187 protein-coding genes, 3 pseudogenes and 1 riboswitch (1 of these 191 cut by a window edge) are annotated in these 230,686 nt (G+C 44.7%); of the genes and pseudogenes, 36 read left to right on the forward strand and 154 right to left on the reverse strand.

Features of this window, described 5'->3' with window-relative positions; translation table 11 throughout:
• The 3 genes from gcvT to gcvPB form a co-directional block, all read left to right on the forward strand.
• Positions 1 to 1,045, forward strand: the 3' portion of a protein-coding gene (gcvT, locus tag MHI15_RS11530) for a glycine cleavage system aminomethyltransferase GcvT (protein WP_340392962.1). 68 nt of this gene lie to the left of the window's left edge; 1,045 of the gene's 1,113 nt are visible here — the last part of the coding sequence; its start codon lies off the left edge, out of view; it ends in the stop codon at positions 1,043 to 1,045.
• A gap of 106 nt (positions 1,046 to 1,151) precedes the next feature.
• Entirely contained in the window at positions 1,152 to 2,504 is a 1,353-nt protein-coding gene (gene gcvPA, locus MHI15_RS11535; RefSeq protein WP_340392963.1) for an aminomethyl-transferring glycine dehydrogenase subunit GcvPA, read from the forward strand.
• On the forward strand, positions 2,501 to 3,961 hold the full coding sequence (gene gcvPB / locus MHI15_RS11540) for an aminomethyl-transferring glycine dehydrogenase subunit GcvPB (protein ID WP_340392964.1): 1,461 nt from the start codon (positions 2,501 to 2,503) through the stop codon (positions 3,959 to 3,961). Before gcvPA ends, gcvPB begins: the two co-directional genes overlap by 4 nt.
• Before the next feature lie 48 nt (positions 3,962 to 4,009).
• On the opposite strand, the pseudogene MHI15_RS11545 reads toward gcvPB, so the two are convergent.
• Both MHI15_RS11545 and MHI15_RS11550 read right to left on the reverse strand, forming a co-directional pair.
• Positions 4,010 to 4,986, reverse strand: a pseudogene (locus MHI15_RS11545) (reverse transcriptase domain-containing protein); the annotation flags it as partial.
• A 68-nt stretch (positions 4,987 to 5,054) separates the two neighbouring features.
• Positions 5,055 to 5,903, reverse strand: a complete 849-nt coding sequence (locus MHI15_RS11550; protein WP_076220106.1) for a helix-turn-helix transcriptional regulator — start codon at positions 5,901 to 5,903, stop codon at positions 5,055 to 5,057.
• Positions 5,904 to 6,178: 275 nt separating this feature from the next.
• Between MHI15_RS11550 and MHI15_RS11555 the strand changes: the two genes are divergently transcribed.
• The 8 genes from MHI15_RS11555 to MHI15_RS11590 all read left to right on the forward strand — a co-directional run bounded on the left by MHI15_RS11555 (position 6,179) and on the right by MHI15_RS11590 (position 14,080).
• Positions 6,179 to 6,649, forward strand: a complete 471-nt coding sequence (locus MHI15_RS11555) for a hypothetical protein (RefSeq protein ID WP_076123797.1) — start codon at positions 6,179 to 6,181, stop codon at positions 6,647 to 6,649.
• Positions 6,650 to 6,688: 39 nt separating this feature from the next.
• Entirely contained in the window at positions 6,689 to 6,910 is a 222-nt protein-coding gene (locus MHI15_RS11560) for a hypothetical protein (RefSeq protein WP_076123799.1), read from the forward strand.
• Between the two features lie 28 nt (positions 6,911 to 6,938).
• Positions 6,939 to 7,151 (forward strand): hypothetical protein, encoded by a 213-nt coding sequence (locus tag MHI15_RS11565; RefSeq protein WP_076123801.1) that lies wholly within the window; start codon positions 6,939 to 6,941, stop codon positions 7,149 to 7,151.
• A gap of 95 nt (positions 7,152 to 7,246) precedes the next feature.
• On the forward strand, positions 7,247 to 7,606 hold the full coding sequence (locus tag MHI15_RS11570) for a hypothetical protein (RefSeq protein WP_341164420.1): 360 nt from the start codon (positions 7,247 to 7,249) through the stop codon (positions 7,604 to 7,606).
• A 64-nt stretch (positions 7,607 to 7,670) separates the two neighbouring features.
• Complete coding sequence (locus tag MHI15_RS11575; protein ID WP_076123804.1) at positions 7,671 to 9,896, forward strand: peptidase domain-containing ABC transporter; 2,226 nt, start codon at positions 7,671 to 7,673, stop codon at positions 9,894 to 9,896.
• Positions 9,893 to 11,551: an HlyD family efflux transporter periplasmic adaptor subunit gene (locus tag MHI15_RS11580; RefSeq protein ID WP_076220104.1), complete on the forward strand. Its 1,659-nt coding sequence runs from the start codon at positions 9,893 to 9,895 to the stop codon at positions 11,549 to 11,551. Before MHI15_RS11575 ends, MHI15_RS11580 begins: the two co-directional genes overlap by 4 nt.
• 16 nt (positions 11,552 to 11,567) lie before the next feature.
• Positions 11,568 to 12,848 carry a hypothetical protein gene (locus MHI15_RS11585; protein WP_341164421.1) on the forward strand — a complete coding sequence of 427 codons (1,281 nt, stop codon included), beginning with the start codon at positions 11,568 to 11,570 and terminating at the stop codon, positions 12,846 to 12,848.
• Positions 12,849 to 12,892: 44 nt separating this feature from the next.
• Complete coding sequence (locus MHI15_RS11590; protein WP_341164422.1) at positions 12,893 to 14,080, forward strand: copper amine oxidase N-terminal domain-containing protein; 1,188 nt, start codon at positions 12,893 to 12,895, stop codon at positions 14,078 to 14,080.
• Between the two features lie 139 nt (positions 14,081 to 14,219).
• On the opposite strand, the gene MHI15_RS11595 is transcribed toward MHI15_RS11590, so the two are convergent.
• The 7 genes from MHI15_RS11595 to MHI15_RS11625 form a co-directional block, all read right to left on the reverse strand.
• Positions 14,220 to 15,026, reverse strand: a complete 807-nt coding sequence (locus MHI15_RS11595) for a helix-turn-helix transcriptional regulator (protein ID WP_076282446.1) — start codon at positions 15,024 to 15,026, stop codon at positions 14,220 to 14,222.
• Positions 15,027 to 15,764: 738 nt separating this feature from the next.
• Positions 15,765 to 18,773, reverse strand: coding sequence for an efflux RND transporter permease subunit (locus MHI15_RS11600; RefSeq protein WP_076303618.1), 3,009 nt, complete (start codon positions 18,771 to 18,773; stop codon positions 15,765 to 15,767).
• A gap of 276 nt (positions 18,774 to 19,049) precedes the next feature.
• Positions 19,050 to 20,204: a cation:proton antiporter gene (locus MHI15_RS11605; RefSeq protein ID WP_341164423.1), complete on the reverse strand. Its 1,155-nt coding sequence runs from the start codon at positions 20,202 to 20,204 to the stop codon at positions 19,050 to 19,052.
• Between the two features lie 223 nt (positions 20,205 to 20,427).
• Positions 20,428 to 20,751, reverse strand: coding sequence for an L-rhamnose mutarotase (locus MHI15_RS11610; protein WP_038573529.1), 324 nt, complete (start codon positions 20,749 to 20,751; stop codon positions 20,428 to 20,430).
• 122 nt (positions 20,752 to 20,873) lie between these two features.
• The gene (locus MHI15_RS11615; protein ID WP_076279162.1) at positions 20,874 to 22,034 is read right to left on the reverse strand and encodes an ABC transporter permease; all 1,161 of its coding nucleotides are present in this window, start codon (positions 22,032 to 22,034) and stop codon (positions 20,874 to 20,876) included.
• Positions 22,027 to 23,199 (reverse strand): ABC transporter permease, encoded by a 1,173-nt coding sequence (locus tag MHI15_RS11620; RefSeq protein WP_081387166.1) that lies wholly within the window; start codon positions 23,197 to 23,199, stop codon positions 22,027 to 22,029. The genes MHI15_RS11615 and MHI15_RS11620 overlap by 8 nt, the downstream gene beginning before the upstream one ends.
• Positions 23,200 to 23,216: 17 nt before the next feature.
• Complete coding sequence (locus MHI15_RS11625; protein WP_076123817.1) at positions 23,217 to 24,152, reverse strand: ABC transporter ATP-binding protein; 936 nt, start codon at positions 24,150 to 24,152, stop codon at positions 23,217 to 23,219.
• Positions 24,153 to 24,316: 164 nt separating this feature from the next.
• Between MHI15_RS11625 and MHI15_RS11630 the strand changes: the two genes are divergently transcribed.
• Genes MHI15_RS11630 through MHI15_RS11640 form a run of 3 tightly spaced genes read left to right on the forward strand, consistent with a single transcriptional unit; the run spans position 24,317 to position 26,316 of the window.
• On the forward strand, positions 24,317 to 25,474 hold the full coding sequence (locus MHI15_RS11630; protein ID WP_076279161.1) for a sensor histidine kinase: 1,158 nt from the start codon (positions 24,317 to 24,319) through the stop codon (positions 25,472 to 25,474).
• Between the two features lie 17 nt (positions 25,475 to 25,491).
• The gene (locus MHI15_RS11635) at positions 25,492 to 26,145 is read left to right on the forward strand and encodes a response regulator transcription factor (RefSeq protein ID WP_341164424.1); all 654 of its coding nucleotides are present in this window, start codon (positions 25,492 to 25,494) and stop codon (positions 26,143 to 26,145) included.
• Between the two features lie 18 nt (positions 26,146 to 26,163).
• Positions 26,164 to 26,316: a hypothetical protein gene (locus tag MHI15_RS11640; RefSeq protein ID WP_179086763.1), complete on the forward strand. Its 153-nt coding sequence runs from the start codon at positions 26,164 to 26,166 to the stop codon at positions 26,314 to 26,316.
• A 357-nt stretch (positions 26,317 to 26,673) separates the two neighbouring features.
• Here MHI15_RS11640 and MHI15_RS11645 read toward each other — a convergent pair whose 3' ends face one another.
• Positions 26,674 to 27,558: a PDZ domain-containing protein gene (locus MHI15_RS11645; protein ID WP_341164425.1), complete on the reverse strand. Its 885-nt coding sequence runs from the start codon at positions 27,556 to 27,558 to the stop codon at positions 26,674 to 26,676.
• A gap of 76 nt (positions 27,559 to 27,634) precedes the next feature.
• On the opposite strand from MHI15_RS11645, the gene MHI15_RS11650 reads away from it, so the two are divergent.
• The gene (locus tag MHI15_RS11650; RefSeq protein WP_256717501.1) at positions 27,635 to 27,823 is read left to right on the forward strand and encodes a hypothetical protein; all 189 of its coding nucleotides are present in this window, start codon (positions 27,635 to 27,637) and stop codon (positions 27,821 to 27,823) included.
• Between the two features lie 275 nt (positions 27,824 to 28,098).
• Here the strand turns inward: MHI15_RS11650 and MHI15_RS11655 are convergent, their stop codons facing one another.
• The 4 genes from MHI15_RS11655 to ftsE form a co-directional block, all read right to left on the reverse strand.
• The gene (locus MHI15_RS11655; protein WP_076123824.1) at positions 28,099 to 29,565 is read right to left on the reverse strand and encodes a S41 family peptidase; all 1,467 of its coding nucleotides are present in this window, start codon (positions 29,563 to 29,565) and stop codon (positions 28,099 to 28,101) included.
• 124 nt (positions 29,566 to 29,689) lie between these two features.
• Entirely contained in the window at positions 29,690 to 30,988 is a 1,299-nt protein-coding gene (locus MHI15_RS11660; protein ID WP_076123826.1) for a murein hydrolase activator EnvC family protein, read from the reverse strand.
• Positions 30,989 to 31,016: 28 nt separating this feature from the next.
• Positions 31,017 to 31,931: a permease-like cell division protein FtsX gene (gene ftsX, locus MHI15_RS11665; RefSeq protein WP_076123828.1), complete on the reverse strand. Its 915-nt coding sequence runs from the start codon at positions 31,929 to 31,931 to the stop codon at positions 31,017 to 31,019.
• The gene (ftsE, locus tag MHI15_RS11670; RefSeq protein ID WP_036678556.1) at positions 31,921 to 32,607 is read right to left on the reverse strand and encodes a cell division ATP-binding protein FtsE; all 687 of its coding nucleotides are present in this window, start codon (positions 32,605 to 32,607) and stop codon (positions 31,921 to 31,923) included. The genes ftsX and ftsE overlap by 11 nt, the downstream gene beginning before the upstream one ends.
• A 342-nt stretch (positions 32,608 to 32,949) precedes the next feature.
• Here ftsE and MHI15_RS11675 point away from each other — a divergent pair, with 342 nt between their 5' ends.
• Both MHI15_RS11675 and MHI15_RS11680 read left to right on the forward strand, forming a co-directional pair.
• Positions 32,950 to 34,377, forward strand: coding sequence for a VanW family protein (locus MHI15_RS11675; protein WP_076279160.1), 1,428 nt, complete (start codon positions 32,950 to 32,952; stop codon positions 34,375 to 34,377).
• A gap of 153 nt (positions 34,378 to 34,530) precedes the next feature.
• Positions 34,531 to 34,938 carry a CBS domain-containing protein gene (locus MHI15_RS11680; protein WP_076182146.1) on the forward strand — a complete coding sequence of 136 codons (408 nt, stop codon included), beginning with the start codon at positions 34,531 to 34,533 and terminating at the stop codon, positions 34,936 to 34,938.
• A 37-nt stretch (positions 34,939 to 34,975) separates the two neighbouring features.
• Here the strand turns inward: MHI15_RS11680 and MHI15_RS11685 are convergent, their stop codons facing one another.
• The 8 genes from MHI15_RS11685 to MHI15_RS11720 all read right to left on the reverse strand — a co-directional run bounded on the left by MHI15_RS11685 (position 34,976) and on the right by MHI15_RS11720 (position 43,468).
• Positions 34,976 to 35,578 carry a DL-endopeptidase inhibitor IseA family protein gene (locus MHI15_RS11685; RefSeq protein WP_051491029.1) on the reverse strand — a complete coding sequence of 201 codons (603 nt, stop codon included), beginning with the start codon at positions 35,576 to 35,578 and terminating at the stop codon, positions 34,976 to 34,978.
• 196 nt (positions 35,579 to 35,774) lie between these two features.
• Positions 35,775 to 36,380 (reverse strand): type 4a pilus biogenesis protein PilO, encoded by a 606-nt coding sequence (pilO, locus tag MHI15_RS11690; RefSeq protein ID WP_341164426.1) that lies wholly within the window; start codon positions 36,378 to 36,380, stop codon positions 35,775 to 35,777.
• Positions 36,364 to 37,965: a pilus assembly protein PilM gene (gene pilM, locus MHI15_RS11695; RefSeq protein WP_341164427.1), complete on the reverse strand. Its 1,602-nt coding sequence runs from the start codon at positions 37,963 to 37,965 to the stop codon at positions 36,364 to 36,366. The genes pilO and pilM overlap by 17 nt, the downstream gene beginning before the upstream one ends.
• Before the next feature lie 15 nt (positions 37,966 to 37,980).
• Complete coding sequence (locus MHI15_RS11700; RefSeq protein ID WP_341164428.1) at positions 37,981 to 38,730, reverse strand: prepilin peptidase; 750 nt, start codon at positions 38,728 to 38,730, stop codon at positions 37,981 to 37,983.
• A gap of 105 nt (positions 38,731 to 38,835) precedes the next feature.
• Positions 38,836 to 39,315 (reverse strand): prepilin-type N-terminal cleavage/methylation domain-containing protein, encoded by a 480-nt coding sequence (locus tag MHI15_RS11705; protein ID WP_341164429.1) that lies wholly within the window; start codon positions 39,313 to 39,315, stop codon positions 38,836 to 38,838.
• A 190-nt stretch (positions 39,316 to 39,505) separates the two neighbouring features.
• On the reverse strand, positions 39,506 to 40,711 hold the full coding sequence (locus MHI15_RS11710; protein ID WP_076123841.1) for a type II secretion system F family protein: 1,206 nt from the start codon (positions 40,709 to 40,711) through the stop codon (positions 39,506 to 39,508).
• Positions 40,711 to 41,760, reverse strand: a complete 1,050-nt coding sequence (locus MHI15_RS11715) for a type IV pilus twitching motility protein PilT (protein WP_341164430.1) — start codon at positions 41,758 to 41,760, stop codon at positions 40,711 to 40,713. Before MHI15_RS11715 ends, MHI15_RS11710 begins: the two co-directional genes overlap by 1 nt.
• A 43-nt stretch (positions 41,761 to 41,803) precedes the next feature.
• A complete protein-coding gene (locus tag MHI15_RS11720) occupies positions 41,804 to 43,468 on the reverse strand; it encodes a GspE/PulE family protein (RefSeq protein ID WP_341164431.1) in 1,665 nt (554 codons plus the stop codon).
• A 364-nt stretch (positions 43,469 to 43,832) separates the two neighbouring features.
• On the opposite strand from MHI15_RS11720, the gene MHI15_RS11725 reads away from it, so the two are divergent.
• Positions 43,833 to 48,278, forward strand: a complete 4,446-nt coding sequence (locus MHI15_RS11725) for a DUF5057 domain-containing protein (RefSeq protein WP_341164432.1) — start codon at positions 43,833 to 43,835, stop codon at positions 48,276 to 48,278.
• Between the two features lie 70 nt (positions 48,279 to 48,348).
• On the opposite strand, the gene MHI15_RS11730 is transcribed toward MHI15_RS11725, so the two are convergent.
• Genes MHI15_RS11730 through MHI15_RS11740 form a run of 3 tightly spaced genes read right to left on the reverse strand, consistent with a single transcriptional unit; the run spans position 48,349 to position 51,278 of the window.
• Positions 48,349 to 50,145: a hypothetical protein gene (locus MHI15_RS11730; RefSeq protein ID WP_339245237.1), complete on the reverse strand. Its 1,797-nt coding sequence runs from the start codon at positions 50,143 to 50,145 to the stop codon at positions 48,349 to 48,351.
• 13 nt (positions 50,146 to 50,158) lie between these two features.
• A complete protein-coding gene (locus MHI15_RS11735) occupies positions 50,159 to 50,704 on the reverse strand; it encodes a prepilin-type N-terminal cleavage/methylation domain-containing protein (protein WP_341164433.1) in 546 nt (181 codons plus the stop codon).
• Positions 50,688 to 51,278 (reverse strand): type IV pilus modification PilV family protein, encoded by a 591-nt coding sequence (locus tag MHI15_RS11740; RefSeq protein WP_341164434.1) that lies wholly within the window; start codon positions 51,276 to 51,278, stop codon positions 50,688 to 50,690. Before MHI15_RS11740 ends, MHI15_RS11735 begins: the two co-directional genes overlap by 17 nt.
• A gap of 188 nt (positions 51,279 to 51,466) precedes the next feature.
• Here MHI15_RS11740 and MHI15_RS11745 point away from each other — a divergent pair, with 188 nt between their 5' ends.
• A complete protein-coding gene (locus tag MHI15_RS11745; protein WP_341164435.1) occupies positions 51,467 to 52,255 on the forward strand; it encodes an alpha/beta hydrolase in 789 nt (262 codons plus the stop codon).
• 113 nt (positions 52,256 to 52,368) lie between these two features.
• Here MHI15_RS11745 and MHI15_RS11750 read toward each other — a convergent pair whose 3' ends face one another.
• The 84 genes and pseudogenes from MHI15_RS11750 to fni all read right to left on the reverse strand — a co-directional run bounded on the left by MHI15_RS11750 (position 52,369) and on the right by fni (position 148,048).
• Positions 52,369 to 53,205: a phosphoenolpyruvate hydrolase family protein gene (locus MHI15_RS11750; protein WP_076123853.1), complete on the reverse strand. Its 837-nt coding sequence runs from the start codon at positions 53,203 to 53,205 to the stop codon at positions 52,369 to 52,371.
• 44 nt (positions 53,206 to 53,249) lie between these two features.
• Entirely contained in the window at positions 53,250 to 54,458 is a 1,209-nt protein-coding gene (locus MHI15_RS11755; RefSeq protein WP_341164436.1) for a Tm-1-like ATP-binding domain-containing protein, read from the reverse strand.
• Between the two features lie 100 nt (positions 54,459 to 54,558).
• Positions 54,559 to 55,758 (reverse strand): phosphoenolpyruvate hydrolase family protein, encoded by a 1,200-nt coding sequence (locus MHI15_RS11760; RefSeq protein ID WP_341164437.1) that lies wholly within the window; start codon positions 55,756 to 55,758, stop codon positions 54,559 to 54,561.
• Between the two features lie 136 nt (positions 55,759 to 55,894).
• Complete coding sequence (gene argH / locus MHI15_RS11765; RefSeq protein ID WP_076279150.1) at positions 55,895 to 57,310, reverse strand: argininosuccinate lyase; 1,416 nt, start codon at positions 57,308 to 57,310, stop codon at positions 55,895 to 55,897.
• A gap of 93 nt (positions 57,311 to 57,403) precedes the next feature.
• Entirely contained in the window at positions 57,404 to 58,639 is a 1,236-nt protein-coding gene (locus MHI15_RS11770) for an argininosuccinate synthase (protein WP_076305768.1), read from the reverse strand.
• Positions 58,640 to 58,930: 291 nt separating this feature from the next.
• Complete coding sequence (argF, locus tag MHI15_RS11775; RefSeq protein ID WP_076182119.1) at positions 58,931 to 59,899, reverse strand: ornithine carbamoyltransferase; 969 nt, start codon at positions 59,897 to 59,899, stop codon at positions 58,931 to 58,933.
• Positions 59,896 to 61,182: an aspartate aminotransferase family protein gene (locus tag MHI15_RS11780; RefSeq protein WP_076279149.1), complete on the reverse strand. Its 1,287-nt coding sequence runs from the start codon at positions 61,180 to 61,182 to the stop codon at positions 59,896 to 59,898. The genes argF and MHI15_RS11780 overlap by 4 nt, the downstream gene beginning before the upstream one ends.
• A gap of 69 nt (positions 61,183 to 61,251) precedes the next feature.
• A complete protein-coding gene (gene argB / locus MHI15_RS11785; protein ID WP_341164438.1) occupies positions 61,252 to 62,082 on the reverse strand; it encodes an acetylglutamate kinase in 831 nt (276 codons plus the stop codon).
• A 41-nt stretch (positions 62,083 to 62,123) separates the two neighbouring features.
• Positions 62,124 to 63,356, reverse strand: a complete 1,233-nt coding sequence (argJ, locus tag MHI15_RS11790; RefSeq protein ID WP_341164439.1) for a bifunctional ornithine acetyltransferase/N-acetylglutamate synthase — start codon at positions 63,354 to 63,356, stop codon at positions 62,124 to 62,126.
• Between the two features lie 20 nt (positions 63,357 to 63,376).
• Positions 63,377 to 64,432 (reverse strand): N-acetyl-gamma-glutamyl-phosphate reductase, encoded by a 1,056-nt coding sequence (gene argC, locus MHI15_RS11795; RefSeq protein ID WP_038573582.1) that lies wholly within the window; start codon positions 64,430 to 64,432, stop codon positions 63,377 to 63,379.
• A gap of 177 nt (positions 64,433 to 64,609) precedes the next feature.
• Complete coding sequence (locus MHI15_RS11800) at positions 64,610 to 65,494, reverse strand: YitT family protein (protein ID WP_036678511.1); 885 nt, start codon at positions 65,492 to 65,494, stop codon at positions 64,610 to 64,612.
• Positions 65,495 to 65,596: 102 nt separating this feature from the next.
• Positions 65,597 to 66,710 (reverse strand): peptide chain release factor 2 gene (gene prfB / locus MHI15_RS11805; RefSeq protein WP_139330096.1). Its coding sequence is split into 2 segments (ribosomal slippage): positions 65,597 to 66,637 and positions 66,639 to 66,710, totalling 1,113 coding nucleotides; the frame shifts between segments, so codons are not numbered across the junction.
• Positions 66,711 to 67,075: 365 nt separating this feature from the next.
• A complete protein-coding gene (gene secA / locus MHI15_RS11810; RefSeq protein ID WP_036678509.1) occupies positions 67,076 to 69,583 on the reverse strand; it encodes a preprotein translocase subunit SecA in 2,508 nt (835 codons plus the stop codon).
• Positions 69,584 to 69,852: 269 nt separating this feature from the next.
• Positions 69,853 to 70,401 carry a ribosome hibernation-promoting factor, HPF/YfiA family gene (gene hpf / locus MHI15_RS11815; protein WP_036678506.1) on the reverse strand — a complete coding sequence of 183 codons (549 nt, stop codon included), beginning with the start codon at positions 70,399 to 70,401 and terminating at the stop codon, positions 69,853 to 69,855.
• 229 nt (positions 70,402 to 70,630) lie between these two features.
• Complete coding sequence (locus tag MHI15_RS11820) at positions 70,631 to 72,067, reverse strand: S-layer homology domain-containing protein (RefSeq protein WP_339188739.1); 1,437 nt, start codon at positions 72,065 to 72,067, stop codon at positions 70,631 to 70,633.
• Positions 72,068 to 72,383: 316 nt separating this feature from the next.
• Entirely contained in the window at positions 72,384 to 72,581 is a 198-nt protein-coding gene (locus MHI15_RS11825; RefSeq protein ID WP_019915069.1) for a cold shock domain-containing protein, read from the reverse strand.
• 235 nt (positions 72,582 to 72,816) lie between these two features.
• Positions 72,817 to 73,152 carry a flagellar protein FliT gene (locus tag MHI15_RS11830; protein ID WP_076123873.1) on the reverse strand — a complete coding sequence of 112 codons (336 nt, stop codon included), beginning with the start codon at positions 73,150 to 73,152 and terminating at the stop codon, positions 72,817 to 72,819.
• On the reverse strand, positions 73,145 to 73,543 hold the full coding sequence (gene fliS, locus MHI15_RS11835; protein ID WP_339188742.1) for a flagellar export chaperone FliS: 399 nt from the start codon (positions 73,541 to 73,543) through the stop codon (positions 73,145 to 73,147). The genes MHI15_RS11830 and fliS overlap by 8 nt, the downstream gene beginning before the upstream one ends.
• Before the next feature lie 30 nt (positions 73,544 to 73,573).
• The gene (gene fliD / locus MHI15_RS11840; RefSeq protein ID WP_081391785.1) at positions 73,574 to 75,103 is read right to left on the reverse strand and encodes a flagellar filament capping protein FliD; all 1,530 of its coding nucleotides are present in this window, start codon (positions 75,101 to 75,103) and stop codon (positions 73,574 to 73,576) included.
• Between the two features lie 16 nt (positions 75,104 to 75,119).
• On the reverse strand, positions 75,120 to 75,509 hold the full coding sequence (locus tag MHI15_RS11845; protein WP_339188745.1) for a flagellar protein FlaG: 390 nt from the start codon (positions 75,507 to 75,509) through the stop codon (positions 75,120 to 75,122).
• 345 nt (positions 75,510 to 75,854) lie between these two features.
• Positions 75,855 to 77,087, reverse strand: coding sequence for a flagellin lysine-N-methylase (fliB, locus tag MHI15_RS11850; RefSeq protein ID WP_076303600.1), 1,233 nt, complete (start codon positions 77,085 to 77,087; stop codon positions 75,855 to 75,857).
• A 76-nt stretch (positions 77,088 to 77,163) separates the two neighbouring features.
• Complete coding sequence (gene hag / locus MHI15_RS11855) at positions 77,164 to 77,994, reverse strand: flagellin Hag (RefSeq protein ID WP_076303599.1); 831 nt, start codon at positions 77,992 to 77,994, stop codon at positions 77,164 to 77,166.
• Between the two features lie 243 nt (positions 77,995 to 78,237).
• On the reverse strand, positions 78,238 to 78,480 hold the full coding sequence (gene csrA, locus MHI15_RS11860; protein ID WP_076303648.1) for a carbon storage regulator CsrA: 243 nt from the start codon (positions 78,478 to 78,480) through the stop codon (positions 78,238 to 78,240).
• Between the two features lies 1 nt (position 78,481).
• Positions 78,482 to 78,928, reverse strand: coding sequence for a flagellar assembly protein FliW (locus MHI15_RS11865; protein WP_076303598.1), 447 nt, complete (start codon positions 78,926 to 78,928; stop codon positions 78,482 to 78,484).
• Positions 78,929 to 79,036: 108 nt separating this feature from the next.
• The gene (locus MHI15_RS11870) at positions 79,037 to 79,603 is read right to left on the reverse strand and encodes a DUF6470 family protein (RefSeq protein ID WP_076303597.1); all 567 of its coding nucleotides are present in this window, start codon (positions 79,601 to 79,603) and stop codon (positions 79,037 to 79,039) included.
• 15 nt (positions 79,604 to 79,618) lie between these two features.
• Positions 79,619 to 80,536, reverse strand: coding sequence for a flagellar hook-associated protein FlgL (gene flgL, locus MHI15_RS11875; RefSeq protein ID WP_339188752.1), 918 nt, complete (start codon positions 80,534 to 80,536; stop codon positions 79,619 to 79,621).
• A 15-nt stretch (positions 80,537 to 80,551) separates the two neighbouring features.
• On the reverse strand, positions 80,552 to 82,135 hold the full coding sequence (gene flgK, locus MHI15_RS11880) for a flagellar hook-associated protein FlgK (RefSeq protein WP_076303595.1): 1,584 nt from the start codon (positions 82,133 to 82,135) through the stop codon (positions 80,552 to 80,554).
• Positions 82,136 to 82,189: 54 nt separating this feature from the next.
• Positions 82,190 to 82,690 (reverse strand): flagellar protein FlgN, encoded by a 501-nt coding sequence (locus MHI15_RS11885; RefSeq protein ID WP_036678457.1) that lies wholly within the window; start codon positions 82,688 to 82,690, stop codon positions 82,190 to 82,192.
• Between the two features lie 12 nt (positions 82,691 to 82,702).
• Positions 82,703 to 82,990, reverse strand: coding sequence for a flagellar biosynthesis anti-sigma factor FlgM (gene flgM / locus MHI15_RS11890; RefSeq protein ID WP_036678454.1), 288 nt, complete (start codon positions 82,988 to 82,990; stop codon positions 82,703 to 82,705).
• Between the two features lie 103 nt (positions 82,991 to 83,093).
• On the reverse strand, positions 83,094 to 83,504 hold the full coding sequence (locus MHI15_RS11895) for a TIGR03826 family flagellar region protein (RefSeq protein ID WP_076124340.1): 411 nt from the start codon (positions 83,502 to 83,504) through the stop codon (positions 83,094 to 83,096).
• 169 nt (positions 83,505 to 83,673) lie between these two features.
• Complete coding sequence (locus tag MHI15_RS11900) at positions 83,674 to 84,528, reverse strand: ComF family protein (protein ID WP_341164440.1); 855 nt, start codon at positions 84,526 to 84,528, stop codon at positions 83,674 to 83,676.
• Positions 84,525 to 86,537, reverse strand: a pseudogene (locus MHI15_RS11905) (helicase-related protein). Before MHI15_RS11905 ends, MHI15_RS11900 begins: the two are co-directional and overlap by 4 nt.
• Before the next feature lie 138 nt (positions 86,538 to 86,675).
• On the reverse strand, positions 86,676 to 87,119 hold the full coding sequence (locus MHI15_RS11910) for a glycosyltransferase family A protein (RefSeq protein WP_076123908.1): 444 nt from the start codon (positions 87,117 to 87,119) through the stop codon (positions 86,676 to 86,678).
• Positions 87,120 to 87,254: 135 nt separating this feature from the next.
• Positions 87,255 to 87,977 carry a response regulator transcription factor gene (locus MHI15_RS11915; RefSeq protein ID WP_036681509.1) on the reverse strand — a complete coding sequence of 241 codons (723 nt, stop codon included), beginning with the start codon at positions 87,975 to 87,977 and terminating at the stop codon, positions 87,255 to 87,257.
• Between the two features lie 4 nt (positions 87,978 to 87,981).
• Positions 87,982 to 89,142, reverse strand: a complete 1,161-nt coding sequence (locus MHI15_RS11920; protein ID WP_036681511.1) for a sensor histidine kinase — start codon at positions 89,140 to 89,142, stop codon at positions 87,982 to 87,984.
• A gap of 57 nt (positions 89,143 to 89,199) precedes the next feature.
• A complete protein-coding gene (locus MHI15_RS11925; RefSeq protein ID WP_081387162.1) occupies positions 89,200 to 91,932 on the reverse strand; it encodes a stalk domain-containing protein in 2,733 nt (910 codons plus the stop codon).
• A gap of 215 nt (positions 91,933 to 92,147) precedes the next feature.
• Positions 92,148 to 96,182, reverse strand: coding sequence for an Ig-like domain-containing protein (locus MHI15_RS11930; RefSeq protein WP_341164442.1), 4,035 nt, complete (start codon positions 96,180 to 96,182; stop codon positions 92,148 to 92,150).
• A gap of 200 nt (positions 96,183 to 96,382) precedes the next feature.
• Positions 96,383 to 97,585 carry a methionine adenosyltransferase gene (gene metK, locus MHI15_RS11935; RefSeq protein WP_036681514.1) on the reverse strand — a complete coding sequence of 401 codons (1,203 nt, stop codon included), beginning with the start codon at positions 97,583 to 97,585 and terminating at the stop codon, positions 96,383 to 96,385.
• Between the two features lie 339 nt (positions 97,586 to 97,924).
• Positions 97,925 to 98,194, reverse strand: coding sequence for an alpha/beta-type small acid-soluble spore protein (locus MHI15_RS11940; RefSeq protein ID WP_036681516.1), 270 nt, complete (start codon positions 98,192 to 98,194; stop codon positions 97,925 to 97,927).
• Positions 98,195 to 98,347: 153 nt separating this feature from the next.
• Positions 98,348 to 98,887 (reverse strand): hypothetical protein, encoded by a 540-nt coding sequence (locus MHI15_RS11945; RefSeq protein WP_341164443.1) that lies wholly within the window; start codon positions 98,885 to 98,887, stop codon positions 98,348 to 98,350.
• An 87-nt stretch (positions 98,888 to 98,974) separates the two neighbouring features.
• A complete protein-coding gene (locus tag MHI15_RS11950) occupies positions 98,975 to 101,827 on the reverse strand; it encodes an Ig-like domain-containing protein (RefSeq protein WP_076307531.1) in 2,853 nt (950 codons plus the stop codon).
• A gap of 500 nt (positions 101,828 to 102,327) precedes the next feature.
• A complete protein-coding gene (locus MHI15_RS11955; protein ID WP_036681520.1) occupies positions 102,328 to 102,669 on the reverse strand; it encodes a hypothetical protein in 342 nt (113 codons plus the stop codon).
• Between the two features lie 156 nt (positions 102,670 to 102,825).
• On the reverse strand, positions 102,826 to 106,752 hold the full coding sequence (locus tag MHI15_RS11960; RefSeq protein WP_340011503.1) for an S-layer homology domain-containing protein: 3,927 nt from the start codon (positions 106,750 to 106,752) through the stop codon (positions 102,826 to 102,828).
• Between the two features lie 160 nt (positions 106,753 to 106,912).
• On the reverse strand, positions 106,913 to 108,040 hold the full coding sequence (locus MHI15_RS11965; protein WP_036681523.1) for a glycosyltransferase family 4 protein: 1,128 nt from the start codon (positions 108,038 to 108,040) through the stop codon (positions 106,913 to 106,915).
• A 116-nt stretch (positions 108,041 to 108,156) separates the two neighbouring features.
• Entirely contained in the window at positions 108,157 to 108,912 is a 756-nt protein-coding gene (locus tag MHI15_RS11970) for a WecB/TagA/CpsF family glycosyltransferase (RefSeq protein WP_036681526.1), read from the reverse strand.
• A 6-nt stretch (positions 108,913 to 108,918) separates the two neighbouring features.
• Positions 108,919 to 110,052, reverse strand: a complete 1,134-nt coding sequence (gene csaB, locus MHI15_RS11975) for a polysaccharide pyruvyl transferase CsaB (RefSeq protein WP_076279125.1) — start codon at positions 110,050 to 110,052, stop codon at positions 108,919 to 108,921.
• Positions 110,028 to 112,064, reverse strand: coding sequence for a DUF5693 family protein (locus MHI15_RS11980; protein WP_076279124.1), 2,037 nt, complete (start codon positions 112,062 to 112,064; stop codon positions 110,028 to 110,030). The genes csaB and MHI15_RS11980 overlap by 25 nt, the downstream gene beginning before the upstream one ends.
• 128 nt (positions 112,065 to 112,192) lie before the next feature.
• Positions 112,193 to 113,914, reverse strand: coding sequence for a phospho-sugar mutase (locus MHI15_RS11985; RefSeq protein WP_341164444.1), 1,722 nt, complete (start codon positions 113,912 to 113,914; stop codon positions 112,193 to 112,195).
• Positions 113,915 to 113,956: 42 nt separating this feature from the next.
• Entirely contained in the window at positions 113,957 to 114,379 is a 423-nt protein-coding gene (gene fabZ / locus MHI15_RS11990; protein ID WP_036681536.1) for a 3-hydroxyacyl-ACP dehydratase FabZ, read from the reverse strand.
• Between the two features lie 263 nt (positions 114,380 to 114,642).
• Positions 114,643 to 114,867, reverse strand: coding sequence for a DNA-directed RNA polymerase subunit beta (locus MHI15_RS11995; RefSeq protein ID WP_341164445.1), 225 nt, complete (start codon positions 114,865 to 114,867; stop codon positions 114,643 to 114,645).
• Between the two features lie 10 nt (positions 114,868 to 114,877).
• Positions 114,878 to 115,699 (reverse strand): flagellar hook-basal body protein, encoded by an 822-nt coding sequence (locus tag MHI15_RS12000; RefSeq protein WP_076182078.1) that lies wholly within the window; start codon positions 115,697 to 115,699, stop codon positions 114,878 to 114,880.
• A 51-nt stretch (positions 115,700 to 115,750) separates the two neighbouring features.
• Entirely contained in the window at positions 115,751 to 116,629 is an 879-nt protein-coding gene (locus MHI15_RS12005; protein ID WP_038573634.1) for a flagellar hook-basal body protein, read from the reverse strand.
• A 47-nt stretch (positions 116,630 to 116,676) separates the two neighbouring features.
• Entirely contained in the window at positions 116,677 to 117,675 is a 999-nt protein-coding gene (locus MHI15_RS12010) for a rod shape-determining protein (protein ID WP_036681546.1), read from the reverse strand.
• 129 nt (positions 117,676 to 117,804) lie between these two features.
• The gene (gene spoIIID, locus MHI15_RS12015; RefSeq protein WP_036681548.1) at positions 117,805 to 118,092 is read right to left on the reverse strand and encodes a sporulation transcriptional regulator SpoIIID; all 288 of its coding nucleotides are present in this window, start codon (positions 118,090 to 118,092) and stop codon (positions 117,805 to 117,807) included.
• 272 nt (positions 118,093 to 118,364) lie between these two features.
• The gene (locus MHI15_RS12020; protein ID WP_076123922.1) at positions 118,365 to 119,108 is read right to left on the reverse strand and encodes a M23 family metallopeptidase; all 744 of its coding nucleotides are present in this window, start codon (positions 119,106 to 119,108) and stop codon (positions 118,365 to 118,367) included.
• A gap of 61 nt (positions 119,109 to 119,169) precedes the next feature.
• Complete coding sequence (gene spoIID, locus MHI15_RS12025; protein ID WP_341164446.1) at positions 119,170 to 120,312, reverse strand: stage II sporulation protein D; 1,143 nt, start codon at positions 120,310 to 120,312, stop codon at positions 119,170 to 119,172.
• Between the two features lie 216 nt (positions 120,313 to 120,528).
• Entirely contained in the window at positions 120,529 to 121,905 is a 1,377-nt protein-coding gene (gene murA / locus MHI15_RS12030) for a UDP-N-acetylglucosamine 1-carboxyvinyltransferase (RefSeq protein ID WP_076123926.1), read from the reverse strand.
• Positions 121,906 to 122,105: 200 nt separating this feature from the next.
• The gene (locus MHI15_RS12035; RefSeq protein WP_036681556.1) at positions 122,106 to 122,363 is read right to left on the reverse strand and encodes a DUF1146 family protein; all 258 of its coding nucleotides are present in this window, start codon (positions 122,361 to 122,363) and stop codon (positions 122,106 to 122,108) included.
• A 195-nt stretch (positions 122,364 to 122,558) separates the two neighbouring features.
• Entirely contained in the window at positions 122,559 to 122,975 is a 417-nt protein-coding gene (locus MHI15_RS12040; protein ID WP_036681559.1) for a F0F1 ATP synthase subunit epsilon, read from the reverse strand.
• A gap of 102 nt (positions 122,976 to 123,077) precedes the next feature.
• Entirely contained in the window at positions 123,078 to 124,478 is a 1,401-nt protein-coding gene (gene atpD / locus MHI15_RS12045; RefSeq protein WP_036681562.1) for a F0F1 ATP synthase subunit beta, read from the reverse strand.
• 238 nt (positions 124,479 to 124,716) lie between these two features.
• Positions 124,717 to 125,586, reverse strand: coding sequence for an ATP synthase F1 subunit gamma (gene atpG, locus MHI15_RS12050; protein ID WP_036681564.1), 870 nt, complete (start codon positions 125,584 to 125,586; stop codon positions 124,717 to 124,719).
• A 150-nt stretch (positions 125,587 to 125,736) separates the two neighbouring features.
• A complete protein-coding gene (gene atpA, locus MHI15_RS12055) occupies positions 125,737 to 127,248 on the reverse strand; it encodes a F0F1 ATP synthase subunit alpha (protein WP_036681566.1) in 1,512 nt (503 codons plus the stop codon).
• An 11-nt stretch (positions 127,249 to 127,259) separates the two neighbouring features.
• A complete protein-coding gene (locus MHI15_RS12060; RefSeq protein WP_076123928.1) occupies positions 127,260 to 127,811 on the reverse strand; it encodes a F0F1 ATP synthase subunit delta in 552 nt (183 codons plus the stop codon).
• Positions 127,808 to 128,296: a F0F1 ATP synthase subunit B gene (atpF, locus tag MHI15_RS12065; protein ID WP_076123930.1), complete on the reverse strand. Its 489-nt coding sequence runs from the start codon at positions 128,294 to 128,296 to the stop codon at positions 127,808 to 127,810. The genes MHI15_RS12060 and atpF overlap by 4 nt, the downstream gene beginning before the upstream one ends.
• Positions 128,297 to 128,393: 97 nt before the next feature.
• Entirely contained in the window at positions 128,394 to 128,606 is a 213-nt protein-coding gene (atpE, locus tag MHI15_RS12070) for a F0F1 ATP synthase subunit C (RefSeq protein ID WP_036681574.1), read from the reverse strand.
• A gap of 105 nt (positions 128,607 to 128,711) precedes the next feature.
• Complete coding sequence (gene atpB / locus MHI15_RS12075) at positions 128,712 to 129,479, reverse strand: F0F1 ATP synthase subunit A (protein WP_036681575.1); 768 nt, start codon at positions 129,477 to 129,479, stop codon at positions 128,712 to 128,714.
• Positions 129,480 to 129,508: 29 nt separating this feature from the next.
• On the reverse strand, positions 129,509 to 129,886 hold the full coding sequence (locus tag MHI15_RS12080) for an ATP synthase subunit I (protein ID WP_036681578.1): 378 nt from the start codon (positions 129,884 to 129,886) through the stop codon (positions 129,509 to 129,511).
• Positions 129,879 to 130,112, reverse strand: a complete 234-nt coding sequence (locus MHI15_RS12085) for an AtpZ/AtpI family protein (protein WP_341164447.1) — start codon at positions 130,110 to 130,112, stop codon at positions 129,879 to 129,881. The genes MHI15_RS12080 and MHI15_RS12085 overlap by 8 nt, the downstream gene beginning before the upstream one ends.
• A 178-nt stretch (positions 130,113 to 130,290) precedes the next feature.
• The gene (wecB, locus tag MHI15_RS12090) at positions 130,291 to 131,451 is read right to left on the reverse strand and encodes a non-hydrolyzing UDP-N-acetylglucosamine 2-epimerase (protein ID WP_341164448.1); all 1,161 of its coding nucleotides are present in this window, start codon (positions 131,449 to 131,451) and stop codon (positions 130,291 to 130,293) included.
• A gap of 58 nt (positions 131,452 to 131,509) precedes the next feature.
• Complete coding sequence (gene upp, locus MHI15_RS12095) at positions 131,510 to 132,139, reverse strand: uracil phosphoribosyltransferase (RefSeq protein WP_036681583.1); 630 nt, start codon at positions 132,137 to 132,139, stop codon at positions 131,510 to 131,512.
• Between the two features lie 422 nt (positions 132,140 to 132,561).
• On the reverse strand, positions 132,562 to 133,809 hold the full coding sequence (glyA, locus tag MHI15_RS12100) for a serine hydroxymethyltransferase (protein ID WP_038573642.1): 1,248 nt from the start codon (positions 133,807 to 133,809) through the stop codon (positions 132,562 to 132,564).
• A 115-nt stretch (positions 133,810 to 133,924) separates the two neighbouring features.
• Positions 133,925 to 134,509, reverse strand: coding sequence for a TIGR01440 family protein (locus MHI15_RS12105; RefSeq protein ID WP_076099682.1), 585 nt, complete (start codon positions 134,507 to 134,509; stop codon positions 133,925 to 133,927).
• A gap of 74 nt (positions 134,510 to 134,583) precedes the next feature.
• A riboswitch (ZMP/ZTP riboswitch) is annotated at positions 134,584 to 134,666 on the reverse strand.
• A gap of 48 nt (positions 134,667 to 134,714) precedes the next feature.
• Positions 134,715 to 135,302 carry a low molecular weight protein arginine phosphatase gene (locus MHI15_RS12110; RefSeq protein WP_036681588.1) on the reverse strand — a complete coding sequence of 196 codons (588 nt, stop codon included), beginning with the start codon at positions 135,300 to 135,302 and terminating at the stop codon, positions 134,715 to 134,717.
• A 45-nt stretch (positions 135,303 to 135,347) separates the two neighbouring features.
• A complete protein-coding gene (locus MHI15_RS12115; RefSeq protein ID WP_038573646.1) occupies positions 135,348 to 135,920 on the reverse strand; it encodes a manganese efflux pump MntP in 573 nt (190 codons plus the stop codon).
• Between the two features lie 104 nt (positions 135,921 to 136,024).
• Positions 136,025 to 137,386, reverse strand: coding sequence for an L-threonylcarbamoyladenylate synthase (locus tag MHI15_RS12120; protein WP_076124346.1), 1,362 nt, complete (start codon positions 137,384 to 137,386; stop codon positions 136,025 to 136,027).
• Between the two features lie 105 nt (positions 137,387 to 137,491).
• Complete coding sequence (gene spoIIR / locus MHI15_RS12125) at positions 137,492 to 138,235, reverse strand: stage II sporulation protein R (protein ID WP_076099806.1); 744 nt, start codon at positions 138,233 to 138,235, stop codon at positions 137,492 to 137,494.
• Between the two features lie 98 nt (positions 138,236 to 138,333).
• A complete protein-coding gene (locus tag MHI15_RS12130; protein WP_076192355.1) occupies positions 138,334 to 139,521 on the reverse strand; it encodes an FtsW/RodA/SpoVE family cell cycle protein in 1,188 nt (395 codons plus the stop codon).
• A gap of 527 nt (positions 139,522 to 140,048) precedes the next feature.
• On the reverse strand, positions 140,049 to 141,233 hold the full coding sequence (locus MHI15_RS12135) for an FtsW/RodA/SpoVE family cell cycle protein (protein ID WP_076123938.1): 1,185 nt from the start codon (positions 141,231 to 141,233) through the stop codon (positions 140,049 to 140,051).
• Between the two features lie 140 nt (positions 141,234 to 141,373).
• On the reverse strand, positions 141,374 to 142,327 hold the full coding sequence (prmC, locus tag MHI15_RS12140) for a peptide chain release factor N(5)-glutamine methyltransferase (protein ID WP_341164523.1): 954 nt from the start codon (positions 142,325 to 142,327) through the stop codon (positions 141,374 to 141,376).
• 25 nt (positions 142,328 to 142,352) lie between these two features.
• Complete coding sequence (prfA, locus tag MHI15_RS12145) at positions 142,353 to 143,429, reverse strand: peptide chain release factor 1 (protein WP_036681601.1); 1,077 nt, start codon at positions 143,427 to 143,429, stop codon at positions 142,353 to 142,355.
• A 233-nt stretch (positions 143,430 to 143,662) separates the two neighbouring features.
• Positions 143,663 to 144,763 (reverse strand): redox-regulated ATPase YchF, encoded by a 1,101-nt coding sequence (ychF, locus tag MHI15_RS12150; RefSeq protein ID WP_036681604.1) that lies wholly within the window; start codon positions 144,761 to 144,763, stop codon positions 143,663 to 143,665.
• 100 nt (positions 144,764 to 144,863) lie between these two features.
• On the reverse strand, positions 144,864 to 146,231 hold the full coding sequence (locus MHI15_RS12155) for a S41 family peptidase (protein WP_341164449.1): 1,368 nt from the start codon (positions 146,229 to 146,231) through the stop codon (positions 144,864 to 144,866).
• A 170-nt stretch (positions 146,232 to 146,401) separates the two neighbouring features.
• A complete protein-coding gene (locus tag MHI15_RS12160; RefSeq protein ID WP_232061473.1) occupies positions 146,402 to 146,872 on the reverse strand; it encodes a GNAT family N-acetyltransferase in 471 nt (156 codons plus the stop codon).
• A 36-nt stretch (positions 146,873 to 146,908) separates the two neighbouring features.
• Positions 146,909 to 148,048, reverse strand: a complete 1,140-nt coding sequence (gene fni / locus MHI15_RS12165; protein WP_339188784.1) for a type 2 isopentenyl-diphosphate Delta-isomerase — start codon at positions 148,046 to 148,048, stop codon at positions 146,909 to 146,911.
• Positions 148,049 to 148,437: 389 nt separating this feature from the next.
• Here fni and MHI15_RS12170 point away from each other — a divergent pair, with 389 nt between their 5' ends.
• Entirely contained in the window at positions 148,438 to 149,868 is a 1,431-nt protein-coding gene (locus MHI15_RS12170) for a phospholipase D family protein (protein WP_340398205.1), read from the forward strand.
• Between the two features lie 51 nt (positions 149,869 to 149,919).
• Here MHI15_RS12170 and cls read toward each other — a convergent pair whose 3' ends face one another.
• Positions 149,920 to 151,428 (reverse strand): cardiolipin synthase, encoded by a 1,509-nt coding sequence (gene cls / locus MHI15_RS12175; RefSeq protein ID WP_076123942.1) that lies wholly within the window; start codon positions 151,426 to 151,428, stop codon positions 149,920 to 149,922.
• Between the two features lie 226 nt (positions 151,429 to 151,654).
• On the opposite strand from cls, the gene MHI15_RS12180 reads away from it, so the two are divergent.
• On the forward strand, positions 151,655 to 152,572 hold the full coding sequence (locus MHI15_RS12180) for a TetR/AcrR family transcriptional regulator (protein WP_076276923.1): 918 nt from the start codon (positions 151,655 to 151,657) through the stop codon (positions 152,570 to 152,572).
• Positions 152,573 to 152,687: 115 nt separating this feature from the next.
• Positions 152,688 to 155,861 carry an efflux RND transporter permease subunit gene (locus tag MHI15_RS12185; protein WP_339188789.1) on the forward strand — a complete coding sequence of 1,058 codons (3,174 nt, stop codon included), beginning with the start codon at positions 152,688 to 152,690 and terminating at the stop codon, positions 155,859 to 155,861.
• A 746-nt stretch (positions 155,862 to 156,607) separates the two neighbouring features.
• Here the strand turns inward: MHI15_RS12185 and MHI15_RS12190 are convergent.
• Positions 156,608 to 157,300 carry a TorD/DmsD family molecular chaperone gene (locus MHI15_RS12190; protein WP_076123947.1) on the reverse strand — a complete coding sequence of 231 codons (693 nt, stop codon included), beginning with the start codon at positions 157,298 to 157,300 and terminating at the stop codon, positions 156,608 to 156,610.
• A 416-nt stretch (positions 157,301 to 157,716) separates the two neighbouring features.
• On the opposite strand from MHI15_RS12190, the gene moaA reads away from it, so the two are divergent.
• On the forward strand, positions 157,717 to 158,718 hold the full coding sequence (gene moaA, locus MHI15_RS12195; RefSeq protein WP_076123949.1) for a GTP 3',8-cyclase MoaA: 1,002 nt from the start codon (positions 157,717 to 157,719) through the stop codon (positions 158,716 to 158,718).
• 125 nt (positions 158,719 to 158,843) lie between these two features.
• On the opposite strand, the gene MHI15_RS30775 is transcribed toward moaA, so the two are convergent.
• Genes MHI15_RS30775 through MHI15_RS12210 form a run of 4 tightly spaced genes read right to left on the reverse strand, consistent with a single transcriptional unit; the run spans position 158,844 to position 162,494 of the window.
• Positions 158,844 to 158,948, reverse strand: coding sequence for an S-layer homology domain-containing protein (locus MHI15_RS30775; protein ID WP_081383200.1), 105 nt, complete (start codon positions 158,946 to 158,948; stop codon positions 158,844 to 158,846).
• 33 nt (positions 158,949 to 158,981) lie between these two features.
• Positions 158,982 to 160,034, reverse strand: coding sequence for a HAMP domain-containing sensor histidine kinase (locus tag MHI15_RS12200; RefSeq protein WP_076192343.1), 1,053 nt, complete (start codon positions 160,032 to 160,034; stop codon positions 158,982 to 158,984).
• Positions 160,031 to 160,708, reverse strand: a complete 678-nt coding sequence (locus MHI15_RS12205) for a response regulator transcription factor (protein ID WP_076123953.1) — start codon at positions 160,706 to 160,708, stop codon at positions 160,031 to 160,033. Before MHI15_RS12205 ends, MHI15_RS12200 begins: the two co-directional genes overlap by 4 nt.
• Positions 160,638 to 162,494, reverse strand: coding sequence for an ABC transporter ATP-binding protein (locus MHI15_RS12210; RefSeq protein WP_340977893.1), 1,857 nt, complete (start codon positions 162,492 to 162,494; stop codon positions 160,638 to 160,640). Before MHI15_RS12210 ends, MHI15_RS12205 begins: the two co-directional genes overlap by 71 nt.
• A gap of 362 nt (positions 162,495 to 162,856) precedes the next feature.
• Between MHI15_RS12210 and MHI15_RS12215 the strand changes: the two genes are divergently transcribed.
• A complete protein-coding gene (locus MHI15_RS12215; protein ID WP_305953522.1) occupies positions 162,857 to 164,092 on the forward strand; it encodes an MFS transporter in 1,236 nt (411 codons plus the stop codon).
• Between the two features lie 85 nt (positions 164,093 to 164,177).
• On the opposite strand, the gene MHI15_RS12220 is transcribed toward MHI15_RS12215, so the two are convergent.
• Positions 164,178 to 165,884 (reverse strand): glutamine--tRNA ligase/YqeY domain fusion protein, encoded by a 1,707-nt coding sequence (locus tag MHI15_RS12220; RefSeq protein ID WP_076276935.1) that lies wholly within the window; start codon positions 165,882 to 165,884, stop codon positions 164,178 to 164,180.
• A gap of 230 nt (positions 165,885 to 166,114) precedes the next feature.
• Between MHI15_RS12220 and MHI15_RS12225 the strand changes: the two genes are divergently transcribed.
• Positions 166,115 to 166,663: a GNAT family N-acetyltransferase gene (locus MHI15_RS12225; protein ID WP_036681941.1), complete on the forward strand. Its 549-nt coding sequence runs from the start codon at positions 166,115 to 166,117 to the stop codon at positions 166,661 to 166,663.
• A 94-nt stretch (positions 166,664 to 166,757) separates the two neighbouring features.
• On the opposite strand, the gene MHI15_RS12230 is transcribed toward MHI15_RS12225, so the two are convergent.
• The 19 genes and pseudogenes from MHI15_RS12230 to MHI15_RS12320 form a co-directional block, all read right to left on the reverse strand.
• A complete protein-coding gene (locus tag MHI15_RS12230) occupies positions 166,758 to 167,402 on the reverse strand; it encodes an MOSC domain-containing protein (RefSeq protein WP_340033771.1) in 645 nt (214 codons plus the stop codon).
• Positions 167,383 to 167,913 carry a GNAT family N-acetyltransferase gene (locus MHI15_RS12235; RefSeq protein WP_076123959.1) on the reverse strand — a complete coding sequence of 177 codons (531 nt, stop codon included), beginning with the start codon at positions 167,911 to 167,913 and terminating at the stop codon, positions 167,383 to 167,385. Before MHI15_RS12235 ends, MHI15_RS12230 begins: the two co-directional genes overlap by 20 nt.
• Before the next feature lie 68 nt (positions 167,914 to 167,981).
• A complete protein-coding gene (locus MHI15_RS12240) occupies positions 167,982 to 169,202 on the reverse strand; it encodes an MFS transporter (RefSeq protein WP_340977891.1) in 1,221 nt (406 codons plus the stop codon).
• Positions 169,203 to 169,661: 459 nt separating this feature from the next.
• Positions 169,662 to 170,489: a formate/nitrite transporter family protein gene (locus tag MHI15_RS12245; protein WP_036681949.1), complete on the reverse strand. Its 828-nt coding sequence runs from the start codon at positions 170,487 to 170,489 to the stop codon at positions 169,662 to 169,664.
• 1,665 nt (positions 170,490 to 172,154) lie between these two features.
• Positions 172,155 to 173,519, reverse strand: a complete 1,365-nt coding sequence (locus MHI15_RS12250) for an FAD-dependent oxidoreductase (protein WP_341164450.1) — start codon at positions 173,517 to 173,519, stop codon at positions 172,155 to 172,157.
• Positions 173,520 to 173,852: 333 nt separating this feature from the next.
• Positions 173,853 to 175,487: a formate--tetrahydrofolate ligase gene (locus tag MHI15_RS12255; protein ID WP_076132599.1), complete on the reverse strand. Its 1,635-nt coding sequence runs from the start codon at positions 175,485 to 175,487 to the stop codon at positions 173,853 to 173,855.
• Between the two features lie 248 nt (positions 175,488 to 175,735).
• Entirely contained in the window at positions 175,736 to 176,212 is a 477-nt protein-coding gene (locus MHI15_RS12260) for a glutathione peroxidase (protein ID WP_076132601.1), read from the reverse strand.
• Between the two features lie 141 nt (positions 176,213 to 176,353).
• Positions 176,354 to 176,938 (reverse strand): annotated as a pseudogene (locus tag MHI15_RS12265) (M15 family metallopeptidase); the annotation flags it as partial.
• Positions 176,939 to 177,030: 92 nt separating this feature from the next.
• Positions 177,031 to 177,219, reverse strand: coding sequence for a hypothetical protein (locus tag MHI15_RS12270; RefSeq protein ID WP_341164451.1), 189 nt, complete (start codon positions 177,217 to 177,219; stop codon positions 177,031 to 177,033).
• 200 nt (positions 177,220 to 177,419) lie between these two features.
• Positions 177,420 to 179,207, reverse strand: a complete 1,788-nt coding sequence (locus MHI15_RS12275; protein ID WP_081388799.1) for a DEAD/DEAH box helicase — start codon at positions 179,205 to 179,207, stop codon at positions 177,420 to 177,422.
• A 390-nt stretch (positions 179,208 to 179,597) separates the two neighbouring features.
• Positions 179,598 to 181,265, reverse strand: a complete 1,668-nt coding sequence (locus MHI15_RS12280) for an ABC1 kinase family protein (RefSeq protein WP_076182022.1) — start codon at positions 181,263 to 181,265, stop codon at positions 179,598 to 179,600.
• Positions 181,266 to 181,613 (reverse strand): phasin family protein, encoded by a 348-nt coding sequence (locus MHI15_RS12285; RefSeq protein ID WP_036681962.1) that lies wholly within the window; start codon positions 181,611 to 181,613, stop codon positions 181,266 to 181,268.
• A gap of 98 nt (positions 181,614 to 181,711) precedes the next feature.
• Positions 181,712 to 182,350 carry a ThuA domain-containing protein gene (locus tag MHI15_RS12290; RefSeq protein WP_076123974.1) on the reverse strand — a complete coding sequence of 213 codons (639 nt, stop codon included), beginning with the start codon at positions 182,348 to 182,350 and terminating at the stop codon, positions 181,712 to 181,714.
• A gap of 205 nt (positions 182,351 to 182,555) precedes the next feature.
• Positions 182,556 to 183,368, reverse strand: coding sequence for a uroporphyrinogen-III synthase (locus tag MHI15_RS12295; RefSeq protein WP_341164452.1), 813 nt, complete (start codon positions 183,366 to 183,368; stop codon positions 182,556 to 182,558).
• Between the two features lie 103 nt (positions 183,369 to 183,471).
• Positions 183,472 to 185,475 (reverse strand): methyl-accepting chemotaxis protein, encoded by a 2,004-nt coding sequence (locus tag MHI15_RS12300; protein ID WP_341164453.1) that lies wholly within the window; start codon positions 185,473 to 185,475, stop codon positions 183,472 to 183,474.
• Between the two features lie 229 nt (positions 185,476 to 185,704).
• Positions 185,705 to 186,100: a Fur family transcriptional regulator gene (locus MHI15_RS12305; protein ID WP_076123979.1), complete on the reverse strand. Its 396-nt coding sequence runs from the start codon at positions 186,098 to 186,100 to the stop codon at positions 185,705 to 185,707.
• A 91-nt stretch (positions 186,101 to 186,191) separates the two neighbouring features.
• Positions 186,192 to 187,289: a Ger(x)C family spore germination protein gene (locus MHI15_RS12310; protein ID WP_076191747.1), complete on the reverse strand. Its 1,098-nt coding sequence runs from the start codon at positions 187,287 to 187,289 to the stop codon at positions 186,192 to 186,194.
• Positions 187,286 to 188,386, reverse strand: coding sequence for a GerAB/ArcD/ProY family transporter (locus MHI15_RS12315; protein WP_076123983.1), 1,101 nt, complete (start codon positions 188,384 to 188,386; stop codon positions 187,286 to 187,288). The genes MHI15_RS12310 and MHI15_RS12315 overlap by 4 nt, the downstream gene beginning before the upstream one ends.
• A complete protein-coding gene (locus MHI15_RS12320) occupies positions 188,386 to 189,744 on the reverse strand; it encodes a spore germination protein (RefSeq protein WP_076123985.1) in 1,359 nt (452 codons plus the stop codon). The genes MHI15_RS12315 and MHI15_RS12320 overlap by 1 nt, the downstream gene beginning before the upstream one ends.
• 159 nt (positions 189,745 to 189,903) lie before the next feature.
• On the opposite strand from MHI15_RS12320, the gene MHI15_RS12325 reads away from it, so the two are divergent.
• The 3 genes from MHI15_RS12325 (at position 189,904) to MHI15_RS12335 (ending at position 193,573) form a co-directional block, all read left to right on the forward strand.
• Positions 189,904 to 191,451, forward strand: a complete 1,548-nt coding sequence (locus tag MHI15_RS12325; protein WP_341164454.1) for an FAD-dependent oxidoreductase — start codon at positions 189,904 to 189,906, stop codon at positions 191,449 to 191,451.
• Positions 191,452 to 191,599: 148 nt separating this feature from the next.
• On the forward strand, positions 191,600 to 192,319 hold the full coding sequence (locus MHI15_RS12330; protein ID WP_036681981.1) for a 3-ketoacyl-ACP reductase: 720 nt from the start codon (positions 191,600 to 191,602) through the stop codon (positions 192,317 to 192,319).
• A 942-nt stretch (positions 192,320 to 193,261) separates the two neighbouring features.
• Positions 193,262 to 193,573, forward strand: coding sequence for an antibiotic biosynthesis monooxygenase (locus tag MHI15_RS12335; protein WP_076179209.1), 312 nt, complete (start codon positions 193,262 to 193,264; stop codon positions 193,571 to 193,573).
• Positions 193,574 to 194,015: 442 nt separating this feature from the next.
• On the opposite strand, the gene MHI15_RS12340 is transcribed toward MHI15_RS12335, so the two are convergent.
• From MHI15_RS12340 to cidR, 7 genes are all read right to left on the reverse strand, one after another.
• Positions 194,016 to 196,241 carry an MMPL family transporter gene (locus MHI15_RS12340; RefSeq protein WP_341164455.1) on the reverse strand — a complete coding sequence of 742 codons (2,226 nt, stop codon included), beginning with the start codon at positions 196,239 to 196,241 and terminating at the stop codon, positions 194,016 to 194,018.
• 212 nt (positions 196,242 to 196,453) lie between these two features.
• The gene (locus tag MHI15_RS12345) at positions 196,454 to 198,349 is read right to left on the reverse strand and encodes an ABC transporter ATP-binding protein (RefSeq protein WP_076123991.1); all 1,896 of its coding nucleotides are present in this window, start codon (positions 198,347 to 198,349) and stop codon (positions 196,454 to 196,456) included.
• Positions 198,346 to 200,106 carry an ABC transporter ATP-binding protein gene (locus MHI15_RS12350; RefSeq protein WP_076123992.1) on the reverse strand — a complete coding sequence of 587 codons (1,761 nt, stop codon included), beginning with the start codon at positions 200,104 to 200,106 and terminating at the stop codon, positions 198,346 to 198,348. Before MHI15_RS12350 ends, MHI15_RS12345 begins: the two co-directional genes overlap by 4 nt.
• Positions 200,099 to 200,620: a MarR family winged helix-turn-helix transcriptional regulator gene (locus MHI15_RS12355; RefSeq protein WP_081383179.1), complete on the reverse strand. Its 522-nt coding sequence runs from the start codon at positions 200,618 to 200,620 to the stop codon at positions 200,099 to 200,101. The genes MHI15_RS12350 and MHI15_RS12355 overlap by 8 nt, the downstream gene beginning before the upstream one ends.
• Positions 200,621 to 200,898: 278 nt before the next feature.
• On the reverse strand, positions 200,899 to 202,299 hold the full coding sequence (locus MHI15_RS12360; RefSeq protein WP_076123994.1) for a DNA-binding protein: 1,401 nt from the start codon (positions 202,297 to 202,299) through the stop codon (positions 200,899 to 200,901).
• A 164-nt stretch (positions 202,300 to 202,463) separates the two neighbouring features.
• Complete coding sequence (locus MHI15_RS12365; RefSeq protein WP_076099698.1) at positions 202,464 to 202,733, reverse strand: aspartyl-phosphate phosphatase Spo0E family protein; 270 nt, start codon at positions 202,731 to 202,733, stop codon at positions 202,464 to 202,466.
• Between the two features lie 114 nt (positions 202,734 to 202,847).
• A complete protein-coding gene (cidR, locus tag MHI15_RS12370) occupies positions 202,848 to 203,777 on the reverse strand; it encodes a cidABC operon transcriptional activator CidR (protein ID WP_076278300.1) in 930 nt (309 codons plus the stop codon).
• Between the two features lie 111 nt (positions 203,778 to 203,888).
• On the opposite strand from cidR, the gene MHI15_RS12375 reads away from it, so the two are divergent.
• Together MHI15_RS12375 and MHI15_RS12380 are read left to right on the forward strand one after the other, a co-directional pair.
• Positions 203,889 to 204,263, forward strand: coding sequence for a CidA/LrgA family holin-like protein (locus tag MHI15_RS12375; protein WP_076303579.1), 375 nt, complete (start codon positions 203,889 to 203,891; stop codon positions 204,261 to 204,263).
• Positions 204,257 to 204,940: a CidB/LrgB family autolysis modulator gene (locus tag MHI15_RS12380; RefSeq protein WP_341164456.1), complete on the forward strand. Its 684-nt coding sequence runs from the start codon at positions 204,257 to 204,259 to the stop codon at positions 204,938 to 204,940. The genes MHI15_RS12375 and MHI15_RS12380 overlap by 7 nt, the downstream gene beginning before the upstream one ends.
• Before the next feature lie 76 nt (positions 204,941 to 205,016).
• On the opposite strand, the gene MHI15_RS12385 is transcribed toward MHI15_RS12380, so the two are convergent.
• Positions 205,017 to 205,985: a Gfo/Idh/MocA family protein gene (locus MHI15_RS12385; protein WP_076182005.1), complete on the reverse strand. Its 969-nt coding sequence runs from the start codon at positions 205,983 to 205,985 to the stop codon at positions 205,017 to 205,019.
• Between the two features lie 53 nt (positions 205,986 to 206,038).
• Positions 206,039 to 208,351: a helicase C-terminal domain-containing protein gene (locus MHI15_RS12390; RefSeq protein WP_076182003.1), complete on the reverse strand. Its 2,313-nt coding sequence runs from the start codon at positions 208,349 to 208,351 to the stop codon at positions 206,039 to 206,041.
• Positions 208,352 to 208,633: 282 nt separating this feature from the next.
• On the opposite strand from MHI15_RS12390, the gene MHI15_RS12395 reads away from it, so the two are divergent.
• Entirely contained in the window at positions 208,634 to 210,499 is a 1,866-nt protein-coding gene (locus MHI15_RS12395; RefSeq protein ID WP_076124004.1) for an LTA synthase family protein, read from the forward strand.
• A 112-nt stretch (positions 210,500 to 210,611) separates the two neighbouring features.
• On the opposite strand, the gene MHI15_RS12400 is transcribed toward MHI15_RS12395, so the two are convergent.
• On the reverse strand, positions 210,612 to 211,043 hold the full coding sequence (locus MHI15_RS12400; RefSeq protein ID WP_081383619.1) for a MarR family winged helix-turn-helix transcriptional regulator: 432 nt from the start codon (positions 211,041 to 211,043) through the stop codon (positions 210,612 to 210,614).
• 243 nt (positions 211,044 to 211,286) lie between these two features.
• Here MHI15_RS12400 and MHI15_RS12405 point away from each other — a divergent pair, with 243 nt between their 5' ends.
• Positions 211,287 to 212,984: a methyl-accepting chemotaxis protein gene (locus MHI15_RS12405; RefSeq protein WP_341164457.1), complete on the forward strand. Its 1,698-nt coding sequence runs from the start codon at positions 211,287 to 211,289 to the stop codon at positions 212,982 to 212,984.
• Between the two features lie 77 nt (positions 212,985 to 213,061).
• Here MHI15_RS12405 and MHI15_RS12410 read toward each other — a convergent pair whose 3' ends face one another.
• From MHI15_RS12410 to MHI15_RS12430, 5 genes are all read right to left on the reverse strand, one after another.
• The gene (locus MHI15_RS12410; protein ID WP_038573706.1) at positions 213,062 to 215,077 is read right to left on the reverse strand and encodes a bifunctional diguanylate cyclase/phosphodiesterase; all 2,016 of its coding nucleotides are present in this window, start codon (positions 215,075 to 215,077) and stop codon (positions 213,062 to 213,064) included.
• A 233-nt stretch (positions 215,078 to 215,310) separates the two neighbouring features.
• Positions 215,311 to 216,969 (reverse strand): hypothetical protein, encoded by a 1,659-nt coding sequence (locus MHI15_RS12415; RefSeq protein ID WP_076124007.1) that lies wholly within the window; start codon positions 216,967 to 216,969, stop codon positions 215,311 to 215,313.
• Positions 216,962 to 217,768 (reverse strand): ABC transporter ATP-binding protein, encoded by an 807-nt coding sequence (locus MHI15_RS12420; protein WP_076181997.1) that lies wholly within the window; start codon positions 217,766 to 217,768, stop codon positions 216,962 to 216,964. The genes MHI15_RS12415 and MHI15_RS12420 overlap by 8 nt, the downstream gene beginning before the upstream one ends.
• 696 nt (positions 217,769 to 218,464) lie before the next feature.
• Positions 218,465 to 222,193, reverse strand: a complete 3,729-nt coding sequence (locus MHI15_RS12425; protein ID WP_341164458.1) for an S-layer homology domain-containing protein — start codon at positions 222,191 to 222,193, stop codon at positions 218,465 to 218,467.
• Positions 222,194 to 222,266: 73 nt separating this feature from the next.
• Positions 222,267 to 223,037, reverse strand: a complete 771-nt coding sequence (locus MHI15_RS12430) for a hypothetical protein (RefSeq protein WP_341164459.1) — start codon at positions 223,035 to 223,037, stop codon at positions 222,267 to 222,269.
• A gap of 357 nt (positions 223,038 to 223,394) precedes the next feature.
• On the opposite strand from MHI15_RS12430, the gene MHI15_RS12435 reads away from it, so the two are divergent.
• The gene (locus MHI15_RS12435; RefSeq protein WP_076282222.1) at positions 223,395 to 224,750 is read left to right on the forward strand and encodes a dicarboxylate/amino acid:cation symporter; all 1,356 of its coding nucleotides are present in this window, start codon (positions 223,395 to 223,397) and stop codon (positions 224,748 to 224,750) included.
• 88 nt (positions 224,751 to 224,838) lie between these two features.
• Here MHI15_RS12435 and MHI15_RS12440 read toward each other — a convergent pair whose 3' ends face one another.
• The 4 genes from MHI15_RS12440 to MHI15_RS12455 form a co-directional block, all read right to left on the reverse strand.
• On the reverse strand, positions 224,839 to 225,834 hold the full coding sequence (locus MHI15_RS12440) for a Gfo/Idh/MocA family protein (protein ID WP_341164460.1): 996 nt from the start codon (positions 225,832 to 225,834) through the stop codon (positions 224,839 to 224,841).
• Between the two features lie 162 nt (positions 225,835 to 225,996).
• Positions 225,997 to 226,950, reverse strand: coding sequence for a 1,4-dihydroxy-2-naphthoate polyprenyltransferase (menA, locus tag MHI15_RS12445; protein ID WP_076219134.1), 954 nt, complete (start codon positions 226,948 to 226,950; stop codon positions 225,997 to 225,999).
• A 38-nt stretch (positions 226,951 to 226,988) separates the two neighbouring features.
• Entirely contained in the window at positions 226,989 to 227,765 is a 777-nt protein-coding gene (locus MHI15_RS12450) for a DUF6081 family protein (protein ID WP_248548951.1), read from the reverse strand.
• A 35-nt stretch (positions 227,766 to 227,800) separates the two neighbouring features.
• Positions 227,801 to 228,718 (reverse strand): prenyltransferase, encoded by a 918-nt coding sequence (locus MHI15_RS12455; RefSeq protein WP_036682043.1) that lies wholly within the window; start codon positions 228,716 to 228,718, stop codon positions 227,801 to 227,803.
• 335 nt (positions 228,719 to 229,053) lie between these two features.
• Here MHI15_RS12455 and MHI15_RS12460 point away from each other — a divergent pair, with 335 nt between their 5' ends.
• The 3 genes from MHI15_RS12460 (at position 229,054) to MHI15_RS12470 (ending at position 230,647) form a co-directional block, all read left to right on the forward strand.
• Positions 229,054 to 229,677 carry an acetate uptake transporter gene (locus MHI15_RS12460; protein ID WP_036682044.1) on the forward strand — a complete coding sequence of 208 codons (624 nt, stop codon included), beginning with the start codon at positions 229,054 to 229,056 and terminating at the stop codon, positions 229,675 to 229,677.
• Positions 229,678 to 229,731: 54 nt separating this feature from the next.
• Positions 229,732 to 230,049: a hypothetical protein gene (locus tag MHI15_RS12465; RefSeq protein WP_076124017.1), complete on the forward strand. Its 318-nt coding sequence runs from the start codon at positions 229,732 to 229,734 to the stop codon at positions 230,047 to 230,049.
• Between the two features lie 121 nt (positions 230,050 to 230,170).
• Positions 230,171 to 230,647 (forward strand): DsrE/DsrF/DrsH-like family protein, encoded by a 477-nt coding sequence (locus tag MHI15_RS12470; protein WP_036682046.1) that lies wholly within the window; start codon positions 230,171 to 230,173, stop codon positions 230,645 to 230,647.
• The last annotated feature ends 39 nt before the right edge of the window (positions 230,648 to 230,686 follow it).

The following is a 230,686-nucleotide window of genomic DNA, read 5'->3' on the forward strand; positions in this document are numbered from 1 at the left end:
CTTCGGTGGCTGGGAGCTGCCAGTACAGTTTACAGGTATCGTGAAAGAGCACGAAGCCGTTCGCCAGCAGGCTGGGCTGTTCGATGTCTCGCATATGGGTGAATTCATGGTGATTGGGAGCGGTGCAGAAGACTTTTTGCAAAAAATGACAACCAATGATGTCAGCCGCCTTACAGATGGTGCGGCGCAATATACGCTGCTCTGTTATCCAAATGGCGGAGTTGTCGACGACCTACTCGTGTATCGCCTAAGCGAAGGGCGTTATATGCTCGTCGTTAATGCCTCCAACATCGACAAAGACTTCCAGTGGCTGCAAGAGCATTTGACCTCTGAATTCGGCGAAGTCACGCTCACTAATGTCTCTGACGAGACGCTTTTGCTCGCCTTGCAGGGTCCTCTGGCAGAGACCATTCTCGCGGAAGTTACTGATGCTCCTATTTCAGCACTCAAGCCTTTCCATTTCATCGAACGCGCCACCGTTTGCGGTGTAGAGGTACTTATCTCCCGTACGGGTTATACCGGTGAAGATGGCTTCGAGATTTACGCTCCGCTGGAAGGTGCAGAAACGTTATGGAACGGACTGCTTGCAGCAGGCGCGCCCCACGGATTAACACCTGCTGGACTGGGTGCACGGGATACCCTGCGTTTTGAGGCGAAATTACCACTGTACGGTCAGGAGCTATCTGCTGACATCACCCCGCTGGAAGCAGGAGTACAGTTCTTCGTGAAGCTGGACAAAATAGACTTTATCGGACGCGATGCACTAATACAGCAAAAAGAAGCTGGCATTCCCCGTCGCCTTGTCGGCCTAGAAATGATTGATCGAGGCATTCCACGCTCCCATTATCCTGTCTGGGCAGATGGCGTTAAGATTGGTGAGGTCACAACCGGAACACAGTCTCCTACGCTGAAACGTAACCTGGGGTTGGCATTGCTTGATGCTGCTTACAGTGAAATAGGCACAGAGGTTTACGTGGAGATACGCGGTAAGCAGCTTAAGGCTGTAGTGATTAAGGCCCCTTTTTACAAGTATAAACGCCTTTAGCGTCCATATAAGGATGGTGAGCTTTTAAGCGAGAAATAGAAGGATAAAGTATAGCGTGAAAATTGTACTTTCTTATATTCTAAAAAAGCCAAGGAGTGAAACCTTAATGAAGCACCGTTATCTGCCCATGACAGAACTGGACCGCGTAGAGATGATGGAGGCCGTCGGGATTCAGTCTATAGATGAGCTGTTCTCCGATATTCCTGAAGCGGTACGTTACCAAGGCACTATGCCGATGTCTGAACCACTCGATGAATACGCCCTGCTGCGCCACATGAAAGGTTTGGCTGACCAAAATGCCGACTTTGATTCTCACGCCAGCTTCCTCGGCGCCGGATTATACGATCACCACATCCCTGTGGTCATCAACCATGTCATTTCCCGTTCTGAATTCTACACTGCCTACACTCCTTACCAACCGGAGATCAGCCAAGGTGAGCTGCAAGCGATCTTCGAATTCCAATCCTACATTTGCGAACTAACCGGTATGAAAGTTGCCAATGCCAGTATGTATGATGGCGCTACAGCTTTATCCGAAGCAGCGGTTCTCGCGGCTGGTGCTACCAAACGCAAAAAATTAATCGTCTCCCGTACCGTTCATCCTGAGGCTCGCCAAGTGCTACGTACTTCGGCTAATGCTTGGGGTCTGGAGGTGGTGGAGATTGACTATAAAGACGGTGTTACCGATCAAGCTAAGCTTACTGAAGCTATCGATGGTGATACTGCCGCAGTACTGATGCAATCGCCTAACTTCTTCGGCAGCATTGAGGATCTTCGCTCGGTTGAGCCGCTGATTCACGCGGTTAAAGGTCTTCTTGTAGTCAGCGCCAACCCAATAGCTCTTGGTGTACTTGAAACTCCGGGCAAACTTGGAGCCGACATCGTAGTCGGTGATGCTCAGCCACTCGGTATTCCAGCTTCTCTCGGGGGTCCAACTTGCGGATTCTTTGCCGTAGCTGATCACCTGATGCGCCGCATGCCAGGCCGGATCGTTGGCCAAACGGTAGACCGTAACGGTAAACGTGGCTTCGTTCTTACACTTCAAGCGCGTGAACAGCATATTCGTCGTGAAAAAGCGACATCGAATATCTGCTCCAATCAGGCACTGCTGGCTCTCTGCGCATCCGTCTACTTGTCCGTTATGGGCAAAGAAGGCATGCGTGAAGTAGGCGAACTAAATATTCGCAAAAGCCATTACGCTGCTAATAAACTTAGCGGACTAACAGGTGCTGAACTTGCCTTCTCCTCCCCATTCTTTAACGAATTTGTTGTGAAGCTTCCTGAAGGCAGCAGCGTGACCGCTATTAATTCTAAGCTGCTGAAGGACGGTTATCTCGGCGGTTATGATCTGGGTCGTGATTATCCTGAACTTGCTGGACATATGCTGGTTGCCGTAACGGAAAAAAGAAGCAAAACCGAAATCGACCAATTCGCTAGCGCACTGGAGGGCTGTTTATGAAACCGGAGCAAAGTCTAATTTTTGAATTAAGCCGTCCGGGCCGCTCGGCCTACTCCTTGCCACTATGCGATGTACCACAGGAAGAAACCTTGGAGTCCCTGATTCCATCAGGTTTACTCCGTAGCGAACCCGTCGTACTTCCAGAAGTATCGGAAGTGGATGTCATTCGCCACTACACTTCTCTTTCACGTCGTAACTTTGGTGTAGACAATGGCTTCTATCCACTCGGTTCATGCACGATGAAATACAATCCGAAGATTAACGAAGATGTTGCCCGCTTCTCCGGCTTCGCCAAAATTCATCCCTACCAACCGGAAGAAAGTATTCAAGGCGCACTGGAATTAATGTATACCCTGCAAAATGATCTGTCCGCGCTGACGGGCATGGATGCAGTATCCTTACAGCCTGCCGCAGGTGCGCATGGTGAATGGACCGGCCTCATGATGATCCGCGCCTACCATGAAAGTCGCGGCGAGACGCGTACTAAGGTTATCGTGCCGGATTCCTCGCACGGAACCAATCCTGCTAGTGCCTCAGCAGCAGGACTTGAAACGATCACGATCGCTTCCACAGATAAAGGAATGGTCGATCTTGAAGCACTGAAGGCAGCCGTCGGTAGCGACACAGCCGCACTGATGCTGACTAACCCAAGCACACTCGGCTTGTTCGAGACCCAAATCGTCGAGATTGCTGAGATCGTGCATGAAGCAGGCGGCCTACTCTATTACGATGGAGCCAACTCCAATGCCATTATGGGCATTACCCGACCTGGCGACATGGGCTTTGACGTTGTGCATCTGAACTTGCATAAGACAATGAGCACCCCACATGGCGGTGGCGGCCCTGGAGCCGGACCAGTCGGCGTAAAATCCATCTTGATTCCATTCCTACCACAACCTACTGTGGTGAAGAGTGAAGATAGCAGCTTCTCACTTCACTTCGGTGGTCCTGAATCTATTGGACGCGTGAAAGCTTTTTATGGAAACTTTGGTATTCTGGTTCGTGCCTATGCCTATATCCGCACCTATGGTCCAGACGGACTGCGTGAGGTATCCGAAAATGCTGTGCTGAATGCGAACTATATGATGCACCGTCTGGCGCCGTATTTTGAAATCCCATATCCGGGCGTATGTAAACATGAATTCGTAATGTCCGGCAAAAGCCTCAAGCAGTATGGTGTGCGCACCTTAGACGTTGCTAAACGATTACTCGACTTCGGCTACCACCCGCCAACCGTGTACTTCCCTCTGACCGTTGAGGAATGCATGATGATCGAGCCGACGGAAACCGAAAGTAAAGAAACGCTAGACGGCTTCATCGATACGATGATTCAGATCGTTAAAGAAGCGCAGGAGACACCGGAAATCGTAATCAACGCACCGCATACCACAGAGATTAGCCGTTTGGATGAGACACAGGCTGCGCGTAAGCCGGTTTTGAATTGTTCTTGCGGTTAATATTTCAATAATAAATCGAGTAGGAGGGGGCGGCGAGCCCCCGGCCTCTCACACCACCGTACGTACCGTTCGGTATACGGCGGTATTCCGTAAGGAGTTGTATCTGTCCAATACACTCTTTAATCCATTGGATTCCCAATATTGGTTATTCAAAGCACGTTGCAGAATTGGACTCCCTGCAATTCGCCAATACCCTTTCCGAGTATTTCCCCACTCAAAAGGCTTATATCCTTAGGCACGCCTAAGGATATAAGCCTTTTGACTTTGGTTCTCGGGTTCTTCCATTGCTTCCAGAGACACATTCGCAATCTCCTTCGAATCCACATATCCATCGCTTTAAAGGCACTTGGCGTATCCGCCAGCGAGAAATATCCGTGCCATCCCATCAAGTATCGATTGAGCTCCTGGATTCGCTCTTCCGTTCGCATCGCTTTCTTCCGGGACGTTATCTCCCGAATTCGAGCCTTCGCTTTCTGCAAGGACTGTTTTGCTATCCTCACCTTGGGCTCTTTATCGCTACTAAAGCAAAACCCAAGAAATTTCCGTCTCCATGGGCGGTCCACCGCACTCTTCGCTTGGTTCACCTTTAGTTTTAGTCTTGTCTCAATGAATCTGGTGACGGATGCCTTCACTCGCTCTCCTGCTCTTAGTGTTTTCACATAGATGTTACAGTCGTCCGCATAACGGACGAAGCGGTGTCCACTTTTCTCGAGTTCCTTGTCGAGCTCGTCCAAAACGATGTTAGATAACAACGGACTGAGTGGACCACCTTGCGGTGTCCCTTCTGTTGTCGTATTTACTAGCCCGTTCTCCATCACACCTGACTGAGGATATTTACGAATCAGCAGGAGAACTTTCTTGTCCTTCACTTTAGCCGAAATCTTCATCATCAGTCGGTCATGGTTGACGCGATCAAAGAATTTCTCCAAGTCTAGATCGACTACGAATCGATATCCCTCTTTCATGAATGCTCTGGCTTTCCTTACCGCATCATGCCCTTGTCTTTTCGGACGAAATCCATAACTATCGGCTGGGCGCACTAAATAAAGGAGACCACTTAACACGTGGTCTCCTTTTCTCATATTAAAAAATGCTATTTTACATACAGAAGTTCTGGATTATGTACGGGATTAAATGAAAGTTTCTTAGTGAACTGCCAACGGTCAGTTACATTCATTTTGTTATATATGCTCTTCACTACATTTCTAACTGTACCTTCACTAATTCCCAACTCGTTAGAAATACGCAATGCACTTTTTTCACATAACCACATTTGAGCCACCTCTTTTTCTCGGGCAGTCAAGTTGAATTGTTCAAAACTAAACTCTAGTCTAAGTAACTGCATCTCAGGGTTACTCCACATCCATTTCTCGGTAACGTTTTCAGCTATCTGTTGCATAAATGGAATAGCAAATTCGATTTGCAGTCCTTTGTAGAAAGAAATATCTACATAGCCTCTTATAACACCATCTGAGTAGAGAGGAGAACATACACAGTTCCAATTAGAAAATATAGAATTCGTATGTTCGCTCCCTTTAACTACTCCAATAGAATTCATTTCCATAGAAAGTGAAACACCATTTAGCCCGAAATCCTGTTTGGCAAAACTCTTCCCAACTCTTATTCCTGCCTTATCAAATTCTTCTTTTATATGTACTGAAGAGAAATACAGATCGAGAATTCCCCCCATATCATCTGTTAGAAAAGCCGCAAAATCTACCGATATATACTTACTAATTTTAATCATCTCGTTATGTAGGGAAAGAATCATTGCCTCGTGATAAATAGATTCCTGGCCAATCTCCTCAAAAGAGTGCGCACTCGTTCTTTGTGGGGCCTTTGAACTTTTGACTTTACCCAATGAAGAGATAGAATCCATTTGTTCCTTTTTTAGATCTTCAGCTGAACACCAAAGTTTTGTCTGATCGTATGTTACTGTCAATTCCAACTCCTCCTGATTTCCATCATTTATAATGTAAAATGATACCATTATATATTTAAATATTGAAGATTCAACCAACTATTAACATATTTATTCATATTAGTAAATATCCAATGGGGGATATTTTCAAACTTTGTTATAAAGACCATAATTACATTTGTAGAACTTAAATAACCGCTAGATGCCCCATTTATTATTAATAATTATCCTTACACTCTCTTCTATTCAATGTGCCTTAAGTCATAGAAAAAAGAAACCTCTAAGGAGATAACACAGTGGAATTGTATAAAATTAATGAAAAACAAACATTCCAGTATTTTAATTTAGTCTCATATCGCAACACTATTCCTTCCAGTTGTTTACATCATAAACTAAACGAATTTATCCTTTCACTAAACAACTATAACCTCCAAAAGAATGGTCCTTTAATCACTTCTACTCATTCTGTATCCCGAAATAATGGCATAGAGATGGTGGATTTTGAGATTATGGTACCAGTAAAAGGAGAAATTAAAAAAAATCCCCCTTTTATATATAAGCAAGAATTCAAGTTAATAAATGCAATTTGCTTGATGTATGAAGGTAAAATGAATGGCATCAATTCTGCTTATGAATTTTTAGTCAAATATATCTCTCAAAACAATCTACATCAAATAACATCCGCATATAATATAAACTTATCTGAAGGTACTAGTGAAAATATAAAAATAGATATTTGTATTGGCATCAATCCTAGTCTTCTTTAACTAGTCAAAACTCGTCTATCTCGAAAGGAGGTGAATAGAATGGAACTGAGTCTTAATAGTCAATTTTCAACATTGTCCAACATTGAAACGATGGAGATTTCCGGAGGTATAAATTGGGATAATGTTGCTTATGGAGTCTTGGGAATGGTAACCGTGGTAGCCGCTGTTACCACAGCACCAGTAACGATTCCTACTGCGATTATGGCAGTGGGTGGATCAATAGTATCTGGATATCTTACTGGTAGCGGACTAAAACATTAAATATCTGTTATAAGGAGTGAGGAATTAAATGCTTTCATATGCCCCTAGTTTTTCAGAACTTACACTTGAAGATAGTATCAATATTGATGGTGGCGTTGATTGGGCCAAGGTAGGTGCAGGAGTGTTAGGTATGGTTACAATCATGTCTGCTGTTGCTGCCGCACCAGTAACAGCCACAGCCGCAGTTGTCTACATAAGTGGTACAGTGGCTGCCGGATATTTAGTGGGTACTTCATTCTAAATTTTGATGGAGACATTCATCTTCAGATGGATATGTCTCCATCTTTTCTTCTATAAAAGAAGAGAATAATCATAAATAGATTGCGAGTGATTTTTTTGAAAATAGATAAATTAATATCGTATCTAATTAGAATAGACATTACTTTAGGGCTAGTAATATCATTCTTATTAATTGTAAGACCTAATATAATCCTCCCATCCCAATGGTTTATAATGAATTTCTTAATTTTTCTAACAGGTATATATATATATAAGAAAAATAAAAACAAGACATTTATAGCAGTTTTTATTTATGCTTTCATCTATTTTTCTTTAGTCATATTAGATATGTTAACTTCAAAAGGTATTATTCGAAGTGACAATAGATCTGGAGATATTTTATTAAGCGTAGGATTAGTGGCGTTAGGCCTGATCGGATTTTTCATTGCATTTTACATGAGCAACAAAGATAAATGATTCATTGTATAGCACAGGTCACAATATAAAATCATCATTTAATAATTGCTTTTCGGAGGATTATATGGCATTCACTAAATACCAATGTGTCAAACAACAAGATATTAAAGACTGCGGGGCTGCCTGTCTCGCCACTATAAGTAAAAACTATGGTCTCAACTATCCTATAACTAAAATTCGCGAGATGTCGGGAACCGATAAAATGGGTACCAGCGCCTATGGCCTTGTTAAAGCTGCTGAAAAATTAGGATTCACTGCCAAGGCTGTAAAAGGGACTCACGAGGCATTCTTCGAAGATTTCCCCCTTCCGGCTATTGCTCATGTGGTCATAGACCAAACTTTATTGCATTACGTTGTTATTCATAAAATCACAAAAAAAACAGTTGTCGTTTCGGATCCTGCGAAGGGCATTGTTAAATATACACCAGAAGACTTCTTTAAAATCTGGACCGGTGTTCTCATATTAATGGTTCCTACCCCTCAGTTCAAAAAGGGCGGTGAGTCCAAGGGTTTATTCACTCGTTTTTTTGGTTTACTTATTCCTCAGAGAAGAATGCTACTAGGAATTTTTTTGACATCCATGCTCTATACAATATTAGGTATATTATCAGCCTTTTATTTTCAATTTCTGCTAGATGAGATTCTTCCTTTTGGCTTAAAGAAGACTCTGAATATAGTATCCATTGGAGTAATCATTCTATATCTATTCAAAGTTTTATTGAACGCTTTTCGTAGTCACATTCTACTAACATTGAGCCAAAAGCTTGATATTTCGCTAATTCTCGGCTATTACCATCATGTGTTAAAGCTACCCATGAACTTTTTTGGTACTCGCAAGACGGGGGAAATCATCTCAAGACTTATGGATGCCTCTAAGGTACGGGATGCCATCTCCAGCGCAACCCTAACCATCATGATCGATATTATCATGGTTATTGCTGGGGGGATCATTCTTTATTCGCAAAGTGCCCTTTTATTTGGTGTAACTGTGCTGCTGGTTCCTTTATATCTAGCATTAGTGTGGGGATTCCACAAGCCATTCGACCGGTTAAACCGTGAACAAATGGAGAAAAACGCCCAACTTACCTCCTACATCGTTGAATCCATAGACGGTATCGAGACGGTCAAAGCCTACCATGCGGAGTCTAAAGTTGGCTTTGAGACGGAACAGAAATTCATCACGTTTCTGAAATCCGTGTTCAGCTTTGGTATTTTCAATAATATACAAGGCTCGCTAAAAGGTGTGGTTCAGTTGCTTGGAGGTGTAGCCATCCTCTGGGTAGGTGGTAATCAAGTAATAAAAGGAAATATGACCATGGGTCAACTTATCACTTATAACTCATTACTTGCTTACTTCCTTGAACCTATTCAAAATCTCATCAATCTCCAGCCTACCCTGCAAACAGCTGTTGTAGCGGCGGACCGATTGGGGGAAATACTCGACTTAGAAGCGGAGAAGCTTGAGGATGAGGACAAGAAGATTCAACCCGCTTCATTAAAAGGTGATATTAGATTTGATCGTGTCAGCTTCAGATATGGTACACGTTCCCTTGTACTTCATGATATTGATTTGAGACTTAGACAGGGCGAGAAAGTCGCCTTTGTCGGTGAGAGCGGCTCGGGTAAAACCACCCTGATCAAATTGATCATGCAATTTTACCAACATGAAAAAGGCGATATCTTAATTAACAACTACAATATTAAAGATATTCATTTAGATAGCTTGAGACAGCGAATCGCATATATATCACAGGATACTTTCTTTTTTAGCGGAACAATCCGGGAAAATTTATGTCTGGGTGTCAATCAGGATACGGATCTGGAACAAATTGTTTCGGCCTGCCAGACCGCACAGGCACACGAATTCATTAATCAGCTTCCACTCCGCTACAACACTTTGTTAGAAGAAAATGCTACTAACCTTTCCGGGGGACAGAAGCAGCGACTAGCTATCGCCAGGGCAGTTCTTAAACAGCCCGATATTCTTATAATGGATGAAGCCACTAGTAATCTGGATTCTACAACGGAGAAGGCTGTATCGGAGACGATTAATGCTTTTGAAGACATGACTACGATTATTATCGCTCACCGGTTGAGTACAATCATGCGTTGTGATCGGATTTATGTCATGGATCAAGGACGGATTATTGAGCATGGAACTCATCAGGAGCTTCTGGATTACCGTGAAAAGTACTATGAATTGTGGAAAGATCAACTCCCTGGAGTTGAACAAAAACAAGAACATAACCATCAATATGCCGCAGGAGTAGGCGAGGTGTCTCTTGTATGAGCGCACAAATACATAACTTATCAGAAATGACAGATAGCAGAGAAATCATGGAATCCAAGACCAGTCCTGTGATTTCCATTTTCATACTTATCTTATTCATTCTATTGGGGGCTGCGTTAGTCTGGTCCTATTTTGGCCAGATCGATGAAGTTGCCAAAGCCTCTGCTGTAGTTAGACCCAATGAAAAAGTCAGTACCATTCAGACTTCATCTATGGGAAAAGTGGAACAGGTATATGTCCATGAAGGGATGCAAATTAAGCAGGGCGAGCAGTTAATTTCCTTTGAGCATAAAGAACTTGATATAGAATTATCAAATCGTAATTCAGAAATCAATAAGCTCACTAAGAAACTGCACTATCTCGGGCTGTATAAACAAAGCATTAGCAATTTAGATAATCAGTTTTCTTCTGAACGTGCAGATGAGGGTTACTATTATGACATGGTAGAACAATTTCTCCTTGAATACAGCCAGCAGCAGCAGACCTTTCAAGGAACCCAGGATCAGCTTACAGCTGCCATTCACGAGAATATAGGCTTGCAAGATTCTGCTACCTTTAGTGCCGAATCTAGTTCGGATAAATCTCTTCAGAATAAAATTGAATTGGAACGAAAAAAGAAACTGCTAAATGTTGAAATTGCAAACGAGAAATTGCTTGTGCAATCCATCAAAGAGAATCAAAATCTTCTTCCAATTGAAGATACCAAACGGACGGAACAATATAATACATACCAAATTAAATATGTCCAACTGTCTAAACAATCTGCTGAGAAAAAAGAAATCTATAATCGTTCGCTCAGCTTGGGGGACCGCCTTGTGCCTCAATCCCAGATTACAGATGAACAGCATCAATATGAAAGTTCATATTTGCAAATCAACCAATTCCAAACCGAAGCCGTGCTCAGCTCAGAAAGCAATATCACCAATTACAATCAGCAATTGGTTGAGATAGAGGTCAGCCTCGATTTGCTAAAAAATGGGCACGATCCATCAGTTTCAGAACGAAAAACTTTAGAAATGCAAAAGAAACAGCTGGCTGAGCAGCAAAATGATCTACTGAATCAAGAGAAACTTAACCGTTCATCTGAAGCAACCTCATTGAAAAAACTGAAACTTGACCGTATTGTACAGATTCATTCAGCAATAGAAGAAAATAAAAGAACCTTAATTACGCTGCAAGAGGCTGTTAAGGGACTTGAGCTTGAACGAGACAAAAGACTGCTCATAGCACCAATTTCCGGGACCATTAATATTTTAAAAGAAACCAGCATCGGGGACATGGTACAATCCGGCGAAGCCTTGATCTCCATTATACCTAGCAACGAGTCAAAATATAAAATGAGCATCGCTGTACCTAATGCTGAAGCAGGAAAAATAGCGATTGGCAATAAAGTTGATTTCAGCTTTTCAGCCTTTCCTAAACAAAATTTTGGTTCCCAAAAAGGTACGATTACATCTATCAGCACAGATTCAATTATTCAGCAAGACGGTCTAAGCTACTATCTGGTGGAGGCAACGATATCCAATGACCCACTTGTTAATCGCAGAGGTGAACGTGGAGAGCTTCGTGTAGGGATGATAGCGCAAGCCTCTGTTATTACCGACTCCAAGAAGATCATTGATTTTGTTCTTGAAAAAATCAACTTAAAGGAATAGTGAGGTTGCTAGCTAAATGTTAAAGAAATCAGCTCTCTTGATACTCGCCTTCTTATTACTCCTATTGCCGCATTCCATTACAGTTTATGCTGATACGCAGGTATCTAGCGCAATAAAATCGCTTTCCATGGAAGAAGCAATCCAGCTAGCATTAACTAACTATGTAGATATCAAGCTCTCACAATGGAATATTGCAGAAACGGATTCCAAATTTTCATATGTATCATCTGAAGAGAAAAAGTTGGAGCAAAAAAATGTAGTCACAACCAGCGGGCTGCTGCCAGTAAATCCTGATATTTTTATCAATAGTATTCCTGGTTACGCTGATTTAAGTGAAGAAGAACAGGCAGGGGTCAATCAATCCATTCTCATTCAAATTATGATTAACACATCTCTGAATCAATGGGTTAGCGCTCAGAATGAAAGCCAAAACAGTTACAATCAAGAGACTAAAACAGCGCAGCTTAAGGAATTTCGTGACCAATTACGCACATTAGAAACAGATAAAGTAATTAATCAGTTACGACTTCAAAAAACAGAAGCCCTCATCCGCTACTATGCTGTGCAGAAATATTATCAACTCTCTTCTCTAAAAAAAACGATTGAATATGACAAACAAGAAAGCCAATATTGGTTTCAACAGTCTGAGGATACCTTGCGGTCCTATGAGCATGGTCTTCTGTCTAAGAGAAGTTTGGACGATTTTAATCGTAAAAACATAGTACGAAAATCTATTTTTGAACGTAACCTTCGAAGTTATGAAGCTCAGTTAGAACAATTTAAGCTTGAGTTAGGATTATCATCCTATTCAGAAGTCCTTCTAGATGATGTCATTTCCAGTACACCAGAGCCTGTGAATTGTAATACAGTAATTAGCCTCTCTAGTAATTATGATTTACGCGAAGAAGATGCACGTATCACACTCGCCAAAGATAATCTTGATGCAGCTAAAGCTTCCGATGCTGAACTCATCACTTATTATTCAGTCCTATGGTCTAGCCAGATTGCACACAAAAATATAGTACAACAACAACTCGAAGAAAAACTGGCTAGTTATAAGCCGGAAGCAAATGAAATTGATTTTGAATATTCAGAACTAAAAGAGCAGCAATTGGAACTCGTACGCGTCTCCCAGGATAATGATACTCTCCTAAATAGCGGGTTAATCTCAGCGGCTCAGGCAGATCAGGACAAGCTGGATTTACTAAACTTAAATCGGCAATTCGATAAGCAAAAAGTAAAGTACGGTTTATTCCAAGCAAAAGTTACTTTGGCTCTTAGTGGAGTTATCCTCTAATAACTATTAATTTATCATTCAAAACCCAAAGGAGATATCACAAGTTGAAAACCATATCTAGCCTAATCGCAGCAACTCTTCTTTCTACCGCTATCGCCTGGCCTGTCCATGCCGCAGAGAAGCCAATCTCCATTCAGATCAATCAGCAACAGCTCGCACTGAAGGGACAGGCTCCCTTCAGTGATAATGGTACAATTGTCGTTCCTTTTCGCCCGGTTTTTGAAAAACTAGGACTTTCAATCGATTGGAATCAAACCACAGGTACCATAACAGGTACTAAGGAAGGGCTTACGATTACACTGCGACCAGGCAGCAAGCAGGCCAGCGTCAATGGTGTAATAACCCAACTTTCTGTTGCCCCTAAGCTCATCAATAATTCCACTTACATTCCGCTGCGCTTCGTTGGGGAGGCTACAGGTAATGAAGTCTCCTGGAATGCACACTCGAAGACAGTAACCATTACAGGCAAGACTAACCAGGTAAACCCGCAGGAAATCAATGCTTTTTTTGAAAAATACGTAACCTATACCAACAATGAGAATTATGAAGGGTTCATGAGCCTAATCGATAGCAAGTCTCCTCTTGTGGTCATCGGGCCACAGATTAAGAGCCAAATGGAACAATACGATCTGACCATTTCACTTGATCAATTAGAGGTTATCAGCCTTCAACCCACAGAGGCTACGGTTCACACCGTTGAAACGACTACACACCTCAGCGGTCCATTCACCTTAGACAATACCACTGAATATATTTATAGCTTAACGCGTACTGCCAGCACTGAAGACTGGAAAATCAACAACCTGCAGATTAAAGGCGTACAATATATACTCCCAGATAAACTGCTGAACGCTAAGCCAGCTGTGACGAAGTCGGATGAAACGGATATATTTGCTGTGCTTAAGAGCAACTTGGACTATACCAATGCAGAGAATATTCAAGGTGTGCTATCTACTATTGATCCTGAGTCCCCTGCTCTCGAACAAACCAAACAGCTCTTCAGCCAAATTTTCACGGTCTATGATCTAAAGTTCACTCTGGAATCTGCCAAAATCATTCATTATACCCAGGATACCGCAGCCGTATATATGGTTCAGACGAGCATCAAGCTTAAGGGTCCTGAGTTTCAGGATAACCGCTCCACCTCTGTCACAACGCTGAAGAAATCCAAAGCAGGCAAATGGATGCTGGATCAGACCTATCCGATTAGTGTAGACAAGTTAACTCCATAATTATAAGGATTTGTAACAAAACAAAAAAACGGCAAGCCCCATTAACCCGGAGGCTTGCCGTTTGCTTATTTAAAGCGCCGGAGCTCAATCTTACCCGCTTCCCCTACGTTCTCTGGCTGATACGGATATAGAACAGTTCCTAAATAGTTGGGACCACAATGGCCAATCTTTCAATCAATTCCCATCTCTCGCTGATATTCATCTTGCTGTAAATACTCTTAACGATATTCCGCACAGTTCCCTCTTTCACATTAAGGTCGTTGGAAATTTGCAGCGCCCCTTTTCTTAGTGCCCAGTGATACGCTACCTCTCTCTCTCTAGGGGATAATCGATACAAATCACACTTCTCCTGAAATATGTACTCAATTAACTTCGGGCTTCGTTCCTTCAACTTCAACACAATCTTTTCGGATAATTGTTTAATAAAGAGAATCGAAAAACCAAGTTGCCTCTCGGCTTCAAATGAGATGTCTATATATCCACATATACAATCATTTATCATTATAGGAGCGCATACACAATTCCACTCTTTAAACATTGGCATACTATGCTCTTCTCCACGCACTACTGCAATTGACTCAACCTCCATCGCTAAAGAAACTGCATTCACTCCAGAGATTTGCTTCGAAAGATTAGTTCCACTCCTAATTCCATAATGATCTACTTTCTCCTGAAACGTTTCGAACGGACTGACAATATTAATAATATTGCCGGCTCGATCTGTTAAGAAAAAGACAAAGGGCAATAAGAGAAATTCCATTACTTTCGCCAATTCTGAATGTAATACTTCAACTAAAATCTCGTAGGGAACCAGCTCTTCTATAAAAAAGGATTTTTCTGTTTTGAGGTTACTCCAGGGTTGGCAAAATTCACACACGGAATTATTAGATTCTTTATCTACATCATCTACCGTAAACCAGGCACGTTCGCATTCAACAATATTCAAACAATCCATTCTCCCAACTTATGGTATTAATGAAACAGAGCATATCATATCACTCCCTTCAAAGGAAAACAATGACATAATTAGTTAGGGTTGTGGGAGATTAGTAAGAATTGAAATAACATTGTTTAGATTATTTTTCTATGGCCGATTATTTGATAAGAACTTTTCACCTGTCCTGTATTCTTTAAATTTCGTCAAAAAAGAATAGAGCATAACAATTACCACTTGTCTATATCCTACCTAGAATATATACGAAATCCATTTTTTCTATGAAAATAGGGATATTCGTTGATTAGAAAAAAATTTCACAATGGAGTCTGAGACTAGCGAGAAATCATGCTCAACATATTTATATCTGTTACCCTGAAAGGAATGAATTTTATCAAGAGTTTAGTAGGGATTTTCAGTAGAAAGTATACAAAGTCTATTCCATTTTTACTTTTGTTTTCATTATTTATATTGGCGTTTTCTGCGGTAAATAGAATATTCCCAATAATATCTTTTTTAATAATTATGTTAAATGCTCTGTACATTGTTGTGAAAATAGCAATATTTAAAATTAAAAAATAAATATTTATTTCAGGGGGGGATATTGCAATCTGGCAAAGCGCCTTTCAGCCTTTCCTAAACAAAGTTTTGGCTATTAGTGTAGACAAGTTAACTCCATATTTATAGGGATTTGTAACAAAACAAAAAAACGGCAAGCCCCATTAACCCGGAGGCTTGCCGTTTGCTTATTTAAAGCGCCGGAGCATTAGTCTTTTCTGCTCCTTTACGCTCTTTTGCCGATTTACGGAAGTAGAACAACTCGTAAATCGCCGGCACTACAATCAGCGTAAGCAGTGTTGCTGCGGTTAATCCGCCAATGACTACAATCGCCAAGCTTTGCGAGACGATGCTGCCCATCTCGGCATGGCCGAACAGCAACGGTGTCATGGCGCAGATGGTGGCAATCGCCGTCATGAGAATCGGACGCATCCGTGTTCCGGCAGCTTCTAGAATAGCCTCGTGGATACTCATATTGGCTTCATTTTGCTTAATCCGGTCAATGAGCACAATGGCATTCGTAACAACAATACCTATTAACATCAACGCCCCGAACAGAGCAGTGAAGTCAGGCGTTACACCGGACACGATAAGTCCAACAATCGCACCAATCGCCGCGAGCGGCAAGGAGAACATAATCGCCAGTGGAGCCCGAAGGGTTTTAAAGGTGAGTACCATAATCAGATAGACCAACCCGATGGAGATCAATGCCGTCATGCCCAAGTCGTTGAAATCCTCTGACTGATCAACTGACGCTCCGCCTGCAAATAAGGTCACGCCTTTCGGAAGTGTAAGACTATCGGTTTCTTTTTTAATATTCGCACCGATCTCAGATACCTTCTTCGGATCAACCTCTGCTGTAATTCGTACATACGGCTTCCCATCTTTATGGAACAACATTGCTGGTTCATTCCGAACCTCGTAAGTTGCGAGCTGAGACAGTGGCTTCGGCCCCTCAGCCGTCATGAGCGTCAGCGCTTTTAAATCCTGCTCCGTTTGCGGCTGAACCATAGGATCTAACACTACACCTGCTGCGTCACCATCGAGCTCAATTTGCCCCATTGGAATCGGATTAAGCATCGCTGACAGCTGCATTGAAATCTCTTGCGCATTACTTTGCGCCGGATCTACCTTAAAGGAAAATACAGGTTTCGTGTCCTCCATATTGCTGCTGACTTTTTGAATTCCCTCTACGGTCTTCAGCTTAGCGGTGACTTCTGTTGCTACAGTAGTAATATCCGCAAGATTATCTCCGACAATATCAATATATTCACTGGTAGAGCTGGATCCCATCATACTCATTTGGTTAGCAACAAGTGTTGCTCCAGTGTATGAATCTTTTACCTCACGAACATGATCAATAAAAGCCTGGGCATCTGCACCTTTTTTCATAACAACGGTATAGTCCACTAAGGTTTCAGAGGTAACACTCCCCCACTTAGCGGCGTCCGCACTATTCCCTGATTGCATGATTACCGTTTCTGCTTGTGGCTGCTTCATCAAATCTTGTTCTAACTGCTTTCCCTTTTCCAAAATATCTTTGACAGGAACATCCTTCGGATAATTCATCTGAACAGAAACATAGCTGGCATCCGAAGCATCGAGCGCCCCTTTGGGCATAGTCACATAAGCAGCAATGGAGCCAATCAGAAGCAGGAGACCCAACGATAAGCTAACCCATTTACGGCGAAGATTCCAGTCCAGAAAGCGGATAAACCATTTAGAAGGTTCGTGTTCTTTCATTGATGTTCTTCTCAGCAGCCATGAGCTTAAAAGAGGAACAACCGTCAAAGCTACTACTAGTGAAGTAAGCAATGAATAGGTCACTGTTAAAGCAAACGGCAGTAAGAAAGCTTGCAAACTACCACGCAAGAGACCCATCGGCAGAAATACTGCTACGGTAGCAATGGTTGATGAGGTAATCGCTCTAGCCACTTCCCCAGTTGCACTAATAATCATTTCACGGGAAAAGGGTTCTTTTTGCAGCCTACGGTAAATGTTCTCAATCACCACGATACTATCATCGACCAAACGGCCTACCGCAACCGCGACTCCCCCGAGTGTAATGATATTCAAGCTTATGCCGGAAATATTCAGCAGATATAAGGTGACTGCTAACGAAAGTGGGATGGATACTGCCGTAATCAGAGTAGCCCGCAGGTTACGCAGGAACAACAGAATCACAATCGTCGCAAATAATGCACCTAGCAATACCTCACGCATCATACTGTTCACCGAGCTAACTACCATATCCGATGTACTGAATACCACTGCTGCTTCTGCATTAGGAATGGTTGTATTAATATGATTTACGGCAGCCTGAATGTTATCTCCGACACTGACTGCATTCGCATTAGCCTCTTTGGTCACTATGGCGAATAGAACGTCTTTCCCGTTCGAACGGCTGACACTTTCCTGATCCTGCTTCAATTCGACAGCAGCGATATCCTGTAGCTTAACGCCCGCAGATACAGGAAGCTTTTTCAAAGTATCCATACTATCTATCGTAGAAACTACGTTAACATTGCCGGTCTGCCCACCAATCGTTTGCTCCCCAAGGGATGCCGATACATTACGTCCTTGAAGTAAACCTAATACTTGTGGAGTCGTGACTCCCTTCTCAGCCATTAATTTCGGGTCCAGCTTAACGCTGACCTGCGGAGTTACCTTACCATATAAAGCAACGTTCGCTACCCCTTCAGCTTTTTGCATCTCTGGAATGATAGTTTCTTCCGCAAGCTTAAGATTCTCTTTAGTCAGGCCTTCGTCAAAAGCAAGAGTAACCTGTGATACAGGAATCATGGAGGTATTCAACTGAAGTACAAAAGGAGCCATTACCCCTTCCGGGAACTTCAATGAATCGACGACCTTCTGAACCTCCTGCGCAGCATCCTTCATATTCGTTTTCGAATCATAAAAAATATTTACCTGCGCATATCCGTCTCCGGAAGTGGACAGTATTTCCTTCTTCCCTTTCACAAAAGCTGCTCCAGCTTCTATCGGCTTCGTTACATTAGTCTCCATAGCATGTGTATCCTGGCCAGGACCCAGCACAGTTACAGTCACTTGAGGATTATCCGCCTCTGGCATAAATTCCATCGGTAGCGAAGTGTAGCTCATCCCTCCCACCACAAGAGCCATGACTACTAAAAGCCCCACCGCAGCCTTGTTACCGAACGACCATTTTGTTAACCATTTCATTTTCTTTTTCCCCTTCCACTCCACATGATTTCTGGCACTCCCCTTATGTCTGTTTGATTATGTATTAATTTCCATCCCGAGATTTAGTTTAGTCATTTTTGGCTGAACTCAAAACAGCCCTACGGCTGGTTTCGTACTCAGTCTTAAGACGGGGAACTTTCCCCTTCTGTAGACAGATACCCGTCCTTTTTCTTGATGATGGCAACTGGAACGTGAGCATAAAAAAAGAGCCCCGTTAGCCATATAAATGACCAACAGGACTCCCTTTGTTATGGTTTATTTCCCTTCCGCACGTACTGGATCACGGAACATAAATTTCAATAGTGGCGGCGTTACAAGTGTAGTTACAATTACAACAATTATGACCGAAGTAAAATACTGTTGCTGTAACAAGCCGCTTTGCAGCCCTGTGGCGGCAATGATCAACGCAACTTCCCCCCGTGAAATCATCCCTGACCCAATAATGGCAGACGAGTGGTTATCAAAGCCTGTAAGACGCGCACCCAGACCGCCACCAAACAGCTTGGTCAGAATGGCAACCACCGTAAGCAAGAGCACGAAGCCGATTTGACTGCCTACCCCTTCAAAGGAAACACTAAGTCCGATACTTACAAAAAAGACCGGCACAAAAATCGAATAAGCAATCGGCTCGAGCTTGGATTCTACCGTGTGCTTAAAGGAAGTTTGCGAGATAGCAATCCCAGCCGCAAAGGCACCAATGATTCCTGCCATCCCCATGATTTCAGCAAAATAGGCGAATGCGAAACAAATCATTAACGCTGCTGAAATAATCGCCTCTGTCACCTTCAACGGAGCCATCCATTTCATGACCCGAGGAACAATGAACCAGCCGGCAATAATCGCTACGGCAAAGAACAACACCTTTTTCCCAATTAAAAGACCAATAGAAACGTCTGCCCCTGTACCGAAAAAGCTCATCAGAACAGCGAGCAAAATAACAACTAGAATATCATCTACTACGGCAGCCCCCAGAATTGTAGAGCCTTCACGTGTGTTCAGCTTATTCATATCTTTTAACACCTGCACCGATATGCTGACCGATGTTGCACTAAGAATAACGCCCATAAACAAAGCATTATGATAAGCAAAACCAAACATTTCTCCTAAGGCGAACCCACCCAAAAAGGGTAATATAATTCCACCGACGGCTACTGCAAAAGCTGATTTCCAGTTCTTGCGCAATTGATCCAGATCCGTCTCAAGCCCCGCTATGAACATTAACAGTAGAACACCGATCTCAGAGATATAATGAATAAACTCTCCATCCTGAACCCAGCCCAGTACCGCAGGCCCCAGTATGATTCCCACAATAAGCTTACCTAGCACAGCTGGTTGCCCAAGCCGCACAGATAGATCACCAGCTACTTTGGTGAACAATATGATCAGCATAAGATATAAAATAAACTCCATCTTTCAATCCACTCCCTTGTTGTATATAAGAACTGCCAACCAGGAGCTTCTCCAAGCCAAAAAAAGACAAAGAGGAGCCCTTGTTGACAGGCTCCTCCAAAAAACAAATAATTATTCAATTTAACTTTATAAATTATATTATACCTATATTTAAAATAACTGTAAACCAGATGCGCCGATAATATAAATTATGCACATTTGATTTGTTCTAGAATTGAATTGCTTATTTCAGATAGAACACTTCACGTAAGGGCTGCATAGGCACCTCATCATTGAAATCAAATGAACCTTCAACCATCTTAGAGGTAATCGCATTCCAGCGGTTGCAAGCATCACTTTTGGCAATGTAATCAAAAGCCGCCTTACTATCCTCACACTCATAACAGTAAAAAAATTGATTGCCATTCTGAAAGATGGAATAGTTAGAAATACCAGCCTTACTGTGCTCCTCCAAAATTTCTGGCCAAGGATTTAAATGCATAGCTACATACTCCTCTAAACATTCTTCCTTCACCCGCCATGTCCAAGCCAATTTATTGCTGCTCATCTGCTCATCCTCCTAGAAATCCCCTCTTTTACACATATTAAGAACTAGGGACATTTGATACCTATTATTGTACCTGAATAGAGTAGTCCAAGCTATGCATATCTATATGATCTGTAAATTTTTTAAGCGTTAATTCCGGCTTCACTCGGACGTAGAATAGCAGAACCAATCGCCAGCAGCACCGCGGCCATAAGACCCAAGATGGCAAAAGGCAGCCATAATTCATTCCAGCCTCCACCTGTAGCAGCGATATCGATCGCTTGGATCGCCCATTTTTGCGGTACAAAATTAGCTGCCTTCTGCATATAATCCGGCATAATGGATAACGGCCAGAAACAGCCTCCAAGCATACATGTTGGGGTCAGGATCAGCGAATTAAGCATGCCAGTATTATTGGGATTGCGAATCAGACCTGCTACCGTACTGGCTAAGCCCATGGAAACGAGCATAAATGCTGCAAGAACCAAAAAATACAAGTAGAGCGGTAATCCAAAGTCAAACTGCAGTACATAACGGCCCAAAGCAAGTACTACAACAATTTGAATTAACCCAACAATGAAGCTTCCCAGAAAATTACCGAGGGCAATCTCATACGAACGAACCGGGGCACTGAACATACGTTTCATCGTTCTTTCTCTTCGATCATCCATAATAAGCGACACTGAACTTGTAACCAGCCCCATTAAAAACATCAAAGTAAATCCTGTGACGATGCTTAAGCCCTCTTTTGGATATAAATCATAATCTGTTCTTATACTGCCTACACTATGTTGCTCTGCTCTCTGCATTACGGCAGCAAACTGTGAGTTCGAGTCCGTAGCCTCAGCCCGAGCTGCTCCAATTAGTCCAGCAGTGTTTCGCATTTCATCAGCAATTACACTGATTTTCATTTTTACCATAATGGATGTTTCGGTAGCCTTAAGCTCATACACACTAATTTGCGGCTCTTCTCCAGCAAGCAGTGCGGAGGTGAAGTTTTGCGGTATCAAAATACCGGCTTCTCCGTTCTGATCGATAATACTCTCCCTCAAATCAGCCTCATCTGTCTTCTCTACCAGCTTATAATCACCGGTATTCTCCAGCTCGGTAAGCAAATGTTTGCCCGCTGCACCATCGTCCATATTCGAATATAAAATAGTAGCCGGTCTCTCACCCATACTTCCACTAATTGCTACTACCCCGGCCACGACAAGACATGGCAGAAGAATATACGAAAGCAGCCCATTCCGAGAACCAATCGTTCTTTTCACCATATTCCAAGCAATCGTTAAGATCTTATCCATGGTAACCTACCTTCCGGTACGAGATAACCGCTGCACTGAATAGAACCAGACAGATGATCGACAAGACCAGCAGATTCGGCAAAATCTCTGAGACCTCTGCATGCAGCATCATTTTTAGAACAGCTTGTAGTACCCAGTGATTCAGGGTAAATGCCCCGACCGAGTTCACCCATGATTCCGGAAGTGGAGCCATCCCTCCACTAATGAAGGTCATGACCACAGTGATAACATTAACAATACTTCCTGCACTTGCTTTAGTTTTGCTAAACATTGAAATAACAATCGATAATGTCATGGAAGCTATGATCATTAAAAGACAGAAGAGCAGCAGCAAGCCCGGACGATTGCCCCAATTTACGCCAAACAACAAATGAGTCAGGATAATAATCGCTGCGCACTGCACTACACTTACAACCCCTACGCCTAGCATTTTACCAATAAACAGCTCAGAACCTTTTACCGGCATTGAGGTTATTCGGAAGAGGGTGTGATTTTCTTTTTCATTAAAAAGAGAGCTGCTGACGGTCAAACCGCTATATAGCAGAAACATCAGCATCATGGATACCGCATAGAATTGGGAGGCTGTATAGGATCGGCCACCTTCACTGAGCGCCCCAACCTTAACAGATGGCTGCTCTCCCAAACTTGGTGCAGTAGCGGTCAAAGCTTCTGGACCCAGCGTCATAGCTACGGATTGCTTATAGTTAATATTGTTCAAAAAGTTATCGAATACCGTCCCCGCAACCATGTTATCTGTCCGATCTTTGCCCAGAACAAACTCTAGCTTTGCAGTTTCGCCGCTTTGTACTTTCTTATCGAAGCCTAGGGGAACAATAACCGCATAAGCATATTTCCCGGCGCGCAGGCCACTTTCCGCTGTCTCTCGGCTCCCTACTTTGACCGGAATAATGATATCCTTAAGCTCCGGCGTCTTCAAAAAGCTGTCTATCATCGCCGAGCTTTCATACCCTTCTCCAGAAAGATTAACTACACCAACACGTACAGGGTCAATCTTAGACGCTGCCTTATCACCGATTACACTGGAGAGGGAAGCACCCAGCAGAAAGATCAAAAGCAGCGGTAGCAGAAACATATTAATGATGATTGAGCGTGAAATAAACAGCCTGCGAAGCTCATAAATCATAATTGTCCAAATATTTCTCAAAGCGTTCTCGCCCTCCTTTAATCGCGCAATGTCCGTCCTGTCAAACTAAGGAATAATGTCTCCAGATCCGGCTCCTCAATATTTAAAGAACCAATAACGCCTTCATGTTTAGCAAAAATAAATAAGATATCCTGCAGCTCATCCTGTGAGGAGGGGAGATACATTTCTACCGTTCCCTCTTTACTTTCCACTCTCGTGATCCGCGGGTGTAGACTAAGCTCATTGATTAGCTCCGGGGTGATGTTCGTTGCTTTGACCACTATTTTTTCTTCTTGAGAAACCCGTTCCCGCAGCTCCTTTTCCGTGCCACAAGCAATGATATGTCCCTTATCCATAATCGCTACCCGATCACAAATGGCTGCAACCTCTTCCATATAATGACTAGTGTAGATGACGGTTGAGCCAAGCCGATTCAGCTCTTTGACCGACTCAAGGATATGATTACGAGACTGCGGATCAATTCCTACGGTCGGCTCATCCATAATAATCAGCTTTGGATGATGCATGATGGCACAAGCGATATTCAAACGTCTTTTCATCCCTCCGGAGAAGGTGGCTGGTTTTTCTTTGGCCCGGTCACTAAGTCCTGTGAAAGCAAGAGCTTCCGCCACCCGCTCTTTCAGCAATTTTCCCCGCAAGCCATACAATCTTCCGAAAAAAGTTACATTTTCAGCTGCTGTCATTGTATTGTACAAAGCCAAATCCTGCGGAACTAAGCCGATCTTTTTCTTAACCTCCAGTGCATTCGAAGAGACTGATAACCCATCAATAACAATGTCTCCACTATCAATCTTTAGCAGGCCGCAAATCATACTTATAGTTGTACTTTTACCTGCCCCGTTCGGGCCTAGCAGGCCAAAGATCTCTCCTGCTTGAATCGTAACATTCACATGATCTACCGTTAATTTGTTCTCATACCGTTTCACCACATCGGTCAACACCGCGATTGCCATCTCTTATCTCCCCTGTCGTGTGTGCTTCTATATTTTCAATTTTATTCTAGGTTGAATTTTTGCGGATGTACGAAAGGTCATTTTTTGAAGGTGACTAAAGTCATCTCCTGAAGTAGTGGGATAATATGCTAAGATTATTAAAAAACATAAAGGATGACTAAGGCGTGCCCAGAGAGCTAAACTTATTGCGTTACGGACTCATCTTAATCCCTGCGTTTATTACCATTTATGTCTATCAATATAACGATTATGGAATCTTCACGCTGCATATCCTGATGCTTCTATTCCTTGTGGTCATGGTGCCAAAGCTCCCTCGATCCATTCATGCTTTGATTAGTATCATTGAAATCTTGTTCACGGCCTGGTTATGTTATCAATATGGCAGCATGATGATTTTCCCCGCTATATCAGCACTGCTTTATTATTCCAGACTCCAGCCTAAAGCAGTGCCTTACGTGTTCACAGGTGTACATCTGATAGCTTTGAACGTTGCACTCCAGAATTCTCCATCGCTCGTAGTGACTTACATTAACCTTTCATTTCTGCTCACTGCCTACCTAAATAAGCTATTATTGAAAGCTGGCCAGCGGCGCGAAGACACTCTTCTTCTATATGATGAGTTGCGCAAAAAGCATTTCGAGCTTGATGAAGCTCGCAACCGCCTGCTGGAGTTCAGCGCGCAAGTAGAAGAGTCTGCCCAGTCCAAAGAGCGCGTCCGAATCTCACGCCAGCTCCATGACGATATCGGCCACCGGCTAATCCGGATTAAAATGATGATGGAGGCCGCCCTCCAGACCTTGCCCACCTCTCCCGAGAGTGGAATGCAAATGATGGAACTGATTCGTGACCAGCTGTCGGCCAGCATGGACGATATGCGGTCCGCAGTTAAACGTATCAACTACACCCCGAAGCTTGAGGGAGCTTATGCGTTAGACCGGCTGCTCGAAGAGATTGGGCGTGAGACGGGGATCGAGACCTCATACCAAGTTCAGGGCATACCTTATCCGCTCTATCCTAGTATCCAAGTGATCCTGTACAAAAACGCCCGTGAGGCTATAACCAACGCCTTGCGGCATGGAAAAGCAACGTCCATCCGGATCAAAATTGACTACGCGCAAGCAGGAATCACTATGGAGGTTAGCAACAATGGATCACTTCCAGAAGAAGAGAAGCTCCGCAAATTATTGGGGAGTGGTGGGGACGGGATGAAAGGCATGTACGAGCGCACTCATCTGATCGGTGGAACACTCGAACTAAGGCAGGAGCCACATTTTACAGTCATTACGCGGCTGCCCATTTATAAGCAAGATGAGATTGTATAACGAAAGGAGCCATGCTAATGATTAAAGTGTTAATTGTTGATGACGACCCCTTTATTCGCCAAAGTCTGCAAGTATTGCTAGGGATGGACCCAGATATTGAAGTTGTTGGAGCAGCTTGTGAAGGTAACGAAGCCTTGGAATTACTTCAAGAAGGATTAATGGCCGATTTGGCTCTGATGGATATCCGCATGCCCGGCTGCGGTGGCGTTGAAGGAACGGAGAAGATTAAGCAGGCTTTTCCGCAAATTGCGATATTGATGCTGACCACCTTCGACGACGATGAATATATCATTGAGGCACTACGTAACGGAGCTAGTGGATATTTGCTCAAAAACATACCGCCAGACCGGATCATCCAAGGCATTAAAACGGTTTTTGAAGGGAACATGCTTATCCACCCTGATATCGCCCGCAAGCTGGCAACCTTTCTGCAGCCTACGGCACGGCAAGAATTGCCACAGGTACAGCCACTGGAATCCTTCGGATTGACCAAAACAGAGCTGGCTGTAGTGGCTTCTATCGCTGAGGGGCATAGCAACAAAGAAATCGCCGGACAGCTTTTTTTAAGCGAGGGTACCGTCAAAAATTACATAACGGATATATTAAGCAAATTAGAGCTCCGCGATCGTACGCAAATTGCAATTTTTTATTTGAAGAACATGCAAGGTTGAACTAGTAACATATAGCATATGAATAGTCCACTGCCAAAGTTAGTTTTTCTTACGGACTCCAGTGACGCGCTGCTCCTTGGCGCGGGTTCGGACTCCAGCGACGCTATTCCTTGGGTGTGGGCTCGGACTCCAGTGACGTTACTCCTTGGGCGCGGGCTCGGACTCCAGTGACATTACTCCTTAGGCGCCGGTTCGGACTCCAGTGACATTACTCCTTAGGCGCCGGTTCGGACTCCAGTGACATTACTCCTTGGACGCGGGTTCGGACTCCAGCGACGCTATTTACAATTTTATCGGCTTTTGAGCAGAGTTTCGGACCCCAGCGACGTTATTCCTCAGAAAGAGGCTCATTTGGGGTATTTTTGATGCCAATAGCGGCTTTGGGGTCCGTTACCATTCTAAAAAAGCCAAAATGCTGCGATTAGGGTCAACTGGGTCCGATAGCAACTTCTCGCACGCGAAATTACCATCTAATCAAAAACAAAGATACCCCATTCACCATTTCATGGCTTATGGGGCATCTTCTAGTTATCCTTCCGCTGATTCCTGCTTGGCTTCAGTGGTTTTTTTTCGTTTAAGTTGGCCGTCCGGAAAGTTCCGGCTGCGTATGCCTGTCTTCATCCCGATGATGCTGTAGATGCTGGAAGGCTTCGCCTCAGTGGTAATCATCCCATCTGTCTCCGGCACCAAAATAATACCGAGCTGATGGTGATCCCCATCATAGATCGGGCTTTGAAGGTATTTGCTCTCCCCTTCACGGTTCAGCACCTCCAGCTTGCAGAACGCTGGATTCATGCGCAGCGCCTCATGTAGCTGCGCCGCATCGGTCAACAGGACCCCGTTGACCTTCAGTAAGATCTCGCCGGGCAGGATGCCCAGCTCCTGGCCGGGACTGCCCGGCAGCACGGCCAGCACTTTGCGGCCGCGCGGTGGATGCACGAAGATGGGGCTGATGCTGCGCTCTTCCAGAGCGCTGTACCAGCTTAACCCTTCGTGCAGCACAATAGCTGCGAGCGCCGCGACCAGAGTCAGCGGGCTCCACCAAGCGGCAAGCAGGCTTAAGCCGAGCAGGACGATGCTGTAGATCAGCAGCCGTCCTGCAGTGCGGGCCGCCTTGCGCCCGGGCAGCATGCCCTGTGTCATCTCGCTGAAGCCGATGATGACGGGCAAAGAGACGATGCCAAGGCTGCCGCCGAGCAGCGAGTGCCATGGCAAATCCGTTCCTGCTCCCGATGGGAGCAGCAGGAACAGCGGCAGCGGCCAGAAGGCCTGCAGCTGATAGCCGCCGACGACCATGCCGCGCTTTCCCTTCAGGAAGAGCGGCGTTGCAAGCTTGGCCCCTTGTCTGCGGGCCAGCAGTGCCTCCGCCATGTGCAGCAGCGCAGCTAACACTAGCAAAGCAGGAATATCCATCTCCCGTATGGCGGTGGTAATATTCCCTACCGTTCCACTATCTAAAGCATCTGGAAAGAAAGAAATTACAAACTGAATGATACCTAACAAGCCTATAGAATACGCAAAGCACAAATACCGTACACGCAATAGCGACAACACGAGACTAACTACCCAAATGCAGGCTACAGCGGTACCTGATAATGATATTCCTAGCAGAACGGCTGCTATAGAGACGACCAAACCCATGACTAGACCACTCCATACCGTCCGCCACGTTTCCTGACCCCAGCTATGTAATTTCACATGTATCAGCTTTCGTTCTAATGCCACCTGCCTACGGTAATATAACGCAATAAATATAATAGCAATGTAGTAATACGGCTGGATCAATAAGTGTAAGAACGCAGTGCCCAAGCTTCCTAACAGTTCCTGAATCACATTCAAACTGTTCGTCACACTCCTTTTCGTCCGATGACTGATTTGTATATATTCTAATTCCTCTACGTCGGTTGGCATTTTCTTATCTAAAAGAAAAAAAGAAGGCTGAATTCAGCCTTCTTACTTTTTCGACGCTGCCGCCTTAATTTCCTTCTGAATCTCAGCAATCCCTTTATTCCGTTGGTTGTCGTGAACAGGGTCTTGAATGACCTTGATCAGCGCCGCTTCCAGCGCCTCGGCTGTCTTGGCGTCAATTATGCCTGTGACTTGAAGCTTTGCTGTACTTTGGAACTTCTTCACTGCGTCCTTAGTGCCAGCATCGAAATAGCCATCTTTACGTCCAGGCTTATAACCCAAACCGTCCAGCATCGTCTGTGCACTCTTCACATCAGCGTTGTTCATATTATATTGCAGCGCCACGCTCTTGTTAATTGGAGCCACCGAGAAGTAATCCGGCTGCGCTACCGCGATATCCGGTTTAATGCCCTTACCGTGAATCCATGTGCCGTCTGGCGTAAGCCATTTGGCAATGGTAACTTTCAGCAAGCTGCCGTCTCCAAGCTGTTTGTCAAAGCTCGTCTGCACGGTACCTTTACCGAAAGAATTGTCACCGATCAGCTTAGCTCCTGCCGACTGTTGCAAAGCACCCGCCAATATTTCCGAAGCACTTGCGCTACCTTTATTCATCAGCACGACCACTGGATAAGCTTTACTCGATCCTTTTGAGGTACTAACTTCGCGTTTTTTGTCTTTATATTCTATTTGCACTATAGATTTGCCAGCTGGAACGAATTGCTCTGCCATTTCAATAACAATCGGAAGAACACCACCTGGATCATTACGGACGTCAATAACAAGTCCCTTCATGCCTTGCTTCTCCAGCTTCTCCAGCTCTTCCTTGAATCGTTCTGCGGTATTCAGGGAGAACTGCGTAACCTCGATTACACCCACATTGTCTTTTTCCATGGTAGCGTAGACTGTTTCAAGCTTCACATCATCCCGGGTAAGAACAAATTCGAGTGGCTCTACAGAGCCGGAACGTTGTATTTTCAAAGTGGCCTCACTGCCCTTAGGACCGCGAATCTTGGCAACAGCTGCATTCAGCTCCATGCCTTCCAGCGATTCACCGTTAACGGACAGAATAACATCTTTGGCCTGAATCCCAGCTTTCTCAGCAGGTGAGCCCTTGATCGGAGAGACCACGACTACCTTGCCATTATCCGAAGAGACCTCCGCACCGATACCTGAAAAGGAACCCTCAATGCTTTCTTCGAATTTCTCAGCTGTTTCTTTGCCCATATAGTTGGAATAAGGATCGCCCAGCGCTTCCATCATACCGTTGACAGCACCGTCTATCAGCTTCTCCCGATCTACTGTCTCGTAGTAATTGCTCTCAATCAGACTGAGAGCCGTTCCAAGCTTCTGGGATTCCTTCTGCTGAAGGCCAGTAACCTGCAATGCCGAGGCCAGTCCTTCTCCTGCAGCTTGTCCAATAACATGACTATAACCCGTCACGCCCAAGGTCACCAGACTACCGCATAGCAGGGCGGCGATAATCATAAACGCCGCTGTGCTTTTTTTTAACATGATGTTCCCACCGTCCCTTCTTGTCCATCTCGCAAACAACTCCATAAGTCCGTCCTGAAAGGTACGGTATCTCTTCCAGTATATGCCGTACGCTCAAATAATATGAGTTATAAGTTCTTAAAAATTAGAGATAAGGCATCGGATTTACTGTCTTGCCGTCGATCCGAACTTCAAAATGGAGATGGGGGCCCGTCGAATTACCTGTAGAACCGGATTCAGCAATCACATCCCCACGATTGACTCTATCCCCAGGACTAACCTTGATACCACCTTTACGGATATGTCCGTAGAGGGTCCAAACTCCGCCGCCATGATCAATAATTACACAATATCCATAACCGCTATACCATTCAGCTACGATTACCGTTCCCGAATCAGCCGCATGAATATTGGTTCCTTGTGGAACTGCAAAGTCTACCCCGGTGTGTACTTTCCCCTTCTCCCCCGTAATAGGGTGTGTCCGTGGTCCGTAAGAGGAAGAGATTCTTGCCGAGCCTACAGGGAGCAGGAAGGGTCCATCTCCACCAGCATACGCAGTTGAGGAGCTGGAGCTTGAACTGCTGCTTGCCTTGCTGGCTGCGGCTTTCTTGGCAGCTGCTGCTGCCCGGCGTGCCGCTTCTGCTTTGGCGGCTGCTGCTTTGCGCGCTGCTTCCTCAGCTTTAATCTTATCCTTTTGGGTTTCCAAAGCAGAACGTTCGCTTGCCAGCTTAACCAGCTTCTCATTCTGCTCTTCACTTAGATCATCGCTTTCTTGAATCTGCTTATCATAAAATGCGATAAGCTCCTGCTTCTCCGCTTCCTTCTCTTTCAGCAGGCTTCTCTGATTTTCCAAGGAGGTGTATAACTGCTTGGCTTGAGCATATTGCCCCTCAAGCTCCTGCTTTTTCTCTACAACTGTCTGCTTGTCCAGCTTGTGTTGGACTAACAGCTCCTGATCCTGATCCACAATCATCTTAAGCGAATCGGTGCGGCCCAGAAAATCAGAGAAGCTTGTCGATGAGAGCAAAACATCTAGGTAAGATACCGCTCCATCCGTGTACATCAACCGGACACGGGATCCTAAGAGTTCTTCTCTTGAGGCCACTCGTGCCTCTGCTTCATCCAATTCCGTTGCTGTAACATTAAGAGATTCTTCTGTATCGGAAATTTTGTTAGAGATTTCGGTCATTTTGCCTTTAACTTGATCCACTTGCTGCAATACATATTGTAAATTGATATTTGTCTTATTCTTATAGTGCTGCGCTTCCTGCGTTTGGGACTCCGCTTTCTCTTGCTGCGCCTTAGCTTCCTGCACCTCTTGTTGCAGCTGCTTTAATTGCTTATCGATTTCGGCAACACTTGTTTTTTTGGCATATCCATCAGAGGGTTGGAATATAGTGACAGCTAGTAACATTACGGCTAGTCCGGCGGCAATCTTCTTCAACTCGCACTCCCCATCCTTCACTCTTAAATTAAACTTTCAAAAACTTACGAATAGAAACCGTACTTCCCCAGACGCCGATCAACACACCTAGTCCAACTAACAGACCTACGAGCAGCAGCCAAATATCACTGAAAGGGATCAGCTGCAATCCGAGCATTGGATCTCCCTGTATCGAAGATTCCAAACCCTTGTAGCCGGCATATAAAACACCCGAAGTAATCAATGATCCAATGAGTCCAATTAATGCCCCTTCTATAAAGAAAGGCCAACGAATAAAATAATTTGTCGCGCCTACCAGCTTCATAATCCCAATCTCTTTACGCCGGGCAAGAATCGTTACCCGAATAGTATTGGAGATGAGGAACATAGACATAAGTGCCAGCCCCGCTACAAAAATAAAGCCAATGTTGCGTACGGCACGCGTGATTTTAAACAATGTTTCTATCGAGCCTTTGCCATATTTCACTTTGTAGATAGGCTGTTCGGTATGTGTCTTGTTAAGGGCTTGAATCTTCTCAGCCACAAAAGCAACGGTAGTAGGTTCAATAACTTCTACCTGAAGGGTATCTGGAAGCGGGTTATTGTCTTCATCGAACCCTTCCAGAAGCTCTGCTGCCTCCTCGCCCATATCTGCGCGGAGATCTTTAAGTCCCTGTTCCTTGGAGATGAACGTAATCTTGCTGATCTCCGGCATATTGCCAATTTCAGTCTGCAGGGTCTCACGCATCTTCTGATCTGTATTCAAAGCTAGATGCACTTTGATCTGTACCTGACTGTCTGCCTCATCAGCTACAGAATTTACGTTAAGAACAAGAAGAATAAATACACCTAGAACAAAAAGAGAAACAACAATCGAAGTGATTGAGGCGATCGACATCCAGCCATTACGGAATACGCTTTTGAAGCCTTCCCGCACATGTCGCAAGAAGGTTTTAAAACTCATAACCATATTCCCCTCTCGCTTGGTCTCTGACAATGTTTCCATTCTCAATCGCAAGCACCCTTTTGCGCATTTTGTTCACAATATCTCTGTTATGGGTAGCCATTACAATCGTTGTTCCACGAAAATTAATCTCGTCAAGCAGCTGCATAATGCCCCATGAAGTCTCGGGGTCTAAGTTACCTGTAGGCTCGTCCGCAATAATAACAGAAGGATTGTTGACGATAGCCCGTGCAATAGCGATCCGTTGCTGCTCACCACCAGAAAGCTGTGAGGGCTCACGATTCGCTTTACTTCTCAGTCCAACCAAATCAAGAACCTCATTCACACGTTTCTTGATGACTTTTTTCGGCGCTTCAATAACTTCCATAGCAAAAGCTACATTCTCGTATGCCGTCATTCTGGGCAAAAGCCGAAAATCTTGAAATACAACGCCGATATTACGGCGGACATAAGGGATTTTGCGTGGTTTTAGCTTTCCTATATTGAAACCTCCCACCGAAATCTGTCCTTTGGTAGGCACTTCTTCTCTATAAATCAATTTCATAAAAGTAGATTTACCCGCGCCGGAAGGGCCGACAACGTACACGAATTCATTGCGGTCGATTTTCACTGAAACTCCTTGCAGTGCGTGAGTTCCGTTAGGGTACGTTTTCCATACATCTTGCATTTCAATCATTTTCTCACTTCCCAATTATGACATTTTCCACTTGTGCGAATCGACATTGTCCACCTCAAGTTTCCATAAACTTCAATATTTCCGCAATGTATCTATTGTAACAAATCTGTAACTGATTGAGTACCCCGTAACTGCACGACTATTCGAAAGTTTTGTAGTGACTGGACATATACATATAAAAAAGCACCTAGCGGTGCCTGTTATCAGATGTCGTAACTCCCTTTATTAGAGACTACTTATTTCTTACTAATTTATTATCGGTATCCCACGAAGTGTTCTTTAAGTTCTGTTACAGGGCCGCGCCTGCTTAGCGCAATCCAAATCCCCAAAAGGAGATTAATCATGAAAAAAATCCATGCTGCCCTCATAGTGGTCATCGCACTCGTCCTTATCGGCTCCTGTATTTACGGAGGGCTTCATCTATATGGCAGCAAAACCACGCTTCCAAAGGGTACAACCCTTGCCGGCTGGCAGGTCGGAGGCATGACTCTCACCGAGGTCCGCTCCCAGCTGGATAAACGGCTGCATGCCCTCGAAACCGTCCCTCTAGTGCTAAAAGTGGAAGGCAATGCAGATCTCTCCCTAACCCTTAATAAGACTGGGTTGAGCTATGAAGCCTTTGCTTTTCAGCAGGGCTTAAAAGAGCTTGCCGAAGGAACGCTTTGGGAGCGGGTAAAGGCACGCTATAACTTCCCTAAGTTGTGGAAGCTTGAAACCCATCTGGAAATCGCACAATTTCAAAAGATTCTAAGTCCCAGTTGGGAGAAGGAGTCCTTTGGTGAACCAGTGGACGCTACGCGACGAATTACAGGCGATGACCGAATCGTATATACTTCTGAGAAAACTTCCCTGGAGGTTGATTGGACAGCTCTGGAGACTTCCTTAGGAGCAGCTGCCCCCACCAGCTTTAATCATCTGAATGCCCTGCTGGAGAAGGGAATCACGATGGAGGTCCCTCTGTTAATCCTGCAGCCTGACATAACTTTAAAGAAATTAAAGGAACAAGGTATCGAGCGAAAAGTAATGCAGTTCAGCACCTCTCTAGGTGCAAGTGGACCTGGACGAAGCTACAACGTGGAAGCTGCTGCCAAAGCTGTGGATGGAACCATTCTCCCGCCTGGAGCCGTCTTTGATTATGGAAAAGCTATAGAAAAAGCAAAGGTGAATTACGGCTTCCGTGAAGCGCCGGTGATTGTGAACGGCAAGCTGCAAGCAGGTGTTGGTGGAGGGATCTGCCAAGTGTCGAGCACTCTTTACAATGCCGCACTGCGTATAGGGCTAGAAATTGTGGAACGCCGTAATCATTCCTTGCCCGTCAACTACTTGCCCAAAGGTCAGGACGCAACATTCGCTGAAGGTTATATCAACTTTCGTTTTCGCAATACGACTGGCAAATATCTCATAATTAAAGCAGCTGTGCAGGGTAAATCACTGACCATAAAGCTGTTCGGCACGTTTCCGCAAAATGTCACTTACAAAGTTCATTCAAAAACAGTAGAGGTACTCCCACCAGTCGATAAATACGTAAACGATTCTTCACTGCCTCGTGGCAGCTCACGCGTTATTCAAAATGGGAAAACCGGATATATTGTTGAAACCTACATTACAAAGTATGTTGACGGTAAATCCACTGAGGTGAATAAACTGTCCCGCGACGTATATTACGCACAAAAACGATTAATCGCCATTAATCGTGGAGGCGTGAGCAAATCCATAATCCCGGATGTCCCCCGAAAGCAGCTGGTGGAGGACGGCGTCCGCAGTGAATAGCTAACAACAAATAACCGGTCAGAGCCCCTAAGGTCTGATCGGTTATTTTTTCCAGCCATCTATTTTACCTGTAGCTTACGTTACCCGGCTTTGAAATTTACGATTCAGGGGTACATTAGAAGTAGACCCATAATCAGAAAGGATGAACATCCTATGACAACAGCTCTTGTAAATGATCTTACTGGTATTGTCCGCAGTGCTCCTGCTATTTTTGCCTCACGCACTTGCAGAGAAGCCCTTCGCGTCATGTTTCAGCATCCAGAATCCAAATGTATCGTCGTCTGCAATGCTATGAATGAACCCCTAGGAATGTTGATGAGCGAACGTTTCTTTTTGAAAGCTACAGGAAGATCCGGAGTAGATCTATTCTACAGAGAACCTGCCATGAAGCTTATGAACAAAACCCCGCTCATTCTTGATATTTCCACTCCACTCGATATGGTATTGAGCCTCGCTATGAACCGCCCAGATCCTATGAAAAATGATTGTGTCATTATCACTCGCAAAGGTAAATTCGCTGGTGTTGCATATACCTCTGACCTTATCCGCGCCCAAGCGTAGAACCTCTTTACCTTTCCTCTTCTACCCTAAACCTACCTCAAAAAAGAATATCCGGTGACGTATCAATTCTCCAGTATCCATTCACCTTTTTCAGCTTCACATACACCGACTCACTGCCTTCCTGCCCGCTCGAATAAGGAACTGTTAAGTCAAATTCAGCGGTTGTTGCAGTTTTGGAGAGCATTCGGGCGGTGGCTTTTTCAAACATCAATGAGTTTCCAAGATCCGCATTCACCTGTGACATTCTACCTTCATGCTCCAAAAATTGAGTCTGCACATAATAAGCTGCTGCATTATGCGTGTAGGCTTTTTTTATGTAATTCATCAGCTTCGCCTTTGTCCCAATATCATTGGAAAGGTAACGGTACTCTTGCGCTTTATACATGAAGGTTTCCATCGGGAAAAAGTTGCCCCCGCGGCTAGTATAGAAATAGATTGCTCTGGCATGTACAACAAGCGGTACAACACTTTTTACCGTCAAATTGTTTATGGTAGCTGGACCTTCTTTTCCTGTGCCAATCACAGCCACATTTTTTATTGCCGAGCTTCCCACTGATGATGAAGCTGCCATAACTCCGCTACCTGCTGATAAAAGGCCTAAGGAAAGGGCCAACGAACCAAGCATCCATTTTTTGTTCATCTGAAGTTCCTCCTCTTTCATCTAAAAAATACAGGCGATCGCCACTGTTTCAGCTTATGCACCCCGCAAGCTAAAATACCCAATAAACAGAGGAATGAAAACGTATTACAACTCTTTTGAAAATATAAAAAAACTCCACCCTCCTGATTCACAGGAAAAGCGGAGTAATATAATTAAATAAAGTAGTACTAGAACCCTAATTGGATGCTGCTGCGGTGGCCTCATAATACGCTGTAAAAGCTACGTTAGCAGTCAAAATACTCTCCGTATTGTTCTTAGTACGATTCTCGTAGGATTGCTGAAAATTGAAAGAGTCTACATTCACAATACGAGGTAAGGCTTGTAGTTCATCCATCCATTGCCGTATCCCCGAATATGTCCCCTCCACCACTGCAGTCATTTTGATCTGTTTGACCGTCGGGAATGACACCTCAGCAGAACCTGTCATTTGCTGAATCGGATTAGCCTCATCCAAAACAAAACTAACATCCTTTAGCCGCGCTTGTGAGGACGTGCTAACCTCCCGCAAATCAACAATCAGACCTTCGCTGTCATCGCCCTTTGGGAGTTCCCCCAGTAATTCCTTCTGTTCTAGATCTCCCTCATTGCCGCTGCCCTTCAGCTCATTGATTTTGGTTTGGAGCATTTCTGCTTCCTTTTCCAACTGACTGATCTCGCTGCTCTGTGCGGAAATTTCCTTATTGGTCGGCTGAACACCCAGCATATAGAATGCAAACAATATCAGGAATAGAATTAACACCCCTAGTACGATGGGAGAGCGATATTTATTGATCTGTTCCATCGCTGCTCACCTCCCCTTGGCTGGCATCCGTTTCACTGTTTTGCTGCTTAGCCGCTGCTAAGTTCACTTTATAAATAGCCGTATACGCATTGTATGAAATGGCATCTGCGGCTCCTTCAGTAAGCTTTTGAATAGAGGCATCGGCCGTAAAAGACATTTGGCGAAGTTGTCTTAAATAGTTGGACGCATCCTCCATAGTGGGTACATTTAGAGTCAGATCTATAGATGTCCGGTAGGTATAGTTAATATCACGGATTAGTGCCTCATTAGGCAATCCTTCCACTAATTCGTCCAAGATAGGGACAGCAATCACCTTATTGTCCTGAAGCACTGTGATAGCTGCTTTCAGATCCAGTTGTCCAGGTCCGCTGTTCTTAAGCTTCGCGAGCTCTACTTGGAGCATTAAACTGCGATCCTGCAGGCCTTGCAGTTGTTCTTTACCGTTAGAGATTTGACCCTTATTGGCCGAAAAATATATCCCCGTTCCGATCATCCCCAGCAGCCAGATCGCTACAAGCCCCATCGTGACATAAGGAAATAGCAACGTCTCCCGATCTTCTCTCGGCAATAGATCAATCGTATCCGTGTTGATGCTATTTTTTAGAGCGGTCCCGGCAGCTACACGGTAATCATTTAGATCAGGGTCAGAAACAGCAGCACTAGCCATCTGTTCCAGACTTATTGGTGTTATTTCAAGTTCAGCTAGGGACTGCTGGAGCTCCAGGTCCAGTTGTTTACGAATCGAGGGAGTGCCCGTAATCACTAAATTGTTGATACGAGTGGAACCGTCATGCAAGCTGTATTGATAAAAGCTGAGCATACGGGAGATTTCCGCAGTGATTTCCACCATTTGCTCGGGTGATAAATGTTCTTCCACAGCGACAGCTGTTTCTGCCAAGGTTTCACTGTCTGTCAAAAGATCCATTCCCGCTAAATTTCTTCCTTTATGTAGATCAAGTAAGTTTATCGTACGAATGAAGACCGGATTCCCGTTTCTGAACATATAAATGTCCATTACCGATGGCTCCATATTAATCAGCATCGTCTCCGCAAAGCTCTCCCCGTGCCCAGTGGTTATAGCACGCGCTAAGGCGGTTGCCGAAATTTCGACACTACTTATCCGAAGACCCGCCCGCTCCAGAATTTCTACGTAATCCTGAATCGATTTTCGCGGAGCAGCAAATACGAGCAGGTGACTTTGCTCCTCATCCACTTCGAGCGTTACATAGTCGTAGACAGGATTTTCAAAAGGTAGATGCAGTCCCGTCTCCACTTCCAGCTTCACCAGTTGTTCTACCTGTTTGTCGTTGGTACTAGGAATACTCATTTTGCGGATAATGATCTGCGAAGGTGGAATGGACAAAGAAACCTTACTTCCCCTTAACCCTTCCTTCTTCACCCACTGCCTTACCCGATCATAAAGCGCCTCGCTATCCGCCACCTGATTCTCAATGATCATGCCTGGAAGGAGCGGGAGAAACCGTTTTTTACGGACTTCCCATGACTGTTTATTCTTAAAACTAATATAACGGATTCCGGCAGCTTCAATTGAAAGTCCGGCCACTTTGGGGCCTAATCCAAGCATGTGATCGATGTCCTCCTATCCGATGAGCGAGAGATACGCGCCGATGATGTATGAACCATATCCAAAACTAATTAAAGCTCCTATAGCTAACCATGGGCCGAAGGGTACCGGCTGTTTACGTTTGATCACACCGAGCAGCATCAGCAGTCCGCCCACCACGCTCCCAAGCAGACAAGCCACAAAAAAGGCCAAAATCACATTCGGAAAGCCAATCACCAAGCCCAGCAGCGCAAATAACTTCACATCTCCAGCCCCCATGCCACCTAATAGAACAAAAGGGATAAGGCCCCCTCCCCCAAGCACAGCTCCTAGCAGATGATGCCATATCGGTCCTTCTGGAAATAGCAGTACAAAAATCAGCAGCAGCGGTAAAAACAACAACAATACCTTGTTGGGAATCAGCATGTACTTCAAATCTGCAACCGTCACGATAACCGCTAAACTCACAAGAATGAACCCGATGATTCCCTTACCCGTCAGGCCAAATTGCAAATACACCCATAAAAAAAGCAAACCCGTTGCCGCTTCTCCAAGCGGGTATAATGGCGAAATCCTTGTGCCGCAGTATCGGCACTTGCCTCCTGACAGCAGGTAGCTTACCACCGGAAGCAAATCCCGCGCTTTCAGCCGCGTATTGCAGTTCGGACAATGTGACGGCGGATTAAGCAAGGATTCCTTGGCCGGCACCCGCAGCGCCACTACGTTATAGAAGGAGCCTAGAATCAGGCCCAGTAATGTGATGTAACTTGCGATAAATATCGTCATGGCTGTCCTCTGTTAGCTTCTGGATTTTAAAAAAGGAATCGGGAAGTCCGATTCCTTAGGATAGATTGTAAGTTTAAATTTATAGAGATTAATTAGATACTCCTGTTAGCTACCAGACGCTGGTGTTGGTGTTGGTGACGCTGCTGGCTCTGCACTAAGCACCTTATCAGCGGAATATTCACCACTCTCACCCGTAGGAACCGGATCTAATGTTACTTTTTGAAGTACTCCGCCCGAAGTATATACTATTGTGGTTTTTTTACCATCTAACGATTTTTTTGTACTAGGCAAAACAAGAGTCTGATCAATATATTTTTTATCCTTAAGTGCTTCAAGAGTTACTGTCTTATCTTTAAAATCTCCATCTAATTCACCCATAATATACATACGAGATGCATCATAAAGCTGTCGAGCAGTTGCTAAATCTGCATCCGTTTTTGATTTATTAATAATTCCACCAATCATCGGAATTGCAATTACCGCAATAATCCCCAAAATAACGATAACCGCCAGCAACTCAATCAGCGTAAACCCCTTTTGATTTTCCTCTTTGCTTAATCTTCTCTTAATGGCTTGTGCTAACATTTGATTTCCCCCTCTAAGTGGTGTGTGAGTGATAAAACTTATATTCTTAATTTCAGTGAATCCAGCATCAGCTTTCTTGTGCTTACGGAAACAGCTCGTCCATCGTCGTCTAATCGCCAGCGTAAGTTCGTGGATCTTGCCCCGCCTCCCCGGCGTCACCCCTCTCAATATATACAAGGAACCAAGAGGTTCACATATTACCGTACAGACTGAACATCGGCAGCATAATGGCAGCTACAATGACACCTACAACAGCAGCTAAAAAAGCAATCAGCAGCGGTTCAAGCAGCGATTTCAGACGGTCGACGGTATTCTCCACGTCCATCTCATAAAAATCAGCTACCTTGGACAACATCGTGTCGAGCGCCCCTGTCTCTTCGCCAATCGCTATCATCTGCGTAACTAGTGGCGGAAAGACCCAAGCTTTTTTTAGCGGCTCAGATAGTGGATTTCCTTGTCTTAGCGAATCGCCTGCACTACGGATGAATTTCCCGATGACCTTATTTCCTGCTACCTCCTCAACAATCACCAAGGACTGTAGGATCGGTACAGAGCTGGCATAAAGAGAAGAAAATGTGCGCGTAAACTGAGCAATCGAGCCTTTTTGATTCAGCTTACCAAACACAGGTATCTTAAGCTTGGCATAATCCAGAGCGTAAGCACCCTTTTCCGTACGTTTTGTAATCTGAAAAGCTATCACTAGGAGGAGTACTCCGAGTATCCAGAAATACCATTGACCTTGAATGCTTTTGCTAAGTGCCAAGACCATCTGTGTAATTGCCGGAAGCTCGGCATCCATCGATTCGAACATGGTCACAAATTGCGGCACAATCGCCCAAAGTAGATAGATAACCGCGGCAATCGCCATAACCCCTACGGTAATCGGGTACGTAAGCGCTGATTTTATCTTCTCTGTCGTGGTGTGCTGTTTCTCAAAAAACATAGCCAACCTGTCCAACGTCCCCTCAATATCACCGGATTCCTCACCGGCACGGATCATACTGACAAATAGCTGCGGGAAGATTTTTTTATGATCCTGAACGGCTTGTGAAAACGATATCCCGCGCATCAGGCTGGAATTAACATCTACTAACGCTTTGCGCAGTGGCTTACTCTCGGTCTGCTCTGCCAAAATACGCGTTGCATCCACAATCGATACCCCCGCCCGCATAAGCGTGGCAAACTGCCTGCAATAAATGATGAAATGAATCGGCTTAACGGGATTACCAATATAAATGTCCATCGATAAAATTGTGGTTTTGCGTTCAATCAGTGAAAATACCGTAAGTCCCCGCTTGCGTAGCTCCTCCATCGCCGTAGGTTTATCGGTTGCCGTTAGTTTCCCTTTGATAGATTTGCCTGCGGATGTCTTCACCTGATATTCAAAAAGAGGCATCAGCTGCTCACCTCCGCCATAAACGCCTTAGCTGCTGTTGGATCAATAAGCCCCTGCGATAAATAGTCACGGATGCTCATGTCCAAGGTGTGCAAGCCTTGTGAGCGTCCCGTTTGCATCACATTTTTGATCTGATGTGTTTTTTCGGTACGAATAAGATTGGCTACGGCTGGTGTATTGATCAAAATTTCCGTAGCGCATAAACGCCCCCGACCTCCAGCCCTTGGGAACAACCGCTGACTGACTACTGCCAGCAGCACTGATGCTAGTTGTGAACGAATCTGTCCCTGCTGATGGCCCGGAAAAGCGTCGATAATTCGGTCAATCGTCTGTGGTGCGTCTGTTGTGTGTAAAGTTGCCATCACAAGATGACCTGTCTCTGCGGCCGTAACCGCTGCTGAAATGGTCTCCAAATCCCGCATCTCACCAACGAGAATGACATCCGGATCCTGACGTAAGGCAGCACGCAATCCATTAGCAAAACTAGCCGTATCACTTCCCACTTCACGTTGATCTACTAGACAGGTTCCATGGTTATGTAGAAATTCTATCGGATCTTCCAACGTCACTATATGCTTGCTCTCCGTCTGGTTAATATAATTCAGCATAGCTGCAAGCGTAGAAGATTTGCCGCTGCCTGTGGGTCCTGTAACCAAAATTAGACCTTGTGGCTTAAGCGACAAAGTAGTTAAAATCGAAGGCATCGACAGCTGTTCCAGACTCGGAATCTCTGCAGGAATGGCCCGGGCGGCGATACTAACCTCGCCCCGCTGACGATAAACGTTCACCCGGAATCTTCCCCCACCATCAAGCGGATATGAAAAATCCAACTCGCCCGCATTCCGAAATGCTTCAATTCGTTCATTACCAAGTAGCATTTTGGCCATATCTGCCGCTTCTTCAGCAACCACGGACTCACCCTCAAGCGAGTGCAGCTTTCCATCCATCCGAATAACCGGCGGTGATCCTACGGAAATATGTAAGTCAGAAGCTTTGGAGGAGTAAGCCGTTTGTAATAGTTGTCTAATATCCCGCGTATACGTTGGCATTAGCCGCTCCCCCTAAGTTAGAATGCTAAATCGCTGTTAACCTCTAATGTGAGACCGTCTCGCGCATGACTTCTTGAAGCGTTGTAATTCCTTGACTGACCTTGAGTAGTCCGTCATCCATCAGTTGAACAAGCCCTCGCGCTTTACCTGCTGCACGCAGTTCCTCTACTGAGGCAGTGTTTGTAATGAGCTGCCGTAAGTGATCATCAATACTGAGTACTTCATGAATCGCTATTCGTCCACGATAGCCAGAATTGTTACAGCTACCACAGCCGCGTCCACGCTGTAATGCTTCCACAGGTAGTCCTAAGCTACGTAGCATAATTGCTTCCTGTTCAGATGGTTTGTAGGTTTCTTTGCAGTCAGTGCAAATTTTGCGCACCAGCCGCTGTGCTACCACACCAATCAGCGAAGAAGCGATCAAATAAGGTTCTACCCCCATATCCCGCAATCGGGAGACGGAGCTAATCGCATCGTTTGTATGTAAAGTAGACAACACTAGATGACCCGTTAATGAGGCGCGAACAGCAATTTCAGCAGTTTCAGCATCCCGTATCTCACCGACCATTACGATATTCGGATCTTGTCGAAGAATCGAACGTAGCCCAGCTGCAAAGGTTAGTCCAATAGCCGAGTTTACGTGCACCTGATTTACTCCTTCAAGCTGGTATTCCACTGGATCTTCGACTGTGATAATATTTGCGCTTTCTACATTAAGTTGATTTAACGCTGAATATAAAGTTGTTGTTTTTCCGCTACCTGTAGGGCCCGTGATTAGCAAAATCCCATAAGGACGAGCTATCATCTCCTTAAAAACTTCTGCATTCCCCTCACTGAATCCCAAAGCATCTACGGATTTGACCCCTGTGCTTAAATCTAGCAGCCGCAGCACAATCTTCTCTCCGTGCATCGTTGGTAATGAAGACACACGAATATCTACCATTTTGTAATCGAACTGCATTTTGATCCGCCCGTCCTGCGGCAAACGCCGTTCTGCGATATTCAGGCGGGCCATTATTTTCAGACGGGCGGTGATAAAGCCCTGCATTTGCTTAGGAATAATCCGCTCTGTCCGTAAGGTTCCGTCAATGCGGTAGCGGATGGTTAAATTATTTTCACCTGGATCCATATGTATATCAGACGCCCGCAGGGCAACTGCCTGCTGAATCATCTGGTTGACCAAACGTACGATTGGAGAGTCCTCATCTGTAATCTCGGTCTCCTCTATTTCTTCCTGTGTCGGAAGTTCTACCAGCATCTGATTCATAGAATCGCGCATGCCATAGTGACGCGCAATCGCCCGCTGCAGCTCATCTCTCGTAGAAATAGCGGGTTCGATCCGAAAACCAGTACTCATTCGTAAATCTTCTATCGCAAAATAATCCAGCGGGTCCGCCATCGCAACCATCAGCTTGCCACCCTCTTTTAAGAATGGAAGCACCTGATATCGCTTAGCCATACTTTCAGGGATAATCTGCGTGATTGCGGGATCTATCTGGTATTTAAATAAACTGACATGCGGGATGCCGAGTTGAAATTCAAGCACTTCAATCAGCTGCTGCTCCGTGATATAGCCTTGAGAGATTAGCAGATCGCCGAGCTTACGTTTACTCTTACGCTGTTCCGCGAGAGCCTCAAGCAACTGATCCTGCGAAATAATATTATTTTCTACCAGCAAGTCTCCCAGTCTCTTTTTCGCGATAGCCAAGTCTATTCATCTCCGTATGCCGTTATTTATGCCGGCTGAAATAATGGATATTTTTTATAGAAATAGAAATCAAACTCCCAGCAAAATTCACTCAAAAACGAAAGATATAATTACCATAAATATACCTTCCATAAATTTGTCAATTTTGAGTATTTTTCAATCTAACTAGGACTTTAGTTATAATTTAATAGGTATATTTCAATAGATTTATGTTGTCTATCAATGCTGAATGTCCTAGAATGTATATAACATAGATTGGATAATTTTACAACGACACGGAATGAAAAAGGCTGTCGGAATCTAGCATATACGAGACGGAATACGACCATATCTGCCAATAGTTAACAATCAGGGAGAGATGACAATGAAACTTGCCAGTAACAAAAAAGTTTTTATTTTTACAGTAACTACCCTGCTTCTCCTTCTGCTTGTTCTGCCAATCAAAAATCACTTTATGAATGTCGATGCCAGTTCTAATGAATACCAAATTCGTATGCTGGAGGTTACAGAGAGTGGGGTTAGTGAGCTTGCGTCTCTAAAAACGGGAATATCTAACCTTACCATCGACACGATGAGTATGAAGCGCTTTGTGGCGCTGCGGGATGATCTGGACGGGAGATATGATGCGGTATATATCGGGAAGGGGACTTACAGTACAAGTGGGGTCTCCGGAAAAGATCATAATACCAAAGCAGTTATGAATGACATAACTGCCCTGAAAGCCAAAGAAATTACCGACTATTTTATTAATAAAGGACTTTACGTATTACTCAACAAAGAGCCGTTTGATACGCAAACAACTAACCAACGCGGAATATTGTACAACACCTTCAATACCTACCGGACATTAACACCAAAATCAAATGTTCTATTCTTCAATGATTCTGAGTTAAATGCCTTTATCTCCGAATTGAAAAAAAGTAATTCCACTTATTTGTCCAAAATGAAGCAAAGACCTCAACTAAACATTACTAACAAGAGTCAAATTATCGAATACGGTGCGACTGTGCCCAAGATCTATACGCCCGGCGACGAGCTCACATTCAAGTTCAATGTTTCAAATGTTAATTTAGGAACGAATCCTATACTTGTTAAGCTCTATCTGGGCTTAGATAAGTCCATAAAAATGACTGAAGATCAAGTCGTTGCTACCACGTCCTTGAGCACTTCGCCAACCGGTGAAATCAAATATAAGCTTCCTAAAACTTATTCAGGTCTATTATATTGGAAGCTAGAGGCAGTAGATTCTTTGAATCAAAAGGTTCTAAGTGATTTCACTACCGGTACTATTCAATTTAAGGGTAAGAAGACGATGGTTAATGTATTGCAGATATTACCTGATGGAAATAATGACAGCCAACTCATTAATAATGAATTAGTTATGGATTCCAGTTTTCTAAATAGTCTAGACAAAGACTACGAACTGGTTATCGATACAAAAACAATGACTCAATTCAACGATTACATTAAGAATAAGGAAAGTTCTACACCAAAATACGGTTTGAATGGCACATACGACATGCTCCTATTTGGATTCCGGGATATATACAATGAAAAAGCTCCAATTAACGAACTTTCGGCGGATGCCGTATTAAAATTCATAAATGAAACTAAACAATCTGCCATGTTCACTCACGATACTATTTATATTAATACCAGCAACAACAATAGCAGCCAATGGACGAAGAAGTTCCAAGGAATTACCGGTCAAACCACCCCTCAGACCAACTTGGGATTAAATGCTCCAAGCACATCAACATCAATTACTCCTGTGAATGATGGGTTACTCACACAATATCCTTTTAATTTAAGTGTTCAAGATGGTAGGAATACTGTAGCCAGTACACATAATCAATATTTCACCCTTGACTTAGAGGACCCCTCAGTGACCCCTTGGTACAATATCACTGGTAGTAACCGAGATAGCAATGATAGCTGGAACCATTACTATACGTATTCTAAAGGAAATGTAACTTACTCAGGAACCGGACATATCATTGGAACGTCTTATAAAAAAACTGAAGCAACGTCTTTCCCAAAGTGGGAACAAAAGTTGTTCGTAAATACAATGTACCGTGCATTTACAGGTGCTAATCATGCTCCAGAAATCACAGTGCACACACCCACTGACAACAGCATAAAGCCTTCGTATCAGAACCAACTGGTCGTCAGTTATACAGTCGATGACTGGGATTTGAAGGACAAGAACCTATTTACCAGTGTAAAGTTTAAACAAAACGACAATGTAATTGCCGGCTACATAATGAACGAGAAGGCAATTTTTTCTGGAGAGACAGTTACTCAGGCTTTTAACAACCCTCTCCCTGCAGGTGGAAATCTTCAAATCGAGATTACTGCTTGGGACAAACAAGGCGCACTCTCAACTAAAATCGTAAACGTGACTGTACAAAAGATCGATTCGAACCTCACGATTCAACGTACACAGCCTTCCGCTACTGTTGAGAAGGGTAAGCCGATTATATTTACGTACACTGTAACGCCAAACTCTGTTCCCTATCTTGCTGTTGATCCCGGTGAACAAGGAATTAATAACCTAGTGATTTCAGACGTTCAGTTTGAAGAAAAGTTCCCTCCGAATTTGGAATTTAGCGAACCTCTCCCGAATGGTATGACCAAGAGCGGTACTTTAAGCACAGGATATACTTTAAGAAAAAATCTAGGAAACATCACTTACAAGTTAACCGAGAGTAACAACGTCAAATCTTATACGCCAGAAAACAGAACTACTATCACTTTTAGTCTTACAGCAGTTCCGCAGGAAAAGAAGTTATACCTGCTAGATAATTCAAAGATTACTTATGAGGATATCCATGCTGAGATGCTTACATTTCCTGGTTCCAATGCTCCAATTACTTCACTCGGCATAGCTAATGATTATTCAATCTTTATGCTAGAGAACATTGATTTTCGAAACTTTGGATTCACCAATAACTGGCGCATAGCAGCAGGTGGGAATATACACATCAGTTCTTTTGGTGTAGGGAAATCATTAACAAATACCGATACTACTGCGACTATTGTGGCAGGAGGAAACCTGACCTTAAATGACGGTACACTGAATGGGATGGCTTATTACGGAGGTAGTATAACTGCTCCAGATTATCTCCTCAACCAAACCATGCATAAAGATAAGTTCATTAATTTCGCTGAGGTTGCGAAAGTCCTGAAAAGTCGCTCATTATCGTATGCAGCATTACCCGAGACTGCCAAACCAACAGGTCCGGAGCACACCATCACTCTAAAAGGAATTGATCCTAACCTTAACGTCTTTTATGTAACACCAATCAATGGAAATATTAAAAGTCTGAACATTAATACACCACCTAGTTCCACTACTGTTGTCAATATTCCTGGACAGAATGTAACCGTCAGCAATGGCTCCAATACCCTCGAAGGAGTGCTCAGTAATAACGTTTTATACAATTTTTATGAAGCTACTTCATTGAACCTACATGGATACAAAATCTATGGTTCAATTCTGGCTCCATTAGCAAATATATCTTTTACAGGTGATATTGTTGGCTCGGTAATCGGAAAATCCATCTCTCCATATAATGGTGGGCACAGTATTGAGTTATCTTCATTCACTGGGAATTTACCGAACCCGACACCAGTCATACGGGACCGAGTAACAATAAGCTTCTCGCCGATCTCCTTTGAAGCGATCGTTAAAGTAGCGAATATTCAACTTCAAGATACTCGGATTCGGGTAGGTAGTGAGCTGAAACTTCTACCGGTTATAACGCCTGAAGATGCAAACAATAAAGAAGTAATTTGGTTATCGATGCAGCCAGATGTTGTATCAGTTACAGAGACAGGGGTCATTACAGGTTTGAGATCCGGAGCAGCAACACTAGTAATTACGGCAAGAGATATAAGAAATGATGGAGGTAAGGTTTCTACCACTGCAATAGTAACTGTCGTTTCACCTGATTTAACTATTAAGGGAGCAGATCACGCTATAGTCGGCGAGAAAGTTTCCTTCGAAGCGAGCTATGAGCCCTTTGAAGAAACGATAACTGGCTACGAATGGTCCATCAAGCCAGGATCTAATTCAGCCGATGCAACGATAACCAAGAATCCGGATCCATACATCGGAAGTAACGCCACCTTGCAGGCTAAACGATCTGGATTTGTGACTATTGTAGCTACGGTGAACACAACCCGAAAGCCTGATGGAGCCGATACTGAAGAACTTACAATTAAAATTACTAATCCTGTTCGTGAGATAAGGATTAACGGCGATTCTTTTGTGAATATTGGAAGCGAAATTCCGTTAAATGTGTCTGTCGTTCAACCTGTAGAGAATTCCGATCCGGTTGAATACGTATGGAGCCTGGAAGGGGATGGAAGTAATTATGCGACATACGTACCTACCCCTGATAACAAAACTATAAAGTTAAAGGGCTACGTGTTTACCAAATCAGTCAAGGTCAAAGTGATTGTAAAAGGATCCTCCACTGTTATTGAAGCCTTTAAAGAAATAGCAATTGGTGTTAAATTAACTAACCTATCATTACCCGCGCCATTCAAAATAGGAGTTGGGCCGGATAATTCCAGAGATTTATTTAATAACGGTCTTGTACTTTGGCCAGAAAGCTTAATCAAAAGTGACTTTAAAGATAAACTCCTCTGGACAAGCAGCAACACAGCCATCCTAACGGTTTCAGCAGATGGTAAAATAATCGGTCTAAAGAAAGGGAAAGCCACTATTACTGTTTCGTATATTGAAGACCCTAAAATCCAAGCCTCTGTAGAGGTAATTGTAGAGAACGAAGATCGTTACTAAAAAGGCAAAACCCCCGAGTCGCAAAGATACTGCGACTCGGGGGTTTTATATTCCACATTTATATCATTTGCTACTCCAATTGCATGTCTTCTACGCTAATATTCACTGTCTTGACACGGGGAAGTCCGGCCTTCTGATCCTCAAAGATCTGATCGTTATAAACTGCCTTAAACCGGATCAAATTGCTGTTGTTGTCTATTACAATATCATTATCTTTCCCTACAGCTGTTCCCCGTACAGCATTTATAGTAAGATTCCCCTTTGCAAAGAATCCTCCACTAAGCGAGAAAATAGATCCTACACCATATAAATCTGCATCCGAGTCTGTATAGAAAAAAGCATCTAACTTAGTAGGAGTGTTATTGAAGGCGGCCAATCGATTAATAAGTATTGGCCCACGGGAGATCAATACTAGTTCCTTACCATCCAAGCCTTGAAGTGTTGCATCTTCCACCAATGTAGTATGTTCGGGAATTCCATTAATTGTCGAGGGTTCTTTAAATACAAACATAGTGGAATCAATTTGAACGTTCCCCCGAATTTCCACCTTTCCAGTCACCAAAATATTAGCACTTATCTGTACTGGTTTTTCATTACCGTAATTATCAATGATTAAATTTCCGTCTACAATGAACCACTTACGGGATAATGTTGAGTTTTTGTCATTTACTAAATATAAAATACCCGGAAAGTCACCACTGCCGTCCAGATCCAAATCTCCTTTATAAATAACTGATTTGGTTGGATGCTTTATAATGTTTACTTTTTCATTGTATTCCTCCATCTCCTCAACAAAGTCCTCCTGAGCCTCAGGCGAATCATCCATAAGGACTGGTTTGATCAAGTCAACCTGGTCAATAGCATCAAAATTATAAAGATTCATACCTGCTAAATAAGATGCTAGTTCGCCTTCAGCAAGCTTATTCCTAATCGTAGTTCTGTCAGCCCCCGCCCCTATTGCTTCCGCTACTTTATCCACAAATGAACCCTCAACATTAACTTCTACAAACGTTCGACGGTTTCTAATTCCCACCTTATCTTGAGGGATTTTTCCTGTCATAGAGGTTACTTTAGTAATTTCAGAAGCCTTCAACTCACTTTTGCCTTCCTCTCGATATATCAGCTTATCAAGAGATTGAACATGCGCCTCACCATCTATTTCAAAGGGACTTGATACAAGTGTATGGAATTTCTTCTTATAGGTGTACTCAGCCTTGTCGCTGATAATCAGTGTATCTCCTGCATAAATATTTCCAATAATTAAAGGTGCTCCATTAATCGTAAGATTCTTTTCTGACCCTATAGTGTATTTAAGAAAATCTGGAAAAGTGTCTATAAACACCCTTTGCTTAAGGCTACGCTTGACCCCGTTAACTTCAGCCTCCGAGTTGATAGTCACTATGTATTTGACCAACTTTCCAGTTCCAATCGTTCCCTCTATTGCATATGTAACCCCATTTATCTTCCCACTTGCGTTTGCCAAACCAGTACTTGTCTTAAGGCCTGCCGAAAGTGTATCTGGAAGTGTGGTTGGAAGTGTTCCCAAAAAATTCTTTATAGACTGATCCAAGTCTTCCTGGCTCATATCTACATTATTTTCTATCTTTTTATTTAAGCTCGATGTAATATACGCCACAGCCTCATCAAGCGTTTTTTCAGCTAAGTGTAGACTTTGCACATCATTTTTACGCGTCTCCGTCCGTTGTGTACCGCCCACTGTAGCACTAAGTACACTCAGACCGAGAATAGTAAGAATCAGTACAATGAACATGACCAGTACAAGTGCCGAGCCTCTCTCTTCCTTTAAGCATTGCAAACTAGTATGAGCTATTCTGACGCGGGTAGACCGTGATGGTTGTCCTGTCATTGTGTGATTCCTCCTAAAAACCAAATTTGCTCACCATCTCCATATCATATGTCCTTCCATCGTAATGCTGAGTTAGAAGTAGTTTTATATCGACTAGTCCGCTTCTACAAGGTACATTAACATTGCAACCCGTACCATTAGAATTGGTAGAAACAATCGTAGAACCAAAAAGATCGGAATGAATTGAGGTACGAGGATCGTTTATGACACTATTAATGGTAAGTGTGGTAATGCCACCTCCCCCGCCCTCAGAAGTAACAAATTGAATAGTTCGCGTAGATATCACACCATCTGAATCCTTTATCAGATTCAATCCATCTGTTGTATTCTCCACTCTAGTAGGCCCGAATACATATAATTCATTAATGATAGATGACATAATCAAATCTGCTTCCTCACGAAGTGAGTTCTCAATCGTTATTTTATGATAGCTGCGAAAACCGAACATCATCACCATAGAAATCATTCCTGCAACCATAGCGAAGAGGGTAATTGCGGCGATCATCTCAATCAGTGTGAAGCCCTGCTGATATTTTAGGCTGTCAGCGAATCTTCTCATCCGTAATATATCCCTCCACCACCGTTGTATAAGCTGTTCCACCAGGCCCACCATTACCATTAACTTCCACCTCAACAGGTATAAGATAAGGTGCCATCTCGCTCTTGCGGGTATCTACCCCTCCACCACTGTTCTTTCCATCCTGCATCTCCTGATGTAATTGAAACTGGTATCGAATATTAATCTCATATTTAATGTTGTTAACGACTGGATTTAATACATCTGGTAAAGCTCCACCATTTACAAAAATATTGCTATAAACACATGTTATATTCGCCGTGCACTCAGAAGCCTTAATCATGGGCGGTTCCCCACCTGCATCTACAACCTTCTTATGCTCTAATGGATCTGTTACAAAAAATTCCTTCATCGCCTCAAAATCCTGCTTCTCCACATAAAACAGCGCGTTTCGCGCCAGATTGACCATAATCGTTTTGTTCTGGTTCGATTTAGAGTAACTCATGGCGTTAGTAAAGTAAGACGTAAGCACCAGTGAAACTATCGATAAAATAACTATAGCTGCCAGCACTTCGATTAATGTAAATCCTTTTTCCTGCTTTAGGCCCGGTTTCATCCTACTTTCCGCCTCTCGCCTATGAAAATACTTTTCGTATTTGCACGTTTTTCCTAAATTTTCTACTTCCATTATATTCTCTCATATCCAGCTACAGCAATCCTCAAAACCCTTATAATTCAGATATTTCTACAATATCTCTCACTTTAGGTCTATGCTATGATTTGGAAAGAGAGGAGATGAATGAAATGGCTTTAATAGAGTGCAAATTTTATTCTGAAGTACTAGGTTTGAATACCTCAATGACTGTAATTTTGCCGCAAAAAACAACTACACAAATCGGGATGAGTAATGTAACAAGAGGTGATCTTCACCCTACTTTGTATTTACTGCATGGCTTGTCTGACGATGATTCGATCTGGCTGCGCCGGACTTCCATAGAACGGTATGTAGCGGAGATGGGGATAGCTGTGGTAATGCCGAATGTGCACCGCAGTTTCTACACAGATATGGCGATGGGAGGCCGTTATTGGACCTTCATTAGTGAGGAGTTGCCGATGCTGGCGCGCTCATTTTTCCCGCTTTCCGATAAACGCGAGGAGAACTTTGTAGCCGGGTTGTCGATGGGTGGTTATGGAGCAATTAAGATGGGACTGCGTAAACCCGAGTCTTTTGCAGCGGCAGCGAGTTTGTCTGGAGCACTTGATATGGCGCATAATTTCTTGAACGGGGAAGGTGCTACCACTAAAAGTAAAGAATACGAAATGATCTTCGGAAAAGAAGATACCGCCGGAACGCCGGAAGACCTTCTTTGGCTGCTTGAGGAAGTGAACCGCTCCACGGGACCAAAACCAGCGTTGTATCAATGCTGTGGCACAGAGGATTTCCTATATACCGATAACTTGAGATTCCGCGATGCCTGCCAGGCAACCTCACTTTCTTTAACCTATGAAGAAGGTCCGGGGACACATGAATGGGGATACTGGGATGCCAAAATCCGCGATGTGCTGGCATGGCTACCTTTAAAAAGTAACTAGCTGTACCTAATAGACAACAAAAAGATGCAGCCATAAGCTGCATCTTAATATCTGTTCTACTCAGATTGCCCTCTTCGGAGGGTTCTTTTTAATTATAAGGACGCCGAAGGCAATTATGCTTGTTTGGTGATATTTTTAAATAATCCAGTCTGTTCTGTGATTCCTTTTTCAGCAGCAAATCTTTCAATACTCGATGCACCAAAGAATCCGTCTATGCCTTCTGTCCGTTCAATTACGTACGCCGCATCTTCCGGCTCTGCAATCGGTCCGCCGTGACAAATTACCATAATATCTGGATTTACTGCTTTCCCTGCTTTAATAATCGCTTCAATTCTTTCTACACAATCATCTAAAGTAAGAGCGGTCTTAGCTCCAATTGTACCTTTGGTAGTCAAGCCCATATGTGCCACCAAAATATCTGCGCCGGCTTCTGCCATGGCTTTTGCTTGCTCAGGATCAAATACATAAGGAGTGGTGAGCATATCCAATTCATGCGCAGCTCTAATCATATCTACTTCTAAACCATATCCCATGCCGGTCTCTTCTAGATTCTGTCTGAACACGCCATCGATCAAACCTACGGTTGGGAAGTTTTGCACGCCGCTAAAACCTTGTTCCTTAAGTTGTTTTAAATAAACTTCCATTACTCTAAAAGGGTCCGTTCCGCATACGCCTGCCAATACAGGGGTGTTTTTAACAACAGGCAATACTTCCGAGCCCATTTCGACTACAATTTGGTTGGCATCCCCATAAGATAATAACCCTGCCAGTGATCCCCGGCCTGCCATTCTGTATCTTCCTGAATTATAAACAATCAGCATATCCGCTCCGCCAGCTTCGCTGCTTTTTGCAGTAATTCCAGTGCCGGCTCCCACGCCTAAAAGAATCTTTCCATTTGAAACTTCTTCTCTAAACTTCGCCATGATTTCAGTTCTTGTATTTTTGTTCATGTGTAACGCCTCCATTTTAAATATTTATTTATCTTATAAAAATCTTATTTGCTCATGAGATCTATTAGCTTCTGCGCTGCTGCTTCTGCAAACTCCACATCATTAATGGCACAATCCATTTCGATAACCTCGACAACATTTCTGTTTACACCATTTCTTAAGGTATCAAATAACATTTGATCTTCCTCTACCCCATAAAAAGCTTCCCCTGCAACATCAATGCCGGATATCCCTTTAAGCGGCAGCATTAACACCGTTTTCTCTTTGGCCATATTTAATTTCTCGACAAGCTTTTTGCCGATAGCTTCATTTTCTTCTACTGTTGTTCTCATCAGAGTAACTGTTGGATTGTGTTTATAAAACTTATGCCCAGCAAATTTCGCTGGTACCGTATCATAAGGGCCAAAGTTGCACATATCAAGCGCGCCTACCGAGACAACCTGTGGAATATGATGTTTACCAGCAGCTTCTAACCGATGAGGTCCAGCATTCAGCACGCCGCCAATAATTTCGTCCGCCCATTCTGTTGTGGTCAGATCCAATACACCTTCAATAAAACCAGCCTCGATTAGCGCTTCCATGGACTGGCCACCTACCCCTGTTGCATGGAATACAAGCACTTCATATCCTCTAGCCTCAAGATAGTTACGGGCCGCCGTTACACATGGGGTTGTTACCCCAAACATTGTTGTAGCTACTAATGGTTTTTTCTCTATCACTTGTTTATTCTCAAATTTAAGCATACCGGCGATGGCGAAAGCTGCATTGGTAAAAATCTTTGTTGAAATAGAGTTTAGTCCGGCAACATCCACTACGGATGGCATCATGACAATATCACTAGTGCCTACATATGGAGCAGTATTTCCTGAAGCTACGGTCGAAACCATCACTTTAGGTACACCAATAGGTAATGCCCGCATACCCGGGGTTACAAGTGAAGTGCCTCCAGTGCCCCCAAAGGAGATAATTCCATCAAATTTGCCTTGCTTATATAATTCAGGTACTAATTTTTCCATACCTTTGGCTAATAATTCTGTTGCTAGTGCTCTATCTTTTTTGGCAACGAGCTCATCTATACTTACACCCGCGGCTGCTGCTACTTCTCTATTAGAGATATCCGGTGTAAAAGTGGACTCAAACACACCCGTATGAATCGTAAACGTACCTAACTCCAAGCTTTCCAGTAAATTTTTAATGTAGAGATATTCTTCACCCTTGGTGTCAAAAGTTCCGGCAATAGCAATCGTCTTCATTTCTTCAACCTCCTCTTCAAATATCTACAACAAAAAAAGCATGATCAACTTATGAGTTAATCATACTTCTTTGATTTATGGATGAAAACGCTTTTATGTCTTATGTTTTTGTGTTTATGTTAGATTTATATTGTTTTGGAGAGAACCCTTTATACTTCTTGAACATTTTGCTAAACTGCGCATAATCCTGGTATCCAACTAATGGCGCTAGCTCAGATAACTGGATAGGGTCTCTATGTAATATTTCCGCCGCCTTATCCATCCGAAATTGCACGAGATACGTTTGGAAGCTGCAGCCTACTTTTTTGGTGAACAAACTGCTCAAGTAACTTCGGGATACATGCGCCACCTTAGCTAAATCTGCAAACAAGATATCATTCCTATAATTTTGAGCTACGTATTCTTTTACAAATTCAACATAATCATAGTGCTTTGTGATGCCGTCTAACATTTTGACCATAAAATCATCTTCATCCAGCGTCCCCGACACTTTAAAAGCTTTGGTTATATTCGTAATGGACTTCTCCGAGGGAATTCTTTCAAAAGCAGAGCCTCCGATATATCCCATCAAGTTTTGATTATTGCTGTACATATATTGCACATCAATTGGCGTTTTCACCGGACCACCGTAAACCAGCTTAATTAAATCTGGCTTTAGCTCATTGCATGTATTAAATATCTTGTCAGCTTTAACCTTGGCAGCTTCCAGAGAGAATACTTTCTTAGCGCCTAATAACCCGCCTTCTGTTAGACCTAGATGTGCACAAATAATATCCGCTCCAGCCTCAATCATCTGTGCTGCCTGGATTTCGTCAAATACAAAAGCAATGGTAAACAAATCCTTCTCATGGGCTATTCTTATGGCTTCTACTTCAAGTAGATAACCATTCCCCTCTTCTTCGAGCGCTTCTCCAAATTGACCATCTATTAAACCCACCGTGGGGTAATTATTAATGCCGGCAAAGCCTCTATTCTTTATTTCACTTATATAGGATTCCATATCTTTGGTCGGATCAGTTGCATTGAGGCCAAAAATAATAGGGATATCTCTGACCAACGGTATGATCTCTCTAGATGCAAAGTCCATCACCATATCATTGCTATTACAAAATGGTAAAATACCAGCGAGAGAGCTCCTCCCCATCTGGCGAAATTTACCCGAGTTTAACATCAGAATGAAATCAGCTCCACCCTGCTTCGCATACTTTGCCGTTATACCAGCACCGGTGGCTACTCCAATAATATGATTGCCTACTTTTAATTCCGATCTAAGCTCGTCTAGGGTTTGCTTTCTGTTCATATCTACGAACCCTCCTATCCTAACCTAAGGATAACCGTAAAGAACACTGCTAATCCAGTCATAGTTCGTTTAGATAATAAAAAAATCCCGCCTGATACCTATAAAGGTCTGAGGCGAGATTTGATATTGATACGGTTTACAATATAGCGTCTCCGTGTTGTACAACCCATTCATTAGCTTCGTGCAATGTCAGCTCTGCCCGTTCAATTGCAGCCTTCACCTGAACGGTGGCTGTGCCGCCATAAACGTTACGAGCGTTAACTACAGCTTCCGGTTGAAGAACAGCATAGATATTCTCGTCGAACAGCGGTGAGAATTGCTTGAACTCTTCCAGCGTCAAATCCAACAAGAATTTGCCTTCGTTGATGCAGTAGAGTACCGTTTTCCCAATTACCTCATGCGCTTGGCGGAAAGGAAGCCCCTTACCTACCAAGAAGTCGGCTATATCCGTTGCATTCGAGAAATCCGTGTTCACAGCTTCACGCATACGACCTTTGTTCACCTTCATAGTGGAGATCATCGGCGCGAACAATTGCAGTGCACCAGTCAGCGTAGTAACCGTATCGAACATGCCTTCTTTGTCTTCCTGCATATCCTTGTTGTAAGCCAGTGGCAATGATTTCAGCACCGTCAGCAAGCCAATCAGGTTGCCGTAAACGCGGCCTGTTTTGCCCCGTACCAGTTCTGGTACGTCAGGGTTCTTCTTCTGCGGCATAATGCTGCTGCCTGTGCAGAAAGCATCATCCAGTTCTACAAAGCTGAACTCTGTGCTGCTCCACAGGACCAGTTCCTCACTGAGTCTGGATAGATGTGTCATGATAAGGGAAGCATTCGCCAAGAACTCCACGATGAAATCGCGGTCGCTGACAGCATCCAGACTGTTCTCATACACACTGTCAAAACCCAGTTGTTCCGCTACAAAATGACGGTCAATCGGGAAGGTCGTTCCCGCAAGCGCTCCTGCTCCGAGTGGCAGCACGTTGATCCGTTTGTAGCTGTCCGTCAGACGTTCTGCATCGCGGCGGAACATCGATACGTAAGCCAGCAAGTGATGAGCAAACAGAATCGGTTGTGCCCGTTGCAAATGCGTATAACCAGGGATGATGGTCTCCACATTGTCTTTTGCTTGTTCGATCAAAGCTTCCTGCAGCTCATGCAGCAAACTAACTAGCTCAACTACACGGCCACGTAAATAAAGGTGCATGTCCGTCGCCACTTGATCGTTACGGCTACGTCCTGTGTGCAGCTTACCACCAACTGGACCGATTTCCTCGATCAGATGTTTTTCAATATTCATATGGATGTCTTCATCCGATACTGAGAAAACGACCTCTCCAGCATTAACCTTGTCCAGCACTTTGTTCAGACCTTGTTTGATTGTTTCCACGTCTTCTTGTGGAAGGATTCCGCATTTGCCCAGCATCGTGACATGTGCCAGACTGCCTTGCACATCCTCTTTGGCCAAAGCCTTATCAAAGCCAATGGAAGCCGTATATTCCTCAACCAGCTTGTTCGTTCCTTTAGTAAACCGTCCGCCCCAAAGCTTGCTCACCTATTGTTCCTCCTCTTGGACGCCAGAGGGCCGCTCCTATCCTGACGGGAGGAACGGCCTTCGGGGTTGCCCGTTTAAGTATATGTTATCGTACTATTTAGAAGCTCCATTTACACCTGTAGAAACTTTAAGGCGCAATGCGTTCAAGTGAATAAAACCAGTGGCATCCCCTTGATCATAAGCTTGTGTAGGATCAGCTTCCATCGTTGCAATCTCAGGATTGTACAGGCTGACTGGGCTCTTCACTCCAGCGCCGATGATGTTGCCCTTGTACAGTTTAAGACGAACAGTACCCGTTACATTTTGTTGGCTCTGTGTTACAAGAGCTTGCAGTGCGATACGCTCTGGAGCGAACCAGAAACCGTTATACACCAAAGTGCTGTAACGAGTGATCAGGCTGTCACGCAGGTTCATCACTTCACGGTCCATCGTGATGGATTCCATTTTGCGATGAGCGACGAACAGGATTGTTCCACCTGGAGTCTCATACACGCCGCGGCTCTTCATGCCGACAAAGCGGTTCTCAACCATATCCACACGCCCGATACCGTGTTTACCACCTAGCTCATTGAGTTTCTCCATCACTTGAAGTGGGTTTAAGGATTCACCATTCAGGGCTACGCAGTCTCCCTTAACGAATTCGAGCTCCAAATATTCCGCTTCATCCGGAGCATCCTCAGGAGCGTTGCTCAGCAGGAACATTCCTTTGTTCTCTGGTGCACTTGGATCGAACCAAGGATCTTCCAGTACGCCGCTCTCATAGCTGATGTGCAGCAGGTTACGGTCCATCGAATACGGCTTCGCCGCAGAGGCTTGTACCGGAATATCATTAGCTTCCGCATAAGCGATCATTTCCGCACGACCTGGGAATTGATTGCGGAACTCTTCTAGACGCCAAGGTGCAATCACCTTAATGTTCGGAGCCAATGCAGCTACACCAAGCTCGAAACGGACTTGGTCGTTCCCTTTGCCTGTCGCGCCGTGCGCGATAGCCGTTGCGCCTTCAGCGATGGCGATATCTACCATGCGCTTGGCGATCAATGGACGAGCAATACTAGTTCCGAGCAAGTATTGGCCTTCATAAAGGGCACCAGATTGGAACATCGGGTAGATGAAATCGCTAGCGAACTCATCGCGCAGGTCGTCAATGTATACTTTCGATGCGCCAGTAGCGAGTGCTTTTTCCTCCAAACCGTCGAGCTCTTCCTTTTGGCCGATATCAGCAGTGAAGGCAATGATCTCCGCGTCATAAGTTTCTTTAAGCCATTTTAAAATAACAGATGTATCCAATCCGCCGGAATAGGCGAGTACAATTTTTTCTTTAGCCATGGTGTGGCAACTTCCTTTCGTGTGGGCTATATAAATTAAAATAAACGTGCCTTTGCCAGCACTCTGACGATAAATCGCAATTACACTGAATATTTGGACTTCCGGTCGCTGTTATCATCAGATTTTTTTATTTCAAACCGCATTGTGCGGATAAAATCTGATGATAAAGGCGAACGCTACGCTCCTACAGTTCCAAAAATTCCGCTCCATTACTCCATCGTCCAAAGTCTAACTTCGCCCAACATTAATTCAATTTATATAGTGATTTATATTTTATATTTTTTAAATTCCTTAACTCATCAACGCAGCCATTAAAGCTTTTTGCGCATGCAGGCGGTTCTCAGCCTGATCAAAGATCACCGAGTTAGGGCCATCAATCACGCCTGTGCTGACTTCTTCCTCACGGTGGGCTGGCAGGCAGTGCAGGAAGAGATAATCGCTCTTCGCGCCTTTTACAAGCTCCTCATTAACCTGATAGTCCTTGAATGCCGCTTCACGTGCCTTTTGCTCCTCCTCGAAGCCCATACTCGCCCATACGTCTGTATAGATGACGTCAGCGTCTTGTACAGCTTCTTGCGGGCTGCGAGTGACCACAATCTTCGCTCCGGTTTCTTTAGCGATCTCACGAGCTTCTGCGACAACCGCTGCATCTGGCTCATAACCTTCCGGTCCGGCGATAGATACGTCCACGCCCAGCTTAGCTCCGCCAATCATTAAGGAATGCGCCATATTGTTGCCATCGCCGATGTAAGCCAGCTTCAGGCCCTTGAGCTTTCCTTTGTGCTCATAAATCGTTTGATAATCGGCCAGCACTTGGCAAGGATGTGCCAGGTCACTAAGACCGTTGATTACGGGAATAGAGGCATAACGAGCGAGATCCTCAACCTTGTCATGACCGAAGGTACGGATCATAATCCCGTCGAGATAACGCGACATTACTTGCGCTGTATCACCAACAGTTTCTCCGCGTCCCAGCTGGATATCATTTTTGCTCAAGAAAAGGGCATGCCCTCCCAGCTGATACATTCCAACTTCAAACGACACACGTGTACGTGTAGAGGATTTTTCAAAAATAAGACCAATGGTTTTACCCTTCAGCGGCTGAAATTCTTCGCCATTTTTCTGCTTCTTCTTCAGCTCAATCGCCGAATCAATCAGATACGTAATTTCCTCCGGGCTGTAGTCGTTCAGCTCCAGTAAATCACGGCCTTTCAGTTGCTGCGCAATGTTGTGCTTGTTACTCTGTACGCCCTGACTCATGAGCTTACCTCCCCGTTTGCTTGTTTAGCATAAGTATGAATGAGTTCGCATAGGATGTCCACCGCTTGGTCGATCTCCTCTTTGCTTACATATAGATTAGGCAGCAGACGAAGGACATTAGGACCGGCTGTCACGAACAACAGGCCTTTCTTTTGTCCAGCCAGTACAATATCGCCCACTGGGGATTGACATTCAATCCCGATCAACAGCCCTTTACCACGGATATCCTTCACAAAAGAACAGTCCGCCAGCTTCTCTTTCAAAAGACCTGTCAGGTATTTACCCATATCTTCGGCGCGCTGTGGAAGCTCATCTTCCAGCATCGTCTCAATCGTCGCTGCCATAACAGCTGTTGCTAGCGGTGTTCCCCCGAAGGTGGACGCATGGCTGCCCGCTGAGAAGGCTTCACGCAAATACCCTTTGCCAAGCATTAAACCTGCCGGGAACCCGCTAGCAATCCCCTTAGCCAAGGTGAAAATATCCGGTTCAATTCCATAATGCTGATGAGCGAACAGCTTGCCTGTACGTCCCATACCTGTCTGTACCTCATCTACAATCAGAAGCAATCCGTGGTTCTTACACAAGGTCACTACAGCGTTCAAGAACTCAGGCTCTACCTCAAGTACGCCACCCTCTGCAAGCACCATCTCCAGCATGATAGCAGCTGTATGATCTCCGATAGCAGCTTCTAACGCTGGGAGATCATGCAAAGGTACGGTCTTGAAACCTGCTGGAAGCGGCAGGAACCCTTCTTTCACCTTTTGCTGGCCTGTAGCTGTTAGTGTGGCCAGTGTACGTCCATGGAAGGATTGTTCGAATGTGATAACCTCATAACGGTCGACACCCTTAATCTTCTGATGGTAACGGCGGGCCAGCTTAATAGCAGCCTCATTCGCTTCTGCCCCGCTATTGCAGAAAAACACTTGATCAGCGCAGCTATTCTCTGTCAGAAGGTTGGCAACTTTATCTTGTCCCGGAATATGGAACAGATTCGAGACATGCCAGAGCGTATCAATCTGATCCTTCAGCTTAGCGCCGACTTTTTCAGGAGCATGACCTAGACTGGTCACAGCCAATCCACTGGTGAAATCCAGATACTTATTGCCTTTATCATCCCATACCCAGGTGCCCTTGCCTTTAACTAAGCTGAGATCATATCTGGCGTAAGAAGGGAACACTGCACTCAGCTTGCTTGTTGCAACATCCGGTGTACCTGATCCTACTGTATCGGTCTGCTGTGCCCCTGCTTGCGAATCCAACTCCGCTTGTGTAAGCTTGCTCATTCTAAGTCACTCTCCCATCGGCTGCTCCTGTGAACAGGCTGCGCCTCTAATTTGTATTCATCTATGATTCTACGAACGAATAATACGTGTACCTATCGCTTCACCTTGCAGTACTCGACTAAGCACCCGTGGTTCTTTTCCATCCACAATGATAACCTCTGATACGCTGCCCTGAATGCAATCGATAGCTGCCCGCACTTTGGGGATCATGCCACCGTAGATTTCCCCACTTTCGATCAAGGCTTCGATTTCCTGTACAGTAACGGAGGGAAGCACAATCTTTTCACCTTCCACTGTACTCATGATGCCTGGCACATCTGTGACGACGATCATTTTGGGAGACTCCACATAGGAAGCAACTGCCCCTGCTGCCGTATCTGCGTTAATATTGTAGCGCTGACCTGCTGCATCTACTCCGATAGGTGCAATGACAGGAATATAACCCATCCCAACAATACCAGTTACGATCTCAGCCTTAACTTCTGTTACTTCTCCTACCAAACCTACTTCGGCGCTGTTCGCCACTGGTTTAGCAATAATCATATTGCCATCGATGCCCGAAAGCCCCAGAGCTAGACCGCCGCTCCCTTGAATTCGCCGGACAATCGCCTTGTTTATACTTCCTGCCAGCGTCATCTCTACAACATCTAGTACTTCCTCGGTGGTTACTCGCAGGCCATTCACAAAGCTGCTTTCAATGCCCAGTTTCGCTAGATTCTCGGAAATGGCTGGCCCTCCACCATGAACAATCACTGGCTGAATGCCCTCCTCCTGCAAATCTCGCAAATCCTCAAAAAAAGATTCAGGTAGAGCCGCAAGCGTACTGCCGCCGCATTTCATTACAAACAATCCACTACCATCTAAAGCATCTATAAGTTCAAGCTCGCTATTTAGCGTCATATGATCGGTATCCTTCCCTTATGGGCTTAACACGCCATAAATTAAGTGCGATATGCGGCGTTAATACGCACATAATCGTAAGTTAGGTCACAGCCCCAAGCCGTTGCTTTCCCGCTTCCATCATGCAGATCTACAGTGATCAGCACAGTTTCACTTTTTTGCAAATAGGCCAAAGCCTTTTCCTCGTCAAAAGCAACTGGCTTCGAGTGCAAAAGCACCTCAATATCCCCTAACGAAATGTTCACACGCTCCGGAGATACCGGAACACCCGCGCGTCCAACCGCAGCAATAATCCGTCCCCAGTTCGCATCCGCTCCAAAAATAGCAGATTTCACTAGACTAGAACCAACCACTGTCTTGGCAATCGCTGCCGCCGCCTCATCATGAACAGCACCATTCACTTGAACCTCAATCAGGTGAGTTGCACCTTCGCCATCTCGAGCAATCGCTTTGGCAAGCGTCTGGCAGACATACGTGAATCCAGCAGCAAAAGCGTCCCAATCCGGATGCAGTCGTGTCAGCTTCTCATTACCGGCAAGCCCACTCGCCATCGACACTAACATATCATTGGTACTAGTATCTCCATCCACTGTAATCATATTAAAAGTAACATTCGTAGCTGAACGCAGAAGACTAAGTAAATCCTCCGCTGCAATATCAGCATCCGTGGTCATAAAGCCAAGCATGGTAGCCATGTTAGGATGGATCATCCCTGAGCCCTTTGCAGCTCCGGCAATTGTAACTTCTACACCGCCAACGAGCACCTTCACGGCGATCTCTTTTTTAACTAAATCAGTGGTAAGTATAGCTTGGCAGAATTCCTCCGCGCCAATAGCTCCTCCATCCAGCTTCTCTGGTATTGCAGTAATTCCGCTACGTACGCAGTCCATCTTCAACAGTTCACCGATAACTCCAGTCGAAGCAACAGCCACATCATTAACGGCCACACCTAAATGCTGAGCCGCAGCAGCGCGCATCTCATAAGCATCTGCTTCACCTTGTTCGCCTGTGCAGGCATTGGCATTCCCGCTGTTCACGATAACCGCCTGCAATACTCCGTTCGAAAGGCTTTCCCGAGTCACTTTCAGCGGAGCCGCCTGAAAAACATTCGTCGTATACACGGCCGCAGCCGTTGCCGGAACTTCACACAGAATCACTCCGAGATCGTTGCGATCTGTTTTTTTCAATCCACAATGCAATCCTCCGGACCTAAAACCCTTAGGTGAAGTGATGCTTCCACCCTCCAAGGTGATAAATAACTCAATCTCGCTCATATTATTTGTACCGCTGATCCTTATGGATACACAGGTGTGTAGCCGAGGCCAAGGGTTTCCTCCCATCCCATCATCAAATTAAGGTTCTGTATTGCCTGCCCTGCCGCACCTTTTACAACATTATCAATGACGGAGACTATGGTCACCCGCCCTGTACGAGCATCTGTTGCAAATCCGATATCACAATAATTAGAGCCGCTAACTTCTTTTGTCGCCGGAATCACACCTACATCACGCACCCGAACATATGGCCGGCCCGCATAATATTCACGGTATAAATTCACAAAATCCTGTTCCGTATAATTGTCCGTCATCCCTGCATACATCGTACTCATAATTCCCCGGCTCATCGGCACGAGATGTGTGGTGAACGTTACCGTTACCTTTTCTCCAGCAATCTCTGTGAGCGTCTGCTCAATTTCCGGTATATGTTGATGCTTATTGATTTTATAAGCTTTAAAGTTCTCATTAATCTCTGCATAATGTACCATCAGGCTTGTTCCGCGTCCTGCTCCAGTAACTCCTGATTTCGCATCAATAATAATACTGTCGTGCTTAATCCAACCTGCCTGAATTGCAGGAATTAGTCCAAGAAGTGTAGCTGTAGGATAACAGCCTGGATTAGATATAAAATCAACCCCTGCCGCACGCTCTCCAAACACCTCGCAAAGTCCGTATACAGCCTGCTCTAGATATTCATCAGCCGGAGCGGGATGTTTATACCAGTGCTCATACTCTGCACCATCCTTCAATCGGAAATCACCGGACAGATCCACGACCTTAAGTCCAGCTTCCAGCAGCTGCGGCACCAGCTTTGCGCTCACACCCGACGGCGTTGCCGTAAATACCACATCCGCCCGCTCAGCCATCTGAGCCGGGTCAACGCCATCCAGCCTTCGATCAATGATGCCCGTCAAATGCGGAAAACCTTCCTCTATAGCATCCCCTGCGCTTGATGAGGAAATTACCGAAGTAATCTCTACCTTAGGATGACTTTGTAGCAGCCGAATCAGCTCTACGCCCCCATAACCCGTTGATCCAACAATCGCCGCTCTCAGCTTGCCCTCCACTGTCATCCCCACTTCCTGCTTATCATGAATTATAATAAATAATATAATGCATACCGTCTTAGAAATATGTATTATTATACGACTCAATTAATATAAATACAACACATAGTGTTAACTTTCTTTATTCCTAAATATAATTCTATTTACAAAAAAAGAGAAGCGTAGCTTCTCCTTTCGGAGAAATTACACTTCTCTTTTAAAGCCTTCACCCAGCACCTCATGCGCCTCAGTGATAATCACAAAAGCACTAGTATCTACCGATTGAACAATCGCTTTTAATCTGGAAACCTCATTCTGACCTACTACAACCATTAGCACCGTACGCTCATCACCAGTATAACCGCCATGTGCATCCAGCTTCGTCAGACCCCGATCCAGATCATTCAAAATCGCCTCAGATATTTCTTCCGTCTTGTCCGAGATTATGTAAGCCACCTTTGTATAACGGAAGCCTACCTCTATCGCATTAATGGCCTTACCTGTAACAAACAGACCGATCAGTGCATACAGTGCTTGTTCCATACCGAGTATAAAAGCAGCCAGCACAATGACCGTCCCGTCCAGCAGCACTACAGAAATCGAGAAGCTGAGACCGGATATCTTTTGAATAATCTGCGCCAAAATAGTAAGTCCACCTGTCGAGCCCCGTCCGCGGAACACAAGACCTAACCCCACCCCCACACAGATACCGCCATAAATGGAGGCTAAGAGTGGATTGGTGGTAGGTGCAGGCAAATCTTTTGTCAACAAGATAAAGAGCGGCAACACAAAGCTCCCAAGGAGCGAGCGAACTCCGTATTGTTTACCCAAGAAGATTACCCCGAGTACAAACAACGGAATATTAAGCGCCCATTGCGTAAATGCCGGCTCAGCCCCAAACCAAGCTTCAGCCAATACCGACAGACCGGATACACCACCAGAAGCAATATGATTAGGCAGAAAAAAAAGATTAAACCCCAGCGCTGTAACTAGCGATCCGAGCAAAATTAACATCGTATCCACCACATGTCGGAGTGGCCCATTCAGAGGAATCAGTGGGGGTTTATTACGTGAATTGACTTTTTGCATTTCAAAGGCTCTCCTTAAAGTGTCATCTTGCTCTACGAAAGAAGAAACGGCCATCCCATCCTAATCCATGAATGGTATCCGTTTCCCCCGAAACTCTCTCTTTTATTCTGCCTCAATCTTGATCTGGCTACGCAGGTAACCATCAATGAATACATCAATATCTCCGTCCATAACAGAACCCACATTCCCCGTTTCCACGGAAGTACGGTGATCCTTAACCATGTTATACGGATGGAATACATAGGAACGGATCTGACTGCCCCAAGCAATATCGGATTGCTCACCGCGAATCTCATCCAAATGCTGTTGCTGCTCTTGCAGTTTGCGCTCATATAGCTTGGAACGCAGCATTTTCATCGCTTGTTCGCGGTTTTTGATCTGTGAACGTTCGTTCTGACAGGTTACCACCACACCCGTAGGTAAGTGAGTAATCCGCACCGCAGAGTCTGTGGTATTGATATGCTGTCCACCGGCGCCGCTCGCCCGATACGTATCGATCTTCAAATCCTCAGTACGAATTTCAACTTCTACATCATCGGCAATTTCCGGAACGACATCACAGGATACAAAAGAGGTATGCCGTCTGCCCGAAGAGTCAAACGGAGAAATCCGTACTAGCCGATGTACACCTTTTTCAGCTTTCAGATATCCGTAGGCGTTGAAGCCTTTAATAAGTAATGTGACACTCTTGATTCCCGCTTCATCACCCGGTAAGTAGTCCAGCACCTCAACCTTGAATCCACGTTTTTCAGCCCAACGGGTATACATCCGCAGCAGCATCTGGCCCCAGTCTTGGGATTCCGTACCGCCTGCACCCGGATGGAGCTCAAGAATAGCATTCAGCTTGTCATACGGCTGGTTAAGTAGCAATTGCAGCTCGAATTCATCCACTTTGCTGCCTAAACTGCTGATCGTCTCCCCAATCTCTGCTGCAAGACCTTCATCGCCCTCTTCATCCGCAAGCTCCGCCATCATCGCAGCATCGTCGTATTCTTGTTGCAGCTTCTCGTATTGATCCACGGACGATTTCACGGCATTCATCTCGCCGATTACGCTCTGTGCCTGCTCTGGATTATCCCAGAAGCCTGGAGCAGCCATTTTTTCTTCAAAGTTCGAGATCATCTCTTGCTTAAGATCTAAGTCAAAGAGACCCCCTAAGGTCAGTTAGTTTCTTGCCTATTTCACGCAGATCCTGCTTTACATTAGCTTCAATCATATGGTCACTTCACCTTTCAAAATAGGTTGTTACGGTCTTCGCTATTGGAAAGTTAGTAATGAGTGAATGTTCAGCCATTCCGAGAAGGATTGGACTTCCGATCGCTGTTCTTTCCAGATTCCTTGAATTGATAACCGCATAGCGGTTGGAATCCCGAAATAAAGGCGAACACTCCGTTTCTCCAGTTCCAAACCTTCTCTCCATTCCACATTCACTCAAGTGCTAAATATCCAAAAAAGCGACTGGGCCGTAAACGGGGGATACCCCCGGGCCCAGCCGCTCTTTATGGTTAGTATACCCATAGAGATCAGGGCTAAAGACTTACATCTTCAACACCTGAATATGAGCGCTACTAAACGTTTGTCTTATGCGTTTTGACCGTGGCAGTTCTTGTACTTCTTGCCGCTTCCGCAAGGGCAAAGATCATTACGACCAGCTGCCGCCTCAACATGTACCGGACGTTTCTCAGCAGGTTCGCTGTTAGTGGAAATTTTATTTTCCTCTACAACAGATTGACGCTCCTGATTTGTCTCGATGTGAGCCTTCATAATATAAGTAGCTACTTCTTCTTGAATCGTAGCCGTCATAGTATTAAACATTTCGAATCCTTCGAATTGATACTCGCGAAGTGGATCTGTACCACCGTAAGCACGTAGGTGAATCCCTTGACGCAGTTGATCCATCGCATCGATATGATCCATCCACTTGCTGTCCACGGAGCGCAGCACGATTACCTTCTCGAATTCACGTACCAATTCTGAACCTAGGCGTTCTTCACGAGCAGCATATTTCTCAAGTACACGTTCAAAGATGTACTCAATGATCTCTTCTGCTTCCTTGCCCCACAGAATATCGCGAGTCAAAGCACCTTCTTCAAGCAGCTTGCTGTTAACGTAATCAGCAACTTCTTGCAGCTCCCAGTTTTCAGGAATATCGTCACTGCAGTGTGCATGAACAATACGTTCAATAACTGGCTTGATCATCTCAAGTACGATATCTTTAATATTTTCAGACTCCAGAATCTCACGGCGTTGTTTATAAATAATTTCACGCTGTTGATTCATAACGTCATCATATTGCAATACGACTTTACGAATATCAAAGTTATTACCTTCAACACGTTTCTGAGCAGATTCCACAGCACGCGTAATCATGCGGCTCTCAATCGGCTGATCTTCCTCAAACCCAAGGCGATCCATCATACTCAAAACGTTGTCAGCGCCGAAACGCTTCATCAATTCATCACCAAGGGATAAGTAGAATTGTGTAGAACCTGGGTCTCCTTGACGACCCGCACGACCACGCAGCTGGTTATCAATCCGGCGCGATTCATGACGCTCTGTACCAATGATATGCAGACCACCAAGATCTGTCACACCTTCGCCCAGAACGATGTCCGTACCACGACCTGCCATGTTGGTAGCAATCGTAACTGTACCAGGCTGACCTGCATGTGTAATGATTTCAGCTTCCGCAGCGTGATGCTTCGCGTTAAGTACTTGGTGTCTAACGCCTTTGCGCTTCAGCATTTCAGATACGAGCTCTGAATTCTCAATCGACACTGTACCCACAAGTACAGGTTGGTTCTTTTTGTGACGCTCTACAATTTCTGCCACAACAGCGTTGAACTTACCGTTCTCACTCTTGTAGACAACATCCGGCATATCTATGCGCTGATTCGGTTTATTCGTAGGGACTTGAAGAACTTCAAGACCATAAATCTTCTTGAACTCTTCTTCCTCAGTTTTAGCTGTACCTGTCATACCGCCCAATTTGCGATACATACGGAAATAGTTCTGGAAAGTAATCGTAGCAAGCGTCATGCTCTCATTCTGTACTTCGATTTCTTCCTTCGCTTCAATCGCTTGGTGCAAACCGTCACTATAACGACGGCCTGACATTAAACGTCCTGTAAATTCATCAACAATAACGACCTCACCCTCGTTAACAACGTAGTCTACGTCACGACGCATAATTACGTTTGCTTTCAGGGCTTGGACGATATGGTGATTCAAGGTTACATGACTGTGATCATACAAGTTCTCAATACCAAAAGCGCGTTCAGCAGTAGCTACACCTTTTTCAGTCAAGGCTACGGACTTCACTTTGATATCAACGGTGTAGTCTTCTTCAGCTTTAAGCTTTTTCACAAAACGGTCTGCTGCAAAGTACAATTCAGTAGACTTCTCAGCTTGTCCGGAAATGATAAGAGGTGTACGTGCTTCATCAATAAGAATGGAGTCCACTTCATCAATAATACAGAAATAAAGAGGGCGCTGAACCATTTGTTCTTTATAAAGCACCATGTTGTCACGCAAATAATCGAAACCAAATTCGTTGTTCGTGCCATACGTAATATCGCAGGCGTAAGCATCTTGTTTATCAGCATGGTCCATACCGCTTAGGTTAACCCCAACCGTCATGCCCAGGAAGTTATAGATTTGTGCCATTTGTGCGCTGTCGCGCTGAGCCAAATAGTCATTGACCGTTACTACGTGTACGCCTTTACCAAGCAAAGCATTTAAGTACACTGGCAATGTTCCTACTAGAGTCTTACCTTCACCAGTCTTCATCTCGGAGATTCGGCCTTCATGCAGGGCCATACCACCAATTAACTGTACATCAAAATGCCGCATGCCAAGCGTCCGTTTGGAAGCTTCACGTACGGTTGCAAACGCCTCAGGAAGAATTTCTTCCAAGGTTTCGCCTTTCTCAATACGGGCGCGGAACTCTTCCGTCTTAGCTTTTAAAGCTTCATCGGATAGTGCTACAAATTCCGGCTCCAATCCATTAATTACATCGACTGTCTTCATGAGACGTTTAACGTCACGATCGTTTGTGTCTCCGAATATTTTCTTTACAAGTCCTAGCATGGTTAACCCCTTTCATGCAACACAGATGGTGGAACCGAGCCCATCCTCACAAAATTGAAAGGGCCATTTATAAATTCGATTCCGCTGCTTCATAAATTGTAACAGTTTGTAAGAGATGCCGCAATACAAGGTGTAACAGCCACATTTTTCATATATACGCACAAGAGCCCTATTCGCTATAAGCGAATAGGGGCTCGGTTTAAATTTCCTAGGTTCTGACTAACTCTCGAGGCCCTTTATACTTAGAGCATAACTGGCATCATTGTATCTTAGCCCTGTTCAATCAGTCCATATTTACCATCATCACGTTTGTAAACTACGCTAACTTCCGAGGTGTCGATATTGGAAAACACAAAGAAATTATGTCCTACCATGTTCATTTGCAGAATCGCTTCTTCCACATCCATCGGCTTCATCGTAAAGCGTTTGTTCCTAACCACTTCTAAATCATCATAATCTTGTTCTTCTACAGCAACAGCGGCACTAGCTCCATCCACAAACAGCGTCTTGAGTCCCTCTTGACGGAACTTACGGTTCAGCTTCGTTTTGTGTTTGCGAATTTGGCGTTCCAGCTTGTCCACAACGGCGTCTATGGAAGCATACATGTCATCGCTGCGATCTTCCGCACGAAGCGTCACGCCAGCAAGCGGAATGGTTACTTCCACCGTATGAAGGCCGCGAACTACGCCAAGCGTCACAGACCCTTCAGAGGTAGGGGGTGCTTCGAAATACTTCTCAAGTTTGCTGAGCTTCTTATCAACATACTCTCTCAAAGCGTCGGTCACGTCAATTTGTTGACCTCGAATGGTGAATTGCATGGCCACTCCTCCTTTAGTTACACCTTCATTATACCAAATTGTAAGCGCTAAGTAAAAAGCAATTCCTTACAGCCCTTACATTTAGATAACAAATGTTGTCATAGCGTTCACAAATAAAACAAGTCCGGTAAGAGCAACCAATCGCCCTACCGGACCAAAAGTAAACCTGTCGTTATTATAGTACGGATTCCACTCTTATATTCTCCGAATGAAATCACATAAGGTCAGGCTATTTGGTATGAATTTGAATGATTTCTACAGGAGACCATTGAGAACCCGATCCTGCAATAACATATACCTTATAGGCAGTATTTGCTGCTAAACCAGTTAAAGTCTGTGTATGCTTTACACCAGGAGCAAACGTAAGCGTGTTAGTCCATGGAGCAGCCAATGCAGTACCGCTACCATTTTGACCTAAAGCAATCTGTGCTGCAGTAGGTGCCTTATCATTTGCTGGCAATACTACATATCTAACTGGGGTTGTAGTGCCACCTGTCACACCATATTTAACATATACATCTGCTGTAACTGTACTAACTTGTCCCGGCTCAAAAAGCGAAATCGAGCTAGCAGTAGCTTGAGCAGTAGTCAACCGAACTGTCGTTACAGTAGACAAGTTACCAGCTGCATCCGCCAGCGTGATATATGTTGCATATTCTGTACCAGGATTCAATCCGTAAACAGAGAATGTAACCGTTGTGTTAGCTACAGTCGCAACACTACCATGGATACCACTTGCAGTCCCGTTACTAATTTGCCCTTTTTCCACCTGCAATGCAGTTGGAGCAGTTACATCAGCATTATAAGGAGCTACAACATAGTATACTGCACCAGTTACGGAAGGTGTCAGGTATACATCCGCTGTGACCGAACCAACATTACCGTAGGTTGCCCCACTTACTGTTGGCGCTGTGCTACTTCCGCCGTCACCGTTACCACCACCAGAACCTCCGCCCGTACTACCACCTGGAGCAGCAGTTGGGGTTGGTGTAGCTGTTGGTGTCGGAGTCGCCGTTGGAGTTGGTGTAGGTGTTACACCACCACCTGTGCCACTACCAGGATAATAAATAGCTGAAGTATTGATAATACCTACAGCCTCGGCACGTGTTAACGATCTCTTAGGACCAAAGGTTCCATCTGGATAACCGTTAACAATCTTCTTTTCCACTGCGGCTGCTACAGCACCTTTTGCCCATGCTGCAATTTGTGCATTGTCTTTAAATTTGTTCGAAGTTGTATTGGTGCTCAATTTAAGTAATTTTGCAGTAATTACAGCTGCCTCTTCTCTTGTAAGCGGATTATTAGGACGGAACGTATTATCCTCGTATCCTCCGATATATCCAGCTTCCACGGCTTTAGCCACTTCACTGTAATTCCAGTTTGTGCTCTTCATGTCTTTGAAAGTTACTGTTGCTTTAGTTGTAAACCCTAACAGGCGATTTACCATAGTCACATACTCACCACGCGTAATTGCTTTGTTTGGTTTCACCGTTCCATCTGGGTAGCCTCCAAGGTAACCTCTATCTAGCCATTCCTGCAGCTGACCTTGTGCCCAGTGGCCTTGAATATCCTTAGGTACAGTTGCAGCAGATACGCTGCCGAGAGACCCCAATAACATACTAGTACCTAATATTCCGGTCATAAGACCGCGCCACATCTTCTTCATCCTGCTAATCACCCTCCTAATTGTTTTGATAGCTTAGGCTATATTGAATTTCTTCGTGAATGTAGTAACCTAGGCTAACATAGTGTGTGTCGAGGTAAGATAAACAGCTCAACGTATATCTATTACCCACCTTTTGCAGAGTTCTAACATTTTCCATAAATGAATTTACAAAATAGGCTATTTTCCTTACTAGGATTGGCTATACTAGACACATATGAACGCACAAAAAAAGGATCTTGGAAGATTCCAAGATCCCTGCTAGCGCTGTCTAAATTGCTAACCATCTACTTATATGTAGTTCGGCTTCGCCGGATGATTATAATTTGATTACGTTAGCTGCTTGTGGTCCACGTGCACCTTCAACGATATCGAATTCTACGGATTGACCTTCATCCAATGTCTTGAAACCATCAGTTTGAATCGCGGAAAAGTGTACGAATACGTCGCCACCGTCTGCAGTCTCGATAAAACCATAACCTTTTTCTGCGTTAAACCATTTTACTTTACCTTCCATTGATTAAACATTCCCTTCGTCATCAGATGAACGTGAGTCTTGCTCACAATTCGACTATACCACCGTAACTTCTTTATTGTCAATTGGAAAAGAAAATGTTTACATTCAATAATTTACCACGTAAAATAAACTATTAAATTTTCCATAAACAAGAAATAGATTCGGTACAATGATCAAAAAAAGGAGCAGACGGTATTTAATACCCGTCTACTCCTATAGTGAAACACCGATAAAATTATTTTTTGCGATCCATAAGAAAACTATCTGGGGTGTAGGCGGCCTCGTAGGCGTTGCGTTGGGTTTTGGCCTGATTCCGCTTCTGCAGCCAGTCTTGAGCTTCGAAGCGAAGAGCGTTCATTCTATCTAAGATCACATTATCATGTTCCAAAATTCGATTAATTTCTTGCTTTTGTGCAGGCGTTGCTCGACAAATTTTGGCTTCTTCTGCAATTGAATCGACAAGTTTCTGGCGCTCGTCCACAAAAGCCTCCAACTCCTCATAGGTGGTCTCTTGAAGACGCTCTTCGATCTCCCGGGTGAGTTGATCCAAACTCCGGATTAATTCATCCATGAGCACTATCAGCCTGTCCCTGACCCACAGCGATCTTCGATGCTTGTAGCCAAGTTTCCCGAAGGTCGGTTAGATAAACAAGAGCCTCTTCAGCTTTATCTGGACTTTTACGAATGTTTGCTTCAACTAAAAGATAATTTGTATATTCATAAAGTGAATAGAGGTTGTTAGATATCTCATATGAATAATCTAATGTACTCATTAACTCACTTACTATAGATTGTGCTTTGCCAAAATTAAGACTTGTCTTCTCATAGTCCTGTTTACTGAGACCGTCAATCGCTGTTCTTACAAAACGAATTGCACCGTCATACAACATAATGACCAACTGCACAGGGGTAGAGGTTTGGACAGAAGACTGGCGGTATTTCTCATATGGAGATGTAATCAATAATCTCACCCTCTATATTTTATAATTATCCTAGCTGGAGAAGAGACTGGAAGACTGCGTCTGTAGCTTGTTCATTGCTGTTTCCATCGCTGCGAACTGCTTATAGTAACGTGTTTCATAGTTATCCAACTTTTTCACCATGCTACTTATCCGAGTGTTATAGTCTTTAAGTCTCTTTCCCATAACGCTATCTTCTTTAAAGGCACTACTAATGTCAGTGGTATACTTATTAGTACCAGCGCGTTTTGAGATAGTTTCTAATGGTGTTGCTAGTTGTTTCCCCAATTTGCTGAATAGTCCCTCACTTGATGCACCTGCAGCTCCTTGAAATAGATCTATAACACTTTGGGGATTATCATTAATCGCCTGCTTGAGCTTGGATTCATTTAGAATTAACTTTCCTCCCTCTAAATAAGTACCTGTTGTGATACCCATTGCACTTAAACCACCCAATTTTTCTGTGATGATCGTACGCATGGAGGTTATTGTAGATTTCAGAATGTCATCATTTTTCAAAAGACCACTTTTGGCTTTTGCTGTCCAGGCCAAGATTTCGCTTTCCTTCATATCACTCTTTTGCGCATCCGTCAAAGGAGCATAATCGCTGTATTTAGCTTCATTAACTTTGTTATTTAATAACTGCAATAAACTATTATAGTCTTCAACAAAACTTTTAATTGTTTCGAGTGCCTTATTTGGATCAGATTCGCTGCTGATCTTTGTCGTTCCATTCCCATCCGTCTTTGCAAGCAACGTTAGTTGCACTCCGTTTATAGTGAAGGTATTACTCTTTTGACTTAAGCCCTGACCGTTAATTCTGACAAGAGCATCTACACCCATAGCTATATCATCATTAACGTCAATGTCATTTCCGCCATTAAAAAGCGACAGTATAGAGTTTTGGCCTCCAAGTTCTATTTTACCATTCATACTTGTTGAATCTGGATCTGTACTCGGAGCCCCGCTTGCCTTGGAGCGAATAATGAGCTTTCCTGTTGCCTCATCGAAGCTAGCGATTACATTCGCTTTACTGTCAGCATTAACAGTTGAAATAAAAGAAGCGACCGTAGTGGCCCCTGTGAATAAAGATTTAGTTACACCAGCTTCATCTGTTTTAGTAAAATTGACACCATTAATGTTTAAACTATACTCTTTGTCAGTATCTGCATCTGCAGCCAATTCTGCTAATGTAATTTTACTAGACTTATTTGCTCCTACACCAGATGTCGTTAATGTAGTCGTTGTAGCCAAATTCATAACTTCAACTTCCATATCTACTCTGTTTGCGGCGGCTGTAGCTTCAGCCTTCACTGCACCTGTATAACCGGTAACAACGGATTTATTTGCGTTTAACGCAGATGACACATTATATTTATCTGATAACTTATTAATTCTAAAATCATATAGCTTACTACTGATTTCACGGTAGCTATCTCTAGTCCAATTTAAAGTCTCTTTTTGTTGGTATAGTTTATCCAAGGGAGCACGCTTGACAGCCATCATACTCTTAACCATACTATCAATGTCCATACCTGAGAATCCATTTACTCTTGTTACCAAAACAGCACCTCCTATACTAAATTCTCTCGTCTATGAGAATACCTGCAATCTCCATCATTTTAGCCACTAAATCTAGAGTCTTTTCTGGAGGAACTTCACGAATAAGTTCTCCTGTATCCTTATTGAGCACCTTGACCATAATGTCATGCGTTTTCTCGTGGATGCTAATTGATAGCGTGGTTTGGGGGCCCTGTAAAGATTTAACTGCTCGCTCGATGGTACGAATTAGCTGTTCTTCAGCAACTGATACGTTTTTATCCTGCTTCTCTTTCTGACTTATTTCCTTAGCATATCGAGTAGGATCTGCTTTACTTTCGATATTTTCGGGCTCAACTCCAGACGTTACTTCAGATCTGCTTGATCCAACCGTCATAGAACTAGCAGAAAGGGAAAACTGTACATTCATATACCCCGACCTCCAACAACGCTCAAATTTATACTTTATATATCGGTTAGTTTTAGGGATAATTTAGGATTCACTTAAGAAAAGTATAGTTGACCAGAGTCTCTAGAGGGCTTCAGCGCTAGTTCATAGAATAGAAATATAAAAAATTGATTTTTTCCGTAGAGAGGGACATCTTTATCTGTTTAATTAATGTCCTAGTGTATTTGAGTCCAGAACATTCCACGAACTGAAAGTGATATGGCATAGATAAAAATAACCTAGATAATCGAAGATTTCTTATTCACTTATTAATATTACATAGCAGTTCTGTAGGCCTTCTTCCTAGGTTTGGAAAATATAACTCTACTAATGTTTTATCAAAATGGACATATATGTTAACTTCATAAAATCGTTATCTTTTATTAATTTCATTATTCTTCTAAAATATAGCTTATTGTGTTCAAATGTCTTTGAGAGGGATTGTACAAGTTTAACTACCAAGTCCTCGGTTAAGGTTTGATGATAATTTGCCATTCCAATTAGATGGATCTTGATTAAAGAATAATGCAAGATCATACGAGTATAACTCTCAAATAAAGAATCACTATCAAGAGGCATTATATTTTTAAACACGTAATTGACAAGGTAATTTTCAAGCATGTATTCATGCTGAAGCATAAAAGGTGCGTAGTATTTTTCATAAGAAGATGCATAATTCTCAAGGATCTCTTCGTCTGAAGCATCTTTTTCAATATGTAAACCAGACATCATCTCTCCTGAGCACTCTAAATATCTAGATGAAGTAATTTCGTATTGCAAACGTAATACGACAAGTTCCCTGCTTAATCGAAGTTGAATGTCTAATCGATTTGGTATATTTTCAAATGCTCCTTGGAGAGCGTTATTTTCTACACTTGTAATATATTGCCCAAAGATGTCGGGAATCTCATTTATTCGATCGTTATCCACGCATTCTTGTAGTTCGTTATAAAGTAGACCTAGAACGAGCAAACGTTCTTCCAGGGTATAATTTTTGTTCTGCAGTATGGAAATAGTCACGTAACGATATTCATTGAAATAGTCCTTCCAATCAGAAGCTACTTCTTTATTCGTATGAATGGTTGCTCTTGTTACATCCCTTGTAGAGGGGGATTCTTTGAATTGATCGAAGCTAATTCCATCTTTACTCAACAAGACTAACCTAGCTGCTTCAGGACAAGATACAGTTAATGAACGTTCAACAACACCGTTTACATTATGAACTATTCTAGGATAAACAGCACAGGTATTGCACAAATTTTCTTCTCCTAAGGTCAATTGAATGTCACATAAATTTTCCTCATTTAAGAATGAACACCTTGAGTTATTCATTTTCATTTTCGCTACGTTATTCTTTGTAGGGTTTGAACGATTGCGAATCACATATTCATCTAGTTGTGACTTGATCTTATAATTTTTAACTTTTTTATATTTCTTGTATGTTTGCTCGTCCACAGTTACTTGCCATCCTGCACAGCACGTATCTTCACAGGCCGAACCAATACAAGTAAATTCTTTGACATATTGAGGAGTTAGCGTTTCAACTAATTTCGATGTCATTTATGATTAACCCCTTATAGACTAGTTTATATAAAAAAAGGAATGGGAATCCCATTCCTTTTCTTATCGTTAAAGATTAACGAAGCAATTGAAGCACACCTTGTGGTTGTTGGTTAGCTTGAGCCAACATAGCTTGAGCAGCTTGAGCAAGAATGGAGTTTTTAGTTTGATCCATCATTTCTTTCGCCATATCAACATCACGAACACGGGATTCAGCTGCAGTCAGGTTTTCAGAAGCATTGTTAAGGTTGTTAATAGTATGTTCTAGACGATTTTGGTTTGCACCAAGTTTAGAACGGGAAGCAGAAACCAATTTAATTGCATCATCTACAAGTTTAACGTCAGTATCAAATTTAGCAGTTGTACCATCAGGAGCTAGCGCGTTGACACCTAAATCAGTCGCACTGAAACCTTTACCAGTTGCTCCTTCAATTTTCAAATTAAGTGATTGTGCTGCATTAGCACCAATTTGGAAATCTTCGTCAAATTTACCATCCAACAATTTTTTACCGTTGAATTCTGTACGTTCGGAAATACCTGTTAATTCATTGTTTAATTCTGCAATTTCATCTTTGATAGCTGTCAGATCTTCTGTTGCTAATGTTCCTCCGTTACCTGCTTGAACAATAAGTTCACGTTGACGTTGCAGGATAGAATGAGTTTCGCCAAGAGCACCTTCAGCTGTTTGAATCAAGGAAATCGCGTCTTGTGAGTTACGGGATGCTTGGTCTAAACCGCGGATTTGACCGCGCATTTTTTCGGAGATCGAAAGACCTGCAGCGTCGTCCCCTGCACGGTTAATGCGAAGACCTGAAGACAATTTCTCGATGTTCTTGCTAGTTGCTGCAGTGTTTGCACCCAATTGACGGTGAGTATTCAAAGCTGTAACATTGTGGTTAATAATCATTTGATATTTCCTCCCTGAAATTAAATTAGTTCCACATCCATGTGGTAAACGCCGAACCATTAAGGTCGGCCGCCCTGCCGATTCAGCGTCTACTTCATATATCGACGGCAAGTACCAAAGTGTTTAGAGTAATTCGAAGTTTTTTTGAATTTTTTTTTGGAGAAATCTCTCAAACTAAATAAAAAACCTGAATCTGCATTTGTGCAGTCTCAGGTTTTGGATTCCTTATATGCGATATGTTGATTAGTTATTATTACTCTCACTACGAAGGCTATGGATTAATGCACTCAGATCAGACTGCTGCGGAGCAACAGATTCGCGATTGGCTTCTTGAATCGATAGGTACACTTCTTTGCGAAAAACATCTACATGTTTTGGGGCAGAGATACCAACCTTCACCGTATCACCGTCTACACTTAAAATTGTCAGCTCTATCTGATCTTGGATAATAATAGACTCACCTTTTTTACGGGTTAGTACGAGCATATTATCCACCATCCTTTCCCTCTATAACTGACTTCTCCTGCACCAAACTATGTTTCGTATGATAAGGAGTCCTATGTAAAACGATTTGTTTACCGGAATGTCCTAAAGGATTCATAACAATTGGAGCCAGAAGATTGATCGTCGACTGATCGACTGATTCCTTCAGCGTAATAATGCAACGGACGATCAACTCTGTATCGATCCCTAACTCTTCAGCCTCATCATCAGGCAGTTCGAATTCATAGGACGGATAAAAAGAAAACGGATCTCCTAACAGAAAGGATAATCCTTTTTCTCTTATAGACTGTAAATACCCAAAAGGCGTCTCAGGTATCGTGATTAAGACGAAGTCCGTTTCCTCATCAAATCCAGGTATACCTTTGGAGAAATGATATATCTGCTCCTCATCCACTTCTAGTTTACCCCAAGATAGTGTTTCTATAATCAAGTTGCCCACTCCTCAAAAGTTTCGCTCACGAAACTGGTATCCATTAAGATTATTATTTATAACACAAAAGCTATAGAGGCGCTTTCTGGCACGTCTATAGCTTAAGAGCTACGTTTGAAGATTTACTTCCGGTGGAATAAACTTTATGGAAGCATATTGCTGCATATAAATATTTAACTTGCCACGGGTATATTCAATTTCAGGATCATGTCTTACCACTTGAATATTCACTTTTGCGGCTCGAAAATCGATTTGTGGTGCTCTCGTTTCTATATGAATATCTACATTGTCAAATGATGCCGGACCACGAATCTCTGGAAATGAATTTGGTTCGGTATCTGTTCCATAGACTTCGGCAATGGTATTTCCGGGCTTAAAAAACTGGGCCATCCGATTGCCTTGCTCGACCTTTTTTGCAATACCCTGAAGATATAACTGTTGAATACCTGAATATATTCGTTTGTTCATATCGAACATATTACCACCATTATAGGCTGCCCAAGCTCGGGACTGATCTATGGTAAGCTCTGGCCTAAAAGATTGAACCGTAAGTTTCCCTGGAGTGGTTGTTATTTTGACCTCAGGTTTAGGCTGAGTAATCGAAAATGTTCCCTGCTCATTATCAATTCCAATCAAAGCAGGAGTCTGACGAATTTGCAATATCGGCTGCAGCAACGAGAACCACCTCTGTTATCTAATAAAATCTACTAGAGTTGTAGATATAATCTTAGCGCCTACAGAAAGGGAAGCATTATAAATATTCTCTTGAATCTTCGACTCCATAATCAAACCTTCGTAATCTGCATCTTCTGTCTTAGCTTGAAGTTCCGTCAAATTAATATTTAAATCACTTAGCCGATCCTGCATCAATTCAACGCGGTTAGTCTTAGCCCCTATCTCGGAACGTGCTGATAGAATAGTCTCTACACGTGTATCGATTTTATCAAGTTGACCAGATACTGTACTAAGATTACCAGATTTTAACCCAGCAGAAATAGTATTAATAATACTGAACAGATTATCCGCATCCCCAGTATAACCAAATAAATCATTACCGGTAGTACTAATTGGCATACGCACATCTTCACCTACAATAAACTGAATCTGCCCAGTATCCGTAGTAATCGGTTTAGATACATCGTATGTACCGTCTGCACCTTTAGTATAATCATATGGTTTGGTGGTGTATTGTTCGCCATTAAAGATATATTTACCATTTAGTGTACTGTTAGCAATGTCCACAAGCTGTTCTTTTAGCTGCAGAACCTCTTCATTGATACTATCGAGTGCAGACTGCGGATTGCTTCCACTCGCTGCCTGTACTGTCAATTCGCGAATCTTCTGAACAACATCTCCAGCCTGACCGAGTACCGTATCATTATAATCAAGCCATGAAATGGCACTATCCACATTCTTGGTGTACTGCTCGTTAGATGAAAGCTCAGCACGATAGCGGAGAGAATAAGTAATACCCACTGGATCATCGGAAGCTTTGTTGATCTTACGTCCTGTGGCAAGCTGTAGCTGTGTGTCGTTCATTGTACGTGCATTACGGTTTAAGTTAAGCAGAAGCTGTGAATTCATCATGTTAGAGGTTACTCTCAACATACGCTATATCTCCTTTTATCTGCCGACTGTGCCGGTGGAATTAATCAATTTGTCGAGCAGTTCATCAAAAGTAGTCATAAAACGTGCTGCCGCACTATAAGCATGCTGGAACACTAGCATATTCGACATTTCTTCATCTAGAGAAACGCCGCTGACTGATTGACGACGGGAGTTAACTTGCTCTACGAGATAATCTGAGTTATCCGTCTGACGTGCAGCCTCTTGGGATTGAATACCCAGCTGACCAACCATAGAGCTAAAAAGCCCTCCCACAGTGTTGCTTACACTACCGTCTGGCTTAGTAAATTTACTATCCTTCAGGCTAGTCAATAAGAGTGCCAACGTATTATTTCCTTTAACGACTTGCGTATTTCCATTCGCATCAACAGTTGTACGTAACGAAGTTGCGAATAAATTCACATCCGCAGCAATTTCCGGATTTAGCTTAATCGTTCCAGCCTCGCCTGATGTTACAAAGAAATCGCGTCCGACGCTTCCATCCATCGCGTAACCTAACTTGTGAAGTCCGTTAAACCCTTTGACAATGGTCTTGGCGTCCTCATACATTGTTGCGCCCTTAGGCATGGCCTGACCAGCGGTCAAAGTAACTACGGTACCGTCAGCTTGTGTAATCTTGGCATCACTTGTCAACACTGTGCCCTCAGGAAGATTGGAGCCAGCTGGCACTGTAATTTCAACGTCACCTGTAGCAATAGTGCTCGCCAAATCATTGAGCTGTTTCTTGTAATCGGCAACATAGGTATTATTGGAGAAAATCATACCGTATGCCTCGCCGCCCTTCAAGGTTCCGGAGGTATAAGCATTATTAAGAAATGCACTATCTACGGTTGCGGTAACTTCTCCACCCTCTACGAGAGGTTGTCCACCCAGAGAAATGTTATAACCCTCTTCCGTCTCTACAACAGTAATATTAGCAATTTTGGAGAGCTTGTCCGCCATCAGATCGCGTTGATCACGTAGATCGTTTGCATGATCCCCCATACCCTCAATCTTATAGATTGATTTGTTTAGATCTGCGATAGCAGTCAGGTAATTTTGAGCTTCTTTTGCCTTAACATCTATATTAGTGGTTAGATCCCGCTCCAGATTATTCAGTTGCGTGCTCATGTAGTTCATAGCATCTGTCAAAGATTGTGCAGTTTGCACTACAATCTTACGGGCTGTTGGATCTTCAGGGTTCTTACTTAGATCCGACCACGATTTCCAGAAGTTATCCAAAACTGTACGAATGCCTGTATCCGATGGCTCATTAACGATAGCTTCCAGCTTAGAGAGCGTATCTGCTTGAAGACTCCAGTTGCCGAAAGCAGCGTTCTCACCACGGTACTGATCATCCAGAAACATTTCTCGAATCCGATCGATAGATGAGAATTCCACCCCTGTACCCATTTGACCTGGAACGGTAGATTTTAACAATCCGTACGCTTCAATAGGTAAAGAGGCTTGCATATTAACACGTTGACGAGTATAACCTTCGGTATTCGCATTAGCGATATTGTGTCCAGTTGTATTAAGAGCTGCGGTCTGAGTAAAAAGGCTGCGTCTCGCCGTCTCTATCGAGTGAAATGTGGATGTCATGCTTCTTACTCCTCCTTATGTTCTGCTCCGGCAGAACACTTCATCAGTACAATTCTAACCTCGTGCATCAAAAATCCCCGACCGATTTACGTTGTTACCTTTGTCGGACGGACGATGATAAGTGATATCCTGATTTGGTCTTCCGACCAACAGATCCAAAGAATAATCTATAAATGTAAGCGACTGCTCTATCAGCTTCTGATTTAGGTCATTGGCTTCTTTCAGGCGATGCAAAGTGCCCGAAAGCTTCTGCTGAATATGCAGCAGTCGTGCCTTGTCTTCAGGGTCAAATATAAGCCTGGACAGCTCCGTTAGGTTCAGGTTCAGGTTGGAACGAATACCCACACCTTGCAAAACGGTATATGCGGCTAATATTCGCTCTTCCTCGAGCTGCCCAATTACCTTCATTAGCTTGGATTCACGGTTAAGGATGTCGATTAACGCATCCACCTTGTTATCCATAATTGTCTGTTTCTTCTCAGCGGCCAGATCCAGCATTTGAACATGCACTCCATCTAGCCGCTCCAATAGTTCTATTAATGTCGTCAATGCCATGGATGTTTTCACCTAATTCTCGGAGGATTGCTTAAAGTAAGGGGCGAGTTTCTCTGCTAGCTTAGATGCATCAACTTGATAGGTACCTGCGGAGACCTGCTGCTTTAGATTGTCGATCTTAAGTGCGCGTTCTGGATCATTCTTGCCAGTGTTTTGTGCTTGCAAGAGTTGAATCGCTTCATCAGAGATCGAAACCTCATCCTTGCGTGTGCTTTTCTTCATTTGTTCCTGCCTTTGCGCTTCCGCGCTGCGTTGATACGGATTAATCGCGTTAATTCGTCCGGTCTCGTTAATTTTCATAACTTCCACCTTCCTTCTAATATAAAAAAGCCGATAATCTTTACTAAGTTTATCGGCGTAGACTGAAACATTCTTTATAGCTGCAAACGTTTTTTTGCAGATTTTATAGGTCACGCAGCTTATCTATGGCACGATATGCACCATCAGATGTCTTTTTAGTAGTATCCTCAGCAGAATTTTCCTTGACAGCATTCGTGAGATCTTTCCTGAGCCGGCTACGACAGCTGTCACACATATGGCCATCCCGAATCAGTGTACCACACACTTCGCAAGGGTACATCATATTGGGTGCATTAGCTATAGAAATCCGGCCTTCGCGAATAAAGCGGGTAATCTCTTTAATAGAAATCCCCGTAGCATCGGAGAGCTCCTGAATGTTGGTTCCTTTGTTTTCCCGTAAATAATTCACGCAGATCTCATATTCATGCTCCAGCTCTTTGATACAGGCCGAGCACAACCCCATAAGATTCTTGACAAACAACCGGCCGCACCTTGGACAATTGTCTAGATTCATAACAAGCAGCCGCTCCTCTCCGTACATTCTGTGCAATGCATAATATTCTTATGCTCCTAGATTACATGATTGCAAGGAATTCGTCTATGGGACAGAAGAAACGCTACCAACCGCAACTAATCCTTAATGGAATGGATATAGCTGTTCACAATCATGCATTTTTCGCGTTTTAGGAACGCGCCCAGGTTAGGCTATAGATTTCTGCAACATAATCATAGTTAGAAACCATTTGTTTTAGAATTTCGGCACAAGCACGAATCGTGCTTCCGGTTGTATAGATATCATCAACAATAATAATTCGAATAGGATGGCTTATAGGTGAGTTATCTTTCAGCCAATCCTTAAATAGTGTGGAGACTGCCGGATTTGCTCCAAAAGCATTCTTCATATCTGCCAATCGCTCCGCACGTCCTTTAAAGCTCTGCTTACCTGTATGATGCGTACGAATTAGTAGCGGTAGCTGTGGAATCTTTCTATGCCGAGATAGGACATCGGCCAATCTTTCCGCTTGATTAAAGCCCCGTTCTAGAAGCCTTGAATCACTGACAGGTACCGGAACTAATAAATCAGCTGACCAAAGGCTGTTTTTTTTGTACCTTTTATGTTGAATAAGATGAAAAAACGATGCCTTCTGGGATGAAAGAGCCCCCTGTTGCTTTTCCTCCTTTAGGGTTAAATATGCCCTATCCAGCATGAGTCCAAGCAGAGGGGCATATCGTTCATTCCCGCGATATTTATATTGACCGAGCCATTCTCTCATCTCATTAGTGTAGGCTACCGCACTCCGGTTACATACAATGGGTGAGGGCTCAGCGCTGCGAGTGCAGTCTGGACAGCCTACATGCCGCCCACAAACCAAGCAACGTGGAGCGCGTATCCAAGGAATGGATTCCGCACAATCCTTACAGATACCAGGCAGCTGTGAGGACTGTCGGCTGTGCTTCCCGCAGGTTAGACATTGAGACAACGAGGGGGTGAGGAGGAGAGACAAAGATTTTTGTACCCCTATAAGCATGGTATTCATTTAGCCCCACCTTTACGGAAATATCCATGGCGGCGAGCGATGATATTCATAGTACGAATCTGAGCAATCGCTCCACGCTGGGATCGGCTCCACTGAGGGGAGGCAAATACAACATGGCCATCAGGATCATCTTTAGAACGACCAGCACGGCCTGCCATCTGTACCAAAGAGGCTTCGTCAAAAAGACCACTGTCTGCATCCAAAATAAATACGTCACTGCGTGGCACGGTAACTCCCCGTTCCAGGATCGTAGTAGTTACTAACAAAGAGATGATACGGTTGCGAAAAGCAGTCACCTTTTCTGCCCGAAATGAATCCTTGGACGAGGTGCCTTCAATAACCACGCCGGGAAAGCTACGACGAAGTAGGATCAGCAATCCTTCGATATGAGCTATTCGAGACACAAATAGAAAAATTTGTGCTTTTCGCTCCAGTGACTTTTGAAGATTTTGTATAAGCGATCTTGGCAAACTCCCACGCTTCAGACAGGTTAGAACCGAGGGTATACTCAAATGCTGCGGGATAGGCAAGGGATGACCATGGAAGCGGACAGGCACTCTGGCATGTGGAAGCTTGCCTAACCGGACCAAACGCTGCATTTCTTGTGGTGGCGTAGCTGATAAATAGATGAAAGAGCCGTCCACTTTACAGGCATGTTCAGCGGCATAGGCCAACATAGGATCATTGTGGTAAGGATACGCATCCAGCTCGTCGATGATTACGAGATCATAACCTTGATGGAAGCGCAGGAGCTGATGGGTGGTCGAAAGCGTTAAGCGACCGCTCACCCAGCGATCTGCGCTGCCGCCATAAAGTACGGCGAGAACCTCCGCCGGAAAAGCCCGGGCGAGCCGCGGCGCGAGCTCAAGTACGACGTCGCGGCGCGGCGTCGCTACCAGCGCCCGCCCTCCGGCGGCGAGCACGGCCTCTAGGAGCGGGAAGATCATCTCCGTTTTCCCCGCTCCCGTTACCGCCCAGAGCAGAAACCGCTCTGGGCAGGTACTGGCGGAGCGCTTGCGCGGCTCCGCCAGAAAACCCAGCGCAGCGCCAGCGGCTCCCGCCTGCGCTGGGCTCAGCCCCCACCGGCCTGCGGCCACGGAGGGGGTCAAGGGCGGCCGTGCACCGCACGGCCGGAAGTGCTGCGCTGCGCAGCAGCAGCGCACAAGCCCGGCTGCGCCCAAGCGCGAGGCAGGCCTCGCAATAGGCGCAGCCCATAAGCCCGCACGCGGCGCATTCCGTGCGGCGGTGGGCACGCTGCCGCAACGCAGGCAGCGCAAAACCCTGCGGCGAGCGACAGCGCCGCGCCACAATACGTGCGGCAGCTTAGCCGCCGCACGCATCATAACGCCAGCACCCGCAGGGAGCTGGCGGGCCCGCGCCCTGTGCGTAGCCAGGGTCGCACTGCCTACGGCGGCTGTAAGCAACAGCCGCCCCTGCAGATACGCCAGTTGTGCCGCCTGGCGCCAGCAACCCCCTAGCTCTGGCAATTCTTCTGCCAGCAGCGCTTCTACTTCCGGCTCCAATAAAGAGCGCCCGGCCACAGCCCGCAATAATTGTTCTGAATCCGATTCTAGTAATCCAGATTGAAAATCCTCTTTTTCACACCAATCGTATCTTTCATTCTTCTTATTGTCCTGATCTATTCCGAAACTTGATTCATTAGGCTTCCATATGAATATTCCATCATTTAACCACTGTGCCTCCCACAGTCCCCCTGCCTCTTTCTCCTCTCTCAACTCAGCCTCAAGCATACTATTAATATATTGCCCCCACTCCTTAATCCCCCAGGTGCCCATTGCGCTTCTTTGTTTAAAGTTGTCCCGGAGCTTCACAGCCCAACCTAGCGGCAACGCAGAAGAAAGCAGAACCAAACTATTCGCCGCTAAGGAACTCCCAGCTTTCTTCTCCGGTCTAGCTACAGACCACCACCATCTATCCACGCTAAGATCTAATGAAATTTCAACCCTCCAGCTCCCCCTGCATTCCACAGCATATACAGCGACTTGCATAATAATCCCTCCTACCTCTCGCTTGTACTTAGCAACTCCATATTTGATCCCAAATTCACGACTCCGTCTCCCCAAACGCAAAAAGCACACTCCCCCAGTTCTTGGAGAGTGTGCTTCACCCGTTACTTACATATTTACTTAAGATCTGTTGCGCTTTGATTCGCATCCCCTACTTCCTGCCATCCCCATAAAAGGCAGCGATACAGACTGCCCTGACAGCCGCAAGTCTACTACAATTCCTTCATGCTGCAATTCTTCACTCATCTGAAGAGAGTACATAGATGTTGCAAGATCGATAGAGCAGCCACTAGCGGCCATTTTGGAAACTATCCCAAGTGTTCCATCGCTCGAACCATCATCCATGAACGTTACTCGCAATCGTTTTCCGGTTAGAAGAGCTTGAAATGTCAGTGCCCGAATGTACCATTCCACAACAGATTCATGATTGCGGGTAATAAAAATATAATGAATCCATTTTCCGGACTGCGGTGTTTTACGCACCTTCTGCCGGTTATGCAACATATGAATCATCACTGCAGCGGATACATAAACAACCGCAATCCATATCAACTGGGCTACCATGGAGATGCACCTCCTCTGTATACCAACACTATATGCCGGCATTAAAAGGTCGGTGACTGCCTAGAACACCCATCAGGGAAGCAAGCTGTGTCTACTTAATTTCTTTCCTATATGTAACGTATTACTGTGAAGCTTCTACAAGGTTACCCAGCCATATTTAATCGAATTAATAACAGCTTGAGTCCGATCATCCACTTCCATTTTTTGCAAAATACTGCTAACATGGTTTTTAACTGTTTTTTCACTAATGAATAAATATTCACCAATCATTTTGTTGCTCTTACCTTCAGCCATTAGACGCAGCACTTCTGCTTCACGACGGGTCAGAGGATTGTTGTCGCCAGCAATAAATTTAACACCAGCTTCCTTCACCACTGTATCTGTAGTTACACCAGTCTCGTTAAGGTAAGTCATACGCCGCAATTGATTGATAAGCTTTCCAGTAACCTTTGGATGGATAAAGGCATGTCCTTCACAGACCGAACGAATGGCATTAATAAGGGATTCGGCCTCCATATCCTTCAATAAATAACCATTGGCGCCCTTACGAAGGGTCTCAAATACATAACTCTCATCATCATGAATGGATAAAATAATTACCTTAACCTCCGGGAACATTTCCCGAAGTTTTTGAGTGGCTTCTACGCCATTCTCAACAGGCATATTGATGTCCATCAATACGATGTCCGGTTTAGTCCCGTTACAAAACTCTAATACCTGAATACCGTCGCCGCACTCCCCTATGACCTCGATATCCTCCTCCATATTCAAAATGCGTTTCAGCCCTTCACGAAAAAGCTGATGATCATCCGCCAAAAGAACCTTAATGGGCGTTTTACTAGAGTTTAAGTTCTCCATCACACTACTCCTTCCCCTTCTCCACATTCGTCGGAATATGGATCACGATTGTTGTCCCCTGATTCTCGGCTGATACAATTTCCATTCTTCCTTCAAGCAGTTCTACACGTTCCCGCATACCTACTAGCCCGAAGCTTTCCCGATTACCTTGCTGATTTTTTAACTTTTGTACATTAAAGCCTAATCCGTTATCTTTAATCACAATCTTAATTAACTGCGCTTGGTATGTAATCTCCACCAATACGAAGCTTGGGTAGGCATGTTTTGCTGCATTAGACAATGCTTCCTGAACAAGACGATATACCGCCGCCTCCATCGCTGAAGATAGTCGGTGTTCCTGTCCCCGGGTTTCCAAAGTCGTCCGCAGTTTCGTCTTCTCTTCAAAATCATGCACATATTTCCGCAAAGTCGGAATCAAGCCCAAATCATCGAGAGCCATCGGTCGTAAATTAAAAATAACCTTACGCATTTCTTCCAGGCTGTTACGAACCTGCCCTTTTAAATCTACTACTTCGTCCTGCACCAGCCCAAATTCCTGCTTTACCAGCATTCTTTCTACAATTTCCGTCCTAAGGACTAGATTTGCCAGCATTTGAGCGGGACCATCATGAATTTCCCGGGCAATTCTCTTCCGTTCTTCTTCTTGAGCCAGGATAATTTTGAGTCCGATCATCTGTCTGTTCTTCGCAGATTCGACAATTCTCGTCACTTGGCCTAGTTCTCCCGACAAATATTCGAGCACTACGCTCATTTGCGAACCAATTGACTCTGCACGCTCTACAGAATTTTCGACACTGCGCACTCGCATTTGTAATTCATCACGTCTGCTTCGAAGATAGACCTCTCGCTCACGCGTCATCATGAGTTCGAGCTGAAGCTCCGTAGCCTTCTCATAAGCAATACGGATATCCTTCTCTGAGTAGCGGACAAAGTCCCGGCTGACCTCTGTCAGCCGGATTCTGGAGCGGTGATACTGTAGCTCCAGCTTGTCTACCTTTTTCAACGTTTCATCCGTTTCGTCCATGACCCGCTGCAGTTCCTTGTTGAGTGCAGCAAGTTCATCACGTGCAACCTGCAATATTTCAAAAATCTGATACTTGCTGCTCTCCATCACGTCGATGGTATTTTTAATAACGCGATCAATCGCATCGGCTTGAAATTCCACGGATGCTTGCCCCTTTTCTATCGGATCGTATTAAGGTTTTCCTTATATATTAACATATCACGATTCGATAGTTACGGTCTTCGTTTTCTGTTCCCATTTTACAGTTAATCCTAACTGTTCAGAAACCAGTCTCAGAGGTACTAAAGTCCTACCCTGTAAAATAATAGGTGCTACTTCAGCACTTTGTCGCTTACCATTTAACAGGTATTCCTTTTTATTTACCGTCAGATCCAGTGCCTTGGCTCCGCGCAACACCATGATCTTCTTATTCACCTGATCCCAGGTAGCATTCCCTCCAAAAGCATCCAGCACATAACGGATCGGCACATAAGTACTGCCGTCTTTCACAATTGGAGCTACATCAATAGCCTTCTTATTTCCGTTTACGGTCATTGCTTTGGAGCCGATGCTCATCGAAGCCGTACCCTTTGGTAACCCTGCATCACTGGAAAGTGAAGGCATTGTGAAGGTGATATTATCAAAAGCAACGGTACCTGTCTTCGCCCGTTCATCCTGGCCTTCCTCTACGTTGACTACATAAAGTCTCTTCAGCGTAGCCGGGAATTTAATCCCTGATCCTGACAAGTCGATGTTTATGTTCTTCCAACCGTTCCAATCGATAATCTTCGCAAGATCTACATAGGCTGTAGCTCCACTATTGTCTACAAACTCAGCACGCAGCCAATTTAAGCTCATATCGCCCATCACATCAACTGACATCGAAGTTGCAAGCGCTGGAACGGCTTTTCCACTTGTGCCGTTAAGTTGAGCATAAGCGTACATTTTACCGCTGCCAGCCGTCATATCATAACTGAGTGACAGCACCTTGGAGCCTACTCTTTCAGCCGATCCGTCTACTATTGTTGCAGTCCCCTGTACCGCTGGCACATTGGTAGTAAAGTTGACTGGATAACTTACCTTCTCGAAATCTTCCCATGTTGTAGCTGCTGCTGTCGATAATACAACCGCTGTGCTAAATCCATCATAACGAGCAATAGCGTAACCTGTAGTAACCCCTGCATCCACAGAGTTTACAGTAAGCTTGCCATTTTGCACGACTCCCTTAAAGCCTACAAACTCCCACTTCAGCGCTGAATCTGGAACGCTTATGGTTGCTCCACTCTTCGTAGAGGCCTTTACAGGGACAGATACAGTTGTCCCAGCTGTCAGTGGCGCTGTAGCAGTGCCTACACTCATGCTGGATAGATCATCTCCACCCAAGACTGTAAGGGTTGTAGAAGCGCTTGCTACGCCGCTTTTAGCCGTTAAGGTAACGGTGCCTGGCTTCACTGCCGTTACTTCTCCTGCACTTACAGTTGCGCTTCCTCCGCTTGATGTCCAAGTAGGATTGCCTGCTGCTACATCTATAGGGTTATAGTAAGTGTCATAACCTTTTAACGAATAAGTAGCCTTTTGTCCAACTAATAGCGAAGTGCTTCCGCTAATTTTAATTCCTTTTACTTCACCTTGTGGTGCGTTAGTATAAACACCAAGCGCGTTAACAATGCTGCGCTGCTCTGTGCCATACTCTGTATTAAAGGTTAGTGTGGCTGAGCTTTCACCAAGAGGCCGGTCTACCATCGTTGTAGAGCCGCCTCCGTCTAAGTTAAGACCTTTCCAGACTCCAATATTGGTCATAAAAGATTGCAGCTCGGTCAATGACATTCCTGAGCTGTTGCCATTTTTTTCAGTAGCTATAATATAAACATAACGTCCATCCTGAGAGTATCCTAAAGCCGTACGTGCACGATAACCGCCAATACTGCTAGTCGAGCGAGAGAACGTTGCAGCTTTTCCGTTATTTACAAGAATCGTATGTCCACCAATCATTGTTTGCAGATTAGCAGGATCTAGCGATTGCTGCGTAGTCTTGGATTTCAGGGAGTACACACTTGTTACTGGTTGTCCTACAGTCAGATGGGCAGTAACATACCGTGCGGCTAAGCCATGGGCCCGCAAAATATAAGCTCCCTTTGGAACCGCTGTAGGAAGCGCAGCATTTTCAGATATTTGAGTAACTACGCCGTTCTCAACGAGCACCTCTGTCGGTGTGGTTGAGCTGTTTTTGGGACGATCGAGTGCGGTCCATACATCCGTATAGATGTACATTGCATTAGCATGGCTATAAGTAGAGCTTCCACCTTCAGGACTATAAGCACCTTTATTGATACCGGATATCTCAAACTGTGCGCCGTCAGGTGCGGTTATCATTCCTTCAAAGCTGAACTCATCAATAAGAGGCTTGCGGTCCTTAGTCACTGCAAAGGCATACATTCCATCCAATTGCGAAGGGGTGGAAACCAAGACACCACTGGATACTTGTCCACCAATCGGAGCGCCTTCCCCGCCTGTATTAAAATAATCTCCGTTTACTGCAGCCACGGCTCCAGTTTCCTTAGCCATCCCGCCAGTACTTTGACGTGTTGTCAGGTTTCCACCTTTACCTGTCATAACATCTAATGAAACATATGGATTGTTGAGGTCAACGCGAATAACATCCGCCAAGCCAGAAGCACTCGCTCCTGAACGTGTAGCCGTATATTTGTATTTCATCATAATGGCGCCCGAAGTAATTACTTCTTCTCCCAGCTTGCTTACTTTAAAATTAGATGTGGCTGCGGTAGCAATTGGTGTGGAACTATGACCAAACATAGCTAAGCCTTCACTGCCAATTACAGGCATAATCCACAACACACCTGCTAATGAAGCGGCAACCCATTTTTTAGTAGATGATAATTTTATTCCCCGAACAACTTCTCTACTCTTCTTCTCCATGAAAACTTCATTCATTTCGACGTAACTCTCCCATCTCTTTTTTACTCTTCAAGTCCGTTATCAAAAGTCTGGAAACTGGTTCCTATTTTTCTAGTACTCTTTTAATAGACTGAAAATAAGCGAAAAAGTTGCGAAATTGAGAGATTTCAAGCTTTATAGAGTCTCGTAGCACAAACTATTAACATAAAAAAAAGCCCAGCAGAATGCCAGGCTTTACCAATCAATTTATTCTACAAATAATCTGTTTGCTTCAGCATCCGATGCAACATCACAGCAGCTTGTGCACGAGTGGCATTACCCTGAGGTTGGAACTCACTTGTGGTCATTCCCAAAATAATCCCCGATTGCACAGCTTTAGCTACGAATTCTGCACTTTGATTCTGAATTTTGGACTTATCCTTAAAGCGAGCCAGTGTTGAGGCAGAAGTGCCGCTTAATGTAATAGGATGTTTGGTGTATTCCATTGCCCGAATCATCATGATTGCCATCTGCTCACGAGTGATATTATCATTAGGCCGGAAGGAGCCATCTGTGTTCCCTGTAATAATACCAGCCTTAGCTGCTGCACCAATATAGTCTCCAGTTTGTGTAGAAGGCTGCACATCCCGGAAGCGCTGTGCGGTCTCGCGATCGCCTAGCAAACCGAGTCCCCGGCTAAGCATTACTGCAAACTCTGCACGGGTAATCTTTTTTTCTGGACTAAATGTAGTCCCATAACTGCTATCGATAATAGTTTTTGCACTAAGCTCTGCTACGATCGAACTACTCCAATGCTTACTCATATCTGAGAAGGCCCGGGTTGATATAAAAGTTCCTAACACCTGATTACCCTCCGTACGAGCACGAATAATCGTATAGCTACCTACCGTACTTACTTTTGTTGGCAGATAGGCTGCATCGTAATAGGAAAGATCCAGTCTAGCAGCAGATGTCTGCGCATTGTTCAATGAAGAAGTTGTACGCACAGTGTATTCTCCAGGTACCGATAATGCCTTAGCATTAGAATAATTGCTGCTTACTATCGCAGTCACCCGGACATCCATAAGACTAGTAACGCTCTGCATCCCCATAGTTTTTAGCTTTTGCTCAAATGGGGAGAACGTACCTGCCGGAACCTTTTCTAAGCGGAACACCAGCGAGATATTTTTACTGTCTGCAATCAAGCTAGTCGCTAATCCGTTCATATCGATATCGTCTAGTCCTACGCTATATAAGTGATCGCCATAACGTATCATAAATTTTGTGGTTTTACTGCGATTTACAGCATCAAGCAAAGGCTTTAAAGGAACAGTCACATAGGCCGATTGTTCTGTAGCAGGCACCTCAAAAGCTAATGTATCACTACTTGCCTTATACAGATATTCATAACTGGCCGTCAGGCGATCTGTGTTTAAGGTATATCTTTTTACAGATTGATTGTATAACGAACGGTCATCCACGATTTGTGAAGAGTCACTCTTCAGCAGCGCGTATTCTTTTCCAAACTCACTTGTTGCAAGCGTCCCTAGATAGGATGGACGATTTCCCGTTCCGGTGCTCACGCCGGTTAGGTTCTTAACAGAGAGAGAAGAGAATGAGGACAATACATTACCGTTCAGATCCTTGATCGTACCTGATCCTGACATATAGGACAAATCGATAGTTTGTCCGGTCTTTACTACTGAGGATGTTGTTATTTTCAAAATATCCCCTGACAAAGTGTAGTTTTGTACACCCATACTGCTCCCATCTGCTCTAACTCCGAACTGATTAGCGTAGAGGGAACCAGATGCCTGCATGTTTTTACTGAATGTAACCGTAAGCTCGTCGCCATTGATGGTGGCAGAACTAATCTCAGGTATGCTAGTTCCGCTGTTTTCCGAGATAGACACAGGCTGCAGGTTAATATAAGCTGCACGGTTTCCATTTAAATCGCTTATTCCGGTAGTCCCCGGAACATAGGATACAGTAACATTCTGATTCACCGTCAAAGCACTCTGGAGCGTTAGCGTGACCTGTGAGCCACTGACCGATACATTCGTAACATAGTTAGGAGTGGTGCCAACAAGCACAGAGAACTGGCTGTTCATCGGGAGGTTTGTCGTTGACAAGCCTTCATTGTAATTCAGAAGGATTTTATTTCCACCTCCGGTTGCACTTTGGAACACGGGTGGAATTGTATCATTACTGTTGCGAATGTAGAAATCTGTGAAATCCGCAATATTTTGTCCAAAAGAATTCTGCAAAGGATAAGAGCCTGCATAATAGGAGACACGAACGGTCTGGCCATTAGAAGCATCGCTATTTAAGCCTAAATATACAGTGTTCCCGCTAGAGCTTATGGAGTTGACCCCTAGGGATCCCCCATCTGAAGTCACTAGAAACTGACTATGTGCGTAAGAGGAAACTGCCTTTAAGGAGTCATTGAAATTCAACGCTACCGTTCTACCCGTGATCCGTCCATCTTTGGGTGTAGGCATGGAGGACTCGATAGTGTTAGTAACTTGCTTTGAGCTAAAGGTGCTGGCTGCATTTCCGCTTGGATCTTGAATGGTCCGCAGACCCCCTGTATAGCTAACCTTCACATTCTGTCCAACCGCTACCCCTGTACTGAGTACCACATAGGCGCTGTCTCCCTGGATATAGACACTTTCAATTGTACGACTCTCATCATTCACCGTAGCACTAAAACTGGAGATCAACAGTGCAATGGAAGAGTTGAGGCTCTCATTGTATTTTAAACGAATGGTCCGATTGTTCTCGAGTGATGCAGATGTGAGCTGTGGAGCTGTTTTGTCCTGAGACAAGGTCCGGAAGCTCCATGAATTTTTTCCGCTTAGTCCATCATAGATAACATTAGCATCAATAGCGTCTACAAAAGCTCCTTTAGCAATATCAATATAAAAGGTTGAGTCGCTATCTAAAGCTATTTTAGGTGTAATTACATATTCGTTTGCAGCAGTTGTACTCCGGTTAACAGTAACCGGAACCTGTGCGCCGCCACTTTTATAAAGTGCTACGCCATTTTCCACAGCACTGTTATAATTCACATTACGATTGAATGTGACAGAAAATGATCTGTTGTTAGCTATGGATTCACTCCGGTCAGCTGGATTTAGCGCACTTACGTTAAGTCCTGTCAAAGAAGCCGTTGTAAATGTCCAGGTATACGCACCCGAAGCCGGAAATACATTTCCGTCTTGATCGTAAAAAGCTCCCTGCGGTATCGTCACCGTATACTGCGTACTGTTTAGCAAGGGTGATGCTGCTGATGCTGGAAGCAATGTTATAGTTCTGCTGCTTCCTCCTGTAACGGCTGGGGAGTTTACATTAAGCCATCTCGTTCTAGCATCGTTAGCTGCACCTGGAGATACTGTTATGGTTCCAGCTGCAGGCATCATAGGACGATCAAATGTAAGCTGTAGGGCTCCAGTGGTAGATACCCCACCTGATCCGTTTGCCGGTGCAGGAGTCACTGGAATCTCTGCCACACCTTTAGTAGAGAAGCTCCACACATCACCGCTTGAAATCCCGGAATACGTTCGATTATCAACATCCTTAAAAGCATAAGAATCTATAAGAACATAATAGTTACTTCCGGAGGCCAATGTTTTATCCAATGTTAGTTTAACTGTAGTAGAGTTAGCATCAGTCTGAACGTTGACTCTAGTATCATCATCCTTAATTTTGAACTCTTGTACGGTTGCATTATCTGCAGACGACAAAATTCGAATGGAACCTCCACCTTTTATCAGGTTTTTATTTAAGGTTAGACTTAGCTCCTTAAGGGCTCCTGCATCCACTCTTGTATTATTAGCAGGTGAAAAGTTGCCTGCCGTAATCGCTGTATTACTCTCAGGCGCAGTAGTAAATGCCCATGAAGTAACACCTGACTCATTACCATCATTATCCTTGAACAACCCCTTAGGGATTGTCACTGTATAAGTCTTGTTTGAAGTAAACTGTTGATTTAGCTTAAGCTCGTAATCTTTTGAACTACCAATTAGACCATAACTACCAATAGGAATCGTTAAAAAAGGTGAGCTATCACCTTGACCCGTAATAGTAATTTCACCTGACTGCGGGTTTACTTGACGATCAAAGCTCAGTCTAAGGGATGATCCTATACTTACATAACTTGCTCCAGGCGCTGGTGAGACTGTTATACCAAACTCTGATGCAGCGTACACTGCTGAATTCCCTATTCCAATAGCAGGATAACCCGAACCAAGTACTAACTCTCCCGCTAGAATAAGTGCCGTCCATATTGAAATTTTTCTTTTCATTCCGTGATAGACTCCTCTCAAGCCATACTATCGTCTTTATGTATATTCTTATATTTCGGCTAAAAGGCTGGCAAAGTTTAGTAGTCTACTTCTCTATGGTTAGATTCACTAGCCTTGCTCGTTTTCGCACGCAAAATAACCCGCAGAGCTGACACCATGGCCAACTTGCGGGTTAACATATTATAAGACCGTATGATGAATTACAACCCTGCTTGATCTCTTAGCAATTCTGCTTTATCTACGCGTTCCCATGGAAGATCAACATCAGTACGTCCGAAATGACCGTAAGCTGCAGTTTGTCTATAAATCGGTTTACGCAAATCAAGCATAGAAATGATGCCCGCAGGGCGAAGATCAAAGTTGTTGCTGATCAGTTGAACCATTTTCTCTTCACTGATTTTACCTGTTCCGTATGTATCCACATTTATCGAGACAGGAGTAGCTACACCGATGGCATAGGCAAGTTGGATCTCACATTTGTCGGCCAAACCAGCAGCTACAAGATTCTTAGCTACATAACGAGCCGCGTAAGCCGCAGAACGGTCCACTTTAGTTGGATCCTTACCTGAGAATGCTCCGCCGCCATGACGAGCATATCCGCCGTATGTATCGACGATAATTTTACGGCCAGTTAGACCAGCATCCCCTTGAGGACCCCCAATAACAAAACGTCCGGTTGGGTTAATAAAGTATTTGGTTTCTGCATCAAGCAGTTCCGCAGGAACAACAGGCAAAATAACATGTTCTTTAATATCCGCCTGAATTTGTTCAAGAGAAATTTCCTCTGCATGTTGTGTAGATACTACGATAGCGTCTACGCGTACAGGTTTTTCATCTTGATACTCAATCGTAACTTGTGTTTTACCGTCTGGACGAAGATAGTCCAAGGTTCCGTTCTTACGAACTTCAGATAAACGACGTGCAATACGATGTGATAAAGCAATCGGCAGTGGCATCAGTTCAGGTGTCTCGTTCGTAGCAAACCCAAACATGAGCCCTTGATCGCCTGCACCAATATTAGCTGTTTCTTCAGCTACTTGAGCAGGATCACGGTGTTCTAAAGCAGAGTTAACACCTTGGGCAATATCAGCGGACTGCTCGTTAAGAGAACTCAACACAGCACATGTATTATAGTCGAAACCATATTTTGCACGTGTGTATCCAATTTCTTTGATGGTATTGCGTACGATGGCAGGAATATCAACATACTCTGATTTGGTACTGATTTCCCCGATCACCAGTACAAGACCTGTTGCTACTGCTACTTCGCAGGCTACACGTGCATTAGGATCATTAACTAAAAATGCATCCAATACCGCGTCGGAAATCTGGTCACAGATTTTATCCGGATGCCCTTCCGTAACGGACTCAGAAGTAAACAAATGACGCCCTTTAATAGACAAGTATAACAACCTCCCATATGGTTAGTCTGACACTGTATAAGGGATTCCTTAATGATAACAGGCCAAATAATAAAACTAAATAATATAAATAATTCAGGTTTGCCTGATTTCTTTTTATGAAGGATTTTTGCAAAATTTGATGCCTACATTCACTAAACTCTTCAAAAAATGAACCTTTTCCATATGGAAAAGGTTTAAGGCTTTCCTCAAAAGTCATATTATCTTATTTAGGGGGTGGTGTCAATTAAACACAGAACCCCCCGTGAGAGTATGAATATTGATTTCACGCTATAAAAAAGCAATATCAGATAAGGAATAAGGGCATCCTAACCCCTGATATTATTGAAAAAGAGACTGTTCAGCTTGCTTAATGAGTCTCTTCGTAATTTCTCCTCCAACAGACCCATTATCCCTTGAACTTAGATGCCCAAGGTACTGACTACGGCCAGAACCACTACCTCCGACTGCTCCTAACTCAGAAGCAAACTCCGTGTCTGCCCCGCCTCCATAATGAGCCCCATATAATCCAAATTCAGCTGCAATTTCATATTGCATTTGTTTCAGCATTGTCCGACTTTCAGGTACGACTGTACGATTATTACGTGCCATGTTACAGCACCTCCTGTGAATTTGTAAGATTACAGGAATATTGTGCGTCCATCACTTAATCTTCAATCGCGCCAATGATTTGTAACTTTGGAAAACAGTTTGAAGGTATGATTACGTCTGTTTACGGGCATTATGAATATATATCATTACACATTATTTCAAGGTATATCCACCACGAACCATCACAACAAGACCAAGTGTTTGACCCTCTTGAACAGTTATTCCACGACCATCACGAGGGAAGGACAATAAGTGGTTAGATGGTGCAGCTAGTCCATTTGTTAGATCTTTACCATCTGTTAAATCTGCCACACCATTCGCATCTTGTGAAACGATTACTGCTTTACCCGCGCGAACGATAAATTCAGCGCCTGCAGAAGCAATTAAAGTTTGGCCAGGCTTCACATCAACAATCACAGATTCATTACTGCTATTTTGACCAGGTGTAGCTACTGGCGCTGTGGTTGCACTAGGCGCAGGTGTAGCAGTCGCTACCGGAGTCGTCACTGTACCACCTGAAAGTGCTTTCTGAATTTGCTGATCTACGTAGCTTTTCGTAACTACAGGATCATCCGTTGTGCCAGGCTGAGAACCAACACCTGCACCTTCAGCAGTAATATTTAGCAGAGATCCAGCCCATACACCACCAGCCAGCAATACGGCTGCGGTTGTTACTTTCCATACCGATTTCAAAGAAGTTCCTCCTCATTATTGGGGATAAAAACCTATAAAAAAAGAATAGCCTCCGAAGAGGCTATTCTGTGCTTCGGTAATCGGAGATTACTTAGCGGAGATTTCTGTTTCGCCTTTGATCTTGTTGCCATCAGCATCGAAGATTGCAGCGTCTTTCTTAACTTTAACAATGATTCTGTTAACACCGTTGGCGTTAAGATCAAGTTCTTCTTTAGCACCAGCAGCGGAATCAATGATTTTCTTGGAGAATTTAACAGACCATTTTCCTTTATCAGATCCGTATTTAATCGGAGTGATAGAAAGAATGTTTTCTGATGAAATTTTGTTGCTAGAATTAACATCAGTGTTGATGTAGAATTCCAGGTTCGCTTTCAAGTCAGCTTCAGTTGTAGCTTCATTCAGGTCTTTGGAGAATCCGAGAATCAGTTCAGTTGAACCTCCGCTGGATACTACAGCTGAATCAAACGCAGGGCTAATTCTGCTAGTCAGCTTACCTTTTTGTTGTGCAACTGTACCATCGATTACGTTACCAGCAGTATCAGTAACACCATTCACAGCAAAGACATAGTCTTTAGTTTCTGTGATGCTGGAGCTAGGGATATATACATATGCACGAGCACGGGTTGGGTTAGTAGCAGATGATACTTCTTCGCCTTTTTCGTTCAATGTTTTAATTGTAACGTAAGAAGTGCTTGGAAGACCAGCATTGTTCAATGTGTAGCTGTTTTTATCAAGAATTGTGGATGATTTCAAACCGCTAGCATCAAACAGATCAACAGTGATCAAAGCATCACCATAAGTGTCATCACCAACAGATTTGCTATCATAGAACTTGATAGGAGCAGCGCCATTAACAACCAACAATTCTGGAGCTTTATCGTCAGTTGAAGTAGATCCGATTGTTACAGGCAATACTGCAGCAGTCAGTTCATTTGCACTGTAGGATTTATCTACGAACAATCCTGCAGGAATACGCAATGTGTAGCTACCAGCAGTTGGTACACTTACACCAGTGATAGTGAAAGTACTTCCGCTACCTTTAACAAGACTAGAATTGTGAAGTACAGTTGTAGCTTCACCAGTAGTATCATTAATCAGTTGCAGGGTGCCTTTACCTTTGTATACAACATTTTCAGAGAATTTCAGAACCAGACCTTTATTAACAGCTGTAGTTGTGTAAGTAACACCAGTTACAGTAGGAGCTACAGTGTCTTTAGTAAAGGTAATTGCTTGGCTAGCAGCTGTTCCCAAAATGTTACCCAGAGTATCTTTTACAGAAGCTCCGAATACTACAGAACCAGTGAAAGTTCCAGTTGAAGGGAAGCTAGTCAATGGGCTTTGAAGGGTGAACTTCTTGCCATTGTCAGTAGTCAACACTTGGAACGTACCTTGGCTTTCACCAACGGAGTTCAACAAGCGAACATTACCAACCAAAGAAGCACGATCAACTGTTTTGTCGAACTCAACTTCAACATACTTGTCACTTACTGGAGTTACGCTCTTGATTACTGGAGCAGCAACATCAGAAACTACAGTTACAGTAGTTTTGATTGGGTTAGGATTAGCTACATTACCTGCAAAGTCAGTAACGTTAAGCAACGATACATCGTAAGTTTTGCCGCTATCCAATGTTCCTGCAGACAATTTATACTCAGTGTAAGTATCATTTGTTACAGTTACAGTAGCAACTTGACCATTTACGTAAGCAACAATACCAGTAGTTTTAACTGGTTCGCTGAATTTCACGTATACATCTTTAGTAGTTGCTTTTGCAGTAGAGCTAGCAGAAGCAAGTGTTGGAGCAACTGTATCAGCAACAGTGATCAGTTGTGTGTAAGCTGGGATAGCTTCAGCAGATGTTGTTGTTACAGCATCGTTAAGAACTACAGTGTAGTTACCTTTAAGGAATTTAACTCCTGGCAGGGTAATAACAGCTTCAGTGTTGTCAGCGTTGAAGGTAACATTAGCATTAGCTACTTCGTTAACATCACTACCCACTTTAGTTACTTTTACTACGCCGTCGATAACTTTGCTGGATTCAGCCAGTGTATCAACATCGATTGAACGGTTAAATTTGATTACTACTTGTTTAGCATTTGGAGCTTCTGCGGAAACAACCTTAGGAGCTGCCAAAGTTACTTTTGTAGTGTAATCATGATCATTGTGTTTGAAGTTGATTGTAGTTTCAACGCCTGCTACAAGAGCAGTTGTCAATTCAACAGTTGTAGTAGTTTTGTCAGAGAAAGTAACAACTACTTTAGTTGGGCTCAATGCTTCAGCAGAAACGATTGTAGCTGCTTGGCTCAATTGATCCACAGCATAAGCTGTTTCAACTACCAAAGAACGGCTAGCGTTAGCTTTGAAGTTAGTGTCTTTAGCAACCAAACCTGCATTGATTACTGCTTGAGCATAACCTTTAGCCCATGCGGATGCAGAATTATCAGTTGTAGTTGGTTGTTCCAATTTCAAAGCGCGGAACAATACAGCCGCAACTTCTTCAACTGTTACTTTACCGTTGTAGTCAAAGATACCTTTAACAGTATCTTTACCTTGCATGTAGTTTACTGCAGTAACAGCTTCGATGTAAGGCACAGCCCAGTTCGATGCGTTGTAACCTTTGTCTTTGTAAGACAATTTGTTAGTTACTTCAGTAAGGTCGAACAATTTAGTAACGATCTTCGCGAACTCAGCACGAGTAAGATCTTTTTCAAGGTGAGCTTGACCATCTGGGTATCCGTTGAGAATACCTTTCGCTGCCAAAGCATCAAATTTTTGTTGCGGAGTTGTTGCTGCGTCACCAAACGCTACAGAGGCAAACATCGAGAATGCCATTGCTGTAGATAATGCTACGGATAAAATTTTCTTCATAACCTTTTTTTCTCCTCCTTGGACGTTCATAAACTGAGATTTTTCTTTAGTTGAGTAGCTCATGTCACTCATTAGCCGATGCACCCCCTTTCCCGAGTTGAGCAAATTAAGTATAAATAATGTCTGTGACGGGTATCACAGAAACTGGTAAACGATTTTAGGACATGACAATACTAGATTCCTAATTATACCTAAGTATTATACAATGTGCCTCAAGTCACGTAAAGCTAATTTTTCCATTTTGTTAAATTGGCTTTACCAGCGGTTAATTTCAGCCCCTGTGTAAATGACTCTACACCTTAAACGCAGAAGATTTGAAAAAGTTGCGGTTTCTCAAAAAAAATCTTCTTTTTTATATTTTCCGGTGTGATCCCATTAGAAGATACATATGTATGTTCTACTAACTATTGTTAATCATGGGTGCCTACGGAAAACAGTATATCATAGTCGCTTTCTAAACGTCATTATGCAATATTTACTAAGAATCATTAACACTTGTACTATTAATTTAAACATTCCTACAAAAAACAAAAAAAGCGCCGTTGCCGACGCTTGCTTCTATTACATTGTTTCTAACGAATCTTCATAGATAATTGGATCAATTCCTGACGCTTCTCAGGACTCGAGTTCACATTGTCATACATTGCATCAATAGCTGCGCGGTTCTCGCGGTAGCTCTTCTCATGCTTGATTGTAGTATGAGACCATTCGATCAGAGCATTCTCAGTAACAACAAGCTCGTTGTATGAATCGTGGAATCCTGTTGCTTGCACCAGTTCTTCCATGACCTCTTGAGTGATCTCCTGTAGTGCCCGTTTAGCTGCAATTTCCTTCTCCAACACTTTTGCTCTATTCTCAAACATATTCTTGGCTTTCATGTAATCCAACTGTGCTTTTGATAAAATCGGTTTCATCGATGGCTTTCACCTTTCAGAAAATAATATTTTCTACATTATTGTATCGTAAATCGGTGCAGATTACAAAATTTATGTCGCTGGTAATTGTTATCTTTACATCAAAACTCCGACCTACGAATACTTTTCGCAGGCCGGAGCACTTTTTTTTATTCTTTAGTTAAAGTTCTTAGGGAAGATGCTTGTACTCTTCTGTAAGAGTGCCACAGTAATCTTACCGGCCTCTGCTCTAGTCAACTTACCCTTCGGGTTAAAGTTATAGACGGGCTTCTTTTGGCCTGTAACGGTCACAGCACTTCCTTCCATAATCTTAGCTTTAGATATAGCTTCAATTGCAGGACGTGAGTAGAAATCCATGTTGCTTGTATCAACAAATGATTTGCTTAAGCTTGCCAACAGTTTACTGTCATTCAACGACATCTTGAGTTTCAACGCCCTAGCTATCATTACTGCGGCTTGTTCACGTGTTAAGGCTTGATCAGGCCCAAAGAAGCCATCACTGAGGCCTGTAACAATACCTGCCCTAGCAGCTGTCTCAATGTGTTTGAAATCCCATGTGGCCGCGACGGCTTCTGGCACAATATCAAAGAAGGTTTGTTTATTAGCATCATAGTTCAAAGGAATACTTAATGATTTCACCAACAATGTAGCAAATTCACCACGAGTGGTCAAATCATCCGCCCCGAATGCATCTGCTCGAAGATTAGTCATAAATCCTTTGGAATACAATCCATTCATTATATTTCTGCCCCAAGGATGATTCGTAATATCAACAAAACCACGGCGCAGCTTCATAACAGTGTAATAACCAAATTCATCGAATGGAACGGTGATGGTATGTTTTTTCGTATCTACGACCCCGCCCAAGTTCTCCCACTTACCTGAATCTGTATATCGGAATACTGTAATAGTCGATCCCACTTCATCCACAATGCTGGAGTTGAAAGTAAGCGTCAATTCACCACGTTGGGAAGGTACGATTTTTCTTGTTTGACTATACTGCGTAAAGTATCCAGTCTTTCCACTGGCATCCACGAAATGCGGGGTAACCCCGTTGGTCTCAAGATTAACGCCATCATTTCCTAGACCACCACTAAGCCAATAGATATCCGATACTCTCGAAAAGTTATTAGTAGAAACGGTTGATGTAAAGCGTAGAGCAAGATCCTGTGGAATCACAAGCTGCCCGCCCCCGCCTTCGGTTCTGTCGTCACTACCCGTTACGTTGATAATGTTCCCGTAATCATTCTTACGTTCAACAACGCCATCAGCGGGATCCGCGATACCAAACAACAGTTTTGTATTAGGATAATATTTTGCAGCACCAGAGCTAGTATATCCCTTCATAATCGTACCTTTAGGGAAGTTCAATTCCAAGGTTTTATTAAAGACACTATACTTCGTAGCTACCTTCTCCGCCATATATTGTGTATCAATCTGCACTGCACTAGCATAATACACATTTATAGTATCGCTTATTGTGGAGTTAGCACGAACCACTTGTATCTTAATGGGATTCGATTTGTCTGCTTTTAAGCCCACATAATCATAGGTGAAGCGATCTTGATTTGGCAAATCCGTACGTTTAATTGCTTCTTCTTTGCCAATTATTACTTTAGTGGCACCTTCAGCCTCAATATCAAAACGAACAAAGTTTTTGTTAACAACAATTTGCTCACCTACCGTCGCTACAGGTGACAGAAGACGATATGGAGCAACTTCCCGCACTACTTCAAGACGTTGTGTAGTTCTTGCCCCTGTTTTGTTAATAAGCTCTAGGGTATAGACTTGACTTCCTGGGGCATCAAATTTAATGTCACGTAATCTTAAAATAAAGTTTTTAGCACTGCCAATGTAGTCATAATACAGACCATTTGCAGCCACTTCATCAGGATAACGTTTAGGACCAATAGGTCCATCCGATTCCGTACCGTCAATTAGCAGCTTATCCTGCCCCGTCGAAGTAAACACCAGAGTAGAGCCCTGATAAAGATTCAGCGTTGTAGCACCACTACCTTGTAGTACCAAGTCGAATTTATCTTTGTTTGTTGTATATTTTTCATCCTTATATACAATCTCAGCCGGCAATGCCAGCATGGCATTACGCTCGACTTCATTAGAAAGGGTTGTAGTTGTAAAAGGTAAACGATTATCCCCTAAAGTAGGATGGAATTGTTTTACCCCAGAAATGTTGGTATCAATGATGTAAATTTTAAGTTCTTTTTTGATAATACGTTGGTTACCAGCATTATCTCTTGAGACTCCAGTAAACACGATTTTATTCTCACCGTATACCAGTGGTCCCGTCTGACTGATTGTCACAGTGAAATTAAAAGTTGTTTTATTTACTGTTGAGTTTTTTTCTACTTCAAGCTTAAAAGGATTGCTAGATAATGAGTTACTGTCTGTACCGTTAATTTGCACTTGTGCATTTTCTATATTTTCGAACCCGATATATTCCCCAGCGACATTAAGTTTTCTTTCTACACTGGAATCGAATTCGTAGGTCTGACCATCTTGCAGATTACTTACATATATATAGTTTTTCGATACATATGAAATATCAGCATTATAGAAGGATTCGGATCCTTTATAACGGAATTGTACCTTTTGTTGACCATTAGAGAACCCTGATATTTTATAAATATATTCATTTGTTCCTGTGCCTGCAGTTACATATTCTATGGATAGTGGTTTATTACTCAAAGGCAAATAGTTTGCAGTTATATCTGCTGGGGTTGTTGATCTATTTGTCTTCGCCATTATATAGAAACTATCCGTCTCTAACTGTTGGCCATTCAAAGGCAATTTAGAGATATTGGTAAGATCACCTGAGCCTGTATATCCAGGAAGGTAGTACATTTCTGTTATAACAGTCTCATTTTTCAAAAATTTATATGAATAAAGATGAGAACTGCTGTGGCTGCCATAATCTACAGACAATTTAAAGTCATTTACACCCGCCAAGATTTCTAAATCAGCTGCAGTCTTAAATTTAACCAATTTATACGTTGGCGTAACGCCATCAGGACCAGGAATTGTTAATTCTTCTGTCACAGCACTAATCGTTACAACTTTTTCGGAACTATTACCTTTATTAAGAGTTAGCACAGCATTTGTTGCAAACGGAGCCACGTTATATGGAACTAAGATCTGTCCAGTAAAACCTGCAACACTTGGAGTCAAATCAGCAGTCAACGTAGGCACATTATCATTTAAGATATTATAGTCCGCATTGTCGTGGTTGATGTTCAAAGAAGCGTACGGTTGATCCTTATCAAAGAAATATACGGATCTGTCTATTGTTATTGAATCCGAAGCATTTTGAATAACAATCTTAAGCGTACTTAATCCCGGACTCAAGTTCAGCGCGGGGGTGAAAAATGTTCCGTCTTCCAATAGGGAAGTTTGTAATGCAGTTCCTCCATTCACGGAGACACTGACTTTAGTGGCATTCGTTACTTTACCTTGAAGAGTAACTGTAGATACTGGTACAACAACTTGTGTTCCTTCATTTAAATTAAGCGCAGAAGGACCACCCAAAACTTTTAATTCTGTTACATAGGGAACTTTATCGTAAAGAACATAAAATGATTCTGAACGTTGGAGATTCCCTTGCATACCAGAAAAGGTCACCTTATTAAAACCTGTATACAAAACAAGACCAGATGCTACAAAACGGTTATCCGGGCTATTGGTATCTGTTGTTACCGCTCCCGTAGTCAGATGAGTAGCATCTGTTACCCATTTATTAGATTGGCTATCTTTTGTAAGCTGCTCTACAGTAACCTTCATCGTGGAAGATGTTACCTGAGAGTAGGTTCCTGTAATTGAAAAGGTAGGGCTACTTACTTTGTAAACACTAGAACGGTCAATAAGTCCCTCAGGATTAGGATTAGCTGTTGTTGCTACAACATCCTGTTTCAACAGAACAGTATTACGTAATGTGAGATCATCCGGACTGAAGAAAGTCGTGGAGCTCGTGGTAGCCGCTGCCGCTATGGGCGTGTATTTACCTGGGAACATAGAAACGATCAAAGCCGCCAGCATCAGCCAAACGAACGGTCTCTTAAAGCGTTGCATGTGTTATATCTCTCCTTTGAGTATAAATTCTCGTAAACCTTCACTTTGTTCTTTATCGGTCATAGGAAGCGATATTTTTAGGGAAAACAACAAAAAACTCATCCGAAAAGGGATGAGTTTTGTTAGTTATAGAAAATATTAGAATAATACCATCAATAAATTAAGATTTGGAACCTCTTTCCGGATTAGCCTTCATACGAATTCTTAAAAAGAAATCAATCAGCGGACGTTTAGTCTTACCGATCAAACCTGTAACTTCCGCACCGATCTGCAAGAAGAAGAGCATGATGCAGATGACTACGAAGGTAACCCAGTTCGCCTCGTAAAGAGCGGCAGAGGATTGAATAACAGCTAAAACTCCAAAAAATGCAGCAATACCATAAATAATGAGCACAGTCTGACGATGACTAAAGCCTAGCTCGCGAAGGCAATGATGCAAGTGACCTTTGTCTGGTGCAAAGATTGGTTTCTTCTGCAGCTTACGGCGCACGATCGCAAAGAACGTGTCTGACAACGGTACACCAATAATAAGCAAAGGTGTAATAAACGAAACCACGGCAATCTGTTTAAACCCTAGCAAAGCAAGTAAAGCTAAGCAGAAGCCTAAGAACAGCGATCCCGTATCCCCCATAAAAATCTTGGCGGGATGGAAGTTGAAGAACAAGAATCCGATTATGCTACCCAGAAGCAACAGGCATAACATGGCAACCATCGTGTTACCCATCAAGAAAGCCATTACCGCAATCGTAGCAATCGCAATCCCTGATACACCAGCAGCAAGCCCGTCCAACCCGTCAATCAGGTTAACAGCATTGGTGACACCAACAATCCAGAAAATCGTAAGCGGGATAGCAATCCAGCTTTCCAACGAAGAATACGTATTGTTAAATGGAATATTCACAAAATCTACAGTAATACCAAAACCGAAAACTACAATACATGCTGCGACAATTTGGCCCAGCAGCTTCAACTTTGCTGATAATTCAAATCGGTCATCCAAACCTCCGATAAGTACAATCAGTCCGCCGCCACACAGCAGCGCTTTGATGAAGTTGGCCTCCCGCGGAGTGAACTCATATGGAATAATCGGCAATACGGCAAGCAGGCCTAACACAAACGCCAGAAAAATAGCTAATCCGCCAAGGCGGGGCATAATTTTCGTGTGCACTTTACGAGCATTCGGCACATCTGTCGCACCAATCTTAATGGCGAATTTCTTCACCAAAGGTGTGAGGCCAAGTGCGAGTCCCATGCATACGATAAATCCAGCGATGTATATGATTAACATTTGATCAGTCGACCCCCATTTCTCTACCGCATTGAATTATACGCTGTTACAAAAACAAATTCCAATCCCTTTTTTAGGCTATTCATCTGATTTTCTAGGTGAATATCGGCATTTGACTAGACTTTTGTTACTTTATCTTTCTCACGCACCACTTTTAATGCGAATTTCGGCAACGCAAGCATTCTTTTGTACCGCGTAGGCTCTTTTAATAAACGGTACAACCATTCAATTCTCATTTTTTGGAAAACTTTTGGTGCTCTCTTGCTCTTGCCAGAAATTACATCAAAGCTGCCGCCGACCCCCATCATGATCGGAACACCTAACTTGGATTTGTGTTTTGCAATCCATGGTTCCTGACTATCCGCGCCTCTGGCCACAAATAATAAGTCAGGATTGGTTTTAACAATTCCAGCAATAATCTCATCATCCGATTCCGGACCAAAATAACCGTCATGATATCCTGCAATAATAACACGCGGATATTGCAATTGTAACCTTTCAGCGGTTTCCTGAATCACCTCAGGTGTAGAACCAAGGAGATATACCTTCCATCCATATCTTTCACCCTGTTGCATCAATTCATGTAACAGGTCAAAACCAGCTACCCGTTCGGTTACAGGCTCCTTACAATAATTAGCAGCCCATACCACACCGGTTCCATCTGGGACAACTAATTCAGCTGACTTCATTATCTCCATATAAGCTGGATCTTCCAAAGCAGCCATAACCATAATCGGATTAGCTGTAATCACTTGATGCGGGATACGGGTATGAACCGCCTCTGTCAAATATGCAACAGTTGCTGCCATATCAACCTTGGAGACTCTAATCCCAAAAATAGGAACTGTAGGTACCGCGCTTTCTGCTTTCACTTTAGATCATCCTTTATGGTGGAAATATTCTACGATTTGCCGTGCTGGAGCCCCTGCTTCTTGAATCAACGAGGAGAGGATCGTCTCCCTCTCATTTCTCCATCCCTCTGCTGTTTCCAAAAGATGGCCTATCTCAGCAGCAACTTGTCCAGCATCTAATGATTGGGTCGTGCCCACAGGCTGACACCGAACTCTGTCTAGAAAATGATCAATTTTCGGATCATAAGAGATACCAATCAGCGGAACTCGCCGCCCTGCGGCATAAATCAGGCTATGAAGACGCATTCCGATCAGCACTTCACATTGCCCTACTTCCCGCAGCATGTGTTGCGGATGACTGGCATCTTCACAAATACTGACCTGCCCCCCATGCTGGCTTATATTTTCTTCCAGCTTCTCCATCACATAACGTGAGGCTTCAATATCAGATGGAAGATGAAACGGAAGGAATCTTAAATGCAATGGTTTTTCAAGATTCGCCTTAATCAAGCCTTGAGCAAGAGCGTCCAGCTCCTTGCGATCTTGTTCCCAATAACGTACCGAAATACCTACTACCGGAAGTGAATCTGAAGACTCTGGTAATTCAGCAGCATCAGTCTCTTCAGGTAAAGATAAGCCCATCACCGGGTCAGGAACAACCTCTATGTTCTTCTGTTCTAATCCCATAGAAAGTAAAAGCTCGCGGGATTGTTCATCCCGCACAGAGATATAAGTACATTTGCGAAACACTGATTTGATTAATGGGTGGAAAAGCTTACGATTCACAGGTCCGATACCTTGAGCATAAATAAAGGTCGGTTTACCCATCCACTGCGCAAGCTTAATAATACCTAAATAGTAAGGAATACTCTTGCTTCCTGTTACATCTTGCAGCAAGCTGCCTCCACCGCTAATCAGACCAGAACTCTCATAAATAGCTTGACGGACTTCAACCAGCTTCATCCGGTGCACAGATTTCACTCCATATGTGGCGCTAGTCCACTCAGGATCGATGGACAAGACAATGGGTTCGATCTCTATACCTGCAGCTTGAGCATGTTGTTGCAGTGCAATCAATATAGATTGCAGTACCGCCTCATCCCCGCTGTTATGGAAACCGTAATAACCGGAAATAACTATCTTTTTAGGAGTGGCGACCATCGTTTCCAACACCCTTCTGCAATTTGCCATACGATTACGGCAATCACACCAATGATCAGTCCTAATCCAAGACCGAGCAAGCCACGAATGAGCGAGATCAGAACTGGCGAGTGAATATGAGCAAAGGTATCTACCATCGAGAGCTGACCGATTACAGCAATAATCATGATAAACGCTGCATTCCGATATCTAAAGGCCAAGAATGCGCCAAGAATTAATAACGGATGCGCTAGCAAAAACTCTTTATTACGCGGTCGAACGCCAACCGTATTTTCCAAGAATGTACGTAAAACCATTTCCAACGGACTCACACTGCCACCGTTACCTGTACGGGTCATGTAATAATAGCCAACAACCGCCAAAACAAAGGCAATGATAATCATCGCAAATGTGATTGGTGTCCGCAGCAGCTTACCTGTCTTGTTAAAGACAAAATCCCCACGATACAAAAGCACGTAAAGTGCCACAAGACCGATAGGCGCCATATGAAGCAGACTGACACCACGGAACTGGTTGAGAACCAGGCTATAAGTTACATTATTAAGCAGTGCTATCATAAACGGCACAGCGCTCAAAGAGATCAGTGAAGTCTTAAAATAAAGCACTAAGCTATGTGTAAACCGGCGTTGCGGGCTCATAGCCTTATAGGTAAGGGGATTGCTCCGTAGAGGTGGTCCCATTTCATTAACCTTACGAATGGCAAGCACAACGGCAAGCGTTGGTGCACTTATCGCAGCGGCAAGCGCGAGCGCTTGTTCAAACATTTCAGGCTTCACTAGCATCAGGCCTGCACTTCCAATCAAACCTAACACCCAGGCAGCAAGCGTGAGCTGTGGAATGAAGTAAGAGACCAGCAGAGCCACTAAAGACACTGCTCCAACCACCGCAACTAGCTTAAAGTAACGTTGATAAGAGGAATCTACAACCTCAAATGCCGTAGCTTGTCCCAGTTTAAATCCATTGCCTTTAATCTGCTCAACTGCTCCGCCTGGTTCGCTTAGGCTGGTAATAAGGTTATCTAATGTATCTGTAACCTGTGCCTTAGCAGTATTTCTTGCAGGAATCGTGTTTAAGTAGATCATGCGGATATTCCGATCCTTTGTTGCCAGAGCGAAACGGTCCGAAATTACTTTTGGATCTAAGGCAGAATCTCCCTCACTAAGGGAATATAAACGTGTCACATTATAATCCAGCAAATAAGCGAGCCTGTTAAAGCCCTTTTGCTGTTTTTTAATATTCTCAATTGCTGCAATCCCCATTCCACGTTCCTTAAGGAGATTAGCAAAGTCAGTGATACTCCCAGTATCGGCATCATCATTAAACCCTTTAACAGACTCACCTTCAAATAGAATCCGTTTAACACCCAATTCCTCATAACGATCCAACAGCTTCTTTACCGTGGCTTCATTATAAGTCAGAGAATCCACAAGACGAGGTACAATACTGAATCCCTTGTTATGCAGCATGTCCAGTGTAAATGGATCGGGCTGCAGCGGCTTCAATGTAGCGTCTTCTAGCGGGGTCTCGATGATAAGACCCTGCTGTCCGCGGAAACTCCAGTCTCTTGAATTAATCCCAAGATTACTAAATGCTTCTTTAATTACAGGCGCTAAAGTATCGCTGTAATCAGCACTGGTAAACAGAATATAGGTATAGTTTTCATTTTCAGGTATGATCGTGTCCGTAAGATTAGCTATATCAGCCGCACCCCATATCATTAGACGACGCGCCTTACGGTAATCTTCCAATGTGCTTTCGTAAATCGCCATGCTCTGTACACCAGCGTCTTTAAGGCGATCTAACTGTTCGGAAATATAATCTTGTGGATTTGCACGATAGCTGGCTACATCAACCAGATCACGATAATCAAATACAAATTCTACTGTCTTGGAAGACTTCTCCGTCTGCAGTCGATCATAGACCACAGGCAAGGCTGCTATAACGCCAACCACAACTATGATCCACAGCCACTTTCGGGAAGTAATATTCCAACGTTGCCATTTTTGCCGCACCAAAAGTACCTCCTCTTTCGCTTTAAAAACTCTTTTAACAAAAGTAGAAACGGATCGTCATCCTTTTAGAGACGGTACCCGTTTCTACGTAAAATATAATTCACAATATAGAAAGCACTCTATATTTATTATTGTCCCCCGTCAACGCGAGCCATAACCTGTTTCGACAGTGCAGCAACCTTATCCTTAGCATTCTGCAGGGAGTCACCCACTACTGCAAAATAAACTTTAATCTTAGGCTCTGTGCCGGAAGGGCGCAGGCAGAACCAAGATCCGTCAGCCAGCAAATACTTCAGTACATTTTCCTTCGGCAGTCCATTTAAGCCCAGGGAATAATCCTGAATTTCTGTTACGGCAGATCCAGCAATTTCTTGTGGTGCATTAGAACGCCAATCATTCATGATTCCTTGAATTTGCGCAACGCCATCTTTGCCTTTCAGCGTACGGGACTCCAAGCTTTCCAAGAAGTATCCGAACTGCTTGTACAATTCCTGAAGAACATCATATAATGTTTTGCCTTGAGCTTTATAATAAGCACCTGCTTCAGCGATAAGCATAGCAGCAAGAACAGCATCCTTATCGCGAGCATAATTGCCTGCAAGATAACCATAGCTTTCTTCATATCCGAAAAGATATGTGTATTCTCCGGATTGTTCGAACTGGGTCATCTTTTCTCCAATATATTTGAAGCCAGTCAGCGTATTAAATACAGTTGCACCATAATGAGAAGCTACAGCAGCCCCCATTTCGCTAGTAACGATAGTCTTTACAACCGCACCATTGCTAGGCAGCTTTCCTTGTTCCTGCAAACGACTCAAATAGTAATGAATCATCAGTGCTCCGGATTGATTGCCGGACAGAACAACAAATTTACCTTCATTGTCGCGAACTACCGCACCCATACGGTCTGCATCAGGATCTGTACCAATCAAAAGGTCAGCATTCAACTCTTCGCCCAGCTTCATAGCCAGCGTAAAAGCTTCACGCTCCTCCGGGTTCGGCGATTTCACTGTAGAGAATTCAGAATCCGGCTGTTCTTGCTCAGGTACAACATGTACCTGGGTGAACCCGATTTTCTCAAGTACACGGCGGACTGGCAAATTACCTGTACCATGCAGCGGAGTGTATACGATTTTGAAGTCTTTTCCAAGCGTAGAGGCAATCTCTTCACTTGCAAGACTGACCGCAGCAACAGTATCGGTAAACGCTTCGTCATCCTTCTCTCCTAGCCAGTGCAACAGCCCTTGAGCTTCAGCTTCTCCTTGCGAAATCCGCTTTACACCATCAAAAGTGTCAACCTCTAGTATGTAAGAAATGACCTTTTCGGCTTCGTGTGGTACAAGCTGTCCGCCTTCCGAATTATAGACCTTATAACCATTGTATTCAGGAGGGTTATGGCTCGCGGTGATTACAATACCACCCGTTGCTTTCAAATAACGCACGCTGAATGACAGCTGTGGTGTTGATCGAAGGGAGGTAAACAAATGCGCCTCGATGCCATTAGCAGCCAGTACAAGAGCAGCCTCAAGTGTGAATTCAGGCGAGAAGCGACGAGAGTCATGCGCTATAACAACCGAAGGTCTGCCTTCTCCAGTATGCTTTTCTAGAATATAATTAGCGAAGCCTTGTGTAGCTCTGCCAACAGTATAACGATTGATACGATTGCTGCCCGCACCAATAACCCCACGCAAGCCGCCTGTACCAAACTCTAAGTCTCTGTAAAAACGCTCTTCAAGCTCCTGTGGCTCATTCTCCAGAGCGCGAAGCTCTGCCTTTGTAGCCTCGTCAACAGAAGGGTCCTGCAACCAGCGGGATAATGTGTCTGCCGCTTTCGCACTTAATTGAGTCATATGAATCTCTCCTTTAGATATATTTATAGAAAAATAAAATATTTAACTCAGAGCAAACATAATTTCTCCAGAGGCTACAACCTTACCTTCAACGGAAGCAGTAGCTTGTCCTTTTCCGATGCTGCCCTTAAGGCGGGTGATCTCTACTTCAAGAGTAAGTGTATCGCCCGGTACCACTTGACCACGAAAACGGAATCCGTCCAGCCCAGCTAAAAAACCGATTCGGCCGCGATTAGCTTCTACTCCCAGGATAGCAACCGCACCCACTTGTGCAAGGGCTTCTGTAATCAGTACACCCGGCATTACCGGATAGCCCGGAAAGTGACCTACAAAGAACGGTTCATTGATCGTTACATTTTTGATTCCTACAGCTTTTTTGCCCATTTCAATCTCGATAATTTTGTCCACCAGCAGAAATGGAGGCCGATGGGGGATGATTTCTTGAATTTGGTTGATATCCAGCATTATGACAAAACTCCTTTCGGATGTTGCACATTTTCTTTTATTCTTTGCCGAAATGCATAAAATTAGGCAGGTTCGGTAAAAACTATATTTATCCTTCACCAACTGCAGAAGTGGAGGTTGAGATAAGGGGCTTTCTCCACCGGATGCGGCAGCATGGCGGAGAGGGCCCTTTTTGCTGCCCGAGGCCCCCCACCATTATACATTTTTCAGCATAAAAAAGAAAACTCCCTTATATAACAAGGGAGTGGTTAAATCATCTTCATTTATGGAGCAAAAACCAAATCATATACATGTCTCCACGTGCTCCACTGCAGAGCATCGCTTAACTCTTTCTTACCCAGGACAACGTAACCGACGGCCAGACCGCCTCCAAGTGCAGCTACGAGAAGCAAGGGAATAAGAACCCATTGTATCATGGTCCATTTGGAGATCCCTTGTGGAGAGGGTTCTTTCTTCTCTTCCGATTTAACTTTTTCCTGTCGATCCATTCCTTCACCTCTACGCGCGCATGTTATTGGCTAGACCAAACATCTGATCACTGGACGAGAGTGCCCGAGCTACGAGTTGATACGTGCGTTGAATCTGCATCATTTCTGTCATTTCTGAGGTCATATCGACATTCGACTGCTCCAGCCATCCTGAGCGCACTCCAATTCCAGATGCCTCGCCTGCCGCTCTTTGTACAAAAGCCTGCCGTGCTGTAACTCCATCTGCAAGCATATAGAAATTACCATCGACAGCCTTTAAGGCATTCTGTGTCTTAGGTTCTACTATCATTATAGTACCCGCTACCTGAACAGGTCCATTCTCCGTCTTTTTCGTTAACACACGACCGGATTCATCGATAGCAGCATTCACACCTACAGGAACCGTTAGAGGTTTGCCCTCTGTATTTAAAACCGAGTTTCCTGTGTTATCAACCAATACCATCTTTTTGGCATCAGTCGTGTCAGGAATAAAGTGAAAATCACCCTGACGAGTGTACGCCGTAGTACCATTGACCTGAACACCAAAAAGCCCGTTGCCCTGAATGGCTAAGTCGGTCGGACTCCCTGTTTCTTTAAGGGGTCCCTCTTCCCAATTCGTTGAGATCGAAGGCACATAAGTCCCAAAACCCATATTAAAGCCTAGGGGTGTAGAACGGCCCGGTTGGTCATAATCATCTGATTGCTGTTGTACACGAGTCAGCACGTCCTCAAAAGAGCCCTGCTTGCTCTTATAACCATTGGTATCCATGTTGGCTAGATTATCCGCTATAATATCAAGCCGCTGCTGAAGGCTCGACATGGAGACTGCTGCACTAATCGTTGAGTTGTTCATAGATCAAACCTCCTATAAGCTCTACCTGTAAAGCTCATTCCTAAGCACTGCCTATACCCTGCCAACTTCACTTACAGCCTTCTGCAAGCTGCCATCATAATATTGAACAATCTTCTGGTTCGCTTCATAAGCCCGATAGGCGGCATTCAAATCCACAGTAACCTGAGTAGGATCTACATTGGAGCTTTCCAGGTAACCTTGGCGTACTTGCATGTTATCTGTTCCGTTAGAGAAACGGATATCTGCCGCCTCTACATCATCAGCGTGAAATACACCATTACCGTCACGTACAAGCTCCTGTGGCTTTGTTACTACACTCACACCAAGCTTGGTCCCTGTCGGAAGTCCTGTTACTGGATTAAGCAAATTACCCTGCCCGTCCACTTTAAGGGTGTCCTGATTTCCTGTCAAGACAAGGGGCTTGCCTGTGGAATCAAGAACCTTGAAGCCACCACTGCTCAGTACCTCTCCTGTAGCCGCGTTTATTGAGAAGCTCCCATTTCGCGTATACAGATTATTCCCTTCAGCATCCTGTACAGTAAAGAAGGCCTGTGGACGATAAACAACCTCACCCTCAGGGCTTACATATTTGCCTGAACCATCAAAGGAGATATTTTGACCTGTCACAGGATCAGCTACTTGCAAATCCGTAGATAAAGCAAAATCCATGGTCTTGCCGCTCTCCCTTAAATCACCCTGTAAATATTGGGATATCGATTGTTCTGCAAAAACCCCAGTGTTAAGGCGCCCCACTGGCTTTGTATTGCCATTACTCATAGCAGAGATCAGTACATCCGGAAAAGCATGATTGACACTGTCAACCTGCTTGTACCCCGTTGTATTCAAGTTAGCGATGTTCTGTGTTGCCGTATCATGTCTACGCTGCTGTGTAACCATACCTGCAGCGGCTGTATATAATCCTCTTATCATGAAGGTAGTCCCCTTCCGAATCTTTTGCTACCTTTTATATCGGCTGCTTAGAACTTTTTCTTAACGACCTTGTCCAAATTATCTAGCATTATTCCGGTTCCCTTAACTACACAATGCATCGGGTCTTCCGCTATCCACACCGGAACATGTAATTCTTCTGAGAGGAGCTCGTCCAATCCATTAAGTAAAGCGCCACCACCAGTTAGAACAACACCCCGGTCAATAATATCTGCTGATAGCTCAGGCGGTGTACGTTCCAGAACGGACTTAGCAGCTGCCACAATAGAAGAAACCGGATCCCATAGTGCTTCTTTTACCTCGCCTGAAGTAATAGTGAGCGTCTGAGGGAGTCCACTTACCATATCACGACCACGAATATCCATTTCAGCCTGCATCAGGCCTGGACGCACGGTGCCAATTGTAACCTTAATATCCTCTGCCGTACGTTCACCGATTAACAGCTTATACTTTTGTTTAATATATCTTAAAATGGCCTCATCGAACTTGTCTCCTGCGACTTTAATCGAAGAAGCGGTAACGACGTCGCCCATAGAAAGTACGGCTACATCCGTCGTTCCGCCACCGATATCGACGACCATGTTCCCACTAGGCTGATAAATATCCATTCCCGCTCCGATTGCAGCGGCTTTTGGCTCTTCCTCCATAAAAACTTCCTTAGCCCCGCTCCGCTCCGCCGCTTCCCGTATGGACTTCTGTTCCACAGATGTAATATTTGTAGGGGCGCAAATCAGAATACGGGGCCGTGCGTACCAGGACCGGCCGCCAACGCGGTCGATAAAATACTTGAGCATCATTTCTGTGATTTCAAAATCTGCAATGACACCATCCCGGAGAGGACGGATTGTTATAATATTTCCAGGTGTACGTCCAACCATGCGACGTGCCTGTTCTCCCACCGCAAGGACTCTCTTCGTATCACTTTCAAGTGTGACCACGGAAGGTTCATCCAGAACGACTCCCCTTCCCTTAACATGTATGAGCACATTGGCCGTGCCGAGGTCGATTCCGATATCCTTGCTAAACATAATGAAAGAGCCCCCAAAGTGTTATTTTAATTGAAAAAACAGCAGTTAGTACTAAATTTAAAAATACCATACTTTAGGGGAAGTACACAATGTATTAAAGCTGAATATTTCCTTAAATTTCCGAAAATCTCATGGCTTTGATGCTACAGCAACCTCACGTTTTTTCCCCGTCGATTTTTTATATTTGATTTTTGTGGCTTCTCCCCCCCGAAGATGTCGGATGGACTTGTGATATTCGAGAATGTGCTTCACCTGATCGGCCAGATCAGGGTTGATCTCTGGCAGACGCTCAGTTAAATCTTTATGCACCGTGCTCTTTGAAACGCCAAATTCCTTGGCTATGGTCCGGACCGTATGCCTGGTTTCCACGATGCAGCGTCCGATTTTGATCGTACGTTCCTTGATGTAATCGTGCACGCTCCCGCCTCCCAACTGTGGATAGTTTGGTACATTATATGAGGGGCGGGCTTATATATTCGCGCTTTCAAGACATGACAAGCTATGGAGGGCTCATTTTATTTAATGGACAACCTAATAACCCGTGTTATTAGCATGATGAAAAGCCGTCGTTCTCCCTTTAGGTCAACAACCGTTTCCCGCGTAAACAAAAGGCTCATCACAAACACAACCTTAAAAATCCTTATATACACAAAAAAATAGGGGGCTTTCGCCCCCTGCTATAGAAATTTTTATCGCTGTGGCAGTAAATCCGATGGATTGACTACTTTGCCATCTTCGTACACTTCAAAGTGTACATGATTTCCAAGGTCCTTTTCGATCTCACTGCGACCAGCTGTGGCAAGAGTATCTCCTTGCTTCACTACATCGCCTTGTTTAACTTTTGTTTCACCAAGACTTTGGTATACAGTCTTCAAATTACCTTGATGGGTAATTTCAATCACTTTACCTAATACCGCAACATCTTCCACTCTGGTCACTTCACCGCTGAGCGCTGCTTTAACATCGAACGTATTGTTGTCTTCACGGGCAATATCGATTCCGACATTAGGAATAAATTTGTCGTTATATTGCACCATAGCGGCAACGTGATTGTCCTCTGTACCATTCTCATCATAATACGGCTTAACTACTTCTACTTCACCTGGATTAGCTACTGGCCAAGTCATACTTTCCGTTGAAGCAACAACTTCAAGTGCATCTGGACCTCCGGTTGTTGTACCAGCTTCGTTAGCGGAAGTTCCTACTTGCTGCGAAGTGGCGGCGGTGTCCTGGTTGAGCGGCTTCTGGCCGGCATCCTGATAGACCCACACCAAGGTTAGTATAATTGCCGCTGCCGCCGTGTAGACTGCTGGGAATACCCAACGTTTAGATACCAGTCTGTTCCATGAAGAAGGTTTTGCGCCAGGTAAATCTCCCTGAGTTTTTTTGAGAGATTCATCTTGGTTTGTTTTGTTTTTGTCTTGTTCATTCATATGGTTATCACCTCAGTAACCAGTGTTACCGGGGTTTTCTCTTTTATACGTATCTTTCAAGTTATTTTTTCAGAAGAGTTGAGATTTGTGTAAATGAGATACCACTATAATAGTGTTTGAGAATTTGGGTAGCAGTTCCACCCTCTTTAGCCATCCCATTTGCCCCCCACTGGCTCATCCCTACTCCATGCCCATTTCCGAAGGTCGTGATTAAGATCTTATTCCCCTTACGACTCCAACTGAATTGGCTGGATCGTAGGCCCAGCTTCTCTCTCACTTCACGTCCAGTAAATATAGAGCCTCCAATTGAGACCTCTTTAATCCGATGTCCAGTGGTAAGAGACAACACTTCCATAGGTAATCTCGAAGATGATGAAATCTTCGTTGTAGTTCCTGAATTGGTAGTTTCTTTGGAGGCTGGAATGACTTTATCGTTCAGACCCAATCTAGTAAGTATTTCAGCAACAGTAAAGGTGTTAGTCACTGCATAGTTTGGGGTAATCTCTTTCTCCCAAGGACTCGTCACGCTGCGCAGATAGGGAATCGCTGCATTCCAATACTCTTCTGAGTTCTCAGTATATCCTCCACTGGAGGCGAAAAAGGAGGCCGTTATCGGCTGCCCTTTATAAGTCATGATCACTCCGCGCGTCTCAAGGACCGCGCGCTGCAGCTTTGCGAGGTCGGCGCTTCTTCCGCCGAGCTTCCATTGCCGTTCCAGCGTGTCCTTAGATATGTAAGCCTGATGGCTTACCGTATCGGTTACATCCGCCTCCGGAACGGGTACGCCGCTTCTGTCGCCAGCCACCAGGCGGCGCATGATAAAGGTGCGGGCAGCTACGGCCTGCGCTTTGAGCGCTTCAAGCTCAAAGTCGGCCGGCATCTCGGCCGCAAGCACGCCGCGGACGTAGTCCTCCAGCGGCAATGTCTCTATTTGTCCGCTGTGCGACAAATAGACAGAGACGTTCGGCTGCGGCGCTTCCTGCGCAGCCGTCTCCGGCGCCGCCGGAGGGGCCGTGACCGTCGGCACGGCCACAGGCGCCGGTTGTCCCCGGTGTAGTGGGACAACCGCCAGCGGAATCAGCAGCGCCGCCAGGAAAGGCGCTGCGAGCCAGGCGACGGGGATGAGTCGCCTGCGCCGGGGAGCAAGGGGACGCGAGTGCCAGCGCGTTGTCTTGTTTCTTCGCAAGTAGCGGAAATCTTTCATCTCTATGGCTCCTTCCGTGAATCACTGGTGATTCTTATAGATATGAATTTGCAGCAACTGCTAGAACACAATTTGAGAGAAAGAGAGTTCCTGTCCTCAATCTATTACTAGACCACAGGCTATTAAATTGCATACAAAAAAATCCCCATCAAATGAGGATTCCATAAAAAAAGACCAAGCTGCAAACTGCAGCCTGGTCTCTCCTAATGATTGATATTATACCCAAGTTGGTTGAACCTGAAAGCGTGGTTTAACCTCTTCGTTTTTAGTCGATTCACTCTTGGATACTTCCGGTTTAAGAACTTCATCCTTCACGGTTTGCGCTGAAGTATCTTCCATGGAGATGCGCCAAATTTCCGCACCCAATCCGGACAGTTTCTCAGCCAAATGAACATACCCGCGGTCAATATGATGAGTTCCGCTTACTTCAGTAGTGCCCTCAGCAACCAGACCTGCCAAAATAAGCGCAGCTCCCGCACGCAGATCCGTAGCACAAACCTTAGCTCCGACCAATTGTGCATTACCTGTAACGATCGCCGAGCGACCTTCGATCTTAATCTCAGCATTCATGTTGTGGAATTCATCCACATGCATAAACCGGTTCTCAAATACGGTTTCTGTAACGACACTAGTACCTTCAGAACGCAGCAATAATGCCATCATTTGCGACTGCATATCCGTAGGAAAACCTGGATACGGCAAAGTCTTCAAATCAACAGCTTTGAGAGGCTTGTCACTGATTACACGAATACCGTTCTCGTCGGGAATAATGGTTACACCCATTTCTTCCATCTTAGCAATAACAGGACCTAAGTGATCAGCAATTGCGCCTTCCACATATACATCTCCACCGGTAATTGCTGCAGCCGCCATGTACGTACCTGCTTCGATACGGTCAGGGATTACATGATGTTTGACCCCATGCAGACGTTCTACCCCTTCAATACGGATAACGCCTGTTCCCGCACCGCGTACGATTGCGCCCATACCATTCAAGTAATTGGCCAGGTCGACAATCTCAGGCTCCTTAGCCGCATTCTCGATAACGGTCACGCCTTCGGCTAATGTAGCTGCCATCATTATATTTTCGGTCGCACCTACGCTTGCTACATCCAAATACACTTTGGCACCGCGCAGGCGTCCGTTGCTTTTCGCTTCAATGTAGCCCTGGCCGAGACTAATCTCCGCACCCAGTGCTTCAAACCCTTTCAAATGCTGATCAATCGGTCGTGTACCAATGGCACAGCCGCCTGGCAGGGAAATTCTTGTCTGACCAAGTCTAGATAACAGTGGGCCCATGACTAAAAAAGACGCCCGCATTTTTCGAACCCATTCATAAGGTGCTTCACAGGATGTGATATTTGTAGCATCCACCTGGATAATATCGTTCTGATATGTAACCCCTGCACCCAGAGATTCCAGCATTTTTGATATCGTCATCACATCATCAAGCGGAGGTGCGTCTACAATGACGCTTACTCCTTCTTCTGCCAATAGAGAGGCGGCTATGATCGGTAATACGGAATTTTTTGCGCCGCTAACTTTCACGCTCCCGGTCAATCTGTTGCCACCGCGGACGATAAATTTGCTCATTTTCGGTTTCCCTCCGCGTCCATTATTTCTTAAATTATTTTTTTAGATTAAAGTAATTGCAAAAAAAGTTCTCTACTCCATCAATACGCCCATTTACTCGGGCATGTTCCTTAAAGTTCAGTGTTGACATAATAAAACCTTATTATTCGACACCTTTTGACCACTGCGACCTAAGACACTTATAACCAAACTACATCCCCTTAAAACATATATCGGATCATCCCACTCCAGCTCAGGTAATCCAGGAAGAACCCCGCTACAAAACGACCAAGTACAATGGCCAACAGCAAGTGCAGCAGCCTTCCCTGAGGACTCTTGGGATATCTTATGACCAAATCGAGCTTAAGGTTCTGCAATGCCCACCAAGATAATACAACACTGAGCAAAGATACAATCATTGAGACCATACTGCTGGTTCCAACTGCGCTAGACAACCCACCCGACAATATATCCTCCATGCTAACCCTCCGTGTTCGTATTACTCGGAAATCGACTCTTATATCATACTTGTGAAGGGCAAAAGAATCCAGTACTTTTACAAATTTTTAAACAATTCAACGCCATTATCCAAAATAATGAAGAAATTTTAACCTTTTTTCAATAGATTACTATAATAAAAAGCAGTCAAACCCTAAGGCTTGACTGCTTTTATCCTACTGTTGTCCTTTTCCAGTGGACACTTTAATCCGTGTAACAGCGCGTTGCAGCGCCAATTCCGCACGGCGGTGATCGATATCATCTTGTTTGCTCCGAGTCTGGAGACGGCGTTGAGCCCGTTCTCTAGCCGCTTCGGCGCGCTCAACATCGATATCTGTTGGCAGCTCGGCACTTTCAGCCAGCACGGTTACTTTGTCCTTATGCACTTCAACGAACCCGCCATGAACAGCGATGGAGATCGTAACACCGTCCGATTTGACAGATAACGGAGCAACCTGAAGTGGAGTCACAAGCGGAATGTGTCCCGGCAAAATACCCAACTCGCCTTCGACCCCTCTTACAATCAAGCTATTCACTTGCTTGGAGTAAACGAGATGCTCCGGCGTGACAATTTCCAACAAAAAGGTATTCACTTCCATTCCTCCTTAAAGCTTTACATTGTAAAGCTCGCTTCGAAAGCATGCACTAAGCTTTACGAAGTAAAGCTTGCATCGAAAGCATTAGCTAAGCTCAGGTTACATCGATTTCGCTTTTTCTACTGCTTCTTCAATCGTACCTACAAATAGGAAAGCTGCTTCTGGAAGATCATCATGCTTACCATCCAGGATTTCCTTAAAGCTGCGTACAGTTTCTTTGATTGGTACATATTTACCCTTAAAGCCAGTGAACTGTTCAGCCACGTGGAATGGCTGCGACAGGAAGCGTTCAACTTTACGAGCACGAGCTACGATAACCTTATCATCCTCACTCAATTCATCCATACCCAAGATGGCAATGATGTCTTGAAGCTCGGTATAACGTTGCAGCAATTGTTTAACACCTTGTGCCACGTTGTAATGTTCTTCACCAACAATTTCTGGAGCGAGCAAACGCGAGCTGGAAGCCAGTGGGTCAACCGCTGGGAAAATCCCCTTCTCGGAAATTTTACGCTCAAGGTTAGTTGTTGCATCCAAGTGAGCAAACGCTGTAGCCGGAGCAGGGTCAGTGTAGTCATCCGCCGGTACGTAGATTGCTTGAATCGATGTAACTGAACCTTTTTTAGTCGATGTGATACGCTCTTGCAGCTGGCCCATTTCAGTGGCCAGAGTCGGCTGATAACCAACCGCAGATGGCATACGGCCGAGAAGAGCGGACACTTCGGAACCCGCTTGGGTAAAGCGGAATATATTATCGATAAAGAGCAGCGTATCGCGGCCTTCCACATCACGGAAATATTCCGCCATGGTCAAACCGGTCAAAGCTACACGAAGACGTGCACCTGGAGGCTCGTTCATTTGTCCGAAGACCATTGCTGTCTTCTTAATAACGCCGGAATCCGTCATTTCGTGATAAAGGTCATTACCTTCACGAGTACGTTCACCGACACCTGCGAATACGGAAATACCACCGTGCTCTTGGGCAATGTTATTAATCAATTCTTGGATTGTTACTGTTTTACCTACGCCGGCACCGCCGAAGAGGCCGACTTTACCACCCTTAGCATAAGGTGCGAGCAAGTCGATAACTTTAATACCTGTTTCCAAGATTTCCGCTTGTGTTGACAATTCGTCAAATGTTGGTGCGAGACGGTGAATCGGGTTCTTTTTCTCAGCAAGAACTTCACCAGCGTTATCAATTGGATTACCAAGTACGTTAAATACACGGCCTAATGTCGCTTCCCCTACAGGAACCGAAATTGGACCTCCTTGATCGATTGCATCCAGTCCACGAACCAGACCATCAGTAGAAGACATCGCGATACAACGTACCAGATTGTCTCCCAAGTGATTGGAAACCTCAAGTGTTAGGTTAAGCTGACGACCATTGTCCAAGACGGTTTCAATTTTGATAGCGTTGAAAATCTCGGGCAACTGGCCGCGTTCAAATTCAATATCGACAACCGGACCCATAATGCTTACAACGCGTCCTTTGTTCATCTTCTTTTCCCTCCTCGAAAGCTGTTACATCAAGAAGAAACGACGTTGTCGTCATATAAAGATGACAACCGTTTCTCGTAGAAATATAAGCATTTTGTATAGTGTAAAACCATACTTTCTTATATTTTAAGAAGAACTTACAGTGCCGTTCTTAAGGAGCTATGCACCCTAAGCAAGCGACACTGTTTCTCGTAAAATACAAGACAAGTTAAGCACTTAGTTTAACTTTTCTTGTATTTTAAGACTGCGCGTTCGCTCCGGCCACGATCTCGGTAATTTCCTGCGTAATTGCCGCCTGACGGGCACGGTTGTACGTAAGGGTAAGTTCTCCGATCATTTTCGACGCGTTCTTCGTTGCACTGCCCATAGCTGTCATTTTCGCACCCAGCTCACTGGCCTTGCCATCCAGAATAGCGCTATAAATCAAAGTTTCAGCGTACTTTGGAAGCAATACTTCTAGCACGCCTTCCGGTGAAGGTTCATATTCGTAGTTTGCAGAAGCTTCATGATGCTCTTGATTCCCTACTCCATCCATAGGCAACAGTCGCTCAACGGTTGGGATCTGGGTGATAGCATTGACGAATTGATTGTAACAAACATACAACTCATCATACGTACCATCTACAAACTGCTGTACTGCCGAATTCGCGATAGACTTGATGTCAGCAAACTTCGGCGCATCCGATAGCTCAGTAACTTCCTGTACAATCGGATATTCACGGCGACGTAGAAAGTCACGGCCCTTACGACCAATAACAAACAATGCGTACTCATCTTTGGACTTATGCTTCTCCGCGATGAGCATCGTCACCTTACGCAAAATATTAGCGTTGTAACCACCTGCAAGCCCTCTATCAGAGGTAACGATTAGATAACCAGTCTTCTTCACAGGGCGGCTAACCAGCATAGGGTGTTGAACACCTTCTGTGCCAGCCGCAATGCTCGATACAACCTCTTTTAGCTTCTCAGCATAAGGACGGGCGGCAATTGCCTTCTCCTGAGCTTTTCTCAGCTTGGATGCGGCTACCATTTCCATCGCTTTTGTGATCTGTCTTGTGTTTTGAACACTCTTAATTTGACGTTTAATATCACGCATGCTTCTTGCCATGATTTCACCACCTTAGAGCTTTGACGGAGTCAAAGCTAACTTCGTAAGCATTCTCTTAACTTTGACGAAGTCAAAGCTACTTCATAAGCACAGCCTGAGCTTCGGCAGAGCCAAAGCTCACTTAGTAAAATCCGTTAAAGTCTATCTATATTAGCTAGTAGCGAAACCTCTTTTAAAGGTATCAATCGCTGCTTTAAGAGCGGCTTCGTTATCAGCTGTCAAATCTTTTGTATCCCTGATGGATTGAGCTACATCAGCAGCACTGCTATCCATGTAAGCAAGGAATTCCTTTTCAAAACGTTTTACGTCTTTAACTGGAATATCATCCAAATATCCTTTTACAGCTGTGTACAAGCTAAGCACTTGATGCTCAACAGACAACGGCTGATTCACACCTTGTTTCAGAACTTCCATCATACGTGCCCCGCGATTCAGACGGGCAAGTGTAGATTTATCAAGATCTGAGCCGAACTGTGAGAAGGCTTGAAGTTCGCGATATTGGGCAAGATCCAGACGGAGCGAGCCGGCTACCTTCTTCATCGCTTTGATTTGAGCGGAGCCCCCTACACGGGAAACGGAGATACCGACGTTGATCGCCGGACGTTGACCAGAGTAGAACAGATCGGATTCAAGGAAGATTTGGCCATCTGTAATCGAGATTACGTTCGTAGGAATGTAAGCTGATACGTCAGATGCCTGTGTTTCGATAAATGGAAGTGCGGTTAATGAACCACCACCGAGCTCATCACTAAGCTTAGCTGCACGCTCCAAAAGACGGGAGTGCAAATAGAATACGTCACCCGGGAATGCTTCACGACCCGGTGGACGACGAAGCAGCAAGGACAATTCGCGATAAGCCGAAGCTTGTTTCGAAAGGTCATCGTAAATGATCAGTACGTGCTCGCCCTTGTACATGAAGTATTCGCCCATTGCGCAACCTGCGTATGGAGCAATGTACAACAATGGGGACGGCTCGGAAGCCGATGCAGTTACAACGATTGTATATTCCAAAGCGCCATGACGGCGAAGAGTTTCTACAACCTGTGCTACTGTGGATTGCTTTTGACCAATGGCAACATAAATACATTTCATGCCGTTGCCTTTTTGGTTGATAATCGCGTCAATTGCGATTGCAGTCTTACCTGTTTGACGGTCACCAATGATAAGTTCGCGTTGTCCACGACCGATTGGTACCATCGCATCAATGGCTTTAAGACCTGTTTGCATCGGCTCATGTACCGATTTACGATCGATAACACCTGGTGCATTATTTTCTACAGGACGGAATTCAGTTGTAGCAATTGGGCCTTTGCCGTCAAGCGGCATACCAAGTGCGTTAACTACACGACCGAGCAGAGCTTCACCAACAGGAACTTGCATAATTTGTCCTGTACGTTTTACTTGATCGCCTTCACGAATTTCCTTGTACTCACCTAGAATAACAACACCGACGTTGCTTTCTTCCAGATTGAGCGCCATGCCCACTACTCCGTTGGAGAACTCTAGCAATTCGCCTGCCATTGCGTTTTCCAGACCGTAGACACGGGCGATACCGTCGCCGACTTGAATGACGGTGCCGACTTCGGCAACTTCGATATCGGCTTTATATTCCTCAATTTGACTTTTGATCAAAGTGCTGATCTCTTCAGGTCTGATGCCCAATATCCTCACCCCTATCTTCTATGCTTATCATTAAAGGATTTCTCGAGACGCTCCAATTTGTTAGACAGACTGCCGTCATACAGCGTATCGCCGATATAAACTTTCAGTCCTCCCAACAGGCTTGGGTCCACCACATTCGTAATCCGGATTTTACGGTTTACGAGTTGGCCGAATTCTGCAGCTACAGCTGCTTTTTCTTCTTCACTTAAAGAATAAACAGAGTATACCTTAGCATCACCAATGCCAAGAGCGTCTCCTTCAATCTTGATATACGTATCCAGCAGATCGGCAAAAATATCGGTTCTGCCTCGCTCTACTAACAATTCTACAATGTTCATCACGATGGGAGAGAGCTTATCTTGAAGCGCTGTGCGCAGCACTTTCAGCTTGTCGGACTCCGAGATGCGCGGTGCAAGAATAAACCGCTTTATCTCTTGGTCGGAATGTAATAATCCAACCACTGCCTTGAGCTCTTCTTCTACTTCAAGGGTAATCCCTTTCTCTACCGCTGCACTGTACAATGCTCTAGCGTAGCGCTTGGCAACTACCGTATCGCGGCTCATGATTGGCCTCCTACCTCTTTGAGGTATTGGTTCACAAGTTGCTCCTGCTCGCCGTTAGCACTAACTTCTTTCTTAAGAAGTTTAGAAGCAATACGAACAGATGCCGTTCCAATTTCGCTGCGCAACTCTTCCACTGCTTTGTTCTTTTCGTTCTCGATATCGCGCACGGCCTCTTCTTTGACACGTGCTGCATCTGCTTTGGCTTGTGCCAAAGTTTGTTCTACCTGTAGATTGCTTGTGATTTGCGATTGTTGAATAATCTGTTGAGCTTCCTGGCGTGCACTGTTCAGCGCTTGCTTCTGCTCTTCCACATACGCGACCGCTTGCTCTCTAGTCTTTGCAGCTTCGTCCATTTGCTGCATTACCAGCTCACGGCGTTTCTCCATAACTGCAAAAAGTTTGCTGAACGCATACTTGCTAAGCAAGAAATATAAAATCCCAAAGGCGACAATTGAAAATACTATGTTTGTCCAAACAATATCCACTGAGGTCACTCCCTTCCGTTACCGCGTCATGCGGACGTATACAAAAGTAAGGCGCGGATGGCATCGGCCGTCCCCGCCAAACCGTAACTACGGTTTATTAAGTAAACATAATCAGGAATGCGATAACTGTTGCTGCCAACGGAATAACTTCGACGATACCTACACCAATAAACATTGTTGTTTGCAAAGCATTTTTCGCTTCTGGTTGACGAGCGATGGACTCAACTGTTCTACTAACGATCATACCGTTACCAAGACCTGCGCCAAGTGCACCCAATCCAACCGCTATTGCTGCTGCTAAAAATTCCATTTGTAAATATCCTCCTTTAATTTCGGTTCATATTTGTGTTTAATGATATAAGATATCTCCCACGAAGGAAAATCAGACGATAGCCGTTCTCTTCGCAGCAGTTCATTAATGTGCTTCTTCTTCGTGAATCGTCATCTGTGCGATATAAACCATCGTCAGAATCGTAAAGATAAACGCTTGTAGTGCCCCGACGAAAATACTGAAGCCCTGCCATACAGCCAGGAACGGAATACTGAGAATCCCCAGCTTCAAAATGACTGTAATCAGTACTTCTCCGGCGAAAATGTTAGCGAATAGACGAATAGCCAACGCTACAGGTTTTGCCAGGTTTTCGATAATGTTCAGTGGCAAAAAGATTGGAAACGGCTCGATGTAGTGTTTGAAATAATGTTTGCCGTTGAGCTTAATGCCCAGAAAGTTCATCAGTACAAATACTATGATTGCCAATCCTGCAGTGACGTTAATGTCAGCAGTTGGCGACTTGTACCATAAAATTTCTGCATGCTCACCATTCGCCAAGTTCTTAGTTGCTTCAATCACGTGGCCAAACACTGTTACAGGTCCATGCGCCTCAGTTACAACGGAGAAAGGCAATCCAAGTAGATTGGAAACAAAGATAAACAGAATCAATGTCAACCCTAAAGATATGTAAGGTTTTCCTTTCTTCAGATCCATGGCACTGCTTATGACACCCTCTACAAATTCCACAACCCATTCCATGAAGTTCTGAAGCTTGGATGGATTTTCAACGGAAAGCTTACGAACCGAAAGCATAACCAGAACAAACACCACTGTACAACTGATCAGAAGCATCAACACGGCGGATAAATCTATCGGTATTCCCCCGACAAATATTTTCGGCATGTCATGCATAGTATCATCCCCCTTTCTCTTTAATCTGGTTAAAGCTTATTCTTCACACTCAGATATATCCCCGCAGGAATGGCGAGAAGCTGAGGAATGAATACGCCCGAAACAGTTGCTACCAGGGAGAAATGCTCAATCTTGACCGAGAACATGGTGACCAAAATTGCGAAGCTAATCCGTGTAACAAAACCGAGGCTGAAGGCATTCCCTTCGTTGCTCGCAATCGACTGCGTAACCCGTCGAACCTTGACGGCCAGATAACGAAAGTTTACCAATCCCGCCACCAGACCCAGAGTCATGCCCAGTGTAATTGCCCGGGTCTCATGATGAAGCACCCAGCCCATTAAGAGTCCTGCCATAAGGACGAGCGTAACTCTAGTGACGGTATTGATCATGGGAGTCATATTATCCATTCTGCTCCCCCAAAAATTTTTTAATTAACAAGGCGACATTCACAATTCCCAGAATAATTCCAGTTATAGTGCCAATGGCGAGCCAATATTTCGGCCCCTCCATCAGGTCTTTCAGCCATCTTGCCGCAAAAAAACCAATAAGAATGTAAGCGGCAAGCAAAGTGCCTGCACTTCCAATGACAAGCGCGGTCTGTAACAAGCTGTCCTTGCTATTTTGTTCTTTCATGGGCTACAATCCCAACTAATTTTACTGAATTTCCTGAGTCTTTGTCAATTCATTGAACATTGCCTAAAAACCCTTGAAAACATGAAAATAATCACAGCAAAACGTTCCAAAACCATATAAACCGTACAGTTTCACTGTATGTTGATTTTAATCAGATCAGATATTAGTTTAATTGAAATTATTTATTTTTTGTGAACATTCTGTGAAACTCTTCAGGACGTTCCTTATTAACACCAAAATGGTGCAAAATCGCATTGACAATCCGTTGGGAAGCCTTGCCATCTCCATACGGGTTGGCGGCCCGACTCATCGACTGATAGAGCTCATTATCAGTCAAAAGAGCATGTGTCCGTTGATACACCTTCTCCTCGTCCGTGCCCACAAGTTCCAGCGTTCCAGCCTCTATCCCTTCGGGACGCTCCGTTGTATCACGAAGCACAAGAACAGGCACTCCATAAGAAGGAGCTTCCTCTTGCAGACCGCCGGAATCGGTCAATATCAAGTGGGTATGCGGATAAAAATTATGCAGGTCCACGACATCCAGCGGATCAATCAGCTTAATTCTTGGATGTCCTCCCAGTATCTCATGCGCAGGTTCCTTAACGGCAGGACTCGGATGCACAGGGTAAACAATGGCGACATCTTCGAATTCATCAGCGATTCTTTTAATAGCTCGGAAGATATTACGATGCGGTTCACCTTGAGATTCTCTGCGGTGAGCGGTCATCAAAATAAGTCTTTTTCCTGAAGCAAAATCCAAAACAGGATGCCGGTAATCCGGCTGTACGGTATATTGAAACACATCAGTTACGGTGTTGCCTGTGATATAAATACTTGATTCTTTTTTGTTCTCGTGTCTCAGATTGTTAGCTGACAAATCGGTTGGAGCGAAATGCAGATCAGCTAACACACCTGTGAGTTGACGGTTCATTTCTTCAGGATACGGAGAAAATTTGTTCCATGTCCTAAGTCCTGCTTCTACGTGCCCAACCTGAATTTGCTGCAGGAAGGAAGCGTAACTAGCTAAAAACGTTGTTAAGGTGTCCCCATGCACCAGCACGAGGTCAGGTTTAACTTCTTTCAGTACAGGTTCCAAACCTTCAAGCACACGAATAGTAATCTCATTCAAGGTCTGACGGTCCTTCATCACGTCCAAATCGTAATCAGGGGTGATATTAAACACTTCCAACACTTGATCGAGCAGTTCTCTATGCTGTGCTGTTACACATACTATTGATTCGATATGCTCAGGATGCTTCTTCAGTTCAAGAACCAGAGGAGCCATCTTGATCGCCTCGGGGCGCACTCCGAAAATAGTCATTACTTTGATTTTGGACATAACCCCTACCCTCTCATCAAATATTCTCGCATTACTATACTTAATACTTAATTACTTATTACTTGGTTCCATAAAGACGGTCACCAGCATCACCAAGACCTGGCACGATGTAACCATGTTCATTCAAATGATCATCAAGCGCTGCAACATAAATATCAACATCCGGATGAGCTTCCTGAACTGCAGCAACACCTTCTGGCGCTGCAATCAAGTTCATCATTTTGATCTGTGTACAACCACGGTTCTTCAGTGAGGTAATCGCAGCAATTGCGGATCCGCCTGTAGCAAGCATCGGGTCAATTACTATCAACTCACGTTCCTGTACATCAGTTGGAAGCTTGATATAATACTCCACTGGTTGAAGAGTGTCTGGATCACGGAAAAGCCCTACATGTCCTACTTTAGCCGCAGGTAGAAGCTTCAGTACACCTTCAAGCATACCTAAACCCGCACGAAGAATAGGAATAAGCCCCAGCATTCTTCCCGAAATCACTTTGCTTTCCGTCTCAGTGACCGGTGTTTGTACCGTAATGGTCTCTAGTGGAATATCACGTGTAATCTCATAAGCCATCAATGTGGCAACTTCGTCAACATGTTCTCTGAAATCCTTCGTGTTTGTTCTAACGTCGCGAATAAATGTTAGTTTGTGTTGAATTAAAGGATGATCGCAAATCACCAATTTTCCCATTTACTGTCCCTCCGGTAATTGTAAGTCTTGTCTATAGCCCTAGAAAGCGCTTTGCTTCTCAGTGGCTAAATCCTGTCTATTATAGCACTCCCGCCGCTGCATTTCACCTCAGAATGGTACTTGAACTCACATTGAACATATTCCTTTGTATTTCCTTGTTTTTAAAGGTAATGATTGGCTTAATTAGGAAACCAATCACTTATAAAACCTAGATTATGTTGTGCAACTTTGGCTTTTTCATACTATTCACATTATTTTCACTAATTTTATTGAAAATTCCATGAACTTTCATGATTAATTTCATTCAATTTCATCTATTACCTACAGTGATATTTGTGAACAATATGCAACAAAAAAGCCTCCATCAAACCCGGAAGAGGGTATGGATGGAGGCAGAATCATTTCTTATTAGAAGCAAAGATTTAGTATTTCAACTCTGGATAAAGAGGGTATTGGTCAGTCAACTCAGCCACTTGACGCGCAGATTCTGCCAAGTTTGCCTCATCCTTCGGATTCTTTAGAACATTAGCAATGATACGTCCAATAGTGACCATCGCCTGCTCGTCCATACCACGGGATGTGACTGCAGGTGTACCAATACGAATACCACTTGTTACGAAAGGACTTGTAGGATCAAATGGAATTGCGTTTTTATTCACAGTAATCCCGATGGAATCTAGTACTTTTTCCGCATCTTTTCCGGTAATGTTCAGATTACGGGTATCCAGCAGCATCAAGTGGTTATCTGTACCTCCGGATACAATGTTAACCCCTTCGCTGATCAACGTTTCTGCAAGAACATTAGCGTTCTTCACTACATTTTGAGCATAAGTCTTAAAGGATGGCTGCAATGCTTCACCAAATGCGACTGCTTTTGAAGCAATTACATGCATCAGAGGTCCACCTTGGGAACCAGGGAATACCGCTTTATCAATAGCAGCTGCCCATGGCTGTCTGCACATAATCATACCTCCGCGGGGACCGCGCAAAGTCTTATGCGTAGTAGTTGTAACGAAATGAGCATGAGGAACCGGGCTCGGATGAAGACCAGCAGCAACCAATCCTGCGATATGGGCCATATCTACCATAAATAGCGCACCCACATCATTGGCGATAGCGCCAAGTTTTTCGAAATCAATAATACGCGGATAGGCACTAGCACCAGCCACAATCATTTTTGGACGGTGCTTGAAGGCTGCTTTACGTACTTCATCATAATCAATTAGGAAAGTATCTTCTTGTACTCCATAAGCAACGAAGTTATAAAGCAATCCAGAAGCATTAACTGGGCTACCATGTGTCAAATGACCACCGTGCGCCAAATTCATTCCAAGAACGGTGTCGCCAGGCTTAAGTGCAGCCAGATAAACTGCCATATTTGCTTGAGCGCCGGAATGTGGTTGTACGTTGACATGATCCGCGCCAAACAATTCTTTTGCACGATCACGAGCAAGGTTCTCAACGATATCTACATCTTCACAGCCACCATAATAACGTTTGCCTGGATAACCTTCTGCATATTTGTTCGTAAGCACGGAGCCCATAGCTTCCATTACGGCTTCGCTAACGATATTCTCTGAGGCAATAAGCTCAATGTTGGCACGCTGACGTTTCAGTTCCAGTTCCATCGCTTCCAGTACTGCCGGGTCACTCTTACGCAATTGTTCCATGTTCTTATTTCCTCCCTAGTGTGTGTAGATATGTTGTATTTAAGTAGAAACGATTTGCTCGCCATAAAGAGACTTAGGTCTACGTTTCTGCAAAAAATATAAAAACTAAAGTTCGTTAATCACAAAACTGTGAACCACTTTGTTCTGGAGCACGATATACCGCACGTTCCCCGCCAATTAGTGGGGGTCTGGTCCATGCCGCATTCACTCTGGCTGCTCCAATGTATCGTAGAGTCGGACGGAAAGGAACGGCTACCCGCCGTAAATGCATTCCTATCAGTGTCTCGCCAATATCTAAACCAGCATGAGCTTCTATCGTTTCCGCCAAAACAGGATCTTTCATAGCGTGATAAGCAGCCGTAGCCATCGAACCTCCAGCACCTCGTATAGGTACAGCTGATACTTCCTTCAGACCAAGTGACTCTAGCAGAGAGCGTTCCATGACAAGTGCACGATTTAAATGCTCGCAGCACTGATACACCGGATGAAATCCTTTTTCCGCTGCTACTAAACGAACACCTTCAAGCAGTTGTTCTGCAACTTCAAGTGCACCACCAGTTCCAATCCGGACACCAGCAACCTCACTTGTGCTCACTCCGACGACAACAATTTTGCCTGACCCAAGGTTACCAGCCTCCGCCAACTCCCTTAACACAGTGACGGTGGCTTCAGTTAATGATAGCTCCACTACTTCGTCCATCACTCTACCTCCTCAAACTTCAAACAAGCTTATTTTAAACAAAAAAGAGCAGTCCGCAGGTAGCTGCGGATTTGCTCTTTTGCCCAGGCGACCGGCCGTTTATTCCGATGCTCCATCGTGGTTTGATCCACATTTGTCGCCAGTTACATCGGAACCGATTATTTGTAACTTCATCTTAAAGCAAAGTGAACTGAAAATCAACCATTTACAAATGGCGGAAGGTTTCCAGCTTATCCAGCAAACTGAATAGCGCAGTGCGAATCTCAGCAGCAGTTAGCTCATAGTCCTCACGCGTGCCACCAAATGGATCAGAAATATCGAAGCTCGGAATACGCTGGCGAATCTCAATCATCCGCTGCAGATCCGTTGCATTCGGTTCACCACCAAGGGCTAAGCTCAACTCCGCATCTGCGTAAAGGCTGTCCAATTCCTTGATATCTTCCGTCACCGCATCTTCATCATGCACGTATTCCTTCAATGTATAGGTTTTCGTTACAGCATCCGGAAAATACTGCAGCAAATGCTGCTTATGCCCACCCGTCAAGGTCAGCACAAGGTCGGCCCAAGCGACAGCTTGACCTGTCAATTGTGACGACTCCATTGAATCATGAATTCCTTCTTCCTGCAGTATAGCTGCAGCATGTCTTGATATAGAAGTACCGGAAATGGCGGATACACCTGCAGACCGCACTTCCAGGTCGATTCCACGTTCCTTCGCAAGCTTTCGTAAAAGCCCCTCAGCCATAGGACTTCGGCATGTATTCCCGGTGCAGACGAATAAAATATGCAGCATGTTTTGCACCCCCATGAAATTAAATATTCTAATGCCGTTATTGTATCAAAAGATGAATAGCAAGCCAAACCCCAGAAGTATTGCACCGCCTAGCGCTTCTCCATAATCCCCGAGACCACGACTGACATGCCGTCCAATTAGCAACCCTAGAATCGACATTAGTCCCCCGCAAGCACCGAAGGCTAAGATGGTCAAAAGTACTCCATTCACAAACATCCCCAGTGATACCCCCACGGAGAAAGAGTCAATACTGACACTGAGCGAAAGCAGTATCATCCCCCACAAGGTTCGATGATCCATAGCTCGCGAGCTTCCTGTATCCGGACGAAAGGAGTTGTACACCATATGCCCGCCCAAAAGAACTAGAAGACCTCCAGCAGCATAAGTCGTTACTTGACCTAACAGGTGTCCGACATAACTTCCTGTCAATAAACCCAGGAGAGGCATCAGCATATGAAAAACAGCAATGAGCAGACTCATTTGCAGAACATGCAGCAGACGAATACCTTTCATCCCGATCCCTACACCGAGCGAAAAGGCATCCATCCCTAATGCAACCGCCATTATAGTAATGGTAACAATCTGCCCCCATTCGGTATATACATCTCCTAAGCCCATGCTTAACCCCCCAAGTCCGAAATATCTTGTACAACAACGATATGCGGACAAGGGGGTATTCATGACTTCATATGGGAGTCATATACGAAAAAGCAATGCCGTGGTCATCCGGCGTCGATGACAGATCCGCCGGCGGCTTTCATAAGCCGGTTCATGATTGCAGCGCCGAGGCCGGTATACGGGCAAGCCTCGGCTAAGATGTAAGTCGCTCCCGCTTCATCGAAGCACCGCAAGGCGGCATATAGGGAGCGAGCCCCTTCCTCCGGCGAGGATAACGAGCCGAGGGAAAGAACACAGGCGGCAGGGTCGGCGGGATAAAGGGCCTTATGCTCATCGAAGAGGAGTAAGCCCGTGACCTCGCCGTTTAGCTGCGCCGCCTGAAGTTGACTAGCGGCTTCATCCGCCACGCGCTGCGGGGAAGAGCCGCGCACTACACCAAGCCAGCCGCGCGGTGCGTAGTGCGTGTACTTCATGCCCGGCGCGCGCGGCGCCGAAATATCGCCAGCAGCATCCGCACCATGCTGCTCAATAGATGCGGAAGCCCTTTCGAAAGGCTCACGATTGTTAACATTCAGGCAATCCGCTGAAGATTGCGCGGTAGTTGCTTTAGCTGTGATTGGCTCAGCAGTACTGAAATCAATAACAGAGTTTGTCGTCCCCGAATCAGCCAAGACAGTAGCGGTTGCGGTAGCGGCAGCAGTTGTCTCAGCATTACCGGGCTCTGAGCTTACAGCTTCTGCTCCCACCACTGCAGCCAATTGTTCCGAAGTAATCCCGCCGGGGCGCAGCACAGCAACTTTTCCGTCAGGCTGTACCTGCACGACTGTTGACTCTAGTCCAACTCCAGCAGCACCACCATCAAGGACGCCATCAATGTATCCAGCCAAATCTTCCATCACATGCGAAGCTAATGTCGGGCTCGGGCGACCCGAACGATTAGCACTGGGCGCCGCAACTGGACAACCTGCGGCACTTATCAGTGCTAGAGCTACCGGATGATCCGGCATCCGCACACCAACCGTATCCAAACCCGCCGTCACACAGGGCGACAGTACACCTTCACGAACAGGAAGCACAACTGTCAGCGGACCAGGCCAATAAGCTGCCATCAACGCGGCCGCCTTAGGATGCACCTCTGCAACAAGCTCGTCCAAAGCTGCCGTATCCGCAATATGCACAATTAACGGATTGTCAGAGGGCCGTCCTTTTGCCGCAAAAACAGCCTCAACTGCCGCCGTATTTCGGGCATCCGCCCCTAGCCCGTAGACGGTTTCGGTTGTAAAAGCCACGGTTCCGCCTTCACGAAGCATTGTTGCTGCCTCCGCTATCGCCAGCTTGTCAGCTTCATTCGGCTGAAATACCTCAGAGTTCGTTCCCTCAGCGGAATTCAACTTCCAGTATACAGTCTCATCTCTATTTCCACTCCGCCGCTGAACGGCGAATAAAGGATTATTGTGTTCATTCATTCTCATCACAGGCTTTCTAGAAGATATAATTTAGCTTAGCAAAAAAACGGCCCCTGTAGGGAGCCGTGATAGATCTGCTTATAAAATAGTAACACATCTGGGGTCTTACGACCATAATCCACTGATCCAGTTCCAAAGGTTTTGCAGCAGCTCCCAGACGAAGAACCGTACCTCTGGCTCAGCAGCAGTTTCTCCTGATGAAGCACTTCCTGCCGAGGAATCAGCCTGCACTGTTTTTGCAGCTGCTGATTTCACCTTAGCACTGTTATCCGCACCAGCAGCGGACACTGTTTTTGTACCTTTGTCAGCAGCAGGTGCTGCCGCATCTCCAGAGCCTGCATCGATAAAGCAAAGCGGAGGAAACAGTACACACCACCAATTTTGCCCCTTGCCCGCACCAAGTGTGACCCGAACAGCTTCATACTCCCCAGCAGGATAGACGGTGCCACCGTATAATTTGGTTGGAAAAGGGACTACGCCCAGCTCCACTTTATAGGAATATTCAATGCCCCGTTTCTCCAGCTCTGATCCAACCAACGCGTTAAGCTCCGGCAGATGATTTCTAATCAGAGCACGTGCCTGCTCCAAGCTCTGTGGATCCTCAAGAGCGGATACCCACTGGTTCATTTGCTCCACAATTTTATCGCGAATTTGCCGTTTCACCAGCTGATCTTGCGCTCCGTCAGAATTAGCTAGAATACGTAACCGGATAGATTCTTGGGGAATAGATACTTCAGCTACTGCAGCATCGGTTTTTTGACCTTCCCAAGCCATCATGAGGACCATAAAAAAACAAATTAAAATGGCAGTATACTTAAAAGTTACACGTAAGGAATCTCTTTTATCCATATGATTATCGTTCATTTGTTGCAGCCCCTCTCCTCTTAACTCTCATGCTAGTAGTATGCCCGGAGATAAGAGACTGCAAACCTATGAATCTATTAAATTTATAACTTCAATGCCAGCTCCTTATGCAGCTGCAAATCTTCCTCTACATCCTGCCCATAAAGATGCACGCTCATCACGACCCCCATGCTGGCCATATTAATCAGAAGAGACGTGCCTCCATAACTGATAAACGGAAGTGTTATTCCTGTCAACGGCATCAGACCGATAAAAGCTCCAACATTCTCAAGAATTTGATACAACAGCATAGCCGTAATTCCAATGATTAGAAATGGTCCGCTACGCTCCTTACTCTCGAGAGCAATCAATATCATCCGATGCAGCAAAATAAAAAAGAGCAAGAGCAGCAGCGCAGACCCCACAAATCCAAACTCCTCGGCAATCTGCACGAATATCGCATCCGAATAGGTATATGGGACACGATTATTCTGCACAGAGCTGCCCTGCATATATCCCTCTCCACTCATTCCCCCGGAGGCTATAGCTATTTTGGCATTTTTCGTGTGATAGCTTGCCTTATCTGTCGCTAAATCAGGTACCAGCCAAGGGTCAAACCGCTCCACTAAATGATCCTTACCAATGCCTTCAAAAAATTTGACTGCCTCATCATGATAGTTTATGTAGCTCAAAATCCCAGCAAGGCCGATCCCACCCACTATAAGCAAACCGATGAGTGCATGCGACAATTTGATATTCCCGATCCATAGAAGCCCAATCAATATTACGATGTAGCTAAGGGCATTTCCCAAATCATTTTGCATAATGACTATACCAAATGGAATGAACGTAAGAATGGTGAGAGGAACAATCCCTTTCCAGAAGGTTAAGGTAGACCCTTGTTTTCGAATTAAGATCGATGATAAAAAAAGAATTAATACCAATTTAAACAGCTCGGCAGGCTGAAACCTAAGTCCACCGATCTCAAGTCCCAATTGAGCACCGTTCTCTACTTTACCAATAAAACTAACCGACACTAACAAGACTAAGCCCAAGAGATAAATATAAAGTGCATGTTTAACAAATATCTTAAAGTCCACAAAAGCGAGCACAATAAAAACTACAAAACCTAAAATATAGTATTTAAGCATTTGTAAATGAAATCCATCCAATTTCATCGGAGGCGTTATTCTTCCATTGGTTACACTGTATATTGAAAAAATACTAATCACCATCAGCAAAATCAGAACAGTAACAATTACCTTATCAATCCTTTTGAACTTTTGAAGCATCTGCAAGCCCCTTACTCTGTTAAGGTTTCAACTCTCCTCTCTCAGGGAAAGTCGTTCCTTTCTATTGTAGAACATTCGTGAATATAATTCCAAATTTATGTAGCCAATCTATAAAATATCTTTCTATTAAAATTACACTCTGACGTAATTTTACTCTATGATCCAAACCTATCGGACTCCGTAGACTTTATTTATGAATTTATTGCTCCACGGGAACTTTTGCGGACTCCAGAGTCGTTATTACTTGCCATTTTGCAGTAAATCCAGTCTTTTTGATCAAATAACGTCTTTGCGGTCCGATACTATCCAATAAGTAGTTAATATTCGAATATAAGGGCATCTGAGTCCGAGTCAGGATACAAATACGAATACGATACAAATACAAATACGAATTGCTTCCAGCTTGCTTACCTGAAACGGCCCGTATTACGTATTACACCAATCCGACGAAGCCGTGCTCCATCAAAAAGAACCGCCAGCACCCCTATTAAACAATAAGGACCTGACGGTTCTACTTTATTTCGTGGTTACACCTGTTTGGCAGCTGCATAAGGAGTAGGTTTAGGAAAATCCTCTTCCACTTCTTGCCCGTGCAGGCGCACACTCATTACCAGCCCGATGCTGGCCATGTTGATAAGCAGGGATGTACCCCCGAAGCTGATGAAAGGTAACGTAATACCAGTCAATGGCATCAAGCCGATAAATGCGCCGATATTCTCAAAAATCTGATACAACATCATCGCGACAACGCCGACAATCAGGAAAGGGCCAGCTCTATCCCTAGACTCCAGCGCAATCAGAATCATCCGGTGAATCAAAATAAAGTACAGCAGCAACACAAACGCCGAACCTACAAACCCAAATTCTTCGGCAATCTGCACAAAGATAGAATCTGAATACGTATATGGCACCCGATCCGTCTGAACGGAGCTGCCGTTCATGTAGCCTTCGCCACTCATTCCACCTGATGCAATCGCCAGCTTGGCGTTTTTAGTATGATAAAGGGCTTTGGCTGTTGCCTTGTCTGGAACAAGCCAAGGATCAAAACGTTCAATCCAGTGAGATCGTCCAATATCCGTAAGAAAGGTTTTAATTTCATCATGATAATGGATATAACTCATAATTCCCGCAATCGCAGAACTAGCCACGATGACCAGCCCGATTAATGCATGCGTGTATTTAATATTGCCAATCCACAACAGACCCGCAAGAATCACAACGTAAGACAAGGCATTCCCAAGGTCATTTTGGGTAAGGACAATAAGGAACGGAAACAAGGTCAGAAGGCCGAGCGGCACAACATCCCGCCAGAACAGAAGCTTACTCTTATTCTTGCGGACAAGCATGGCTGCCAGAAAAAGAATTAATATCAGCTTGAACAGCTCTGCAGGCTGCAGACTCAGGCCCCCCGGCAGGGTCAACCAGCCTTGCGCATTATTTTTGGTCTCGCCCAAAAAGCTGACGAGCACCAGCATCCCTATCCCAAACAGATAAATATATATCGCATATTTCACTAATATTCTGTAATCCAAAAAGGTCATTCCAATAAAAGCTACAAAACCAATAGCATAATACATCATCATACGAATATGATGTCCGTCCAGCTTCTCTCTTCCATGAGTAACGCTATATATGGCGAAGATGCTGACCACCATGAGTAATAACAGAACGACTACAATAGCACCATCAATCTTTTTAATCTTCTGAAGCACGCTCTGCCTCCCTACTCTATATCTGGGCTTTCTTTATGATCCCCTAAGAAATCCTGCTAAATTCTATTGTAAAGGAAGTCGGATTGAAAATACAATTTCTCTACTCCGGACAAAATGAACCCTCTGCACAGCAGGCAATATTATCTCGTTATGCCTAGCACATGACGCGGGATTCCAGCCAGATCATTAATGGTGATAATCTCGGTCCAATGGCCCGCTGCCGCAAGGAGTGCAGCGACTTGCTCAGCTTGACCGAAGCCAAGCTCAAAGCCGATCAGGCGCGGCGGTGCCGGGAGCAGCGTCAGCTGCTCCATCATGCGGCGGTACGGGTCCAGCCCGTCCGCTCCGCCATCCAGCGCAGTGCGCGGCTCATGGTCGCGCACCTCACGCTGCAGCCCGGCGATATCCTCGCCGGGGATGTATGGCGGGTTGGAGACGAGAATATCCGTCTCCATCCCCGCGAACGGCTCGAGCAGATCGCCGAGCCGAAAGTCCACAGCTGTGCCATTGCGCAAAGCGTTGCGCTCGGCCACAGCCAGAGCCGCCGGCGAAATATCGCCGGCGCAGACCCGCCACGCCGGCGCTTCCGCCGCCAACGTGACGGAGATCGCACCGCTGCCGGCGCCGATATCGACGGCGGTCAGCGGTCTTGTGGCGCGCACGTCCCCCGCGCCGCCTCCGTTGCGGGCCGCAGCGCCGCCCGCGCTATCCAGCGCTGCTTCGCCAGGCGTTACGATGCCGTCCGGCCAAAGCTCCGCGCCGTAACGTAAAATCGCCTCGACGAGCAGCTCCGTCTCCGGCCGCGGAATAAGCACGTCAGGCGTCACCTCAAAAGGCCGCCCGTAGAATTCTTGCTCGCCGATGATATACTGCACCGGCTCACCAGCGCCCCGGCGGGTAACTCCCGCCTCAAATGCTTCCTTAACCGCAGCTGGAAAAGGATCTGCCAGCGCCATGTAATAAGCTGCGCCAGACACTCCAAGCACATGCTCCAGCAGCAATTGTGCACTGCGCTGCGGTTCATTGCAGCCGCTCCGGCTCAAAAAAGAAGAAGCCTCCGCAAAGGCTTCCCGGATGCTTTTGACTTCCGACATGACATATACGCCATCGTTCAAAGCATTATTCTCCATTATCCATATTATCCATCAAGTCAGCTTGTTCAGCGATTGAAAGGGCTGAGATAATTTCAGTGATTTCTCCGTTCATAACCTGCTCCAAACGGTGCAGTGTCAGGCCAATACGATGGTCTGTAACCCGGCTCTGCGGGAAGTTATACGTCCGAATGCGCTCACTACGGTCACCCGTACCTACTTTGCTCTTCCGTTCCCCAGCATACTTCGCTTCTTCTTCCTGCCGTTTCATATCAGAGATACGGGCACGAAGCACTTGCAGCGCTTTTTCTTTATTGGAGTTCTGTGACTTACCGTCCTGACAGGTAGCAACGATGCCTGTAGGTACATGGGTTACACGTACTGCAGACTTGGTCGTATTTACAGACTGTCCGCCTGCACCACTTGAACAGAAGGTATCCACGCGAATATCTTTATCATGGATCTCGATCTCAAAAGCCTCAGCTTCCGGCATCACAGACACCGTAGAAGTAGAGGTATGAATACGACCTCCGGATTCGGTCGCTGGGATACGTTGTACGCGATGCGCACCACTTTCGTATTTCAGCTTACTGTATGCACCACGGCCGTTAATAAGGAAGATTACCTCTTTGAATCCACCAAGATCACTCGCGTTAACATCCATTAACTCAACGCGCCATCCTTGTGCATCAGCATAACGAGTGTACATCCGGTAAAGATCTGAAGCGAACAATGCTGCTTCATCTCCACCCGCTGCACCACGAATTTCAACGATTACGTTCTTATCATCATTCGGGTCTTTAGGCAGCAGCAATACGCGGATTCTCTCTTCCAGCTCCACTTGACGTTTGGAAAGGTCATCAATTTCCATCTTGACCATTTCTTTCATCTCATCATCAAGCTTTTCGCCTTGCATCTGCTTAGCAGCTTCAAGCTCTTCCATTACACTCTTATATTCAGTATACGCCTCAAATGCGGGCTGTAGGTCTGATTGTTCTTTGGAATAGTCCCTCAGTTTCTTACTGTCGTTTGCAACATCCGGATCACAAAGCAGTTCACTGAGCTTCTCATAGCGGTCCGCCAGGGATTGCAATCGGTCCAACAAGGGAATTCACCTCTCCTGATTCAATTTCAAATTCGCAAATATAACATCAAATTTGTACTGTCATAAAAATAGATATACGACTTTATATTATACCAAAGATATTGTGAAATGGCTACAGTTCCGTACGCACAATACCTTAATAAAAAGCTTATATTTTTAAAAAGGATCATCCCAGCAATAGAAACTCCCACTGCTCGAGATGACCCCTTTATCATTCGTACACTTAAACCTTCTTAAACGTTAAAACGGAAATGCATTACGTCGCCGTCTTGCACCAAATATTCTTTACCTTCAAGACGTAGTTGACCACGTTCCTTCGCACCGTTCATGGAACCAGCTGCCACAAGATCCGCGTAAGCCACTACTTCAGCACGGATAAATCCGCGTTCGAAATCTGTATGAATCACACCGGCAGCTCCAGGTGCCTTGGTGCCGCGGCGAATCGTCCACGCCCGAACTTCCTGAACGCCTGCTGTGAAATACGTATACAAGCCAAGCAGTTTATAAGCCGCTTTAATCAACCGGTTAAGGCCGGATTCTTCCAGTCCCAGCTCTTCCAGGAACATAGCTTTATCTTCGCCTTCAAGCTCAGCAATTTCTGCTTCCACCTTAGCACTGATCGGAACCACTTCTGCACCTTCAGTAGCTGCAAAATCGCGAACTTGCTGTACATAAGGATTGTCCTCAGCACTTGCCACTTCATCTTCACTTACATTCGCCGCATACAGCACTGGCTTCAATGTTAACAGATGAAGATCGCGGATAATAAGCTTCTCGTCATCAGACAATTCTATACTGCGTGCAGGTTTATCTTCGTAGAGCACTTCTTTGACGCGTTCTAGCAGTTCAACTTCTTGAGCGTATTTCTTGTCGCCGCCTTTGATATTCTTACGGGAACGCTCAATCCGCTTCTCAATGCTCTCAATATCAGCAAGAATCAGCTCCAGATTAATGGTCTGGATGTCGCTGATCGGATTTACTTTTCCATCAACGTGGGTAACGTTCTCATCTTCAAAACAACGAACCACATGCACGATAGCATCTACTTCACGGATATGGGCCAGGAACTTGTTGCCTAGTCCTTCTCCTTTACTTGCACCACGCACGAGACCAGCAATATCAACAAATTCAAAAGCAGTAGGTACGGTCTTGTTCGGCTGTACCAGCTCAGTCAGTTTATCAAGACGTTCGTCTGGAACTTCAACAACACCCACGTTAGGGTCAATGGTACAAAAAGGGTAGTTAGCGGATTCTGCTCCCGCTTGCGTTATCGCATTAAACAATGTGGATTTTCCTACGTTAGGAAGACCGACGATTCCAGCTTTCAAAGCCATTTATATGACAACTCCTATTTTCAGCTAAATTGATCATCCGAATAAGCTATACGATCTAAACCATTATATATTAGAACATATTCGCCAGCAACACCGGATGTCAAGCAGATGTGTCCGAACGCGCAAGCTCTAATACCTTTTTTATCGCCGACTGGTCCAGTAATGGCTTAGATTTATCTGGATCAACCTCCACATCAGGCACAGTCTTTACCTCTTCATTACAACTTCCATCAGAATTCAGACCCATTTCAAAGGAAAACCTGAATACATAACCGCTATTTGGCAATGCAACAACAAGCGGATCTATCCCTAGTCCATCCCCACCTGTCCTGCCGCCTACAACCGTTGCAAACCCGGTGCCTTTTGCAAAGGCTGCAAGACCTTCCGCTGATGAATACACAGAGCTATCTACCAGCAAATAGATTTTCCCTTTAAATCCAACAGATTTATTAGGAGTTACTACATCAGTTATTTTTCTATATGTCTTGAACATCTTTAAGGCCTCAGATGGCAGATTAGGCAGTTGCTCATCTTTGATGCCGGAAATAGGTTGTTGCCCGGCTGTGATCTGACGTGCCTGCATAAAAGTCTCCGCATATTTGCCTCTTGTATAAAGGAAGTAAGTATTATATTCGATAGGTTTATTAATCAACAGAGGAACAATATGAATTCTCCAATAATTACTGTTTCCTCCGCCATTTCCGCGGATATCTAATATTAAGGTCTTATAGTCCTTTACCTCTATTAAAAAATCATGGATCTCGGAGCTGTCCATCTCCATGAGACTCCCGTCAAAGCTTTGCATGCCGAGATAAGCGATTCGATCGGGCTCTATAATGACTTTTTTTACATTCCCAGAAGTCTTTTTTGTTACATCTCCTACTCCATCTCCACCATTATGCATATCATTATTGAGTTCATTAGAGCTTTGCTGCTCCGCTAAAGGTTTCTGGTTGTAACGGGCCAATACGTTAGGCTGTTGAACCACGTCGATCCAAGGTTCATAACCAAAACCTGCTTGAACATAGGTATGTAGATACCAAGGATATTCCTCCTTGGATATAAAATTCGTATGCCCATTGTTTAATCTGCTAAGGACAAATCTCATTCGTCTCAAAAACTCATCATCCGATTTCACGGCTGCTATTTTATTGCGGTATTCCTCTTTTTTAGCAAGCCAATCCTCTCCATTGAGACGTTTATTCACCTCTAGGAAAGGATAGTTCTCCTCAATAATCTTCCACATATAATCAAAATCCTCTAGCCTTTTTTCTACTGTCAATGAAGGCAACGCTACTTTCGATTGTTCTTCAACTACAGCTGAAGAGGCTAGCGGTGCAACCGGACTTGCCTGGACTTGCTCAGACTCAGATTTCTTCTTTCCTGGTAAATCGCCACTGTTGCAGCTAACCAGTAATAGTAATACTACTGCGGAAACAACCACCCACGATACAGTCCTTGGCCTCACCTTAATCCCCCCTTTTCTCTCTTTATGACTTAATCCATTTTCAGGAAGTTATTTTTTAATCATATTTTCCTAATCATCCTAAATCAAATATATTTATCACAATTATTTACATAATAATTCAGTAGAACAACAAAAAAAAAGACCTCTTTCGAGGTCCGCACACTTATGGACTATAGATCTTTAGACATCGTGATGTCAGTTACGATATACCCCATTTTTTTGTATAGCTCAAATGCGCGATTGTTCTGGCCGAAGACGTGCAACCCGATTTTGGTAACATTCATCTCCCGGGCTTCTTCATCGAGTGCGATCATAGCCTGCTTGCCATAACCCTTACTCTGGAACGGTTCAAAAACATAAAAATCATAAATGAAAGCCTCGCGGCCACCACGACCTTCACTTACGTTAAACCAGATATAACCCACCTGTTCATCACTGCTTATTTCTACTATGGAATATAGATAAGCACCATCTGTGTGCAGCCCTTTTGGCAAAGAGCGTGTTATAGCTTCCTCAGACAGCTTCATCGCGATCTCTGGATCCCAAGCACCGGCGCTGATCTTATCTTCCGCATAATCCCGGGTAGCTTGACCTAAGAAAAATTGAAAGGCCGACTCATCCATATGGATCAGTTTAATCATAATCTTACTCACTTCCTCGCTTCAATATTTACCATCCTATTTACGTATTAAACGGGAAGTTCCACGTAAAGTTGCTAAATCTGGAGCGCCAATACCAAACATTGCTATTTTCAGCTCCAGTTCTACCTGTGCTAATGCAGCATCCAGCGCCTCTTCAGAATCGACAGCCGGCCCTAACAGATTGCGGCCAAAGCCTGCCAGATCAGCTCCAAGTGCCAATGCTTTCGCTGCATCCACGCCATGTTTCAGTCCGCCGCTGCCAATCAAAGCGCCCTGCGGAGAAACTGCACGCACCTCTGTGATACAATCAGCTGTTGGAGTGCCCCAATCCGCGAAAGCCTCCGCCGCTGCCCGCCGTATAGGATCTACACTGCGGAACTTCTCCACCTGACTCCAGGATGTCCCGCCTGCACCCGCAACATCAATAAAAGCCGCTCCTGCATTATAAAGACGTGCAGCTGCATCTCCATCAATGCCCCAGCCTACTTCTTTCACACCTACAGGGACTTCAAGTGCCCGGCATACCTTCTCTATCTGCGATAGCAAAGAGGCAAAACCAGTGTTCCCTTCCGGTTGAAAGACCTCTTGCAGGCCATTCAGATGTAGTACAAGAAAATCAGCACCTGCGATATCCACAGCCCGGCGACATTCCTCAATCCCAAAACCATAGGACAGCTGTACAGCACCAATATTGGCGATAACCGGAATATCAGGCGCTTGATCCCGCACATAAAAGGTTGCCGTAAGCTCAGAACGCTCCACTGCCGCCCGAACCGAACCTACACCCAGCGCCCAACCCCGACGCTGCGCAGCTGCGGCTAACCGGGCATTAATCGCTCCTGTAGCTGCACTGCCACCTGTCATCGAGCTGATGAGCAGCGGCGTACGCAGCTTACGATCCAAAAACATAGTCTGCAATGATATATCGTCGAAATTCAGCTCTGGCAGAGCATTATGCTGAAATCTGTAATGTTCAAACCCTGTAGTCACACCGACGCCACCTACTTCCTCATTTAGGCAAAGGCGTACATGTTCAATTTTGCGTTCGCCTGTCTTCGATGTAGGCAATAAAGATCTTTTGTCAGAAGCCTCTGCAGCCGGTAGGTCCTTGCCATGATCTGCGCCAGACTGCCTAGTCGCATCATATGGCACGGCCTCTTCTGGCGTATGATTCATGCTGCGTTCCTCCTATTTCCAAACTCGATTTATTATAACATATCCCTACAGATGAATTTACAATATGAGGTTAGCGATTACAATTCTCCGGTTTCGTAATCATTAATTTCATAAACATCGTACTAATTGCTCAAACTCATTATAGCTAGCCGAATGTTATTTCATTACTGTTAAGGATATTTGGGCTGCTTCATTTCGCTCCACTAGGTGTTAATAGGTTGGTAATACACCGGAGCATAACAATCACAAGGAAGTGCTCTGCAATAATTTCAGGAGGAACTTCCATGAATTCAGATCGTCAGCAACCCGTTCACCCCTATAAACCTAAAGAAATAAACTACTCTCCCGGTTTAACTACGAAGAAACGTTCCGGTTCACGCCGCCTTACAATGGTGTTATGGGCTGTCTTCATTCTAATTCTCTGGCTAATCGGCGTAATGACTTACCAGACCCACAAACCTTTACCCCGCGGCATTTCCTATGAAAGCCCTATATACAAAACCAATCATGTATCCTTCTGGCACGACCTGACCTATTCGGACGGTACAGCCACGGGCACTCAAGAGAGTCAGATTCTTTCGAGGATTCTACAAATTATCGAGGAGTCCAAAGAATTTTTGGTGATTGACCTCTTTCTTTTCAATGATTATACCCATAAAGATCAGTCATTTCCTCCGGTCAGCCGAATGTTGACGGACAAGCTTATTTTACAAAAAACAACTTATCCTGAGATGGAGATCGTCTTCATTACAGATGAGGTTAATACCAATTACAACTCTGCACCCAATCATCTTCTGGAAGAATTGAAGGCTGCGGGGATTAAAGTGATTTTGACCGATGTAAATGCTCTACGCGATTCTACGCCTGCTTATTCCGCTGTCTGGCGTACCTTTATTCAATGGTTCGGACAGTCGGGCGAAGGCCGGATTCCCAATCTTATGGCCAGCGGAGGACCGGATATTACCGCACGTTCTTATTTGAAGCTACTTAATGTGAAGGCTAACCACCGTAAGGTAGTTGTTAGTGAGAATACCGCTCTAGTCTCCTCAGGAAATATCCATGATGCCAGCGCCTATCATTCCAATATCGCTCTGGAAGTACAAGGCCCAATTATTGCTGATATTCTCCAGACGGAACAAGCCGCGGCCAATCTTTCGGATGCAGGGCCACTACTCACTTATGAGCCAGACTTCACCAAAGAGAAGGATCAGCACTCTGAAGAATCTATGGAGGTCCGCTATTTAACGGAAGGAAAGGTATATAAATATGCACGGCAAGCCCTTCAATCTGCGCAGAAGGGTGACACCATTTGGATGGGTATGTTCTACCTTGCCGATGATGCCATTCTCGATGAATTAGTAGAGGCTACCCAACGAGGGGCAACGGTAAAATTGATACTGGACCCCAATCAGAACGCCTTCGGCCGTGATAAAATCGGCATTCCTAACCGTCCAGTTGCCATGAACTTGAACAAGCGTACAAACGGAGAGATCTCTATTCGCTGGTACAATACGACCAAAGAGCAATATCATCCAAAGTTGCTCTTCATTGCCAAACAGACTGGAAGTTCCATCATACTTGGCGGTTCCACCAATTTTACGACACGCAATCTGGATGACTACAACCTGGAGAATAATCTGTGGGTATCTGTAAAACAAGATCAGCCTCTTTATACCGAGATGGAAACCTACTTCAATCGACTGTGGAATAACGAGGACCATGAGTATACTCTGCCTCTTGAAGCTTATCAGGGGGAAGTAACTTGGTTCAAGTACATTCTGTTCCGGTTGCAGACCACCTTGGGTTTAACCACTTTTTAAAGCAAAAACCACCGCAGATGAGGGATAACACCCTCTGCGGTGGTTTTTGGGTTATAGTAACGGTGACATAAGCCGAGCAGCAGATTCCAGTATACGGATCACCATACGCTTATTCATAAATTCCTCATGCTCAATTAAGCTGGTAGATAATAAATCCCGTTCAAAATCAGCAACAATACGAGCAACGCTCTCCGTCTGAATCAGTAGTGCATTCACTTCAAAGTTAAGGTGGAAGCTGCGCATATCCATATTGGCCGTGCCAATGGTCGCTATTTCACCATCAACGATAAGCAGCTTCGAGTGGATAAATCCCTTTTCATATTCATAAATCTTCACGCCAGCTTCCAGCAACGCCGGAAAATAAGAGTGTGAAGCCAGAAACGGAATCCATTTATCCGGCTTAGCCGGGAATAACAATCGCACATCTAAACCAGAAACAGCAGCTACACGCAGTGCAGTTAAGATGTCCTCATCAGGAATAAAATATGGACTGGCAATCCACACCGATTTCTCGGCAGAAGTGATCATGGAGAAGAAAATGTTTTTGAGCGCACGACGTTCGTTATCCGGCCCACTAGCAATAATCTGTACGGCACCATCACCTGTCATAAAGCGAAGCTGCGGAGTGAGATAGTCTTGCTCCAGTATTTTTTCACCCGTAGTGTGCATCCAATCTTGCAGAAAAATAATTTGCATCGTCCGTACCGCTTCGCCTCTAACCAACATATGTGTGTCACGCCAAAACCCATAAGTCTTACTGCGGCTTAAATATTCATCGCCTACATTGAGACCCCCCATGAATCCGACATCACCGTCGATCACAACAATCTTACGGTGATTCCGGTAATTCACACGACTGGAAAAAAAGGATGTTGAATTTCCGTACGAAGCCACCTGAACCCCGGCATCACTCATTTCCTTCAAAAAAGCTTTGGAAAGCTGAAAACTGCCAACGGCATCATACATAAATCTGACTGCAACACCGGCGCGAGCTTTATCGATCAGAATTTGTTTAATGCGTGTTCCAATGTGGTCCGCCCGGAAGATGTAATACTCCATATGAATGTGATGTTTAGCTTGACGGAGCTCCAACAATAACGTACCAAACGTCTCTTCACCATTAGTGAGGATACGTGTTTCTGATGCAAAGGAAATAGGAGTACGTGCTAAAGTTTTGGATAACAGCAGCAGTTTTTGGCGCGAGGGATCAAAGACTGACCAATCTTGGTGCGTACGTAAAGCGTCATTCTCAATTCTTTCGTAGGCCATAAGGTCTCTTTGTGCCTTTTTATCATATTTACGGCGTTTGAACACATTTTGCCCAAATAGAAAATAGAAGACCAGTCCCAGCACCGGGATCAACGCAAGCAATAAGATCCATGACATTGTTGTAGAAGGATTACGGTTCTCCATAAAAATAGCCAAGCTAATCGAAATGACTGTCAGAGTGGAGAAGATACTAATAATCGTTCCCGCAGTACTCCCAAAAATGCCGAAACCAAAATAATAAAATGCTATGAATGCCCCAATGATAATTATAGATTGAAGTCCTCTTCTCATACTCTACCTACCTTCTTATTCATACAAGCAACACGAAATTGACACATTTTATATATTACATGAAGAACACATTTCTTCCTAGCAAATTACTGTTTAAAGTCTATTTACGACAAAACTGTAACCCTTCTGTTCCGATATTTGTAATGCCTGGTTGTATAGAATATAATTATTCTGACCAACTAGTCAATTATAGAACCGGGTAGTCAGAAAGGAGGTTAATCCTTTAATGAATGATAAAACTGTTGATAAGCAGGAGCAGATTATTAAGATTGCTATGCAGTTATTCGCTGTAAAAGGCTCCTCGTCCACATCCATGCAAGAGATAGCTGAATTATGCGGGATTTCGAAGGGCAGTTTATATCTGGTATTTAAATCAAAAGAAGAGCTGGAGCGCAGTATCTTCCTTTATTGTTATCGGATGATTCGGGATCCCTTGTTACGTGAAGAACAGGAAACCCGACGAACACCACGTGAGAAGCTTAGGAATCAGATAGAAATTCTGCTAAGTCATGTGTACGAATTACGCGAGTTCTTGCAGCGTCAAATTCAGGAGGTTGCGGGCAAAGGATTTGATACTGAAGTCCCAGACTGGCTGCGTAGAAACAACGCTTCCTTCTTAAGATGGTTCCAGGTAAAAATGGAGTTACTCTACGGAAAAGACGTCGTTCCCTATACCGGAGATTTATGTATGATCGGACATGGTCTCATCAAATCTTATATTGCGGTTATTTTTCGTAAGGATACGCAGGTACCTATTGCCGATATGGCAGATCATCTAATGAATTTAATGGATATGATCGTGTCTGGCTTGCTTACTAGTAAACAGGCTCCGCTAATCAACTCTGCTACTTTAGCAAACTGGATGGCGGAGAATGAGGAGAACAAACGAAAAAATCCATTACAGCTCATTAAAGAAATGAAGACTGCGATCAGTAAACTAGATAGTATAGCATCCGAAGAAGCAGCCGATCTGCTGGAATCGCTCAACATTCTGGAAGGTGAAGTGCTTATCCCTCACCCACGAAAAGCAATCATTCAGGGGATGCTGTCCAACCTCCAATCCTGCTCTGAGCTCACAGCAGAATTGGAAGAGCTGAGGAAGCTAATTGCCTCAATTCCGCACAATTCATGTGTATTTCGTTAATTGACTCTAAGAAGAGTTCGGTAGAGAGAAAGTCATGGATAGTGAGTATTATGATTTTTTATAATGGCGCCTTATTTCGTAAAGAAAAGGGCCGAGAGGAGCAGAAACGAAACTTATGAAAAGCTTAATTAATTTCTCGCTCAGGAACAAATTTGCCATTTGGCTTCTGACGATAATTATTGTGTTTGCCGGTTTATATAGCGGACTGACGATGAAGCAAGAAACCTTGCCTAATATTAGTATACCCTATCTTAGCGTAACAACCATTTATCCGGGGGCCGCACCAGAAGGCGTCGTTAATGATGTCAGCAAACCGTTGGAGCAAAAGCTCCGCAATGTGGATGGTGTAAAGACGATCACCTCCACTTCTCTGGAGAATGCCTCCAGCATCCAAATTGAATTCGATTATGGAACAAATCTGGATAATGCTACAGCAGCAGTGCGCGAATCACTAAATGAAGTCTCATTACCTGACAATGTGCAGAAGCCTTCCATTTCCCGCTTTAGTCTTAGCTCAATGCCTGTTGTCTCCCTCAGTCTTTCTAACGGGGATACCCAGGATCTTGAGGAACTGACCCGTATTGCTGAGAACGATATTCGCCCGGCCCTAGAGGATGTTGAGGGTGTCGCTTCTATTCAAATCTCTGGTCAATACGTCAAAGAAGTATCACTTAAATTCAATCAAGATAAGCTCAGCCAATATGGACTGACCGAAGATACCGTTAAAGGTATCATTCAAGGCTCTTCCCTCCGTGTTCCACTAGGATTGTTCGAAATGGACAAAGCTCAAAAGGCAGTTGTCGTGGACGGCAACATCACTACCGTTGAGGATCTTAAAAATGTAACCATTCCGGTAATGCCAACTGGCGCTAACGCTGCTGGTGCTGGAGCTACTGGAGCTGCCGGCATTGATGCTGGTGCTGCTAACGGAGCTGCTGGCGCAGGCGCTGGAAATATAGCTACTGGCGGAGCTGCAAGTATGGGACTTCCAACCGTGAAGCTCGGAGAGCTGGCCACGATTGAGGTTGTGGGCAATTCCGAATCCATCTCACGTACAAATGGTAAAGAATCGATCGGTATTCAGATTGTCAAAGCCAATGATGCCAACACTGTTGATGTTGTAAATGGCGTTAAAGACAAAACTGAAGAATTAAAAGCACAATATAAAGGTATAGACCTTACTGTTCTACTTGACCAAGGGAAGCCCATTGAGGACTCCGTAAATACGATGTTGTCCAAAGCGGTATTTGGTGCCTTATTCGCAGTAATTATCATTTTGGTGTTCCTGAGGAATATTCGTTCGACGATTATTTCCATCATCTCTATTCCATTATCCCTGCTGATCGCAGTGCTGTGTCTGCGGCAGATGGACATTACGCTTAATATGATGACACTAGGAGCGATGACGGTCGCGATCGGGCGGGTAGTCGATGACTCGATTGTAGTCATAGAGAACATATATCGACGACTCTCCTTATCTGGTGAGAAGCTGAAGGGCAGAGAATTAATCAGTGCGGCCACACGTGAAATGTTCGTGCCTATCATGTCCTCTACAATTGTAACCATCGCGGTGTTCTTACCACTTGCTTTGGTTAGTGGTATGGTTGGTGAGCTGTTCTTGCCTTTCGCTCTAACCATGGTCTTCGCCCTGCTCGCTTCATTAGTAGTTGCGATTACCCTAGTTCCTGCAATGGCTCACTCGTTGTTCCGTAATGGATTGAAAGGTAAAAAAACTCACAGCGAGAAACCAGACAAACTTTCTGCTGGTTATCAAAAGATTCTGAACTGGTGCCTTTCTCATAAGCTCGTTACGTTTGGAGTTGCCGTTCTTCTCCTTGCAGGCAGCTTGTTCTTAATCAAACCTATTGGTGTAAGCTTTATGCCATCCCAAGAGGATAAAACCGTAATGCTTACTTATTCACCAAAGGCTGGACAACGGATTGAGGAAGTTCAAGAGCAAGGTCTGAAAGCTGAAAAATACATTTTAGCGCAGAAGCATATAGACAAAATGCAATATTCCATTGGCGGCGGAAGCCCGATGGGTATGGGTGGATCCAGCAATTCAGGACTATTTTTCATCGTTTATGATAGTGACACTCCTGATTTTGAAGCTGTTAAAGAGAAGCTTATTGAAGGTTTGACCGCAGAAGTGCCAGATGGTGTATGGGGTGACATGTCCGCTCTGATGAGTGGAGGCATGGGTGGAAGCACTCTGACCGTGAATGTATTCGGAGATGAACTGGATCAGCTGAAGCCAGTCGCGGATGAGATTGCCTCAATCGTACAGGCTGACACCACTAATTTCAAAGACGCAGAAACAAGTCTCAAGGAAGCTTACGATCAATATACGATTGTAGCGGATCAACAGAAGCTTAGCTCCCTTGGACTTACAGCCGGACAAATTGCGATGAAGCTGAGTCCAGCAGGCACACGTCCAGTGCTCACAGAAGTAGAATTGGACGGCAAGAACTACAAAGTCTATATCGAAACAGATAAAGAAACGTACAAGAGTATTAAAGAAATGGAAGAGGCTACTTTGACTTCCCCACTAGGCATCTCCGTGCCAATCGGGCAAGTCGCTAAAATTGAAAATGGCTCCTCCCCTGACTCGATTACTCGTATGGACGGTAAAATGAAGGTAGATGTTACTGCCGAAATTATTTCGAGTGACGTGAATAGCGCTTCGAACAGCGTGAAAGAAAAAATAGACGCTATGGAATTGCCTGATGGTGTAACTGTTACCTTCGGCGGTGTAACCGAGCAGATCAATGATACGTTTGGTCAATTAGGAATTGCTATGGCGGCGGCTATTGCCATCGTATACTTCGTGCTTGTGGTTACATTTGGCGGTGGATTAGCACCATTCGCTATCCTGTTCTCACTTCCTTTCACAGTGATCGGGGTACTCGTTGCCCTTCTGATCGCTGGAGAAACCTTAAACGTGTCCTCGCTCATGGGTGCGCTGATGTTGATTGGTATCGTAGTAACGAATGCGATTGTCCTTATCGACCGCGTTATTCATAAGGAAAAAGAAGGACTCACTACGCGTCAAGCCTTGCTTGAAGCAGGTGGCACACGTTTACGTCCAATCCTGATGACTGCACTTGCAACGATTGGTGCATTGCTGCCATTGGTTACTGGACTTGAAAACAGTGCTGGAATTATCTCTAAGGGGCTCGGTGTGACCGTAATCGGTGGTTTGGTCAGTTCCACGCTGCTGACACTTGTAGTAGTGCCAGTCGTGTATGAATTCCTGATGAAATTCCGCAGCAAAAAGGTAATTGATTAGAACTATGATGTGAACAAGTAAATAGGCTCAAACGAGAGGCTGTCTCCAAAGTAGTGAATTCTACTTATGAGGCAGCTTCTTTTTTTAGTAAAAGGCTGCACAGCGGATTCTTTCTTTAGCCAATAGACTGTGTGCTGTGCCAATGTTCAACGCCATTAGGGTGCGGAGTGGAGAACGGTGGATGATGTGCGTTTGTGCGTGGTGGAGGCTAATGTACCGTGAACGTTTGCGATGTGCGGTATACAGCGGGTGATCTGCGTGGGTCGTTTGGACGGCGTACATTTGTGTTTACTGCGTTCTGTGTTTGGGCGATGTGCGGAGTGGATCTTAAACTAATTAGGGAAAAACTCCCTGAAAAAAGCCAATATTCGCTCTAAATGAACGAAATTAGGGAATTCCTCCCTGATAATAAGGGGGATTTCTTTAATTACCGCCGAATCAGCTATATTTTAGGGAGGTTTTCCCTAATTATTAGTCTGATGACCAGAAACTCTAGAATTTCAGGGAGAAATTGCCCAATTATTCTATCGGCGCTTGAGTTAGGCAACAATAAGGCGCTTCGGTTGGTACTTCAATTACTACTTCAGTTGGTCCTTCAGCCTCTACTTCTATCGGAGTTTAATTAGATCATCACTAGGATGCTTCACACGGTACTTCTATTTGCTACAGAGCTTCTATTAAAGCTTCATATCTACTTGACCAGCACGCAAAAGCCCGACCTATCAATTAGGCCGGGCTTTCTAATATTAAATGCTTGTAGCTGCACTGCTCTCCAATGAAGCTCTCCAGGAACGAAGCATTTGCAGATCAAGTGGCAGAAATTCCTCAAGCATATGTGAGAGGCCTAGATATAGCGGACTATCCGTTGCTGCATTCAGTTTCTGACAGAACTGCGGTGTCCATTGCAGTAGATGCTTTTCCAAAAAGGACTCCTGAATATCAAGCAGCTCCATAGCACTTCTTATTGAAAAGCTATTGTAAAGCATACGCTCATGCATGACTGCCATAAATTCGAGCTCAATAGCAATATGATCATCGGCTTCACCATTACACTTATTGAATACAATTCCAGCGGAGGTGTACACATCCGCAAGCACGTTACAGAAATCCTCCGAGCGTCCTAAAATCGCTGCTTCGCGCAATTTAAAAGAACTAACGGACTGTTCTTGCATAAGCCGTTTATATTCTTTGCTCTCTTTCTCGCATATCATTGGCAGCTTGTTCGGTTCCTGACTCAAATAGCGCTTCAGCTCCCGACCGCCTTCCGTCATCTCAGCCGCTACACTCATCTGGCGATTGCGGCTCCATTGAGCCACTAGAGAGAGTGATGGTTTTCTACCCAAAAAATCCACTAAAAGCTGATATATTAATCCCCGACTTTCCAACCAACGGCTAAAAGCCTCCGGAACGGTGAGCGATGGAACAGTATGTGTACTCATTTTGCAAATCCTCCTCAATGGTTTCCCGGTCACTCTCCGTCACATTACCGACGTGCGGTTTCCGGTATCCTATCTGTTTTCGCAAAAGTGAACGTTAAAACTAATCCGCACCTAGATTATATCGGATATTAAAAGCGCTTTCCGTGAGCATTCTATGTCTAAAAACTTTATTTGTCGTACTTTTGTCACACTTTCCGTTGTTCAATATGCGTTATCTTCTTATCTAGTTTGTCCAGTTTTATGTAATGAAACCCTGTCGTCCAGAACTTTGCTCATTGACGTGAAACCAAGCGATCTTTAAAATTCTAAACAAGTATAAACAACTTTGCGTTCTGTCCTATTAGGGACGTTATGCGTGTATACGAGAAAGTATAAGAGCAATTTATCAGCCAGATTTAAAGGAAGGGAGCAACGCCATGGAGCCGCTGACGGACCCTTTTGGACGTTTACACGATTACATCCGCATTTCGGTTACCGACCGCTGCAACCTGCGTTGCATCTATTGTATGCCAGCGGAAGGGATGCAATTCCAACCGCAGGACGAGATTCTGAGTTACGAGGAAATTACCGCAGTCGTTAAGTCGCTATCCCCTCTTGGATTATGTAAAGTACGACTAACTGGTGGAGAACCTCTTGTCCGCAAAGATCTGGAAAAGCTTGTTGCTATGATATCTGCGATCCCAGGGATAGAAGATATTTCGCTGACTACAAATGGTTTAATGCTTCCAGCCAAAGCAGCACAGCTAAAAGAAGCCGGTCTGTCACGGGTAAACATCAGCCTAGACTCCTTACGGCAGGATCGATTTTCTATGATTACTCGTGGCGGCGAAGTCGCCAAGGTATTAAAGGGGATCGAGGCCGCACAAGCCGCCGGACTTCAACCGATAAAGCTTAACGTTGTATTGATGAAAGGAATTAATGACGACGAAATCAAAGACTTCATCTCCCTTACGCTGGAGAGTCCTCTAAATGTACGCTTTATAGAATACATGCCGATTGGCAGTGCTACTGATGCTTGGCGCCAAACTTATCTGCCTCTGGAAAGGGTTGTAGAAGCTTGTACTGAGGCTGGTTGGGAAACGGAAGCGGCAGAAATGCCCTCCGGGAATGGCCCTTCCCAGAATCGGCGGGTTGTCGGAGCCCCTGGTACATTCGGCCTGATTCATCCGGTGAGCGAGCACTTCTGCGATAATTGCAACCGCCTGAGACTTACCGCAGATGGGCACATCAAAGCTTGCCTGTATTGGGCAGATGAATACAATGTCCGCCCTTTGATAAGCGATCCTGTTGCTGTGCAGGCCTTATTCCGGAAAGCGCTGGGCAACAAACCCCATAATCATGAAATGGCCTTAGCTCTGGAGAAAAAAGCACAGAGCCACACGCCGACAGCTCGGCGCATGTCTCAAATTGGTGGATAAACGTCCATCCCGGTATTATAGTTCCTCTTTTAATTGCATAAATACAAAAAACGCCGCTTTCCCACTGAACGATCTGGGAAAGCGGCGTTGTGCTTAAAGCTTAGCGATGAGCTATTCAATCACTATTAGAGAGATAGAGCTTCGAGCAGCTTAGAAATAGTCGCCGCCGCCTCGGCTCTTGTAGCCTTTTTCTCAGGACGGAAGGTATTGTCTTCGAATCCACCCAGAATACCGGCTTCAGCTGTTTTTCACATACAGCAAGTTTATTTCATTCGTACTGGCAAGCTCACCTTGAACGCTGTCCCATCCCCCGGGCGACTATTTGCAGTTACCTTACCTTCATGCAGCTCAACGATTTTTTTAACCAATGACAGACCTAGTCCACTGCCGCCACCACTTGCGGTTCTAGCTTTATCTGCCTTATAGAAACGCTCGAAGATCCGAGGCAGATCTTCCTCCGAGATGCCAATCCCACTATCTTGAATCTCCACCTCTACCTGCTCATCCACCATGCGAAGGCTAATATGGATGCAACCGTTCTGCGGAGTAAACTTGATACTGTTATGCAGCAGATTAGTCCAAACCTGACTCATTAAATCTTTTACAGCAGATACATTCACTTCTTCCAGTTCAGCCTCTACCTCTATTTTTTTCTCCAACCACTGTGGTTCAGAAGCCAGAATCGTATCTCTAAGCTGCTTATCCAGGCGGTAAATCTGATTTTCAAACGGAAAATTGCCCGATTCAAGCGCGGACAGCTTCAATAAATTATCACTGAGCCCAGATACGCGGGTACTCTCAGCCACTATAATATTAAGGTAGTGCCTCCTGCTCTTCACACTCAGAGTTTCATCCTGCAGCGCAAGAGCAAACCCCCGAATAGAGGTTAGCGGAGATTGAATTTCATGCGATACATTAGAGATAAAATCCTGACGCATGGTCTCCATCTGGCTCAGTTCGCTGGCCATTACGTTGATACTCTCTACAATCTCACCGAAATCACCGTAGTCCTTTGTATTATCAAGTACCACATTGAAATCACCCTTAGCAATCCGCCCTAAACCTTCGATAATTGATTTATAAAAAACACGTTCCCAGCCCCGGAATAACTTGGAGGTTACCAATGCCATCAAAAACAAAATCACAATTCCGACCATCACGCCGATTAACTGGGTCAAATACTCCGAAGAGGGGCGTCCAACCCTGCCATATATCCAGTTCATCAAGAAATAAGCTGCACTCCAGCTAATCCCAACACCACCGAAGTAAATAAAAGTCATCCCAATCCGCTTAAGAAGCTCCTTAAACCGGTTCATGCCTCTGCCTCCAGCCGATAGCCTAATCCGCGGATGGTACGAATAACAAACCCGTATTTATCAGGAGCGAACCGTTCGCGCAAACGGTTGATATGCACATCGAGCGTCCGCTCATTCCCTTCAAAATCATAACCCCATATCTCTTCGATTAGCCTGTCTCTAGTCAATGTCTGCCCCGGATAGCTGCCCAGCTTAAATAACAGCTCAAATTCCTTAAGTGGCAAGGTGACTTCTCCATACGCTGAGGATACCTCGTAGGTTTTACGATTCATTCGCAGCCGGCCAATCCCCACACTTTGTGCAGCAGAGATTTGGTAACGTTTGAGCAGCGCCTTTACTCGCGCAATAAGCACCACTGGCTCAAAGGGTTTGACGAGATAGTCATCACTTCCCAGCTCAAAGCCCTTCACAATTTGTGAGGTCTCTCCCTTAGCCGTCAGCATCAATATCGGAAAATCATAGGTTTGGCGCATCTTCCGGCACAGCTCCCAGCCATCCAAATTGGGCATCATCACATCAATAATGGCTAAGTCTATGTTATGGCTCTCCAGAATCTGAAGAGCCTCCAGTCCATCAGAAGCTCCATAGATGTCATCCATCCCCTCAGCTCTCAGAAATACTTCTACCAATTCGCGGATGTGCGGATCGTCGTCCGCTACTAGTATTTTTGTCATGTATCACTGGAGCCTCCTCTTTATTGTCTTGAATCTCAAGGTTATTCATCTGCAGCTGCTGGGTGGCAAATTCACGATATAGCTCATGGTTTTCCAGCAGTTCTTCATGTCTTCCCATCCCGGTAATCTGGCCCTTTTCCATAAAAATAATCTGCTCAGCATTTACAACAGTAGCCAAACGGTGCGCAATTACAATCGTAGTCCGGCCCTTCATCAAATTGGACAGTGCCTTCTGCACTACGGCCTCTGATTGGCTATCCAGACTGGAGGTCGCCTCATCAAGCATAAGAATCTTTGGATTCCGCAGCAGCGCTCTAGCAATAGCAATCCGTTGCCGCTGTCCACCCGAGAGCTTCACACCTCTCTCACCGACATCCGTATTATATCCTTCAGGAAGCTCATCGATAAAGCCATTTGCATAAGCCATTGCTGCTGCTGCGCGCACCTCCTCCATGCTAACGTCTCGATCCAATCCATAGGTTAAATTCTCAGCAATCGTACCTGCCAACAATGGGCTTTCCTGTGAGACGTACCCGATCAGTTTCCGCCATGAGCGTAATGAGAAGGTTGACACTGGTTTATCGCCTAGCTTAACCATACCTTTCTGAGGCTCATAGAATCGTTCGAGCAGTGAAAATAATGTAGTCTTGCCTCCCCCGCTCGGTCCAACAATAGCCGTCACCTGACCCGGAAGCATCCGGAAGCTTACATCGGTTAGCACATTCTCACCATTTTTATATCCAAAGCTTAGATCTTCTACCGAGATAGGACCCTCTGCACCGTTCGCCTCTTCCTGGCCCTCATATACCTCCTCTTCTGCTGCCAGGGTTTCAATAATGCGCTCTGATGCCCCTTTAGCTTTCTGAATCTGTGTAAAGAACGTGGTCAATTGAGTAAGCGGCATAATAATCTGAATAAGATACAGGATAAAGGCTACCAGCTCTCCAGCTGTCAAAGCCCCGGAAGATACCTGCATTCCGCCATAACCGATAATGACCACAAGTAACATCATAAAGACAAAAGAGACAAGTGGACTGATCATAGCGCTGATTTTGCCTTCACGAATGCCAAAGGAGAGCAGGTTCATAATTCCGGTTTTGCCTGCTTCGTACTCTTTTTTCTCTGCACCCGAGGATTTCACCAGACGGATCTCTGACAATACACCACTAAGTGTGGCGGTAAAAGAAGCTGTTTCGTCCTGCATGCCTTTGGAGATTTTGTACATCTGCCGTCCAAGCGGCACCAAAATCAACGCAGATAGTGGAAGAACGGTGAACAGAACAAGCGTCATCTTCCAGTTCAAAAATAAAAGCACAGCAATGGAGCCCACAATGGAAATCACTCCGGTAAATAAGCTGGCCAGATGTTCAGAGATCAGCGTTTTGATGATCCCTGTATCATTCGTCATCCGGCTGACGCTTTCTCCTGTCCGATTATCATTGTAATAAGCTACTGGCAACACTAAAAATTTACGCCATAACCGGTCACGAAGACCTGCAACCATCTTCTGGCCTACATAATTCAGCAGATAGATAGAGATTCCCCCGGCGATCGTCTGCGCGATAAAAGCACCCGCTATGCCCACAATTTGCAGCTTGCTGACAGAAGCCAAAGAAAAGCCATCCACCAGATTTTTGGTGAACATTGGGATCACCAGACTAACCAATGTCGAGATCATGCTTAGTGCAATGGCTATTGCCAATAAGCCGTATGAAGGCTTGGTTTCTTTTAATAATGTGAGGAATGGCTTCAGCGCCGTTTTCCCCTTAGCTTCGGATTTTTTCATGCAAAAACTCCCCTTTTCTTGGTGAATCTGCGAGAAGAATGTATCTTCTCTGTTTCGCCTAACCCCATCCTAGCCCTGAATTGTAAACTGAAGTTAAACCCATTGATTCTCTTTTATACAAACATAGATAGGATAATCCTCAGGTATATTCCTAGTAAGGAAGAGCAAACGCCTAACATTTCTGCCACCTGCAAACTTGTTATATGCGTTTTTTGTCACTTAGCGGATCAAATTTAAATAAACGTTAAAAAAATGTAAAAAAGTAAAAAAGGAAGTTTGTATCCCTTTTCAACACGTGTTACAGTGATAGAAGGGCCTAATATTGGTCAGTATATCCATGCAAGACATCTAGTGGGAAAGGAGTGACGCATTTGCGGAAAGGCGTTAACTATCCATCTTCTTTCACGTCTTTAAAATGGTTCAATTTTTTTGTATACGGAACCATGGTCCTCTTCTCCAGCTTCTTTCAACTATACCTGCTGGATGTAGGGATGAACAAATTAGAGATCGGTGCCGTATTTTCTATGGGTGCGCTAGTATCCATCTTTGCAAATCCATTCTGGGCAATCTGGACTGACCGATACCAGAATATCCGGAGAATCGTTTTGCTTATGTTAATCGGAACGTTAGTGTTATCCCAGCTTATGTTTCGGGCAAATACATATGAGATGATCTACATCTCCATTCTTTTGTTCTATTTCTTCCAAGGACCGTTATTTGCTCAGAGCAATACGATGATTCTCAGCTATATTGACGGAACTAACTATCGCTTCCGTTCTTTTCGGCTTTGGGGTTCATTGGGGTGGGCACTAATTGCAATTGCCGCCGGATTGGTCCTTGATTGGGCTGGTGTATCTATCTTGTCCTATCTGTTTGCAGGCTTACTATGTGCATCAATGTTATCCATTCTTGCATTACCGAAACTTAACCATACCATTGGCATGGCTCCTATGCCGTATAGAGGCTTCAGCAAACTAATTTATAATCCCTTTTTCTTGTGTTTCATATTGTTTGGTATCCTAGTTTCCATACCGAACACCATGAACACTACATTCATGTCTTTGTATATTACGGACCTAGGCGGCTCCAAGGGAATGATTGGTCTCGCAGTATTCCTCTCCTCTATTTTGGAAGTGGGTGTATTTGTTCTCTGCGACCGATTCCTTAAACGTAAAATATCTGTTCTGCTCGGCTGGCTTGCGCTGGTTAGCGCTTTATTCGTACTACGATGGTGGTTCATGGCGGACGCGACTACAGCCCTCCAAGTAGTGCTCATTCAAATTTTACACTGCATAACATTTGGTGGTTTCTTCTATGTAGGCACTCAACTGACCATGCTTCTTATTCCAAGACCTTACCGTGCTTCAGGACAAGCGCTCTACACACTGACTTGGAGCGGTATAGCCGGTATTGTTGGAGGAGTTCTCGGCGGGTGGATGTATCAAAATCTAGGGGCACAGAGCATGTATCAAGCGGGTGTCTTCTTGACACTGTTTGGAACGCTAGGCTTTACTTTCATGTGGCTCTTTGTAAACCGTGGAGGCTACCGGCCCCCTACAGAGGATGAGGAAGAACTCTCTCACATCGAAATATTATAAGCGAAAATATAAAAAACAGGCTCAAACGTACCTAAACGGGACGTTTGAGCCTGTTTTATTATAAAGAACCTGAACGAATCAAGTGTTAGCCTTGTTTTGGAGGCTGAAATGAACTCTTCAGTGAAACGATAAGATTGAATACGAGATGCCCAGGCGCCGAATATTTGCTATCTACATTAAAATAGCCATGACGGAAGAACTGGAATTTATCCTGAGCCACACTGTCCTTAAGCTCGGGTTCCACAAAACCTTGTAAGATTTCAATGGATTTAGGATTAAGCTGATCCAAGAAGCTAGGCTCCGCTTTCTCTACCGTGGAATCCAGACCTTCAACTTCTGCAGCTTCATCTACTTCTTCAGCAGAAATCAGTGGCTCGTATAAACGGAATTCTGCAGGCACAGCTTGACTAGCTTCTACCCAGTGCAGAGTACCTTTTACCTTACGGCCTGTAAATCCACTGCCACTCTTTGTTTCCGGATCATACGTACAATGCAGTTCAACAACCTCGCCATTCTCATCTTTAATGACTTCATTACATTTGATGAAATAAGCATGCTTCAGGCGTACTTCATTGCCGGGGAACAAGCGGAAATATTTATTGGGCGGATTCTCCATAAAGTCGTCGCGCTCAACATAAATCTCACGAGAGAACGGAATTTGGCGTACACCCATTTCTTCATTCTCTGTATTATTCTCCGCTTCAAGCCATTCTGTTTGGCCTTCCGGATAATTGGTGATAACAACCTTAAGCGGACGAAGTATAGCCATGGTGCGAGGCACAGTTAACTTAAGGTCTTCCCGGATAAAGTGCTCCAGCATTTGCAGGTCCACTAGACCCTGACTCTTGGAGATCCCTGCTTCGTACACGAATTTACGAATCGCTTCCGGCGTATATCCTCTGCGGCGCAGGCCGGAGATCGTTGGCATCCGCGGATCGTCCCAGCCATCCACATGTTTTTCGTCTACCAGCAGCTTCAGCTTACGTTTACTAGTCATGGTTTGAGCGAGATTCAGACGGCCGAATTCATATTGATGCGGAACAGAAGGCATCTCACATTCCGCTACGACCCAATCATAAAATGGGCGTTGATCTTCAAACTCAAGCGAACAAAGGGAGTGAGTTACACCTTCAATGGCGTCCTCAAGTGGATGAGCGAACGTGTACATCGGGTAGATGCACCATTTATCCCCTGTATTATGGTGATGCGCATGAGTAATCCGATAGATGACAGGATCACGCAGATTAATATTTGGTGAAGCCATATCGATCTTGGCACGAAGAACCTTCTCACCATCTTTGAATTCCCCTGCCCGCATACGGCGGAACAGATCCAAATTCTCTTCGATGCTGCGCTCACGATGTGGGCTGTTCTGTCCTGGCTCCGTCAGCGTTCCCCGCAATTGGCGAATTTCATCCGCGCTGAGGTCATCTACATAAGCTTTACCTTTAGTAATTAATAATTCGGCACGTTTGTACATTTCCTCAAAATAATCCGATGCAAAACGCAGCTCTTCCCATTCATAGCCCAGCCACTTTACATCTTCCTGAATGGAGTTCACATATTCCGTATCTTCTTTGGCAGGATTCGTGTCGTCAAATCTTAGGTTAGTCTTGCCACCGAACTCGTCCGCCAGTGTAAAGTTAATCCAAATCGCCTTGGCATGTCCGATATGTAAGTAACCGTTCGGCTCCGGCGGAAAGCGTGTGACAACTTCTTTTACTTTACCCGTACGGAGGTCTTCGGTAATAACATTTTTAATAAAATTGGAGGGGGTAGTACGGTTCTCCACAGCTATCAACCTTTCGTTCTGTAGTGTTACACTACTTCTTGTATAAACATGTTTCCTACTAATATACCCGTTAACTGTAGATTGTTCAATAAAAGGGGGCACATGGCCTGGATCAATTTTTAGCATCTTTAGACCTTTTGACTTCTCTGCGGGCGATAGAGTAGCATGATAATCATAAGAAAAAATCCATAATCATACATAAGGCCTTGTGCCGAAAAGGAGGCAACCGCTTGTTTAATTATGTCATCGACGAAGAGCTTATCTTAAAGCCACTCATGCCTGAGCATGCTAGGCACATATTCGCGTTAGTGGAGCGCTCGCGGGAACGACTTAGGCAATGGCTTCCTTGGGTTGATGCCGTTACGGAACAGGATCACACCCTTAATTTCATTAAAAATGCTATAAAACAAGGCACCGACAATGGCGCCTTCACTGCTGGACTTTGGGTCCGCGGCGAGCTCGCTGGCGTCATTGGGTATCACCAGATTGACTGGCATAACCGTTCCGTAGGGATTGGTTATTGGCTTGGTGATGGATATGAAGGCAAAGGTTATATGACCAGTGCCTGCCGAGTTCTAGTAGACTACGCCCTGCTTGAAATGGAGCTGCAGCGGGTAGAAATTCGCTGCGCAACCGCCAACGTAACTAGCCGGGCAATTCCTGAACGGCTTGGTTTTGTGCTCGAAGGTGTGATCAGACAGGCAGAAAAGCTGCCCGATGGCTACGTGAATCACGCCGTATATGGTTTATTACGTAGTGAGTGGCAGCTGCTCGGCTAAGTTACTTAAGCAAAGCAAAGTTAAACAAACACGTAAGCAGAAATAAACCTGGCTGGCATACGCCCCCAGGTTTATTTTATTGTGCAGACCAAGATTAGATCTCTGGCATACCCAGCTGTTTTCGAAACTTGTTCCGTACTACGGCTGAGAGAGCTTCCAGCTCCACAAGCTCTGCCAGAGCAGCTTCCTCTTGCAGCCCAACCTGCATTAAATGCAGTACATGCGCCATGGAAGCAATGCTGTCTCCGTTTTCTTTTTTGACAATTGCATCGCCGGTTGAAATCATTCCTTCACGAAGTACACGTAAGTAAAATCCGCTATACCTTGTATCCAGAACTTGAGCCGGTAGATCTGCGGGTCCATGCTTTTGTGAGATTTTGAAGCAAGGGTATCGTGGTTGGCTAACCTGAAGCAAAGTGGTGCCTATTTCATATACATCGCCAATACACACCTCTGTCTCCAGTAGACCCGTTGTGGTGATATTTTCTCCAAAAGCCGAGTACTCCAGTTTCTTTCCCAGCTGCTGTTCCCAATACGGATAGTGCTCAATGGGATAGGCGCATACCGCCTTGTCAGGACCTCCATGATGTTTAAGATCTGCCTGGCCATCTCCAACAAATCCATTGGTATGTAGCTGAACTGATCCATCTACAGGCGTTTTATAAATTCCGGTCTCCAAAGGTTTTCCCCGATAATCCACCGTCACCGGCCGACCGACATTAAGCGAGACGATCTCCATATCCATTTCCTCCTGTCAGCATGCAGCTCATAAATATCTCATCCACATAACGACCGCCAAGATAAAACTCCTCCCGCAGACGCCCCTCTTCCACAAAACCGCATTCCCGGTAAAAAGAAATCGCTGATTCATTGCAGGATAATACACGCAGACGAAGCTTACGAATAGCATGCGCCGCAGCGTGTTCCTTAATGGCTTCCATGAGCTGCCGGCCGATGCCTAAACGTTGATAGTTCGGATGAACAGCAATATTAACCTCGCACACATGCCGGTTGCTCTCCATTCTACTAGGGCAGCCAAACCCGACATATCCACATAGCTTGTCATCTTGCAGCGCTACGAGCTGAGAGCCCGGGGGAGCATTCAGCAAGAAATCCTCTTGTGAGCGCCACAACATAGGTCCCGGGCTAGTGTCCTCTGTCCAAATCAGATGGTCCAGATCAATCAGTTCTCGCACGTCTTTAATCTCTGAGGGTCTAATAGTTAACCTTGCCTTGTTGATTTGTTTCATAAGATGTACACCCCTTGCCTTGCACCTCTATAGAATTCACAGCAGATGTTGGAATCCACTGTGTATAGTTATCCTGCGGACCGCTCTAACGAATGGCCTTTACGATTGACTAAAGCATGGATGACGAAAAACCCTACAGACAGCAGCGCCATCGCACAAGCCAGCCAGGCTGTTGGTGCCAAACCACCGCTATCATACAGTCTGCCCATGAAGTAAGGGCCAATGACTCTCCCGACTGCACCAATCCCTCCGCTTAGTCCCAAATAAAACGGTGCGCTGCGCCCCGCATGATCCGAGATAAAGGATGGCATCGCTGGAGAAATCAGCATTTCTCCCAGTGTAGCAAGCACCATTCCAAGCACTAATCCAGGATAATTAGGCATCCACAAAAGAAACGCATAGCCACCCAAATAAAACAGGGCACTTGCAGTCATTTGCGCCGTTGAGGTAGACGCGAACCAGCGCTTAATCATTGTTACCAATGGCTGAGCTGCAAAAATCAAAATACCGTTCAGTGTCCAGAGAAAACCATAAGTTTTCTTAGGCCAGCCCTCTGAAATAATGAACGGAGATACCCCTGTATTCCAGATAGAGTTACCGAGAAGCAGGAACAAAGAACCGATCCCCATATAAAGATAAATACGAGTATGCCCCATTAGCTTCCACGTGGATTGTTTCTCTGGTTCATTCTTCTGATGCCCCATTACCTCATGCGCAGGTTCTCCACCGATTTTCTTCAGATATATAAAAAAGAAACCCGCAAATACCGCCGAGGTTACACCATTCATTACAAAGCTTAGCATATAGGAAATATCGGCCAAAAAACCACTTAATGCCGTCCCCAGTGCTACACCAATATTATTGGCGACATAAATAACATTAAACAGCTCACCACGCTGCTTCGTGAAACGAAAGCCGATAAATGCCTGAATGGCAGGTAATGATAAGGAATTAAATAATCCCACTAGTCCCATTGCAACCATAAATAACGTCCAGTTGTTACTAGCTGCCGGCAAGGTGAACAGTGCCAAAGCATTCATGGCGAGCGCTCCGACAATCAGCCGGTTCACGCCTACCTTATGATAGAGTGAGCCCCCGAGTAGTTGACCCACGATCCCACCAACCGATTGAATAAGAATCACCAGTCCAGCATCTGACATGCTGCGTCCAAGCTCATCAAATACATACATCGTAACGAGCGGCCACATCAGCGCACTACCTGTTGCGTTAATTAGGCTGGCAATGAGAAATATTTTCACTTCTTTTGGATATGCCTGTAAAAACTTCATAAGTAGTGTACATCCCCTGTTATATATGTGTCATTAATTCATCCAGTATCATCCCAAAACAGGGCTATGAGCAAGCATACACATTGACGTTTTATCGTGATAAAGTACGCATGAAATCTAAAGGATAAAACGCACATATAGCATGAAATATCCCGTCTCCCTTGGGGTTCACGTCCGCAGTCCTCCCTAGTTCTAATATCTATTCTTATTTTAAAGCCGTGGCTGTCGTCCGTAAAGCAAACAAACAAGAAGAAACTGATTCGCTTTTAGAAAGACGGGGTAATAGAGCCTAGAAACACTCCCCCTTCAAAATTCGCCGTGATCCGATTTCGTTCCCCCGAGCGCGGATATATCACGGCGGATTTTTTTGTGTCTACATAACAAAAAGCACCCCTAAAACATTAACGCCACCAATAAGGCAGACCTTGAATGTTCTATGGAGTGCTCTATAAGACGAGCTTAAGCGTGTTTTTTGACACTGCTGCCGGACATGCTATCTACGGATTGAATAGCCGTAGGTGCTTTACGCAAGTATGCCATCCAATAGGCAGCTGCGACAAATATTGCCCCACCCGTTAGATTTCCGAGCCAGACGGGAACAAAGTTAGTGAAATATTGCCCCCATGAATAGTAACCTTCAAAAATAGCTGCTGGAATTAGGAACATGTTAGCTACAACGTGCTGGAATCCGATCGCAACAAAGGCCATCGTTGGGAACCAAATACCAAGGATTTTGCCGCTGAAGTTATCTGCTCCATAGGAGAGCCATACGGCCAGCGCAACGAGCCAGTTACAGCCGATACCCGAAACAAATGCCGGAAAGAATTCTGCATCGATTTTATGACCAGCCATATCCACCAATTTTTCTAAATACACACCCTCTGAAGTTAAACCCACCACATGACCGAAGAAATAAGCTACAAATAATGCCCCTGCCAGATTACTAATCGTAATGAGCAAAAGATTCTTCACAACTTCCCAGAAAGAAATCTTCTTAGCCATAAAAGCAAGCGGCACGGCCATCATATTCCCTGTCAGTAGTTCTCCACCTGCAAGGAGTACCATGATCAGCCCAACGGGGAAGACTGCGGCTCCGATAAAGTTAGCAATGGAACCCCATTCCTGTGGTGCGCCAGCAATGACGCGAATATCTAATAAAAACCCGAGCGCAATAAACGCTCCTCCCAAAAAGCCCAGAATAAGTACGGTACTTAGCGGATTATGAGCTTTTTTTATGCCGTTCTCTACAGTTACTTCGGCAATTTGCTGCGGTTTGCTATAAGCCATGGTTCCTATCCCCTTCATCTATTTACTTCAAATTTGTTCCTTTATGACCATTGTAGCGTGTCGTAAAACACATTAACGTGATAATTATCACTTTGAGAAAACTAAGTGAAACTTTTCACCGACATGTCAAATTTACTGCGACCTGTGCACAAATAGAAGTTTGTGTATGACCGGCTAAGCCAGCATATCTTGTTTCGTTGGATTACATTTGAGGTACGCAGCAGCTATCGGACACCGTTGTCCTTATATGCAGCAAGATCTCACAGTAGCTATACCTCACTGTAGTCATACCTCACTATCGTCATACTTCACTATCGTCATACTTCACTATCGGCATTCTATCGGACTCGGATGACTCTAATCGTAGCTTTTGAGCATATTTGGCCCACACCCGGACATCGGACTCAGATAACCTTATTTGTAACTTTCGAGCACATTTGACTCGCTATCGGACCCCATAGTCGCTATTGGCACCAAAAACACACTAGTTGTAACTCGTTCTATGTAATAGCTGCACTGGAGTCCGAAATCACGCTCAAACGGCGATTATTGCTAAATAGCGGCTTCTGAGTCCGAAAGCTTCTGCGGAGGGCGATGATTCAGCACGATCGGACTCAGATGACCTTATACGTAGCTTTTGAGCACATTTGGCTTGCTATCGGACCCCATAGTCGCTATTAGCACGAAAAACACACTAGTTGTACCTCATTCTATGTAATAGCTGCATTGGAGTCCGAAATCACACTCAAACGGCGATTAATTGCTAAATAGCGCCTTCTGAGTCCGAAAGCTTCTGCGGAGGGATGATGACTCAGCACGATCGGACACAGTTGACCCTACTCGTAACTTTCGAGCACATTTGGCTTGCTATCGGACCCCATAGTCGCTATTAGCACGAAAAACACACTCAATGCACCTCATTCTAAGTAATAGCTGCATTGGAGTCCGAAACCACGCTCAATAGGCGATTATTTGCTAATTAGCGGCTTCTGAGTCCGAAAGCTTCTGCGGAGGGATGATGACTCGGCACGATCGGACTCAGATGACCCTATACGTAACTTTCGAGCACATTTGGCTTGCTATCGGACCCCATAGTCGCTATTAGCACGAAAAACACACTAGTTGTACCTCATTCTATGTAATAGCTGCATTGGAGTCCGAAACCACGCTCAATAGGCGATTATTTGCTAATTAGCGGCTTCTGAGTCCGAAAGCTTCTGCGGAGGGATGATGACTCGGCACGATCGGACTCAGATGAACCTATACGTAGCTTTTGAGCACATTTGGCTCGCTATCGGACCCCATAGTCGCTATTAGCACGAAAAACACACTAGTTGTACCTCATTCTATGTAATAGCTGCATTGGAGTCCGAAATCACACTCAAACGGCGATTAATTGCTAAATAGCGCCTTCTGAGTCCGAAAGCTTCTGCGGAGGGATGATGACTCAGCACGATCGGACACAGTTGACCCTAGTCGTAACTTTTGAGCATATTTGGATTGCTACCATCACCGAAGCCATTGGATTGCATCTACCCAAGCAGCTAATCATTCTGCACCTAACAAAAAAAGCAGCAATCCTCCCGTTACAGGAGAATCGCTGCTTTTCTAGCTTTATAAGGTTGTCTTTTCGTCGATAAATCACTCAGAAACAATCGTTTCTTTTTAAACCGTTACAGCCTCTTTGCTTGGTACTGTTGTCGGCAGCGCTTGAAGACCTACTGTATTCAGGAAGTTCCAAGGTTTGTTGTAATGCGGTTGGAAGAAGAAATCGATAAAGGCTAGTTGGTCGATTGTCATTTGATTTTGAATACATACAGACACTGTGTTGATCGATTGCGTCAGATCCATCTTGGACATAATTTGAGCCCCGAGAATACGGCGTGTGGCGCGATCAAACACTACTTTTAACTGAACCTGCTCAAAGGTTGGCATAAATTCCGGACGGTAGTTATCAATAATCATGGCGGTTTCTACGTCCATTCCTTCAGCCTTAGCTCCTTCTTCAGTAAGCCCTGTTGCAGCGATATTGTCTTCATAAATCTTAATGCCCGAAGTCCCTTGTGTACCCATATAAGGAATGGTTTCTGTTACCAAGTTGCGTGCAACTAAGGTTCCCATCCGCACAGCATTGGTTGCCAGTGGGATATAGGCGTGTTTGCCTGTAGGGTTGTAATGAATCGCACAGCTGTCGCCAGCGGCATATACATCCGGGCAGCTAGTCTGCATATAGTTATTGACTACAATGGCACCATTAGGCAGCATATCGACTTGACCTTTTAAGAGTTCAGTATTAGGACGGAAACCAATGCAGAGAATGACCAGATCTGTCTCATGCTCACCTTTGCTTGTAATAACTTTTGTAACCTTACCGTCTTTGCCTGCAAAAAAGCTGACCTTCTCATTCAGTGCCAATTTAATCCCATGATCCTGAAAAGATTGTTCGATCGGTGCAGTAAATTCTTGGTCCAGATATTTACTCAGAATGCGATCTTCACCATCAATTAGCGTAACTTGCTTACCATTCATTTGAAAAGCTTCCACCAGTTCAACGCCGATATATCCAGCACCGACGACGGTTATTTTATTCGCTTGTTTAGCTTTTTCTATAATAGTGTTGGAATGATCATAGTTCTTGGAAAGTAAAATCCCCTCGAGTTCAAACCCTTCAAGCTTCGGCACAATCGGCCATGAACCTGTAGTCATAATCAGCTTATCGTAGGTGTCAGCGAACTCGCGGCCTGTCTCCAGATTGCGAACACGTAATGTTTTGGAATTCGTATCCACTGCAGTTACTTCATGACGCATATTGGTCTTTACGCCAAGCTCTGCAAGCTTTTCTGGTGAAGAATAGAATAGCCCCTCTGGGTCTTTGACCACTCCACCTACATACAAGGCAATTCCACAGGATAAGAAGGAAATATTATCATTACGCTCATATACAGTAATCTCGGCATCCGGGTAAAGCTGAGCAGTATTCACAATTGCGGCGGTTCCGGCATGGGTACATCCAATGACAGCTACTTTCATTATTTCTTCCTCCTTCAAATGGACAATCGGGTTATATATTTGACTTGCATGACCGATCAATGATGGAATCTGATCAACAATGGGTTGGTTGTGATTAATTTCACTTTATAAACTGATTATATTGTGATATTTATCACATTACAAGTCTTTTTTACCTATATCCTCATATTGTTCACAATTTTAAGTTTTTTTCCGCCACTGCTGCCGAATGCGACTCCGTTAGCTTTGCCACGTGGGAGGTACATTATGATCCGCATTTTGCAGGAATTCAAAGGAAACATAAAAAAGGCTTCCCCTCTAATTCAATAAGGAGAAGCCTTTTATAAAAACACTTTACACCAGACCGTGAATCTCGCCGTCCTCGTCCATCCATAGTCCCTCAGCAGCTGGCTTAGCTGGCAGACCTGGCATCGTAACGATATTGCCTGTAATAACTACCGCAAAGCCGGCACCAAGTGAAAGGGTAATATCTCGGACACCAATCGTAAAGCCTTCAGGTGCTCCGAGTAGTCTAGGCTGGTCGGAGAAGGAATAAGGTGTCTTCGCCAAACATACTTGAAGATCATTTAGCCCAAGCCGCTCGATAACCGCCAGACTCCGCTTAGCCGCCGGAGAAAAGTTCACTTCTGCCCCGCGGTAGATCTCACGGACAATTTTGTTAATTTTGGATGAAATGTTGAGATCCTTCTCATACAAAGGAGCAAACTGGCTCGTGCCACTATTGTCCAAGAGCTTGTTCAGCTCAGAAGCCAACTCCTGTCCACCTGCACTACCTTCCGCCCATACTTTTGAGATCGCAGCCGGCACGTTTAAATTGCGGCAGGCCTCCAGTACATCGTTAATCTCGCCCTCACTGTCCCCTTCAAAATGATTTATGGCAACTAAAACAGGGACTCCAAATTTACCGAGATTCTCTACATGACGTTCTAAATTCACCAATCCCGCGCGCAGCGCCGTCCGATTCTCGGTTAGAAGCTCACCTTTAGGCACACCACCGTTATATTTTAAGGACTTAACAGTTACAACAAGAACAGCAGCAGAAGGAGTCAACCCGGCCTGTTGGCATTTGATATCCATGAATTTCTCTGCACCAAGATCCGCTCCGAAGCCTGCTTCGGTGACCACAACCTCTCCCAGCTTAAGGGCATAACGAGTGCCAATAACACTGCTGCAGCCATGAGCGATATTCGCAAACGGCCCCCCGTGCACAATAACAGGCGTACCTTCCAGAGTCTGTACCAAGTTTGGCTTAACTGCTTCCTTAAGCAGCGCTGTCATCGCTTCAACGGCCCCGATTTGCTCAGCTGTTACCGGTTGTCCCTCTTGGTCGTAACCAATCAGAATACGATTTAAACGCTTCTTGAGATCAATAAGGTTATCGCATAGGCATAACACAGCCATAATCTCAGAAGCTGTTGTAATCTGAAAGCCACTTTCCCGTACCGCTCCATTTCCGTCCCCGAGCCCAGTCACAATACTGCGCAGGCTGCGGTCATTCATATCCATGACACGTTTCCAAACGATACGCTGCGGATCCAGTCCCAGCTCATTGCCTTGGAAGATATGATTGTCAATCATAGCGGACAATAAATTATGCGCAGAAGTTACTGCATGAATGTCACCGGTAAAGTGCAAATTAATCTCATCAGCCGGAACAATCTGCGACTTCCCGCCGCCTGTTGCACCGCCCTTCATCCCTAAGCAAGGCCCAAGCGAGGGCTCACGTAAAGCAGCCACAGTCTTCACACCTGCTGCATTCATTGCCTGCGCCAACCCGATGGTTGTTAAGGTCTTACCCTCTCCAGCAGGGGTCGGATTCACCGCAGTGACCAGAACCAGCTTGCCATCTGGCTTGTTTTTCATATCCTCCCATAAGGAAGGTGAGAGTTTGCTTTTATATTTGCCGTATAGTTCCAGATGCTGCTCGTCGATTCCTGCTTGTGCTGCTACCTCTGTAATTAACTTCATGCTTGTATAAAACCCTCCTGCCGTTATTATCCTGCTGTACTCCGCTTTTTTATGCATGTTCGCACAGTTGCTATATTCTCTTCAAAGGATACATCGTCTTTTTAAAGCGTCAAGTATAATTTATCACAATAAAAATTCAAGGCAATCTCCATTAATCCTTTAAAAAAAGAAAATCCCCGCGAGCATCGGTCGAAACCGAGTCGAAGGGATACTTGAAAGATCACTCTGCAACTGACCCCATAATGGATCTACAGTAGTGACTCAATATGTTGTTTCATCGTTTCCGGCGATTCTTTGGGCTCCACACGAGCCACTACATTGCCGCTGCGATCAATTAGAAATTTCGTGAAATTCCAGCTAATGTCGCTGCTGTCTCCAGCACCAGGCTGCTGCTCCTTCAAATATTTAAAAAGCGGGCTGGCATCCGGTCCATTAACATCAACTTTGGCGAAGACCGGAAAGGTAACTCCATAATTAATCTGACAGAATTCCTCAGCCTCTTCACTCGTACCTGGCTCCTGGCCCGCAAACTGGTTGCAGGGGAATCCTAATACTGCAAGTCCTTGATCGCTATACTGTTCGTATAGTTTCTGAAGGTCTCCATACTGTGGCGTAAGTCCGCACTTACTAGCCGTATTAGCAATCAGCAGCACCTTACCTTCATACTCCGCAAACGGCACTTCTTTACCCGAAGGTGTAACGCCGGCAAAATTGTAGATCGACATCTTTATTCCCCTTCCTTCCTTGTACTTAGACTACACTACGTATCTTACCCGAACTGTAAGGGAATGCAACTTCTGAGCTTTTTTTATTGCCATAGAAAAAGCAGCCCTACAAATTTCATAGGACTGCTCTCTGCGTCTGTGTTATTTCGATACCGGAATTGCGTCATAATATTCTTCCAACGTAATATCCTTCTCATTGATATAGGCAGCAATGTCCTTACCTACATAACGGATATGCCAAGGCTCGTACTTATATCCGGTAATGTCTTGCTTACCTTCAGGATATCTGATGATAAAACCATATTCTCCTACATGCTTGGCCAACCACTCGGCTTCCTTCGTTCCACCAAAACAGCTCTCGGCGGCACACTTGCCATCACTTCCCGAGACATCAATAGCCAGCCCGGTCTGATGCTCGCTATAGCCAGGGACTGCACTGTAAGTACGGGCTTTTTCTTCCCCATCTCTCTCCACATAACGGTTATACAAAGTCGTCTGGGTTGCCTGTGAGCGGTAGGCAGAAACGCCCGCTAAATAAATTCCGTCTTCCTCTGCACCTGCGAACATCTTCTCCAAGGCTTTAGCGGCTTCGCTGCGCATCATACGCTTTTCGATTTTCTCTTTGAAGGTAAAACGGACATCAGGATAGACAAGATCCGTTGGTTTATAATTATCAGGCAAACCATACTGCTTATTTACCATCACTGTAATACTATCAGGCTCTGCAGATATAGGATCTGGTACACTACCGGCATTATCACCGCCTGATTCAGGCGGACTGGAGGGTTCTGATGGATCTGGTGTATCAGATGGATCAGCTACTGCCGGGTCTGTAATCCCCCTCCATCACTTTCCCCCGTATCCCCAGGCTCACCTTGAAGATTATCCCCCACATTTATATTTGAACCGTTACTCTCCGAAGCAGAAGGAGACGTGTACTTTCCTATTCCCCAACCGACAGCAATAACGACAATTAACAAGATTATAATTTTAAATTTTTTTGACATCTGTAAGTTCTTCCTCCTCGAAGCCGAACATTCTATTTATCTATTAGACAGGCTTTCCTTCATAAATGTTTCACTAAGAACCTAATTTAAATATAAAAATCAATATGTTCTACGCTATAAAATAAAGGTTACCATAGGTCATTAGCTTCAGCGCTAACTACCCTATGGTAACAAGTTTCATCTATAAAACTCTACTAACTTTATCTGGAAGTACCGCGACCGCCGCTTTTAAAGCCACCGGATCCATTGCTACGGCCACCGCGTGAAGATCCGCCGCCGCCGTTGCGGCCGCCTTTGCCAGCAGCGCCACCCTTGGCACCGGCGTATCCTCCTTTGCTGCCTTTACCACCTTTGCCGCCTCTAGACGGGCCTGCACCGTAGCCGCTGCCTAAGCCGCCACGTGGAGTGCCTCCAGTGTAGGCACCGCCGTCCGCACCTCTAGCTACGTTCTCACTGTAGCCAGTGCTTGGGCCGCCCTTCCGGTTCGCACCGCGCGAACCGGCGCTAGGCGTTGCCGCGTTGCCGCTGGCAGACGCTTCGCCTCGGGAGGCGAAGGCGCCATAGCCGCCGCCTACTCGCACTACGCCGGCAGCCTTGCCGCCGCCCTTAGGAGCAGCAGCGTCATAGCCGCTGCCGCCACGCTTGCCCGCCGCCGCATCGGAACGACCGCGGCGTCCTTCTGCAGGCGCACCCCAGCCGCCTGCTTCTTTACCGCGGCCACGGCCACCTTGCCGCGCTCCGCCTTCGCCGCGCGGAGCTCCGCCGCGGCCAGAGCCGCCGGTCTTCGGCCCGCGGCCCGTGCGCGCTGCCTCAGCGCCGCCGCTTTGGCGACCGCCGCCTTGCACAGGGATGAATTCGCCAACGCCGAATTCATCCTTCTCGTAACGGCGGCGATCCAGCCGCTGCGAGATGCCATGCTCGATCAAATCCAGACCCTCTTGATCACGTGGAGATACGAAAGTTATTGCAAGCCCTTTGCCTCCAGCACGGCCAGTCCGGCCGATCCGGTGAATATAGCTATCCACATCAAGCGGCATATCATAGTTAAAGATGTGAGTAATACCTTCAACATCCAGACCCCGAGCTGCTACGTCTGTCGCTACAAGCAGCTGCAGCTTCGCATCACGGAATCTTTTCATCACGCCTTCACGTTTACCTTGGGACAAATCACCGTGCAGCTCGTCACATTCATAACCGGCTGCTTGCAGCGCTTCGTTCAAATTGGATACCCGTCGTTTCGTCCGGCAGAAAATAATAGCCAAGTAAGGACGATCCCGTTCAATGAGGGATTTGAGCGCTTCTTCTTTATTACGGTCCGAGCATTCCACTACTTGCTGTTTGATATTATCCAGCGGAATCGGCGAACCACTCTTAATGATGATATCCAGTGGCTCTTTCATGTAATTAGCAGCGAGACGTTTAATCGGATCAGGCATTGTCGCGGAGAACAACATAGTCTGACGGCGATAAGGCACTGCCGTAATGATAGTCTCAACATCCTCCAAAAAGCCCATGTGCAGCATTTGATCGGCTTCGTCCAGAACGAGCATTTTTACACCGCTAAGATCCAGCGTTTCCCGGCGCATATGATCCAAAAGTCTGCCCGGTGTACCGATGATAAGATGTCTGCCGCCTTCCAGCTTGCGCAGTTGCTTCTCTACATCCTGACCCCCGTAAACCGCCAATATTTTGATATCCGTATGACGCGCCAGCTTGCGTGCCTCTTCTGTAATCTGCAAAGCCAGCTCACGTGTTGGAGCCATAATCAGCGCCTGAGGATAAGCCCGCTCCGTATGGATCTTGTCCATAATTGGCAGCAAAAAGGCCAAGGTCTTCCCTGTACCTGTCTTCGCTCTAGCTATTACGTCCAAGCCCTGCACCAATGGCGGAATGGCTTCCTGTTGCACTGGCGTAGGTTTAACAATGCCTTGACTTTGAAGCAATGTACACAGTAATTCTGAAACTCCTAAATCTTTAAATCCCGGCAAATTCTCCACCTCACTATTTTCTCGGTTTAATTTGATTACATCTCTTTCTTAACTTCCGTCTTCAAAAGCCCTGTATGAGGCAGCCTGCATAGGCTGTCCTGTTCTGGGGCATATGCTTCAGATTCAGCTATATTCAAACAAAAGCGGAAGAACACCGTCACCGGCATCCTTCCGTCCCATGTATCCCTTGACCCGTTAAAAGAGTGCGGTCAAAGTTCGGTTTCTGGGCAGCAGCGATCCACCGGACGTTAAGACGGCACTCCATTTGCGTTCCATTCCACTTTATACAATAGAAGTAAAGTTAAGCTTAGAAAGTTATCTTTTATATTGTACTTGATAGAAAGGCATTTGTGTGAAACTGCTGAAGAATAATTATTCAAATCCCTTAAGCTAGAACCTTCCCGATTTAAAAATCGCATAGATCAGCCACAAGAACATCAGAAGAGCCACTACGCTGCCAACCTCCACTGTAGGGAAATTCCATAACACTGAAGGCTGTCCACGCATCGCAGTACCAATAATGAGTCCTGTCATGATGATGCTAAACGCGAGCATCACAATACTGAATGCTAAACGGTTACCTACCCGGTCCAGCTTACGCTCCAGATTCTGCATCTCAGGTGCCACAATCTCCACCTTTATCTTTCCCTTACTGATCAGCGCGGATAACTGCTTAGCCTGCCCAGGAAGCTCCAGCAGACTCTCTGTTAAGTCGGCTACGCCTCCCAGGAACTTACGCTGCAATCGACTGCCGCTAAAGCGCTGCTTCACAAGTTCCCGCCCAAAGGGTTCCGCCATCTCCAAAATACTGATGGTTGGATCTAAGTTGCTGATGACTCCCTCCAGCGTGAGCATTGTCTTACCTAACATCGTCAAATCCGGCGGCAGCACTAGACGGTGTTTTCGCGCTATGCCGAACAGATCATTCAGGGCTTTGCCTATACTCATTTTGCTAAATGGAACATCATAATATTCATCCCGCAGCCGATCCATATCATCATGCAGCGCACTTCGATCAGCATCCTCGGGAATGACTCCAAGACGCAAAATTGCCCGGACCATTGCATCCGTATTTTTGCGCATCAGAGCGATAATAAGTGCAGACAGCTGCTCCTTCATCTCCTCATTCAGCCGACCCATCATGCCAAAATCAATCAAAGCCAGCTTTCCATCACCCATCCGTATAACATTGCCCGGATGAGGATCAGCATGGAAAAAACCATGAATGAAGATTTGTCTAAGCATCATCTCCACAAGTTGCTGAGCAATGGCTTTAAGCTTAACGCCTTTACTCAGCAACTCATCGCGACGACTCAGTGTTGTCCCTACCACATATTCCATCGTCAGCACTCGTGTTGACGTATAGTCCCAATAGATATCCGGGATGTACACTCCCTCATAATCCATCTGTTGATCGATTTTCTCTGCATTACGCCCCTCTTGGCTGTAATCCAGCTCGCCAAGCAGCGATTTCGAGAACTCCTCTACCATACGGCACAGCTGATATTGCCTCGCCCAAGCGAGCCGCTTTTCAGCAAGCATGCTTAAATCTTTGAGAATTTCCAAATCCCTGCTCATCGTTCGCAGAATACCAGGACGTTGAACTTTAACAGCTACGACTTGTCCACTGTGAAGCACAGCCCTATGCACCTGACCGATGGATGCCGCAGCAAGTGGCGTATCCTCAAAAGAATTAAAGATTTCATCCATATGCTGGTCCAGTTCCTGCTCAATGATCGCGCGCACGCGGTCGACAGGAAAAGGAGGCACATTATCCTGTAGTTTTACCAATTCCTGAATAATAGAATCAGGCAGCAGATCTGAACGGGTACTGGCGAGTTGTCCCAGCTTAATAAAGGTTGGACCCAAATCCTCCAGCACCAGCCGAATCCGCTCCCCGAGCGTAAGGCTTGTGTGTGCTTCCTGCGTTACAAGACGACGTGGAAGGGATAGTAAGTGATAGAGCCCCAGCTCTTCCACCATATAGCCAAAACCATGGCGCATAAGCGCCATGGCGATTGCCCGGTAACGTCCGGCATGTCTAATGCGTACTGCCATTTAGTCCGAACGCGTTTCCGCCGATGTTCCCTCTAGATGGGAAATTCCCTCTAGCTCGGCCAACCGGCGCTCCAATACTGCAATTCGCCCTTCCAGCTCGGCAATATCGTTTTGTACAGGCACATTCATTTCCTTCAGCACGCGTTGTACTTGCTCTTGTACAGCAGATTTGAACATGCCTCGTTCTTCCTCACCACGTTCAATTAGCCGATCGACGAGAGCCCTAGATTCCGAAGGAGCAAGCTCCCCGCGTTTCACTAGTTCTTCAACAACCTTCTCTACTTTTTCCTTACTGACAATGGTGAGGCCCACTCCTAAAGAGATCGCTTTTTTAAACAAATCACTCATGGCACTTTCCTCCCAAAGATTCCGTTTCATTACATAACGGAGTTTATGATTAAAGTATACCCCACTGTGTACGTATTTCAAAAAAAACACAACATTGCTTAGTTAGTGACCGGAATACGGGCAGCCCAAGTAGCCGCCTGTAGAATTAGTTTACGTAGTGCCGGATGACGGAAGGAAGGTTCATGATGACCAGGCATAAGGAATACTACTCGTCCTAAACCATAGCTATGGCACCATGCAGCTGGAATCCATTGCCCCTCAGATTCATATTGAAGTAGAATAGTCCGTTCTGTGAACGGGTCAAATTCAAAATGATAGGGCTCCTCATCCAATTGGAAATCTTCCACACCTTCGGTAATGTCATGCTCTAGCACTTTGAAGTTCAGGGGTTCGTAAGCTGTGTGTCCGTTAAATCGACCCCCGATTAGCTGTGCAAGCTCGTTACGTTTCGTCAGCGAAGCTCCCGTATGAAGAACAATGAGTCCGCCTCCTCCACTTACATAGCTGAGCAAACCAGCCGTTTGTTGAGGGGAGACTGTTTCGTTCCACAATTCATTGTAAGCAATACATAGGTCATAACTTGCTAAATGCTCAATGCGCATTAATTTTTTATTTTCTGAACATTGCACGGTTAATAAATCATTTAAGATCTCACTAATTTGTTGGTCCACTCCTTGAAGTGGATGAAACCGGGGATGGGTGTAATCACCAAGTAATAGACATTTTCTCTTGTCCATGGGATCCTCCTCCTTATTCGTTGTTATTATTCGTCACATGTTGCCTATATTCTAAGGAAAACTGCCGCGAATGTCCATGCAGATGGCAGGTATATTGCTCTTTGGGCTTATTTTTCCGGGTAAAAAAGCATCCCCGGCCATGATAACAGGCGGGAATGCTTCTGTGCGATAACGTCATTCGTGTAAAGCTGACGCAACTTGTGACTTAGCGATTCGCCGCCACATATTTGCCTAGCTCTACAATCATGCTTCCCATCCGTTCATGCTCAGGCATAATGATACGCTGTACGCCCTCTTCTTTAAGCGCCTCAGAGGTAATCCGTCCTACAGAAACAGCAAGCACTTTATCCTCGAAAGACTTCAGCATTTCTTCCAGCTTTCCCTGTTCCCGGGCAAATTGACAGAGGAAACGAAACTGTGGTGCACTCGTAAAAGCCACGGCATCAATTTTGCCTGATATGATTTCTAGAAGCAATCTTTCCAGTTCGCCCGGCTCAGGTGGGGTATGGCGATACGGCAGCACTTGGCGGGTAGTAGCCCCAGCCTCCTGCAGCCATGCAAGCATATGAGGAGCTGGATCGCCGTGCAGCTGAAGAACGACTTCTTTCCCTTGCAAATTCAGGGATTGAAGCCCACGAATCAATCCGATTGTACTTCCGTCGTCGTCACGAACCTCCGGCGTAAGTCCTCTTTTTTTCAAAGCATTCACTGTCTTATAACCCCGTGCGGCAATAATAGAATCAGAAAGTACTTCTAAGAAACGTTCTTCGATCCCCATTCGCTCAGCCATATCGAAGAGAGCATCAAGTCCCATCCCTGTAGTCAGGATCGCCAAGTAGGGAGGCTGATTGATCCATGCATTCAAACCTTCCTGCAAGGCCTCGTCATCAAGAAATACAGTCCCTTGAGCAGGCCGGCATACTGCCGCCCCCCCCATATTCTGAACCAGCTTGGCCATTTCTTCCGATTTGCGCGGACCCGCCAAGGCGACAGTGATCCCTTTTAATTGCTCTGCCATTTCCTATTATCTCTCCTCTCTCCATTGCCTAACCCAACATTATTGTTTATCAGTATACTTGCAAAGGAGTTCAAAAGGGAAGATAAAAAGCACGGTTCTCCTATCAGAAATCATTCTTATTACCAGAAGCGTTTATCTTAAAGCGGCTCGCCAGCTTCTGCAGTTCTTCTGCAAGACGGCTAAGGTCGGTAGACGAGGATGCCATCTCCTCTACAGAAGCAAGCTGCTCTTGTGCGGCAGTTGCGATAGTCTCCGTATTCACAGCCGCCTCTTCCGATATGCCGCGAATTTCCCCAATAGCCTTCTCCATATCATTAGATTCCACCAATAAAGTCTGCACAACCCCACCCATGGCTTCAATCTTCTCCGCGGCACTCTTTACTGCTCTTCGGATACGGGAGAAAGAACGTCCGGAAGTATCCACAGCCTCAATACCTTCGGATACGCGCTGTCTGGTGTCTTCCATCGTATGAGTTACCAGCAGCATTTCACTATTAATAGCGGTAATCTGTTCGGCAATCAAATGTGCGGATCTCTCTGATTCCTCTGCCAGCTTACGCACCTCGGCAGCAACCACCGCAAATCCACGCCCTTGTTCCCCGGCTCTGGCTGCCTCAATGGAAGCATTGAGGGCCAGCAGGTTGGTCTGGCGGGCAATCCCGGTGATGACACCAACAATGCCCTCAATTTGACTGGTTCTTTCATTCAGCTTGTCAATTACACTGCCCAGCTCTCCGACCGTTTCATGGATACCATTGATTTTGTCCACCACGCTGATAACCGAATCATTGCCTTCTGATGCTGAGAGTGAAGTCTTGTCCATCATTGTGGATACTTGCTCCATATATGTGGAAATCTGCTCGACCTCGCTAGCTGTAGCGGCAGTGCTCTCCATTCCTTTTCGTACACTAACCACCTGTCGCTCCGTCCCTGCCGCTACGTCCTGAATCGCTATGGTCACCTGCTCAATCGTTTGGGCAGTCTGATCCGCACTAGCCGTCAGTTCTTCCGCTGAGGAGGAGACATTGCTTGTCATCTCCTGCACGCCAATGATCATCTCGCGCAAGCTGATCACCATTAATTGAAAATTCTCTGCCAGCAGCCCTATTTCATCTTTACGGAAAACACCCATGTCTTCCGACAGATCACCTTTGGCTATCACCGCAGTTGCTTTCCGCAGCCGGAAAAGCGGTCTCAAAATCGATTGAATATTAAAATAGATCACAACCAGCGCAAGCAGAACGGAAACTACAATAACAAGCAGAGCTGTATCGCGGATTCCACTAGTTGCTGAGTTAACCTCGTCAATGCTGATCGTACCTCCGATTCTCCAACCCGTCAGTTCATTGACCATAAAGGTCATCTTTTTGGACGTATCCTTGAAGACATAATCGAAGACCCCTTGTTCTTTCTCGAACATTTTCTTAACAAAATCATCAGACGATTCCTGCCCGATAGCTTCTGTAGGATGAACTAGAAACTTCTTGCTGTTATCAACGATGAGGATATAACCTTCCTTGCCTACCTTAATTGAGGTCAGCTCCCCTAAAGTAGACAGGTTAAGATTCATTGTGATCACCCCATCACCGCCCTTAAGAACCGTTGATATCGCAATCGCGGTTTGCTTATTTACGGTTTGAAAAGCCGGAGAAATCACTGCCCCTTTTCCTTGCTTCAGAGAATTAATATAGGCGCTTTCCTGCCTTGGATCATAACCCTCTGGCAGCTTAGCATCTAAAGCATGAATAGCCTTGCCGTTGCTTGTACCCACATAAATGTCCAGTACATCCGGATGCAGCGCCACATATTCCTTCAGTCTGGCTTTTACAGCAGAGGAAGTCCCCCCAGATCCCTCACTGTTGATCCCCTCAGATGAAAACTCCGCGGCAAAATAAGAAATCGCATCTATTTTGGATTGAATATTAGAGTTAATGATTTCATTTACGGCCAACACACTTTCGGTAGCATTGTTCACCAGTTGATCTTCCACTTCCTGGCTGGCAGCTTGATAGGTTCGCCAGCCTATTATAATACTGGGCAGCAGCAGTATTATTAGGTATGTAAGAATTAACTTGGTACGGATAGTCATACCCGCATTTTTTTTCATAGACGTCATCATCTCTCTCTCATCTGAGTCTTAGGCAAGGATACATTTACCAGACTTAATATATAATTTAAAATCTGTTTTAGGAACCGATTTTCCTCCTATCTTTCTTTGTTTTTCTCATTTTTTTTGAGAATTGTCATATAAATGCAACAAAAAAGGCCGCCTCAATGAAAGCGGTCTCTCCGGATATACATATTATTACCGCAGCACAGGCTCCGGCACCTCTATCCTAATTATTCTTTTTGTTCTTACAGTTTGGGCAGACGCCCCCGAATACTACATGAGCATGACCAATGGTATAACCGGTATCCTTGGCCACTGTATTCATCCATTCACGCGGAACTTGATTCATAACCTCATCCACTGCTCCACAAACTTCACAAATGATATGCTGGTGATCATCCATACGTGCGTCATATCTGCTGGCAGCTTCACCAAGCTTAAGCTCACGAATCATTTGTTTATCTGAAAGATAACGCAGAGAGTTATATACCGTACCGTATGCTAAGCTATGTCCCTGCTCTACTAGCCGATTCATTACTTCCGCAGCAGTAGGATGGTCATGTGAATTAAGGACGATATCGTAAACGGCTTGACGTTGGGAGGTCAAATTTAGACTTTTCATTCCTATCATCCTCTAACTTATTTTTAGATCAAGTATAAATCTTGTGAATGGGAACGTCAATCCCATTTTTATCCACATGTTACTTTACAAGCTACCTAATCATTCCTGAATATTTAATGTTTACATCAGCCTTCACTTGGAAATCAAGTTTAGAATAGAGCTCCTTCCACACTTTCATTTCCGTATCGTTATTAAAATGCCTTGCTCCATAATGCAGCCCCCAACCCAAGGGATCTAAGCCACTGGCTTGTATTTTGGTCAGCAATGCTAAGATATCCGCTTCCAATTCCTTTTCCCCGGCTTCCTGGATCTTCTTCAACATGTGATGTGTCACCAGATCTGGGCTACTACTCTCTTCGAGAATACCTTTTATCTTAATATGATAACGAATAGTAGCTTTCCCATGCTCTGGTGTTACGATTTTATAGTGCGAGGATGACCTCTCTGTGTAATATTGAAACATAATTCCCTCGGAATGGGCGGGTAAGTTAGTCCGCAGATTCGGGCGTGACAGCAGATTATATAGCCGGGTCTCATTTGGGGTAAGAACCATTTTGATTTTCTCATTATTCAGCAGAGCAATTTTATCAATTAAAAACTCCTTATCCCCTTTGGCCTCAATAATCGGCAGGATTGGATCAATCCCCTCCTCAAAGATATTTCTCATCAGCTGAAAGGAATACACACTAGAAATAAATGGAGACTCTGTGCCTTGTCCACTCATAGCCAGAATAAGAGAATTCGATGGGATCCGCTCCGATTCGGGTCTTACCTTCAGCACTTGAAGTGCTTCCGGACGCCCTATTGCAAAATTGACAATAAGCTGGATATCTCTACGTCGCACAGCCCAATCCATAACATGGAGAATATCTTCACGGGCAACCCCTTCCCCCAAAACAATTGATTTACAATGGGAGTAATCAAGCTCCTTTTCCACTCTGGATTTCATTCTACGGAGGGCTTCCGAAATGCTTGGAGACTCCTCAGTCAAGATTTGCATCTTCTCATCAATCTTAGTAACATCCCCCTGAGGGATGGCAAGCTTCAAACTAATCTTAAAATTCCCTGCTTCTGTACCTTGGTCAACGCCGATCGCTAACACGAAAATCCGCAAATCAATCTCCTTGAAGTCACAACCGGGAAGAAGAAGGAGCAAGGTAATTCCAATTCCAGCAAGTACTCTTCTCATAGCTTCCCCCTCCTAGCTTTGCGATAACAATAAAACAACAGAGCGATGATGAACATCTCACCAAACCAGCGAATTTGCAGAAACCAGGCACCAAACATATTAAGTTGATACTGATCCTGCCCCATTAAGGACAGAACCATCGCGCTAAACAAGCCTAGGATCCCCCACTCTTTCCAGCGCTCTGCTTTTGGGGACTGTTTTTTTGCAGATGAAAGAGCACCTTTAAAAAGCTCTAAACCTCCATGCCAATGAACGATTACACTCACCAGAGATAAACTTAAATAGGCAAAATAAAAAATAAACAGCATCCGTTCAATAATAAAGGATTCCATCCGAATACTGTCGGCCGTCGAGAACCATGTATACACATGTCTATCAATAGCAACGGTTCCGAAATAGCCGATGGGAACTAAAAAAGTCAAGAGTAATACGAAAAGACCCTCCACCCCTAAAATCCAGACATGCTTCAGCTTCAGCCCATGAAATACCCGATTAAATATGGCCAGGTTTAAGTAACCGCTAAACGAAAAGGTAGCCGCCGCAAGGCTCATTAGGTCCGGCTTATGCCAGAAGTATGTAGTGACCTGCAGAACAGAATCCCAATTAAAGTCCGGATTGGTCAATGCTTTTACGAGGCCATAAATAATTAAAGGTAAGGATACGCTGAGAATGATTTCAAGCCCGTACAAGAGTGATAGAGAATCGAAGCGACAGCAGATGCAGACCAAGACTAAAAAACTGATCACAACCGTATAAGGACTCGAATCCGGACTGATAAACCGCAGCGTAATATCTACAAAAGAAAGCAATGTAACTCCCCCGGCCACACACCATAAGCCAGCAAAAAGGACCAGTAAGATTCTGGATAACTTCTTAGGAAGCAAAGAGTCAAATATTTCCGGGAACCCCTTGCCGGGGAATTTAGCAATCAGTACAGTAAATATATAGACAAACAAAGTGCCCAAAATCGTTCCGATTAGTATGGACATCAAAGCGCCACCAAAACGTCTGTCTATTAGTTCCCTTGGAACAAAATTAATGATGTTGATCAGGCTGTTCATCAGAAAAAGACAGTAGAAATAACGGCTTTTGGCCATCAATGCTCTCCACCCTTCTTCTTGCCGAGATTATCGAGAAAAAACAATCTGAAATAAGGTTGTCCGAAGGTACGCTGTTTGCATAAATACATTGCGAATCCCACGACACAGACTACTACCCCAACCAATCCTAAAAAAGCTGCGGCAATTAGAAAAATATACTTCAGCACTCGTATGGACAAGCTCATCATATTCAGCGGAATTAGAAAATTAGATATCGCAACAGCAGAAACCAATATGATCATGATATTTCCTACAAGTCCTGCTGCCGTCGCTGCCTGCCCCAAGATAAGCCCCCCTACCGTCGTGGCCGTTGGACCAATTGCCTTGGGGAGCCGTAAGCTCGCCTCAGTCAGAAACTCCATCATCATGAGCATTAAAAGCACTTCCACAAAAGAAGGATAAGGCACAGTCGCACGACTGCCCGCAATAAGCAAGGCAATCTGCACACGAATAATCTCTGGGTTATACGAGGTGAGTGTTACATAGAGCGCAGGCAGCCACAACGTCATGCACACACCGATAATCCGAAGCAGCTTTAGGAATCGCCCCACGATAGGAAATTGTATTTTATCATCCATGGATGTAAAGAAATCATTAAAAATAGAAGGCAGCACTATCGCATAACCGGTTGTATCCAGCACTATCGCTACTTTTCCTTCAGACAAATTAAACACCACTCTATCCGGTCTTTCGGTGATGATGGACTTAGGGAGTATTCTTAATTTGTCACTGCTTATAAACTTCTCAAGCTCTCCTGTAGCCTGCAAAATATCAACCTTTAGCGTTCCCATCTTCTCCCTTAATTCTTTTAAAACGTTATGGTCAACACGACTGTCATCGTATAAAATAGCTATCTTTGTTTTAGAGACATCGCCGATGACCATGGTCTCCATTTTGAGATTAGTCGATTGATAACGCCGCCGAATCATGTTCAAATTAATCGCTATATCCTCTGTCAGTGCATCTGACGGCCCCTGTGAAATACTTTCGGCAGACGTTTCACTAACACCGCTGCTCTCCGTACTCATAGCATCGAAGAAATATATCACATCTTTTATACCCAGAAGCACATAACCACTGAGCAAAAGGTCGATCGCCTTCTCTCTCGTAGTCGCCTCTTCAGTGCCCGGATAAGTCATAATGTAATCCTGATAAGCGCTAATACTCTCCATTTCATAAAACGGCGCAATCACGTGGCGGCTGAGTGTCTGCGCATCTGTAACACTTTTGATATAGAGCAGGTTGATTTGCCCAAAAGGGGCAACGCTTGTTTTATCGATTAAATCCGCGAACCCGTTCAGCTGATCTTTGATCCATTCCAGAGAAATATTGTCCTTATCCTGTTGAACTGACATGGAACATCATCCCTCCTATTTATCCTTTACGTCCCAGTTTCCACCTTATTTTGGCACTGTTTCTCTGAATTCATGCACAGCACGATGGAATGGGAAGTTTCTTTTCACAGGACTGTGGTAATAAATGAGATGAAGATTGTAAAGATGGAGGGATAATAGATGGACCCAAACCGTAAGATAACGCAAAGTCTTCCACAATTTCCGGAATCATTATGGAGAGATACCACGGATTTACCGGCTTTTCCAAAGCTGGCTGAAGATATTTCTACAGATGTGGCAGTGGTAGGCGGTGGAATTACAGGCATTACAACAGCCTATCTCCTCAGCAACGCAGGCTACAAAGTCACGCTCTTAGAAGCCGGAGAAATTCTGAGTGGCACTACGGGTTTTACCAGTGCAAAAATCTCAGCACAGCACGGGTTAATCTATCATCATTTGATAAAGCATTTTGGGCAGGAGCAAGCCCGGCTCTATTATCGCTCGAACAGCGAGGCTATGAATTGGATCCAGAATACGGCTGAGGAACTTGAAGTATCCTGCGGCATGAAACATGAGGCGGCTTTTCTGTACGCGGATGCTGAAGATCATAAAACGCTTAAACAACTGGAGGAAGAGTATAAAGCCTATGAACAATTGGGTCTGCCCGGAGAATGGCTAGATAACGTCTCTATCCCTCTGATGGCCAGTGGTGCCATTAAATTACCAGGACAAGCCCGCTTTCACCCGCTGCAATATCTGAAGGGGCTACTGAAGGTCATTCAGGATAAAGGTGGCGTAATCTATGAGCATACGATGATGGCGGATAAGGTGGAGAAGAACGATAAGCTTACGCTTTTTACTGAAAAGGACGAGCATCGGATCACCTGCCGCTACGCCGTTTCAGCTTCTCATTTCCCATTCTACGATGGAGGAGCACTATATTTCTCGCGGCTGCATGCTGAAAGTTCCTACTGTCTGGCGATCCAGCCTGAAACGGATTTTGAGGGTGGAATGTATCTAAGTGCAAGCGAACCCACCCGTTCTCTTCGTGCAGTAGAGTGGGAAGGCAGGAATCTGGTCATTGTCGGGGGAGACAACCATAAGACAGGCCAGGGCATCTGTACGATAGGACATTATGAGAATTTGGAGCTATTCGCAGGAAATCTGCTCGGCATCAAAACAATCCCTTACCGCTGGGCAGCACAGGATTTAATCACCCTAGACAGAGTGCCCTACATCGGCAAGATTTCGGACAACGAAGAGATTTATATCGCCACAGGTTTTGGAAAATGGGGCATGACAAGCGGTACGCTGGCCGCACAGATCATCTCGGATCAGATTCAGCGCAAAGATAATCCGTATACCGAATTGTACGATCCGTCCCGCTTCAAAGCTGGCACCAGTCTAAAAAACTTCATCGTGCAAAATGCCAATGTGGCAAAAGAGCTCGTGGCGGGCAAAGTGGAAATCGTCCATAAAAAGACAACTGATTTGGAAGCTGACGAAGGAGCCGTTGTGTTCCATGATGGCAAACGTGTGGGAGCTTATAAGGATCCAGAAGGTAAACTTCATCTGGTGGATAGAACCTGTACCCATATGGGCTGTGAATGCGAATGGAACAACGGGGATCGTTCTTGGGATTGCCCTTGCCATGGTTCCCGCTTCTCCTACGATGGCGAGGTTTTAGAGGGCCCAGCTTCGGTACCGCTGACGAAACTCCATGAATAATACTTTTCATGAAAAGGCAGTTCGGCTTCATGAAAATTTGCAGTCCCTTTTCTAAGGGGCGATTGTAATTGCCCTATAGCATTCAGGTATAATAAGACTTGAATGAAGCAGCTGCTTCAAAAAAGTTTGAAGGAGAGTGACGATAGAGATGGATTTGAGAGGAAAGAGTGTTGTAATTACTGGTGCAGGCAAAGGGATCGGAAAAGCCTTGGCAATGGCACTGGCTAAGGAAGGTGCTAATTTAGGCCTGATCTCCAGAACTTCAGGTGATCTCGAAGCGTTAAAATCAGCCTTAACGGAAGTATATGACGTTAAAGTCAGCATTGCCGTGGCCGATATCGCCGTACGCGAAGAAGCTGAACGTGCTGTTGCTTCCCTGCAAAATGAGCTTGGAGCATTTGATGCATTAATCAACAATGCCGGGATCGCAAAATTCGGCACTTTAGTAGAAATGGATCCTGCAGACTGGGAGCGCCACATCCAAGTTAATCTTTACGGTACTTATTACGTAACTCGTGCTGCACTGCCTGCGATGATTGAGAAAAATGGCGGAAATATCATCAATATTTCATCCACAGCCGGAGAACGTGGCTTCGCGACAGGCTCTGCTTATTGCGCGTCCAAGTTCGCTCTCATGGGCATGACCGAAGCCCTCGCACAAGAAGTGCGCAAACACAATATTCGCGTCGTAGCCTTGACTCCAAGCACCGTCAACACTGGCCTAGCTTCCAATGCTGGACTTAAAATCGGTGACGAAGACCGCATGATGCAACCTGAAGATGTTGCTGAATTGGCACTGACAGCTTTGAAGCTGCCGGATCGCGTCTTCCTAAAAACAGCAGGACTATGGACCACCAATCCGCAATAAAATCGCGCTGGACGCGGGGGGAGCCGGGTGATCTGGGGTGATTGCACGTTGTGCAATAGAATCGCTCTAGACGAGGGTGAGGCCTTGGGTGATTGCACGTGGTGCGGGATAACGCTTCAGGATTGCTCTACTCCGTTTTCTAATTGCACTTTGTGCAATTGAATCCCTCTAGTTGAGGGCGAAACCTTGGGTGATTGCACGTGCACGTGGTGCAATCAGTTTAGTGGCTCCCCTCCTTTTAGGCGATTTGGGCTTGATTCTATTGTACAGAATGCAACAGACTGCCTTATTCAGATAACATTCAGGCTATTCTGTTGCACATTCTGCAATGCAACTTCATTTGGGGGCTTTATTAGGGAACTGGGACTGGAATTAGGTGCTAGCTGTAATGGTGGTTTTGAGTAAAAACTTTGGAGTTGGGTTGGCACTTTGGCTTAGAGTAACATTACGGTTAAGGTGGCACTTTACTTGCGGTAGTTACTTTAACGTGCAGTAGTTACTTTAACTTGCTATAGCCACTTTACTTGCAGTAGACACTTTGATTTTTCGCAGGTACCTGAGTTTGCACAATACTTAACGTTTAAATAGATAATAGTTGCACTTTGTACATCTATTCAGCGCAATTAGAGGAGAAATCATACTTTAATTGCACTCTATACAGTTAAAAGAAGGCTAATCTCGGCGATTCACCAGATTCGCATAAATTAGTTGCAGAGAATACACTTATTCGATCGTTTCTGGTGTGACGGATAATTTAAGTGTACAAAGTGCAATTAAACGCCCGCACTCTTGTTTCTTGTGGGATGGTCTTTTATTTTGTAAGTTGAAAATCACGATGTTACCTTGAGATATTGGCTAATTTTCGAGGTTCCCATGTTATATTATTTCGATTCACAATGTCCTGAAAAATATACTAACTTTCTGATCGGAGGTTTATCTATCATGCTGGTAGTAACTAATACTATTAAAGTAAAAGAAGGCCATGGCGAAGCTATTGCTCAACGTTTCGGAGGAAATAATGGTGTGCAGGATATGCCAGGGTTTGTACGTATGGAGGTTTGGCGTGGAAATGCCAAGGAAGGTGTCGAGGAATTAAAAATCTGCACCGTATGGGAGAATGAGGATGCATTCAAAGGCTGGACCTCCAGCGAGTCCTTCCGTCAGTCGCACCGTGGTGCTGGTGGTAATGACGCAATCCTGGGTGCTTCCATCGATAAATATGAACTAATGATCAGCCGCACGCCCAGTAACTAAGGATTTGGACCACCCAAACAGAGCAGTAGCTAGATTGAACCAGCAGTGTGTACGGAATGGTAGCCCGATAAGTACAGTTAACTAATTGACTATTACTGCTAGGTAACCGGTGATACGAGCTAATTAACTATTATTGATGCAGCCACCTAATTGTCTTTTACCACTGGGCTAGCCAATGCAGCACGCTAATTGTCTTCTACCACTGGGCTAAGACAATCAGCCGCTAATTAACACAGTTATCGCTTCTAAATGCTAATTGCTACAGTAAAAACTTAGAGTAATTATCGTCCAGCTGACTGATTGATTAGCCTAATAGATACTGTTCAGTTAGTTGGTACAAGCAGCGCTATTATCCAGCGATGTCCTGTGCCCAAGCCTAAAACAAACAGGGATGTCCGGAGCCAATATGGCTCTGAGACATCCCTGTTTGTTTATAAACTCATTATTTACTTACATCTGGCTGAGGGGTCTCCACCTCTTGATGTTTACCCGGCCAGAACGACCAACGGCCAAAGAGCGTTGTAATAGCTGGTACAAGAAACGGCCGAACCACGAAGGTATCCAGCAGAACACCAAGAGCGGTGATGATACCGAACTGCACAAGCACCTGAATCGGCAAACTTGCCAATACAGCAAATGTACCTGCCAGAATGAGGCCGGCAGAGGTAATTACCGAGCTGGTCTCATTCACTCCTTCCGCGATAGCCTGCTTAAGCGGCATGGTTTTACGCTTTTTCCAGATATTCGAGATCATGAAGATGTTGTAGTCTTCTCCAAGTGCCACCAAGAAAACAAAGGAATACAGTGGGATCGCTCCCTGAATAGCATCTGCTCCCATCACATAGTGAATGATAATCCAGCCTAAGCCAAGCGCTGAGAAAAAGGAGAGAATAACGGTGCCGACCAGATAGATGGTGGCCACTATTGAACGCAGATATATCAACAACAGTACGGTGATCATTCCGATGACTACGGGGATAATCAGATCGGTGTCCCGATCCCCAATCTCTTTAGTGTCGTGCTGTGTCGCCGTCTGTCCGCTTACCCACACGTGATCCGCAGGGTTCGCAACGTCTACATCGATTAATGCCTGCTCTGCGGTATCAAGAAGGATGGGAATATGCCCCATCGCTTCTAGTGAGTAAGGATTGCTTTTAAATTCAATATCAAAACCAACAATATCTTTGTTTACTGCCCCCTGCTGCGGATCGGAAACCGTGTCCACATAGGTGAGTCCGCCAAGAATGACCTTTAGATCCTCTCCGCTTGCTTTTCCTTGGGTATCAATAATCAGCTTCGCTGGAGCCAATTCTCCGGGAGAGAACTGTTTGCCAATAAGGTCGAAACCTTCGCGGGACTCCATATTTTTAGGAAAAGAGGATAAGATATCATAGGTAAATTTGATGCCACTGGAGAATGAAGCCAGAATCCCCAGTCCGATAACGGTCACACCCACGATAGCCCATGGCCGGGTTACTACCAAGCCGCCAATACCCTTTTTACGGGAAACCTTGAGTTCAGGAACAGGTTTGCCTTTAGCCTTAGCCCGTTCTACCTCCATTTGCGGTGTGCGCGGAATGAATGGGAAGAACGAGGTCCTTCCGAAGATTGCCAGCAGTGCTGGTACGAGAGTTAGACTGGCAATTCCCATGATGAAGATAGATACGCTGAATGGAACGGCAAATCGATGATAAGCTCCATACTTAGCCAGCAATAGCGCAAACAGCGCGAGCACGACGGTGAAGCCACTCATAGCAATGGCGCCTGAAGATTCGGTAATGGAGCGAAGAAGCGCACGACTCTTACTCTCTTCTACCTTCAACAACTGCCGGAACCGTGAGATCAGGAACAGGCAATAGTCCGTACCAGCTCCGAATAGCAAAACAGTCATAATCGAGACAGCCTGTGAATCTACTGTGATCCAGCCTTCTTGTGCCATTTTTCCAAGAATCGGACTAGTCACACCATAAGCGAATCCAACCGCAATAAGTGGAATAAAAGCCAAGATCGGTGAACGATAAATCACCAATAAGAACACCAGCACAAGCATAACCGTAGCAATTAACAAGGAAACGTCTGCGTTCTGAAACAGGCCTGAAGCATCTATAGAGATGCCCACTGGACCCGTAACACGTAAACTCAGGTCTTTTCCATCTACCTTAGCCGCGGAGGGGTCTCCACCCGTCTCTGTGTTTATGATCTTCTTCATTTCTGTCACAGCTTCACCGAGCTGATCACTATCTGCCGTTTTATCAAAAAGCACCGGGGTTACCAGCGTGCTAAGATCCTCAGATAACGAGGCTTGTAATGCCTGTGGCGGCAGTTGTCCTAATGGGGGAACAAAATTCTGATGGGGCAATGGTTGCTGCTCCAACTTCTTGTACACAGCAGTGATATGTACTAAATCATCTTGTGAAAGCCCACCTTCTCTATGCCATACGAGCAGCGCCGGCACTCCACTTCCACTAGGGAATTCTTGCTCTGCAATAGCTGCTGCCTGTACCGATTGTGAATCATCTGGGAGGTTAGGCGCATTATTAGCAACCTGAGAATTCACTGCAGGCCATAACAGGGTAAGTGCACCTACAAGCACTATCCATACGAGAAGAGTAATCCACTTCGTCTTTTTTCCTGCCACCCATTTTCCGTAGCCTGACATTCCCTTCATCCTCTCCTTTACCTTGCAGCCTTAAAAATGAGCCGCGGGTCATTTTTTATTCTATCATATATATGCTTTAATTTTTAATCAAACTTTTTTTATTTTTCAGAAAAATTAAAACACATCATCACATATAAAATACCCCTCTCTTCACATAAAAAATCAGCAACATGTGAAAAGAGGGGTTTATGGGTTATCTATACTTTTTTCTTCACTTCAATTTAGCCTACGTCCAAATCTCCTTCAGAGAACTGACTGTTATAGAGATCCGCATAGAATCCGCCTTGGGCCAGCAGTTCTTCGTGGTTGCCTTTCTCGATTACACTACCTTGATTCATGACAAGGATGAGATCCGCATCACGAATCGTCGAGAGACGATGGGCAATAACGAAGCTGGTTCTGTTTTGCATCAGCGCATTCATCGCTTTTTGAATCAGCAATTCAGTCCGTGTATCGACACTGCTCGTGGCTTCATCAAGAATAAGGATCGATGGATCGGCCAGAATAGCGCGAGCAATAGTAATCAACTGCTTCTGTCCTTGTGAAATATTAGAAGCTTCTTCATTTAACACCGTATTGTAGCCAAGCGGAAGTGTGCGGATAAAGTGATCGGCATGCGCAGCTTTGGCAGCCCGCACCACATCAGCTTCAGATGCACCTTCACGACCGTAAGCAATGTTGTCACGAATCGTACCGTTAAAGAGCCAGGTATCCTGAAGCACCATACCAAACTTGCTACGTAGGTCACTCCGTTTCATGTCGGTAATGTTGACGCCATCAATGATAATTTCCCCGTCGTTAAGCTCGTAGAAGCGCATCAGCAGGTTAATCAAAGTGGTTTTACCAGCACCAGTAGGACCGACAATCGCTATAGTCTGACCTGGACTAACCTCAATATTCATGTCCTCAATCAGAATAGCATCCTCTTTATAGCCGAATTTCACATGACGGAACTCAACGGAACCTTCCGGAGCACCTTCATCAAGCTTCACAAGTGTAGTATTAACTTCCTTAACTTCCTCTTCTTCATCCAGAAGTTCAAATACACGTTCTGCGGAAGCAATGGTGGATTGAATAATGTTAGCAATATTAGCCGTTTGTGCAATCGGCTGGGTGAACTGACGTGAATATTGAATGAAGGCTTGAATATCCCCGACATCAATCATTTTTTTAGTAACAAAAATACCACCCACAACACAGATAAGCACATAACCCAAGTTACCGATAAACATCATAAGCGGCATAATCATACCTGACATAAATTGAGACCGCCAGCCAGAATCATAAAGCTTATCATTTATTTCATCAAAATCTTTAAGCGACTGCGGTTCGCGGCCGAAAGCTTTAATAATCCGGTGCCCCGTATACATTTCCTCTACATGACCATTCAACTGGCCAAGCGATTTCTGCTGTCTCACAAAATAAGTCTGCGAACGTTTAGAGATCGCCATAATCACAATAAAGCTGAGTGGCAACGTAGTAATCGTGATTAACGTCAGCCATGGGCTGATGGTAAGCATCATCACAATAACACCAATAATAGTGACGATTGAGGTAATCAGCTGCGTTAAACTTTGCTGCAACGTGGTACTGATGTTATCTACGTCATTCGTAGCACGGCTGAGAATTTCCCCGTGTGTACGAGAGTCAAAATATTTTAAAGGTAAACGCTCCAGCTTGCTGTTGATCTGCTCACGCATGTCATAAACTACCTTCTGCGCTACACCCGCCATTACATACTGCTGAATGTAACTAAACAGAGCACTAAGCAGATACAATCCCGCGAGCAGGATCAGAATATCATTAATATATCCAAAATCAATGGAGGCACCCTCTACACCCATCAGTTTGCCGTAAGCACCTTCGAACAGTTTGGTTGTAGCTTTACCCATAACTTTTGGACTAAAGATACTGAACACCGTACTGGCAATCGCCATAATTAGTACAATAATCAATTGAACCATACGTGGGCGCAAGTATTTGATTAGGCGACGAAGTGTACCTTTAAAATCTTTAGCTTTTTCTGCCGGCATCCTCATTCCAGGACCACCCGGTCCACCCGGGCCTTTATGGCCGCGGGGAGCTGCAGGTTTATGTTCTCTGTTTTGTTCACTCATGCTATTTCCTCCTCTGACAGCTGCGAGGATACGATCTCGCGGTACACATCACTGCTCTCGAGCAGTTCACGGTGAGTGCCCATTCCAGCAATTTCACCCTCATCAATTACAATAATCCGGTCCGCATCCATAACGGTGCTAACCCGTTGAGCTACGATCAATACGGTGGATTCCGTAGTTTCAGATTTGAGAGCCGCGCGAAGTTTGGCATCTGTCTTGAAATCAAGAGCTGAGAAGCTATCGTCAAACAGATAAACCTCAGGTTTTCTCACAAGCGCCCGAGCAATGGACAACCGCTGTTTCTGACCACCTGAGACGTTATTCCCGCCCTGAGCAATTTCCGAGTCAAACCCATCCTTCATCGCGGATACGAAATCGTAGGCTTGAGCCACCTTAGATGCATGAATGATTTCTTCATCCGTAGCATCCTCTTTACCGTAGCGGATGTTCTCATTAATCGTACCGGAGAACAATACTGCTTTTTGTGGGATGTAACCGATTTTGCTCCGCAGCTCTTCCTGTGTCATCTCACGTACATCCACTCCGTCTACGCGTACAGCACCTTCATTAACATCATAGAATCTTGGAATCAGGCTAAGCAGTGTAGATTTACCCGATCCGGTACCCCCGATAATTGCGGTAACTTCACCCGGACGAGCACTAAAGCTAATTTTCGAAAGTGCAGGCTGTTCTGCCCCTGGATAGGAAAAAGATACATTCTCAAACTCAACAAAACCACGCAAAGAATCGCGTCCGTCTTTTTTAGTAGCTTGAGCTGTTGTATGCAGTTCACTCTCAGTAGGATCTGTAAATTCAGGCTGCATATCCAGTACCTCATTGATACGCACGGCTGAAGCTGAAGCACGCGGAATTAACACGAACATCATCGATACCATAATCAGAGAGAACATAATTTGCATTGCATATTGGATAAATGCCATCAGGGACCCAACTTGCAAGTCGCCATCACCAATTCGGATTCCACCAAAATAAAGAATAGCAATCATAGAAAAGTTCATTACAATCATCATCAGCGGCATCAGGCCGGCCATAATTTTATTGACCTTGATAGCTGTATCCGTAAGATCACGGTTAGCTTCGGTGAAACGTCTATTCTCATGATCAATCCGGTTAAAAGAACGAATAACACGAATACCTGTCAGATGCTCACGCAGCACCAGGTTTAATTTATCAAGCTTAATCTGAATGGCTTTAAACAGTGGCAGACCCTTCATCCCAATAAAGAAGATCGCCCCTACAAGTACAGGAATAACGACTACAAAAATCAATGATAATTTAGCATCTTCAGATACTGCCATGATGATACCACCAATCATCATCATCGGTGCTCCGATCATCATGCGCAACATCATAGTAAGTACCGTTTGAACTTGTGTAATATCATTTGTTGTACGTGTAATCAAGGAAGCTGTACCCAGCTTATCGAATTCATGCAGCGTAAAATTTTCTACATGGTTAAATACTCGTGCACGGGTGAGCTTACCAAACCCGGCTGCTACTTTTGCCGATAAATAACTGGCAATTACCGAACATAAAGCACCGCCACCTGCAACCAGGAGCATGAAACTACCTATTTTCCAAATATAAGCGCGATCTCCTTGAACAATCCCTTTGTCGACGATGTCGGACATCAGTGTAGGAAGGTATAAATCGCCCATGGACTGCAAAAATACAAGGATTAATACAGCACCAATAGCTACCCTAAAAGGCTTCAGTTGTTTAAATAATTTAATCAAGCTTCTCATCTCCGTTCATTTGTAGCCTATCCCAATCAGGTGGTGGATTATCCTCAACGTATTCATGTACCTTAAGCAATAGCTCTGTGAGCTGTTTAGTGTCTTTTTCGCCTAAGTGTTGCACAAGCTTATCAAGCATCACATCACGATAATGTTCTGCTTTTCGTGTGAGTTCTTTTCCACTTTCCGTTAATTTCACGCGTACAACTCTTCGATCTGAAGGATCCGCGCGTCTTTCCACCATCTGTTTCGCTTCAAGACTGTTAATCAGCTGCGTGATGGTAGGAGGAGTGAATCCAAGTAGTCGGCTGATTTCAGACACCTTGAGACCCTCTTCATCAGAATGATTCCATTTTTCAATGCATATCATTAAAGTCATCTCACTTGGCTTGTGGCCCTCAACGCCCTTTTGCCATTGAGCTTTGTGCAGGCGTTTCATCGCCGCAAAAAGCCCGTGTGCGACTGAATTTTCAGTATTTTCTGTATTTCCTCCGTTTATCCCAATTTCCTTCACCTCTATTTTAGTTAGGTCAACTAATTATTAAACACTATATTATTTAGGCTACCTAATTATATTTTCGCCAGATTGCTTTGTCAAATTATGAATACGCTATCAATTATTACGAAAAAGAAAACTCCCCAGCACGAGTGCAAGGGAGTAGTTATCGGTTTATGTATTGCTCTGTATTTTAAGGATTGAATAGATGTTTTCACCCTTAGAACCAAGCTCCGTGCTCATAGGTTGTAATGCCTCCATTACTTCCAGAGCCCACAGGTCCAATGATAATGAAGCTAAACAATGCTAACACGCTTACCATCATCAACAGTGATTTTTTCATTTTTTCTCACCCCCTTTACTAGTTCTCTATATTTATCCTGTTGAGAAGCAGTAGCGTAATCCCTGCTCGTCTCAAATAAGGTTATACAATTAATGAAATCTTTTCCGTTGTTTTGCTTTATAGATAACTCCAAAGATTTCAGAAGATAATCTACACCTGTGCTATAACATTGCTTATTTATTTCATAGATTGCTACTTGATAGTACAACCGAAATACGCGATCTACATTATTAGGCTCCTGGAATCCTTCAAACCTCAACATTTCTCGTGAGAATCGTGTAAGTACACTGTCAGCAGAGAACCCGTAACGATTAGCAGCATCCATTATAGTTATAAGTCCAGCTAAGATTTCACCTGGGTGATCTGCTAAAAAGGCCGCGTAGGAAGATAGAACATCCACATTACCCATCAACAACTCAATTGTGAAACCATTGCCCATTGCGAATAACCGAAATTGTTCTACCGCCTGACGACCTTCTTCGTTCATCATTTCAAACCAGCCAAGATCTGCGTAGCCTGCAGTATACTTTTTGGCTTCTTCATATTTACCTTGCTTGGTCAGCGAAATCGCTTTAAGCAAATACCCATGACCGTAATAAACCACTAATGGACGTTCCGTATGAAGAACTTCCTTCCGTTTATCCACATTACTTCGCAGTTGCTCGCGGTAAACAGCATTAGCCAGCGTTCTTAGCTCATCAGCGAAAGACTCCATTTTATTCCATCGACGTAGATCGAAACATAACTGTGTCAAAGTTAAGAGACCATCCAATTGCATATTTTCTGGTAGACGATTCCTGAAAGGTTCAAAAGTAATAACTGCATGTAACTTCTCGTCTGAATCGACGATGGATAAAATGGCTCTAAAAATACGATAATGACTTATTGCGAGCCGCTCCGAGTAACTGTCGGACTCATTCTCAGCTACAACTTTATAAAAAAATATCGATTCATCTATTTTACCTTTTTTAAACAATTTATCAGCTACCGAATAAACGATATCCAGAGACTTCGGATATTCCAGTAATCTGCTTAAAGTGTCCTCAATACAAGGCTGTTTGCCCAATTCAGCACAACGAATCAAAAAAGGCTCCACTCTACGGCGTGAGACCTTCTCATCATTGAAGCATTCATCAACATATAGAGGATATAACCAACCTTCTGGAAAACCAAAGGCTTTTATAATTGCATCTACTTGTCCCAAGGACATAGGCTTCGGCGGATTTCCATGCAGAATTGCACTGAGGCTGCCTCGATTCAGGCCACAAATTTTTGAAAATGAGGCGAGATTATGGCCGGAGCGGGACAAATTTTTCTCAATTTCTGAGCGTATAGTTGTTAACTTTCCCTCCACTCGGCACCCCCAAAGTTTGACTTGAAAAGATTCTATTAATTGACATTATAGGTGAAAGTTATGGATTGTACAACAAATAGATTGTACGACAAATAGAGGAGCCTAATACGCTCCTCTAGATCAGTAACATCTTCATAGTATTATAATTCTATGTTGTTGGTAGTTTAGCTAACAGTGATGGCGGTTTTGGAACTTCTACTATAGGATGTAATGCCGGCTTTCCGGTTGCGCAAATTTTCCATCATCTTATTTTGTGCCAGCAAAATATAGCTGTCTAATCGCTCACTGAGCTCTAGAACAGCACGGTCACTAAGACTGCGTTGCTCTGCAACCTCCAGCAATTCACATCTAAGACTCTCTATAGTTACAAGTAGCTCATCTTCTTTATAATCTTTTCTATGATTATTCTTGGAGGAATTTGGATTTTGTGTCACATCTCTCTCCTTCTCTCTATCAACATCTTCTCCTATCATAAGTCATGATACCAAAAAACATATTTTCAAAAAAAAGAAAAATTGTAGAGCTTCTAACAAAAACGGAATTACTACTTATTCAGAGTCCTCCGCAAGTTCGTCAGGGAGCTCATTTGGATACTGTTCTCGCAAAAGTCCCTTTGCAAAAGCAATCCATTCGCGTGCCGCAAAAGATAAATAACGGTCTCTACGCCACGCCATAGCAAGCTGCCACGGAATTACCGGATCCGTCAAAGGCACAACGACCAATCGTGAACGATCCATATCCCGGCAAATGGTTTCTGGCAGCAATGCGATTCCCATTCCGGCAGCCACCATACGGCTAATTAAGTCCCATTGGGAGCTCTCATAGATAACCTTAGGCTGAAATCCCGCCTTCACACATTCCGTAATAATCCGATCATGCAGCGTAAAATCCTCCCGGAACAGCACAAACTCCTCTTCGGCTAGTTCACTTAACGGAACAAGGTCTGCCTCGGCCAATCTATGTCCAACAGGTAAAATAAGATTCAGCTTCTCTTCAACAAAGGTGAAGCAATGAAGTTTGGCTGTATTTACAGGCAGCACAACCATTCCGATATCCAACAAGCCCGTTTCTACATCTTCCTCCACTTTTTTCGCGCCATCCTCATGCAGACGAATAGTAACCTGCGGATAACGTTTATGAAATTGACCAATCACCGAAGGAAAAAAGCTCGCTCCTACCATTGGAGGCAGACCGATGCGGATGTGGCCCTGCTCCAAATTTCGTAAGCTATCCAGCTCAGAAGACAAGCTGGCGAACGACTCCACGATATTTTGCGCTTTGGTGAACAGAATTTCCCCCGCATCTGTAAGCCGGACACTTTTCCCTTCACGGTAAAACAAATCAGCCTCCAGCTCGATCTCCATATTCCGGATCATTTTACTGATCGTAGGTTGTGAAATATATAAGGATTCGGCAGCCCGAGTAAAGCTTTTCATTCGTGCTGCTTGGACGAAATATTCTAATTGTCGGATATCCATTTTCCAACCTCCGATCCATAGACAAAAGGAATGTCATTTATTCAATCTATTCATTTTACCTATGAAAACAATTGATGTAAACTTTCATTATCATGAAAGGAGCGAAGCCTTATGAAAAAGATTGTTATAGGCTTGCTGCAGGTAGCGGGACTCACCCTATTCTCATTACTAATCAATGCTGTAACCCCATTTTTGCATATCCCTATTCCCGGAAGCATACTCGGAATGATTATATTGTTTCTTCTGCTTGAGTTTGATGTCATTCATCTGAATTGGGTTGAAGTTGGTGCTTCTTGGCTACTGGCTGAGCTCTTGCTGTTCTTTATTCCATCTGCTATCGGCGTAATGAAATACGCCAATATTCTGGAAACTGATGGTTTACGAATCCTCGCGGTGGTCATTTTGGGTACGATTGTTGTAATGGCCAGTTCCGGATTACTTACCAGTAGAATTTACAAAGCAAAGGAGCGGAAAGGATCATGTTAAACGCTCTATTATTCTTCGGTCTTACGGTTGCTGTATATCTACTGGCGAAACGCATTTATACTTCTAGTGGCAAAGTGTACACCTCTCCATTGATCATTACACCCGTGCTTATGATTATCTTCTTACTCATCACAGGCATTACTTATGATTCTTACAATGCGGGAGGCAAATGGCTGACGGATTTGCTGCAACCGGCAACTATGGCCTTTGCAATCCCTTTGCATAAAAACTTCAAGGTGCTCAAAAAGCACGCCGCCGAAATTGCGGCAGGCGTGCTGTCAGGGACGATAACAGCGGTGATCTCTTCCATTCTGCTCGCCAAATGGCTGCATGTCAGCGGCGATCTGGCAGCCAGTCTGGTTCCACGTTCGGTGACTACACCGATCGCTATGAGCATCTCGCAAAGTATCGGCGGTGTACCGAGTATTACTGCAGTCTTCGTCATCATTACCGGGATACTCGGTACAATGATGGGCCCTACAGTACTCCGCATCTTCCGCATTGACAATGAAATCGCGCGTGGTGTATCGCTGGGAACCGCTGCGCATGGTACAGGAACATCCAAGGCCTTCGAGCTTAGTTCACTGACCGGAACCATCTCCAGTATTGCGATGATTCTGTCCGCGCTGTTATCCATAGGTGTGGCGCCAGCTTTACTCGCAATATTCCTCCACTAGGCTAACCCAGCTTGAGCCAAGGACACGTCTCTTTAGCACATCTAAGGCGGCATGTCCTTTTTTTAAGAATTCAAACTTAGAATTTAACCGGAAGTCCACTTTGTGCGGACTCGTAAGCCGCACAAGTTACTTTAAGCGTCTTGAATCCATCCTCATAGTCACTGAGAATACGCGAACGATCTCCTGTCCGTACAGCATACAGAAAAGCTTCACTTTCCACTAAATATGGATTTCCTGTGTTTTCAAATTCGGTGCTATTGCCACTTCGCACTTCCAAGAGACGATCCGGGTTCCAGTCCAGCAATCCCCGATCATTATAGAAACTAAGACCTACACTTCCTACCGGATCAGGCAGGACACATGTATTTGAAATATTAGCTATGATTCCATTCTCAAGCTTCAGAGATACGGTACCTACATCGGCTACACTCACACCTTCATGCTGCTCATGCATAATTCGATTTCCGAACATGCCGTATACTTCTTTTACCTCTCCTGCCAGATAACGCACCAAATCGACGATATGAGTGGTTTGCTCGGTGAACTGTCCTCCAGATTGCTCCTGATCACGCCACCAAGCTACGCCCGGCATGCCGCCCATCCACTGGCCCATGACCATACCGATCTTGTCACCACGTAGTGTTTCCTTGAGCCTTTTAACATTCTCTTGATAGCGGAAATGGTAGCCTACCGAGGTCAATAAATTATGTTCTTTAATATCTTGCAGCAAGCTGGCAGGAATTTCAGTAGTCATACTAAGCGGCTTCTCTATAAAAAAAGGAATATCCCTCTTGATTAATGAACGTTCAATCGCACCATGAGATTGTGGAGGCACACAGATATAAACAGCATCAAGCTTCTCCGCATCCAACATCTCTGTAATATCACCATATCCAGCAGCTCCATATGGACGTGCCATATCTTCGCCTTTGGCTTTACTGCTTCCACAGACTGCCTGCAACTGGACATCAGCCATCCCTGCCAGCAAATCAGCATGTACCTTAGAGAACCAACCTGTACCCACAATACCCACTTTTATTGTCATATTATTTCCTCCTGCCGATTGATTATGAATACCCTTTCGTAGATTATAACCTCTTATGAGCGTATAAGATAATCTCTCCATTCTTCGGGAAGCAAATGCATATATGGACTCTGCAAAAAACGGTCATCCGCCAACACGATAATGCCCGTATCCGTCTCGCTGCGAATCAACCTGCCTCCGGCTTGGAGTACCTTACACATTCCCGGATAGACATAGGCATAATCAAAGCCATTTTTTCCTCTGGCATTAAAATATTGACGCAGCAGATTGCGTTCAAGACCAAGCTGTGGCAGGCCAACGCCAACAACCATAACCCCATTGAGGCGATCCCCTGGCAGATCCACACCTTCTGAAAAAATCCCTCCAAGTACAGCAAATCCCAATAACGTCTCGTCATTATCTGGACTAAATGCGGCTAAAAAACTTTCTCTAGCTTGCTCGCTCATGCCAGTATCCTGCATCAATGTCCGGATTTCAGGGTAATACTCCGTAAAGGCCTGATATACGTTTTGCAAATAGAGGTACGAAGGAAAAAACACCAGATAGTTGCCCTTTTTAGAGACCATTTGGCTCAGTGCTTTAGTCAACGGAACTAGGGAAGCTTCCCGGTCATGATAACGTGTGGAGACAGGTAAGACGGTTACTTCCCACTGCTCTTTCTGAAAAGGGGAAGACACGGTTAAACTGTAATCTTCCTCCGCTGCACCAATCATATCCCGGTAGTAAGATAATGGAGAAAGTGTAGCTGAGAACAGGATCTGACTGCGAAAGCTCTTGGACATCTGCCGTAGCAGATGCGAGGGATCCAAATTGAATAGCTTGAGATAGACATCCCCTCTACGAACCTCCGCATAGGTAATGTAGCGTTCATCATAGGTCTTAAAGGTGCGGAGCATGCCCTGAACTGCAAAATAGGTATCCAAGAGGACATTTTCCCCTTCTCCTTCCCCATTCAGTGAGACAATACTAGAGCTCGGGTGAATAAGCTCCTGTTCCGCCTCCAAAGAAAATATCTCAAGCAAAGCCGGCAGCTCCTCCGGGAACGAGTCCCACTGCCCTTGCCCCTCTTCATTGCAAATTTTGCGAAGGGAGATGAAAAAAGCATTCACCGATTTAGCGGCTGTACTCAAATTCCGGTTCATTTCTTTATATTGGCGCTGGATTTCCAGGAAAGGGGCTTTCAGCAAAGAGGCGGAGAACATCTCCCGTCCCCGGTCTACCAGATTATGTGCTTCATCTACTAGAAGCACCGTTTCTCTCTTTCTTTCCTCTGTTAGCCGTTTCAGACTGATGCGAGGATCATATATATAATTGTAATCGCAGATCACAGCATCACAGGCATAGGCTGCATCCAACGAGAACTCAAATGGGCACACTTTGTGTTTGTGAGCATACAGTGCAAGGGTGTCTCTGCTCATCAGCGTCTCATGCTCTAACAGATCCATTAATGCCTCGTTGATCCGGTCATAATAACCATCCGTATAAGGACAGGAATCCTTACCACATATCCCCTCTTCGCGAAAACAGGCCTTCTCTTTAGCGGTAAGTGTGATGACATGCAGCTGAAGACCCTGCGTTAGCAACAGCGAGATGGCTTCCTGCGCGGCAAAACGGGTAACCGTCTTTGCCGTTAAATAGAACAATCCTTTAGCTTGTCCTTCGCCCATCGCTTTAAGGACAGGGAACAACGTCGACATTGTTTTCCCGATACCTGTGGGGGCTTGAGCGAACAGACTGACCTTTTCCACGACGGACTTGTATACAGCTCCTGCAAAATGACGTTGTCCCTTTCGATAAGAGGAGAACGGAAAGCTCAACTCCCGAAGACTCTGCTCCTTCTTAGCATCATGACGAACCATCATCTCAGCGTATGGAGCATATCTAGCCACTGTGTCATTCACAAATGAAATCAGTTCTTCAAAAGACAACGTTCGGTACAAGCTTTTTTGCTCATCAGTAGCCCGGTGGACATAGGTAAGCTTAACCTGAATAGAAGAAAGCTCTTGCTCCAGAGCCACCATATATGCGTACATCAGCGCCTGTGCCCAATGAACCTCATGTCCTTCATCCAGTAAATCCAGCAGTCCGGAGGTTGATTTGATTTCTTCGACCGTAAAGCTCCCATCCTCCGAGACAAGCAATCCATCACAACGCCCATCTACAACATAAAGCAGGTTTCCATAAGGAATCTCCGTTTTCAAATAAACCTCCTTGCGGTCACCTTCCTTATATTGCTTTTGGATCTTCTGATGAATTCTTGTGCCTTCGACCATAGCGCCCGTTCCATGAAAGCCAGGTTCAATGCTTCCGCTGCGAAAAACATATTCAACGAGAGTTCTAACTGATAAAGCTACTGTAGAGCTCATCCAGCATCACCTCCTTTTATTATCCATATATCCTTTTTGTTCCCAATTGCCATTTTAGTCCTGAATTCGTTGTATAACCCTGCATGAGAGCAGGAGCGTCAGCTTCAACCCTTTGTGTTCAACTTTACGCGCTCCACTAAGCTTATACTTAGGTTCTCGATTTTTGACATTCTATAGCCAGCCCTGCATAATAAATTTTATTACTATGGAATTATTTTGTCTGGGCGCTGTTTCTTCCTAGCCGGGAAATGGCGTTTTATCATGTAGAAAGAAGGCGAAGCTGTGTCATCCTTTAACTTTAAACAGTGGATCGTTAAACCTTTTGTGTTTTTCACAATAATTTTTATTCTAAAAGCTTTCTTGGCATGGGGCGTAATCTTTGACGATATATTGCCCTGGAAATCATTATTAACTGAAATCCCCTTTGCTTGGGCGCTCTTCTGTATCATTGAACGTTTTGGTTCCAAGCGCAAGCTCGGATATTACATGACCGTAAATTTATTAGTGACAGCCATTTTCTTCGCAGCCATTATGTATTTTAAATATTACGGTGTTATTGTGACTTACCATGCAGCGGAGCAGGTGAATCAAGTCACCGCCGTCAGCAACAGCGTATTCTCACTAATGGATCCATACTACCTGCTGATTTTTACAGACATCATTATTCTTGGCGTCTACTTCTTCTTTAATAAAAAAGGCCGGGTCTATAAGAAAGAGAATATCAACCACCGCCGTGGCGGAAAACTTAAGTATAGTGTTCTGTTTGCAGTCTCACTTGCTTTATGTTTGTTCAACATCTTGCCTAATAAGGCCAGTATGAACGAAATTAAGAAAGCTCAAGAAATGGGAATTCTTAATTATGAAGCTTATACGATCTTCGCTAAAGAAGAGCCTGAGCTAGTCGATTCAAGTGACATTACACAGGATGCCATCAACAAATTGAAGGGGATTAATACTGCGGCTAGTTCTCCACTTCAAGGCATCGCTAAAGGCAAGAACCTTATTATTCTTCAAATGGAATCTTTCCAGAATTTCTTGCTGGGACTTAAATTAGACGGTCAAGAAATTACACCGAACCTGAACAAGGTAATGAAGGACAGTCTTTACTTCCCTAATTTCTATCAAATGGTTGGCCAAGGGAATACGTCGGATGCAGAGTTCGTAGTTAACACTTCCTTCTACATCCCTCCACGTGGAGCGGCAACGATGTCTTATGTGGATAAGGTACTTCCAAGTCTGCCACGCGTGCTTAAAGAAAATGGATATCAGACAGCAACCTTCCACACCAATGTCGTAGAATTCTGGAACCGCGGCGAGCTGTATGACTCCCTCGGCTTCGATCATTATTATGACCGCAAATTTTTTGGTGAAGATGATGTCTTCTTCTTTGGAGCTTCTGATGATACGCTCTACAGTAAGACAGCCGATAAACTAAAAGAAATGGACCAACAGGAGCAGCCTTTTTACGCTCAAGTCATTTCAATGTCAGCGCATCACCCTTTTACTATTCCGGAAGAAAAATACCGCATGAAGCTGCCGGAGCGTTATGAAGGTACTTTTGTTGGTGACTATATCCGTTCCCAGAACTATGCGGATGATGCTTTTGGACATTTTGTAGAAGAGCTAAAAGCAAATGGTGTCTGGGACAATAGTGTAATCATGATTTATGGAGATCATATGGGATTGCCGATTTATTCCCTCGATCATGATGATAAAGAATTGATGACTGAAATCTATGGTCATGAATACAGTTATGCGGATATGATGAACATCCCTCTGCTTATTCATGCAGGTGCTGGCGTAGCATCGCAGACCATTGACGAAGTAGGCGGGGAAGTAGATATCATGCCAACCGCAGCCAGTCTGCTTGGGATTTCATTAGAGAATAACGTATATTTTGGTCAAGATCTACTCAGTCAGACTTATAATTTGCTGCCAGAACGATATTATTTACCTTCTGGTTCATTCATTGCCAGCTCAGGATTGCTTATTCCTGGTAACAGCTTTGAAGACAACACTCAGTACTCTATTTATAACAATGGAACAACGCCGAGTGCCACTGAAGACGAATATAACCGTGCCTTGAGGCTTTTACAGCTTTCCCACAGCTATATCACTCAGTTGCCTGACAAACAACCTAAACAATAAATTACAGGGCGTAGGCAGCCAACGAACAAAAACAGCAGAGCAGCGATTCTCCAATAAGGAGAACCGCTGCTCTGCTGTTTTTATAAAGATATCCATTCCGAAGCTTAGCTGACTAACGCTCCTGGTCCTCGATCATACGGTAATACTCTGCAAAGTTGCGTAGTTCTTCGGGCTTCAGTATGGATAAATGCTCCGCCAGCAGTTCTTTGGACCGGAAATGTCCTTCTTCGAGCACCTGCTGACCTTTTTCGGTGATCGTCACTACAACCGCTCTCCGATCCTTCCCATCCGGCTCACGTTTGATATAACCCAGCACCTCCAAACGGTCCAGCATCACCGTCACCGCACTGGATTTGACCTCCATACATTCTGCCAGCTGTACCACCCGCGACTTCTTTTCTTTCGCTATCATATTTAACAGACCCATCTGTGGCACCGTAAGTCCGAGTTCTTTGTGCAAAGACATTTGAGACATAATCTTACGCTGTACTCTCCACATGGATAGTCCTAGACGATCTATTAACGGATCTATTTGATGTGGCATATTTGTTCAACCCCAATCCGTTTTTAATAACTCAAGCGTACCATTAGAACTGGTTATGATTCAATGGTTTTGTCTACTAAACCATTGAAAGCATGATGGAAAGCGCAAACTTCCACCATTCTCCAATTTCCGACACAGAAATACTATATTCCATGTAAGGTTATAAGCATATCAATACGATATAATCGTAGAGGTGAGAGCTATTATCACTGAGAACATAATTTGTCAAGGTTGGTGCGAAGAATGAAATTAGCAACTAAATTAACTTGGATGATGTTCGTCGTCTTACTTCTTGTAGGATCATCCATCGGGTTTTTCGGATACCGTACAGCTTATAAGCAAGTAGACGAAGCCGCAGGTATCGAATTGGTAGGATGCGCTAATATTACAACCGGCCTGATTGACCCCGCAGACATTTCCGCATTGTTGGCAGGCGATCAAAGTAAACTGGAGGCTGTAGAGGATCGAATCGGTTGGATTGTAGCACATAAGGCTATTTTTAAAGAGGCATTCATCTTATCCTTAGACGGAAAAGTACTTGCCGCAGATTCAAGCTTCCAGGCTAGAGGTTATAAAGCAGGCGATACTTTTTATTTTTCAGATGAAGATAAGCAAATGATTACTGAGCATAAGCATTCCTCCTACTCCAAGGTTTATACATACGAAGGTACCTCACTTAAGACAGGTTACGGCCCCATCTATCAGGATCACGATCCATCTAAACCTATAGTTGCGCTGATGGCTATTAATTTCGATGGCTCCATAATTCAAGAACGAACTCAAGATATCATTGTTCAGCCTTTTATTATCGGTGCTTCCATTCTGGTTATAGCTATTGTGGCAGCTTATCTGTTAATCCGCCGAATGATTAGTCCGTTAACGAAGCTGTCCAAAGGGGTCAACCTTGTTGCACAGGGCGACCTTACTCATAATCCTATTTTATTCAACAGCAAGGATGAGATTGGTACATTAGCCCGTAATTTCAATGACATGACCCAAAGCCTGCGCTTACTTATTACCGAGGTCAATGAGACCTCCATGCAGGTAGCCTCCTCTTCCGAAGAGCTCTCCGCCAGTGCGCAGGAAACCAACCGGGCCGGTGAATATAGCGTCAATGTTACGATTGAACTTGCCGATACCGCGAATTCACAGCTGCAGAATATGGAGGGTGAATATAAGTCTGTACAAGACCTGTCTCGTTTCATCACAGAGATTGCAGGCAATGCAGATAACGCAATGAATAATGCGGTCAGCAACGCTAATAAAGCACGTACAGGCCGTGAGGCAATGGATTCCACCACACAGCAGATGAGAGTCGTAAGTGACAGTATTACCGACCTAGCACTCATTATTGAAACCTTGGGTGGTTATTCCAAAGAAATTGAAAATATCGTGGGTACTATTGCCAGCATCGCAGAAGAAACCAATCTCCTGTCCCTGAATGCAGCGATTGAAGCCGCAAGAGCTGGAGAAGAGGGAAGAGGGTTCGCGGTCGTTGCTCATTCCGTACGTAAGCTGGCTGAGCGCTCAGCCCATTCCGCTGCGCAAATTGGCCAACTGGTCAACATCATCGTAAACCAGATGGATCAGGCTGGAGAAACTATGAAACGCTCTACAGAAGAGATGGAGCACGGCAGAGAAATGATTGCCACGGCAGGCCAGTCCTTCTCGGAAATTGAAATGTCTGTCTCGGGAATGGCCTCACAAAGCCAGCAGATCTCAGGAACGGTTCGCCAGCTTTCACTGATCTCCGACCGTCTCGTTACAACCCTTCAGAATATCGTAAATGTTGCTAATCAGACGGCCAGCAGTGCAGAGACATTATCCGCTTCCTCAGAAGAACAGCTTGCCGCAATGGAGGAAGTTGAGTCTGCAGCAGCTTTCCTGTCCTCCCTAGCTGAGAAGCTGCAAATTCTGATTGAACGATTTAAGGTTTCTTAATAGCAAAGGGGCTAGCATTCAAGCAGAGATATTCTGCTTAGACGCTAGCCCCTTATTCTATGTATTGAGATCATCTGCTACGATACTGCTGTATTCGCTATAAACCACTGGCCCAGCTCATGCACCGGCATTGGCCGCCCATAATAATAACCCTGCATCACTCTGCAGCCTAAGGATTGCAGCAGCTCAATCTGCTCTGGTGTCTCCACACCTTCCGCCACGACCTCCATATTAAGATTGGTGGCAATCGCAATGATATTACTGATAATGGCTTTCTTGGAATGCATCTTGCTCTTACGAATAAACACTTGATCAATCTTGAGTGTGTTCACTGGAATCTCGTCTAAATTACCAAGGGATGAAAAGCCTGTCCCAAAGTCATCCAGTGATACCCTTACCCCAAGTGCCCGAAGTCTGGAGAGCTGCGCAACCGTCTCTTCCATGTTATTCATCGCAATGGACTCTGTAATCTCCAGTTCAAGGAAATGCGGCTCTAGACCTGAACGTGTGAGTGCTTCTTCTACAACATCGTATAAGCCCCCGCCCTCAAACATCCGTGCTGACATATTAATAGAGACTGCGACATTTGCTATCTCTTCCTTATGCCAAAGCATGTTCTGGCTGCATACATCATGCAGCATCCAATAGGTAATCGGGACAATCAGTCCCGTTTCCTCTGCAATGGGAATGAATTCAGCCGGGGAGATTATCCCATGTTCAGGGTGCCGCCAACGCAGCAGTGCTTCAAGACCCACGGTAACGTTCATATACGAATCCCATTTTGGCTGGTACACAACCATAAACTCGGAGCGTGCCAGCGCTTTACGAAGATCCTTCTCCAGCGACATCCGTCGCAGCTGATGGCGGTTCATCTCCTGATCGAACACACTGAATTTATTCTTACCCGAATCCTTAGAGGTATAAAGAGCTGTATCGGCTGCCTTCATTAACGCTGAGCGGTCAGTTCCATGCATAGGGGTCATACTGATCCCCACGCTTGCAGTAACATATAGCTCATTACCTTGAATGCTGTAGTATTTCTTAAGCTCATATAAAATGTGCTCTGCTTCCTCTTGCGCATCCTCCACAGTACAATCTGGAAGAGCGATCAGGAATTCATCTCCGCCCAAACGAAAGACCTTGCCTTTACTTCCTACAGAGCGTCTTAATCTTATAGCGACCTCTCGCAGTAACAAGTCCCCTATATCATGTCCAAGCGTATCATTAATCGACTTAAACCGATCCAGATCCACAAAAAATACGGCGCCAGATCTACTCCCGAAAAATTCATCTTTAAAATAACGTACCAGGCCATGCCTGTTCGGAAGATCGGTTAGCGGATCATAATAAGCCATCCGTTCCAGCACATGCCGGTCCAGAAATACAGCACCACCAGAAATCGCAAGCATAAATAGCGTTACCAAGGACACTCCCATTAAAAGAATAACATCAGTCTCCATAAAAAAAGTTGTATTGCCTAGCAGACCGTTATATTCAAAATGAGTCGCCCTTACACTCGTATAATGCAATCCAGTCACCGAAAATCCGATAAAGAGAGCAGAGTATAACTTCCAGCGGTTAAAACCCACATAGTCTTTAAACTTGTGAAATAGAAATAATCCGATAAAAGACGAGAGCATAACGAGGATTACAGCACATGTCTGAGTCCATATCTCATAATGAATCTCCGCTGCGATCTTCATGGAGGACATTCCGATATAATGCATAGCCGAAATTCCGCTGCCTAGAAGAACACCACTAACTATTAAACAACTTTTTCTTAAACGTGGCACAAACGTAATCCGGAATGCCGAATAGCAGCACAACACACCAACCAATAACGATAATACAGCCCTGCCTGGATAATAATTCACGCTAAAAGGAAAACGGCTCGCCATAATCCCTACATAATGTATCGACCATATGCCACTGCCGAGTACACATGCCCCCGATATTAACCATAAGCGACGAACTTTCCCAAACGAACGAGGGACTTGCGAGATCAGATTCAGCGCGGAATAAGCTGCAGTCGCCGCTAGCGCAAATGATAGTAAAACAATCCAAACGTTATAGTGGATTCCCATTTTATCCATTAGTTAACCTCTTCACCGGTTTTGAATACCGTAATCGCTGCAGCGTATTTCTCAAGTAAAAAATCAGTACACGAATATCAGATAAATGGAAGAGTGCGTAAAGATTATAGGTTATCCCTGAAAAGCAACTTTAGATGTATTCTACCTTGTATTCAGCCGATTGTCTAAGAAAATACTGGAATTTATACCCTTTTTTTATGTCGGCAAAAAATGTCCATATTTGACGCATTCGCTCACCCCGAAAAGTTGGATATGTGACCTGTGGTTGATGGGGTTTTGGGGAAGGTCTTTCGCCATAACCATTGATTCAAAACTACCAGAACTAACAGATAGATGTAAATTCCTCCGGTAAATAAAGTGAAGACATAATGAATACCCGCCATCCCCATCAGCAAAAACATAAGCATGAAGGCGACTCCAGTGTAATCCTTTTGTTTGGCTGCCTCATAACGCTCTGAAAAAGGTAAGCTCCGGGGATAAACACGAAAGCAGATGACTGAGAAAATCAGCATGGCGAATAATACCACTACTAAATCAGGTACAATGTGCACACCGAACAACAGAATGAACAATACCGCATCTACAGCAAATAAAGGCAAGACTAGCCGTAGCAGTGCCGCCTTAAGCATCCCACGGTAAATAGGCGTGCTATCGGGTAAAGGAATCAGCCTATAAATCCAAGCTCCTTTATAACTTGTAGAGTAGCGTAGCATCTGTATTACAGTCTGCATTAACATCGTGCAGAAATAGATTAACAAGTACACTTTTGAACCTTTAAGGGAACCATCATAACTATTCTGCAATATACCAAATATAAAAATAAACGGGAATGCGATAGAAAAGCCAAGTGCAGGATAGACCTTCAGCTTAAAATCGCGCTCATTCTTCATCATGGACCAAGTAAACCGAAAGAAAATCCCCTCTGCCGGTTCCTTGCATACTCTGCGGGAGAGCCACTCTGCGATCTGGCCCTTGTCTTTTCCACCGGAGCCTTGCTCCGCCAGCTTTTGCAAATTCCGTTCAAACTGCGGCATCAGCTTAATATAGGCTGCGATCAGTACAAGTGGGGTTATCAAAGCCAGCATTGAAAGAATGAAGTAATAGGGTTCTCTAGCTCCACCAAGCAACAGTTCAAACGGAGCCGCGAACCAAACCGGAAAAATAAAGTACTGCCACCAAGCAGGATGATAAGCAGCGCCAAGCTCAGTGAGGTTGAACAACCGGGAGATGAATTGATAGCCCACCATTATTCCGATCGTCAAAAGGATTTGCGTATAATTTATAATATCCTTGAGCTTCTCCCCATCAAAAAACCGCATGATCATCAGGTAGAGCAGTGCAGTTATTACGAGGATAAAACAGTCTAACAAGACAATTGTCACCGCATACATCAGAAAAAAAGCGATCCCCTGCTTAAATAGGCTAAATACCAAAGATGGACCAGTGATCGACAATGTAACTGTCCCTAAGTAGAGGAGAACGTGGATGGTTTTGGCCATATTTAAGGTGGTACGGTTGACGGGTTTGGAAAAAAGAATATTTTTATCACGTAAATCAAGCATTACTGAAGAAAAGTCAGAGATCAGGGTTGTGGAGACAAAAAACATAATGATCCCAAAGGTTAAGCTCATTTGCAGCATATAGTGATCGTTGGATAGCGTTAGCGGAATTAATATTAAACCAAACAGTAAATAAATCCACTGTAATCGCAAGGGTGAACCTTCTTTAGCGTTCTCCTTTTTCTGCATACCTGCAAGCGCTGTAGGCGTTCTTCTTCCGTCCATGGTCAGTTTGATCTGTAAAATACTCCGCATGGTGTCGTAATCGACTCCAAATCTTATAAATGCACCCCGCAGCTTATCCAACAGCCTCAGCACGAAGAAATCAGTCATAAGAGGATACCTCTTGCTCCTGCATGACCGCAACAAATTCACCAGCGATATCACGGTATTTATCAAATCCGGTTAATTGATTGAAAATATCTTCAAGCGTCCCTTCACGGCCTTTCTCCTTCAGCTCTGCAAAACTTCCGTCCGCCACAATATCCCCGCCATCAATCAAAATGATCCGGCTGCTGATTTTCTCAACCACATCCATGATATGGGAGGAGTAAAAAATGGTCTTCCCCCGTGCCGCCAGCGATGCAAAAATCTCCTTCACTATCATCACGCTATTAGCATCCAAACCACTCAGCGGTTCATCCAGGAATAAAATATCAGGGTCATGCAGCATGCTGGAGATAAGCAGCACCTTTTGCTTCATCCCTTTTGAGAACGAAGAAATCCGCATATCGTAAGACTTCTCCAAACCTAGCAGTGTAGTTAATTTTTTGGCCTTGTAGTTCGCCTCGGCACGACCTAGCCCATACAGCTCGCCAACAAAGGTTAGATACTCTCTTGCAGTGAGGCTATCATATAATTCGGCTACCTCCGGCACATAACCTATACGTTTCTTGTAAGAAACATCTCCATCGGCAATATCCTTACCGAAAATCTCCACTTTACCGTTATATCCTTCTACCAGACCGAGCATAATCTTCACCGTTGTACTCTTGCCTGCCCCGTTAGGGCCGATATAACCAATAATTTGTCCTCTATATACCTTAAGATCAATTCCCTTTAGCACCATTCGGTCTGTATAGTTCATCCATAAACCTGAAATCGCTATGACCGGATCGTCAGCTAAACCCATATCTCAGTCCCCTTTCTAGTAACTAATCAATAATGTGAAATATTACTACTTTATGTAATTACAATAATTGTATCATTTAGTAGAATCCTCTTCCATGATTTAGTCTGCTAATCTTATGTCTAGTTAAAAAAAGAGTGGCCATTAGGCCACCCACTAGAGATTTATAGCGAAAGGCCGCACCACCGATGCCACGAAATGGCTGTTGGCACCCCCTTTATTTGAGCAAACCAGACTAAGATCAGCGTACGTTTGGTCGGGTAGCATTTATAAGTAAGAGAGCGAGCACGCTATCGGACACAGCTGACCTTATACGCGGCTTTTTACCACATTTGGAGTGCTAAAGGACCCCATAGTCGCTATCAGCATGAAAAACACCATAAACGCACCTTTTTCAAAGCGATAGCGTCGCTGGAGTCCGAAACTATGCCCCAAAGGCTGGAAAGTGGAAAATAACGTCATCTGGGTCCGAAAGCCGCGCCGATAATGAATGAACTGCTGAATCAAGCGGGCATGAGGGCATGAGGGCATGAGGGCAAGCGGACAGGGCAAGTGCAACCAGCCAGCTAACAAACAAAAAAGCAGAGCAGCGATACTCCATAAAGGAGGAACCGCTGCTCTGCTGTCTTAGTCAAACCAAGTCGCCGCATTCATAGTTGAACGCTACTTACGTGACGTCCGCTATGTCTTAGTGGCTGATTATTTGGATAGCAAATTGTAAATAACCTGTGCTGCTTCTGCTCTTGTAGTGACTTCTTTTGGATTGAGTTTACCGTTCGCTCCGGTCACTACGCCTCTCTCTACCAGCGCTTGAAGGGCTTCTTGTGCATAACCAGCGATCTGTCCAGCATCACTAAAGCCGGCAAGCGTGGCCGCTGTCTTCTCAGATGGCAGTTCACCTAGCGCTACAAGCGAGCGGTACAAGAGTGTAAATAGCTCCTGCCTAGTGATCTGAATATCTGGCTGGAATTGATTATCTCCCGAACCCGTTGCTACCCCAAGACGTTTAGCTGTAGCAAGATAATTCGTATAATACGTATTGCCTGCATCTGCAAAATTATCAGCAGCAATGGCATCCGGTGTGATGTCATAAGCCTTGAGCAACAAGACGATGAACTGCCCTCTAGTGATTGCAGCATTCGGACTGTAATGTTCAGCATCCGTACCAGATGTGATACTGCGTGCTGCTAAGAAACCTACTGCATGGCTATACCATGATGCCTCTGGAACATCTGCAAAGCTCACCTGATTATATCCAATAATATATTGGGAGAAATGTGTGGTTACGAAATCTACAGTTCTCTTGGCGGCATTGTAATTTCCACGTACATTGTCCAAGCTTCCAGTGCTGTTAATGTGATACACAATAACTGCATCTGACCGTTCTCCCGCTTGCAGCACGTACGGTACGCTGACACGAACACTGCCCCCACCGAAGGTGGAAATCGTACTTTCACCCGCTATAACCGACAAGTCATAAACCGGTCTGTCTCCGAGAACAGCCTTGCCTTCTGCCGTTAATGACACCTTCGCGATTCTAACAATGATGTCTCCGGCATCTGAAGCTGCACTAATGCTCGCCAATGATTTGGCATCAAACGTAATCGTACCCACATTCTCATAATCAATGGTAATCTCCGCCTTCGTTCCGGCGGCTAACTCATTAATTATGCTTCTTGGAAGTATAAGATCAGCTGTTTGAGTATCCGAAGTAGCTGCAACTTTAATTTCAAGAACAGCTTTCTTCCCATCAGCTTCTGCCTTCTTAGCGAGACTCACAAATTCAGCAGCCGTTTCTTTTGTGATCGTAGCAGTAGTAACTCCTGTGGTTTTATCCGTTTTAGTTGCCGCTGTTGCTGACAGGTTCACGGTATTCCCTGCTGTTGCCGTAGCAACCTGTTGCGGGCTTGCTGATGGTGTTGGTGTAGTCGTGCTCGGTGTAGAATTGCCACCCGATCCACTTGTTCCACCTGTTCCAGGATCTGAAATAGGCACATAGGCCGGAACCACAATGTCAGTCGCTGGACTTGCCTTATAACCTTCTTTGGCTGCGTATCTCACTTGATACGTGCCCGGTATTAATCCTGTGATTTCTTTATCTGGTGCATACACATAATTAGTTACACTCGACAGCTTATATTCTAAGGCTGTCGTGGTTCCCGTAATTCTTCCATCGTTGTTCGCTGCTGAGGTAGGAGCAACTCCCTGCAACCCAGTTGGAGCTGCTTGTTCCGCAGTGAATGCTGGAACGATTACATCTGCTGCTCTACCCGCGTTAAATCCCTCTTTAGCTGCGTATCTTACCTGATAGATACCCGGCACAAGTCCAACGATCTCTACATCTGATGCGTAGACATAATCGGTAACGGTAGACAGCTTATATTCCAGCGCTTTCGTAGTTCCTATAATTTTACCGTCGTCATTAGCTGCACTGGTTGGTGCTACACCTACTAATCCTGTAGGTGCCGCTTGCTCACCATATGCCGGGACTTCAACTGTAGCGTCTTTACCAACGCTGTATCCCTCTTTTGCCGCATATCGCACATTATAGAAGCCCGGAGTAAGGCCAGTGATAACCGCACCTGTTACAGGCTTATAATCAGCTTCTCCAACGCCTTTATACTCCTGTCCTTCCGCTGAACCCGTAATTTGCCCATCATCATTAGCTTCAGAAGTAGGGGCTACGCCTACCAGTCCTATCGGAGCTGCTTGTTGATGGGTGTAAGCAGGAACTTCCACACTTACGTCTTCGCCAGCATTATAAGGAATGATTGTGGGTCCAGCTGCGGAGGTTGGCCCTTGATAGCCCGATGTTGCGGCATATCTTACCTTGTAAACACCAGGTGCAAGCCCTGTGATGGCTGATCCCGAAACTGGGGTGTAAGCCTCGTCTCCAGCAAGCTTAAATTCCAATGCTGAACTGGTGCCTACAATTTGCCCATCCTTATTGTCGGCCGCAGTTGGTGCTACACCCGTAAGTCCTGCCGGCACAGCTTCGAGTCTGGAGAATATTTTATCCAGCGCTGTTGTAGTGTTATTGTATCTGGCTCCGATTGGGTAATTAGCCTGCACGTAATCCGGTTGGATATTCGTCCAGCTGTACATAAGTTCAACATGCCCTAGAATCGGTGTGTTTTTGCCTCCTGCATCCTTGTTGTCCTTGTTATAAGTGAACAGATATGGAACCTGAAGTCTGTCTCCGCTCACAGTGTTTCCAAGTCCGTCTACATAACTAATTACAGTTGGTTTAGCAGCTGTATTGTTTTCGGTCTTGATATTGGTCAGATAAGTACGAACCAGATCAACATAAAGCTGCGCATACGGATGATTGGTGGTTCTAATCTGAAGCTCATTATTATTATGCGGATTCGCACTGCCCTTAGTGCCGCTGTTGTTATTAGGCTCAGCAACGGTCACACCAGCATCCAGCTTAGTGTCGAAGAAGTAGATCTTATGGATATTATGTTTTTTGGCATATTCGTTGATATATTTAATCACCGCTTGCGTGTTAGGGCACCACGAGCCGCCTAACAAAATCGCATAGTTTCCCTCACTCGCTAAAATTTGCTTCAGCTGATGATAGGTCACATGTTCATAAACAAGCGTGCCATCCGCTTCGTTGAAGATCGTAGGTTTGCCCTCATTTTCCCCTTCATAGTTCTTATTAAATGCAGCCTTGATATAAGCCGACTCGTCGATAGTGTCATATCGGGAAGCGGCACCCAGCACCTCACTTACTGATGTTTTATACGCATTGACCTTCGCCGCATCAAGTGTTCCGTTCGTCAGGAACTCATTCCACGAATAGCTCTTATCCAGATAGGATACGACAGGAGCACTATTTCCCTGTGCATCCTTGTGATCCTTGTTGTATACCAATAAGAATGGAGACTCGAGCTTGTTAGCAGTCACAACTTCCCCGTTTGTATTGGTATAGCTGACATTGCGTTCTGGATCATCTTTGGAAGACAGATTTAAATTCTTCAAATACTTGTTGACCAGATCAACATATTTATAGGCAAATTTATTATTGCTGTCTGCAATCTGAAGGGTGTCCCCGTCCAGCTTAGTATCAAAGTTATAAATCGTAGAGATGCCATATTCCTTAGCTGCCTCGTTGATAAAGCCGATATCAGCCTGTGTATTCTCGCTCCAAGCACCGCCAACCAGAACAGCGTATGTGCCTTCACTCTCAAAAAGATGAACGATATCTTCATACGTCGCTGTTTTAAATACATGGTTAGCATCATTCAGACGGTCATAGACATGACTGAAATAGTCAAACTGGTTAACGCCGCCTTGTGAAGAGGTTATCGCCTCTGCGGTATCCGGATTAGCATAAGCTCTTCCTGCCTGAGTAGGCAGGATTAGCAGGGAGGCTGCCAGCAGCAGCGTTACAATTTTTTTGAAGGTTAATGGTCGTATCATTATGTGCACCTCGCCTTAAATAGGTTTATGGGAAGAATGGGCTGAAAGGAATCCTGAATGAGCCTGCTGCTCATCAAGGACAAACCTCTTCCTCAGCGGCTGGTGCCGGTGCGGGTGCCTGAACCGTTTCCGCTGGAGCAGGAGCTGGTGCGCTGACCGTGGATGCAGGTGCAGAAGACGATGTTTTCGGTTGAGAAGACTCAACTACCGGAGCCGGGGTCGCCTTAACTACCTCTGTGGTAGAGAAGGTTATAGCCTTTTTGGAAGGTGTCTCCGTTGCTTTTGCTACGGGAGCTGCGGTTTCCTTAGGCTGTTCAGATACAACAGGAGCGGTGGTCGGCTGAACGGCTTTAGCGGTTACGTTTGCTTTTGGAGCAGTCGTAGGCGCAGCAGTTGGCGCAGGCGTTGCTGCGCTGGTTTGCGGTTTAACAGATGCAGATACCGTTGTTGCAGCTGTTGCCGTCTTAGCGGTGTCCGCAGCCGGGGATGTAGCTGCTTTAGGCTGAGCTGCAACCGCTTCTGGAGCTGCTGAAGCCACAACCTTCGCCGCAGAATCAACAGCTGCGGCTGGAGCCGCAGTAGCTTCTGCCGTGACTGTCTCAGCTGCTGGAGCCGAAGCTTCCGGCTGGACAGCTTCTGTTACAGGAGCTGCAGTAGCTTCTGCCTGAACAACAACTGCTGCCGCAGAAGCAGCTGCTGGTAAAGCTGCTGCGGTTACTACTGTATTACTACTCTCTTGAATGGGTGCTGCCTCTGCTGTTTTTTTGTTAGCGGATACCGCGGCATACGTCAATGCGGAGAAGACGATAGCGGCGGCAACCAAAGAGATCGAAAGCTTTTTCATATGTGTACCATCCTTTTCAAATAAAATAAGAAACCCCTTCACTACATTCTTGTACCTTAAATCCGTAACTCTCCCTTCTCTAAAGTAAAAAAAAAGAGACTCAACGGGACGCAATTTACGCGTCTTTCGTTGAATCTCCGGCTGTCCAGTCGATTCCAATTGGCTTGTGATTAAGTTCCATATTATTCATGCCATAGTACCTTGTCAATCAATTTTTATTTTTCACATGGTTTTTATCGGAATTGATTATTTTTTAACATATAATTACATTGACTTTACTATAAATTCTATATAGATTGATCTCAATAGGATTAATCACATTAAAAAACTAGGTTTAAGGGGGTATTGGTAGTGAACATAGATAACAACTTATTATCCGCCATCGAAACGAACTGGTATGGATTTGTCGCCTCCATATTTGTGTTTGCAATTTTGTTTCTACTGGCACGTAAACGAATTGGATTTGGTACCCGGGTACTCATCGGACTTGGCATCGGACTTATTGCCGGTATATTCTTTCAGTACTTCGATTTAGAGACCAAAGCTATTAGCACATTCGGCAGCATTTATGTCAGCTTGATCCGCATGCTCGTCATTCCTTTAGTATTCGTACTCGTATTAAACAGCATTTCTTCCTTAACCAATCTGGAGTATCTACGCAAAATCGGGATCAAAACCTTCGCCTGGTTCCTCGGAACAACGGGCATCGCTTCTATTATCGGCCTATCCGTTGCGCTGCTGTTCAATCCCGGCCATGGTATACAACAAGATGTACCCGCAGATTTTGCAGCCCGGGAAATCCCGACCTTCTCCCAGGTTATCCTCGATCTTGTTCCATCTAACCCTGTTAATGAAGCAGCTACGGGTAAGGTTGTGCCTCTACTCATTTTCGCGATCTTCCTAGCAGTGGCTATAATCAAGATTGGCTCCAAGAAACCGGAAGCCGTCAAGCCTGTACGTGATCTTATTGAATCCCTGACACTGATACTGCATCAGGTTGTGAAATTCATTATTCGCCTGACGCCTTATGGCGTATTCGCACTGATTGCCGGAATCACCGCACGTTATGGCTGGGAGACGTTGCAGGAGCTAGGCAGTGTAATTATAACCTCGTACGTAGCAATGATTATACATTTTGTACTTATCTTTGGCGGATTGGTTCTATTAGTAGCGAAGGTGAATCCAATTCGTTTCTTCCGCAAAGTGTATCCAACCATTACCGTTGCCTTCACAACCAGAAGCAGCTACGCAACCCTACCGGTCAATCTAGAAGTGATTACGAAGCGGCTTCATGTCTCCCCGCGGATCGCGAGCTTTATCGCACCGTTAGGGGCATCTGTGAACTTTAATGCGTGCGGTGGGATTTGGCCAGCTATTGTGGCTGTATTTACCGCCCAAGTATTCGGTATTGATCTGAACTGGACCGACTATATTACACTGGTATTAGTAAGTATTATTTCTTCCATTGGTGTAGCTGGCGTACCTGGACCAGCCGTAATCTCCACCACAGTAGTCTTAACTGCTCTCGGCCTGCCGCTTGAAGGAATCGCTATCGTTGCAGGTGTTGAAGCGCTCATCGATATGGGCCGTACCGCTGTAAACGCAACTGGAACAGCTGTAACAGCTCTGTTAGTAGCTAATTCCGAAGGTGAATTTGACCGTGAAGCGTTTAATAGCAATGATGACGATGATATTCTCTTGAGCACCGTTTAAAAGCTGAAACTGTAAAAACCTCCGGAATCTGCGTAAAGCAGAGCGCCCGGAGGTTTTTTTTGCATAGATTCCTATTGGATTCATCTTCTTATAGCATACTAATTCTTTCCCGCTTTTTAGCAGAAGCTAGACAAGTCTCGATCAATTGCATGCCCAGCACTGCATCCTCAGGTGCAAATAATTTTTTTCCTGTAAATACTGCGGCGGCAAAATCATCGACCTCCCGTGTATAGGGATTCGCCCCGGTGGCATCAACCCGTCTTCCCCCTTCTCCCGTATGCACAAAAAATTCAGCGTCCTCATCTCTAGCATTAAAAGGCATAGGCACTTCAATCATTCCATCGGTCCCCAGAATCTCTAACAGCTGGCGGTTATATGCCCACATCCCGCAATCAAAAATCAGGCTTAGCCCCTTCGGAAACTCTACCAGTCCTGAAGCCATCATATCTACGTTGTCATGCTCCGGAGAGAACATAGCATGAACTGTTACGGCTTCTGGCTCAGCTCCGAACAGCAGTCGTGCTGCACTTAGCGGATAACAGCCGATATCATAAAGCGAGCCGCCGCCCCAAGCGGATTTAAAACGAATATTAGAGGTGTCTGTAGCGTCATTATAAGTAAAAGTGCCTCGAATGGAGCGTAATTCGCCAATTTCTCCGCTAGCGATAATCTCTTGCAATTCCGCAATCCGAGGATGATGCCGATACATATAAGCTTCTGCCAAATGGACTCCAGCATCATTACAAGCTTTTACCATCTCAGCCGCTTCTTCACTGTTCAGCGCGATCGGTTTCTCACATAAGATATGTTTGCCAGCTTCCGCCGCACGGATTACCCATTCCCGATGGAGGTGATTTGGCAGTGGAATATACACCGCATCAATATCCTTATCCGCCAGTAATTCCTCATAGCTGCCGTAAGCTTTATCTATTCCGAACTCTGCGGCTACAGCGCTGCTTTTTTCTAAACCGCGACTGGCTACCGCTGTAATCATTCCCGTCTCCGAATTCATTATAGCCGGCATCACTGAACCTGTCGCAATCTGCGCACAGCCCATGATTCCCCAGCGAAGTTTTTGCACCATCGTTGCTAACCTTCTTCCTTATAGATTACTTACTATACTTAAAGCCACCTTATCATAGAATGAAACGTTTCTCTAACAGAAAGAAGCCTGCAAATTGCAAAAAAACAGTGCCAAAAGGAGCTCCAACCCCGATAGACACTGCTTTTTATAAAATATGAATGTTTATATTAGTGCATTTAACAGCACAGCCGCACCCAGCACAACTATACGCGCAAGGTTCATCAATACGAAGTTTTTGACGGCAAGAATAAAGGTACTCGCCTTCTCCTGTTTCTCTGTGAACAAGGCAATATTTCGGCGAAGCGGGATCAGCGTAAGTAGAATCAACAGAACCAGAATAGGGTTAATCCCTAAGATCAGCAGCACTACAAGATCCAGATAAGAGACATAGTAGAGATATTTAAAAAGCACAAGCGCATTGCGGCGGCCAATGTACACCGGAAGCGTGTACCTGCGATTCTCCACATCCTCATCAATATCACAAATATTATTAGCGAGCATAATCCCTGCGATCCCCAAAATAGCGGGCACGGAAAACCAGAAAAGGTACAGCACTTCCACGATGTTGATATTCAAGCTGACCCAGCCGTTCTGAAGCAGCAGTGAAACCACATGCTCATCCGTATGGATATAGGCAGAGATAAAAATAATAACAAAGCCCATAAACAAACCCGAGAACAGCTCACCTAACGGCATACGCGAGATGGGAATCGGCCCGAACGAATAAAGTATACCGATCAAGAACGACAGTCCACCCAGCAAAAAGACCAGCAAACCCGTCTGAGTGACAAGCGCAATCCCGCCCCCTGCTGCCAGCGCCAGCAAAATAACAATCGTCGCCACGACGGTGCGCTCTTTTAGCTTAAAATGAACAATTGGATTATGCGTTTCGTAGCCGTAGCCGTGGGTTTTGGAGGCTTTTTTGAAATCGTAATAGTTGTTAATCGCCGTCGTCGCCATATCGAAGCTAAGCAAAGACACGAACATCAATCCAAAACGCAGTACGTAAAAATCCTCAAACCGGTACAGGGCATACAACGTTCCCATTAGAAACGGAATAATACTGGCTACCTTCGTCGGTAGCTCCACAAATCTTAGAAAGCTTTTAATATTCACACCATACACCCTTATCTGTCAAATGAGCCTGCAAGGCATTACTGTTCAGTTGTTGTAACCGTCACCGGGGACCATTCTGCAATAACTGTTTGTCCATGTACAGACACACTGCCTTCAGGACTCAGATCCTTCTCTGTCATAATTCCGAGCGCTACAGTGAAGTTATTGAATTTAAGCGGTATATTTTTCTCGCGGCGTACTTCCTTGCCGTTCAAATAGAATACAGCCTCATCATTGCCGCGGTGATAGGTAATACGGTACGTATTGAATTCCCGTGGTTTGAAATCCGTATCTTCTTTAAAGATACAGAAATATTTCGTTCCAGTGCTTTCTGGCACTTGTACACCCGGGAACGGCAAAATACCATATACACTAGCATATTTGTCATTTCCCGCGAAGAAATCGAGCGCAGCGCCTGTCGTGAAATCCAGCAGGTTCAGCGATACATATCCATCATACAGATCTCCAGGTGCAGTTCCTTGTGTACGGCAACGAATTTGCAGCTCAATGCTAATCTCTCCAGCTTCCGGAATCTCCACTGGCTTGGCTGAATAATACATGTGCTTGGCATTGTCCAGAATTTGCACTTGATGGTTCTCACGAGATAACTTCGCACGTACATACAAGGTATCATTACGAACGATAACTACAGCTTCCGGCTCACGGTAAGCCCAAAATGATCCGTCAGGCAGTGTAAATCCACCCGTCTTCCAGACCTTTCCTTCTTCTAAAATGGAGTGGAAATCCCCAAGAACCATGCGATTGCCTTTAACTTGTTGTTCTTCTGCCATCAATTCCTTGTCCTTCTTTTCCATGAAAGCTCACTCCTTCTGTAGTCCATCTATTAGTATCAAATCAAGCCTTGAATTAATAAAGTTATTGCCATTACTACTCCGCAGCGGACGGAGGCTTTTTGTGAAGCACCCATCAGCGGGATATAAGCCGGCGAAGCATTATGTTGCTTCAGACTACTGTAAATGCGCAGCGGCCAGAAAGCTGTAACCAGCGCCAGCAGTGCGTAAACAGGAAGTACACCCAACAGCACACAGACTATCACCGAAGCGTAGCCAGTGAAAAGAAGTACACGTGAGAATACAAGCGCCTTTTGTTCTCCCCATACTACAACAAGCGTAAGCTTACCCGCCTGCTCATCCGCTTTCCAATGAAGGAAATGGTGATTAAACAACAATAATGTAGTTAAAAATCCGACAGGTAGCGAGAGAATTACAGGCTTCATGCTGAACTGACCGGTTTGTACGAAATAGGAGCCTAATACAGGCATAATCCCAAAAGCAATAAAAATGGCCATCTCACTATAACCTTTGCCGCGATAGCCATAACGCAGTGGCGGAGCCACATAGAAATAAGCGATTAAAGCACCAACAAGTACAAACCAAAGGATATTCCAACCGCTATATATACTAAGAATCCCACCACAGATAAGGGCAATCGCCAGCATACTCCAGGTCATCCTTGCATAAAAAGACTCCGAGAGGATTCCACCTGTCAGTAGCCCGGAGTTTGTGCTGATTTCACCAGCGGAATTCTTTGCTTCTGTATCGGTTCCGTTGCGGAAGTCCCACAGATCATTCACCATATTGGAGAACAAATGCGCCGAAATCGCCCCTATTAAGGTAAGAATAAATAAAACCGGATGGAATGTCCCTTCCCATACATATGCCCCAACGGTCCCCAAAACAATCGGGATGAGCATAACAGAAAAACTCCAAAACCGGGTCGCCTTGGTAAATAATGTCCATTTGTTCACTTCAAGCTTACCGCCTTTTTCATATGATTTGATAATAATTATCACTGACTATTATACATCAATTTTCAATAGATTGTGAAGATTATCACTGCATATAATGTCTATTCTTGACATAATACTTCCGTTTGTTTGGTTAAGTATCTTGATAATGGAAGATAAAAATGTAAACAATTCCTTATTTCACGCAGGACCCCTATTTTACGACAAAAAATGAGTGTTGTTTTATAGGCAAGCACATACCGATATGATATGATAGGCAAGCCTATGAACAGCGCCCCTTACGGGCTGTTTTTAAGAGCGTAAAACTATATATAATAATGGAGGCTTTTACTGTCATGTCAGCGCAATCCCCTAACACCCAATCTGTCAAAATCGTCACTGCCGACCCTAGCGCCATCGGGCTATTCGGACTGGCTATTGTCACATTGGTCGCTTCTTCACAGAAGCTTGAATTTACAACAGGACTTAGCTACGTTATTCCTTGGGCTATCTTCCTGGGAGCATTCGCGCAGCTATTCGCCGCCATTCAGGATGCTAAGCACAACAATACCTTTGGTATGACCGCCTTTGGCGCCTACGCTTTCTTTTGGTTCGGCATGGCTAGCAGCTGGCTAATCAAGCTTGGCGTATTTGGTCCAACGCTTGCGGAGGCTGTAGATCCTAAGCAGCTCGGATTTGTATTTCTGGGTTACTTGATCTTCACACTCTTTATGACGATTGGTGCCGTTGAGGCAAATAGAGTTCTGCTTATCATTTTTGTATTGATAGATTTTCTCTTTATCGGACTAACCTTTGATTCCTTTGGGATCGCTCCAGAATTCTTCCATAAGCTAGCTGCTTGTGCTGAGCTTGGTATTGGTATCGTGTCCCTTTACGGATGTGGAGCATCCGTGCTAAACGCTCATTTCGGCCGCAGCTTCTTACCGATTGGAGCTCCGCTGGGCATCTTCAAAAAATAGAAATTGTTCTGATCTGAAACTAATACTTTTGCAAGCCGAAAGGATGCTGAGACTATGCATGTCCTGTCCTCTTCTGAATTAGCGGTAACTGCTATCTTCGCCCTTATTCTCGCAGTTATTGCCTATCTGATCATTCGGAATATCCCGAAGATGGTTGGCGATATTGCGGCTTTTCGCAAAAGAACACTGGTTTGGACCCAAGTTTCACTAGTACTAACGGTGCTTCAGTTGAATTTTAAAGCAGGCGATTGGCGCTTTTCTATCGTCCTTGGGCTCATTGTGTTATTTACCGGAGCTATTTGGCTGTCCGCCCGTTATTACGACATCAGTCGCAATGCAGGTCCAGAATCTAAAGATCCTGAAGTACATTAGTAAATCTCAAGCTCCCGAAAGGGGGCTTTTTTTTATAATTTCAGAAAGCTTCTTCGCATAGTTCTCCCCACCACAACCATACTAATGACATTCTAATAAAAGTAACGGGAGGATTATCAGGGTGAGCAAAAAAATCAATCTGCTAATGTTCAGTGGGGAATACGACAAAGCGATGGCTGGACTGATCCTAGCAAATGCTGCAAGAGATATCGATGTCGAGGTTACTATGTTTTTTTCATTCTGGGGTCTATTTTTGGTGCGTGATCCGGAGAAGATGACTCTTGAGGACAAGAGTATCTACGAGAAGCTGATGGATGTTATTACACCGAAGGGCCCTGGGCAGCTGCCGCTCTCTCATCTGAACTTTAGCGGGCTGGGACGAATGATGCTCGAGGAAATGATGGAGGAACAAGGCGCACCGAAGCTGATTCATTTTCTAAAAGGGGCTCGTAAAAAAAACATCAAATTCTATGCCTGCAAGCTCTCTGTGGAGATCATGGGCTTTAAGCCCGAGGAACTGCTGCCAGAGGTCGAAATCATCGATGCTGCGGCATATTTAAAAGATGCTTTAGAAAGTGATGTACAGTTATTTATTTAAAGTCTGACTAGGCTTTAACCCAATCCCCCATGCAGGCAT

It is taken from the genome of Paenibacillus sp. FSL H7-0918 (genome assembly GCF_038007025.1).
GTDB lineage: Bacteria > Bacillota > Bacilli > Paenibacillales > Paenibacillaceae > Paenibacillus_AQ > Paenibacillus_AQ odorifer.

Bases quoted from the DNA above. Each gene is read 5' to 3' on its own strand.
- MHI15_RS11820 (WP_339188739.1), bottom strand. From the start codon at position 72,067: ATGAAGAAGATGTGGCGCGGTCTTATGACCGGAATATTAGGTACTAGT.
- argB (WP_341164438.1), bottom strand. From the start codon at position 62,082: ATGACGCTAAATAGCGAGCTTGAACTTATAGATGCTTTAGATGGTAGT.
- MHI15_RS12450 (WP_248548951.1), bottom strand. From the start codon at position 227,765: ATGGAAAAGAAGGACAAGGAATTGATGGCAGAAGAACAACAAGTTAAA.
- MHI15_RS11800 (WP_036678511.1), bottom strand. From the start codon at position 65,494: ATGCAAAAAGTCAATTCACGTAATAAACCCCCACTGATTCCTCTGAAT.
- MHI15_RS11685 (WP_051491029.1), bottom strand. From the start codon at position 35,578: ATGAACAAAAAATGGATGCTTGGTTCGTTGGCCCTTTCCTTAGGCCTT.
- MHI15_RS12310 (WP_076191747.1), bottom strand. From the start codon at position 187,289: ATGAGAAGAGTACTTGCTGGAATTGGAATTACCTTGCTCCTTCTTCTT.
- argF (WP_076182119.1), bottom strand. From the start codon at position 59,899: ATGAGTCAGGGCGTACAGAGTAACAAGCACAACATTGCGCAGCAACTG.
- MHI15_RS12410 (WP_038573706.1), bottom strand. From the start codon at position 215,077: ATGGATAAAATGGGAATCCACTATAACGTTTGGATTGTTTTACTATCA.
- MHI15_RS12235 (WP_076123959.1), bottom strand. From the start codon at position 167,913: ATGAAACAAATCAACAAGGCAAGGTTAACTATTAGACCCTCAGAGATT.
- MHI15_RS12000 (WP_076182078.1), bottom strand. From the start codon at position 115,699: ATGAACAACTCAACGATTAGTGCAGCAGTCTCCATGTCGAGCCTTCAG.
- MHI15_RS11560 (WP_076123799.1), top strand. From the start codon at position 6,689: ATGGAACTGAGTCTTAATAGTCAATTTTCAACATTGTCCAACATTGAA.
- MHI15_RS12440 (WP_341164460.1), bottom strand. From the start codon at position 225,834: ATGGTGCAAAAACTTCGCTGGGGAATCATGGGCTGTGCGCAGATTGCG.
- MHI15_RS11680 (WP_076182146.1), top strand. From the start codon at position 34,531: ATGACAACAGCTCTTGTAAATGATCTTACTGGTATTGTCCGCAGTGCT.
- MHI15_RS11645 (WP_341164425.1), bottom strand. From the start codon at position 27,558: ATGGATATTCCTGCTTTGCTAGTGTTAGCTGCGCTGCTGCACATGGCG.
- MHI15_RS11600 (WP_076303618.1), bottom strand. From the start codon at position 18,773: ATGAAATGGTTAACAAAATGGTCGTTCGGTAACAAGGCTGCGGTGGGG.
- fni (WP_339188784.1), bottom strand. From the start codon at position 148,048: ATGAATCATACGCCAGAAGAGGCCGTGCCATATGATGCGACTAGGCAG.
- fliB (WP_076303600.1), bottom strand. From the start codon at position 77,087: ATGACATCGAAATTAGTTGAAACGCTAACTCCTCAATATGTCAAAGAA.
- MHI15_RS12170 (WP_340398205.1), top strand. From the start codon at position 148,438: ATGGTGTTATGGGCTGTCTTCATTCTAATTCTCTGGCTAATCGGCGTA.
- MHI15_RS12315 (WP_076123983.1), bottom strand. From the start codon at position 188,386: ATGGCCAAAAGCCGTTATTTCTACTGTCTTTTTCTGATGAACAGCCTG.
- MHI15_RS11885 (WP_036678457.1), bottom strand. From the start codon at position 82,690: ATGGCATTGACGACATTAATAGAACTATTGGAGCGGCTAGATGGAGTG.
- MHI15_RS12290 (WP_076123974.1), bottom strand. From the start codon at position 182,350: ATGGACAAGAGAAAATGTCTATTACTTGGTGATTACACCCATCCCCGG.
- MHI15_RS11830 (WP_076123873.1), bottom strand. From the start codon at position 73,152: ATGGATGAATTAATCCGGAGTTTGGATCAACTCACCCGGGAGATCGAA.
- spoIID (WP_341164446.1), bottom strand. From the start codon at position 120,312: ATGAAAGATTTCCGCTACTTGCGAAGAAACAAGACAACGCGCTGGCAC.
- hpf (WP_036678506.1), bottom strand. From the start codon at position 70,401: ATGCAATTCACCATTCGAGGTCAACAAATTGACGTGACCGACGCTTTG.
- MHI15_RS12335 (WP_076179209.1), top strand. From the start codon at position 193,262: ATGCTGGTAGTAACTAATACTATTAAAGTAAAAGAAGGCCATGGCGAA.
- MHI15_RS11580 (WP_076220104.1), top strand. From the start codon at position 9,893: ATGAGCGCACAAATACATAACTTATCAGAAATGACAGATAGCAGAGAA.
- MHI15_RS11760 (WP_341164437.1), bottom strand. From the start codon at position 55,758: ATGAACAGAAAGCAAACCCTAGACGAGCTTAGATCGGAATTAAAAGTA.
- MHI15_RS12085 (WP_341164447.1), bottom strand. From the start codon at position 130,112: ATGAAAGAACAAAATAGCAAGGACAGCTTGTTACAGACCGCGCTTGTC.
- MHI15_RS12250 (WP_341164450.1), bottom strand. From the start codon at position 173,519: ATGAAAGTAGCTGTCATTGGATGTACCCATGCCGGAACCGCCGCAATT.
- argC (WP_038573582.1), bottom strand. From the start codon at position 64,432: ATGACAGTGGAGGGCAAGCTGAGAGCGGCGATTGTTGGATCAACGGGT.
- MHI15_RS11895 (WP_076124340.1), bottom strand. From the start codon at position 83,504: ATGAATCTAGACAATTGTCCAAGGTGCGGCCGGTTGTTTGTCAAGAAT.
- MHI15_RS12285 (WP_036681962.1), bottom strand. From the start codon at position 181,613: ATGAGTGATTTGTTTAAAAAAGCGATCTCTTTAGGAGTGGGCCTCACC.
- MHI15_RS12400 (WP_081383619.1), bottom strand. From the start codon at position 211,043: ATGCCACATCAAATAGATCCGTTAATAGATCGTCTAGGACTATCCATG.
- MHI15_RS12300 (WP_341164453.1), bottom strand. From the start codon at position 185,475: ATGAAAAAAAATGCGGGTATGACTATCCGTACCAAGTTAATTCTTACA.
- gcvPB (WP_340392964.1), top strand. From the start codon at position 2,501: ATGAAACCGGAGCAAAGTCTAATTTTTGAATTAAGCCGTCCGGGCCGC.
- MHI15_RS12420 (WP_076181997.1), bottom strand. From the start codon at position 217,768: ATGGGTTTAGCTGACGATCCGGTCATAGCGATTTCAGGTTTATGGATG.
- MHI15_RS12345 (WP_076123991.1), bottom strand. From the start codon at position 198,349: ATGAGTGAACAAAACAGAGAACATAAACCTGCAGCTCCCCGCGGCCAT.
- MHI15_RS11745 (WP_341164435.1), top strand. From the start codon at position 51,467: ATGGCTTTAATAGAGTGCAAATTTTATTCTGAAGTACTAGGTTTGAAT.
- hag (WP_076303599.1), bottom strand. From the start codon at position 77,994: ATGATTATTAACCACAATGTTACAGCTTTGAATACTCACCGTCAATTG.
- ychF (WP_036681604.1), bottom strand. From the start codon at position 144,763: ATGGCTTTGAAAGCTGGAATCGTCGGTCTTCCTAACGTAGGAAAATCC.
- argJ (WP_341164439.1), bottom strand. From the start codon at position 63,356: ATGAGCGAGATTGAGTTATTTATCACCTTGGAGGGTGGAAGCATCACT.
- MHI15_RS11780 (WP_076279149.1), bottom strand. From the start codon at position 61,182: ATGAGCAAGCTTACACAAGCGGAGTTGGATTCGCAAGCAGGGGCACAG.
- csaB (WP_076279125.1), bottom strand. From the start codon at position 110,052: ATGGTCGCCACTCCTAAAAAGATAGTTATTTCCGGTTATTACGGTTTC.
- MHI15_RS12245 (WP_036681949.1), bottom strand. From the start codon at position 170,489: ATGGCTTATAGCAAACCGCAGCAAATTGCCGAAGTAACTGTAGAGAAC.
- MHI15_RS12010 (WP_036681546.1), bottom strand. From the start codon at position 117,675: ATGTTTAGCAAGGATATCGGAATCGACCTCGGCACGGCCAATGTGCTC.
- MHI15_RS12305 (WP_076123979.1), bottom strand. From the start codon at position 186,100: ATGAAAAGTCTAAATTTGACCTCCCAACGTCAAGCCGTTTACGATATC.
- MHI15_RS12415 (WP_076124007.1), bottom strand. From the start codon at position 216,969: ATGACTGATTTCTTCGTGCTGAGGCTGTTGGATAAGCTGCGGGGTGCA.
- MHI15_RS11615 (WP_076279162.1), bottom strand. From the start codon at position 22,034: ATGGATAAGATCTTAACGATTGCTTGGAATATGGTGAAAAGAACGATT.
- MHI15_RS11915 (WP_036681509.1), bottom strand. From the start codon at position 87,977: ATGGAGAACTTAAACTCTAGTAAAACGCCCATTAAGGTTCTTTTGGCG.
- MHI15_RS11700 (WP_341164428.1), bottom strand. From the start codon at position 38,730: ATGACGATATTTATCGCAAGTTACATCACATTACTGGGCCTGATTCTA.
- MHI15_RS12180 (WP_076276923.1), top strand. From the start codon at position 151,655: ATGAATGATAAAACTGTTGATAAGCAGGAGCAGATTATTAAGATTGCT.
- MHI15_RS12340 (WP_341164455.1), bottom strand. From the start codon at position 196,241: ATGAAGGGAATGTCAGGCTACGGAAAATGGGTGGCAGGAAAAAAGACG.
- MHI15_RS11725 (WP_341164432.1), top strand. From the start codon at position 43,833: ATGAAACTTGCCAGTAACAAAAAAGTTTTTATTTTTACAGTAACTACC.
- MHI15_RS11930 (WP_341164442.1), bottom strand. From the start codon at position 96,182: ATGAAAAGAAAAATTTCAATATGGACGGCACTTATTCTAGCGGGAGAG.
- ftsE (WP_036678556.1), bottom strand. From the start codon at position 32,607: ATGATTGAAATGCAAGATGTATGGAAAACGTACCCTAACGGAACTCAC.
- wecB (WP_341164448.1), bottom strand. From the start codon at position 131,451: ATGTCCAAAATCAAAGTAATGACTATTTTCGGAGTGCGCCCCGAGGCG.
- MHI15_RS12005 (WP_038573634.1), bottom strand. From the start codon at position 116,629: ATGATAAGAGGATTATATACAGCCGCTGCAGGTATGGTTACACAGCAG.
- MHI15_RS11575 (WP_076123804.1), top strand. From the start codon at position 7,671: ATGGCATTCACTAAATACCAATGTGTCAAACAACAAGATATTAAAGAC.
- flgL (WP_339188752.1), bottom strand. From the start codon at position 80,536: ATGTTGAGAGTAACCTCTAACATGATGAATTCACAGCTTCTGCTTAAC.
- MHI15_RS11960 (WP_340011503.1), bottom strand. From the start codon at position 106,752: ATGCAACGCTTTAAGAGACCGTTCGTTTGGCTGATGCTGGCGGCTTTG.
- MHI15_RS12390 (WP_076182003.1), bottom strand. From the start codon at position 208,351: ATGAGCTCTACAGTAGCTTTATCAGTTAGAACTCTCGTTGAATATGTT.
- flgK (WP_076303595.1), bottom strand. From the start codon at position 82,135: ATGACATCCACATTTCACTCGATAGAGACGGCGAGACGCAGCCTTTTT.
- MHI15_RS12080 (WP_036681578.1), bottom strand. From the start codon at position 129,886: ATGGATAATATGACTCCCATGATCAATACCGTCACTAGAGTTACGCTC.
- MHI15_RS11635 (WP_341164424.1), top strand. From the start codon at position 25,492: ATGATTAAAGTGTTAATTGTTGATGACGACCCCTTTATTCGCCAAAGT.
- MHI15_RS12375 (WP_076303579.1), top strand. From the start codon at position 203,889: ATGAAAAAGATTGTTATAGGCTTGCTGCAGGTAGCGGGACTCACCCTA.
- MHI15_RS11750 (WP_076123853.1), bottom strand. From the start codon at position 53,205: ATGAACAAAAATACAAGAACTGAAATCATGGCGAAGTTTAGAGAAGAA.
- flgM (WP_036678454.1), bottom strand. From the start codon at position 82,990: ATGAAAATTAACGAGACCGGACGAATTAACGCGATTAATCCGTATCAA.
- MHI15_RS12160 (WP_232061473.1), bottom strand. From the start codon at position 146,872: ATGATTAAACTGATCCATATGGATGAGTCGGCCTTTCAATTTTTCTTA.
- MHI15_RS12270 (WP_341164451.1), bottom strand. From the start codon at position 177,219: ATGTCAAAAAAATTTAAAATTATAATCTTGTTAATTGTCGTTATTGCT.
- MHI15_RS12130 (WP_076192355.1), bottom strand. From the start codon at position 139,521: ATGCTTCAAAAGTTCAAAAGGATTGATAAGGTAATTGTTACTGTTCTG.
- MHI15_RS11625 (WP_076123817.1), bottom strand. From the start codon at position 24,152: ATGGCAATCGCGGTGTTGACCGATGTGGTGAAACGGTATGAGAACAAA.
- prmC (WP_341164523.1), bottom strand. From the start codon at position 142,327: ATGTCGGAAGTCAAAAGCATCCGGGAAGCCTTTGCGGAGGCTTCTTCT.
- MHI15_RS11940 (WP_036681516.1), bottom strand. From the start codon at position 98,194: ATGGCACGTAATAATCGTACAGTCGTACCTGAAAGTCGGACAATGCTG.
- cidR (WP_076278300.1), bottom strand. From the start codon at position 203,777: ATGGATATCCGACAATTAGAATATTTCGTCCAAGCAGCACGAATGAAA.
- MHI15_RS11655 (WP_076123824.1), bottom strand. From the start codon at position 29,565: ATGTTAAAAAAAAGCACAGCGGCGTTTATGATTATCGCCGCCCTGCTA.
- MHI15_RS12385 (WP_076182005.1), bottom strand. From the start codon at position 205,985: ATGACAATAAAAGTGGGTATTGTGGGTACAGGTTGGTTCTCTAAGGTA.
- MHI15_RS12325 (WP_341164454.1), top strand. From the start codon at position 189,904: ATGGACCCAAACCGTAAGATAACGCAAAGTCTTCCACAATTTCCGGAA.
- atpD (WP_036681562.1), bottom strand. From the start codon at position 124,478: ATGAACAAAGGACGCGTTGTAAGCATTATGGGTCCGGTTGTCGATATT.
- MHI15_RS12280 (WP_076182022.1), bottom strand. From the start codon at position 181,265: ATGGCAGTACGCATTAGACATGCCGGACGTTACCGGGCAATCGCCATG.
- MHI15_RS11995 (WP_341164445.1), bottom strand. From the start codon at position 114,867: ATGGATCGACAGGAAAAAGTTAAATCGGAAGAGAAGAAAGAACCCTCT.
- MHI15_RS11610 (WP_038573529.1), bottom strand. From the start codon at position 20,751: ATGAGCAGCAATAAATTGGCTTGGACATGGCGGGTGAAGGAAGAATGT.
- atpE (WP_036681574.1), bottom strand. From the start codon at position 128,606: ATGGAATTTTTAGCAGCAGCAATAGCGGTTGGATTGGGTGCACTTGGC.
- MHI15_RS12425 (WP_341164458.1), bottom strand. From the start codon at position 222,193: ATGATACGACCATTAACCTTCAAAAAAATTGTAACGCTGCTGCTGGCA.
- MHI15_RS12465 (WP_076124017.1), top strand. From the start codon at position 229,732: ATGCATGTCCTGTCCTCTTCTGAATTAGCGGTAACTGCTATCTTCGCC.
- MHI15_RS11585 (WP_341164421.1), top strand. From the start codon at position 11,568: ATGTTAAAGAAATCAGCTCTCTTGATACTCGCCTTCTTATTACTCCTA.
- MHI15_RS11950 (WP_076307531.1), bottom strand. From the start codon at position 101,827: ATGAGTGACATGAGCTACTCAACTAAAGAAAAATCTCAGTTTATGAAC.
- MHI15_RS12185 (WP_339188789.1), top strand. From the start codon at position 152,688: ATGAAAAGCTTAATTAATTTCTCGCTCAGGAACAAATTTGCCATTTGG.
- atpB (WP_036681575.1), bottom strand. From the start codon at position 129,479: ATGCATGACATGCCGAAAATATTTGTCGGGGGAATACCGATAGATTTA.
- MHI15_RS12110 (WP_036681588.1), bottom strand. From the start codon at position 135,302: ATGCTGCATATTTTATTCGTCTGCACCGGGAATACATGCCGAAGTCCT.
- MHI15_RS11955 (WP_036681520.1), bottom strand. From the start codon at position 102,669: ATGAAACCGATTTTATCAAAAGCACAGTTGGATTACATGAAAGCCAAG.
- MHI15_RS11965 (WP_036681523.1), bottom strand. From the start codon at position 108,040: ATGTTAATCATATACATCGCTGGATTTATCGTATGCATGGGACTCGCA.
- MHI15_RS11730 (WP_339245237.1), bottom strand. From the start codon at position 50,145: ATGACAGGACAACCATCACGGTCTACCCGCGTCAGAATAGCTCATACT.
- MHI15_RS11605 (WP_341164423.1), bottom strand. From the start codon at position 20,204: ATGGAGTTTATTTTATATCTTATGCTGATCATATTGTTCACCAAAGTA.
- MHI15_RS12460 (WP_036682044.1), top strand. From the start codon at position 229,054: ATGTCAGCGCAATCCCCTAACACCCAATCTGTCAAAATCGTCACTGCC.
- fabZ (WP_036681536.1), bottom strand. From the start codon at position 114,379: ATGCTGGATATCAACCAAATTCAAGAAATCATCCCCCATCGGCCTCCA.
- ftsX (WP_076123828.1), bottom strand. From the start codon at position 31,931: ATGAGTTTTAAAACCTTCTTGCGACATGTGCGGGAAGGCTTCAAAAGC.
- pilM (WP_341164427.1), bottom strand. From the start codon at position 37,965: ATGCTTGGATTAGGCCCCAAAGTGGCCGGACTTTCAATTGAAGCTGCC.
- MHI15_RS11925 (WP_081387162.1), bottom strand. From the start codon at position 91,932: ATGAATGAAGTTTTCATGGAGAAGAAGAGTAGAGAAGTTGTTCGGGGA.
- MHI15_RS12115 (WP_038573646.1), bottom strand. From the start codon at position 135,920: ATGGGCTTAGGAGATGTATATACCGAATGGGGGCAGATTGTTACCATT.
- MHI15_RS12020 (WP_076123922.1), bottom strand. From the start codon at position 119,108: ATGAATGAACAAGACAAAAACAAAACAAACCAAGATGAATCTCTCAAA.
- MHI15_RS11735 (WP_341164433.1), bottom strand. From the start codon at position 50,704: ATGAGAAGATTCGCTGACAGCCTAAAATATCAGCAGGGCTTCACACTG.
- glyA (WP_038573642.1), bottom strand. From the start codon at position 133,809: ATGGAACAATTGCGTAAGAGTGACCCGGCAGTACTGGAAGCGATGGAA.
- MHI15_RS12060 (WP_076123928.1), bottom strand. From the start codon at position 127,811: ATGAGCCGCGATACGGTAGTTGCCAAGCGCTACGCTAGAGCATTGTAC.
- MHI15_RS11715 (WP_341164430.1), bottom strand. From the start codon at position 41,760: ATGCCAACGTATACGCGGGATATTAGACAACTATTACAAACGGCTTAC.
- MHI15_RS12430 (WP_341164459.1), bottom strand. From the start codon at position 223,037: ATGAAAAAGCTTTCGATCTCTTTGGTTGCCGCCGCTATCGTCTTCTCC.
- MHI15_RS12320 (WP_076123985.1), bottom strand. From the start codon at position 189,744: ATGTCAGTTCAACAGGATAAGGACAATATTTCTCTGGAATGGATCAAA.
- MHI15_RS12105 (WP_076099682.1), bottom strand. From the start codon at position 134,509: ATGGACGAAGTAGTGGAGCTATCATTAACTGAAGCCACCGTCACTGTG.
- pilO (WP_341164426.1), bottom strand. From the start codon at position 36,380: ATGGAACAGATCAATAAATATCGCTCTCCCATCGTACTAGGGGTGTTA.
- upp (WP_036681583.1), bottom strand. From the start codon at position 132,139: ATGGGAAAATTGGTGATTTGCGATCATCCTTTAATTCAACACAAACTA.
- murA (WP_076123926.1), bottom strand. From the start codon at position 121,905: ATGAGCAAATTTATCGTCCGCGGTGGCAACAGATTGACCGGGAGCGTG.
- MHI15_RS11565 (WP_076123801.1), top strand. From the start codon at position 6,939: ATGCTTTCATATGCCCCTAGTTTTTCAGAACTTACACTTGAAGATAGT.
- MHI15_RS12260 (WP_076132601.1), bottom strand. From the start codon at position 176,212: ATGTCGATCTACAATTTTGCCGGCGTTACACCTTCGGGTAAAGAAGTG.
- MHI15_RS11740 (WP_341164434.1), bottom strand. From the start codon at position 51,278: ATGAAACCGGGCCTAAAGCAGGAAAAAGGATTTACATTAATCGAAGTG.
- csrA (WP_076303648.1), bottom strand. From the start codon at position 78,480: ATGCTCGTACTAACCCGTAAAAAAGGTGAGTCTATTATTATCCAAGAT.
- MHI15_RS12230 (WP_340033771.1), bottom strand. From the start codon at position 167,402: ATGGAGATCGTCTCGCTTAATGTCGGTCGGCCGGTGACGGTGGATTAT.
- MHI15_RS12120 (WP_076124346.1), bottom strand. From the start codon at position 137,386: ATGAATGAACACAATAATCCTTTATTCGCCGTTCAGCGGCGGAGTGGA.
- MHI15_RS12240 (WP_340977891.1), bottom strand. From the start codon at position 169,202: ATGAAGTTTTTACAGGCATATCCAAAAGAAGTGAAAATATTTCTCATT.
- MHI15_RS11825 (WP_019915069.1), bottom strand. From the start codon at position 72,581: ATGGAAGGTAAAGTAAAATGGTTTAACGCAGAAAAAGGTTATGGTTTT.
- secA (WP_036678509.1), bottom strand. From the start codon at position 69,583: ATGCTAGGACTTGTAAAGAAAATATTCGGAGACACAAACGATCGTGAC.
- MHI15_RS11910 (WP_076123908.1), bottom strand. From the start codon at position 87,119: ATGGTAGCCCAGTTGATATGGATTGCGGTTGTTTATGTATCCGCTGCA.
- MHI15_RS11705 (WP_341164429.1), bottom strand. From the start codon at position 39,315: ATGTTAGCACAAGCCATTAAGAGAAGATTAAGCAAAGAGGAAAATCAA.
- moaA (WP_076123949.1), top strand. From the start codon at position 157,717: ATGGAGCCGCTGACGGACCCTTTTGGACGTTTACACGATTACATCCGC.
- MHI15_RS12190 (WP_076123947.1), bottom strand. From the start codon at position 157,300: ATGAGTACACATACTGTTCCATCGCTCACCGTTCCGGAGGCTTTTAGC.
- cls (WP_076123942.1), bottom strand. From the start codon at position 151,428: ATGAGAAGAGGACTTCAATCTATAATTATCATTGGGGCATTCATAGCA.
- MHI15_RS11770 (WP_076305768.1), bottom strand. From the start codon at position 58,639: ATGGCTAAAGAAAAAATTGTACTCGCCTATTCCGGCGGATTGGATACA.
- MHI15_RS12405 (WP_341164457.1), top strand. From the start codon at position 211,287: ATGAAATTAGCAACTAAATTAACTTGGATGATGTTCGTCGTCTTACTT.
- MHI15_RS11900 (WP_341164440.1), bottom strand. From the start codon at position 84,528: ATGAATACCATGCTTATAGGGGTACAAAAATCTTTGTCTCTCCTCCTC.
- MHI15_RS11650 (WP_256717501.1), top strand. From the start codon at position 27,635: ATGATACCTAACAAGCCTATAGAATACGCAAAGCACAAATACCGTACA.
- MHI15_RS11845 (WP_339188745.1), bottom strand. From the start codon at position 75,509: ATGAATGTACAGTTTTCCCTTTCTGCTAGTTCTATGACGGTTGGATCA.
- spoIIR (WP_076099806.1), bottom strand. From the start codon at position 138,235: ATGGATAAAAGAGATTCCTTACGTGTAACTTTTAAGTATACTGCCATT.
- MHI15_RS11755 (WP_341164436.1), bottom strand. From the start codon at position 54,458: ATGAAGACGATTGCTATTGCCGGAACTTTTGACACCAAGGGTGAAGAA.
- MHI15_RS11985 (WP_341164444.1), bottom strand. From the start codon at position 113,914: ATGACTCAATTAAGTGCGAAAGCGGCAGACACATTATCCCGCTGGTTG.
- MHI15_RS12295 (WP_341164452.1), bottom strand. From the start codon at position 183,368: ATGGCAGAGCAATTAAAAGGGATCACTGTCGCCTTGGCGGGTCCGCGC.
- MHI15_RS12210 (WP_340977893.1), bottom strand. From the start codon at position 162,494: ATGAAAAAATCCGAAGCTAAGGGGAAAACGGCGCTGAAGCCATTCCTC.
- MHI15_RS11640 (WP_179086763.1), top strand. From the start codon at position 26,164: ATGAATAGTCCACTGCCAAAGTTAGTTTTTCTTACGGACTCCAGTGAC.
- gcvPA (WP_340392963.1), top strand. From the start codon at position 1,152: ATGAAGCACCGTTATCTGCCCATGACAGAACTGGACCGCGTAGAGATG.
- MHI15_RS12205 (WP_076123953.1), bottom strand. From the start codon at position 160,708: ATGACAAAAATACTAGTAGCGGACGACGATCCGCACATCCGCGAATTG.
- MHI15_RS12035 (WP_036681556.1), bottom strand. From the start codon at position 122,363: ATGGAGGATATATTGTCGGGTGGGTTGTCTAGCGCAGTTGGAACCAGC.
- MHI15_RS11710 (WP_076123841.1), bottom strand. From the start codon at position 40,711: ATGCCTCTTTTTGAATATCAGGTGAAGACATCCGCAGGCAAATCTATC.
- atpG (WP_036681564.1), bottom strand. From the start codon at position 125,586: ATGGCAAGAAGCATGCGTGATATTAAACGTCAAATTAAGAGTGTTCAA.
- MHI15_RS12255 (WP_076132599.1), bottom strand. From the start codon at position 175,487: ATGAAGTTAATTACAGAGGTAGCAGCACAAGCAGGAATCGACGAGCAG.
- MHI15_RS12330 (WP_036681981.1), top strand. From the start codon at position 191,600: ATGGATTTGAGAGGAAAGAGTGTTGTAATTACTGGTGCAGGCAAAGGG.
- MHI15_RS12380 (WP_341164456.1), top strand. From the start codon at position 204,257: ATGTTAAACGCTCTATTATTCTTCGGTCTTACGGTTGCTGTATATCTA.
- MHI15_RS11675 (WP_076279160.1), top strand. From the start codon at position 32,950: ATGAAAAAAATCCATGCTGCCCTCATAGTGGTCATCGCACTCGTCCTT.
- MHI15_RS12200 (WP_076192343.1), bottom strand. From the start codon at position 160,034: ATGAACCGGTTTAAGGAGCTTCTTAAGCGGATTGGGATGACTTTTATT.